Raw genomic sequence first — 230686 nt, forward strand, 5'->3', positions numbered from 1 at the left:
GCTGAGATCGAAGCGCGCCTTGAGCGCCATCAGGCAGGTATTCTCACACCCCAGCGTAAAGTCCGTAAAGCTTTCGTTAATCTCCAGTTCCAGTCCCTGAAGTAAAGCCAGTTTACGCACAAGAATCTCGTTATCAAGCAGGAGACTTGCGGTCGGCGCATCGATATTCAATGCCATTCTGACGCCATGCCGGCAAAAGAAATCATGGTGCTTTTCAAGGCTGTTAATCTGCTTCTGTAATAAAATAATTCGCTGGTCGTTATCTAACTGCGGCAGCAACATCTCCTGAGGGATTATCACATTTGCCGTGCTGTGGGAAAAATGTGTCATCAGCTTAACGGCAATAAGCTTGCCGCCAAAACTGTAGATGGGGTAAAAAGTAGAGTAACTCTTATAATCCGCTGCCAGATGGATTTTCATTATATTTAGCCATGATGAATTGGCGACCTTCACTTTCATCTTCGGCAAACGACCATCTTCAGGATCGGCATCTGATGAAAAGTCCAGGCGTACCAGACGATACCCTCAGTTACCCAGAACGCTTAAAGCGGCAGGTGAAGGGCCCGGTAGATCACAAAATATCGCGATCCGGGTAGTGAGCGGCACCAGCGCCTCTGCAATCTGAAGAATGACGGGTATAAAGTATGTCCGTTAGAATAGCTTAACCTGACACATAATTTTTATAAAAGATACTTCACCCGATAAAGAAAAACAGGAGACGCCCGTATCAGCACATCATGGCTTTATTGCTGCGTCTGAAATATGACGTAGTTCACGGTTGAACATCCGTTACTCAGCGGCTCAAAGATATAATGCTTTAAAAGCCCCGGGCATTAATCCTCTTTTGTTAAATCAAATGATGAAATATTATACTTTTCCTGGCGTACTATTAGCAGCCTGGTTACCCATCAACCTGAATCCGTCTCGCCTGCCAGAATACCTTTTTCCAGTAAACATTATTTAATGAAGAGCGGATAACACCCCGACTGGTAGAAGCATGAATAAAACGATCGTTAGTATCATAGATACCTACATGCAGACCGTTTTCGCCACTGCCGGTTTTAAAGAAAACCAAATCGCCCGGAAGCAGCACATCTTTATCTATTCTGGTGCCGATTTTGGTCTGGGCCGCGGTGGTTCTTGGCAACTGAATACCAAAACGATCCCGGAATGTCAGCAAGACGAAACCCGAACAGTCAACGCCGCGATGCGATGTCCCGCCATAGCGATAGGGCGTCCCATGCCATGCGTTAAGCTGGTCGTCGAGTTGCGCAATTACCATGACGGAATCGGCAAGGCGTCCATCCGGGGGCGGCGCGTGGCTGCTACAGCCCGCAAGCAGAACAATAATAAACAGGAGCCAGTAGCGCATTGAACAATCCTTTAAAAGAGCCTTCTACTCTACCTGCTCATCACGGCAGCTGACAATGTCAGATGTAGGGTCATGAATGGGTGGAAAGCATCTCATAGCCGTCAACGGCTAAACGCCGGAACGGCACCTGATACACCGCACTCAGGGTCACTGGCTGAAGGACATCCTTCACGCTTCCCTGACTGACCATCTCTCCCCTTTTCATCAGCCAGACGTACTGGGCGTGATGGAGGGTATGATTGATATCGTGACCGCTGACAATCGCGGTCAGCCCTTCTGCAATCAGGGAGGCAAGATGGGCATCAAAGGCGGCCTGCTGGGCGAGATCCAGCCCGCTCAGCGGTTCGTCAAGCAGCAGAAGTTTGCCTTCTGGCTGGGCAATCTGGCAGAACATAGCGGCCAGCCGGACGCGCTGCCACTCCCCACCGGAGAGCTGAGTGAGCGGCCGGTCCAGCTTGTCCTCCAGCTGAAAAGTCTGGCTGAGCGCCAGCAGCCTCTGCTCATCATCCGGCGCGTGCGGGAGCCGGTGCAGGTCCAGGTAGTGCCAGACCGGCATTCTCCCTGCCGGAAGCTGCTGCTGATGCAGGTAAGCCCGCCGCCGCGCCAGGCTGTTCACCGGCCACGCCTCAAGCCTTTTACCGGCAAACAGAATGTCGCCGCTGGCAGGCAGTAATCCCGACAGCGCGGCCAGCAGCGAGCTTTTCCCTGCCCCGTTGGGCCCGAGCAGGTGAATCAGCTCTCCCTGACGAACCTCAGCGCTAAAGGGGGAAAAGCGCTGGCTGACCGCGACCTCGCGACACTCAAGCAGCATTTATTTTGCCAGCGCCATTTTGATACTTTCCATGACAATGGGATCTTCTGGCGTCATATCTGGAGAAAAACGCTGGATCACAGTCCCGTCACGGCCAATCAGGAATTTTTCAAAATTCCACAGGATATCGCCCTGCACCTGAGGCGCACGCCCTTTACTGACCATTCGCGCCAGAAAACCACTCTCTTCCGGCGCAACGGCCTCCGGTTTGGCGGCGATCAGCTGCTGGTAGAGCGGATGGCGCTCCGGGCCGTTAACCTCAATCTTGCTGAACATCGGAAAGGTAACGCCGTAGGTAGTGCTGCAAAAAGTTTTGATCTCTTCGTCGCTGCCCGGCTCCTGGCCAAGAAAAGCATTGCAGGGGAAGCCGAGAACGGAGAAGCCCTGCGGATGCCAGGCTTTATGAATATTCTCCAGCTGCTCATATTGTGGGGTCAGGCCACATTTTGATGCCACGTTTACCACCAGCAATACTTCGCCCTGCCACCGGGCCAGCGTCGTACGTTCACCATCCAGCGTAACCAGTTCTGTATCAAAAATAGTCATGGGCTTATCCTGTTGTCATGGAAAGAAACCCCCGATATCAGGGGCGATTTTTCAATAATAGCCAGATAAATACCGGCGCGCCCAGCGTGGCCGTCACCACGCCAATGGGCAACTCTGCCGAGGAGATCGCCAGTCGGGCAATAATGTCAGCGGCGAGCAGTACGGCTCCGCCAGAAAGGGCGCAGGCGGGCAGCAGAGTGCGGTGGTCGTGCAGGCCGTTGAGCCTGAGAATATGTGGCACCACCAGCCCGACAAAGCCGATCGCGCCCGCAAGCGCCACGCTTACGCCCGTCAGCCAGCCAATGGCAACCACCAGCAGATTGCGCCACAGCAGCAGCGACAGCCCCAGCTGGCGGGCGGAAACGTCGCCCAGCGCAATCAGATTAAGTACCTGCCAGCGGGAGCAGAGCCAGAACAGCAGAGGCACCAGCGCCAGCATCAGCCAGCCGTAGCGCCAGTCCACGCCGCTGAAGCCGCCCATCATCCAGTACATCAGCTGCCGCAGGTCAAGGTTGCTGCTGAAGTAGACGGCCCAGGTCATCACCGCGCTGCAAATGATCCCCAGTGCCACCCCCGCCAGCAGAAGCCGGCTGTTCGAAAGCGCACGGCGTGAGAAGCGCAGCAGAATAAGTGTGACGACCAGTGCGCCCGCGACGGCAAACAGGCTGAGCTGCCAGATGGCGTCCGTGGCGGAAAACACGCCCAGCACCAGCCCGACGCCCGCGCCATTGGAAACGCCAAGCAGTCCGGGTTCCGCCAGCGGATTTTCAAACAGCGCCTGCATAACGGCTCCGGCGACGGCCAGCGAGGCTCCCACCAGCAGTACGGCCAGCGTACGCGGCAGGCGCAGCTGCCCGACAAAGAGTTCGCCCTGCGGGGTAAACCAGTCGGCAGGCGATAACCAACGCTCACCGGCGCACAGGCTGAGCATAAACATCAGGAGTGTGAACAGCAGCAGGCCACCCAGCCAGCGCTGCTGGTGACGCACCGCGCGTTCCTTCAGGGATGATAGTACAGTCATTTATCTCAGTATCAGTACGCAACCGCAACAACCTGTAATGCGGCAGCAGATCCCTCTCATTGCCAGCAGGGAAATATGAAAAAGGCCGCATACGCGGCCTTTTTTACTGGCAGAAATCAGTCTTCTTTTGGTGAGGCGTTCTCAACCCGGCTTTTCAACTTTTGCCCCGGGCGGAAAGTCACCACCCGGCGCGCCGTAATAGGAATGTCTTCACCAGTTTTGGGATTACGTCCCGGACGTTGGTTTTTGTCGCGAAGGTCGAAGTTGCCAAAACCTGACAGTTTGACCTGTTCACCATTTTCCAAAGCGCGGCGTACCTCTTCGAAAAACAGCTCAACCAGCTCTTTGGCATCCCGTTTGCTCAGGCCCAGCTTCTCAAACAGGTATTCAGACATTTCAGCTTTTGTAAGCGCCATAGGTTCAATCCCTCAAGGTTGCCTGGAATCGCTCTTTTAACGCTGCAACACATTTGGCGACGGTTGCAGCAATCTCCTCTTCTTCGAGTGTCCGGCTGGTATCTTGCAAAATCAGGCTGATAGCGAGGCTCTTAAAACCTTCATTTACGCCCTTACCACGGTACACATCAAACAAGTTTACGCCAACTATCTGATTTACGCCAACTTTCTTACACTCCGCGATGATATCTGCTGCCGGGACATTTTCAGCCACCACAACGGCGATATCGCGGCGGTTTGCCGGGAAGCGCGAAATCTCGCTCGCATCAGGCAGGACGCGGTCTGCCACCTTATCCCACTCCAGTTCGAACACCAGGGTACGGCCGTTAAGATCCAGTTTCCGTTCAAGTTCCGGGTGCACCACACCGATAAAACCAATCCGTTCACCGCGTAAATAAATGGCGGCGCTCTGACCTGGGTGCAGCGCAGGATTCGCTTCAACACGGAACTCAATATCGTCCAGTTTGCCGGTTAAATCCAGGACGGATTCTAAATCACCTTTCAAATCATAGAAGTCAACTGCCTGACGCGCCAGATCCCAGTGCTCTTCATAGCGGGTACCGCTAATCACGCCCGCCAGCATAACGTCCTGACGGATGCCCAGGTTTGCTTGTGTATCAGGCACAAAGCGCAGCCCGCTTTCGAACAGACGTACGCGGCTTTGCTGACGATTCTGATTGTAAACCACCGCTGAGAGCAGGCCGCTCCACAGCGAAAGGCGCATAGCGGACATCTCTACCGAAATCGGGCTTGGCAGCAGCAGATTCTCTTCACCCGGATGCAGCAGCGCCTGAACTTTCGGATCGACGAAGCTGTAGGTAATGGCTTCCTGGTAGCCTTTGTCTACCAGCATCGCTTTGACGCGCTTGAGCGACAGGCTCGCCTCATGATGGCGAGTCATCACCAGACCGGCCTGAACGGGCACATCTGGAATGTTGTTATAGCCGTAAATACGCGCGACTTCTTCCACCAGATCTTCTTCGATTGCGATGTCGAAGCGCCAGCTGGGCGCGACGGCTTTCCACTCACCTTCGGTAGCAGTGACTTCGCAGCCCAGACGGCTCAGAATATCGGTGACGTCCCCATCGGCGATTACATGGCCAATCAGGCGATCCAGCTTTTCACGACGCAGCGTAATAGTGGCGCGTTGCGGCAATGCAGCTTCGCTGGTGACGTCAATGACCGGGCCAGCTTCGCCGCCGCAGATATCAAGAAGCAGGCGCGTAGCGCGCTCTATTGCTTTAAACTGTAGCGCCGGATCGACACCGCGCTCATAACGGTGGGAAGCATCGGTGTGCAGCCCCAGGCGACGTGCGCGGCCGGTAATCGACAGCGGGCTGAAGAACGCACATTCAAAAAGGACGCTGGTCGTTTCTTCATTAACGCCCGAGTGCTCGCCGCCAAAAATCCCGCCCATGGCCAGCGCTTTATGGTGATCGGCAATTACTAAGGTATCAGCATTTAGCTTCGCTTCTGTGCCGTCAAGCAGCGTCAGGGTTTCGCCCTCTTCCGCCATCCGCACAACGATCCCGCCGTCAATGCGGTCGAGATCGAAGGCATGCATCGGCTGCCCCAGCTCAAGCAGCACAAAGTTGGTGATATCAACAACCGGATCGATGGAGCGGATGCCGCAGCGACGCAGCTTTTCACGCATCCACAGAGGCGTATTCGCCTTCACGTTAATATTCCTGACCACACGACTCAGATAGCGCGGGCAGGCGTCTGGCGCATCCACGCGGATCGGGAACGTCTCCTGGATGGAAGCCGCAACGGGCGTAATATCCGGTTCGGTCAGAGGAAGCTTATTCAGCACGGCCACATCACGCGCCACGCCCAGGATGCTCAGGCAGTCAGCACGGTTCGGGGTAACGCTGATTTCGATGGTGCTGTCGTCAAGCTTGAGGAATTCCCGGATATCGGTACCCACTGTCGCATCCTGCGGCAGTTCGATAATGCCGCTATGATCGTCAGAAATACCCAGTTCGGAGAAGGAGCAAAGCATCCCTTCAGAAGGCTCGCCGCGCAGCTTGGCCGCCTTAATTTTAAAGTCGCCCGGCAGTACTGCACCGATGGTGGCGACGGCCACTTTGAGGCCCTGACGGCAGTTTGGCGCACCGCAAACAATATCAAGCAGGCGCTCGCCGCCAACGTTGATTTTAGTGACGCGCAGTTTATCCGCGTTCGGGTGCTGGCCGCATTCCACCACTTCACCCACCACCACGCCATGGAAAGTGCCGGCGACGGCTTCCAAGCCGTCCACTTCCAGGCCGGCCATGGTAATCTGTTCTGAGAGTGCTGCGCTGTCGATGGCCGGGTTAACCCACTCACGCAACCAGAGTTCGCTGAATTTCATCGGAAGACCCGCCTTTATTTAAACTGTTTGAGGAAACGTAAATCATTTTCGAAGAAGGCACGCAGATCGGTCACGCCATAGCGCAGCATGGTCAGACGCTCCATTCCCATACCAAAGGCGAAGCCTGAATAGACCTCAGGGTCGATGCCTACATTGCGCAGCACGTTCGGATGCACCATGCCGCAGCCCAGCACTTCCAGCCATTTACCGTTTTTACCCATCACGTCCACTTCAGCAGAGGGTTCGGTAAACGGGAAGTAAGAGGGACGGAAACGCACCTGTAAATCTTCCTCAAAGAAGTTGCGCAGGAAATCGTGCAGCGTCCCTTTCAGATTGGTAAAGCTGATGTTCTTATCTACGATCAAGCCTTCCATCTGGTGGAACATTGGCGTGTGGGTCTGATCGTAGTCATTACGGTAGACGCGGCCAGGGGCGATGATGCGGATCGGCGGCTGCTGGTTTTTCATGGTGCGGATCTGCACGCCGGAAGTCTGGGTGCGCAGCAGACGCGTGGCGTCGAACCAGAAGGTGTCGTGGTCGGCGCGCGCCGGGTGATGGCCGGGGATATTCAGCGCATCGAAATTGTGATAGTCATCCTCAATTTCCGGTCCGGTTACCACGGCAAAGCCCAGCTCGCCAAAGAACGTCTCAATGCGGTCGATAGTGCGGGTAACCGGGTGCAGGCCGCCATTTTCGATACGGCGACCCGGCAGCGAAACGTCAATGGTCTCTTCTGCAAGGCGTGCGTTCAGTGCAGCGGACTCCAGCGTGTTCTTACGGGCATTCAGCGCATCCTGAACCTGCTGTTTCGCTTCATTAATTACCGCACCGGCTGCCGGACGCTCTTCCGCAGGCAGCTCGCGCAGCGTGGTCATCTGCAGCGTCAGATGCCCTTTTTTCCCGAGATATTCAACGCGTACCGTGTCTAACGCGGCAACATCGTGGGCATCCGCAATGGCCGCTTGCGCGTTTGCCACCAGTTCTGCTAGATGTGACATGCTTTCCTCTTCTTCCAGCCCCCGTGGCCGGTCTGTTTTTTATGGGGACGACGGGTCGTCCGATATCAGCGACGCCAGAAACAAAAAAGCCTCCACGAGGGAGGCTTTCGGCGCGAATTTTCGTTTCTTTTCTTTGCGCAGAAGCCCCCGATACTCAGGTGCTAAAGTAAAAAAAGAAACGAAAATTGGCGTTCATGCTTGTGTACCTTGTTACCCTGCCCGATCCTGCAACGTGCCCACTATTGAAAAGCGCAGCGGCAGAAATGTCAAACTTTTGCGAAGGTTACATAAAATAAAAGAGGGAGACAAGCTCCCTCTTCCATCTGACTTACGCCAGAGCTGATTTCGCTTTTTCTACCAGTGCAGTAAATGCCACTTTGTCGAATACAGCGATGTCAGCCAGAATCTTACGGTCGATCTCAATAGATGCCTTTTTCAGGCCATTGATGAAACGGCTGTAAGAGATACCGTTAGTGCGTGCCGCGGCGTTGATACGCGCGATCCACAGCTGACGGAACTGACGCTTACGCTGACGACGGTCACGGTAAGCATACTGACCAGCTTTGATAACAGCCTGGAAGGCAACGCGGTAAACACGTGAACGTGCACCGTAATAGCCTTTAGCTTGTTTTAAGATTTTTTTGTGACGTGCGCGAGCAACTACACCACGTTTTACACGAGCCATTTAGCTCTCCTGTTAATATTCTGTTTTACCTTCCCCCTTCCGTCGTGCCACACCTGGCGGCCATCCGGAAGCGGTTGGGTACTAAAAAGGGTTTACTTAAGCGTACGGCAGGCAGGCAATAACCAGACCCAGATCGCCTTTAGATACCAGGCCTTTAGGGCGCAGGTGGCGTTTACGCTTGGTAGACTTTTTGGTCAGAATATGACGCAGGTTAGCGTGCTTACGCTTGAAGCCGCCAGAGGCGGTCTTCTTGAAGCGCTTGGCGGCGCCACGTACAGTTTTAATCTTTGGCATTTAAAACATCCACTTCGCATTGTTAATAAAATGAACCAGACAGGCGAATAAAAACCGCGCGGCGCGAAGCCGCGGCGGCGTTTATTACTTTTAAGCCTACTGTTTCTTCTTCGGAGCGAGCACCATGATCATCTGACGACCTTCGATCTTCGAAGGGAAGGATTCGACAATCGCCAGATCCATGTCTTCACACAGATCTTTACGGACGCGGTTAAGCACTTCCATACCGATCTGCTGGTGCGCCATTTCACGACCGCGAAAACGCAGCGTGATTTTGGCTTTATCGCCCTCTTCGAGAAAGCGAATCAGGTTGCGTAGTTTTACCTGATAGTCGCCATCATCGGTTCCAGGACGGAATTTAATTTCCTTAACCTGGATAACTTTTTGCTTCTTCTTCTGTTCTTTAGAAGATTTGCTTTTTTCGTAAAGGAATTTGCCGTAATCCATGATACGACAAACGGGCGGCTCGGCGTTAGGGCTGATTTCAACTAAATCAACGCCCGCCTCTTCAGCTTTTTCTAAAGCCTCATTCAGACTGACAATACCAATCTGCTCGCCATCGACGCCAGTCAGACGTACCTCTGTGGCGCGGATTTCTCTGTTAATGCGATTAGGACGCGCCGGTTGAACTCGTTTTCCGCCTTTAATACTTTATTCCTCCAGTTGATGAAGATTGCGACTGCGTATCTCTTGCTGCAGCTTCGCGATCACGTCATTTACATCCATGCTTCCCAGGTCTTTACCACGGCGGGTGCGAACGGCAACTTTGCCTGCTTCCACCTCTTTATCACCACAGACCAACATATACGGGACACGACGTAAAGTGTGCTCGCGGATTTTAAAGCCAATCTTCTCGTTTCTCAAGTCCGCTTTTACCCGAATGCCCGCATTCTGAAGTTTTTGGGTCAATTCTGCAACATATTCGGACTGGCCATCGGTGATATTCATCACCACTACTTGTACAGGAGCGAGCCAGGTTGGGAAGAAACCGGCATACTCTTCGGTAAGAATACCGATAAAGCGCTCCACAGAACCCAGAATTGCACGGTGGATCATCACCGGCACCTGACGTTCATTGTTTTCGCCTACGTATGAGGCGCTGAGGCGACCCGGCAGCGAGAAGTCCAGCTGAACGGTGCCGCACTGCCAGGCGCGGTCAAGGCAGTCGTGCAGGGTAAACTCAATTTTCGGGCCGTAAAAGGCGCCTTCGCCCGGCTGGTATTCGAACGGAATATTGTTCTCTTCCAGCGCGGCGGCCAGGTCAGCCTCGGCACGGTCCCACTGCTCGTCGGAGCCAATACGCTTAACCGGACGGGTAGAGAGTTTTACCGCAATTTTTTCAAAACCGAAAGTGCCATACATATCGTAGACCATACGAATGCAGCTGTTCACCTCGGCGCGCACCTGCTCTTCCGTACAGAAGATGTGAGCATCATCCTGGGTGAAGCCGCGAACGCGCATCAGGCCGTGCAGCGCACCGGAAGGTTCATTACGGTGGCAGCTACCAAACTCGGCCATACGCAGCGGCAGGTCGCGGTATGATTTTAGACCCTGATTGAAAATCTGCACGTGTCCTGGGCAATTCATTGGTTTGATGCAGTATTCACGGTTCTCCGAAGAGGTGGTGAACATCGCTTCTTTGTAGTTTTCCCAGTGTCCGGTTTTTTCCCAGAGAACGCGGTCCATCATCAGCGGACCCTTCACTTCCTGATAGTCATATTCGGTCAGCTTGCTGCGCACAAAAACTTCCAGCTCGCGGAAGATCGTCCAGCCATCATTGTGCCAGAAGACCATACCCGGTGCTTCTTCCTGCATATGGTAGAGGTCAAGCTGCTTACCGATTTTACGGTGGTCGCGCTTGCCCGCTTCTTCCAGACGCTGCAGGTAAGCCGCCAGCTGCTTTTTGTCAGCCCAGGCAGTACCGTAGATGCGCTGAAGCATCTTATTGTTGCTGTCGCCGCGCCAGTAAGCACCGGAAATTTTCTGAAGTTTGAAATGGTGACAGAAGCGCATGTTCGGCACGTGAGGGCCACGGCACATGTCCACATATTCTTCGTGATGATAAAGGCCAGGCTGGTCATCATGGCTGATATTTTCATCAAGAATCGTCATCTTGTAGGTTTCGCCACGGGCGGCAAACGCGTCACGCGCTTCCTGCCAGCTCACCTTTTTCTTGATGACGTCATAATTCGTTTCGGCCAGCTGGTGCATACGCTTTTCCAGCAGCTCAATATCTTCCTGAGTCAGGGTGCGGTCAATGTCGACATCGTAGTAGAAGCCGTTGTCGATAACCGGGCCTATGGCCATTTTGGTGTCAGGCCACAGCTGCTTGATAGCATGACCGAGCAGGTGCGCGCACGAGTGGCGGATAATTTCCAGACCTGCTTCGTCTTTCGCGGTGATGATAGCGACATTCGCATCGTCGGTAATCGGATCGGCGGCATCCACCAGCTCACCATTTACGCGACCGGCGATACAGGCTTTCGCCAGGCCAGGACCGATATCCTGAGCAATGTCCATCACGCTGACGGCGTGGTCGAAAATACGCTGACTTCCATCAGGAAGAGTAATTACGGGCATTTAACATCCTTAATTGCAGTGGTAACCCATACGCAAGGCTACATACAAAAGTCATTTTTCACTTTATACAACAAGCTGTTAGCACTTGAAACCGACTCACATTTGCCAGTTTGGTACACAGCCTGGTATACCTGAACAAAAGTTTGCCTCTGGCAAAAAACTCTTGAGAAGCGAACATCTTACACGCCATGGAGACAAATTGCACGACGCGGCGACCTGTCACATTGAATCAGTAAACCGACTGACATCATCAACTTAAGAATGGGAACGTATGAAGGCTGCCTTAAGGGAAATCAGAACGCGTTGCGTTAATCGCGCAAGGAAGGTGCTGTCGGGCTGCGGGCTTAGTAGCAAAGTAGCCCGCCCAAAAATATTGCGATGGGCCGGCGGTAAACCAGCCCACAGCGGACTACATTGCGTAGGAGAGCATGACGGAGGTTTTAGTGTCCGTTTTATCCGGCGCTGAGGCAGGCGGATTCTGGTTCCAGGTGACGTTATAGGCCAGCTTCAGCGAGAAGTGATCGTTAATGGCTACCTGTAAACCCGTTTCGGAGTTGACGGTAGTGTCATCGCTGCCCAGAACGGAAACGCCCTGCACAAACCGTGTCGTATCCGTCAGCTGCCACTGATAGCTTACTGCACCGTAGGCCAGCACCTGAGTGTCATCGCCGCCGTCATGATAGTCATCATAACGTACGCCAGGACCCGCTTCCAGACGCAGCGAGTGGATGGGGCCATTCAGCAGCTGACGACCGTAACCGGCCACGAGAATGGAGCGACCATCGTAACCGTTAAAGCGATCGCTCAGCCAGCTTGCCTGGCCAAAGAGATAGTCATAATTATTGACGTTGAAGCGTGAACGCCCACCGATCTGATAGGTTTCGGCTGAACGCTCATCATTTGATGAGGTATTGGTCGCATTTCCCCAAAGGCTCCAGGCCATTCTTTCCTGATACCAGGTCATATTGGTATTCGCCGAAAGCGATGAGCTGGTGGTATTGCCGGTCTGAGCAAGATAACCCGCCGACGCGTTACCTTCGAAATCTTTCTTTGCCGTGGCCGGATCATCCATGACCGTAAACACGTTATTATCAGCCACTGCCTGCTGGCAGAGCGCGCCACCGGCGAGCAAAAGAACTACAGAGAGCTTGTTAAGCGCTTTCATTAAATGTGATCCATACGACAATGTGAAAAAAAGGAGTCTGAAGAATTCTGAAGGGCGATCAATGCAATTTACGCCTGAAATCGTAACATTTTATTAAATCGCGCTTTTTTCCGCGGGAGAAGTGAAAAAGCCACTTAAATGGGAGTATTCCCATTACCGGCGCGGATTATAGAAGGTATTCGATCGTTTTACAGCAGGCTGTAAATAAGATTTTTCTTCAAGATGTATCTGTCTGATTGCAAAGTGTTTCTCAATAAAACAGCCCGTCCTTAAAGCCGTTATTCCCTACCCCACTCATGTGTTACTCAATGAAACGCCTCCCTTAAGAAGACGTTTACACTTCATTCCTTTGCGCTGCGTTTCACTCTGAAGGAGCCTGTGCACCCAATATGCCTTTCCCCAACGGCACCTGCGTGAACTGGGTGACGATCTCTTTCCAGGTCTGATTCGGGTCCAGAGAGGTAAACTGCTGCGGATAAATAAACTTCGCCAGATACTCCAGCCCGACAATGTTGTAAGGATGGTTATAGAAGTGGTGATAAATACCGTAGAAATGGCCGTTCCTGACGGCGGAAACTTGCGCAAAGCCGGGACGCTGCTTCATGTTGTTAAACGCAGCGTTGACCTGAGCCTGGGTGACGTTATAGCCAAAAGGCACGGCGGCGTTAGCGTTGGTTGCCCACTGCGCGCCGGAAATAATATAAGTATCCGGCTTCATGGCGATAACTTTCTCCAGCGAGACATCGCCAGTGGCGCCGGGCAGCAGTTCTGAACCAATATTCTTCGCCCCCACCGCTTCCACCATTGCGCCCCAGCCTACGTGCGCATGGGTGAAACAGCAGGACTCCAGTCCGCCCAGCCCCGCCTTCGCCTCTACAAACACCAGCGGCTGCGGCCTGACGCTGCGGGTTTTATCAATAATCGCCTGATAGTGGCGCTGATAAAAATCGGTATAGGCTTTTGCTTCTGCTTCACGATTCAGCGCCACACCCAGCGTGGTAATACTGGCGGGGGTATCGGTAACTGGATTTTCAAAAGTATCAATAAACAGCACCGGCACGCCCAGCTGCTTCATTTTGTCCAGCACGCCGGTCTGTACGAGTGAAGGTCTGGAGCGAAGTTGCGCGATCATCAGATCGGGATGTTGCGCCACCACGCTTTCAAGATTGACCTCGCCCTTATCGCTAAAGCCCATATCGGTGATTTTACCGGACTCAGGCCACTTTTTGTTCATCAGTGACCAGGTAGCGCCGTCGCTTTTTTTCAGCAAATTATTCCAGGCAACCAGACGATGAAACGGATTATCGCGATCCAGCAAAGCCAGAGCGAGAATGTCGCGTCCGTCCTGGAGCACGATGCGCCGGGGCTCTTTTTTAAGGGTAATTTGCTGGCCATCAATGTCGGTCAGCGTGACGGGATAAGTGGTTGCCAAAGCGGAGGAGGAGATCGCCAGCAGAGTGGTCAGAGAAGCATATTTCAGAGCAGGTAGCACGTCAGGCTCCAGAGCATAAAAAAGGTTGCAAAATAGTAATGATAATTAATCTCATTATCAACCTGTCATTTCCCTCTCCGCCGTCCTCGCTGCCAATAGACTAAGCTTATAATCCGCAGTTGATTGAAAAGTTAGTTCAGGTGGCGCTTCTTAGTGAAAGGACCTGTTTGTTCTCAGCTCTCATTAGGGTCAGCATTTTATATAAACCGCCGTTCTTTAATGATTTCAGATTTAACGAGGTGAAATATGGGTACATCAGACGTTGTGCAGTACGTAGTGACTTTCCGCTATCAGGAAGACGGCCTGACCGATATTCTTGAACTTAACAGTGCCCTGGTTAACGGGGGTTTTTCCACCGCGCTTAGCGATAAGGAGGGCCATCCTCGTGAGCTGGGCACCAACAGTTTCGGCATCGTCAGCGCGCTGGATGAAGAGAGCGTCCGTCAACAGGCTGAAGGCCTGGCAGAGATGGCGCTGGGCCAGAAGCCTGAGGTGGAGATACAGACCTGGGAAGCGTTCCAGCAGGAGACTAAAAGCTAATATTTTGTAAAAGATCGCCTCTGCCGTGCGCAACCGCTGGTTTTGGTTATTATTTAAGCGTTACTATCAGCATCTCTGCAATGTACAGCGAAAGAGGAAAACCCGATGTGGTCAGCCATTAGTCGTCTGTTAAGCGAGTACTCAGGCAGCGCAGAAATCAGCGAGCGTACGGAACTTCCGGGCGGCGACGTCCATCCCGCCTGGCGTATCCGCTACGGGGAACGGGAGGTTTTTGTGAAGTGTAACAGCCGTGAAATGCTGGATCTCTTCACCTGGGAGGCTGACCAGCTGCAGATGCTGGCCCGGACAAAGACAGTAAGGGTGCCCGAAGTTTACGGCGTTGGCAGCGATCGGGATGTCAGCTTCCTTCTGCTTGAATATATCCCCCTGCGTCCGCTTGATGAGCAGAGCGCCTGGCAGCTGGGCGAACAGCTTGCACAGCTGCATCAGTGGAGTGAACAGACGCAGTTTGGGCTTGATTACGATAACAATATCACCACCTCTCCCCAACCCAACAGCTGGCTGCGACGCTGGTCAGTCTTTTTTGCCGAGCAGCGTATTGGCTGGCAGCTTCAGCTGGCCGCGGAAAAAGGCATTCAGTATGGCAATATCGAGCTGATCGTTCAGTGCGCCCAGCGCGTTCTGAGCACCCACCAGCCCCAGCCTTCTCTGCTACATGGCGATCTCTGGCCCGCCAACTGCGGCGGCAGTGACACTGGCCCATGGATTTTCGATCCGGCCTGCTACTGGGGCGATCGGGAATGCGACCTGGCGATGCTTGCCTGGTATCCCACGCTGCCCCGGCAAATCCTTGAAGGCTATCAGTCGGTCTGGCCTCTTCCCCAGGACTTCCGGCAGCGTCAGTCCGTTTATCAGCTCTACTATCTGCTCAACCGGGCGAACGTATTTGGCGGTCACTGGCTCGGCGAGGCGCAGCAGGCGGTTGGCGCGCTGCTTGATGAAGATGAGCTGGGAAAACAGCACGCCCGCCCGGCCTGAGGCGGGAGAGCATCGCCGCTTATCAGTAGATAAAGCCGAGCAGTTTAAGGATGAAGTAGCCGCCCGCAGCGATAAGTACTGGCAGTACATAGAGGGGAAAAATCTGCAAAAAAATCGTGTGGCGCGGCACGACAAGCTTCTCTTCCAGCTGCTGACGGCTGCGGCCTTCAGCGCCTCGGGCATTCTCCAGAATAAGCTGATCCTCGATCCCTTCTTTCAGATGCCTCGACTGTCGCCACATTCTGGCTCCCGAAGCCTGAAGCGCCAGTCCGACGAAAATCAGTATGTAGATCAGCCAGAAGCTGAGATTACTGGAATGATTGAAGTCCGGCACCGGAGAGCGACTCCAGAAGCCATTAAGAAAGGAAGTATTGAAGCGGATCATATCGATCATAACGTGTGAAAAATCCTGCATTACAGCGTTGATCCCTTCCCGCTGCTCCCGGCTTTTTTCCAGAAAAAGCATCAGTGAAATAAGCGTGGAAATCAGTGCCGGAATAAAAATAATCCAGCCAGCGATGCGCTTCACTATCGCAACTCTGCCAGCCTGTTGATATGTCATGCTTTCTCCTGTCCTTTTGATGTAAGGCTCTAAGTTTACCCTCAGCCGGTAAAATGTGCCTGAAAAAAGTGATGCTGTTATGCATCGGCTACAGCAGGCTTCCTTCTGTCTCAGCAGGAAGCGAGCCTTGCAGGCAGAGAGGGAGTCCGCGGATGTTGCCTGCCAGCACTTCATGCTAAGGTGTTCACAAACTGTTTAACGGAGCCGTAAAATGTCCTATTCCCGTCCTGTGCTTGCTGCGATTTTTGATATGGATGGCCTGCTGATTGACTCAGAGCCGCTGTGGGATCGCGCTGAGATGGACATTTTTTCCACTCTGGAAGTGGATCTTTCCCGTCGTGGCGAACTGCCAGACACGCTGGGACTGCGCATCGATCAGGTCGTACGGATGTGGTATGAAACGCTGCCCTGGAACGGCCCCAGTCAGCAGGAAGTGACGCAGCGCATCATTACCCGGGCGCTGAATCTGGTGCAGGAAACCCGCCCGCTGCTGCCCGGCGTGGAGTCAGCGCTGAAACTCTGCAAGGCGGAAGGCTTAAAAATCGGGCTGGCCTCTGCTTCTCCGCTGCATATGCTGGAGCACGTGCTGGAGATGTTTAACCTTCGTGACTATTTTGACGCCGTCGTCTCTGCCGAATCACTGCCCTACAGCAAGCCGCATCCGCAGGTCTATCTTGACGCGGCGGCACAGCTCGGCGTCGATCCGCTTAACTGCGTTGCGCTGGAGGATTCGGTTAACGGTATGATTGCCACCAAAGCCGCCCGCATGCGCTCTGTGGTTATTCCCGCACCCGATTTTGCAGATGATGCACGCTGGGCGCTGGCCGACGTCCAGCTCTCCTCTCTGGAGGCGCTGAGCACGGCCCATCTGCACGGAAAATAGGTAACGGGCCTGCCGGCCGCAGAAAGGGCTGCCGGCAGGGACCGGAATCAATCAGCAGCGCAGTGCCGCAATGGTTTGCTGACTGTTAAAAACGAAACTGGCAGGGTTAAAACGAACTTTTTATCAGTTTGTTAAAATATTTATCTTTGGTTACAGCGTCACATATTTATTCTACTGTATATATCCCCTATACTGGATGGATTGACAGCAATGCAGCCAGGTATTTCCCATGACGGCCGAAGGCCATCTTCTTTTCGCCATCGCCAGCGCTATTTTTGCCAAACGGGCGGAACTGACCCCCGAACTGGCTAACGGCGACTGGTGGCACGTTGTTCCGGCGACGCTGCTGACCTGCCTGCTGCCCGATATCGATCATCCCAAATCGTTTCTCGGTCAGCGGTTCCGCTGGCTCTCGCAGCCCATCGCCCGCGCTTTTGGACACCGCGGATTTACCCACAGTCTGCTGGCGGTGCTGGGTGGTATTGCGCTGTTCCAGCTCAAGGTCCCTCAGGGCGCGTTTATCCCCGCCGATGCCTTACAGGGCATGGTACTGGGCTACCTTAGCCATATCGTGGCCGATATGCTCACGCCTGCGGGCGTTCCGCTGCTCTGGCCCTGCCGCTGGCGGTTCCGCTTTCCCATACTCAGAAGCCAGAATGGGAATCAGCTTGAGCGTACCCTGTGCCTGATACTGATCGGTTGCGCCCTGTGGTTTCAGCCTGAAATGACGCCTTTTGGCGCCTCAGGCTGGCCTGCGGATATGGTGATCTGGGTCCAAAACGGGCTTGATCGCCTCATTCCTGCGCAATCCGCTCACTAAGCCAGCGGAAAACAGCATTTAGTTATAACCCATTCCATTTGAGTATATAGCCGCGCAGAAATGAACTGCTACCATGCTGGCACTGCGCGCATTTGCTGCGCGATAAAACTAGATGAAGCGATACGGCGAAGGCAAAATCGCTGTTCTGACTGGAGACATGGGGATGAATCTTCCACTACTTGCTAACCTCGCCGCCTTTGTGGCGCTGTTAGTTATTCTCGCGAAAAGCGGCAGCGCAGGCTGGAGCCTGTCCAAAAAAGTTCTGGTAGGCCTGGTTATTGGCGTACTGTTTGGCCTGGTGCTGCATACTATTTATGGTTCTGACAGCCCGGTTCTGAAAGAGTCGATAAGCTGGTTTAATATTGTCGGTAATGGCTACGTACAGCTGCTGCAGATGATTGTCATGCCGCTGGTCTTTGTCTCGATCCTGAGTGCCGTGGGCCGTCTGCATAACGCGTCCGCACTGGGCAAAATCAGCGTGATGACGATTGGCGTGCTGCTGTTCACCACCGCGATCTCCGCGCTGGTCGGCGTCTTTGTGACCTGGCTGTTCGACCTTAATGCCAACGGTCTGGTACAGGGCGCGCAGGAAACGGCGCGGCTGGCCGCGTTGCAGACCAATTATGCCGGTAAGGTTGCCGACCTCTCCACGCCGCAGCTGCTGCTCTCATTTATTCCTAAAAACCCGTTTGCGGAACTGGCAGGTGCCAGCCCGACCTCAATTATCAGCGTGGTGATTTTCGCCGCCTTCCTGGGCGTGGCGGCGCTGCATCTGCTGCGTGATGACAAGCCGAAAGGTGAGCGCGTGCTGGCGGCTATCGATGTCCTGCAGTCGTGGGTGATGAAGCTGGTTCGTCTGATCATGAAGCTGACGCCGTTCGGCGTGATGGCGCTGATGACCAAAGTTGTCGCCAGCTCCAACGTGGCCGACATCGTCAAGCTGGGCGGTTTTGTGGTCGCCTCCTACCTCGGTCTGGCGATGATGTTTGCCGTACATGCCCTGCTGCTGTCGGTGAATGGCGTCAATCCGAAGCGCTTTTTCCGCAAAGTCTGGCCGGTGATCACCTTCGCCTTTACCAGCCGTTCAAGCGCCGCCACCATTCCGCTTAACGTGGAAGCACAGACGCGCCGACTGGGCGTGCCGGAGTCTATCGCCAGCTTCTCCGCCTCGTTTGGCGCCACTATCGGCCAGAACGGCTGTGCAGGACTCTATCCGGCGATGCTGGCGGTGATGGTTGCTCCGACCGTCGGCATCAACCCCTTCGATCCGCTCTGGATCGCTACGCTGGTGGGCATTGTCACCCTCAGTTCCGCCGGCGTGGCTGGCGTGGGCGGCGGGGCGACCTTCGCGGCGCTGATTGTGCTGCCCACCATGGGCCTGCCCGTCACGCTGGTGGCGCTGCTGATCTCCATTGAGCCGCTGATCGACATGGGCCGTACGGCGCTGAACGTGAACGGATCAATGACGGCCGGTACGCTGACCAGCCAGTGGCTGAAGCAGACCGATAAAGCGTTGCTGAACGCTGATGCTGAACACGACGTTGAGCTTGCTCACCGCTAACCGCACTTCCGGGGCCGGCATCTGCCGGCCTCTTTTTTGCCCCTCCCGTCATGAATCCTCTTAATTTTAACCTCAACCTGCACTTACCCCTGCACTTTTCAGGCGTACTGGCCTGACTGTTCTATAGTTATTGCAATCGTAGAACGACTATCAGGAGCAAGTGAAGATGTCGAAAGAAACTGACAATAAGGAACTGAGCCATAACGCCCCCTCCACCGGACCGGAATCGGCCAAGCCCGGACTCGATTCGCTCGCGCCGGCAGATGGCTCACACAAACCTTCCTCTGAACCCACGCCGCCCGGAAAAGAGCCTACCGCACCCGGTAGCCTGAAATCTCCGCAAACGCACAACGCCAAACTTGATGCGCTCGACACCTTCCGCAAGGGCGGTGAGAATTTCCCACTGACGACCAATCAGGGGACACGCATTGCCGATGACCAGAACTCACTGAAAGCCGGCACCCGCGGCCCGACGCTGCTGGAAGATTTTATCCTGCGTGAGAAAATCACCCACTTTGACCACGAGCGTATTCCGGAACGCATTGTGCACGCCCGCGGATCGGCAGCCCATGGCTATTTCCAGCCCTATCGCGATATGAGCCACCTCACTAAAGCGGATTTTCTGCGCAGCCCTGAGCAGCAGACGCCGGTTTTTGTGCGCTTCTCCACCGTCCAGGGCGGCGCAGGCTCGGCGGACACGGTTCGTGACATTCGTGGCTTCGCCACCAAGTTTTATACCGATGAAGGCGTGTTTGACCTTGTCGGAAATAATACGCCGGTCTTCTTTATTCAGGATGCCCACAAGTTCCCGGACTTCGTGCATGCCGTTAAGCCTGAGCCACACAACGAAATCCCTCAGGGCCAGAGCGCCCACGACACCTTCTGGGATTACGTCTCGCTCCAGCCGGAAACGCTGCATAACGTGATATGGGCCATGTCCGATCGCGGCATTCCGCGCAGCTATCGCACCATGGAAGGTTTCGGCATCCACACCTTCCGCTTTATCAATGCTGAAGGTAAAGCCACCTTCGTCCGCTTCCACTGGAAGCCGGTTGCAGGCAAAGCTTCCCTGCTCTGGGATGAGTCGCAAAAGCTGACGGGACGCGATCCCGATTTTCACCGTCGTGACCTGTGGGAAGCGATCGAAGCGGGGGATTTCCCGGAATATGAACTGGGTGTACAGCTGATCCCGGAAGAGGACGAATTCAAATTTGATTTCGATCTGCTGGATGCCACCAAACTCATTCCTGAGGAGCTGGTGCCGGTTGAGCTGATTGGTAAGATGGTGCTGAACCGTAATCCGGATAACTTCTTTGCCGAAACCGAGCAGGTAGCCTTCCATCCGGGCCATATCGTGCCGGGAATGGATTTTACCAACGATCCGCTGTTACAGGGCCGCCTGTTCTCCTATACCGATACGCAGATCAGCCGCCTTGGCGGGCCTAATTTCCATGAAATCCCGATTAACCGCCCGGTTTGCCCTTACCATAACTTCCAGCGTCAGGGCATGCACCGGATGGATATCGACACCAATCCGGCTAACTATGAGCCGAATTCCATCAATGATAATTGGCCTCGTGAAACGCCTCCTTCCCCGCATCGCGGCGGATTTGAGAGCTATCAGGAGCGTATTGAAGGGCATAAGGTGCGCGAGCGCAGCCCTTCATTCGGCGAATATTATTCCCAGCCGCGCCTGTTCTGGAACAGCCAGACGCCGGTTGAGCAGCAGCACATCATTGACGCCTTCTCTTTTGAGCTGAGCAAAGTGGCCCGCGCCTATATTCGCGAGCGCGTGGTGGATCATCTGGTGCATATCGACGTATCGCTCGCCAACGGCGTGGCGGAAAATCTGGGCATCGCCCTGTCGGACGAGAAAATGCATACCGCGCCGCCGAAGGATGTAAACGGCCTGAAAAAGGATGCCAGCCTGAGCCTGTACGCGATCCCAAGCGGTTCCATCAAGGGACGCCAGGTCGCCCTGCTGCTCAGTGACGGGGTTGTGGCGGCGGATGTCCTCGCTATCCTGCAAGAGCTTAAGGCGCAGGGCGTGCACGCCAAGCTGCTGGCGAAGCATATGGGTCAGGTCCGCGCGGATGACGGTTCGGATCTGCCCATTGACGCCACCTTCAGCGGGCTGCCTTCGCTGACTTTCGATGCGGTCATCGTACCGGACGGCAATATAGATGCCCTGCTGCTGAACGGCGACGCCTGCTACTTCCTGCTGGAAGCCTACAAGCACCTTAAGGTGATTGGTCTGAGTGGCGATGCGCGACGCTTTAAGCCGCAGTTTGGCCTGGGCGACAGCGATCGTGAAGAAGGCATCGTGGAAGACAGCAAGGCGGAAGGCGTGCTGATGAGCGAATTCCTTTCCGCCATGGGCGCGCACCGGATCTGGTCACGCAGCCAGAAGGCGCTAAGCGTCCCGGCATAACCCTTCTTGCGGGTTGAGCCATTAAGGTGTGGCAGAGCAGGTTTAGCTGCCACACCTTTCACCATAAAAGGCCATCACCCCCTCCTCACCGCAAATCGCATCAAACTTCCCGCCCGATTCTGTCACCTGTCTCACTCTCTTACTATTGCAATAACAGGTATCGACCTTCCTTCTCAATAGGTAAAACGGTACGTGATAAATGCTGCGACTTTATAAATCCCACAGCGCAGGAGCCGTTAACATGGCAGTGAGGCATAGTGAAGACTTGAAGGAAGATTACTCTGGGACGTTAATAAAGGAATTACTCTTACGGGGAAACAGAATGGTGATTATCAGGCGTGGGGATTATCCGGATGGGCGACACAAAAGAGAATGAAAAGGAAAAACAGTAAAAAACCCGCCGGCGCATGCGCTGACGGGTTCTGATAATAACGTCGTTACTGCTGGCAGATTACTGAGCGGCCTGCGGATCGGTATCGTAGTCTTTACAGCTCTGGAAGCCGTAGTTCATCACGCGACCCGTATCGCTGTAGCTGACGAAATAGGTCTGAGCCTTGCCGTCGCGCTCACCCAGAACGTAGGTCTGGCAGGTGCCGCGGGCATGAACCATGGTTACTTCGGTGGAGGCCGGGCCGGCGATTTCACGCACCTGCTCACGGGTCATGCCTTTTTTCACATCCTGCACGACGGGTTTGGTCACGTAGCTTTCAGCACGATCGTATGCAGTACAGCCAGACAATACGGCCAGCGCCACCGCAGCACCAAGAAATCCTGTTACTTTATTCATGTTTTTATTCCTCATTGATTGTCCATGTGGCGTTAAGCCTGGAACATAAGTGGCAATTATTCAACTTTGTAACGAAAAAATTCCTTTACCAACATCCACTTTAAGACTTTTTACGCATTTACGGACAGGTCAGCGGCCATGCGTGCTCAGGCCGGCATCTGCGCTGCCGCACGAAAAACGCTTTTCATTTTCCGTCGCCGCTTTATACTGCGCGCATTGAGAATGAACGTTCACTCTCAGTTTTTTACCCCGCGAAGAGTACGCGGCATGTCGCGTAATAAGGTGAGGATTATGACGTCTAACGAAGCCCGGGATGCCAGGCACCAACAGCGTCAGGATGAGATTATCCGCGCGGCCAGGCGCTGCTTTCGCCGGGAAGGTTTTCACGGTGCCAGCATGGCGCGGCTGGCTGAAGAGGCTCGCCTGAGCGTGGGCCAGATCTATCGCTACTTTATCAACAAAGAAGCGATTATCGAGGAGATCGTCAGGCGCATTATTGATGCCCGCCTGGTTCACATGGAAGAGGCCGCGTCCACCGCCAACCTGCCACGACTGCTGGCCTCGCGCACGCTGCATCCTGAAGAGGATGACGCCCTGATGCTGGAGGTGGCCGCAGAAGCCACCCGCAATCCGGTGGTGGCCCGTATGCTGGTCGATGCCGACGAGCGTATGTTTACCCGGGCCTGCCTCAACGTTAAAAAAGCGCATCCTGCGCTCAGTGATGAACGCGTCAGGACCGGCGTGGAGCTGCTTGCCGCGCTGATTGAAGGCACCTCATTTCGCCGGCTGGCGCCGCAGAAAGCGTCGCCAGATCAGCTTTGCACCCTTTACCAACAACTTATCGAACAACTTTTTAAGACAGAGGATTCATGACACCTGCACAACCTGTCCGCTTTGGTTATGCCATTACGCTCGGTCTGCTTGCCGCGCTTGGCCCGCTATGCATCGACCTGTACCTGCCCGCCCTGCCGGGACTCGCTCAGGATCTCAATACGCCCACCGCTACCGCGCAGCTCAGTCTGACGGCGGGGCTGCTGGGACTGGGACTCGGCCAGCTTATCTTCGGCCCGATGAGCGATAAGTTTGGCCGTATTAATCCCCTGCTGCTTTCGCTGTTCCTGCTGCTGATCGCCTCCGTCGGTTGCGCAATGGCGCAGGACATTAACCAGCTGCTGCTGGCACGCCTGTTCCAGGGCCTGTCAGGCGCGGGCGGTGCTGTATTATCGCGGGCGATTGCGCGTGATATGTACAGCGGGCACGATCTGACCCGTTTCTTCGCCCTTCTGATGCTGGTCAACGGTCTGGCCCCCATCGCCGCGCCGGTGATGGGCGGCGCGCTGATGGCAGTGCTCGACTGGCGCGGTCTGTTTATGGTGATTGCGGTCATTGCCGTACTGCTGTTTGTGCTGTCCCGGCTTAAGCTTCATGAAACGCTGCCGCCGGAACGGCGCAGCAAAGGCTCCGTGTTGTCCGCATGGGCGGCGCTGGGCCAGATCGTGATACATCGCCCCTTTATGGGTTTCTGCCTCACCCAGGGCTTTATGATGTCCGGGATGTTTGCCTACATTGGCGCCTCACCCTTTGTTTTGCAGGAGATTTACAGCCTGTCGCCCCAGGCGTTCAGCTTCTGCTTTGCGGCCAACGGCATCGGGCTTATCCTGGCCTCGCAGATTAGCGCCAGACTCAGTCCGCTCTGGGGTGAATATCGGGTACTTAAAGGCGCGCTGACGCTGGCATTCGTCTCCTCCGGCAGCCTGCTGATTGCGGGACTGACCGGCGCGGCGCTACCGGTTGTGCTGGTCACCCTCTTCTTCAGCGTGGCCAGCAATGGGGCGGTTGGGGTTGCCGCCGCTTCGCTTGCGATGCAGAGCCAGGGCCACCGGGCGGGCAGCGCCTCGGCGGTGATGGGCGTGACGATGTTTACGCTTGGCGGCATCGCCGTGCCGATTACCGGCATTGGCGGCACCTCGGTACTGACGATGACCCTGACTATCTTTGGCTGCTATATGCTGGCGATCGCGATGTTTGCCCTGCTGGCAAAAAAACCGGAACAGGCTGAATAAGCGTTAAAGGCGCGCGAACAGCTTGATTGAAACTTGTTGTTTGCCGCCAGGCGCGTTAGTTTTAATGCAGAGGTTTTCGCCCCTGCCGCCTGCAACAGGCGCTGAATCTGAGGAGAGGTAAATGGCACTGCAACAGGAAATTATCGACGCGCTGGGCGTTAAGCCCACGATTGACGTCAGCCAGGAAATCCGTACCAGCGTTGATTTTTTAAAGGCCTATCTTAAAAAGCATTCCTTTATCCGCTCGCTGGTACTGGGTATCAGCGGCGGGCAGGATTCGACCCTGGCCGGTAAGCTCAGCCAGATGGCTATCAGCGAACTGCGCGAAGAGACAGGTAATGCCGATTATCAGTTTATTGCTGTCCGCCTGCCCCACGGCGTACAGGCTGATGAACAGGATTGTCAGGATGCGCTGGATTTCATCAAGGCTGACCGCGTGCTGACCGTGAATATCAAAGAAGCGGTGCTGGCCAGCGAGAAAGCGCTGCGGGAAGCCGGAGTGGAACTTTCTGATTTCGTTCGCGGTAACGAAAAGGCCCGTGAGCGCATGAAGGCGCAGTACAGCATCGCCGGTATGACCTCGGGCCTGGTGGTGGGTACCGATCACGCCGCTGAGGCGGTAACCGGCTTCTTCACCAAATATGGCGACGGCGGAACCGACATTAACCCGCTCTTCCGCCTGAACAAAGGCCAGGGGAAGCAGCTGCTGAAAGCGCTGGGTTGTCCTGAACATCTCTACCTTAAGCATCCTACAGCAGATCTCGAAGATGATCGGCCAGGCCTTCAGGACGAAGTGGCGCTTGGCGTAACCTACGAGATGATTGACCAGTACTTGGAAGGGAAAACGGTTGATGAATCTGCGGCAAAGGTGATCGAAGGCTGGTATCTGAAGACGGAACACAAACGCCGTCCGCCGGTAACCGTTTTTGATGATTTCTGGAAAAGATAATCGCTTTTTATGAATCCGGGGCGGCGCTGGCCGCCCTTTTTTGGCGCTCAGATTTACGGCGGCGCTTTTTTATCCAGCACGCCCCTGTTACACTGTATAAGTAAACAGTAACCGGAGTGCAAAGTGGTCAGACGCGTCGTCTCTCATCGCCTGGAATTTGAACCGGCGGCAATCTATCAGTATCCCGAACATCTTCGCCCCTCGCTGGAAGGGCTTCCCGCTCTGCCTGGCGTCTATATTTTTCACGGTGAGAGCGAAACCATGCCGCTCTATATCGGAAAAAGCGTGAATCTGCGCAGCCGGGTAATGTCGCATTTCCGTACGGCCGATGAAGCAAAAATGCTGCGTCAGGCCAGGCACGTGACCTGGATCTCCACCGCGGGCGATCTGGGCGCGCTGCTGCTGGAAGCGCAGATGATCAAAGTGCAGCAGCCGCTGTTCAATAAGCGACTGCGTAAAAACCGCCAGCTCTGTTCCCTGCATATCAGCCAGCATAAGCCCAGCGTGGTATTTGCCAAAGAGGTGGATTTTTCCCATACGCCGAATCTGTTTGGCCTCTACGCCAGCCGCCGGGCGGCGCTGGAAAAGCTGCAGACCATCGCGGATGAGGAGCGTCTTTGCCTGGGGCTGCTGGGGCTGGAGAGCCTGAGTAAAAACCGCGCCTGCTTCCGGGCAAGCCTGGGACGCTGCGCCGGAGCCTGCTGCGGCAGAGAACCGCTTGAGGATCACCACCAGCGCCTGATGGATGCCCTTGAGCGCGTCAGGGTAATGTGCTGGCCGTGGGAAGGCGCGGTTGGGGTGGTGGAAGAAGGGGTAAGCCAGACGCAGATCCATGTGATCAATAACTGGTTCTATCTCGGGTCCGTCAGCGATCTGGCGGAAGCGCGCCATCTGACCTCCACGCCAAAGGGTTTTGACAGCGACGGTTATAAAATCCTCTGCAAACCTGTGCTTAGCGGAAAATATCCCATCGTCCCACTTTACTGAACCGCAAAAAACCGCCGGCGCTGCCCGGGACTCCCTGAGCAGCGCCGGCGGTTTCAGCCGGTGCCTTAAGCCTTACTCGCCGGCGTGCATCATTTCACCTTTGTGATGCGGTTTTTCAGTCAGGCGCTTTTCAAAGTTCTCGTTAAACTGTTTTTTCTGCTCCGCCGTAAGCACGTTATAGAGCTTATTCTGCGTTTCCATCATTTTCAGGGCCCGCGTTTTGCCTTCTGTACTCATCCGGGTGGCCTGAGCTTCAGCTTTGGATGCGTCGAAGCTGTCAGAGGCGATGACGTCGTGCATAGCGCGGCGCTCTTCCAGTGAGGGGCGCTTCATATCTTTATGGGCGTTATCCATAATGGTGCGCATCTGCTGTTTCTGCGCGTCGGTCAGGTTCAGTCCCTTGAACATACCGTGCATCCCACCGTGACGCGGTGGCTTATGCATGGCAGATTTCTCTGCGCCGGCTGGTGGAGGGGTAATGTTATCCGCCGCCGCATGAACAATGTTCGCCGCACCCATAGCCAGAGTCATAGCCACAACAAGAGAAGTTAATTTACGCATAATCATGTCCTTACTGTTTATTTCAGTAGCGACGTTTTGTCGCGATGTCGAAAACAAGTTTATTGTGTTCAACGTCAATTACTCAGAGGGTGAGTAAAGCCCTGAAAGCATAAAAGACAAAATGCGGTCAATCATGGAGAGAATGCGAAGAATAGCGTGAGGAAATGCTAGTAAATATGAATTTGAAGGGATTAATGCAGGAATTATGGAGGAGTGTAATGCAGGGAGCAGGCTTGGGGAAGGAAATTGTCAGTCCGGAGAATACGGGAACTGCCGTATTTCTACGGCAGGTGTGAACAGCGACCTCAGAGGGTCAGCTCAGCGCCTCATTATGCTGATTATCCTCTACCAGCATCAGTCCGGCGCGCTGGCCTGTCGCCACGGCTGGATTGGGAAACAGCACATATTCTCTGGCCTGCTGGACGAAATAGCGTTTACTGCCATCTTCAGCCAGCAGCGTTCCCTGAGGGAAAGCGGTAAAGTTCAGGGTCTCTGCACTCATATGCAGTTGAAACGCCTCCGAACCGCGCGTTATTTGCTGCGACACGCGATAACGCTGCGGCGCGCCGGCAGGTTCAGGCAGCGGCCTGCCGGAGAGCATTGCGGCCAGCGCGTCGCGCGCCGCTGAAAACTGGCTGAGATCGTTGGTGCCAAACGGCTGCGCCTTGCCCAGCTCCAGCGTGCAGCTTGCCGCCTGGAAATGCTGCGAGCTGTAATGGGTGAAGGTGCCGCCCGGCGCGCGGTGGAAAACCAGCGCCTCCAGTCCGGCGGCGGTAAGCCACTGTAAGAATTCCTCTGGCCAGGGCGTGTCGCGCTGCGGCAGTACGCCAAAACGGCTATGGTAAGAGCCGCGGATCGCCGTATGCAGATCAAGATGCCAGCGAACTTCCTCACTATCCCCCGCCTGCCAGAAGGTTTCCAGCGCCTGCTCCAGCCGCCAGGCGCGGCGGGCCTCAGAGCAGTCTTCGTGCTGCTGCCAGCGGCCGCCAAACAGCCGGTTCACGTCGATGTTGCGATAGCGCTTATTCTCACGCAGCGCGGCAGGATTGCCAAAAATCACTAACAGACGCGGTACCAGCGGCTGCGTTCCCGCAAGCAGCTCGCTGACCAGCGCGTTTAGGATCTCCACGGGCGCAGTTTCATTGCCGTGGATCCCTGCTGAGACTACCACCGCCTGCGCGCTGCACGCGTGCGGGGTCATCTCGAGGATCCCCTCATCCAGCCACTGCCAGTTCAGATGCGCGGTGCTGCCGGAGAGGGAGGTGGGCTTTCCGCCGCTGAGGGTGAGCTTAAGTAAATCCTGCATGCTTTCTCCTTGATGCGGATGCGTTACCCTGTATGGCGTCAAGCCAGCGTCAGGGGCCGTCAGGCGCTTTTTATCCGTCGCTATTGCTGAAACGGATAAACATTCCCTAAGTTTAGCAGCTTAGTCAGCTCATCCAGCGCTTCCCGTCCCTCAGTCAGCAGTTGCGGGTCCGCCAGGTCGTGCTGAGAGAGGCGGTCGCGATAGTGTTTTTCCACCCAGTCATTCAACGTCACGAACAGGCTGTCATTCATTATTACCGCAGGATTGACCGCCGCCAGTTCAGCCTCGTTCAGCACCACACGCAGCCGCAGGCAGGCTGGCCCACCTCCGTTACACATGCTTTCACGCAGATCGAATACCTTCAGTTCGTCTATTGGCCCACCGCTTTCGACCAGATTGCAGAGGTAGCGCCACACGCCAGCATGTTTACGCGCTTCCTCCGGCAGAACCAGCAGCATTTTGCCACCGGGCTTGCTGAGCAGCTGGCTGTTAAAGAGGTAGGTCGACACTGCGTCCGCCACGCTTACCTGGTTATCGGGCACCTCAACGAGGGTAAAGCCCGGCACTTTCGAAGAAAGCGTTTTCACTAACTCAGCCCGATCGAGAAAGGCAAGCTCATGACAGAACAGGACCTGCTGATTACTGACGGCAATCACGTCGTTATGAAACACACCCTGATCGATCACCGCCGGGTTTTGCTGGGCAAAGATAACGCGATCGGCATCAAGCTGGTTAAGCCTTACCACGGCCTCACTGGCCTCCAGCGACTGACGAGCCGGATAGCGCGCCGGGATCAACCCGCTCTGGCGATCTTCGCGCCCGTAAATAAACAGTTGTACGCCCGGCTCACCGTGCTGGCGGCAGAAACGGTTATGGTTAGCCGCGCCTTCATCACCAAATAGCGCAACCTGAGGCAGCGCCTCATGGACGGTAAAATGGTGCGGGTTGTGGAAAATTGCCCGCAGCAGCGCTGTCGTTGTGGGCGCTTCCGACGCGCGATGAAATTTATTGTTCAGATTGGCGACCGTAAGATGAACACGTCCATCAGCGCTGTCGGCGGACGGCGAAACGGTGGCGGCATTCGCCACCCACATGGCTGACGCCGAGCTGGCGGCTGAAAGCAGCTGCGGCGCCTGTCGGGCCGCTTTTTCCACTACCTGAGCATCCGTACCGCTGAAACCAATCTGCCGCAGCGCGGCCACGTTGGGCCGTTCATGGGGTGGAATAACGCCCTGCACGTAACCGAGATCGGCCAGCGCTTTCATCTTCATCAGCCCCTGCTGAGCGGCCAGCTTCGGATTAGAGAGCTGATGCTGATGACGGGTTGAGGCTTCGTTACCGTACGACAGACCGGCGTAGTGGTGCGTCAGGCCAGGCAGCCCGTCAAAGTTAACCTCACGCGCGCTCACTGCTCGCCTCCTGCTGGAGTGAAGTCCAGCCCTGGAGAAAGCGTGGCCGGCAGGGAAAGGCTGGAGGAAGCCAGGGAGGCCATCGGCCATGCGCAGTAGTCTGCGGCGTAGAACGCGCTGGCGCGGTGATTTCCCGAGGCGCCAATACCGCCGAACGGCGCGGTGCTCGCCGCGCCGGTAAGCGGTTTATTCCAGTTGACGATGCCCGCCCTGGCCTCGATCAGCAGACGATCAAACAGCTCCGACTGCATGGAGATCAGCCCGCAGGAGAGGCCGTAGCGGGTCGCATTGGCAAGACGCAACGCCTCGTCAAAATCGTCATAGCGTATCACCGTCAGCAGCGGACCAAATACTTCTTCATCCGGCACATTGCGCAGGTGGGTGACGTCAATAATACCGGGCGTCAGCAGCGCGCTGTTTCGCTCAGGCCAGCGCATCGGCAGCAGCACTTTACCGCCGGCGTCCACCCTCGCCTGCCATTCGCCGTAGATATGTTCGGCCGCCTGAAGAGAGATCACGCTACCCATAAACGGCTGCGGTTCATCGTCCCAGCGCCCGGTGCGGATCTTACCTGCCACCTCCACCAGCCTTGCCAGGAAAGCGTCACCTGCGGCTCCGCGCTTAACCAGCAACCGGCGGGCACAGGTACAGCGCTGGCCGGCGGTGATAAAGGCCGACTGCACCGCAATGTTGACCGCCGCATCGACATCCTCAAAATCTTCGACGATCAATGCGTTATTGCCGCCCATTTCCAGCGCCAGCATCTTCTCCGGCTGGCCGGCAAACTGCCGGTGCAGCTGATAGCCGGTGTTGGCGCTGCCGGTAAAGAGCAGGCCGTCAATCTCTGCATGCTGCGCCAGCAACTGTCCGCTTGCGCGACCGCCCTGCACCATATTAAGCACGCCCTGCGGCAGCCCGGCGCTTAGCCAGAGCCGGACGGTCTTCTCAGCGGTCATGGGCGTCAGTTCACTCGGCTTAAACACCACCGTATTGCCTGCCAGCAGGGCTGGTACGATATGGCCGTTCGGCAGATGACCCGGAAAGTTATAGGGGCCAAACACCGCCATCACCCCGTGCGGACGGTGGCGCAGGGAAGTTTCACCTTCGCTGGTTTCACCCGTGCGCTTATGATAAGCCGTCACCGAGATCGCCACTTTATTGATCATCGCCTGCACTTCCGTCTGCGCTTCCCAGCGCGGCTTGCCGGTTTCACGGGCAATAGTGGCGGTCAGATCCGCTTTGTTTTCCTCCAGCAGTCCGGCGAATTTCTCCGCAATCTGCTGGCGCTCGCTGAACGGACGGCGGGCCCAGCCGGGGAAAGCCGCGCGGGCCGCTCCACACGCGGAGGCAACCTGACCGCTGCTGGCCGCGTTCCCCTGCCACAGCAGCTCCCCGCTAACCGGATCGCTTTTTGTGACACTGTCACCTGCGCCCGTGACCCATTGCCCGTTAATAGAGTGCGTCATGCTTTTTTCTCCTCACAATTCAGCGTTACCACACGCAGGGAATCACCTGGCGCGCAGCCTAAACTTTCAGCATCCGCCTGGCTGATAATCAGCGTGTCGGCCTGCGGATCGCCGTGCACAACGGCGGCGCGGAACGTCTCATAGCGCTCGTTGGCCACCAGGCAGAGCGGCAGCGTACTGTCCTGTTCGCCCGTCTCAAACTGTACCAGACGACTCTGGCGCACGGCGCGCACCTGGTCGATATCACACTCAAGGGTCGGGCCGCCGTCAAAAATGTCGATGTAATTCATATAGCGGAAACCTTCCGCCTCCAGCACGGCGCGCGCTGGCGATGTCTGCTCGTGCGTGGTGCCTATCACCGCCTTTGCTTCCTCCGACAGATAGTCGATATAGAGAGGATGCTTCGGCATCAGCTCGGCAATAAACGCCTTCTGTCCAGTACCGCACAGATGATCCGCCTCGCTAAAGGACATTGAGAAGAAACGGCTGCCCACGCTTTCCCAGAACGGCGAATGCCCCTGCTCATCGCTGACGCCGCGCATTTCCGCAACCAGTTTCTGAGTGAAGCGGTCGCGAAATGCCGCGATAAACAGAAAGCGGGATTTGGAGAGCAGATAGCCGTTCTTACCGTTGCGGTAGTCCGGATCGAGAAACAGCGTACAGAGTTCGCTGCTGCCGGTATGATCGTTACTGAGCGACAGCGTCGGCAGAATGTTATAAACGTTCAGCTCACGCGAGGCGTGAACCTGAGTACCAACGCGAAAATTATACCAGGGGTCCTGTAGCCCAACGGCCACCTCAATGGCGCAGATGCCAACGGCTTTGCCACTGTCGCTCTCCTCAAGCACAAACACATAGCCCTGCTCCGCCCGTGGCAGCTTGCCCTGCCAGGTCTGAATGGAGCGATCGATGCGCGCTGCCAGCGTTTCGCTGTCGACGGGCAGCGAGGTTAGCCCGCCGCCGGTTTTTTCAGCGAGGGCCATCAGCTGCGCAAGATCGTCACGCTCAACGGGACGGATAACCATCATGCGCCCGCTCCTTCAGTCACTGCCCGGCAGGCAAGCTCAAAGCGCGCCAGACCCTCCCGGATTTCGGCTTCGCTGATAATCAGCGATGGCGCAAAGCGGATCACGCTGGCTCCCGCAATCAGCACCATCAGTCCCTCTTTCGCCGCTGCCTGACTGAAGGCTTTGGACTGGCCGCTGTAATCCTGATTCAGCACGCAGCCGATCAGCAGGCCCAGCCCGCGGATTTCGCTGAAAAGATGCAGCCGCTGATTAATCGCGTTCAGTTCTTCAACGAACCAGCGATGGCGTTCTGCCACGCCCTCCAGCACTTCGGGGCGGTTAATCAGTTCCATTACTTTACCGCCCACGGCGCCTGCCAGCGGGTTCCCGCCGTAGGTGGTGCCATGAGTGCCCACGCTGAGCGCGCTGGCATATTTTTCGGTGGTGAGCATGGCGCCGACCGGGAAGCCGCCGCCCAGCGCTTTGGCGGTTGACAGTACATCAGGCGTCACGCCGTAGTGCATATAGGCATAAAGCGAACCGGTGCGGCCCACGCCGCTCTGCACCTCATCAAAAATCAGCAGGGCCTGATGCTTATCGCAAAGCTCACGCAGGCCGCGCAGGAACTCTGGCTCAGCGGGCACCACGCCCCCTTCGCCCTGAATGGGTTCCACGATCACGGCGCAGGTGCTGTCGTTGATCAGCGCGGCCGCCGAGGCGAGATCGTTATAAACGGCATGGTGAATATCGGCCGGGAGCGGCGCAAAATCGGCAGAATAGGCAGGCTGCCCGCCGGCGGAGACGGTGAAAAGCGTGCGGCCATGAAAAGCATTTTTAAACGCCACGATGCCGCTTTTCCCTGTCCCGCTGCGATCGTGCGCCACTTTGCGGGCCAGCTTCAGCGCTGCCTCATTGGCTTCCGCGCCGGAGTTGCAGAAAAAAACGCGGTCGGCGAAGGTGGCGTCGATCAGCTGCTTCGCCAGCTTCAGGATAGGCTGGTTGGTGTAGCCATTTCCGGTATGCCAGAGCAGGGCAGCCTGCTCTGCCAGCGCCTGTTGCAGTTCCGGATGGGCATGTCCCAGCGCGTTGACGGCAATGCCGCCGGCAAAGTCGATGTAGCTCTTACCCTGTTCATCCCAGAGCGTGGACCCTTCCGCCCTGACGGGAATAAAGCTGGCGGGCGCGTAGGTCGGAACGATCCAACGGTCAAAATCTTCGCGGGTGACTTCTGATTGCATGACGGCCTCTCTGGACTGCGCGCTGGCAGGTGAAATTTACGTTTTAATTATGTTAATGAAATGATTCATCTCGCCCTCACTGTAAGTTGCAGAGTTCATGCCAGCCAGCGATAAAACTGCATAAATGCTAAACAGCCACACAATATCAATAACTTAACACACAACGTTATTCATAATTAATGCATAAATAGTGAATAATAATGACGAAGCGCCACTCTTCCCGCATAAAAAAGAGAAGAATTATGCAAAGATAAAATAAAATATCGCTTTTGTGATCGCAGCCGGGATTAGGTGTTAAAAAGAGGCAAATCCTGCACCCTTTTTGCGCAGCTTCCCCAAAAGTGGTCAGCCTGAAAGGCGCGGATTTTGCGAATTTTGCGGGTCTAAGGGGGCTGGCGGGGCTGGCGAAGGATACGACGGCGCCCCCTTTTCAGGAGACGCCTTTTTCCTGCTCAGGTCAGACGATACCAGGCATCCGGGACGGGCGTGGCAGGCAAACCGGGCTGGTTAGTCATCTCCAGCAGGTTGATTTCAATATTGGTGCACATGGCGTCCATCGGCAGGTGATTATTCGCATAGCCAAACGGCATCTCCAGCTCTTCTGCCAGCGTATCCAGCGAGAGGAAGCTGTAGGCGATAAACACCGAGACCAGCGGCGTCATGTAGTGCAGATCCGGCACCAGGGCAAAAGGCAGTAGCGTACAGAAGAGATAGACGGTGCGGTGCAGCAGCAGTCCGTAGGCGAACGGAAGCGGCATACTGGCCAGGCGCTCGCAGCCTCCAAGCACCAGTGAAAGCTGATGGATACTGCTATCCAGCTGGGCATACACGACGTCCGACACCGCCCCGCTACGCCGCTGTTCGCTGAGCCAGCGGGAGATTTTCATCTCAATCGCGTTGGTTGGCGCACGAAGACGCAGAATTTCCTCCGCCTCGTCCCCCAGATAGCGTTGCAGATCCGCCCTCGGGTCGGTATGGCGCAGCTGGTGCTTCAGGCTGTGGCAGAACGCCATAAGTAGCGCGGTAATGCGAGGCCCGCTGGCGGGAGAGATGGCATCAACCTGCCGCAGAATAGTGCGGCAGGCAATCAGCAGCCCGCCCCACAGCTGCCGCGCCTCGGTAAAGCGCGCATAGCAGACGCTGTTGCGAAAGCCGAGGAAGATGGCGATGGAAACCCCGAGCAGGCTGAAGGGTGCCAGCGTCAGCCTGATGCCCAGCGTTTCATACCACTCCAGAGAAAAAATGGCGACGACGGACATCAGCAAATTCAGGCTGAGGCGGAACAGAATGCCGGACAGCACAGAGCCGTGCCAGGCAAACAGGCGGATAAACCAGTGGCGATGCGGTCGGACGATCATGATAGGCAGGCAAGTCAATTTTTTGCCGATTCTGGCAAATTCCGCCGCCGCTTCCCAGCACTATTTTGTGAGTTTAATCACATTTATTTTCTGACCCCATCTTGACAGCCTGCGGCCTTATCTGCTGGTAAGCGGCGCCATCAGATTGTACTGAGGGCTGCTACCCGGCGACAGGCTCACCGGCGGGGCCAGCTTCAGCGTGATCCAGTTCGAGGTGACCCGCTGATCCCTGTCGTCCTCCAGCGTGACCGAAAGGCGGTATTCGTTACTGGCTTCCGGCGAACTGTCCCAGGCGGGGATAATGATGCTCCATCCCCGGGGGCTGGTATTGTCGGGCGGCGGCGTCAGGCTTAGCGCCTGCGTATCGCCCTGCCAGCTAATCGCCTTAATGGGATTGGCGTTATAGATTTGCAACTTCAGCGGCAGCGTCTCTCCCGGCTGCACCTGCCACGGCGGCGTGGCAAGAAATACCGAGAGCGTCTTGCGCTGGCGAAATTCCATTACCGGCGTGTTGCTGCGGGCCACCGCGTCGTAGCGGCTACCGCTCAGCGAGTGTGCCGCCGCGACGTTCTGCGCCGAGAGCTGCTTACTCAGCGCCACGCCGATCCGGTAGTTCATTTTCAGACCAACCTGATCCTGCGTCTCGCCGGTATCCGCCGTTTTGTGCGACGCGGTCAGGGTAAAGAGAGGGACGGGCGTATAGCTCACGCCCAGCTTGACGGCAGAAGGATTGGTCGCCGTTGTGCCGCTGTGAAAGAGATCCACCTCTTTACCCAGGTACTGTTCATAGCTGAGCGAAATACCGAGCTGACGGTAAAACGGCAGATAACCCTGAGTGGTAATGTCATAACCGCGCGCCATGCGCATCTGTGAGGTGTGCGTCCGGTCACGCCAGCCTGAGAGCGGCTGATAGTAGTTGGCGGAAAACCGCAGGTAATCTCCCCACGCTTCTGCCCCCAGCGAACCGCGCTGCTGGTCTGACTCAAGCAGGCTGTCGATAAACCCGTTATAGCCCAGCCGCCAGTCCCCCACCAGCCAGCGCTGCCCGAGTCCGGCATTGCCCACCAGACCATTGTCAGTCTGTTCAAGCCCTAACTGACTGAAGGTCAGATACTGGTAGTTATCCTGCCAGGGCGTGATCAGCTGTGCGGTGGTGCCGTTGAAACTCCCTTCAGCATCGACCATCAGGGAAAGATCGGCACGGCCATAAGGCGAGAGTAGCTGTAACGCTTCATCTTCAGCCCGGCGCGTCGCCTCGTCGCGAAACTGCGTAAACGCCCACTGGCTGGCCTGTTCGCCCAGCGAAATATCGTCGTCGCTGTTCATGCTGGCTTCGCCGATGCTTTTCATCGCCTCTGCGATGCGTTTTTCCAGCGCTTGCGCCGCCGCATCGCTGTCGCTGCCTAACTCAGGCAGCTGACTCTGTAACTTACTGAAGCGGGCTGGATCGTCGAAAGGGGCATCCGCAACGGTCGTTTGCGTGGTCAGCGCGAAGGCGGATCGCGGACCGGGCAGCACCATAATCAGGGCCACCAGCAGCGCGGAAGTTGCGGGAGAGAGGGCGTTTAGTCTGCTCATAACCTCATAACGTGCCGTCAGGCAATCTGTTTTTTAACTGAAAACGTAAGGTGTCTCACAAAATTAGCGAAAGGTTACCTTAGCATAATTCCGGCTATGAGAAACAACCCGTAACGGCGAGAAGAGACTGATGAGTTGCTTAATCCGGCTGCATGATGGCGGCCTGGCGAAGAGATAAGTTATCGGCCAGGCTGTTTGCAGGCCATTTTACAAAAGGGTTATCCGATGAAGAAAACGCTGCTCTCTGTTTCTCTGCTGTTGAGCCTTGCCGCTGCGGCAGAAGCGGCTACGCCGCCGTTTACGCTCAGCTCCCCCGATTTTAACGATAATGCTCTGCTCGACAAAAAGTTTGCCGGTAATGCCGCAGGGAAAGCGGCCTGTACCGGGGAAAATATTTCTCCAGCGCTAAGCTGGGAGAACCCCCCGGCCAAAACGCAAAGTTATGTACTGATCATGGATGATCTGGTGGGTGCGAAAGGTTTGGGCGTGAACCATATGGTCGCATATAACATTCCTGCCAGCCGCACCCAGTTTGCCCAGAGCGATTTGAGCGACGGTACAGGCTATACCGGCGGCACGAACACGCCCGGCACCCTGCGCTATTATGGTCCCTGCCCGCCCGCAGGCAGCGGCGCTCACCACTACAACTTCACGCTGATCGCGACCGATCTCCCGACGAACGTCCTGGAGCGCGGCCTGACCAGAGAGGCGCTGCTGAGCCGTCTGAAAGGCCATGCACTGGGCGCCGCCGGGCTGGTTGGCCGCTTCGGCAATGAGTGATCGCCTCAGGACATAATCAAACCGCCATCCACATTAATGGTCTGTCCGGTGATGTAGCGTGCATCATCGGACGCCAGGAAAGCGACGAGTCCGGCCACGTCCTGCGGCTGCCCTGCCCGTTTGAGCGGGATACCCTCAACCCACTCCGCCATCAGCTCCCCCTTACCATACTGCTTGCGTTCGCTGCTGAGGATCTCACCCCATTTGCTGTCGTTATAGTCCCACATTTCGCTTTCGATAATGCCCGGACAGAAGGCGTTGACGGTGATATTCCAGGGCGCCAGCTCATGCGCCAGGCTCTGGGTAATGCCGATCACCCCCATTTTGCTGGCGGCATAGTGCGGCGTGTAGATAAATCCCTGACGTCCCTGGCCTGAAGAGGTATTGATCAGGCTGCCCGAACGCTGCTTCACCATCTGCTTCGCGGCTTCACGACAGCAGAGCCAGACGCCGGTGGTGTTGACGGCCAGCACCTTTTCAAAGTCCGCCTTTGGCATTTTGTCGAATGCCGCAATGGTGATCACGCCCGCATTCTGGATCGAAACATCGATAGTGCCAAAGCGTGCCGCTGCCTGCGCATAGAGATCAGCAACCTCGGTCTCATTCGTCACATCAACCTGAAGCGGCAGAATCTCGCCGCCAGCTTCCGCGCTCAGCCGCTCTGCCGTGGCAAAGACGCGTTCATCGTTCGATACCATCACCAGATTGGCACCGTCACGGGCGAAGCGCTCTGCGATACCCGCGCCAATGCCACGACAGGCACCGGTGATTACCACGGTTTTTCCCTGAAAATTACGGTTCATACTTTTCTCCTTAACGGGACGGATTGGCAGGCTGCCAGAGCGTGCGGCCGACCGCCTCGCGCCAGCCCTGCCAGGATTGCTGGCACTGCTGATGCCGGTCTTCATCCGGCTGCCAGATCTCATGTTCCGGCAGCAGCAGCCGGAGTTGATCGTCACTGAGCTGTTCTGCGGCGCGGCGGGCCAGCAGTCCTGCGCCCAGCGCGGAAAGTTCAGGTGTCGTGCTGCGGGCGACGGGACAGCCCAGCAGATCGGCCTGAAACTGCATCAGCCAGGGATTCTGCGTCGGGCCGCCGTCGACCATCAGCGTCTGAAGATGAAAGTCGGGATGCTGGCGCATCGCGCTGATAACGTCGGCTATCTGATAGGCGACCGCCTCCAGCGCAGCGCGGATCAGGTGGGCAGGCGTGACGCCCCGGCTCAGTCCGCAGATCACGCCGCGGGCCCGATCGTCCCACCAGGGCGCCCCGGTCCCGGTCAGCGCCGGCACAAAATAGACGCCCAGCGTGGAGTCAATACTGGCGGGCAACTCATGCAGCGCGCGCGAAAGTACCTCTCCTTTGCCGTCCGTCAGGCCGGTTGCCTGCGCCATCCAGGCGACGCCGTCGCCGGTATGGGGGATATTGCCCTCCAGCCCGTAAAGGATCCGGCTGCCATCATGCCAGGCGACGGTGGTCGCCAGCTGAGTGATGCTGGTGTCGGGCGTCACCAGCGGGGCCATCACCGAGGAGCCCGTGCCATAGGTCGCCTTAATGCCGCCGGGCGCGCCCAGGCCGTGGCCGTAAAGCGCCGCGTGAGAATCGCCGATCATCGCCATCACCGGCAGCCCATCGGGGATCCCTTCCAGGCCCGAGGTAGTGCCAAACAGGCCGCAGGAGGGAGAGATATCCGGCAGCGCCGCGCGGGGCAGCCCAAACAGCGCCAGCATTCCCGCATCCCAGTCCCCGGTTCGCAGGTTCAGCAGTTGGGTACGCGCCGCGTTGGAGGTGTCGCAGCGGAACTGCCGGCCGCCGGTAAACTGCCACAGCAGCCAGGCATCAATAGTGCCCAGGCAGATGTCGCCGTTCGCCGCCCTTTCCACGCCATTTTCGACGCTCTCCAGCAGCCAGCGCATTTTCGAGGCGGAAAACAGCGGCGCAACGGGCAGCCCGGTCACCTCACGGATCAAGGGTTCCTGTTCTTCGCGGCGGAGCCGGTCGCAAAAATCCGCCGTCCGCGAGCATTGCCAGGTGAGCGCCGGCGCGAGCGGTTTGCCCCCGGCCCGCGTCCATCCCATCACCGTTTCGCGCTGGTTGCTGATAGCCAGCGCCGCCACGCGGTTTTCGCCCACCGCCTGTATCACTTCCCGCATCACGGTAAGCGACATCTCCAGCAGCAGCATGCCATCCTGCTCCACCCAGCCCGGCTGCGGCGTGCTGACCGTCAGCGGACGCGACGCTTTGGCCACCACCCGGCCACGGGCGTCAATCGCCACCGCCTTAACATTACTGGTGCCTTCATCCAGCGCCACGATCACTTCTCTAGCCATGGGTGACCTCAGAGAGCGGCGCGGCCGCCTGCTTTTTTTCATGACGACGCATCAACACCACCTTGCTCTGTAAGCGCTGCTGGAACTGGTCAATCACCACGGCGGTCACGATCACCAGCCCTTTGATCACCATCTGCCAGAAATCACTGACGCCCATCATCACCATGCCGTCAGCAAGAAACACAATCACGAAGGCGCCAATGATCGAACCGGAAACGCGCCCGCGTCCCCCTGCCAGCGCCGTTCCGCCCAGCACCGTCGCCCCAATGGCGTCCATTTCGAACATATTCCCGGTCATCGGGTGCGCGGTTTGCAGCTGTGACGCGACCACCAGCCCGACCAGCGCCGCGCACAGGCCGGAGAAGGCATAGACGAAGACTTTTACCTTTACGATGGGCACGCCGGCCAGACGCGCCGCAGATTCGTTGCCGCCGCTGGCGTAGATATAGCGTCCCAGCGGCGTTTTCCGGGTGATGTAAAGCCCCAGCAGCAGAAAGGCGACCATCAGCCAGATCGGAATATAGATGCCCAGCAGCGTGCCGGAACCGAGAATGGCGAAGCCGGTATTGCCCAGCGGCGGCTCACCGACCAGGTTGGCATAGGTGCCGCCGTTGTTAAACAGCAGCGCCGCGCCGCGCGCCACATACATCATTCCCAGCGTGCAGATAAAGGGAGCCACACCCAGCCGCGTAATCACCGTGCCGTTAATCAAGCCCACCAGAATGCCGAAGATCGCGACGACCAGGATCACTTCAGGTACGTTCAGAAAGAGAATGTTGCCGCCCCAGATCGGAATGCCGCTGGTCAGCAGCGCTCCGGCGACCATGCCGCATATCCCCGCAACAGCACCGACGGAAAGATCGATGCCGCCGGTCAGGATCACCAGCGTCATGCCGATCGCCAGCAGCCCGGTAATCGCCACATGCTGGGTCATAATCAGCAGGTTGGAGGGCGTAAGGAAATTCGGCACCATTACGCTGAAGAAGCCGATCACGATAAGCAGCGCGATAAATGTGCGCGCCTTAAGCAGATACATATAGAGCAGGTATTTCTGGTTCATGGTGTGTTCCTCAACGTCCCTTGCGGGAGGGAGCCAATGCCTGATTAATCGTGTGGTGTGGAGGCGACGATAAGCTTTTCCCGGGTGGCTTCTGTCCGGCTGAGATCGGCGGTGATTTTGCCATCCGCCATCACCAGAACGCGGTCAGCCAGCGCCATAACCTCATCCAGTTCAGAGGAGGAGAACATCACGGCCAGCCCCTCACGCGCCATGGAACCGATCAGATGATAGACATCCGTCTTGGCGCCCACGTCGATGCCGCGGGTCGGCTCGTCCAGCAGGACCACTTCTGGCCGGGTCATCAGCGCCTTCCCCAGCACCACTTTCTGCTGGTTGCCGCCGCTTAACGAGGTGATGGGCAGCTCCGCGTCGCTGACTTTGATCGCCAGCCGCTGGATCATCTGCTCAACGCTCTGCTCTTCCTGCTGCGGCCGCAGCGGGTTCAGCGCCCGGCGGAACCCTTTCAGACTGAGATCGCTGAGGGTCATGTTGGTCCTGATCGACATCAGCTCGATCACCCCTTCGCCTTTCCGATCCTCCGGCACCAGCGCCAGCCCTTTTTTCAGCCGGTACTGGAAGCTACGGCCCGCCAGCGCCTCGCCGTTAAGGTTCACGCTGCCGCTCTGGCAATCCATCAGCCCGATCATGCCCTTAAAGAGTTCGGTACGCCCGGCGCCAAGCAAGCCATAAATGCCAATCACCTCGCCCTTACGCAGGCTGAACGAGATCTCATTCAGCTTATAGCCACCGTTCTGCGCCAGCGCGGTCAGGCCCTGTACCTCGAGCACCGTCTCGTGCTGTTCAGCCGCCTGATAGTCAAAATGCTTTTTCTTATCGCCCACCATCTGCTCAATGATCCAGGGCACGCTGGCGTCCCGTACTTCGCGCTCGCAGATAAAGCGCCCGTCCCGGAAAATCGTGATGTGATCGCCTATCTCCATCAGCTCTTCGAGGCGGTGAGAGATATAGATAATGGTGACACCGCGCCGCTTCAGCGCAGCGATAACGTTAAACAGAACTTTGACCTCAGACTGGCTGAGGGCGGACGTTGGCTCATCCATAATCAGCACGCGGGTGTCTTTTGAGAGCGCACGCGCAATCTCGACCAGCTGCTGGTGTCCGATGCCCAGTTCATTCAGCGCGGCGTAGGGATCGACGTCCAGCTCCAGCCGCTCCAGCAGCGCTCTGGCAAGCTGATACTGGTACTTCTCGTTAATTCTGCCGCGCTGAAAGAACTCGTTGCCGATAAAAATGTTGTCCATCACGTTCATGTTGGGAAAGAGGTTCAGCTCCTGGAAAATGATGCTGATGCCATGCTTCTCCGCCTGCTGGGTTGAGCCCAGCGTAACCGGCTCGCCATCCAGCAGGATCTGGCCCGACGAAGGCACCTCCACACCGGCCAGCAGTTTCATCATGGTGGACTTGCCCGCGCCATTCTCCCCAATCAGCACGTTGACCTGGTTGCGGTAAACGCGGTAGTTCACCTGATCAAGCGCGGTCACGCCCGGATAGATGCGCGATACGTTGCGCGTTTCGATAATGACTTCCGGCTGCTCGCTGGCCGGGTTCAGACGATCGACTTCATTGTGCGCCATCATCTCCTCCTCCCTGACGGACCACGCGCACTGGCGTGATATCTGGCGCACGCTGCGGCAGATCCCAGCTGCTGAAGACGCCGCTCACTTCCACGCGCTCGCCCACTTTCGGCTGCAGTTTTTTGACCTCGTCTGCGGCCAGCGTATTGATGGCTTTGCCGTAGTCGCCAAACAGCACCTGATCGTTGAAATCCTGGTAACTCACGCCCCGGTAGACATCACGCAGGGCAGTACCGCGAACGATGGGGCCGATCTGCACCCGTACCGTCTGGCCGTCGGCCTCTGTCAGCGTCATTTTTCCACTTCGCGAGGTGGTATTGACCGCCGAGACGGTGCCGCTCACCTTCACGCTGAAGACGCAGGGATTTTCAGCCTGGCTGCGGTAGCCCAGCTGCTGACAGGCGCTGTCGAAATCCTTCGCGGCCGCCAGCGCTTTCATCAGCTCACCGAGCGGCCTGGCCTCGTTCACCACCTGTGGGACGATTTTGCTGGCGTAAACGGCGCTGACATCGGCCATATGGGGGTTGGGTGGGTTTTTCAGCTCGGCCAGCTCCTGCTGCGACACGATGCGGCAGCCGCCGAGCAGTAACGCGGTCGTTGCCAGCCAGATTCGCCTGGTCATAACGCTTCTCCTTCGCGCCCCTTCAGGGGCGCGCCAGTGTCGTGATGGTGATACCTCAGGATTTGAAATTGAAGTCCTGAACCTTACCGGCGTTCTGCTGGTCGATCAGAATGCCGCGAAACATCACGCGCTGTTTTTCCGGGCTGGTGCCTTTCTGAATATAATTATCGAGATCGGTGACGCCCTGTGCGGCAATCGCCTGGGCCTGAAGCATAACGGTCGCCTTCAGCGAGCCCGCCTTAACCGCATCGCGCTCCTCGTTACTGCCGTCGATGCCGACCACAATCACGTCATCGCGTCCGGCAGCCTTCAGCGCGGCGATGGCGCCCAGCGCCACTGGCCCGTTGCCGCAGATCACCCCTTTGACGTCCGGATGCGCTTGCAGGATGCTGTCCATGATGCGCTTGCCGTCAATCAGCGTGCCTTTGGCGTCCTGCTTCGCGACGCTCTGCATATCGGGATACTGGTCAATGACCTGATGGAAAGATTTGGAGCGGGTGACGCAGTTATTGTCCGCCAGGTTGCAGGTAAGCTCGGCGTATTTCCCCTCTTCGCCCATTTTTTCGACGAAGACGTTTGCTACGTCGGAGCCAGCCTGGAAGTTGTTATGGGTGATCTGTGCCAGCGCCACGTCATCAACCGGGATTTCACGATTAATCAGCACCACCGGGATCCCGGCATCCTTCGCTTTTTGTATCGCCGCCACGCTGGCGGTGGAGTCGGCGTTGTCGAGAATAATTCCCTGAACCTTTTTGCCGATGGCGGCATCGATCAGCTCACTTTGCTTTTTCACGTCCTCACCGTGGGAAAGTACGGAAGTTTTGTAACCCAGCGCCTGTGCCCGCGTATTGGCTCCCTTGGCTTCGGAGGCGTAGTAGGGATTATCCAGCGAGTTTACCAGGATCATGATGGTGCCTTTCTCTGCGGCCAGCGCCGCCGGAGAAATCACGCAGGCTGTGGCAAGGGCTAACAACGTTAAACGGATTTTCATACGATGTTCTCTCTCTATTGTTATCAGTATTTTTGTAGGGTACGACACGAGCTGGAACACTATTTGTCTGAGATAAAGCCTTACCAGATGGTGAAACCGCCATCGATCATCAGGTCTGCGCCGGTGATCATGTCGCTACCGTTCCCGGCGAAAAAGAGCACGGCGGCGGCGATTTCATCGGTGTAGGCGAAGCGCCCCAGCGGAATGAGCTGCTTCATCGCCTCGCCCTTTTCGCCTCGCCAGGCCTTTTCGCCCATCGGCGTCAGCACTACCGTTGGCGACAGGGTATTCACGTTGATTTTGTGCGGCGCGAACTCCTTCGCCATCACTTTAGTCATGCCCAGCAGGCCCGCTTTGGCGGAGGTATAGGCGACGTGGTTATCGATGGCGATGGAGGCGGCCTGGGAGGCGATATTGATGATTTTCCCGCCCCGGCCCGCTTTCACCATCCGTTTCGCCACCGCCTGCGAGCAGAGGAAGGGGCCGGTCAGGTTAACCGCTACCTGCTTTTGCCACTCGCTGAAGTCGGTTTCCAGCACCGGTTGCAGCATCACGTAGCCCGCACAGTTCACCAGAATATCGATCTGACCATAGTGGGCTTCCACTGCGGATACGGCCTTTTCTACCGAGTCAGGATCGGTAACGTCGCATTCGAAAAACTGCACGCGATCGCGGTCAAACTGTCCGGCCACCTCCCCGACTTTATCCTGTTCAAAGGCGGGATAGAGCAGCGCCAGGCTCGCGCCTTTCGCCAGCAGCATCTCGTTGCTGGCCATCGCAATGCCGCCCAGGCCACCGGTCACAATCGCCACTTTGCCACTCAGATCCATGTTGATATCCACGCCATAGCGCAGATTGACGTCATATTCTTTACTCATCACTCTCTCCTCAGGCGGCGGCGACAGCCTGGTGCAGCGTGGTCTTCAGCCCTTCGGCATCAATCCGGAACTGCCGGCGCAGCGCGCTCCGGCTGCTGCTGTGGGTAAATTCATAAGCGGGGATCCCAAGCGGGGTGAAGCGCTGACGTAGTCCGTGCCGCAGCATTATTTCACCGATAATGCTGCTCAGGCCGCCGCTCAGCACATGCTCTTCCATGGTGATCACCTGCTGGTGGCGGGTAATCAGCTCCACGACCGCCGCTTCATCAAGCGGCCACAGAGAAGGCAGCGAAACAAGGGTGATACCTTCATCCTTCGCCGCCAGCGCCTCATGCGCCAGCGTTCCCAGGCAGAAAACCAGCGCCCCTTCGCCCTGTTGTAAAACCTCAGGTTTACCCGGCACAAAACGGTAGCTTTCATCATGCAGCACCGGCACCTTATCGCTGTCCATGCGGATATAGACCGGGCCATTATGCTGAATGGCATAGCGGGCGATGGCGCTGGCCTGCACCGCATCCGCCGGCGCGAAAATTTGCAGGTTGCCAAAGGTGCGGGCAATGGCGATATCGTTGGTACAGTGGTGGGTGGCCCCCAGCGGGCCGTAGGCGAAACCGGCATTCAGACCGAGCATTTTGACGTTGGTTTCGGTGTAGCAGATGTCATTTTTAACCTGCTCATTCGAGCGGGCGAACAGGAAAGGCGCGGCGTTGGCGGTGAAAACGGTGCGCCCGCTGAGGGCCACCCCCGCAGCCATGCCGACCATGTTCTGCTCGGCGATCCCTACATTGATCACCCGGTCAGGAAACGCTTTCTCAAAGGGGGCGATCTTTGACGTTGAAGTCGAGTCAGCGACCATTACGCTGAGGTTCGCCCCATTATTCTGTTCGTCCACCAGCGTGGCGATCACGGCATCACGTAAATCTTGCATCATTCTTCCTCCAGCTCTGCCAGCCCAAGGGCCAGTTGCTCATCGTCCGGCACCGCATGGTGCCAGGCGGGTACGTTCGCCATAAAGGAGATCCCGTGGCCCTTTTCGGTATTAGCGAGGATCACGCGGGGTTTGCCCGCCGATGGCCGGTTAATGGCGTCAATAAGCGCCTGCGGATCGTGACCGTCGCACTCCAGCACCTCGAAACCAAAGGCCAGCCATTTATCCGCCAGCGGCTCCAGCGGCATGATCTCTTCCGTTTTCCCCGCGAGCTGTAAGCGGTTGCGATCGACAATGGCGATCAGGTTATCCAGCTTGAATTTGCTGGCGGACATCGCCGCTTCCCAGTTCGATCCTTCCGCCAGTTCACCATCGCCCAGCAGCACAAAAGCGCGACGGTGACCTCTGCCGGAAAGCTGATTGCCCAGCGCCAGCCCGACGCCGATGGGCAAGCCATGGCCCAGGCCACCCGAGTTGATTTCCACCAGATCCGGCAGCTTCTGACGCACCGGATGCCCGGCGAGCAGCGTGTCGTCGCCCATAAACTGATCCAGTACCTCAGGGTCGATCAGCCCCATGGCAGCGGCGCTACAGTACAAGCCTCCCGCGCCATGCCCTTTGGAAAGAATGAAACGATCCTGATCCGGCCTTTCAGCCTCTCTGTTCATGATCGCCATATAAAGCGTGCAGATGATGTCCACCTCTGAAAGGTCAGCGCCGGTATGCCCCTTGCCGGCCCGGTGATTCATTTGCAGGACATAGCGTCGGGCCTGCCGCGCTGTCCGTTTGATTGCCTGAATATCCATCCTCACCTCGTCGTGTGTGGTGCCGCAGGCCGGAGAGCCAGGTGGCTTTCTGCGACCTTTCATTTTCGAATAAAAATATACGCTATCGTTTAATACCGTATTGTGGCGCAGATCAAATTTCGAACAAAAGCAGATCAAAACCATAACCTATTGATTTAAAATAAATCATGCAATATACACGGGTAAGTAATGGATCAATATGGCAAAAAAAGGGGAGAAATAGCTGCTTTCTCCTCCGCTTTATTTTCATTTGAAAGTCACATTCTCTGGCGGATGCACTCGCATTCGCGGGGAACGGCGCGTAATATTTGCCCTGACGGCAGGACTGACGCGGGCTGGTGCCCGTAAATCAGGATTAGGGAGAGTTTCGGTTGAAAAGCAAGAATGAGCAGTTAGCGGATATGCAGCAGCGACGCGAAAAAATTCTGGAGATGATCCGCGAAGACGGTACGGTCACCGTCAAAATGCTGACCAGCGCCTTTGGCCTGACGGAAGCGACCATTCGCACCGACCTGCGCATCCTGCAAAAAGAGGGTTATGTGCAGCGGTTTCACGGCGGGGCAACGCTGGTGACCGGGAAACAGAATACCGGCGCGCTGATGCTGGAAAGGCAGACGCACCTCGACGAAAAAGAGGCGATAGGCCGGCTGGCTGCCCAGCATATTGAAAATGGGGATACGGTGATTTTCGATTCCGGTACCACCACCACCGCCATCGCCCAGCAGATAAGTCATATCCGCAAGCTGTCGGTAGTGACCACGGCGGTGAATATTGCGCTGATGCTGGGGGGCGAGCCGGGGATCAATATTCTGCTGACCGGCGGCACTTTTAAGTTTCCCACGCTCTCCACCTCCGGCGAAAAAGCCGCCAGCTTTTTTGAGAACGTGCTGGCGGAGAAGCTGTTTCTCGCCACGGCCTGTATCTCACCCCGGCTGGGGCTGAGTTTTCCGAGCGAAACTGATATCAAAGTGAAAAGCGCGATGATCAAATCGGCCAGCACGGTCTACGTAGTGGCTGATTCCAGCAAAATCGACAAAGTGTCAATGTTCGCTCTGCCCTGTGACTGGAGCAACATTCACTACCTGATCACCGACAGCGGCATTTCCGCCGGGGCGATCTCGGCGTTCGAAGCCCTGGGCGTGGAGGTGCTGGTTGCGCGGTAAAGGCTGACCACATCACCCAGGATCTCGTTTAGCATCACCAGGCCGTAATATCAAAAGCACGGCTTCTTTCATTTTCAGAGCCGGAAAGCGCGGCATGCTCGTGAAAAATGGCGGTCGGGTGGCTCCGGTTAAACGCCGCCTGCAAGCCAGGAGACGAGGAAGGATGAAGAGAAGAACCCGGCCTCTTGCTGGCCGGGGATTAATGTTACTCAACCTGACGGGCTTTATCTGTTTTCCATTCCTCATATGTTGCTTCAAGGAACCACAGACAGGATGCGCCCTTATCCGTACTCAGCAACGCCAGACGTGTCCGCTGATAAAAATCCTCCAGAATCGCGGACGGCTTTTCAGCCGGCACCCCACAGACAATATCCGTCCCAATCATATGCGGCCATTTACGGGCATCAAGTACGCTGAGCGCGTTCAGCGCCCCGGGGGTATTCGTCGTCAGTGCCGCCGACAACGCATCTTCCAGGCTGATAGCCTGCTTAACGTCGGCGACGGCTGCAAGATCGGGGGCTTTGTTGAGCCATATCTGCTCACCAGCGGCAATGCCTCTTAAGGCTTCTGGCCAGTGTATTGTGGCCGCCATTGATACAGTAACCATGCACGGGAGCAACAACAGTAAAACCTGGCTCCTCATCGCACCACCTCAAGCGTTCCACCTTCCCGCAGAATGCGTCGCCTCGTGGACAGCGACAGAATGATACAGCCTTCTGACGCGAATCCGGCGGGCTTACCGACGCGCTCACCATGTATACGGAAGGCAGAACGGCCAAAGGACTCCCCTGAGGTTTGCTCCAGAATAATGGTATAAGGCCCTTTGGATGCAGAATGCCCCGCAATTTGATACCTCCCCCGGGGAAGTGGCCCCATTCCTTTGACATGCTGGCGATCCGGGTTGTTCTTATTGGTCAGACTGCCGGAATAGCCAGTCTCGACCCATTCGCTCTTCAGGCAGCTTAGGGCTTCAGTCTGTTTCATCCGGCATCAGGCTGCTTTCATAGTCCTGACCACCATGCCAGATACTTGCAATTTGGACCTGCCCATCCTCCACCCCGAACGCGATGATTGTTCGTTTCCGATAGTTCGTTACTCTCAACCCCGTCATCAGATCATCTCTGACGTTACCCCTGTGCGGGAACAGGCTCAGGCTTTCACAGTAGCTGATGATGCCTTATGTATATGAGGTTGCCGTTTTTTCACCTGCCACCTCAGTGAGATAACGCCATAGTTCCATAACCTGCATTTCAGCTTCCGGTGAGAAGATGACCTGATAATGCTCCATGCTTATCTACTTTTCATTATGCAGTTCCGCCAGCTTTGCCCGCAGTTCAGTGCTGCTGATCCCACTCTCCGGGTTGGCTTTCAGTCTTTTCAGCGCCGGTACGGCTTCTTCCCGTAGCCAGTTTTCCACTGCCCGATCGCGGGCTGCCAGTGCGCGGATGCCTTCACGGATCACCTCACTTTCTGAGGCATATTCTCCGCTCGCCACCCGGGCTTTTATCTGGGCGGCCATTTCATTGGGTAAAGTGATACTCATCTGTTGTGTGGTTCGCATTGTCTTATCTCCCCGCCAGGTAGGATTTAATCATACTCACTCTTTTTATCGCTGTCAGGCTTTCCCCTGTCGTTTTTTTCAGCGCCAACAGTATCCGGAGCACAGCTTATCCGGCGTTATCTTTATCCCTTCCTGCGGCGAGGCCAGCCGTTCCCGGACGGTTTTTAACAGCCTGTCGTTCTCTTCATTTTCAACCGCGGCTTTCAGCACTGCCATACGGCGGTTCATCTCTTCATTACTGATGGCGTTCCTGTCGCCTCTGTCGTAGCGGTCGAACGCTTCCCGGATTTCCTCTTCCAGTTTTTCAGCACTCTTTCTGTCGTTATCCCTCTTCTCCGCCGGATGCGTCCTCTGATGCATCTTTTGCAGATGTCCCGTCGCCAGCGAGGCAAGCCACTGCACAAGAAGCTGCGCGTTTTGTCACTCATGAACGTCAGCTGTGCGGCGAACGGGTTTACCACCTTCAGCGGCCTGGTGCAGCGCGGTGATGTACGCCTTTTCATTCGAGGCCAGCATCCTTTCCAGCGTCTGAGCGTAGCGCCGCGTGTATCGCTTCGTCTGCTCTCTGGACTCCTTTAACGTTGCGAGCGGATTAAGGCTGCATTGTGACAAGCCCCGCTATAGATTGACACTTCTGTTTAACATACTGCTTTATCAGATCCTCCTTAAGCGTCTGGAAAATCTGTCAACGCGATTCAAGATGGAACGCTTCTGCCGCAGCGTTCGAAGCCCTGGGCGTGGAGGTGCTGGTTGCGCGGTAAAGGCTGACCACATCACCCAGGATCAGCAGCGAAGGTGACTGCGGTGACTGCTGTCTGACCGTCTCCGGCAGCGCAGCAAGCGTGGTGATAATTACCCGCTGATCGGCTCTTGTTCCCTTTTCAACAATGGCGACCGGAGTGTCAGACCGGCGTCCGTTAGCGATCAGCCGTTCGCTCAGCGCCCCGCACCAGGTCAGCCCCATATAAAACACCAGCGTCTGCCTGGCGTCCCGCAGGCTTTGCCACTCCAGGTCGGGGCGCCCATCCTTGCCATGACCGGTGATAAAGCGTACCGACTGCGCCATATCCCGGTGCGTCAGCGGGATGCCGGTGGCCGCCGCGCAGCCTGTCGCCGCCGTGATACCCGGCACGATATGGCAGGCAATCCCGGCGTCCTGGATACAGCTCATCTCCTCACCGCCCCGGCCAAAAATAAAGGGATCGCCGCCTTTCAGCCTGATCACCTGCTGTCCGGCAGCGGCCAGTTCGACCAACAGCTGGTTGATCTGCGCCTGCTTCAGGCCGTGAAAGCCGGGCGTTTTTCCCACATCAATGCTCAGGGCCGTGGCGGGGATCCGCGCCAGAATTTCATCGCTGACCAGCCGGTCAAATACCACCACTTCGGCGTTTTCGATCAGCCGCAGCGCTTTCACCGTCAGGAGATCCACATCGCCCGGCCCGGCACCGACCAGCCATACCGCACCCGCCTTACTGCTTTGCGCGCTGGTTAACAGTTTTTCCAGCGACGGAAGGATTGTCGTCATCATTTACCTCACTCAGGCAGCCGTTCGCGCAAGGGCGATCAGCCGGGATAATTCGGGAAGGCAGGAGCCGCAGTTGGTGCCGCACTTTAGCCGCGCGCCCAGCGCCTCCGTGCTGTCACAACCTGTCGCGATCGCCTCGTTTATCTGGTTCTCCCCCACGCCAAAACAGCTGCATACCGTGCGGCCCGCAGCGCACCCTGCTGACGCTCTTCCGCTGAGCAGGGCAAAGCGCTGCTGCGCCGTGGCGGGCGGTTCGCTGAACGCGGCCAGCACGGCTTCCCGCGCCACTGCCGGGCGCGGGCCGCTGAAAAAGGCCAGATCGAGCTGCCCGCTGCGCCACCCGAGCAGGTGATAGAAATCCTCTCCGGCTCCGGCAGTTTGCAGCATCAGCCCGCTGGTCATCCCCTGTTGCGCCAGCCAGCTCGCCGGATCGGCCTTCCCGGCAACTAAATAGCGCGTCACCTCTCCTTCAGGGATCCGCACCCACCATAGCGGGCCGCCTTCGCCTGTCACTGCGCCTTTCCGCATATAGAGCGTACCCTGCCAGTCGGTCTGCCAGCGGCCAATCCGTACCGCGGTCTGTTTGCTTTCCGGCTGGCCGGAGAGCGGACAAACCTCCGGCGCCACCAGCGCATCCACTTTTCCGTGGCTGGCATACTGACTGTTCCAGTGCATGGGAATGAACAGGCTGCCCGGCGTCTGGGCCTCGCTGAGGATCGCGCGGCAGATCATCCAGCCGCTGGCGGACTGCACGCGCATCAGCTCGCCGTCAGCAATGCCGCTGCGCGTGGCATCCAGAGGATGCAGTTCGCCAAAAGGCTCACTGTAGTGCTGCATCAGACGCGGCACGCTGCCGGTCCGGGTCATGGTGTGCCACTGATCGCGAATTCTGCCGGTGTTCAGCGTAAGCGGATAGGCGCGTGAGGGCTGGGAAGAAGGCAGGCGCGGCGTCAGGGGGATCAGCCTGGCTTTGCCATCCGGATGATAAAACTGCCGGTCGCTGAACAGCCGGGCGCAACCGGCGGGATAGCGGGTATTGACCGGCCACTGGAGAGGGCTCATCCGATCCCAGGCGTCATCGCTCAGCGACGCCAGTCCGCTGATATCAAACGCCCGGCTTCCTTCATTCTCAAAGCCGGAAAGCGCGGCGTGCTCGCGAAAAATAGCGGCGGGATGGTTCCAGTTAAACGCCGCCTGGAAGCCAAGACGCTGCGCGACCTGGGCGAGGATCCACCAGTCAGGGCGCGCCTCGCCCGCCGGTGGCACAAAGCCCCGCTGGCGGGAGATGCGCCGCTCGGAGTTAGTCACCGTGCCATTCTTCTCTCCCCAGCCCTGGGCAGGCAGAAGAATATGCGCCAGCGCAGCAGTGTCGGTCTGCGCCGTGACGTCAGAAACGATGGTCAGCGGACAGCGGCGCAGCGCTTCGGCCACCGCCAGACCGTCGGGCAGCGACACCGCCGGATTGGTGCCCATAATCCAGATCGCCCTGATCTCACCTCGCGCCACCGCCTGAAACAGCTCAACCGCTTTCAGGCCGGGCCGATCCGCCACCTGCGGGCTCTGCCAGAAGCGCCGAAGCCGGTCAACATTCTGCGGGGTAAAGTCCATATGCGCCGCCAGCTGATTTGCCAGCCCGCCCACTTCGCGTCCGCCCATCGCATTAGGCTGACCGGTCAGTGAAAAAGGCCCGCTGCCTGCCCGTCCGATCTTGCCGCTCGCCAGATGGACATTGATAATGGCATTGCATTTATCGCTGCCGCTGGCGGACTGATTAATCCCCATGCAGTAGAGCGTCAGCGCCTCCGGCGAATTCAGGAAAAGCGTGTAGAACTTCTCCACATCTTCCGGCGGCAGCCGGCAAAACTCCGCAACCCTCGCTAACGGCCACTCTGCCGCCGCCAGCAGCGTCTCCTCCACGCCGTCAAGGTGAGGCAGCATGGTGCTATCCACGCCCTGATGCAGGGCCAGCCAGTGGAGCAGCCCGCTGAACAGCGCCGCGTCGCTGCCCGGCCTGAGCGGCAGATGCAGGTCCGCGCCGTCACAGGTCGCCGTCCTGCGCGGATCGATGACCACAACCTTCATCTCTGGTTTCGCCTGTTTTGCCTGCACCAGCCGCTGCCAGGCAACCGGATGTGCCCAGGCGGTATTGGAACCGGCCAGCACGACCAGATCGGCCTGCGCAAAGTCCTCATAGCAGCAGGGCACCGCGTCCGCTCCCAGCGCCCGCTTATAGCCCACCACCGCCGACGCCATGCAGAGCCGGGAGTTGGTATCAATATTCGCCACGCCGAGGAAGCCTTTCATCAGCTTATTGGCTACGTAATAATCTTCGGTCAGCAGCTGCCCCGAGGCGTAGAACGCCACCGCCTGCGGCCCGTGTTCACGGATAACAGCGCTGAGCCGCTGCGCCACCGTATCCAGCGCCTGCGGCCAGCTGGCCCGGACGCCGTCTACCTGAGGAGAGAGCAGCCGGCCTGCATGACCCAGCGTCTCGCCCAGCGCGGCCCCCTTTACGCAGAGGCGACCAAAATTGGCTGGATGCGTGGCGTCGCCCGCAATCCGGCAGCCGCCCTGCCCGTCAGTGGCGATCTCCACGCCGCAGCCCACGCCGCAGTAAGGGCAGGTGCTTTTCATGAGGCTACCGCCTGCGCCAGCGCCATCTCCTCGCTGGCGACCCAGACGCGCCCCGCCTCCACCTTCACCGCCCAGCAGCGTACCGCCGCTCCGCTGTTATCAAGGGCCTGGCCGTCACAGAGGCGAAAGCGCTGCTTGTAGAGTGGCGAAATCACGACAGGTTCGCCGCCGCTGTCGCCCAGTATGCCGCGTGAAAGTACGCTGGCCTGGGTTCCCGGCTCCATATCGTCCAGCGCATAGACCTGCTCATTCAGGCGGAACAGCGCGATACGCTGAGCGCCGAGCCGGGCGCCAATCCCGGCCTGAGGGGGGATCGCATCAAGGTCGCAGATCGCGGTCCAGGAGACGAGCGGATGAGCAGGTGCGGCGGGAAGCGGCGCGGTGGCGGGCCGGATCTGACCGCGCACCTGCTCCCAGCGTACCGTTTCATCCGGCTGCTCGCTGTTCAGCGTCGGCCTGAAGAGCGCCAGCCGCTCCGGGCTCTCCAGCGTGGTCTGCCATTCACACTGATAGCTCCCGACCACGCGCGCCATCTCCTGCTCCAGTTCTTCCGCTATGCCCAGCGAATCTTCCATCACAACCTGGCGAAGATAGCTTAAGCCCCCCTCCAGGTTATCCATCCAGACGCTGGTACGTTGCAGGCGGTCGGCGGTGCGCACGTAAAACATCAGCAGACGATCGACGTAGCGGATCAGCGTGGCGTCATCCAGATCGCTGGCAAAAAGATCGGCATGTCTTGGCTTCATGCCGCCGTTGCCGCAAACGTAGAGGTTCCAGCCGTTTTCCGTGGCGATTACGCCGATATCTTTACTCTGCGCCTCGGCGCATTCACGGGTACAGCCCGACACCGCCATCTTGATCTTGTGCGGCGCGCGCAGTCCCTTGTAGCGATTCTCCAGCGCGATGGCGAAGCCGGTGGAGTCCTTCAAACCGTAGCGGCACCAGTCAGATCCGACGCACGATTTTACGGTACGCAGGGATTTCCCGTAGGCGTGGCCGGTTTCAAATCCTGCCGCCAGCAGCTCCTGCCAGATGGCCGGTAGCTGATCGAGCCTCGCGCCGAAGAGATCGATGCGCTGACCGCCGGTGATTTTGCTGTAAAGGTTGTAGCGTTCCGCCACTTTGCCAATGGCAATCAGCCCCTGCGGGGTAATCTCACCACCGGCAATCCTGGGCACCACCGAGTAGGTGCCATCTTTCTGGATATTGGCAAAGTAGCGATCGTTAGTGTCCTGAAGCGGCAGATGCTGCGGCTTGAGCAGATATTCATTCCAGGTGGAGGCGAGCAGCGATCCGGCCAGCGGCTTGCAGATCTCACAGCCCAGCCCCTGCCCATGCCGGGCGATGAGCGCATCAAAGGTTTTGATTTCGCCTACCCGGATAAGATGGTGCAGCTCCTGGCGGGAATAGGCGAAATGTTCGCAGATGTCTTTTTTGACCTCCACGCCCATGCAGCTCTGCTGATATTCCATTACCTGTTTAACCAGCGCCGTACAGCCGCCGCAGCCGGTCGCCGCTTTGGTACAGCTTTTCAGCGCGGCCATATCGCCACAGCCCGCGGAAACGGCGGCACAGACGTCGCCCTTGCTGACGTTGTGGCAGGAGCAGATTTGCGCACTGTCCGGCAGCGCCGCCACGCCCAGCGCCTTCGCCGGCGCGCCCTGCGGCTGCGGCAGGATCAGCCCTTCCGGTGAGGCAGGCAGCGCCATCTCATTCAGCATCATTTGCAGCAGCGTGCTGTAATCACCGCTGTCGCCTATCAGTACGCCGCCCAGCAGGCGTTTGCCGTCGGCGGAGACCACGATTTTTTTGTAGATCTCCTGTGGCTCATTGTTCCAGTAATAGCTCTGACTGCCTGCGGTGCGCCCGTGCGCGTCGCCGAAGGAGGCCACTTCCACGCCGAGCAGCTTGAGTTTGGTGCTCATATCCGCGCCGGTAAAGGCGGCTTGTTCGCCTGCCAGCGTTGAGGCCAGTACTCTCGCCATCTGATAGCCCGGCGCCACCAGGCCGAAGATCTGTCCATTCCACAGGGCACATTCGCCAATGGCATAAATGTCCGGATCGGAGGTGGTACAGCCGCTGTCTATCGCTATGCCGCCGCGCGGCCCCAGGCTGAGGCTGGCGTCGGCGGCAAGGCGATCCTGGGGACGGATCCCGGCGGAAAACAGCACCAGATCGGTCTCCAGCATGCTACCGTCGGCAAAGCTTAACTGCAGCGAGCCGTCCGGCTGGCGGGCAATTTGCTGGGTCGATCTGTCGGTCAGCACCTGGACACCCAGCGCCTCAATTTTGCGCCGCAGCATCGCCGCGCCGCCCTCATCCAGCTGAACGGCCATCAGGCGTGGCGCAAATTCCACCACGGCGGTTTCCAGTCCCAGCCGGGTCAGCGCGTTAGCCGCCTCAAGTCCCAGCAGCCCGCCGCCAATCACCACGCCGCGGCGCGCCTGTTTCGCTTTCGCGGCAAGCGCATCCAGATCGTCCAGCGTGCGGTAGACGAAACAGCTGGCGTCATCGCTGCCCGGCACCGGCGGCACAAAGGCGTAGGAGCCGGTCGCCAGCACCAGCTTATCCCAGCTCATCTCATGGCCGTTGGCCTCGCGCACGCAGCGCCGTTCACGATCGATGGCTACCACCGGGCAATGGCTCCGCAGCTCAATGCCGCTGTCGGCAAAGAAATGCTCGCTCACCAGGGAAAGTTCCTTCGCCCCTTTGCCGGCAAAGTAATCGGAGAGATGCACGCGATCGTAGGCCACATGGCGCTCTTCGCCGTAGACCACGATGTGATACTGAAGATGCAGCGAGCGCGCGACCAGCTGCTCAAGGAAGTGGTGGCCGGTCATGCCATGTCCGATAACAACTAACGTAGGTTTGCTCATTTTTGTCTGTCCTGCAGCCGCTGGCTGCGCTGAATAATCAGGATCGAGAAGCACGCGCGGATCGCAGCGCATGCCGCTTTGCCGCTGCCGGTTTAAAGTGACGCTGTCACTTGTATCGCCATACAGCAGGATGCCCACCAGCTGGCGGTCGCGGAAAAAAAGGCGGCGATAGTGGCAATCGATTGGGTCAAAGGCCTGCGCCGAGGTGATGCCGGGCGCGTCAGAAATCAGCCCGGCGCTGAACACGTCGGTGCCGGTGACCTTGAGTCGGGTCCCGGCCTCTTCAGCGACAAAATCCGCCACGGGCTGGCCGGCAAGGCGATGCGCAAGCACGCGGGCCTGGGTCAGACAGGGTGCCACCAGGCCAAAGGTTTCCCCTGCCATTTCGCAACACTCCCCGAGCGCGCTGACGTCCGGGACCGCCGTGCGGCACTGAAGATCAACCCGCACGCCCCGTCCACAGGGAATACCCGCCGCAGAGGCAAGTGAGATTTCCGGTGACACGCCAGTAGCCACAATGACCTGCCCGGCGGGGATAACGCTTCCCTCGCTCAGCGTGACGCTGTCCGCCTCGATACGGGTGATTTCGCAGCCAAGACGGCAAGTTATCCCTCGCTGGCGCAGCGTTTGCGCCAGTAACGCCCCCGCATGCGCATCAAGCTGACGATCCATCAGCCAGTCGTTACGGTGGATAAGCGTGACGTCACGCCCGCGCAGCCGTAGCGCCGCTGCCGCTTCGATGCCGAGCAATCCACCGCCGAGTACAACGACCGGCCCGCGCCCGGACAGCATGCGGTTGACATCGGCAAGGGTACGGAAGCCCATGACGTGTGGAAGATCGTTGCCGGGAATGGCGGGCATAATCGGCTGAGATCCGGTCGCGAGTACCAGCCGATCCCAGTGCAGCCTTCTCTGCGAAGTGGTGACCGTTTTCGCCGCCGTATCCAGCGATAACGCCTCTTCGCCCTTCAGAAACCGGATGTTGCGCTGCTGATACCACGCCGGATCGTGCAGGACCGTTTCCGCAAAGGCTTTTTCACCGCTCAGCACCGGCGAGAGCTGGATGCGGTTGTAATTGCCCAGCGGCTCGCGACCAATCACGGTTATGCGGTAACGCCCAGGCGCAAGCTGCCACAGCGTTTCCACCATGCGCATGCCGGCCATGCCGTTGCCAATCACCACCAGATGTTCCGCCATCGCCTTCTCCTTACGCCACCGACTGCTTTTCGTAGAGAAAATGCAGCACCTGCTGGCGCAGCTGGTGATAACGCGGCTCGCTGGCCAGCGCCACTCTTGAACGTGGGCGCGGCAGATCGACCTCCATTATTTCGCCCACCGTTGCCGCCGGACCGTTAGTCATCATCATCACCCGATCGGAGAGCAGCACGGCTTCGTCCACGTCATGGGTGATTAGCACGATAGTGGTGTTGAGCTTTTCCTGAATGCTCATCACCGCATCCTGCAAATGTGCCCGGGTTAAGGCATCCAGCGCGCCGAAAGGCTCATCCATCAGCAGCACCCGCGGCTTCATCGCCAGCGCCCGGGCAATGCCGACCCGCTGCTTCATGCCGCCGGAAAGTTCGCCGGGCCGCTTATCCAGCGCATGATGCATCTGCACCAGCTCAAGGTTGTGCAAAATCCACTCATGCTGCTCCGCCTTACTCATGCTGTTTCTGAACACCTGGCCGACCGCCAGCGCCACGTTGTCATAGGTGGTGAGCCAGGGCAGCAGCGAGTGATTCTGGAACACCACCGCCCGCTCGGGGCCCGGCCCGGCAATCTCCCGATTATCGCACAGCAGCACCCCTTCGCTCGGGCTGGTCAGTCCGGCAATCAGATTGAGCAAGGTGGATTTGCCGCAGCCCGAATGGCCGGTCAGGCTCAGGGTTTCCCCCTGGCGGATGCTGAAGCTGACGTTATCCAGCGCGAGGAACTCGCCCTGGGCGCTGTTAAACCGCTGATTGACGTTTTGTACCTGAATAATGTTCTGCATCAGTTGCCCCCCTTCTGTCCGTCCTGCCAGGAAAAACGGCGCGCCAGCAGCATCAGTGCCTGCTCCAGCAGCAGCCCGACCACGCCGATAATGCCGATGGCGATCAGAATGTTTTCCACATTGAGATTGTTCCACTCGTTCCAGATCCAGAAGCCGATCCCCTGGCCCCCGGTCAGCATCTCGGCGGCGACGATAACCAGCCAGGCGATGCCGATGGAGAGCCGGACACCGGTCAGTACCGCAGGCAGCACCGCCGGAAACAGGATCTTGCGCATGATGGTGAACTCAGAAAGCCTCAAAACTTTCGCCACGTTGAGATAATCCTGCGGGATACGCTGTACGCCTTCAGCGGTGTTAATAACCATTGGCCAGATCGAGCAGATAAAAATGGTCCAGCTCGAAGCGGGTTCAGCACGCTGGAAAAGCAGCAGGCCGATCGGCAGCCAGGCTAGCGGGCTGACCGGGCGCAGCAGCGAAATGATCGGGCTGAACATCCGCCCCAGAAACAGGTAGCGACCGAGCAGAAAACCGGCCGGGATCCCCACCAGCGCCGCCAGGCCAAACCCCACCGCCACGCGCTGCAGTGACGCCAGCACGTTCCAGCCGACGCCCTGATCGTTGGGGCCGGCGTTATAGAACGGATCGGCAAAGAGCGTGACCGCCGCCTGCCAGGTTGAAACCGGGCCGGGGAAGCCCGTGCTGTTCAGCGCCGCTATCTGCCAGACGACCAGCAGCAGAGCTATGCCGCACACGCAGGGGATCATGCGCTGCATCAGCGGTCGTAAAACGCGACGGCGGGCGACTGGTCGCGGTTCAGGGCGGGTTTTCAAAGTAATGATCTCAGCTTCTGGCGGGGTGGTTTCTGCCACCAGCGGAACGATACGGGCCTCGTTTTTCATTTCTGACCTCCTTTGTTAATGGCAAAGCTGGCGGCGTACTGCGCGGGCTTACTGCCGTCCCACACCTTGCCGTCAATCAGCGTGCTGCTGCGCATTTCGCTCTGCGGCAGCGACACGTTACCCACAGCGGCGGCGGCCGCTTTATAGATATCGATACGGTTGATCTGTCTGGCGACGGCCAGATAGTCCGGATCCTCCTGCAATAATCCCCACCGTTTCTGCTGGGTAAGGAACCACATGCCGTCCGAAAGCCAGGGGAAATTGACCTCGCCATCGTTAAAAAAGCGCATGCCGTGCGGGTCCTGCCAGCTTTTACCGAGGCCGTTTTCGTAGTAGCCGAGCATACGGCCCTCAATAATGTCGGGTTTGGTATTCAGCCAGGCGCGCCCGGCGATGACGCTGGCGGTTTTCTTACGGTTCTCGTCGGAGGCGTCAATCCAGCGGGCCGCTTCAAGCACGGCGGCGGTCAGCGCCCGGGCCGTATTGGGATTCTCGTTAACCCAGGCGGCACGCGTGCCGAGGATCTTTTCCGGGTGATCGGGCCAGATGCCCTGTGAGGTTTCCGCCGTGAATCCGACCTGCTCGGCGATAGCGCGCTGATTCCAGGGCTCGCCGACGCAATAGCCGCTCATATTGCCGATCATCATATTCATCACCATCTGCGGCGGCGGTACGACAACGGTGCGAACATCGGCAAAGGGATCGATACCGGTGCTGGCCAGCCAGTAATAAAGCCACATGGCATGGGTGCTGGTGGGGAAGGTATGGGCAAAGGTGTAGGTGCCTGCCGGGCTGGCGCTCACCTTTTTCTGCAGGCCGGCGGCATCGGTGACGCCCGCCTCTTTCAGCTGGTTAGAGAGCGTTATGGCCTGACCGTTCTGATTCAGGGTCATCAGATTCGCCATATCATGCTGCGGTCCCGCCACGCCAAGCTGCAGGCCATAGAGCATGCCGTAAAGCATGTGGGCGGCATCCAGCTCTCCGGAAGTCAGTTTATCGCGCACCGCTGCCCAGCTGGCTTCTTTGCTCGGCACAAGGGAAATGCCATATTTTTTATCAAAGCCTTTCACGGCCGCCATCACCACCGGCGCGCAGTCGGTTAGCGGGATAAAGCCGACGCGGACGCTCTTTTTCTCCGGCGCGTCCGATCCTGCCGCCCAGACGCTGTTCATCAGGCCGGGAACCAGATAGCTGCCGCCCAGTAAGGCGCTGCCGGTAAGAAATCGTCGTCTGGAGAGCGGAAAACTCGTTTTGCTCATCTTCTGGCTTCCTGAAAGAAATAAAAAAAGGCGCCCGACCACCACGCGAAGCGCATGGGGTTGGACGCCTTTATCCAAAACACTCGTCTCACCGCCGTTGGCGAAACAAATGCAGCTATGTAATTTAAGTTATTGCAAAGGCTGTGCCAGAAAAGCGGCAGGAAAATCTGTACTGCCTTTCAGAGGGAAACAGCTGGCTAACGCCGTAAAGTAGCAGGATATTTATTTACGGTTTTGGCACTTCTGCTCTCTACCACCGGAAAGCGGAGTCCGGCTTGAGGCCACCGTTTCTGCCCCGGCATGAGGCATAAACGCCCGCACTTTGTGCAACTACTCATTTAGGGGTAGCCGGAAAAACATCCGCCACCGCAAGCAGCGCCTCAGCGATATCCACGATGCGCCGGTTCTGATCCATCGCCATTTTGCGTAACGCCTGCCACGCCTGCTCTTCACCGTAATGATGATGGCGAATCAGCAGGGCTTTGGCCCGATCGATCTGCTTACGGTCGCTGAGCGTGGCCCGCATCGCGGTCAGCTCATCGTCCAGCGCTTCCAGCTGACGGGACTGCGCTTCAACCAGGCCCAGTACCGATCTGCCCAGCCCCGGCGTGAGGCCGCCGGTGTCCAGAGACTGGCCCTCCTGCTTAAGCCAGTCCTGACCCGCCACGTAGACGCTGAAAGCAGGCCCGGTATCGATCTGCGCCACCAGCGCATCAATATCCCCCTCCTGCGCCTCCTGCTGATGCTGAGCCTGACGAATACTTTCCCGGCAGCACTGCATCAGATGCTGCGCCAGTTCATCCTCCACCTGCTTGAGGCCGTCAATGCGGCGCGTCATCCGCTGATACCAGCGCAGCGCCATTTCCGCTCCGTCACCCTCAGGCGCGCTGCGCGTGCAGGCGATACGACGGAGCCGCTCAATGTCACTTTCGCCCTCCGCCAGACCACGCCAGCGCTGGAGGCTTTTCGCATCGGCAAAGTGGCAGAAGTGGGTAAAACAGCGCTCCTGTGCCTCAATCAGCCCCAGCATCCTTTCGCGCTGACCGGCAGAGAAGCTGCCCGCCGCATAGCCAGCCGAGCCCGTTGCCCTCTCCTGCCCGGCCAGCTCTTTCCCCTGCATAAAACTGAACATCGCGATCAGCGCGCGGGAAACCTGCGGGTCGGATGCGGTGTCGATCATCTCAAAAGCGAGGTTAAGCAGCTGGCGGATGATATGGCTGAATTGCCGCATCGCCTCGTCATGGCTGAGCCTGAAGTGGCGCACATTCTGCCGCAGTGACGCAAGACCACCGAGCGCATGCAGCGCGGCCGCTATCCGGCTGTAGACTCTGACGTGGCCCGGTGGCGCTGTCAGCTCCCCGTTCAGCGGCGGCAGGCTGGACAGCATACTGGCCAGCGTCGTGGCGACCTGACGCTCCCGGACCGGCAGCTCATCGCCAAACATTGTTCCCTGCGAGCAGAGCCAGATATTGCTGACGCCACGTTCCCGCTGGAGCTCATGGACAAGCTGGCTGATTTCGCCGGTGAGCTGACCGGTCTGTAGCAACGTTTGCAGGCTGGCAATCTCGGACTGACGGGACGCCATCAGATAGGCGCGTGCCGACGGAACTGGGGTAGGCATAAACGCTTCTCCTGAAGAGGGATAAAGCTAAATTTAAGCAATAATCATGCCGGACAGGGTTAAGTAGCTGGGATATAGCGCCGGGAGAGGGAAAAAGCGCAAAAAAAAATATTCTTTATCTCTGTTAATCGTTAACCTGGCTTATGGTTATAATTTCCTGTAAAACCCCTTTATATTGCCGCAGGCGATCGAATGCGTGACGGTGCAATCTGGACAGTTCATTGTTATTTATCCAATTTACGCCCTGTCACTTTTATCTGTTCCCGTAACGGGCTGACGGCAGCTAATATCATGTCATCTGCTGCACTGCAATGGTTCCCAATCTCAAATACGTAAGGTAGACTGTTAACGATTTTATCTTTCTGTAAACCCGCGTAATTTTTACCCTGCCACCGCCCGCCCGCGGCCAGTTTCAGGAAAAATTAGGTGGTGTTACGCTTGTGGACTATAAGACTCACTGATGAAATGCACGAGGACCTCTGTGAAAATAAGCATCGCGTTAACCCTGCTGGCCGCCCTGACCCTGGCCGGATGTAAAGCGCCTCCTCCTCCTGTGACCGATGATACGGTTGTCACCAGTGAAGTCGATGGCGTGACGCTGACCCACCGCTATGCGGTGCAGCCGCCTCACTCTTTTACGCCGGTCAATGAGACCTACCGGGCGCTCTACGGCGCTACGGTGATGACCCGTCCCGATTTTGGCGGCAAAATTGTTCGCTATCTGGAAAACGGCAAGCCCTTCAACGTGCTGGGTCTGGTCGAGGGACACTGGCTGGCGATCGCCGATGAAGAGCAGCTTCAGTTAATTGGCTACGTGCCTTTCAAAGCGGGCGTCAAAAACGATCTTTATGACGCCACCGTGCGCAGCGATCGGCCCAGGCCCCGCAAAAGCACCAACAAGGTTTGCGTCGATGTTGGCGGGAAAAGCAAAGCCTGTCGCAATAACGATACCGCAACCTGGATTCTGGAATAATCGCCTTATACCCTCAGACAGAGGCTTGCAGAGTGGCCGGTGTTTCTCTCACGACGCACAGTTCGTGGTACAGAGGTTCATTAACCCGCAGCAATCCGGACAAGAGGGGTGTGCCAGGGATGGCAATGTCCTCCCGTTCGACGGGACGGGCAGCCACACTGCCTGAGCGGTGCCATCAGCAGAGACCGTAAAACCCAGATGACTCAGGAATACGCCGCTGACTTGCAGACTCCGGTCAGCCAAGACAATCCGTTACTCACTGCCGCCGCGCCGTTGCTGAATGCTATTGTGCAGATTCGCCTGGCGGCAACACATGACGATCCCGCCGGTCTGCGCCAGCAACTGGTCGATGAGATCCGTCAGTTCGAAATGCGCTGCAAACAGGCGGGCCTTCCCTTCGATATGATTATCGGCGCCCGCTACTGTCTCTGTAGCGTGCTGGACGAAGCCGCCGCCCAGACGCCCTGGGGATCGCGCGGCATCTGGTCCGGCAACGGTCTGCTGGTCACCTTCCATAACGAAATCTGGGGCGGCGAAAAGGTTTTCCAGCTCTTATCGCGAATCTCCCACACCCCTGTTCAGCATCTCTGGCTGCTTGAAGTCATTCATTACTGCCTGCTGCTGGGCTATGAAGGCCGCTATCGCGGGGCTGAGCAGGGCCGCCTTCAGCGCGACGCCGTCCGTAGCCGTCTGGCTCAGCTGATTAGCGATACGCGGGGCGTCCAGGCGCTGCCGGCCAGCCCGGAACCGCTGATCCCCGCCGGACAAAGTACGCTCTGGCGACCGCCGGTGCCGCTGTGGGTCTGCGTCACCGTCACGGCCTTTATCGCCTGCCTGATCTATTCAGGCCTTAACTGGCGGCTGGGTAACGCCGCGGAGCCGGTGCTGCGGGCGATCTGGGAAACGCCTCTGCCCAAAGGTGGGATAGACAGCCGCAGCAGCGCCAGCCAGGCGCTGCTGGATTTACGTACGCGGCTGGATGATATGATCTCCGCACGGCAGCTTGACGTTGCTGACGGCACCAATGGCAGTAAAGTCATCGTCCCCTCGGACACGCTTTTTGCCAAAACAGGCACCGACCTGACGCCGCAGGGGCGGGCGATTATCTCCCGTATCGCGGCCGCGATGGATACGATTAAAGGCACTATTATGGTCAGCGTCTATACGGATGATCAACACGTTCGCTCCAGCCATTTCCCTTCAAATTATGAGTTTTCCCTCTCCCAGGCTCGTGCTATTACGGCTCTGCTTAACCAGCAGATGACGCAGCCGGAACATGAGGTGCATGGTGAAGGACGGGGCGACAGCAATCCCCTGCTGCCGAATGACAGTGACGAGAACCGGGCCCAGAACCGGCGGGTGGAAATTACGTTATTACCGGCGCCGGAAGTTCAGCCCGGCAGCAACAGCGAGGCGGGTACCCCCTGATGTCCACTCTACTCTCTTTTTTCTTAAGCCGGCTGTTCCTGGGCTTCCTCGGCATTACTGCCCTGGCCGCCCTGATCTGGAACGGCGGCCCGCATCTCTCCCTCAGCGGCATCCACTGGCTGGAAAGCGCGCTTAACCGCCAGGTTGCCATCGGGGTTTGCTATTTTTTATGGATTCTCTTTCAGCTGATCCCGCAGCTTTACCGCGCCTGGTTTAACAGTAAGCTGCTCACAAACCTTCAGCATCCTGACGTTGATCGTGAAGAGCAGGCGGTGACCGAAGAGATGCTCGCTTCCCGCTTCAGTGAAGCGATCGCCATGCTGAAAAAGGCGCACTTCCCAGGCCGTGAACGCCGGCAAAAACGGGGCTGGCTGAAGCGGTTTCAGGCGCAGTACCTTTATGAGCTGCCCTGGTACATGATCATTGGTGCGCCCGGCGCAGGCAAAACGACGGCGCTGGTCAATTCAGGTCTGGAATTTCCGCTCAGCGATACCCTGGGAAAAACCGCCCTGCGCGGCGTTGGCGGCACCCGTCACTGCGACTGGTGGTTTACCCAGGAGGCGGTGCTACTCGATACCGCCGGCCGCTATACCCTTCAGGAAAGCCAGCGAGCCCGTGATGCCAGCGAATGGCACTCTTTTATTTCGTTGCTGAAGCGCTTCCGGGCGCGCCAGCCGATTAACGGCGTGATCATGACGCTCAGCGTGGCCGATCTGCTGAGCGATTCGGCGGAAGCGCGTTTCGCCCAGGCGACCTCGCTGCGCCAGCGCCTGTCGGAGCTCCATCAGCAAACCGGCATCCACTTTCCGGTTTACGTCATGATGACCAAGACCGATCTGCTGAAAGGCTTTATGAGCTATTACGCCTCGCTGGATAAAAGCCAGCGCGATCGGGTATGGGGTTTTACCTTCCCCTGGGAAGCGGACAGGCAGGGTGAGACGGCGGTCAATGCCCTGTTCGAAGAGAAGTTTCATACGCTTTCAACCAGGCTGATGGAAGACCTTGCCGGCAGGATGGCGAAAGAGAGCGATCTGAGCCAGCGCGCCGAGTGTTTTCTGTTTCCTCAGGAGTTTGCCTCACTGCGGCCGCTGCTGGCCGAGTATCTCGATATCGTCTTCTCGCCGGAGAAGGAAGAGATGCCGTGGGCACCGCGCGGTATTTTCTTCACCAGCGGCACCCAGGAGGGACTGCCTTTCGATCGCATCATGGGCGAACTGACCCGTAAGCTCCAGCTGCCACAGCCACTCAGCCACTCCATTGCCAGCTGGGATACCGTGAACCGTAACTCGCCGATCCCGGCTAACCGGGAGCAGAGCTATTTTATCCGCGCGTTGCTCAGCGACATGATCTTCCGGGAAAGTCACCTCGCCGGCAGCGACCGCTCCTGGGAGCACCGCAATCGTCTGCTGCACTGGGTCGGTTATGGCTTGCTCAGCCTGACGCTGCTGGTCGCCACACTATTGTGGAGTACCAGCTATTATAAAAATCAGCACTACCTGAGCCAGGTTGCGGAACGCCTGCCTGCGATTGAGCAACAGGCGCAGCGGCTTTCAGCCAACAGCAGCGGGACGATTCTCGACCTGCTGCCTTTCCTGAACAGCCTGGTGGCGCTGCCGCAAAGCGATGCGTTTTCGCCCGCCGCTCCGCCGCTCAGCATGCGGGGCGGTTTGTACCGTGGCGATCAGATCGGCGACGCGGCAATGGGTATTTATCAGAACGCCCTGAAGACGTTGCTGCTGCCCCGCGTGGCAAAAAATATTACCGCCACCTTGCGCAACGATAAGGGAGAAGACAGCGAGTTCAGCCGCAATGCGCTGCGCGCTTACCAGATGCTCTATCAGCCGCGCTCCTATGACGGTGAGTTTCTGCGCGCCTGGGTGATGCAGAATTTACAGCATACTCTGCCTGCCGGCGTGACCACACGGCAGCTCCAGCAGCTCGACTGGCATCTCAGCCAGCTGCTGGACCGTCAGGTTCAGATCTCCCCGTTCGCCCGGGATAATGCGCTGATGATGAGAAAACTGGCGATTCATCTCGATAATGCGGGTCAGCAGAGTGAATTTTCATCTGCCTTTATTCCCGCGACAGGCCGGACTACCGCGCTTGTTCACTGACAGAGAAGGTCATGACTATGGCAGAAAGGTATGACCTCGGATGGTATGGCAAGCTGCCCAATACCGGTGATTTTTTACAGCAAAGGCTGCCCGAATCTATTGTCTCCAGCTGGTCGGGCTGGTTTCAGCAGGGGCTGAATCATCTGCATCACCATAATGAAGGCGGCAGCGAGACCTTCCGCCGGGCGCCGGTCTGGAATTTTGCGCTGCCTGCCACGCTTGGCGTACAGCGGGTGCAGATTGGGTGCATGTTACCCTCCCGCGATCGCGTGGGGAGGGCGTGGCCCCTGATTGCGCTGCAAAGCGTGCCGGTAAGCCACTGGCATCCGGCGCAGCTGATGGTTTCCGGCGACTGGTTTTTGAAGCTGGGAGAGGCGCTGCACCGGGCGGTGAGTACGCCGTCAACGCCCGATGAGCTGGCGCAATCGCTGCGCTCGCTGATGCCGCTGTCGCTACCCGATAACGGGCAGTCAGCTATTATGGATGTCATAGGCTATCAGGATCTGCCCTGCTCCCTTGCCTGGCGGGAGGTGGCCGATCGTTTCGATCCGATGCAGTACACCAGCTACTGGTGGACCAATCAGAGCGACGGCTATCCGCTGGCCAGCCACAAGCACAGCGGAAATCTGACGGCACAGCTGTTTTCACTTTTATTCGATCCGGCCGCCGTCGCGGCACCGGGGCGACATGGACTCTATCCGCCAATGTTTGAATAGAGTTAGCTGGCCTGTGGGCCATGGCTTCAGGAAAAGCGCATGCGATTTACCCTTGTTGATAGCAGGACCGAGGCACCCGTTACCCTCTGTGATTTTACGCCACCCGGCGGCACCATCGGGCGGAGCCTGGATAACGATCTGGTCCTACCGGATACCGAACGCGCCATTTCACGGCTGCAGGCGGTGGTGCATGTTGCGCCCGACGGTGAATGCCGCCTGACCAATCAGGGCAGCGTTATCGCGGTTCTGCATAACCATAACCCGCTGGCCCGGGGCAGCCAGGCTACGCTGCAACATGGCGACGTGCTGGGCATTGGCGATTATCAGATTGTGGTCAGCGATCCTTCCCGTGTGGAGGAGACGTCTGCCGATGATATTGACCCGCTTATGCTGTTCGGTGATAGCGCTTCGACCGTTGAAGACCCGCTGGGGATTCTGCATGAGGTGGAGCCGCTTTTCGTGCATCCCGAAGAGTGCCCTCCTGTCCCACACGCGGCGGCGCGGCCGGTACGGCCAACTGATGCACGGCTGGCTATCGATCCGGTCAGTCAGGAGGTGGCGTTGCCCGGCGAGCGCCATGCTTCGCAGAGTCACGAGCAGCGGTTGCTGACGGCGCTGCTGGAGGGAATGGGGCTGGAGAGCCATCCGGACAGACCCTCGCTGACCGAAGAACAGATGCGCACGACGGGCCGGATGCTGAGCCTGTTTTCACAGGGGACGGTCGCCCTGCTCTCCTCGCGCTCGATTCTTAAGCGCGGTGTGAAGGCGGAGATGACGATGATCCTTAACGAGGCGAATAACCCGTTTAAGATCCTCCCGTCAGGAAAAACCGTTCTGATGCAGATTTATCAGAGCCAGATGCCCGGCTTTATGCCACCTGAGCAGGCCGTTCGCGATGCGCTGGTCGATCTTCAGGCACACCAGCTTGGCATGATTGCCGGTATCCGGGCGATTATCGCCGCGATGCTGCAATCCTTTAATCCGCAGCGGATGGAGGAGCACGCCCGACGCGACGGCAAGGTGCCGAAATATGCGCTGACCGCCTCGAAAAAGGCCGCACTGTGGGACTATTTTTTACGGCATTACCAGAATACCTCAGGTGAGATCGAAGATGATTTCCATACCCTGTTCGGTGATGCTTTCCTTCAGGCCTACGACATGGAAGTCAATCAGTACAAAGACTCGCAAACCCGACAGGAAGAACAATGAACATAAACTTTGCTTCGACGTCGCAGATTGGCGCACGTGAGAGTAATCAGGATGAAACCGGGGCGGTGCTGGGCAAGCACAGCGCCTGTTTTATGGTCTGTGACGGCGTGGCGGGTACGGAGGGCGGCGAAACGGCGGCTCAGCTGGCGCGGGATACGCTGCTTGCCGAGTTCAGGGAGGAACATCCGATCACCCCTGATGAAACTGGGCGCTGGATCCATCTGGCCGAAGAGGCCATTCTCGGCGCGCAGAAGATCAATCCGAATTTAAAACGCATGAGCACCACCCTCGCCGCTCTGTTTATTGACCGTGATGAGCAGCGCGCATGGTGGACTCACGCGGGCGACAGTCGCGTTTATCACTTTCGCCGCGGATTTATTCATGCCGTCACCCGCGATCACAGCCTGGCACAGCAAATGCGTGACGCAGGTTACGAAAATACCGGAATTAACAGTAATTTACTCTATAATGCCCTCGGCGCGGAAGGCACCCAGCCGGTGAGCAACAGCGAGGCGCTGCCGCTTGAAGACGGCGATGCTTTCCTTGTCTGCACCGACGGCTTCTGGTGCAGCCTGACGCCGCAGGAGATGGAACAGGCGCTGCGCATGGTTAACTCGCCACAGGAGTGGCTGGCGCTGATGCAAAAGGCCATCAATCGCAGTGAGAAAAAAGATAATCTGAGCGCCGTGGCTGTCTGGGTGGGGTCACCACAGGACACCACGCTGTTTCAGTCCATGACGGATTCCGCCCGCTTTTTACCGCCGCGTGATTAACACCAAGGAACGCTATGAAATTTTGGTTGCCCGCCACCGTCATACTCTTGTTTGCTTCCGCCGTCCGCGCGGAGGATTACCGCGTGGTTTATTCCCCAAGCCTGGCGCTGGAAGTCTTTATTGATAACGTTGCCAGCAAGGCGCCCCGCGACTGGTGTCAGGAAGCGATTCATCTGCGCATCCTCTCTGGCGAGAGTAAAGAGTCCAGCGTGCTGAACACCTTCCTGCCCCGGGTAGGTAACCTGCTTCAGAACCAGTGCGGTAAGCTGACAGAGCTGCCGTGGCAGATGACTAACCCAGAAGGAATGGTGCTGGCGACGGGTACCGCAGCTAAAGAACAAGGCTGGCGGCCAATTGTCCTGGCCGACGCCACCGCCGCCGCCACGGCAAGCAACGCTGCCCCGCTCGATATCTCACAGCCGGCCAACAGCCAGCCGCTGCAGCATTTCGATCTGCCGGAAGGCTGTCACTTCCGCACCTGGTGGGACGAAAACGGCCAGTCGCTGTTTATTCCGGAAGGCAAAACCCTGACCTGCTCCACGGAAGGATGGCTGGAGGGGAAAAGCGAGCTGACGCTGGCCAGCGAAGGCAAAAATCAATTTATTCCCGTACAGTTTTATCAGGGCTTTCCCCTGCGCAACGTGCATCCTGAACCCAACAGCTTTGACATCGTTGCGGCCAATAATCAGCGTCTGGTTGCCGCGATGGAGACCGCACCGGAAAGCTGGCTGGTACTGCCCTTTAACCCGACGCTCCACGTCTGGTCCTTTGAGGGCACGCTGCTGGTGAAAATGGACAGAAGCCAGGCAACCGATCCGGCCGCGCTTAAAAAGCGCATCGATACGCTTCGCCAAACCTGGCGCGCCGTTGTGAGTCCGGAGATCAAAATAAACGTGCTGCTGGTAGATGAACTGCATGCAGACCTGGCCGATCCGGCTATTGGCGCCTGGCGCACCGTAAACTAGCCCGGGCCTGCCAGGGCATTAGCACTGAGAGAGTGGTAACTATGTCGGCGAACGATAATGTAAAAAACGTCCCTAATGCCCTTCCGGCAGGGCACCGTTTTAACGAATTTGAAATTAAGGAAGTTATTGGCGGCGGCGGCTTCGGCATCGTCTATCGCGCCTGGGATCATCTTCTTGAGCGCACCATCGCCATCAAAGAGTATCTGCCGATCTCGCTGGCCTCCCGCGAAGAAGATCTGACGATTGTCCTGCGGGGAGAACGCTATCAGAAGCTGTTTTCCGCCGGCCTGAACAGTTTTATCCAGGAAGCCCGCCTGCTGGCCCGCTTCAATCATCCCGGCCTGCTGCACGTGCTGCGCTTCTGGGAAGAGAACGGCACCGCCTACATGGGCACCCTCTATTACAGCGGGATGACCCTCAAAGAGTGGCAGCAGGGACGCCCGGAGTCGATCGATGATGCCTGGATCCGTCAGCTGCTGCCGCCGCTGTTCGGCGCGATCAACACCATCCATCTGGCGGGTTATCTGCATCGTGATATCTCACTCGACAATATCCAGATCCAGGATAACCATCTGCCGGTGCTGCTGGACTTTGGCTCTGCCCGTAAGGAGATCGGGAATCTGTCGGATGAAACCGAAATTATGCTGAAGCCGGGCTATGCGCCTATTGAACAGTACAGCGAAGAGAGCGATACCGACCAGGGGCCCTGGACGGATATCTATGCGCTCGGGGCGGTGCTGCATACGCTGGTCACCGGCAGCCCGCCGCCGGTGAGCGTGGTGCGCTGCATTGAGGATCGCTATCAGCCGCTTACCCAGCTCCGGCCGGCGGGCTTTTCCCTTTCGCTGTTAAACGCCATTGACCAGGCGCTGACCATGAAGCCGCAGGATCGTCCCCAGACGATTGATGAACTGGCAGCGCTGATTGATCTGCCCGTCGCAAGCGTTGAGCAACTGGTTAGCAGCACCACTCATACAGAAATCGTTGAGGAAACGATCGAGCCTCCGGTTACGGCCATGCCTGAACCGGAACCGGTCATCATGGCCGTGAATCCTGCCGCAGGCTCGGCGGAACCCGTCACCCCACGTGATGCCCGTAAACTCTCAAAACCGCTGGTTATCATGAGCGGCGTGACCGTACTGGTGCTGGTGGTGCTGATTGCCTGGCTTAACCGTAGCGGCACCGGGGAACATCCCGAACACCCGGCCATCGCGGCGGAAAGCGCGGCGGATGCCGGCACGGTGAGCGAAGCCCGGACGGCAAATGACGCCGTGCCGATGCTGGCGACGGTCTATGTGAAGCTGGGAAGCGGAGACAGCCTGCTGCTTAACGGGACGCCCACTGAAGTGAAGCCGAACAAGAGCGGTTATGCCTCGCTGAATCTGGCGGCGGGCAGCTATAAAATCGAGCTACAGACCGGTACCGCCGTCTACAGCCATCAGCTGGAGGTTAACCGGGCGGGCACCTGGCTTATCAACCCAGGCCAGTAGCGGTGGGGGTCACCCCACCAGCCCGTTATGGCACTCCTGAAGGTCACGCACGCGCTGAACCAGATCGGTCAGGCAGTCATCATAGAGGCCGCGCTTTTCAAGCTCCTGCTCAAGCAGAAACAGGTATTGCGCGTTGCTTCCCAGCGGACCACTGGCCTGCGCAATCAGCGGCGCGATGGTGCGTGGACAGGAGTCGGCCTCATAAAGCGGATGCCGGGGATCCATGACAAACGCCAGCACGTTGACCACTCTGCCGTCGTTAAGCGCCAGCTCGCACCAGGTGGGAAGATAGCAGCCCGTCACCATTTCACGCTTCCACAGCAGCGCCAGCTCCTCATGCAGCGTCTCCTCCGGCAGACGGAACGCCAGACCGGTGGTGCGACCGCCCTCTTTCAGCGCCAGCATCCGGCCTGGCTGGCTGGCGGTCCCGCGTCCGGCGGTAAGGCGCAGGCAGAATGCGCGATGCCATCCGCTCAGCGTCCCCTCCGCCACCTCCTCTGATTCGAAGATGGGGTTCCACATCAGGGAGCCATAGCCAAATACCCATACCGGACTGTCATCAGGACGACAGGCCAGCGTCGCAGCCAGTGAGGCGGCCCGCTGTTCACAGCTCCAGAACAGCGACTCCTCAATATCACCAAAAGCCGTTTTACAATCTGCTTTTAACAGGAAATCTCGTGTCAGCATCGCCCCTCCTGCTGTTATATTTCATTACCGTCAGAGCCTGACCAACAACGTTAGCGTTGCCTGTTTGTTAAACTCACCGTTTCGCTGTTAACCATGACCCTAAGCCATTCAGCAGATGCAATCAAGGTAACTGGCGGCACAAATAGCTAAATTTCACTTAAAGAGATCATCGGCTACGGCAGGAAAAACTTCAGATGGGGGTAAATAAATTTCTTAGCGGCAGGCTTCAGAGAGGCAGGGGCGTAACAGGGCGATCGCGATCGCCCTGCTGAAATCAACTTTTAGGGTGCCATTTATCATCGTCGCCCTTCTGATATTTTGACTTCACGGCAGACCAGGCCACCTTATGGGCGACCTCCTCGCGTGATTCATCACCGTGACGATCTTTCTTCTCTTTATACTGATCCCAGGCACTGTTAAATGCTTCCTGGTAGATATCCTGTGCGTGAGCCGGCAGCACGTTTTTAACGTTGTCCGGAAGCGATGAGCGTGAGTCATAAGGCATAGTACGTCTCCTGTTTGGTGAAACAATAAGCCTGGTGCAAAGGTGCTACTTTTTCCAGACGCCCGTTTACGCCCGCAAGTAGCAATAAACCTTCCACAAGGCTATTTCACATAAACAACAACAACAATATGACAAATTAAAGCTCATTAAAAAATAAATAATTAAATTAATTATCCATATAAATCAAGAAATTGAGTTATACAGCTTTATTAAAAAGGCCATTAAAAACAAAAACAATCAAAACCCGTAAAATTACGTAAACTGACAGGCAAGATGAGTCCTAATCAGCTACACTTGACGGCTTGTCATATACTTGAATCTGACAGCGAAAGGGTAAATGCATCGCCTGGGATCTCAACGCGACCTCAGGCTAAACCGGTCTGCATAAGGAAAACGACGCCTATGAGTGCGCATGAAAGCGGCAAAACTCGCCATACCGAATATTCTCTCATCTTCCCCCTCGCCGCTCTGGCAATCCTCTGGTTCTGGGGAGCGTCGGACGCCTTACCGGTAATTATCGGCATCAACCTGCTGGCGCTGGTGGCGATCCTCAGCAGCGCCTTTAGCGTGGTACGCCATGCGGATGTGCTGGCTCACCGGCTGGGAGAACCCTACGGCTCGCTGATCCTCAGCCTCTCGGTGGTGATACTTGAGGTCAGCCTGATTTCCGCGCTGATGGCGACAGGAGATGCAGCTCCGGCGCTGATGCGCGATACGCTCTACTCCATTATTATGATCGTAACCTGTGGGCTGGTCGGCGCTTCGCTGCTGTTAGGGGGACGCAAATTCGCCACGCAGTACGTTAACCTTGCCGGTGTAAAACAGTATCTGATCGCTATCTTTCCGCTCGGCATTCTGGTGCTGGTGTTTCCAAACGCCCTGCCGGGCGGTAATTTCACGGTGACGCAGGCTTTACTCATCTCCGCCATCTCCGCCGCAATGTATGGCGTGTTTCTGCTTATTCAGACCAAAACGCACCAGAGCCTGTTTGTTTATGAACATGAAGATGAGGGTGACGATCCTCACCACGGCAAACCCTCGGTGCATTCCAGCTTATGGCATACGCTCTGGCTGATCGTTCATCTGATTGCCGTTATCGCGGTCACCAAAATGAACGCTTACACCCTGGAGTCGCTGCTGACGGAAGTGAACGCGCCCGCGCAGTTCACCGGCTTTTTGATCGCCCTGCTGATCCTCTCGCCGGAGGGCCTGGGCGCCATCAAGGCGGTGCTGGCAAATCAGGTGCAGCGCGCCATGAATCTCTTTTTCGGCTCCGTGCTGGCGACCATATCGCTGACCGTGCCGACGGTTTCAATCATCGCCACGCTGACCGGCCAGCAGCTTATCTTTGGCCTGGAGCCACCGCAGATGGTGATGCTGATGGCCGCCCTGCTGCTGTGCCAGATTTCGTTCTCGACCGGCCGCACCAATGTGCTTAACGGCACCGCCCATCTGGCGCTGTTTATCGGCTATCTGATGACGATCATGCTGTAGGACACGGCGAGGTAAGCTTCAGTAAAAGGCCAGCCTGCAGAGGCTGGTTTTTTTATGCCTGCCCGGTCTCTGACAATCAGCGTGTGGGCAAGAAAAGTGGGGAATATCGTGACGGAAAGGCGGGAAAACGAAGCCGGACATCAGGGTGACGCCCGGCTCTGCGGCTTACTGCTCTGCTCTGTAAACCAGCTTATGGCCTGCGCCGGTCAGCGTCAGCGTCTGCTGATCCAGCGTTAGCTTCGCGCCCTGGGTCAGCGCCTTGCCGAGCATATTTTCCCATTCGTTCAGCCGGGGATCGCTGCACAGCATGCGCGTGGAAGCCATCTGCGGCAGGCTCAGTACGCCCTGCTCCAGTTTTCCCTGACCAAAGAAGCGATTGCACATCACGCCGCTAACGTGCATATTTTCGCCAAACCGGATACCCGGCTTCACGCCTTCCGGTAACCCGATCGCTTTACCATCTACGCTGGTCAGCACAAAATAATGGTCGGCAAGCTTCGCCGCCTCGTCATTATTCTGCGCGCTGTTCGCGCTACAGCCCACGATCGCCATCGCCGCCATCAGCAGCGCAGCTTCTTTTTTCATCAGTAAACTCCGTTTCGTTGCGGTTATCGGGCGGCCTGAAAAAGCCGCTAAGCATCTCAGCTTTCATCAGCGCAAAAAAAACGGCGGGTCCTTCCGGATGCCCGCCGCAGTTGGGATCAGCTGCTGGTGTCGAGCGCCGGGAAATTTTTCACCAGATCGTCAATCGCTTTAATCTGTGCCAGGAACGGCTCCAGCTTATCCAGCGGCAGAGCTGACGGACCGTCACACATGGCGTTCGCCGGATCCGGGTGCGCTTCGATAAAGAGGCCCGCCAGGCCAACCGCCATTCCCGCACGGGCCAGCTCGGTCACCTGACCGCGACGACCGCTCGAGGCTGCGCCGAAGGGATCGCGGCACTGCAGCGCATGGGTGACGTCAAAAATCACCGGGCTGCCGTGAGAAACCTGCTTCATAACGTTAAAGCCGAGCATATCAACAACCAGGTTGTCATAACCGAAGTTGGCACCGCGATCGCAAAGAATGATTTTCTCATTACCGCCTTCGGCAAATTTCTCCACGATGTTGCCCATCTGGCCCGGGCTGACGAACTGCGGCTTCTTGACGTTAATGACCGCACCGGTTTTCGCCATGGCTTCGACCAGATCGGTCTGACGGGCCAGGAAGGCCGGCAGCTGGATCACGTCAACCACATCGGCTACCGGCTGCGCCTGGCTGGCTTCATGGACATCGGTGATGATTTTCACACCGAAGGTCTGCTTCAGCTCCTGAAAAATTTTCATCCCCTCTTCCAGGCCCGGTCCACGGTAGGAGCGAATGGAAGAGCGGTTGGCTTTATCAAAAGAGGCTTTGAACACGTAGGGGATGCCCAGCTTCTGGGTCACGGTCACGTAATGTTCACAGATGCGCATCGCGAGATCGCGTGACTCAAGAACGTTCATGCCACCAAAGAGCACAAACGGCAGGTCGTTTGCGACCTTGATATCTCCAATGCTAACCACTTTTTGTTTCATGCCTTCGCCTTATATATGCAGAGTTTACAGATTAGTGCAGCGTGATCTGTTTTTGTTCAATCGAATGAATTTGCAACTTTATCATTTCACTGACGGGATCTTCCGGACAGTGCTCAACAAAGTAAGTGAGATCCGTTAAGGCCACATGCTCACAGTCCAGCTGGGCGAAGATCAGTCCGCGATCGCGGATCTCATAGGGATCTTCCGGGTCCATCTGCACCAGTACCTGACTGACCTGAAGCGCCATCTCCATCTGTTTTTCTTCCATCAACGCCGACTTCAGCGTATCCAGCATTTTAGTCAGGACCTGATGCGGCTCCGCTTCCTCAAGATCGTCATCGTACAGTTCAGCTACCGGCCCGATATTACCTTTAAGCCAGACTTCCAGGGTATGTTCGCTCAGCGTTTCGCCATTGAACGGATTAATGAACCACATCTCCTCATCAATCCAGTCAGCGCGCAGGATCAGCTGCGTGGGGAAGATAACCGGCATCATCGGCAGCGAAAGCTCACCAGCAATATGCAGGAAAATCACGCCCAGCGACGCCGCCGTTCCCTGACGCGTTTTCAGTACGTTATCCAGCCAGAGCGTATCGGAGAGGCGATAAATGCCGCTCGCGCCGCCAAACCCCCACGTATGCCAGAAGAGCTCGATCAGCTTTTCCAGCTGGCAATCCTGCTCAAGCTGGGCCGGAATGGCGTTACGCGCCTCATCGACCAGCTGAGCCAGCTGTTTTTTTACGTCTTCAGCAGGAAAGTCGGGGCGGATCGCCTGAGTGGCTGCGATTACCGCCTCACACAGCGGAAGCGCTGTGGTATCTAAAGTTGCTTTTGACGTCATACAATCCCCAACAGTGGCATCTTCGTCGTGGCCAGTTTATAAATCAGCACCAGGGCGACCACCGCCACAATAAATGCAATCCAGCGCACTTTCTGTCCCCGGGGCCGGCGGCTCAGGGCGACAGAACCCAGTGCGATATAGATAATAACGCCAAACAGCTTCTCAGTCAGCCAGCTGCCTTGCGGCGTGAAGGGATAGAAACGCGTTATCATGACCAACAGGATACCGGAAAGTAACAGCAGCGTATCGTTGATATGCGGCACAATGCGAACCCAGCGGCGCGTCAGACAGGCTGACCGGCGCTGTAGCCAGTAAAACCGCAGTATAAACAGCGTGATGGTAATCACCACGGTCAGAAAATGAAGATTTTTTATTACGCCATACCATGCGGCCATTCTTCTCTCCTTTAAACGGGACGCCGGGCAAAAGTCACGCGATCGTTACCGCCATAATCCTGCCGCGTCTGAACCTGCTCAAAATGATGATCGAGCAGGATTGCGCGCACCTGCTCCGCCTGCTGCCAGCCATGTTCAAACATCAGCCAGCCACCCGGCAGCAGATAATGTCCGGCCTGAGCGGCAATTGTTTTGATATCCGCCAGCCCATTATCCCCCGCCACCAGCGCGCTGGCGGGCTCAAAGCGCACATCGCCCTGAAGAAGGTGCTCGTCCGCTTCGTCGATATAGGGAGGATTACTGACAATCATCGAGTAACGCATCTCCCCGACGTCGCTGAACCAGTCACTGCGGCAGAAATGCACATTGCCGAGCGCCAGCCGCTGTGCGTTGCTTTGCGCCAGCGTCACCGCGCCCGCCACGCAGTCAACGCCGGTCACCCGGGCATCAGGACGCTCGCTGGCAATCGCCAGCGCAATAGCGCCGGTGCCGGTGCCTAAATCGAGGACCGCCGGACCGTTCGCCGGCAGGTGGGCAAGCGCCAGCTCAACCAGGAGTTCGGTGTCGGGGCGGGGGATCAGGGTGTCGCCGGAGACCCGAAGCGGTAATGACCAGAATTCGCGCTCGCCCGTCAGATAAGCAACGGGCTCACCGCTGGCGCGGCGGGCAATTAACACGCTGAGACGTTCAAGCTGCGCTGGCGTCAGCAGGGTCTCATCAAACGCTATCAGCCAGCTGCGGGATTTGCCGGTCACGTGTTCCAGCAGGATCTCCGCATCGCGCTTCGGGCTTTCGCTTTCAGCGAGCTGCGCGATAGCGGCACCTCGCCACTGGCGAATCTCCATTACTCCTGGCCTGACAGTGCGGCCAGCTGGTCCGCCTGATATTCCTGCACAATAGGCTCAATCAGGAAGTCCAGCTTGCCTTCCATCGTCTCATCAAGACGATAGAGGGTCAGGTTAATCCGGTGGTCGGTCACGCGGCCCTGCGGAAAGTTGTAGGTGCGGTTACGGTCTGAACGGTCGCCGCTGCCCAGCAGATTGCGGCGGGTTGAGGCCTCATCCTGCTGACGCCGGGCAACTTCCGCCGCCCGGATGCGCGCGCCCAGTACCGCCAGCGCTTTCGCTTTGTTTTTATGCTGCGAGCGCTCGTCCTGACACTCCACCACAATGCCGGTCGGCAGGTGGGTGATACGGATGGCGGAATCGGTGGTGTTGACGTGCTGACCGCCCGCACCGGAGGAGCGGAAGGTGTCGATTTTCAGGTCGGAAGGATTAATCTCCGGCAGCTCAGCTTCAGGCAGCTCCGGCATGACGGCCACGGTACAGGCAGAAGTGTGAATACGCCCCTGGGATTCAGTTTCCGGCACGCGCTGTACGCGATGACCGCCCGATTCAAACTTCAGTCGCCCAAAGGCACCCTCGCCGATCACTTTAGCGATGATCTCTTTGTAGCCGCCGTGTTCGCCTTCGTTGACGCTCATCACTTCAATCTTCCAGCGCCGGGCTTCCGCGTAGCGGCTGTACATGCGGAAAAGATCGCCGGCAAAAATGGCGGCTTCATCCCCGCCGGTGCCGGCACGCACTTCCAGATAACAGTTGCGTTCGTCATCAGGATCTTTCGGCAGCAGCAACACCTGGAGTTCCTGCTCCAGCTGTTCGCTGGCTGCCTGGGCTTCTTTCAGCTCTTCCTGCGCCATCTCGCGCATTTCGGCGTCGCCAAGCATCTCTTCGGCGGTGGCGATATCATCCTGAGTCTGCTGCCATTTGCGGAAGCACTGGCTGACGTCGGTCAGCTGAGCATATTCCCGCGACAGCGCGCGGAAACGCTCCTGATCGGCGATCACGCCTGCGTCGCCCAGCATCGCCTCCACTTCTTCGTGGCGCTCCTGCAAGGCTTCCAGTTTGGCAACAATAGAAGGCTTCATGGGTGTTGTTTTACCTGTATTGAAAAGAGGGCGAAAACGCTACAGCCCGAGGCTGTCGCGTAAAATCTGCAGGCGTTCGTCATCCCCGTCGCGGGCAGCCTGCTGAAGAGATTTGGTCGGGGCGTGGATCAGACGGTTGGTCAGTTTGCGGGCCAGATCGCGCATCACATCTTCAGCATTCGCGCCCTGCTGGAGCGAGGCCAGCGCGCGGGCTTCAAGCTCGGCACGAACCTGTTCCGCCTGGGAACGGTAGTCGCGAATGGTCTCAACGGCGCCTTGCGCGCGCAGCCAGGACATAAACTCGCTGCTTTCCTGCATCACGATGGTTTCAGCCTGTACCGCAGCGGCTTTGCGCTGGGCCAGGTTGTTTTCGATAATCGCCTGGAGATCGTCAACGCTGTAGAGATAGGCGTTGGCCAGCTTGCCAACTTCCGGCTCCACGTCACGCGGTACGGCGATATCTACCAGCAGCATCGGCTGATTGCGACGCTGCTTCAGCGCCCGCTCCACCATGCCTTTACCAATAATCGGCAGCGGGCTGGCGGTGGAGCTGATGATGATATCGGCTTCGGCCAGGCGGGCATCGATCTCGGCCAGGCCGATAACCTCTGCGCCAACTTCATCGGCCAGCACCTGCGCACGCTCACGCGTCCGGTTGGCGATAATCAGTTTCTTCACGTTGTGCTGGCGCAGATGGCGGGCAGCCAGTTCAATGGTCTCCCCTGCGCCCACCAGCAGTACATTGACCGTGGAGAGGGATTCGAAAATCTGACGCGCCAGCGTACAGGCCGCAAAGGCGACGGAGACGGCGCTGGCGCCGATCTCGGTCTCGGTACGGACCCGCTTCGCCACCGAGAAGGACTTCTGGAACATCCGCTCCAGCTCGCTGGCGTGGGTATGACCCCGATGAGAATCAGCAAAGGCTTTTTTAACCTGACCCAGGATCTGCGGTTCGCCCAGCACCAGCGAGTCGAGGCCGCTGGCGACGCGCATCAGATGACTGACCGCCGCGTTATCTTCATGCCAGTAGAGGCTGTTACGCACTTCGTCCGCGCTCAGACCATGGTAGTCGCAAAGCCAGTTAACCAACTGCTCCTGCAAGTTTTCCTGCTGTTCCACGCTGAGGTATAACTCGGTCCGGTTACAGGTAGACAGCACAACGCCCCCCTGCACCAGCGGCTGAGCCAGCAGGCTGTTAAGGGCCTGATCCAGCGTCTCCGGCGAGAACGTGACGCGTTCGCGCAGAGCAACAGGAGCCGTTTTATGATTAATTCCGAGAGCCAGCAACGTCATGGTGATTTGGTCTGGGTTATCCCACAGTTGATAGGGGTTTGTGATGCGCATTCTACAAGATGAGCGAGATCAAGAAAAGCCATCCTTTTCCCTTCACTGTAACAAGATAGCGCGTTTGCGCGGCAAATAAGACAATTTGAGCATTGACGCCGCCTTAGCGGGCCGATAGCGTGGACGGTTACTGTGGGCAAGAACGCCCGAACGGAGTCTGAGGAGCTGACGTCTCTATGTTTATGAAGAATCGCCGCCTGATGCGGCTTTTACCGCTTGCCAGCGTGCTGCTGGCAGCCTGTAGCGTCAATAAACCCCAGGGGCCCGGACCCAGCGTGACCTCGCCGCAATGGCAGCAGCAGCAGCAGGCTGTCGAAAAAATAACCCAGTATCAGACCCGTGGCGCTTTTGCCTATCTTTCCGATAGCCAGAAAGTGTATGCGCGTTTTAACTGGCAGCAAACGGCGCCCGATCGCTACCGGCTACTGCTCACCAACCCGCTTGGCAGCACGGAATTGCAGCTCGATGCTCAGGGCAGCGTGATACAACTGGTCGACAATAAGGGCAAACGCTACGTCAGCAACAATGCCGAGAAGATGATCTCTCAGCTTACCGGTATGGATATCCCCCTTAATAATCTGCGTAAGTGGATGATGGGCTTGCCTGGCGACGCAACAGACTATTCGCTTGACGATCGCTATCGCCTTCGCGAGCTGCACTACAGCCGCAATGGCCAGCAGTGGACCGTGACCTGGCAGGATTATGACGAGAAGCAGCAGCCCGCCCTGCCCGCCAGACTTGAACTGCGTGAAGGGAATCAGCGCATCAAGCTGAAAATGGACAGCTGGACGGTAAAATGATCGCAGGAAGCAATACGCAGCGGGAAGCTGGCAGCGTCACCTGGCCTGCGCCCGCTAAACTGAACCTGTTTCTTTACGTGACCGGGCGCCGTCCCGACGGCTACCACAGCCTGCAAACGCTGTTTCAGTTTCTGGATTACGGCGACGAACTCCGCTTCCTGCCGGACGAGAGCGGCGAGATCAGGCTACTGACGCCGGTAGAAGGCGTACCGGACCCGGAAAATCTGGTCGTTCGTGCGGCCACGCTACTCAAAGAAGAAGCGATTCTCAGCGGAGGTGCAGCGCCCAGCGCCGGCGTCTCGATCGCCGTTGAGAAGCGCCTGCCGATGGGCGGCGGCCTGGGCGGCGGCTCATCCGATGCCGCCACCGTGCTGGTTGCCCTTAATCATTTGTGGCGAACCGGCTTCAGTTTTGAGAAGCTGGCAGCGCTCGGTCTGAAACTCGGCGCCGACGTACCGGTTTTTGTGCGGGGCTTTGCCGCAGTGGCGCAGGGCGTGGGAGAAGAACTCACCCCCGCCAGCCCGCAAGAGAAATGGTATCTGGTTATTCATCCGGGTATCAGCGTTGCCACGCCGGTGGTTTTCAGCGATCCGCTGCTGAAACGAGACACGCCGGTAAGGCAAATCAGTGAGTTATTACAGACGCAATTCAGCAATGATTGTGAGCCAGTAGTAAGAAAACGTTTTCGCGAGGTTGAACAGCTTGTTTCCTGGCTGCTAGAATACGCGCCGTCGCGCCTGACCGGAACCGGCGCTTGTGTGTTTGCCGAATTCGACACCGAGTGCGCGGCCCGCCAGGTGTTTGAGCTGGCTCCGAAAGAGTGGCAGAGCTTTGTTGCGCGAGGCGTTAACGTTTCGCCGCTGCACCGCCGCCTTTCCGAGCAACCGGAGTCTGCGTGACGGCATCCCCCTGTTCCTGATGCCGCACGAAGCTCTATTACACCCGTATGAAACCGTCGTTGCAGTATCACGCCCAGTGCCGCAACGACGTTGTTCATTCTCTGGACGCAAAGCCTGAGGTTCTTCTCGTGCCTGATATGAAGCTTTTTGCTGGTAACGCCACACCGGAACTAGCACAACGTATTGCCAACCGCCTTTACACTAGCCTGGGCGACGCCGCCGTCGGTCGTTTCAGTGATGGTGAAGTGAGCGTACAAATCAATGAAAATGTACGCGGTGGTGATATTTTCATCATCCAGTCCACCTGTGCCCCGACCAACGATAACCTGATGGAACTGGTTGTAATGGTCGATGCCCTGCGTCGCGCCTCAGCTGGTCGTATTACTGCCGTTATTCCCTACTTTGGCTATGCCCGTCAGGATCGCCGCGTACGTTCTGCACGCGTTCCTATCACGGCTAAAGTTGTTGCTGACTTCCTCTCCAGCGTAGGCGTTGACCGCGTCCTGACCGTGGATCTGCATGCTGAACAGATCCAGGGCTTCTTTGACGTGCCGGTTGATAACGTTTTCGGCAGCCCCATTCTGCTGGAAGATATGCTGCAAATCGGTCTGGAGAATCCTATCGTGGTTTCCCCGGACATCGGCGGCGTGGTGCGTGCCCGTGCTATTGCCAAGCTGCTGAATGACACGGACATGGCCATCATCGATAAACGCCGTCCGCGCGCCAACGTTTCCCAGGTGATGCATATCATCGGTGACGTTGCCGGCCGTGACTGCGTGCTGGTTGATGACATGATCGACACCGGTGGTACGCTGTGCAAAGCGGCGGAGGCACTGAAAGAACGTGGTGCTAAACGCGTCTTTGCCTACGCCACCCACCCGATTTTCTCCGGCAATGCCGTGGAAAACCTGCGTCATTCCGTGATTGATGAAGTGGTGGTTTGCGACACCATTCCACTACCGGAAGAGATTAAGGCACTGCCAAATGTGCGTACGCTGACGCTCTCCGGCATGCTCGCTGAAGCGATTCGTCGCATCAGCAACGAAGAGTCTATTTCTGCGATGTTTGAACATTAATAGCCTGCGGGACGGGCTTGCCCGTCCCACTTCTTCTGCTTTAAAACCCTGCCCTTTGCTTTTTTAGCCCGCCGCGATCGACTTTTTCAATTCCCTGCCCATCTCACCGCTGCTGAGCCAGTTACTCTACGTCCGTAACAGTTCGCCAGACGGTTTGCCCTTCTGCAGAGATGCGTTTATGGAAAGCGTTACGAGGTAAAAGCGGTGCGGGATAGAGCATGATGCTCAGATAGCGTGGCGATAGAGATAGCGCCTCACTCAGGAGGCGCAGAAAACAGATCTTAATGGTGGCTATGGTGAGAGGTTTTGCGGCAACGCTCATCGCCATAGTGCCTCAGCCAGTAATATTTATCGCAGACTTTCTCACGACCGCTGATACGGGCGCCGACCAGCCAGAGGAGCGCACCGACGAAGATGCTGAAAATAGCGCCCTGTACCATATATTGCGGGAGATGAAGCTGAGGCAGCTGATTCAGTACGGCATAGCCGACGCCGCCCACCATCACTATCAGACCCAGAATCATCAGGGCGTTCCCGGTAAGATTGGCATGTTTACGTCTCATCTTTAACCTCCAGCGTGATGTATAAGCACAGTCCTGTGCTAAGTGAGATAAGTTTATGCAATGGCTCCCGCGGCCGGTGAGTCACCGATCACATTTATCGCTTATTTTCATACAAAACTTTACGGCTAACAGGCTGATTTCCTATAGAAAATGTATTATCACGCGCTGTAATTATTGCGATCTGCCCCGCACTTTTCGGCCCGGTTTTGAGTTCTGGCCCCGGTCAACGTACACTACGCCCCTTCCCTATCGTATTTCTCAGGAAAACAGACACGTGAGCAGCATTAAACTGATTGTCGGCCTGGCCAATCCTGGCGCCGAGTACGCCGCAACGCGCCATAACGCCGGCGCCTGGTACGTCGATTTGCTGGCCGGACGCCACAACCAGTCTCTGAAAGAAGAAAGTAAATTTTACGGTTATACCGCCCGTCTTAATATCGGCGGAGAAGATGTCCGGCTGCTGGTGCCGACCACTTTTATGAACCTGAGCGGGAAAGCGGTGGCGGCGATGGCGACCTTTTACCGCATCGCACCGGAAGAGATTCTGGTCGCGCACGATGAGCTGGATTTGCCGCCCGGCGTGGCGAAGTTCAAACAGGGCGGCGGACATGGCGGCCACAACGGGCTGAAAGATATCATCAGCAAACTCGGCAATAGCGTTGATTTTCACCGTTTACGCATTGGCATTGGGCATCCCGGCGACCGGAATAAAGTGGTAGGTTTTGTGCTGGGCAAACCTCAGGCGGCGGAACAGACGCTGATTGACGGCGCTGTTGATGAAGCGGCCCGCTGCACCGAAGTGTGGCTGAAGGAAGATCGCCTTAAGGCGATGAACCGTCTGCACAGTTATAAAGCGTAACAGCCCGGCTTAATCGCGGTGGCGGCTGCGGCCGCTGCCAAACCAAATTGCTGTGATTAAGTACGCCGCAGGCTATTTTAAAGCCGGATTCAGGGAATCATGATGGCTTACACCAACTATCAGGCGGTAATATAGCCGACAGGTTCGCTAAAACGGCTTACCGGCAATGATTAAGATTCAGCTTTCCGGGTAACTATTTACAGGTACATGCGCTGGCAAATTACGCCAGACAGCGATTCGCTTAAAATCAGGGCAGAAACCCGCTGTGATAATCTTCACAACACATACTTTATAAGGTGGATAATAAGCACAGCCTGTTGTCAGTGCAGAATCTGAGGCTGCACAAGCGACTCATGGAGGGAGGTAGTATGATCGATTTAAAAAGCATGATTGAAAATGAAAGCGTTGAAGATATCTTACATTTTCTCGGCCCCAGACTCCCCTGGCACCGCATTGATCACTGGTTCGTACAATATAAATATGACGTTATCGCGAGCGGCGAACTTATGCGTACCACCACAATATTAGTGGAGGAAGGCAAGCTTGAGGAAGATGATACTGGCCATATCAGTGAAGGACCCCGCTGGGCTCCGCCGCCGTTTGTGATGGATAAGAAGTATGGCATTAAATAGCGTAAACAGATTGGGTGCCGGCTGTTAACAGACACCCCCATTCTGCTCAGTAGAGCGTTTCCAGCGCCATCGCCGGGGCAAAATAGCCCTGTACCGCCCAGATTTTACTGGCAGCCAGTTTTTCTAACTGAAGTCCGCCGGCTCCCCCTTCGACAATCACCCGGTTGGTATACTGGCGGATATGCGAAATCAGAATGGTAAAAAACGGCTTATCGATATTATCCAGATAGAACTGGCGATCGAGTTTAACCGCTTCAAACATACTCGACTGCAGCGCATTCAGATTTGCATCGCCTGCGCCTAAATCATCCAGCCAGAGGATATTAAGCTGACCTGTCAGCTCCCGTAAAATAGGATTATCAGGGCCGTCGTGCAGGTTCGGAAAATCCTCTGACAGCTTCAGCCGGACAAACGGCAAATGGCTTAAGATCTGCTGAAGAAAGCTGGACTGGACCACCGCTTTCGCCAGCTGAAAATTAATACTGACGCTGCATAGTAATCCGCGCTGACTGAAATAGTCCGCATACTGCTCCAGCGTCAGCAACTGGTTAAGCAGTACGGTTTCAGGATCTTCTCCCGGCGGCGCGGAGGGATCGTTACTCTCCCCCGACCTGAGATCGAGCGCCACGATCTCTCCGCTAAGCGTATGTATGGGGACGCAAAAATAATCATTTTTCATGCCATTAAGCCAATGTGCGGGCGTCCTGCCAGTGCTAAAAATCGTCGTACAGATAAACTTTAGACGTTCACTCTGTAAAACTGGTAATCAATACGACGATTTTTATCGTTATCGGCAGCTCCGCCGACAGCTTTAAGCATCAGCTATTATCTGCCGCCACTTTATAATCCGGATCGTCCAGTTCATGGCTACAGAAAGGACTCGCCTGCCTGAGAAGGCTGATGCAGTCGGGACTGAGATGGCGTAACCGTACATTCCTTCCCGCCTCAACGTAACGACTGGTCAGTTTATCAATGGCTTCAACGCCGCTGGAATCCATCACCCGCGTGCGGGCAAAATCGATCACCACGGTTTCGGGATCCTGATCGGGATGGAACAGCTCATTGAAGCTCGCAGAAGAACCAAAGAACAGCGGCCCTTCCAGCTTATAGGTTTTCTGGCCCTCTTCTTCTTTCTGTTCGAGGATGGTGATGCGCGCATGCTGCCACGCGAAAACCAGCGCCGAGACGATAACGCCGAAGATAACCGCCATCGCCAGATCGGTATAAATCGTCACGATAGTAACCGTAATCATAATCACCGCATCGGGTTTTGGCATACGCTTTAGCCGGCGCAGCGAACTCCACTCAAAGGTGTTGATACAGACCACAAACATAATCCCCGCCAGCGCGGCGACCGGCAGCAAAGCAATGTAATCCGAGAGGCTGATAACAAAAAGGATCAGCAGAATGGCACCGACCAGGTTAGAGATGCGTCCACGGCCACCGGAGGTGAAGTTAATAATCGACTGACCAATCATCGCGCAGCCCGCGAAGCTGCCAAAGAAGCCGCAGATCGTATTACCGATGCCCTGCGCCACACACTCTTTATTGCCGCTCCCCTTCTTGCTGCCCATTTCATCGAGGACGGCCAGCGTCAGCAGCGACTCAATCAGGCCAACCAGCGCGATAATCACTGAATAAGGCAGAACGATTTTCAGGGTTTCCCAGCTCAGCGGCGCTTCCGGCAGGTGAAAAAACGGCAGCGTGCCGGAGATATCCGCCAGATCGCCTACGCGTCGGGTATCCAGCCCGAAGCCGATGGCGATGGCACTGATGGCAATCAGCGCAGCCAGCGATCCCGGGATGACGCGGGTAAATTTAGGAAACAGCCAGACAATCAGCATCGCCAGCGCCACCAGCGCATACATTACCGGCCCCTGATTTTTAATCATCGGGATCTGCGCCAGCGCGATCACTATTGCCAGGCCGTTAACGAAACCATAAATCGCAGGCTGAGGCACCAGTCGGATGAATTTCCCCAGTCGAAATATGCCGATCGCGAGCTGAATAAGCCCGGCGAAAATGGTGGCCAGCAGTACGTATTCATAGCCATGCGTCTGAATAAGGCTGACCAGCACCACCACTATCGATCCGGCGGCCCCGGAGATCATCCCCGGCTTGCCGCCGAAGAGCGCGGTTACCAGCCCGAGAATAAAGGCAGTGTGCAGACCAATGGTCGGAGAGAGTCCGGCCAGCAGTGAAAACGCGGTGGCTTCAGGGATCAGCGCCACGGAGACAACGGCGCCGGCCAGGACGTCATTTTTCACGTCGGCAGCCCTGAAGTTGCTGAAATTAAACATGCTTATTTCCAGATATTTTTATGTACAGATGATTTCTGCTCCCGCGTAACGGGCACAGTAAGACTCATCCGGGGATGAGAAACGCAGCGACAGCCGCGAAGAAAGGGGAACACTCAGGGTGGCGTAAGCAGGAAGCCAGGCATCTGCAATCGTCTCCGTTGGCGGTTAAGTCGGCCCAGTATCGGGAAATGTGAGTGAGATCTCAACCTCTATCTGAGCTGACCGGCCACAAATCCCCGCCATACCGGCGATAATTACGTGTATAATGTGCGGAAACTTTTTAGTGACACAACCTACTCAGACATCAGGCTATGCAATATTAGTCTGATTATCAAGCAATTAAGGTGATTCAAACATGGGATTCAAATGCGGTATTGTGGGCCTGCCAAACGTCGGGAAATCCACCCTGTTCAATGCGTTAACCAAAGCGGGCATCGAAGCAGCTAACTTCCCGTTCTGTACCATTGAGCCGAATACCGGCGTGGTGCCAATGCCTGATTCCCGTCTGGATAAACTGGCGGAAATCGTTAAGCCTCAGCGTATCCTGCCAACCACCATGGAGTTCGTTGATATCGCCGGACTGGTGAAAGGCGCCTCCAAAGGTGAAGGCCTGGGCAACCAGTTCCTCACCAACATCCGTGAAACCGAGGCTATCGGCCACGTGGTGCGCTGCTTTGAAAATGACAACATCATTCACGTCAATAACCGGGTCGATCCGGCTGACGATATTGAGGTTATCAACACCGAACTGGCCCTCTCCGATCTGGATACCTGCGAGCGTGCCTTACAGCGCGTGCAGAAGAAAGCCAAAGGCGGCGATAAGGATGCTAAAGCAGAACAGGCCGCGCTGGAGAAATGCCTGCCGCACCTGTCGAACGCCGGGATGCTCCGCTCGCTGGATCTGAGCGATGAAGACAAAGCGGCGATCCGCTACCTGAGCTTCCTGACCATGAAGCCGACCATGTATATCGCCAACGTTAACGAAGACGGTTTCGAGAACAATCCTTATCTTGACAAGGTGCGTGAGATCGCCGCTGGCGAAGGTTCTGTGGTTGTGGCCGTTTGTGCCGCCGTTGAGTCGGATATCGCCGAGCTGGAAGATGCGGACCGTGAAGAATTCATGGCCGAGCTGGGCATTGAAGAGCCGGGCCTGAACCGCGTGATCCGTGCCGGCTATTCGCTGCTGAACCTGCAAACCTACTTTACCGCTGGCGTGAAGGAAGTTCGTGCCTGGACTATTCCAGTGGGCGCTACGGCACCGCAGGCAGCAGGTAAAATCCATACCGATTTCGAGAAAGGCTTTATCCGCGCACAGACCATCGCCTATGAAGACTTCATCACCTATAAAGGTGAACAGGGCGCGAAAGAAGCCGGGAAAATGCGTTCAGAAGGTAAAGATTACATCGTGAAAGATGGCGACGTGATGAACTTCCTGTTCAACGTCTAAGCTTTATCGTCTCATGAGGTTTTACTGAATCTCACCCTGACTGGCAATTTTATTGAATCCACGCCGCTGCGTGGATTTTTCATTTCATAGAGTCTCAGCTCATCTCGTAACAACGCTGTCAAAAATGAGTACATGGATGAGTACAACACTCTTCCATCTTCATTTTAAGTGAGTACAACAACGGTATAATAAATAAACAAGGCCCCGTTATGCTCACTGATACGCAATGCCGCACTGCCAGGCCGAAAGAAAAACTCTATCGACTTAATGATTTCAACGGTCTCTACCTCGAAGTGAAACCCAATGGCAAAAAGGCTGGCGCTATCGGTTTAAACTCAACGGTAAATCCAGCATGTTTGCGCTGGGTGAGTACCCGACGGTCAAACTTGCCGAAGCTCGCGAGAAATGCGAGCAAGCGCGAAAGCAGGTCGCGGATGGCGTTAGCCCAACACAGGCTCGTCAGTTAGATAAGATTCGCAAGGTCAACGACGCATCCAACACCTTTGAGCTAATCGCCAAAGAGTGGTTGCAGATGAAAGACTGGGCCGAAATCACCAAAACGCGACGACTTGATATGCTTGAGCGTGTAGTTTTCCCCAATATTGGCAAACTCCCTATCAGGGAAATCACACCACATCACATTCTCAACATTCTTCAGCAAACCGCTAAACGCGGCGCACCGACCGTTGCGGCTGAAGCACGCCGTACTATTTCATCGATTTTCGAGCTGGCGGTTGCGACTCTCAGAGCAGATAGCAATCCTGTTTGGCCAGTACGTAAGGCGATTTCGGCAAATAAAACACAGCACAAACAGGCATTGAATCCACAGCAAATTGGGAAGTTATTAAGCTGCTTTGATAACAGTCGCGGCTCATACCAGGTTAATTATTGCATGTGGCTAATGTGGTGGACGCTGGCGCGTCCTGCCGAAGTCACCGAAGCAACATGGGCCGAATTTGATCTTGATAACGCACTATGGACCATTCCCGCTACGCGCATGAAAGCTCGTAGGGAACATGTTATTCCCCTTCCCTCCCAAGCAGTCAAAATGCTCAAAACGCTGCAAGGATTAACCGGGCATCGTCAGCATCTATTTCCAGGCAGAGATAATCCGCTAGGGCCAATGACATCTCATTCTCTGCGCCAATTACTGAAAAGCCTCGGATGGAGTGGAACGTATAGTCCACATGCTACCAGAACTACAGGCAGTACACGTTTGAACGAAATGGGTTATCGGCCTGATGCTATCGAGGCTCAACTTGCGCACGCAGACACCAACAATGTTCGCCGCACATATAACCATGCGACCTATCTTGATGAACGTAGGGTGATGATGCAGGAATGGGCTGATAAACTGGACGAATGGGTAGACATAGACAAAAATTTTGATATTGATAAACAATGAAGGTTACACAATATCGTCCATTTGCAATTTACTGTAAAAATAGAGGCACTGACGTTGATCAAAAGTGCCTCGACAAAAACTGCTTATTTTATATTAAAGTTCAGGGGCATATTCTCTTATGTAACCAATGAATTTTATGGACATTTCATTAATTTCCTTGAAACCCTGTGTATTATTAAACTGTGCCGAATACCTTTCAATAATAATGAGTCGGTCCTTAATTATAAGCAGCATTCCTTTTGGCACTTGAAAGTCAGCCTCTGCATATTTAAGCCCTGTTTCAAGATTGTCTCGCCCCGCAATATAACTTTGCAACCGTTGTTTAAAAACACTAACAGTATTATTTATTTCCTGCCTAAGAATTTCAAACAATTCATTTCTATCTCCACCAGATGCAAATTCAACATTTAATTTGAACAATGTGTAATCATACCTGTAGGGATTACGCTCTCTATCTATATTTATGTGGGCAAGATAGCCAGAAGCATACATGGCTTCGGTAAGCTCATCGTCAAGTCCAGGTACATCTTTATTTTGATATAATGCCCAACTAATATCATTTAGAGTAGTGATAACTACTTCACCATAGGGAGAACCTACCATTTTAATACCATGGTTTTTGAAAATATCCATTGCCCTGTTAATAAAATTAACAGTATTACCAGTGTGGTCTGTGTGAGGAGTTAATTCCAGCGCATGCCGGACTTCTGCTTCTGAAGCAGGATTGACTGCCCCCTTGACTTCGTGCAATAAGTCGTCATTATTTTCAATATCTGCTGGCGAACAAAAGTTAATATCATCGACAATATTTATGCCAGCTTCTTTATAGCACTGTGCTACTAAGCGAGAGCAAAACTGTTTTCTGCTATTTTCAGAAAATTGCTTTAAAAACTGTGGTCCTTTTACCGATAGCGCTTCGGATACGGAGTACTGGCTTCCGACAAGATAACGAGCATGTCCGCATATCTTTTCTATTACTTCAGGTTCAGGTGTTTCTTTAAGCCTCAATACCAAAAAATCATTTATTTCGCGCACTGTTGAACGATTAGGAATTCGGCTAAACACCCCCCCTGCTCGCGTTGCCTCAATGATAGTGCCACCAACGCATATCATTGCGTGAGAATATCGACTACCGGTCTGTTCACAAATCTTTTCTGAATACCATTCGTACCCCCTCTCAAGAATGATATCGCCCGGCTGCAGATAATCTACATTTAGAATAAAATGCGGCCCTGTATAGTTATCTGAATTATTTACTTTATCCATCATGATGATTCATTCCTTTAATTTAATAAAAACTTTAAACATTCCCTATCAAGAGGTAGTATTGTAAGTATACCCGTTTTAGTTCCACGCAATTTTTGAGATTTCCTGTTTTTCAGCCATCAGCCGGTACGCTTCCGGCGTCAGATTATTCAGAGATTCATGAGGCCGCTCGTTGTTATACTCGGCCAGCCTGCGCTCTGTAATTTCCCGCGCTTCATTCAGTGTCCTGAACAGGTAAAAATCCAGGATTTCTGTCCGGTACGTCCGGTTGAACCGTTCGATAAAGGCATTCTGTGTCGGCTTACTCGGCTTGATAAAGTCCAGCATCACCTCGTGCTCTTCTGCCCATTGTGCCAGGGCCAGCGACACCAATTCCGGCCCGTTATCCATCCGTATTTTCACAGGATATCCACGGTTTGCCACTATCCTGTCCAGCACCCGTACCATTCTCTGAGCCGGGATATTCAGGTCGATTTCTATCGCCAGTGCTTCACGGTTAAAATCATCCACCACATTAAAGGTACGGAAGCGTCGGCCACAGACCAGCGCGTCGTGCATAAAATCGATGGACCAGCTCTGGTTAAGCGCTTCCGGCGTTGCCAGCGGTGCCGGATTGCGCACCGGAAGACGTTGTTTGCCCTTGCGACGAAAATTCAGTTTCAGCACGCAGTAAAGCCGGTGAACACGTTTGTGATTCCAGACGTTGCCCTGCCTGCGCAACACCTGAAACAGCTTCTTAAAGCCATATCGCGGATAGCGCTCAGCCAGTTCAGTTAAAGCCCGGATCACAGGTTCATCACGCCGGGTATCGGGCTGATAAAAATATACCGTCCTGCTCAGCGATAAGGTCCTACACGCCTGGCGGATGCTCATGGCAAATTGTGCCGTCAGATAGCTGACGAGCTCCCGCTTTATTGCTGGTTTTAAAGCTTTTTTTCGATAACGTCTTTCAGCGCCCGACATTCAAGACTGAGATCGGCAAACATCTGTTTTAGCCGCCGGTTCTCGTCTTCCAGATCTTTGATCTTTTTAATATCAGCCGCCTCCATCCCGCCATATTTCGCTTTCCAGTTGTAATAGCTGGCTTCGGATATAGCGGCCTCACGGCAGACATCTTTGACGGTTCGCCCGGCTTCGACAGACTTGAGAACGGCGATGATCTGGTGTTCAGTAAATCGGATCTTGCGCATAGCGATCTCCTCAGGGGACATAGTCATTATGTCGGAAGATCTCTAAAAGTGAATGGTCCGTATTGCAGGGATACTTCCACAGGCACGGAATAAATGTGAGAGCACCCGTAAGTTGCCATTGGGAAAGTCGTTTGAAACTGTGACATCGCACTCATTACGCAACATCCCCGACTGGAGCAGGATTTACAGCCCCCATGCCACCAGCAATATGTGCAGGACGCGATCAAACGAGATGATCATGAGTCTGCTGCAATTGAGACTCAACTGACCCATGCTGATACGAATAATATACGCGGCACTTATCATCCTGCGATTTATCTTGATGAGTAAAAATAGTGATGCGAAAAAAGGCTAATAAAATTGCGTTATGGGGAAATACAATTTCAGGTTAGAAAAATAGTACAACCCGATAGCCAGCGTACCGCCATCACTCAACGTCAGATATAGAAGACCTTGTGCTACATTATTTGAGATTAATGCTGGACGCACATGCTTTCCAGGCAATGCCTTAATAAAATATCAGTAAGCCCCTCTTTTCCTTGAGAATTACTCAGTAAAATGCACCTGACACTCTATAATTTTTGCTTTTAAAATGAGTAAAATGCAATAATAGAGGCATTCTTTCGCATTTATTCCCTCGGCTGAGCGTACTTATGAAGATTAGCGCCCTGACAGAACGGCTTTCGCTAAAAATTGTTAGTTTAATTAACACCGGTGATATTGCACCAGGTGCACACTTAAGCGTTCCCAAGCTCGCAGAAACCTTTGATGTATCACGTTCTCCAGTGCGTGAAGCGCTGGTTTATCTTGAGCAGAAAGGTATCCTGCAACAAAGGCTCAACCGGGGATTCTTTGTCAAAGAAGACTACGCGCCACAGCAGACCGGTGAGCCGGCAGAAATCGAGAATAATGATTTACCCGAATATTATCAGTTAGCTGAAGACTGGCTACAGGACAATATTGAATCTGAGGTCACTGAGCTTTTTTTGATGAAGCGCTATGATATGACTAAAAGTCAGCTATCGACCGTACTGGCACGCGGGATCAGCGAAGGCTGGGTAGAACGTAAACAGGGATATGGCTGGCGCTTCCTGCCTGTGGCCAAAACTAAAGCTGCACTTGAGCATATTTTCAGCTTTCGTATGGTGATTGAACCTATGGCTATCCTTGAGCCGACCTTCAATGCACCGCAGGATAAAATTGACGAAATCCGTCGTGAACTGGAAATGTTGCTTGAAAGTGGTATTGAACGTCTGTCACCCAAACAGCTGCAGTTAGCCGGTTACCGGTTTCACGAGACAGTGATCGGCTTCTCTAATAATCCTTTCTTTGAAATATCGCTACGTAACGTTAACCGCATGCGTAAGCTTATGGATTACCGCATCATGGATGATCGGAGTCGTTACTATTCAGAAGTAAAAGATCACATGCGTATTCTGGCTATGATAGAGGCAGGCCAGCGGATTGAAGCCTCTTATTCCATGAAGCAGCATCTTTCGGTGGCACTGGAGAATAAGAAAATGCGCCGTATCAGCGCAGAAGCTTAATCGATAAAAAAAGGCTCATCCTGTGAGCCTTTTTCTTCACGGTGCCGTGGAGTAAAGCGGATATAACCCCAGTAGCAAAGCTGAACCGAGAAAGATCATGCACAACAAAAATGCCCATTTGAAGGTATATTTTTGATGATCGCTGAACTCCACGCCTGCCAGTCCTACCAGTAAATAAGTCGATGCGACTAGTGGGCTAAGCAGGTGTACGGGTTGCCCTACCAACGAGGCACGACCAATTTCAATCGGGTCGATACCGTAAACTTTGGCCGCTTCCGCGAGCACGGGCAATACACCATAATAAAACGCATCATTAGACATAAAGAAAGTTCCAGGAAGGCTAATCAGCGCTGTAATGGGTGCCATATAGGGTCCCCATGAGTCAGGAAGCACATCCAGCAGCGTGCCGGACATTGCCGTTACCATGCCTGTCCCGGACAAGATCCCTGCAAAAATGCCTGCAGCCAGGAAAATTGAGGTTTGATTCAGCGCTGCCGGGGCATGTGCAGCAATGCGCTGACGCTGCGCGTCGATATGGGGATAGTTGATTAACAGTGCCAGAGCAAAGGCCACCATAAACAGCACCGACAATGGCAATACTTCAATCACCAGCGACGTCATAAGTACCACAGTCAATCCGGCATTCAGCCAGAAAAGCTTAGGTCGACGTAGCTCTTCATTCACTTCATTAATGGCGGGCAAGTAGCTTTCCGCATCTTCCTCCAACGTCGAATCATGGCGATTATTTTGGATGCTAAGTTTCCCGAGCCGGCTGCGTTCGCGGATCCCGATATACCAGGAAAGAACCATCACACCAACGAATCCGCACATCATGGAAGGTATAAGCGGCACAAATACATCAGCAGATTCTACTTTGAGTGATGCAGCAACACGCGCCACCGGTCCACCCCACGGCAATAAGTTAGTGATACTTGCAGAGAGGAATACAACGCAGGTTAGTGCCAGAGGATCAAGACGGATTCGCTTGAACAAGGGTAGCATCGCCGTTACGCAAATCATGTAGGTGGTGGAACCATCGCCATCCAGCGAGACCAACGCTGCCAGAACGGCACTACACATGACAGCTTTAACCGGATCACCATTAATAATGCGCAGGAAAAAACGAATAATAGGATCAAATAATCCGGTGTCGAACATAGTACTGAAATAAAGGATGGCGAAGATTACCATTACAGCCGTGGGAGCGACTTTCTTTAATCCATCAATCATCATATCGCCCATTTCGTTACCGAATCCGCCTATTAAGGCAAAAATAATGGGAATAAGTATCAGAGCGACCAGAGCGGAAAGTTTCTTGGCCATAATCAGGATCATAAAGACCACAATCATGCCATAACCCAGAAGAGAGAGCATAAATCCTCCTGCACCTGTCTTTGACAGATGCTATTTAAATAGTTGTTTTTAACTGTCTGGTAAGGGAGTATTTAACTCATATGCATGCCGCCGTTGACTGAGAAGTTCGCACCGGTCGCGTAACCTGATTCATCGGAAGCTAGCCATGCGCATATCGAAGCGACTTCTTGTGGCGATCCCAGGCGTCGTACTGGAATTTCCTGCACAATTTTGTCAATGACCTGTACGGGGGTGACGGTTTTTAGTTTACTGGTAGCGAGGTAGCCGGGTGACACGGTATTTACGGTAACGCCACGCGCCGACACTTCGCGTGCAAGTGCCCGGGTGAAGCCGCGTACCGCGTATTTTGCCGTTGAGTAATTTACTTGTCCTACAGTACCAATTTGCGCATTCAATGAGGAAATATTAATGATACGTCCCCATCCCCGCGACATCATGCCATCAATAACCTGCCGGGTGACGTTAAATAACGAGTTCATGTTGGTGTCAATAACTGCCCGCCACTCCTGAGGATGCATTTCCCGGAATAATGCATTTCGTGCTGTTCCGGCATTATTAATAAGCACGTCTATTTCGCCAATTTCACGTCGAATCTTATCAAAAGCCTCAACCGCTGAATGCCAGTCGGCCACGTTTCCCTCAGAAGCAATAAAATCAAAGCCGAGCTTTTTATTATCATCCAGCCAGGATTGTTTACGTTTAGAGTCAGGCCCACAGCCAGCGATAACTTTAAAACCATCTTTTGCCAGACGACGGCAGATTGCTGTCCCAAGACTTCCCATCCCTGAAGTGACATACGCGATACGTTGGGTCATTTTTTTCTCCCGAAGGCTTTTATTAACAGTTTTTACTTGTTGTTAACAGTAAGCGGCCTTCAACCCATTTCTGCAATCTGACCGCGCCGGAAATGTGAGCAAGATCGGCTAATTTCTGCTTTTAAGTGATTTCAAATGCAATAATGCAGATTGAGATATTAATCAGGATTCCATCAAAAACATGAAACATGACGGCAAATTACTGATAAAAACAGGTAGTGAATTGAAATGGGTTGCCTTATGTGACGAGGTTCACATAGCGGAATTTGCACTTATAGTAATATAAATGCAAATAAATGAGGGATTTATGACATTTGCGTATATTGGTTGCCGCACCTCTGCATGGCGTGGTGCGCGGGGAAGAGGTATAGAGGTGTATCGTATGATGGCATCCGGCGAATGGAAACATCTACAGTCGGTTGAATCCGTTCAGGAAAATCCTTCCTGGCTCACCCTTGATCCACGGCGTAACCGTTTATACGCTCTCCATGGTGATGGTGATAAAGTGGCCGTATTCGATCGCGATCCCGCCACCGGCTTGCTTACTCTACTCAATGAACAAACCACCGGTCCGCGTCGGATGCATCCCGATCTGGAGCCTGTGCGACGTAATAATCCTGTCGGCGCGGCGTTAACGCCTGACCATGATGCGTTGCTGATTGCCAATCATGAAGGCGGTAATATTGCAGCGCTCGCTATCGAAGCTCAGGGGTTACGTCCTCCTTTTCACCTTGCTCAGATACCCGGACGCCCCCAGAGTGCCAGTATGCCCCCTTCGCTTTCCCGTCCACATGAGATTGTTTTTGCCCCTGAGGGCGACTTCTTTGCAGTGCCTGTACAAGGTCGTGCCGCAGGCAACGGCATTGATATGATCCGGCTTTACCGGTGGTATGAGGAACAGTGTCACCTTATAGATGAAGTAGAGCTGTCCGAGGGCAGCTGGCCCCGCCACGTGGATTTCCATCCGGGTGGCCAGTGGCTGTATAGCATCAGCGAACTGAGCAGCACCCTGTCAGTGCTTGATGTCGACCTGGGGCGGGGTACGCTGGCCTTAAAACAAACTCTCAGCACATTACCGAAAGGTTACAGTGAGCGCAGCGACGCCAGTGAAATCGAAGTGCATCCGGGCGGTAAGTTTTTATATGCTGCCAACCGCGGCCATGACAGTATTGGTGTGTTCGCTATAGATCAATTAACAGGCACATTGACCCCCGTTGGCTGGGTACCCTGCGGCGGTAAAACACCACGCTTCACCACCCTTTCGCCGGATGGTCACCAGTTTTTCAGCGCTAATGAAGAGTCTGATAATATCCAGGTGTTCAATGTAGATGGCGAAACCGGAATGTTGTCTAAAACTGACATTACCATTGAAACCGCCAGCCCTACCTGCATCTGCTTCGCTAGCGCAGGCCAGCGTCTCTGACTGAATTACCTTCTTCCTGAACGCAATGCCTGTGGGCAGGCGTAAGAGTTTCAATCAGGGTTTTTACTGACGGCGAGGCAAGTTTAAAATCCTTCACGCCAATCAGTAATTCCCTTTTTGCCCATGGCTCGGCCAGCGGGATGATGCGAACGCCACGGTGTAGAGAAGCTGGCACAATCTCATTGACCGGTAATATGGCTATGCCGAGCTGCTGACTCACCAGTTCCGCCATTGATACAAAGCTGCTGATGCGCAGACTGATATTTAACGTTTTGCCCAGCTTACGCGCCTCGCGATCGATAATATGGCTCACCGCGCTGTCACGATGTGGACCAATTATTTTTTCATCAACGATATCTTCCATTTTCAGCGAGCTGCGTTTTTCCAGAGGATGGCCAGGGCCGAGTAAAACGGACAGCTGATCATGCTGCCAGGGCCACACTTCAACTCCGGAAACGGGTGTCCAGCTGGAGAAAAATCCAACGTCGGCGTTCCCCTCAAGCAGCCCCTGTACCACGCCAACGCCGGTATGTTCCTCAATATCGATATCAGTCTGTGGATAGTTAGTCAGAAACTGACTGACAGCACGCGGCAGGTACTGCATCAGAGCGGCTGATATAGTGAAAATACGAATATGTCCGCGAACTCCTGCCGCATAATCACTTAACTCCTCTTCCATTTGCTCAAGATTACGGAAAATCTGTCTTGCATGGTAAAGCAGTGAATGCCCGGCGGGCGTCAGTTCAATACCTCGCGGCAGACGGAGCATTAACTGTGTGCCAACCTGCTGCTCAAGTTCGGCAATACGTTTGCTGACTGCCGACACGGCTGTATGCTTGCGTCGCGCAGCATGTGTGAGGTTCTGCTCCTCGGCGACAGCGACAAAAATCGACAGTGAAACCAGATCGTATCGCATGCTTTATCCCTTGAGTGCCTGCTGAATAACATAAGGTAGAATGCCACCATGGCGCAGGTAGCGCAGTTCCTGCTGCGAGTCTATCACCGCCCTCAACTCAAGTTCACCCAGAAGCATGCCATCACGGCTGATGCGCAGCGTTACCGGAGTATTACCGGGTGCCAGAGAAGTAAGGCCATCAAAATCAAGCGTTTCACGCCCATCCAGCGCAGGAAGACGAGCGGCATCCCCCTTCAGAAAATGCAACGGTAAAATCCCCATCCCTATAAGATTGCTACGATGAATACGCTCGAAGCTATTCGCCACTACCGCCTTTACGCCCATTAATGCCTGTGCTTTAGCTGCCCAGTCGCGGCTTGAACCTGCACCATAACGCTCTCCGGCAAACACAACCAGGGGCGTACCACGTGCCAGCCAGCTTTGCGCAGCCTCACAGGCTGGCAGGATCTGTTGACGATCGGCATCCCAGGCAAAGCCACCGCCGCCGCGCATTGCTTCCGGCAGTAACCGATTGACCAGCGCTTTGTTGGTAAAAGCGCCACGCACCATCACTTCATGGTTACTTCGTCGCGTAGAATAGAGGTTCAAATCCTGCGGATTTTCATGGCGCTCGATAAGCCACTTTCCAGCCGGACTTAAGGCAGGTATCGCTCCTGCCGGTGAAATATGATCGGTGGTGATATCATCGCCAAACCACAAAAACGGGCGTGCACCGTTTAACGTTAAGGGTGCGGCAGGATCGCGTGGCAGACGCTCAAGGTAGCCAGGCCGGCGCAAATAGGTTGAGCTTGCCTCCCAGGGATAGTGGACACTCCCTGGCGCGGCAATCTTTTGCCAGTGAGGCGTGCCCTGCCAGATAATGTCACGACGTTTTACATAATGGTCACGTTTCATGACACGCTTCACCCAGAGATCTACCTCTTCCCGCGCAGGCATCAGGTCACGCATCAGAATGGGCTGCTGTTGGTCATCAAAACCCAGCGCCTGATGAAGCAGATCATGAGAAATATGGCCTGCCAGCGCCCAGGCAATCACAAGCGCGGGCGAGGTGAGATAACCATGGCCCAGGCTGGGATTAACGCGACGTGGGAAGTTGCGGTTGCCGGAAAGCACGCACACTGCCTGCAATCCCTCATTAACCAGTTCTTCCATCGCAGGTTTTAGCGCCCCCGAACTGCCGATGCAGGTCATGCACCCATAACCGGTAACGTCGAAACCGACTTTTTCAAGTTCAGCCAGCAGGCCTGACTCACTGAGGTAATCCGTTACGGCACGGGAACCGGGAGAGAAGGAGGTTTTAACCCAGGGTTTAGGTCGTAATCCGTGCCGCGCCGCATTACGGGCAAATAAAGCCGCCTGAATAACGAGCCAGGGATTTGCCGTGGTCGTGCAGCTGGTAATAGCCGCGATGGCTACCGCACCCTGGTGAATCGCTTCGGGATAAACGTCATGGAACCAGGTCTCTGCCTGCACCTTTTCAGGCAGGCTCTTCCTGAAGCTCTCTGCAGCAAAGCTCAGGGGAATTTGTTGATGTGGATTATAAGGACCGGCCATGCATGGCTCGATGGTACCGAGATCAAGCTCTATCAGCTGAGTAAATTTCGGTTGAGGTGAATTCGCGCTGCGCCACAAATGCTGCTGCTTCATGTAGGTCTTGATGATTTCCTGCTTTTCCGTCGTGCGCCCGGTCATATGCAGATAATCAGCACTGCGTTCATCAAAAGGAAAAAATACCACTGTCGCCCCATATTCGGGCGCCATATTGGCAATGGTGGCTCGCGATTCGACGGGCATGGTATGCAGTGAAGGTCCGGTAAACTCCACAAACTTTCCTACTACGCCTTTCTCACGAAGCAGGCGCGTGATGTGTAGAGCAAGATCGCTGTCGCTGACATCCTGCGCTAACCTGCCTGAAACTGAAATTCCAATCACCTCAGGATAAAGTAGCGTGACAGGCTCTCCAAGCAGCGCAGCCTGGCCTTCCAGTCCCCCTACTCCCCATCCGAGGATGCCTAACGCGTTAATCATAGACGTATGGCTGTCGGTTGCGATCATGCAGTCTGAGTGCAGCAGAGCCACACTCTCACGCTCGTCAACGGTGACCACTTCTGCAACCGCTTCAAGATTCATCAGATGAATAATACCGGTTCCGGGTGGAATGACGCGAAAGTTATCCAGGCTCTGTTCAGCCCAGCGAATGAAGCGATAGCGCTCCGCATTACGCCGAAAATCAAACTGTAGATTTTCTTCCAGCGCGTCTGGCGTAGCGTAGCTTTCAACGATCACGGAGTGATCGATGGTTAACACAGCCGGAATATGCGGATTGATAGTGCGTGGATCGCCTCCCAGCTCAGCGGTTAAATCACGCATCGCTGCGAAGTCCGCCAGGGCGGGCAGACAGGTCGTATCGTGGAACATTAACCGATCGGGATAAAATTCAACCTCCCCTGGCATGGCTTCCGCATTGAGCATGCCAAGAAATTTCGGCAACGTCTGTGGTGAACGCAGCGCGACATTCTCCAGCAGAATGCGTAAACAAAAAGGCAGCGTTTGCAGCTGCTCCAGGGGGATTAGTTGGGTCAGGTCGAGAAAATGATAGGGGTGCTCATCAATGACCAGGGTGGTGCGTTTCAGAACTGAGGACGATGTCATAAAAACCTTCCGTTACCACGGTAGCCATATGTGCTTTTACAGATAAGGGTGCCATGTCGGGAAAGGGATGAAAATTGAACCTTTAATAAGGTAGCGTTCTCGAAAAGAGAACGCTAAGGGGAGATATTATTCAGACAGTTGCTGGTCAATAATGGTCTGAATAGTGCCATCTTCCTGCCAGCTCGTCAGTAATGATCTGATTTTTTCATACAAATCAGCACGCTGACGCGGGACGCAAATCGCCTGATTGATGGCGCCGAAATTGTCCGGCAGGACCCGGTAGCCTGCATTCAGACTGGCGGTACGCTCCAGAGGCTGACGGATGCCGGCAGCCATGTCGCCTTCTCCTCTGAGAAAGGCATCAATGGCTTCCTGCGACGAACTGAGCCGGTTCAGGCTGGCGTGCTGTAACTGACGCGTAAGATGCAGATCGTACGCTGCGCCCTTACCCACGTTTATTACCACCTCAGCTTTATCCATCTGAGCAACGCTTTGCCATTCGCTCTCTGCTTTTACCAGCACGGTACCCTGAATGGTAATATAAGGTTGCGTGAACCGCAGCACCTCTTCACGTAAGGGATCGACAGCGAGAAAGGCAATATCCCATTGGTCCACATCATTTACCACTTTCCCAGCGGCAGGATAGGTAACAAACCGCGCGGTAGATCCCAGCGCAGCAGCCAGCTTACCGGCAATTTCAACAGTAATACCACCTGGCCTCCCGTCCGGAAGGCTTTTTGCCAGCACAGCATTCCCGAGATTTATAGCAAAGCGTAATTCATTTTCAGCGATAGTTGGCATGCAGTTCCTCCGTAACGGGGTCATTATTATCCTGTTGATGGGGCGCAAAGTTCAGCCTTTGTATTTTGCCCGCCACAAACAGATAACAGCAGAGGTTCAGGAAAGCGCAGACGCCCACAAAGATAAGTGCACCGTTAAAGGAACCGGTATCCTTAATGATATAGGCAATAATAATCGGGGTGAAAATTCCGGAGATATTACCGATCATATTAAATAATCCCCCGCTCAGTCCGATAGCTTCTTTCGGGGAGAAGTCTGAGACGACGCACCAGCCCATGGCACCAAAACCTTTGCCGAAGAAGGCCAGCGACATAATTGCCACCACAATCCAGGCCGAATCGACATAGTTGCAGATGACCATGCTAACCGCCAGTAGCATGCCGATAACGATAGGTGTTTTACGTGCTGCCGAGAGGCTAAATCCACGCTGCAGCATATAATCGGATAATACACCGCCCAGTAACGCACCCGCACAGCCACACAGTGCAGGAAGCGATGCGACAAAACCCGCTTTCAGGATCGTCATGCCACGATCGTGGACCAGATATACCGGGAACCACGTCAGGAAAAAGTAAGAAAGTACGGTAAAGAAAAACTGTCCCATGTAAACACCCAGCGCGAGTCGGCTGGTAAGCAGCTTTTTCGTATAGCCTTTGTTGCTGGTATCGCCTTTTTTGGTCGCTTTCAGGTTGGTCAGGCCGCCCCCGGACTGGATATATTCCAGCTCGGCATTATTCACCAGCGGATGCACTTTAGGCGTATCAGCCAGAACGCGGCTCATGATCAGGGAGATAAGTATGCCAATGCCGCCCATTAGCCAGAACACCGATTCCCAGCCGAAATGATAAGAAAACCAGCCCATCAGAGGAAGGAAAACAACCAGAGCAAAATATTGCGCAGCGGTGGTAAAGCCCGACGCCTTGCCGCGTTCACGCGCTGGAAACCATGCCGCCAGAAAACGTGAGTTAGCTGGCAGGGTAGGCGCTTCGATAAGGCCCATCATAAAGATAAAGCCGAAAATCATTACGCGTGTCACCCATACGTTTTCAAATGAGGTACTGAACCCCACCAGGAAAACAAAAAATGACCATGAAAAAACACCGATGACCAACACTTTTTTAGAACCAAAACGGTCGAGTAACCAGCCGCCAGGATACTGTCCGAGCACATATGCCCAGGTAAAGGTTGAGAGCAAATAACCCAACGCGACAATATCAAGTCCAGCTGCTTTTACCATATCCGTGCCCGCAATCGAGAACGTCGCACGGTCGCCATGATTCAGGGCGATACTAAGAAAAACCATCAGCAGAATCATATAACGATAATGCGTAGGTCGATTTTTTCGTACAGTTGAATTAAGAGTAATCATTCTATTCGGCCTTATCTGGCAATCGATTGATTAAATCGGTAAAGTTCAGCCGGGTTTGCCACAAATAACTTGTGCCGAACCTGTTCATTTCCTGCCCAGTGGTAAATTTTTGAAAGAATTAATGCATCATCTGGCATTTTTTTATTTGCGCTTATTAAATTTGGGTGCGGCCAGTCGCTGCCCCATAACACGCGTTCAGTGGCTTCTTGCAGAAAACTTTTTATTAAGGCTGACATATCGGACACATCCTCATGCGCCGACTGATGATAAAGAGCGGAAAGTTTGACCCAACATTGCCCTCTTTCAATCAGTTCCCAGGCCAGACGCCAGGCCGGGTGCAGCATAGGTTGTGGTTGAGGCAGACGGAAAAAGTGGTCGATAACCAGATTGCCGGGCACCTGAAGCAGAACCGGACGCAGGGCGCAAAGACGTTCTGCAGTGGCATGGATCTGAATATGCCACCCTCTCTCAGCCACACGATGTGCCAGAGGTAAGAGCATTTCAGGTGTGGTGGCACTGCCTGCACCAAAGTTAAAACGTATGCCGGTCACGCCCGCCTGGCCTAAAGCATCCAGTTCTGCATCCTTAACGTCATACGTGATCACAGCTTCTCCCCGGGCAGCATCGCCAAAGCGCCGTAGCGCTTCCAGCATACAGCGGTTATCCGTATCATAAGAGGAAGGCTGAACCACTACATGACGCTTAAAACCGAGATGTTCTTTAAACTGCAAATAATTATCGACGGTGGCATCAGGTAAATTACGCCGATCGTCAGGCGAATAAGGAAATCTTCTGTCAAATATATGATGATGACAGTCACAGCTATTTTCCGGCAAAACGATATCAGGCAATGATGAAATATGGCTGTATTTCAACCTTGCCAGTAAATATTGACTGTTCACGGCCTTGCCTTAATTAATCCGAAGCGGATCAGAATGAATTCATTAAGCGTTTCAATTTCACAACGGCAGCCTGAGGGCTACTTAAAACCGGACAAGTGACTGCTGCCTTGATCTCTTCATAAGCTACCTCCATAGAGAAGTGCGCTAACACAATCGCGTCAGCATGTTGATGCTGGCGGGCAGCTTCAACAACAAGCTGATTATGTAAGGCAACATTGCCCGCGCTTAATGCGTCACGCGCGCCTTCAACCACCGCAGTGGTCAGCTTTGCGCCTGACCCTTCGGCCATGGCGAGTTCATGAAACTCCGCTTCCATACTGGGAACAGCAGGTGCGAAAGTCGCTAACATGACAATATCTTTGCCCTTCTCCAGCGCCGCTTCAAACATAGCCTCATTGGGTTTCAGAACAGGCAGAGGATGGATTTCAGCACTGGCATCAATGGCTTCTCCGAGTGCAGAGCAGGTAAACAAAATAGCCGCGGCATCAATACTGACCGCATAATCCACCAGTGAATTTATACGCTGATAAAAATTGGGCGTAAGTGTGGTGACTTTGCCGCGATCGCTGCTTAATGAGTCATCCAGCAGATTACTGATATTCGCTTCGGGCCACTGGCGTTCGAAAGTGTCATTAATAGGGCCAACTGCCAGTGGCGTAGCGTGAATTAATACAATGCGTTGACTCATTATCCTCTCCATGAAAACAGGCTGCCCTCTCTGGCGGCAGCCTCATGTCGTCAATTAAGCGCGGATTACCGCAGCGACTTTTTCGGAAAATGCTTTCGTACCGCAGCTGCCGCCCAAATCGGGTGTGCGGGTTTCAGGGTTTTCCAGCACTTCATCTACCGCACGGTTGATCTCTTCTGCCGCCTTCAGGAATTTAGGCTGATTATGCTTCTCGGCATACCATGCCAGCATCATCGCAACTGAGAGGATCATTGAAACCGGATTGGCCTTGTCCTGATTCTGGATATCCGGTGCTGAACCGTGTTGCGCCTGAGCACAGCAATGCGTATCGCTGGCCATAATCGAACCAGCCAGACCCAGACTGCCTGACAGTTCACTGGCCAGATCGCTGATAATGTCACCGTAGAAGTTAGTCGCAACCAGCACGTCGAAGCGTTCCGGATTACGCACCAGGTGCGCGGTAGAGGCATCAACCAGCAGATCGTCCAACTGGACTTCCGGAAACTCTTTCGCCACGTCGCGGACGGCTTCCAGGAAGAGACCGTCGGTCATATGGAAGCTGTTAGCTTTATGAATCGCGGTAACTTTCTTGTTACGCTGCATGGCCAGTTCAAACGCTTTGCGTGCAATACGCTCTGAACAGTGGCGGGTGATTTTACGGGTAGAGAGCGCCATGTCCGGGCTGGGCATCACTTCGCCCCAGCCGCGCGACATGTTGCGATCCGGGTAAAACCCTTCAGTGGCTTCACGCATGATCACCAGATCCATTGTCTTACCTTCCTTCATGTTTGAAGTCAGGAATGGACGGGTGCGCGCAGGACGGACGTTAGCATAAAGATCAAGACCGATACGGAAACCGGCAGAAACGTTACGTCCACCTTTCTCTGGCGCAGGGTAATCGGCATGTGACTGTGTGCCGAGGATGATGCCGTCGTACGTTTTCGCTTTATCTAAAGATTCCTGACGCAGCGTGGTGCCATGAAGCTCAAGGCTCTTAAAGCCAACGTCTTCGTAGTCAAATTCAAAACCCAGGTTGAAAGTTTTATCTAATGAATTCAGTACGGTTACCGCAGCTGAGGTGATTTCAGGGCCAATACCGTCACAAGGCAGAATCAAAATACGCATATACACTCCAATTGATGGGTCAGTTTCGATTGCATTTTTATACCAATAAATGCACTGATTGCAAGGTGACACAGATCACATTTATCATACAAAAAATTCACATTACAGTGATTGTGTTATTTATCAGCAAGTTAGCGTCATGCTTTGTTTTAAGCCACCTATTCGCCCCTTTCCTCTCTGCTCTGAGCACCGAAGATGATTACTATGCCAGCCCTGATTTGTTAGCAGTATGTGATCTACAACACAAATTAACACCTGCTGCATTTGCATTTATCACCATACAAAAGCAGTATGTGGAAAACTGATAAGTAGGTAAGGATTAATCATGACAAAGTTAGGCGTTATCGCTGATGACTTTACCGGCGCAACTGATATAGCCAGTTTTATGGTCAATGCGGGCTGGAGAGTGGTGCTGTTTAACGGTGTGCCTGCGCAGACATTTGAGGCGGTAAATATTGATGCCATTGTTATTGCGCTGAAGAGCCGCTCCATTCCTGTGAAAGATGCCGTCAGCCAGTCGCTGGCTGCCGCCAACTGGCTGAAAGCACAAGGTTGTGAGCGCCAGTTTTTCAAATATTGTTCGACGTTTGATTCTACCGCGCAGGGCAATATTGGACCGGTAACGGATGCGCTTATGGAAAACCTTGAAACGCGCATGACGCTGGTCTGCCCGGCAGTGCCGGATAACGGCCGGACCATTGTTCATGGCCATCTTTTTGTAAAAGGAGAGTTGCTGAACGAAAGCGGCATGCAGCACCATCCGGTCACGCCCATGACCCAGTCTTCCCTGAAAAAACTGATGGAAGCGCAGTCCGTTGGTTTATGCGGCAATATTTCTCTCGACGCCATAAAAAATCACCCTCAGCAGATAGCTGCCCGGATGGCGGAAAGTAATGCGAAATATATGATTTTTGATGTGCTGGATAATAGTGACCTGCTAACCGTAGCCCGTGAAACATCGGCATTTCCGCTGGTAACAGGCGCAGCGGGACTGGGATATGCTATCGCCACACTTGATGTGCAGCAGCAGCCTCTTCCCCGTAGCCCGATAAAAATAGAAGCCAAAGGTTTTAGCGTAATCCTTTCCGGCAGCTGCTCCTCTATGACTAATCAGCAGGTTGATTTTTACCAGCAACGCGCTTCCGCGCTGGCGTTAAATGTAGAAAAAATCATTCATGATGAGGGTTATATTCAGTCGGTAATCAGCTGGGTATGCGCTCATGCAAGTGAAGCGTTAGCCCCGCTGGTGTACGCCACACAGCCACCACAACTAATCGAAATAATTCATAAAAACTACGGCCCGGAATTTGTGAGTGAAAAAATTGAATGTTTCTTCTCTGCGCTTGCCCAGCAATTAAACGAAGCGGGTTTCAATAAATTTATTGTAGCCGGCGGTGAAACCTCAGGCGCGGTTGTTCAGGGGCTGAATATTAATGGCATGGTTATTGGCGATACCGTCGCTCCAGGGGTGCCGTGGACACAAGCTCTGGGTGAGAAAAAATGGGTGATCCTTAAATCGGGTAACTTTGGTACTAGTGACTTTTTCCTGAAAGCACAGGAGCATTTTGATGAATGAGACACAACTACGCCAGGATTTAGTTCGGTACGCTCGCTCAATGTACGAACGCGGTTACAGCAGCGGTGGCGCCGGTAATATCAGCCTGAAACTGCCGGATGGTAATGTACTGGCCACCCCTACTAACTCCAGTTTTGGCGATTTGGATCCGGCCACCCTGAGCAAAGTGACCATGGATGGCGAACTTCTGGATGGGCATAAGGCATCGAAAGAGATCCTGATGCACCTTGCCATCTACCGTCAGCGTCCGAAGTGTGGCGGCATTGTACATCTGCATTCCCCCTGGCTGACGGCCCTCTCATGCATGCCTGGTCTCAATTATGAAAATGCCCTGCCGCCAATAACGCCCTACTACGTTATGCGTGTCGGTAAGTTGCCGGTGATACGCTATATTCGCCCTGGCTCGCCACTCATTGCTGAGGAAGTGGAAAAACTGGCAGCCGAACACAATTCTCTTCTTCTGGCCAATCATGGCCCCATTATTTCAGGTAAAGACATCCGTGAAGCGGTATTTAATGCCGAAGAGCTTGAGGAGACGGCAAAGCTTTATTTCATGCTCAAACCTTATGGCATGACAAGCTTAACCGATGAAAATGTCGAAGAGTTAAATTCTCTGTTCAATATGAAGTGATTACATTAATCCTGTGCATTTGGTTGCACAGGGATAAGCCTGCCTGAAAAGTAAATGCGCATTCACTTTACGATTTCTGAAGCTGATAAAGGCCCAATCATGATTGTCACTGTTAACCCATCCACGGGGCGCAAAATTGCTGAATATGAACTGCATTCAGCTTCCGAAGTTGATGAACGCATTGAGGCTGCTCATCAGGCCCAAAAAATCTGGGGCAGAAAGCCGGTATCTGAACGCGTCACCCTTCTGACAAGCGTTGCTGAAGTACTGCGCCGCAATAAAGCGCGTTATGCCGCTACTATTACCGGGGAGATGGGAAAACCGCTGGCTGAAGCGGAAGCCGAAGTTGAAAAGTGCGCCGTCACCTGTGAGTTTTATGCTAGTAATGCTGAAAAATACCTTGCGGATGAACACGTTGAAAGTAATGCTTCCGACAGTCGTGTCGTGTTCGATCCGCTCGGCGTGGTACTGGCAATCATGCCATGGAATTATCCCTTCTGGCAGTTTGTTCGTTTTGCGGCCCCTGCCCTGGCTGCAGGCAATGGCGCCCTGCTCAAACATGCTAATAACGTAGCCTCATGCGCAATACAGCTGGAGGCGCTGTTCCGTGAGGCCGGGACGCCGGAAGGCCTTATCAGTACGCTGATGATAAATTCTACTGATGTTGCTGGGGTGCTTGCCGACGAGCGCGTCGCCGCAGTTACCCTGACCGGTTCCACACACGTAGGCAAAATCGTGGCGGCTCAGGCGGGCAGCCTGATGAAAAAACAGGTTTTGGAGCTGGGCGGTTCCGATCCCTTTATTGTGCTGGCAGATGCTGACATCGAGCTGGCGGCGAAAATGGCCGTTAAGGCGCGCTTTGCTAACACTGGCCAGAGCTGCATTTCTTCCAAACGCTTTATTGTCGATGCTTCCGTCGCAGACCGCTTCGTGAAGCTGTTCTGTGAAGGCGTGAGAACGTTGAAAACCGGAAATCCTCTCGACCGCGAGAATGATATCGGTCCAATGGCGCGTGAAAATTTGCGGGATGCCCTGCATGCTCAGGTTGAGCGCAGCCTGAGCGAAGGAGCACAGTTAGTGCCTGGCGGTCAGCCCATCGTGAGCGAAGGCTATTATTATCTGCCAACCGTACTCGATCACGTTACGCCACAAATGACGGCGGCGATTGAAGAAACCTTCGGGCCGGTCGCAGCGATCATTCGCGTACAGTCTGAGGAGGAGGCAATTGCTGTTGCCAATAATACTGAGTTCGGTTTGGGTGCTGCGGTGTGGACATCCAACACGGACAACGGCTATCGCCTTGCGCGCAGAATCGAAGCGGGTGCGGTATTCGTCAATGGTCTGGTCGCATCCGATGCACGTCTGCCGTTTGGCGGCATCAAACAATCCGGTTACGGACGTGAACTAGGCGGATTTGGCATCCGTGAATTCACTAACATTAAAACGCTCTGGATTGGCCCGGCAGATTAAAAGGTGAAAGGCATGATTAAGACTGCATCAAATTCTTATTTACTCAAGCCAGAAGATATTAAAAAGCATGACCGTGGCGGCGGTGCCAGCACCACGCCATTAGTCACGGCTGGCATGGGTGCCAGCGCCTTTATTACCGGTTATACGCAGTTTGAAGGCGGCGCAAAAATACCTTTTCACTTTCATAACTGTGAGGAAAGCGTGCTGCTGGTACAAGGCAATGCCATCTTCGACATCGACGGTCAGGAATTTGTGATCAAACCCCTGGATGTCACTTACATTCCTGCTGGCGTTCCGCACCGTTTCAGGAATGCTTCTGATACCGAACCCATGAAAATTATGTGGGTCTACGGCTCTCCTGATGCAAACCGCACGCTGGTTGAAACCGGAGAGACGCGGCCAATTGCGGCAGAGCATAAGAACTGATTCATTCAGTAAGGTAATAAACTATGAAATTTTTCGCCTTGCCACCTGAGGGTATTGGTCCTGAATCATTAAGGCTGCGGTTACGTTACTGAAATAAGTCGTTCAAAGCGTGGTCTGGATAATGAGTACGATTATCAGGAAGTCCGGTTTCACCAGTCTGGAGACCGCACAGCCGATCCCGGTGGTCCAAAGGGCACCAGGGCTATACTGACGCGATGACTGAACAGCGTCATGCTCATGAATCCTGGACAGAAACGTCAGAAGTTGTGAAGTCTTTATTCTCATACAAATAAAAGAGAGAACATCATGCCGGAAATAGTGGTTTATGCGGTAGAAGGCCGCTCTACAGCACAGAAAAAAAACCTGATGGTAAAAATCACCGATGCCGTGGTGGAAAGTTTTGGCGTAGAACGGGATCGCGTGGTGGTTTCTGTCGTTGAAACTAACGCCTGCGATAAAGCGCGCGGCGGCATACTTTATAGTGAACGGAAAAAATAGCCGAGTACAGCCCCTAAAAGGAACTGGATTTACGCCACAACAGAAACCTGCACGCACTTTGCTAACAGCTGTGGCATCGGAGCGATCACTACGGTATCACTTCCGGGAAAGTGATAAAAAAGTGCCCCTGTAACACCTCCCCAGAAGTTAGGTTACCGCACACCTGCTCTGGTCGTCCGATGTTGCTATAGCGGCACAATTACGTAGAGGTATTACGCGAAGCCTTTTTAGCGCTAATTTATCTGATGATTATTTATCCTGACCATAAAGGAAATGCACAAAAGTGGATGATAATTTCAGTTAACACTCGCATAATTTCACAAAAGTTCCTTTACTGTCGCTGAATATACAGAAATTATTTCCGTATTGCTCGCTCTGTAATTTTTCACAGCTTACCCTGTTTAACACGCTATTTAATAAATTATTTTTAACGATTAACGTAAAACCGTAGATAAAGTAAGCCGGCTGCAATTCCTCAGTAACAATAAGATCGTAAGGCTTAATATCGTTTATGATTTTATAGATTGAACGTGAAAAGGATGCGCAGCTTTTACAGGTATGCAGCATCATGCTGCTACCTTCAGGATGATAATAATATTCAACACCCTCTTTCGCCCCGGTCACGATCGCGCTTATTAATTTTGCTAATAATTCATCTGCAACCGGAAAAGCATTGCCCGGGCTGGGATCTTTAATATCACTGACATCTGCCAGGGTAAAATATAAAAATTCATTCAGCAACCTGTTATTTTTCACCAGCAGAGAACACCTTTTATTCAGGACAGGGCTGAAAGCCATGCCTGTAAGTGGAACATATTGATATTTTACTAAAAAAAGCATTTTCTCATTAAAAACGTTAATTACATCTTTTTTTACCTGCCTTTCAGGATGATCTTCTGAATTTCGGAACCCTTCATGTCTGGTATTGGTATCGCCTACAGAATCAGTATCCTTTCCATGTTTAGCATGTGTTGGCGGAATTAACTTCTTTTCCATGCTGGGGCTATTACCACAGCCGGAAGGTTCAGGATCTTTAAGGCCTGGTCTTTCATTCGCTCTGTTATCGAGCTGAATATATAATAAAAAATGTTTATTTACAGATTTAATGAGCTTTTTAACGCTACTGCTCATGTAAAAACAACCCATTGCCTGTGGCATAGTAAGGATCTCTGAGCGTCTTTATACCGTTGCATTGTTTCTTTAATTTACGCCAGGTAAAAATTCCCTTTTGATTATCGGTGCGCTCATAAGACTCAATATTGTTAATAGAGTTAATTACAATAGCAACATATATATTTATTGATTGTTTTAAACGCTCGCGGAAACATATTGCATCAAATAACATAGTGATGAGTTATGTTTTCAATTGATTAACAACAAATGCGATTAACGCACTACAGATAGATTTTCAGCAACAAACCTGCCGGACGAAAATCTAAATTTAATCCTTCAGTCTCAGCACCCCTCTTTTTATATAATGGCATTTCATCAACTTTCAAAACATTTCAAAAACCATTCGCAAACAAAAGATACTGGTATTTTTTATGGTGCAGCCTTTCTCCCTTGAGGTATAATTTCAGAGTTATATTTACCGACCCACTTATTAATTTCACTGCTTTGGCCATTTTAAATAGTGGTTATCATAGTGTTATGAGCAAACCGGTGAAAGTTATCACAGGTTGACAAACGCAATGACATTTTAACCGGCGAAGTTTATTAAACGGTTAATACAATATAGTTTCTTACAAATTCTTCTACAAGAGTATGACAGGTGAGGAGTAATACATGTTTTTCTGTAAAAGGGTGCTCGCTGCTGCAGGTGCCGCGCTAATGATAAGTACACTAACTGGCTGTGCATCCAAAACCGCTGATGAATCAGAATATTCAGGCTTCCTTAATAATTATTCTCATTTTCAGCCCATCAGAACTGAAAGCGGCCATGAGACACTCCGCTGGATCTCACCCGACTATCAGTCATATAAATATACGAGCGTCTATTTTTCTCCCGTTGTTTTTTACCCTCGCCCCAGACCTGATGGTCGGGTTAGTGCATCAACGCTTGAACTTGTCCGTCTCTACACTGAAAGACAACTAAAAAATGCAGAAAGCACACGACACAGACTGAGTGACAGACCGCAGCCCGGTGGGTTAATCATTAAAACGGCCATCACGGCCGTTACGGCTGAAAATCAGGATGTGCAGTTTTATGAAGTGGTCCCGGTGGCAGCGGTACTGGCAGGAACGATGGCTGTCACCGGACACCGGAGCCAGAACGCTGAACTGTTTTTAGAAGCAGAAGCGATTGATGTTTCAACCAATCAGCCGGTGGTCAGGGTTATCCGCAAAGGTTATGGTAAAACCGTTTCAAACAGCAGTGCGCCTATTACTGTTGAAGACGTTAAAAGTGCTATTGATGATATGGTGAAGGATATAATGACATTTCCTGTTCAGTAAGTTTACGCTCCTGCAGGGAGCAAACATACTATCAAATCTCGTCTATTAATTTTGAAGCATTGCCCTGAAAGAAAGCTGTAGCAATGCTTCAAATAAAAGATAATAGCCATAGTGACAAAAAAAAGAGCATGGCCAGAAAAGAGAAATTTACGGCGCCCTTTTCATTACGATGTTATGAAGTTAAAACCGCGATGGTTATCAGCCACGGCCTGTTAAGGGAATCATTACGCAAGGGAAATTTATAACCAGGGTAGATAATGCTTATGAAGCCTGAATCAACATAAATAAAAGGCGTTGGGTGGATAAAATTTATTATTTTATTCATTAAAACCCGCAAACTTCGCGTGTTTCATAGAATAGGGTGAGGATTTTATTTACAGACTGTTTTTATCAGCCCGTGATCGTTGTACAGCGCACGCCCCCGCCCCTGCTCTTTGCCAAGAGACATAGTGTAGTCAGCTTTTTCAATCAAAGACTGCAGTGTTTCTCCAGCCGTCGCCGGGCAGGACCCAGAGGTAACGGTGATATTGACGGTACCCTGAAGGTTAATAAACAGGTGGGACTGTAGCCCTTCCGTTATCCTGAGCAACGCAGAGAAAAATTGCTCATTATTTTCAAACTCATGAATAAAAATAAACGCTTCGCCACCGAAGCGGTAAACTTTTTCTTTATTGCTGGCCAAAAATAAAAGATAGCTTCCCATCTCTCTGAGTACCGCATCTCCTGAGACATGCCCATACCTTCCATTAAATCTTTTAAAACAGTCTATATCAAATAAGGTCACGTACAGGCGCTTACCGTTAAGACGGGCATGTTCTTTGAGCACCTGGAACTGAGTAAACATAACTTTACTGAGAGGCAGACCGGTAAGCGAATCATGGTTATTTCGTAACGTTATCAGTTTTCTCCTGTAGTCATCAACAGCATCAAGAAAATCGCGCTGAGCTGTATAGTAATCTTCCAGCCCTGTACGGTTTGCTTTCCTGCTTTGTATGGAGCCTAAAAGCAACCGCATAGCTTCATGCATACTGGCGTGTGTAGCGTCAATTTTATCAAGACCTGTTATCTGATTGTCATTAAGATCCAGACTGATATTTAGCCAGCGACTGAAATGACAGTGTAGATGAGATTCACTATCGGTCATTTTGCTGTCCGGAAGATCTCTGAAAAGGGCAGTAGCAATCAAACGATTAGCCCATTCAAAATGCGTGCTGACAGCAGCATTAAGTTCTTTTATATCAGATTCAATTTCAAAACCGCTAATTTTCCTAAACATGACAATCACGCTGAATTGATTAACAGAATGAATGCACTTTACGCTTCAGCAAAAAAGGAACGTTGACCGAAATCATAAAATAAGGCTTCCAAATTGGAGCCATGTTTCATAATGTTATTTTTATAATCATAATACATAGAATATTACCTGATGTTACTCGTTCTGAAATTTATGGTTTAACTGACTGCTGAATGTCAGACGCGCCGTTTGTAGCTGATTCCGTAATATGTCGGACTGTGATTCGGCGGCTCGCACTCCCGGAAAATATTATCGTCTTGTTTGTAAACCAGGACCTCCAGAGTACGTGACAGAACGATCCGCCTAAACTGGATATCACAAATCCCGTCGCCGATGAAGAAAGCCATATTTTAGCTTCTGTCGCGCTGGTTAGATGGTAAAACGCCGGACCTTACCCAGTCCGGCGTGCTTAACTCATCCAGTGAGCCGGCGCAGTCATAGCCTGAGGGCTGCATCCACGGGCATATTTAACCTATGCTCACTTTTCAGCAGCAGCAGCGGCTTCCCTGATCCAGCCATCAAAGGTCTTCTGATGCGCATGTATCCAGCCATCTACATGACGTTCAATATCCGCAGTGGAGGATTCGCCAGCGTGCATACGCTGGTTCTGTGCATTTACGTCTGCCAGCGGCAGGCTGGCGATTTCAAACAATTTTGCCGCTGCGGGATTCTTTTCCGCCCAGGCTTTATTGGCGACAATATGCTCATTATTGGGTTTGAAGCCGTAATTTTTTCCGTTGGCTAACGACGTATCTTCGTTTTTCTGCGTTCCCGGCGTCACAGAAAAGGGAACGGTAAGCCAGACTACATCTTTACCCGGTTTTAATTCATCGCTTACCCAGTATGGGGTCCAGGTAAAGTACAGAACAGGTTTCCCCGCTTTATAACGCGTCAGGGTATCGGCAATGATCGCAGAATAATTACCCTGATTCTGCTGCACAGTATTGCTCAGACCGTAAGCTTTAATTTGTGCGTTGATAACCTGGCCACAAACCCATCCCGGATTACAGCCCGCAAGATCGGCTTTTCCATCGCCATTGGCATCAAAAACCTTTGCTATTTCTGGGTCTTTCAGCTGTGAAATATCCGTGATGTGATATTTTTCCGCCGTTTTTTTATCAATAAGGTAACCCTGAGCGGCCCCGCTGATATAGGTTCCTTTGCGGAAAAACTTATCGTCTCCGCCGGCAGCGGTATACATATCCTTCTGCAACGGCTCCCAGTTTACGGCCATATAAGTGGCATCACCCGCCGCAATTGCCGTATAAGCGACGTTGTATTCTACCTCTTCTGTAGGTTTGACCTGGTAACCCAGCTTCTCCAGGGCCTTGTTAATCAATTCGGTCTGAAATGATTCCTCCGGGAGTGTACTCTGTACGGGTAAAATTGTAATACCCTTGCCCGGCAGGTCGGCGGCTAAAACAGCAGATGAACTGATTAACGAAGTGAGAAGTAAAGTGAGGAAATTTTTCTTATTCATAATTAATAACCTTAATATTTTCCTGGAGGATCATGCAGGCGAACGAAATCCTTCTCTGCAAGGAGAAGAAACAGGCTTATTTTTTTATTGAATTAGTGGTCGAAATGGTGATGGGAATAACGCAGGTGCATATTATAAGAGTTAAGTTGGCTTGCGAAATTATTGATGATCATAATTTTTTAGCAACGGACCTGATAATGATTTTTCTGGGGCCCGTAATATTCGCTCCTGGTTAACTTTAGGTCTTCATACCGTACCACATCAGAATTATCCTGCAACCCTTGATGCAATTTCCGCTATCACCCTGCTAAATTCGCAGTTGCTCTATTTGCTATCTGAAACAGTACCGCAGTCTGTAATCACCCTGGTTAAACAGTATACTCTGCCTGTCCTGAACAGGCCCGGCACTATGTAGAAATAGCGGTAGATGCTTCTCTTCGCGTCCATTTAATCAATGGCCTTTTCGTCATTGCGCGGCTGACTGTCGATAGCGGGACAGAGAGCCGATATGACATCTCCCCGACGAGCGTTGCTGATAAAACTGCACACTGGGGTGCAAACAGTAATGGCATTAACTAGCGCAGGAAAAACAGAATGATGTCTATGTAGTGCACCTGGTTTCCAGGGTTTGCCCTGGCTGCTCTGTCTGTCGAAGTGCCAGTTTCAGCTACCGCTGCGCAATGTAAGGCTTTAGAGGCGGTGGCAGTCCGCTGTCTACCCTAAGCGGACCTTCAAACCACTACTTCTTCTTATTCAGCATCGCCTTCAGGTCGGCAAAGGGGTTATAAGTCGCTGCATCAACATCGTTTTGCGCGTCCTCGCCCGCCACTACTGTGGAGCCGTACTGATCAGCTTCAGTGTACTTTGAGTGTTCGTGATCGTGGCAATAGAGGCACAGCAACTCCCAGTTACTGCCATCTTCCGGGTTGTTGGTATGATCGTGATCGATATGGTGAACCGTTAATTCGCGCAGGTTTGAATAAACAAATTCCCGCGAGCAGCGTCCACATACCCAGGGGTAAATTTTTAGCGCTTTCTCACGGTAGCCGCTTTCCAGCCGGGTGTAGTTTTTTGGGATCAGAGCCATTGCTGATGTTACCTGTTACAAAAGGGATAGTATTACGTAGTGCTCCTAATATATCTCATAATGGCACAGTAATACCCGGTCATAAGCTGACGCAGGCACAATATCATGCCGTTTCGGCTATAAAACCTTCTCCTCACGCGTAAAAACCAGGCCACTTTGCAGGCCAGCCCCGTTCACATTGACTCTTCTGACCGCTTCTGCTTTGCTTAGTCAAAATCCGGTAATTTTCGCATAACCGATCGGGTAAGTTTGATACGATCTTAGTCAGCCGGTGCGGCCGCAACCGGCACTGGCATTAACCACAGGAACGATTTATGAACAATGAAGTACCGCTCAAGTATTTTGACATCGTGGATGAATATACGACTGAATCCGCACAGCCTGTGAGCGAGTCAGAACGTGAACCTCTGGCGCGTTATTTCCAGCTGTTGATCACCAGCTTAACGAATAACGAAGAAATCAGCGAAGAGGCGCAACAGGAGATGGCCCGTGAAGCCGGCATCAACGAGCAACGCATTGATGAGATCGCTACCTTCTTAAACCAGTGGGGCAATGAGTAGCGCCGGAACAAACTCTGTTGAGAAGGATATAAAGTTTTGTTTATTCGATTCTCCTTCTCACACGTTGCTCAAATCCTTTTATCTTCACTCATCTTTTCCGGTGATCCTCTGCCGCGCTTAGCGTACAGCCTTTAAAGTCGCTCTTTGACTCAGTTCCAACTCTTAAGCAGTCTCCCGCTAAGGCCGGGCACAGCGCTTCGTTCCGCATTGCTTCCCTCTTCCGCTGACGGCCCTCCTCGCATAGCCGAAATTTATCGTCCAGACTTAAACCAAAGGCGTGGTCTGCGCAGGCATTGTGCTTTACACTGCGCGCTGCAAAAACTGAGTAGATAAACGATTAGGTAGGCGGTAATGGCGATGAACGGAACGATCACAACCTGGTTTCAGGATAAAGGGTTTGGATTTATCAAAGATGAAAACGGCGATAACCGTTATTTTCACGTGATTAAGGTCGCTAACCCTGAGCTAATCAAGAAAAATGCAGCGGTGACGTTCGAACCCACCACGAACAACAAGGGCTTGTCAGCCTACGCGGTGAAAGTGGCGGCGGAAAGTAAATACATCTATATCGCGGGCGAGCGTCTTAAGCTCACGGCAATCAAGTCATACCTGGTTTACAGCGAAGAAGTGCCTGCCGATACGCGCATAGATAAAGAGAATGCGGTGCTCTCTGTCGGGGTACTGATGGGGAACATCAGGCCGAAATCACCCGCTAAGCCTGATGAGATGCGCTCACTGAAAAAACTGGCGATCACCACCTTTCAGGGCTCGACGCTGATCTTCTCGGAAGAAGAGATAGATATCGATGCGACGGTAAAACTGCTTAAGGTCTGAATTAACGCGGACTTGCCTCTTTGCTGAGATCCTGCGCCAGTCACAGGCAGGGTTTCAGCCACGCTGACTGACATCAGTACGCCATGATAGCCAGCGCTTTCTTAACCCCTTTCATCTGACCGCCCTTTCGCTATGTTGCGCGTCACTGCGCTCCCGAAGCGTTATGTTAATGCCTTTGCCCGATGCCCCGATCAGAAACAAACAGAGGAGTTCACATCCGCAGTAAAGAGCCTCTGCAAACGAAAACCACACGGCGATCCGCCCCTCCACCCTGTTACAGACTCAACAATTACAGGTATAATCCCACAAATTTTGCAACGGGTTCAGAGACGAAGATGACAAAACTTACCTTACAAGAGCAGATGCTAAAAGCGGGATTAGTGTCCAGCAAAAAAATGGATAAGGTCCAGCGAACGGCTAAAAAATCACGGGTTCAGGCTCGTGAGGCGAGGGCCGCAGTCGAAGAGAATAAAAAAGCCCAGCTTGAGCGCGATAAGCAGCTTAACGAGCAGCAAAAACAGGCTGCTTTATCGAAGGAGTATAAAGCTCAGGTGAAGCAGCTTATTGAAATGAACAGGATTGCCATTCCAAAAGGCGATATTGCATTTAACTTCACAGACAATAACTTAATCAAAAAAATCGTTGTGGATAAGAGCACTCAGGCTCAGCTGATTAGCGGCCGCCTCGCCATTGCCCGTCTGGTTGCTGATAACGGCGGCGAGAATACGTACGCGGTTATCCCCGCGAGCGTAGCTGATAAGATCGCGCAGCGCGACGCCAACAGTATTGTCTTAAACAGTGTGCTTAGTCAGGAAGAGCAGGATGAAGAAGATCCCTACGCCGATTTCAAAGTGCCTGATGATTTGATGTGGTAATTACTTTATAGCGAGAGCGGATTTTGCGATCAAAGTCAGTAAATTACGCTTAGCCTGAGCATGCTGGTTTCTCTCCGGAAGCATTGTCAGTGAGGGTCTTGTTTTCAGAACGGGCAGGCACTACGGGCCTTGATCCTCTCTTCGCTAACGGGATGCACAAAATGCAGCTCGCTGGCGTGGAGCATCAGTCGTGGCGTCCCTTCAGTGCCCGGCAGCAGGCGACCGCCATACAGATCGCAGCCCCAGATAGGGTGACCTAGCTGCTGGCAGTGAATGCGGAGCTGATGGGTTCGCCCTGTTTCGGGGGTAAGCTCTACCCGCGTTAGGGGTATTCTCGTTCCGTCTTCCAGAGTATGTAAGAGGCGCTCAACCACCCGGTAGCGGGAGCGGGCGGGCTTTCCGCTGATTGCGCAAATTGACATTAGCGGGAACAGCGCCGGGTCGTTAGCAATTGCAGCGTCTATCACGCCTTCGTTATCGTCAAGATGCCCGCAGAGCAGCGCACTGTAGAGCTTGGTTACCGTACGCTGGCTGAACTGCTGACAGAGAGCGGCATTAATCGCTTTATTACGGGCAATCACCATCACTCCGGAAGTCCCGAAGTCAAGGCGGTGAACCAGAGTACAGCCGGGGAATATCTGCACCAGCCGGTGATGCACCGAATCCCGGTTTAGCGGATTTTTCCCCGAGAGGCTGAGCAGCCCGGCGGGTTTATCGATCAGCACCAGGTGATCGTCCTGATAGCGGATCTCAATGCTGTCGTGGCACGGCGGGGCAATAAAAGTATCGATAATCTGCGACATCAGGCGGTCCGGAGAAAGAAAGGAAGCGGATAGTAACGAATTTTCAGCGGGCAGGCGAATCTGGCTCAGAGCAGTTATCTGCCCTGACCAGTTTCTCGCAGCGAGGTAAGATGAGCAGATAAGAGCAAGGCGCTTTATTGCTGTGCCCCCTTAAGATCCCCCTGCCTTTAACGATTGATTTGCTTTACAGATAGAATCTCACTTATCGCCCCCCCGACTAACCCCCCATCAGCCGCAGAAAATTGCCTTAACGAAAATTTCACATCCCGTATCAAAAGCGCAGTAAAAACAGTCAATCGGCGGCATATACATGATTCCCCGGGCTTTTCCTGTGGCTAAAATAACGCTTAAAGCAATCAAGACCAAAACGTGTAACAAGCCGATATGTTTTGTCTGGCAGCAAATTTTTTACCTGTACGCCTCAGCTATTCCAGGGTTCACAACCAACCGCTGCTGCGTATAAACCGCATGTAATCTACTAAAGATATGACCCGACGCGACGATAAACAGATTAAACAAATTACTCGTTCTACCCACAGCGATCGTATCAGCCTGAATGATGCCGGGCTGATACGATCATAATTGCCTTCACAGGGAGCATGTATGCCAGCCAGGCAGATATTAGGAATCGATCTTGGAACTACAAACAGCGCGGTGGCCCTCTGGCACGATGACAAATCGCAGCTGATCCCCAATAAATCTGGTGCTCTGCTAACCCCCTCAGTGGTCGGGCTGAATGATGAAGGCAATATCATTGTTGGCCAGGCGGCGCACGAACGGCTCAGCGCTTATCCCCACCTCACCCAGGCCAGCTTCAAGCGTTATATGGGCACCGAGGCAACCCTGAAGCTGGGGAAAGACTCTTTTCGCGCGGAAGAGCTTTCCGCCATGGTACTGCGCCAGCTGAAAGAGGATGCGGAGCACTGGCTTGGCGAAGCGGTCAGTGATGCGGTGATTACCGTACCCGCTTACTTCAATGACGTTCAGCGTCGTGCGGTGAAAACGGCCGGAAAACTGGCGGGTCTGAATGTGCTGCGCCTGTTAAATGAACCGACCGCCGCCTCGCTGGCTTTTGGCCTGCTGGAAAATCGTGAGCAAAAATACCTGACGTTCGATTTAGGCGGCGGCACGTTCGACGTCTCCGTTATTGATATGTTTGAAGGGGTTGTCGAAGTGCGCGCCAGCAGCGGCGATGTCCAGTTGGGTGGAGATGACTTTAGCGAAGCGATTTGTCAGTGGATGCTTTCGCAGCAGGCCGAACTGAAGGCGGCGCTGCCTGCAATCAGACCGGTATTACTGGAACAGGCCGACAAGCTGAAGCGAGCCCTGAGCAGTATGTCAGAAGCCAGTGCTGAGCTGCTATGGCAGGGAGAGCGCTTTCGCTGGACGATGAATGAAGCACAGCTTGCTCATTGTTGCCAGCCGCTGATCACCCGTTTGCAGCAGCCGCTGATGCAGGCGTTAAGCGATGCCCGTCTTTCACTCCAGGAACTCGATCACGTGCTGTTGGTCGGCGGTGCGACGCGAATGCCGCTGATCCGGCAGGCGGTGGCCCGTCTGTTTGGCCGCTTCCCCCGCTATGACCTTCATCCCGATGAAGCGGTCGCGCTCGGTGCCGGCGTGCAGGCTGGCATGATTATGGAAGGCTCGGCGGTCGAAGATATTATCCTGACCGATGTGATGCCCTTTTCTCTGGGCATGGAAACCGTAAAAGAGAGTTATGGCAAACTCGAAGACGGCTATTTTCTGCCCCTGATTGAGCGCAATACCTGGCTGCCGGTGAGTAAAAGTAAAACAGTCAGCACCGTCGCCGATAATCAGATGTCAGTCCTGCTTAAGATTTATCAGGGAGAGGGGCGCCGGGTGAAGGATAACGTCTATCTTGGTGAAATGAGCATTGATGTGCCTCCCCGCCCTGCCGGTGAAGTTTCACTGGATGTCCGTTTTACCTATACGCTCGATGGATTGCTCGAGGTGACCTGCCAGCATACCGACAGCCCGGTTACCGCCCGCCTGGTGATTGAAAAGGTGCCAGGCCAGATGAGTGCGCAGCAAATTGAGCAGAGCCTGCAAAAGCTGAACGATCTGAAACGTCATCCCCGCGATCGCCCGGAAAACCGCGACTTGCTGCTTCGCGGCTCGCGCCTGTATGAGTTCTTTCTTGGCGAAGAGCGTGCCTGGATCGATAACGTAATGAGCGCTTTCGAACAGGCTCTTGCCAGCCAGGATGAACGCCGTATTGCTGATGTGCGCCAGAAAGTTCAGGACGCGCTGGCGCAGTTTGATGAGAAGGCGCCACAATGAACAGCTGGCAAATTCTGGGCATTGACCCCACGTCTGATGAGGCGCTGATCCGTCGCGCTTACGCACGGCAGCTGAAGCAGCATCGCCCGGACAGCGATCCTGAAGGGTATCAGCAACTTCGCGAAGCTTTTGAACTGGTGAAGGAAATGGCCAGGTATCAGCACGTCGGGGAGGAGGATGAAGCGGAAGCCGTGAACACCTCAGAAGTTGTGGAGACCCCGGAAGCCGTGGAGATCGCGCTTAAGAATGGGGGATATTTATCCGGTATTAAGGTAACTGAAAGTCATTTTGACCCTGCTGAATTTGAACTCTCATCAAGCCCGCTTTATACGTCTGAAGAGGTAGAGGAACATGTCTCCGGGCTGCTTGAAAACGCAATGCAAGGCCTCAACGCGCTGGCTTCATTCTACCAGGAGGTGACCCATAAGGGCACGCTACAGCAACAGCAGCAGTTTCATCAGGATGTGGCAGCGAAGCTGGCAGAACAGCCTGACCTGACGGAATGGTTACTGGAACAGGTCAGCGATCGGCTGGGCTGGGGGCTTGACCAGTACAGCAGCAGCTATCTGGTGCCCCAGCATTTGCAATATGCGCTTTATCAGCAGATCCGGGCGACCGAACGTGAACAGGCCTGGAAAAAAGTGGCACTGGAAAAAACGCATGGCAATCTGTTAAACCGTACGGCGCTGAAGCTGCTGTGCAGTGAGCGGAATGTCTGCCCGTTCTGGGTTCGTCTGATACCGGGACTGATCGCCGAAATGACGCAGCAGAGGAATAAGCTTTATGCCACTTTTCCTGAACTGGTGGAACGCCTGAACCCTGCCGTACTCGAATTTATCAGTAAGCCCCAGTATGCGCTGAGCTGGCAGGGAATGTTTCTCCTGCTATTTTGGGGAACAGTTCTGCATTACGTGTGGCCAGCCCCCCCGCAGGGCCCTGAGCTGGGATGGATTGCGGGCAGCCTTATCATTTTTTATATTTACATCAATGATTTGATACTGATGAGCCTGAAAGGACGGCAGTGGCTGATGGGGCTGTTTTTAGGGGTGGAATGCCTGTTTTCACTGCTGATGCTGTGCGGTCTGTTTATCGGAGTACTGTTTATTCTGATAAGCAGTATGCCCTCAAAGGGCGAAGGCTTTTCCGGGCTGGTCCCGCTGTTTCTGGCGCTGATTGAATGGCTGGTACTCTGGGCGATCTGGCCGAAAAACGTTCCCGGCCTCCGGCGTCCGGGCATCGCTGTGGCAAGGTTGCTCACCAGCCCCTGGCGCCTGCTTGCGACGCTGGATTTCACCACGATGGCATTTCCCCTTGCGGCTGCTTATGGCGCCTTCTGTTATTTGATCTTAAACGAACTGATGAAACTGGCCGCCCATTTCCTGTGATGTTGAATATCAGTAAAAGACGGGCGCTTAGCGTTTCGTCTTTTATTATCACGGGAATCGCGCCGGGAAAAGATAAGCTGAGCAATAATTAAAACCGGTTTGTCCGGTTTTAGTTATCGGATAATCCGTTTCGCCTTCGCTTCATCAAGCCATTCCCTGAATTCCGTTAAAAGCAAATCGTACAATTTATCATCGGTAATCTGATTAAAATTATCAACAGGGAAGAAGTGCGTGTTATCGATCAATCTGTCGGTGAGCGTATCTAATTTCTCAAGGATCCCGTAATTACTGCCGCCCAGCCCAACAAACTTGAAGAAAACAGACAGCATGGCCGACTCGCGGATCTTCTCTTTGATCAATCTTGTTGAGATAAAAAAAACCCTGTCCGGAGACAGGGTTTGCGGGAGCAGATATCAGGCTGAAACGATCAGACTGAAACGCCGTGCTGCGAAGCCAGTGCAGAAAGGCCGCCGGCAAAGCCCTGACCGATAGCTTTGAACTTCCACTCTTCGTTGTGACGATAGAGTTCGCCAAAGATCATCGCGGTTTCGGTGCTGGCATCTTCGGAGAGATCGAAGCGGGCGATTTCGCTGTTGTTGTCTTCATTCACAACGCGCATATAGCTGTTGCTGACCATGCCGAAGTTCTGCTTACGGGCTTCCGCGTCATAGATGGTTACCGCGAACACCAGCTTTTTGACCTCGGCAGGGACGCCAGACAGGGTGATTTTCACCTGCTCGTCATCACCATCACCTTCACCGGTACGGTTATCGCCCTGGTGAACGACAGAGCCATCCGCGCTTGATGGGTTGTTGAAGAAGATAAAGGATTTGTCGTTCAGCACTTTACCGTCATCACCCACCATGAAAACAGAGGCATCCAGGTCGAACGCTGCGCCATCAGTTACGCGCGCATCCCAGCCCAGACCGACAACGATTTTGGTCATTCCTGGCGCTTCTTTGGTCAGTGAAACGTTACCGCCTTTAACAAGAGATACAGCCATGATTTCTGTCCTTACTTTAAGAGTGGTAAGCCCGTCCGCCGTGGCCGCGGGCTAAGAAAACTGTTTTTAACAACGATCAGGAAGCATTAACGCCATACTGGGCGCATACGGACGCCAGCCCGCCCGCATAACCCTGCCCCACCGCACGGAATTTCCACTCGCCATTGTGACGATAGAGCTCCCCGAACAGCATTGCGGTTTCGGTGCTGGCATCTTCAGAGAGGTCATAACGCGCCACTTCAGATTTGCTGTCATTATTGACCAGGCGGATAAACGCATTCGCCACCTGGCCAAAACTCTGACGGCGCGTCTGCGCATCATGAATAGTGACAACAAAGACAATTTTATCGACGTCACTGGCGATAGCGTCGAGTTTCACAATCAGCGATTCGTCATCGCCGTCACCTTCACCCGTCCGGTTATCGCCCGTATGCGCCACGGAACCGTCGGCGCTTTTCAGGTTGTTGTAGAAAATGAAGTCCGCATCACTGCGTACTTTGCCATCCGCTTTTAACAGGAACGCCGAGGCATCGAGGTCGAAATCCTGTCCGTCTGTTGAACGGTCATCCCAACCGAGACCAATTAACACATTTTTCATGGTCGGATCGGCTTTAGCCAGTGAAACATTACCGCCCTTCGAGAGTGTTACTGCCATATCAGATATCCTCAATTCACTTGTATTTAATTCGGGTGTTGCGGGTCGTTCTGCCGGTTACGATTTCGCTTCTTTACCCGGGAAGATCAGGCTGGCAACAATACCCACCGCCAGCACGCCGATAACCACAAACAGGCTTGTCATCGCATCAATCGAAATGCCGTGATGGAAGAAGTGGTCGGTCGCATTCAATCCCAGCTTCGCCGCAATAAAGAACAGCAGGACAATTACCGCTTTTTCCAGATGCACCAGATACTGCTTCAGCGCTTCGAGCACAAAATAGAGTGTACGCAGGCCCAGAATAGCAAACATCATTGCACTGTAAACAATCAGCGGTTCACGGCTGACGGCAATGACCGCTGGCACGGAGTCAAAAGCAAACATCACGTCCGACAGCTCAACGACCGCCAGACAGAGAAGCATTGGCGTGGCGTAGCGTGCTGCTTTCGTCACGCGACCAATCTTAACGTCTGCGTTTTCAGGCTTAGCCAGCTCGTCGTCCACCTCTTTCTGGCTGAGTACGAACGCGTTGCCGCGCAGTTTCGGCCAGATTGGGAAGAAGCGTTTTACCATACGGTACGCAATATGCTGTGAGTAGTCCTCGATCTCATCGTCATCGTCACCGCTTTTCAGCATCATTACAGCCGTCCAGGCCACAATTAAGGCAAAGACCACCTCAACCCATGGACCCAGCGCCAGCAGGCTTGTGCCGATCGCCACAAAGATGCCGCGGAAAACGATAGCGCCGATGATCCCCCAGTAAAGCACGCGGTGGCGGAAGCGATCGGGAATAGCGAACCAGGAAAAGATCGCCATCATCACGAACAGGTTATCGACGGAAAGCACTTTCTCAAGCGCATAGCCGGTGATAAAGAGGCTTGCCACCTCAGCGCCGTGGTGAACGTACAGGAAGCCTGCGAATGCCATCGCCATGGCGATCCAGAAAACGGACCACAAAGAGGCGCTTTTCAGAGAGATAGGTTGATCTCCCCGGTGCATGAACAGGTCAATAATAATCGCGCCGACGGAGAGCAGTATAAAAACGGCTACTGTCTCAATCGGGAAGCCGATGTGTGTGGACTCCATGAATTTACCCTTCGATATTGTTAATGTTTATTATTATGTTTCAGTTAAAGATCGAAATCTTGCGCCTGCAAACCCAGCGCAGCGATAATCTCGCGCACGGATTTTTTTTCATTATCATCGAAATCACCATCGCTTTTGGCGATAGCAATACCAACGCGTACAGCAAGCTGCGCCTGTTCTGGCTTGTTTTTCAGCGCCAGAATATATTTCATGGTTTCGCCTTTGCCGATTTCAAAATCGAAATCGTAACTCTTCACCATTTTCTCAAAAACAGCGATCACTTCTTCATTGTCGAATACGCTGAGTTCGGGAGAGTTGCGCAGAAAACCGATCATTTTCTGTTTCTCTTCGGCGCTCACGCCATTGCTGGCAATCGCGATACGGGCGCACACGGCAATAGTCCCTTCAAGGAAAGTGCGGTTTTTAAAGCGCCCCACCTGCTTGCTTAACTCTTCACGACCCGATTTGACTGCGCCCATCACTTTATTAAAAAAACTCATTTTTCACTCCTGCCTATTTTGAACCCGCTTTCCAGCGGAAACCCCAGCCAAACGCTTTGTCCATATCGGAGTGACCCGAGAAAAAGCGGTTCACCCGTTCCACGTTTATTGCCCCACCCTCATTCACCAGGCGGGCAATAGCGCACATGTTGCGCTTGTTGTCCCCTTCGTTCATGAAGCTTTCTATCGGCGGCTGCCCCGGAACGTGAACGGTCACCATGCCGTCGGTTTTTTCCCAGCTGGCCGCGCCCTCGTAGATATAGGCGTAGATCAGCACTTCTTTAATCTCTTTCCACTGCTTGCCATTGATATGCAGCCATTCGCCCGTAGAAAGTGAGCCGGTACGATCATCACCCTGTAACTGAACGTAGGGCTCTCTGGTGAGATCGCCGAACATATTTCCCAGCGCCTGCACGACGGTAGAGTGTCCATCCTGAAGCCTGACGAAGGCGCCAAGGTCCAGATCGATGCCTTTATTCCCGCCAAAGGCGCTTTTTAAGAAGCTGGCCTTTTGCGTGCTCTGATTCCAGTTCAGGTTGACCCGGATCTCGCCAAAATCAGCGCGTTTTTCCAGGCTGATCGTAGGTTTCTCCTTGGTCAGGGAAACTTTACTCAGGTTCACTTTGGGGGCGGGCGGAGCAGCCGGTGCGGGAGCGGGATTATCCGCAATCTCCACGCCGAAGTGTTCCGCAAGAGGCTGTAAGCCGCCATTAAATCCCTGGGAGATAAAGCGGAATTTCCACTCACCGTTCCGGCGGTAAAGCTCCCCAAGGATTAATGCCGCCTCTTGCCGTCCGGCGGTTTCCACTTCGCCCAGCAGCTGCACCGCGCCGTTAACTTCAATCTGAATAGTGAGTTTATTCAGACTGGAAATAAGCTGGCTGCCTTCACAGGTGGCGCTGAAGGCAATTTTCTGGACGTCACCGCTTAACGCGGGCAGATTCACCGCGAACAGGGCATCGTTACCGGTTGCCGAATAACGCACCGTTTTGTCATCGTTTTCCGGCTGACCATAAAAAATCATATCCGCATCGCCGCGGACCTTGCCGCCGTCATAAAGGCGGAATGAAGAGACGTCGACCGGCGCGCTGGAGACAACGCGAACCGTCACTGGCTGATTCTGGATCGGGGCGTTCCCCCCTGGCGACAGTTTCATCAGACCACCACCGCAGCCACGATTTGGCCAATCATATCTTCTACAGTACGTCCCGTGCAGGCGAGCCCGTGGGCGGTGAAGTTCCACTCGCCACCGCTACGGCGCAGTGAGGCGATCAGAACGCCCGTGTGTGAGCCCTGCTCGGTCAGCTGAAACCGGCCCAGCTCTTTCGAGGTCTGATCCAGTACCCGGCAGAAGGCGTTGTCCACTTCATTGAAGGTTTGCCCACGGAAACTGTTTACAGTCAGCGCCAGAAATTCAACATTTGGCGACAGGCGGCTGAGGTCGGCCTTGATCACTTCATCATCGCCGTCGCCCTCACCGGTCAGGTTGTCACCGGTATGCACGATGGCACCATCTTTCGACTTAAGCTGGCGGAAAGAGACGGTATCAATCACCCCGCCCTGCGCATCAAGCAGTACGCAACTCGCGTCGAGATCGATGCTGTCCTTGCCACCACCGAACAACCCCCCCAGAAAGCCTCCTTTTTTCTTGATCGGGTCCCAGCCCAAACCGAACTGAATCTGAGAGAGGGCGCTACTTTGTTTAGCCAGAGAAATTGTCTGATTCTTGCGCAAAGAGACCATCGTAAATCCTTAATGTTGAGTTGCACAGTCGCTGTGTAAGGTGAGCATCAAGCCCGAAACATCCAAATCATAACATGTGAACCTTAATCTTCAAGTATTCAATCATCTTATGATTTGTAAATTATAATAACCTAATGATAAATATATATTTTTTATTAGTTACCTGAATCATTAGCTTTAAATTAACTTGCTTAACTTTACATAAATTCCAATAGCGATGAGTTTATCATAATATGATTGACATAGCGCGTGGCGCGCACTTACACTGGTTTGCTATTTAAAAATCGACATCACCAAGCGGGGATCAAATGGGTTCAGCAATCTGGTTTATGGAAGGCCTGTCGTGTCAGCGGGACATTCTGACCGCGGTGCAACAAGCCCGCGCGGCGGCAGATGCGGATTTCCGCATTATTGCGTCCCATCGCCAGCCACGTTTAGAAATCCTGGGTGAGGCTGACTACGCCTACCTTGAACCCGCCGCTGATGAAGCGCGTCTGGCGTTTATTCGCCATGTCGTGGACGCACAGTCTGTCCGCGCTATCCATACCGGCAAAAATTACGTCTGGTTTGAAGAAAACCGCAAAGTCATTGAAAGCCTGGGCGTCAGGCTGACGACCGGTGCGCTTGACCACGCCACCTTCGAGCTTGCTGATGATAAATATGCGTTTAGCCAGCATATGAAGCGGCACGGATTGCCCGTTGTTGCAGCAAAAGTCTTCAGCACTGCGGACGAGCTGGCCTGCCTGCTGCACGATCATTATGCTCAGGATGCAACAGCAGACGTGCTGCCCTGCATTAAACCCGTTCAGGGCATCTATGGTATGGGATTCTGGATGCTGGATAAAAATGCGCCCATGATGGCCTGCTTCCAGCAAACTGACCGGCGTCGGGTGCATCCCGATACCTATCTCCATGCGCTGAAAGAGGCGGAAAGTGCCGGAACGGCCAGCCCGCCGATGCTGTTTATGCCCTGGCTGCCAGGCCCTGAGCGATCGGTGGATATGGTCGTTGAGAGGGGAAAGGTCCTGGCGGCGGTCTCACGTTGCAAAACCAGCGAAGGGCAGGTACTGGAGCAGAGCGGCGAAGCGTATGAACTCGCGATCGCCTGTGCGGAAGTGATGAAGGCGGACGGACTGATTAACGTCCAGACCCGCCATTTTACAGATGGTAAGCCCTATCTGCTGGAGACAAATCTGCGGCCTTCAGGCGGCGTGGGATATACGCTGCACAGCGGCGTTAACCTGCCGGGGCTTTTCGCCCTGCGGCAGCTTGGGCTGGCGGACGAGTCAGCCATGGCTGCGGCTTCCCATAGGTTCCGGGAACTTACCGTTAAGCCGACACACGCCGTTCAGCCCGTGCCCTCAGCGCTTCCGACCTTGCTTACTTATGCTGCACCTTCTTTATCTCAGGTTAATTAAACTATGCCACAATCCCAACAGCTCTATCAGCGTGAATTATCCGGCGGCACGCTGAGCGTTACCACCGCCTCCGATCTCCCTCTGGAGACGCTCTTTGACATCGCAGAGCGCAAAAATCCAAAGCGGGCGTTTCTCTTTGTCAGCAAAGTGCTGGGTCGTCATATTCCGGTGAGCCCGTCAACGATGCAGGAGACTTACGTGCAGTTGGCGGAGCAGATCCCCGAGGTCCTGCCGGGACCGGTGCTTTTTATCGGCATGGCTGAAACCGCTGTGGGAATGGCTGCGGGCATTTTCCGTGCAGCACGCCAGCACATTGCGGAACCGGTTTTTATCACCAGCACGCGCCATCCGGTTGATGGCGAACTGCTCTGTGAGTTTAAAGAAAATCACAGTCATGCCACCGATCACCTGATTTATCAACCGCAGGATCCTCAGTTACGCCAGCGGGCGCTCACTGCACGGACCCTGGTGTTAATCGACGACGAAGCCACGACGGGGAATACCTTCATCAACCTGCTGCAGGCGCTACGCAGTGCCGGACTGACGCAGATTGAACGCGTAGTGACCGTGACCCTGACAGACTGGAGCGGCGACGCGCTTCAGCAAAACTCTCCGCTGCCGGTTGACATTGTCTCACTGGTCAACGGACGCTGGGCATGGGCGCCGCGCCCAGACGCGCCCGTCCCGGAAATGCCTTCGGTAAATGTCACCGCGCGAGGCAGCTGGCCGGTGTCACAGCGGCAGGACTGGGGACGCCTGGGAATGGATGAAACGTCATGCAATCTCACCACGCCTCCTGTTGACTTCGCCGGGGAGCGGATTCTGGTGCTGGGATCGGGGGAGTTTGTCTGGCAGCCCTTCTTACTGGCAGAGCGACTGGAGCAAGAAGGTGCAGAAGTGAAGTTCAGTTCCCTGACCCGCTCGCCCATCGCACCGGGGCATGCGATTCAGTCCACCCTCGCCTTCAGCGATAACTACGGCCTGGGTATTCCTAATTTTGTCTATAACGTTGCCCATCAGCAGTTTGATCGCATAATTATCTGTGTGGAAACCGCGCCAGAATCGGTTTGCCATACTCTGCTTGAGGCATTACAGCAGTCTGTGGCCCCCCGGGTCGAGGTTATCAGCTATGAATAAGCCGACGGTACTGTGCGACCTGGATGACACGCTTTTTCAGACTCGCCGGAAAATGACGGACGAACTGGGTGAAATCCCGGTTCAGGTAGGCGCTTTCGACCGGAGCAACGAGCCCCGCAGCTTTATGAATCAGGAACAGGCGGCAATGGTGGCGTGGTTATTGCAGACTACGGATTTCATTCCGGTTACCGCCCGCGGCACCGAAGAAACGTCCCGCGTCGCGATTCCCTTCACCTCGTGGAAAGTGATGACCCACGGCGCCGCGATCGCGCGCCCGGACGGCACGTTAGATCCGGACTGGCAGGACATCATGCTCACGCAGCTGGCGAATGTAAAAGCGCGCCTGCTTTTCCTGTGTCAGCACTTCAGCGAGCAGCTTGAACGGGAAGGCCTTAACGCGTGGTGCCGGATGAATACCGAGTATGAGGGTGAGCCGATCTATTTTGTGATGAAGCATCGCGACAGCACGCAGATTGAGGAGCTTTATGCGTTCAACGAACGCATGATGCAAACCCACTCTACGGATGGCTTCTATATCCATCGCAACGGCAATAATGTCGCCTGGTTACCGGCGTGCGTGCAGAAAGGGCACGCCGTGTTATGGCTGCTCGACAAATTACGCGCAGAACGAGGCGTTTTTCCTGTACTTGGCCTGGGCGACAGCCTGAGCGATTACCACTTTATGCAGCATTGCACCTGGTTCGGGATGCCTTCACGCAGCCAGTTCGCCAGCGCCATCCATGAAAACCTGTTTCAGGAGAAACCGATGCGAGACGCAGAACCTTTCCATGGCGCATACCGGGCGACAGATGTGCAGTTTTTACTGAAGCCTGTAGCGCTCGAAATGACGCCTGTGGAAGAGAAAGAACGGCTGATCCAGTCAGGCGCACGCCATTATTCGGAGATGCTCAGTCAGGAGCCGGCCCCTACTGCCGAGCACCTCGACATATTCTACAGATCGCTTGATGACGGCGCGCCGCGTATGGCACGCGAGGTAGTGATGCTGGCGAAGGGGCTGGCTGCTGAATTTGGCGACAAGCCTGTGGTGCTGGTCAGCCTTGTCCGGGCAGGCGTACCTCTGGGCGTGATGCTTCAGCGTGCGCTCAGCGATATGGGAATAACATCCTGTCACTACGGCATCAGTATTATCCGCGATCGTGGGATCGACGCAGCCGCACTGGCCTGGATTGAACAACGTCATGGGCCGGAGAGTATTGTATTTGTTGATGGCTGGACGGGGAAAGGCACCATTACCGGCGAGCTGGTTGCCAGCCTCCGCCACCGACAGGGCTATGGCGACACGCCGCGGCTGGTTGTGCTTGCCGATCCAGCAGGGTGCGCATGGCTGGCTGCCTCAGATGATGACTGGCTTATTCCTTTTGGCATTATGGGCGCGCCCGTCTCCGGTCTGGTTTCCCGCTCGATCTGGGCTGAAAACGGGTTCCATGGCTGCGTCCTGTGCGATCACCTGAAGGAGTTTGAGTGCAGCCAGCAGCTGGCTGACACCGTGGACGACTGTCGCCGTCATCTTAATAGTGATGAGATCCCTGCGGCGATCCCCCTGGCTTCTCAGCAAAATGACCAGCGAGACGCCAGCCTGAAGGTCGTTCAGGCGCTCTGCGAAAAATATCAGGTCAGCAGCATTAACCGCATTAAACCCGGCATCGCGGAGGCGACGCGGGCCGTACTGCGTCGTGTTCCTGAGCATATTCTGGTAAGAGATAAAAACGACGCCAACGTTTCGCTATTAATCCATCTGGCGGCGCAGAAAGGCATCCCGGTGCAGGAGGTCGGTACCGCGATCGGTCAGTACAGCGCAGTGACAATCATCAGGAAGGTGGTGTGATATGAAGCAACCAATTTCACCTTTTATGCTGGGTGGAACGCTCTATATGCCGGCCCTGCGCGATGATATCGCAGAGGTGATTCTGCACGGCAAAATCGCTGGCTTACGCTCGCTGGTGATCTGCCTGGAGGATGCGGTCACCGATCGCGATGTGCCGCTGGCGCTTCAGAAACTGAGAACGCTGCTCCACGTAATGGCCGAAGAGAAACGCAACGGCAATGGCGGGGAGTGGCCGCTCGTTTTTATCCGCCCGCGCAACGTGCAGATGGCGCGCGAACTTATCGCCGCCGATGACCTTTCGGCCATCGATGGATTTGTGCTGGCCAAGTTTACCCAGGCGAGCCTTGACGAGTGGTGGCAGGTGCTGAGCCCTACCAGCCTGCTACTTATGCCGACGCTGGAAACCAGTGAGGTTTATGACGTCAGAATGATGACCGAACTGGCCGAAACGCTGGTGGCGCATCCCTGCCGCGATCGCATCCTCGCATTAAGGATCGGCGGGAACGATTTGATGAGCGTGATCGGTATGCGCCGCCCGCGCAGTATGACGCTCTACGATGGTCCTCTGGGGTACGTGATTAAAATGCTGGTCTCCGTCTTCAGCCCGAGAGGTTTTTATCTTACCGCGCCCGTTTGTGAACTGATTGATAACCCGGCCATCCTGAAAAGGGAGCTGGAGCTGGATGTGGCACACGGGCTGGTGGGTAAAACGGCGATCCATCCCGGGCAGCTGGATGATATTTATCATGCGCTTAGGGTGGAACCTGATGATTATGAAGATGCCATACACATTCTCTCATCCGTTAAGGCTGTATTTAAGTTGCAGGGTGCAATGTGTGAGCCCGCAACGCACAGCATGTGGGCCGCAGCGATCCTTGAACGCGCGAAATATATGGGTGTAAGAACGACAACCGACATGGATAACGTTCTCATTGTTGCACGGCAATAGCGGCTTCTGTTCTTCTGGTGGTGTGGGTATATGTTACTGAATAGTAAGCAAACACGGCAGTTCACGCTGGCCGTGATGTTAAGCCCGGGCAAGCCGGTGGGCAAAGAGAAAATGATTACCGGGTTACAGTGTTCGGACCCCACTCTTACGCGCGATCTGAAGGAGTTGCGGGAAACGTACTCAGTCGAAATTCGCTATACCAAAGCGAATCACAGCTTCACCATGACGGACAAAGGATCGCTGACCCCGAAGGTAATCCGCAGAATGCGCGATGCCCTGACGGCGCAGCAGAATATCGGCGATCAGGCGGCGGCGCATGGCAGCATGGTTTTTCTGGATAAGGAAAAGAAAAAAGCGGTTTCTCTTTCTCTCAGAATGTCGGTGATCCGAAAAATCGACCGCATGGCTTACCGGTTAGATCTTAACCGCAGCGAGGCCGTTGAGAAACTCGTCGACGCCTGCATCGCCGATTTTATGAATAAACAGCACGATCGGGCAGGTGATTAAGCCTGCCGGCCACCCTGCCATTCCCGCCCGGGAAAGGCAATGGTGCCAGCGCTCACTGCGCATAACCTCAGCTGGCTAAGCCCCCCTCTCCGTAAACCTCAGGCGCAGCGCCGCTGTCAGCCTGGCCGTCACTGCCGTTCAGAGTTCAGCAAAGACCTAGCGCTTGCGCATATCCGGAATAATCAAATCGCCGCGCAGCACAGAAGCACCCAGCATATGCTGGGTTTTTTCAGTCAGCCAGCTGACGATCTGTGACGCCATGACATCCATAGAGTATTCAATCGCCGGAATGGTGGGAACACCGGGCAGATCGAGCGAGCCTGCCAGGCTGAAGACCATGATGTCGCCAGGTACGGTCTTATTGAATGCCTGCAGCTGAGAAATGGCGTTTTGCGCCTCCTGCTCGTTTGCCACCAGCAGCGCGTTAAAATTCACCGTGCTGGCATTGTTCAGCAAAACCTGCAGCGCCACGGATGTTGAGAGTGAATCCATAAAGACGAGATTACGATTAAAAGGCAGGAAGTTATTTTCCAGCGCGAGCTTATAGCCCAACAGCACCCGGTCGGCAGCCCCGGCGGTGTCCGGATGAATCAGGGCGATTTGCCTTTTCCCGTTGTTAATCAGGAAATTACAGGCAGTCTCAGCAGCAAAAGCGTGATCGTACTGGATACTGTTGGGCGATTCCGTTTCCGTGCAGTTGATCAGGATAACGTTGTCATCCTCAATATTCAGCGGAAACCGGGCGCCAATGATCAATACGTCATCACAGAGTCCACAGTTCAGCTCATCGAGCGCATTCATAATCTCCGCTTTCGTGTGGGCGAAGCGTAGTAACAGATGCTTTTGATGCTGGCTCAGCTGCTTTTCCAGCGCATAGAGATAGGCGGTGGTCTGGTTAACGTTCTCCTGCGCGCAGATAACGCCGATACAGTTGGTTGACTGACTGTAAAGAGATTGCGCGATAACGTTAGGCCGGTATTTCAGCTCCTCAGCGGCTTTTAATACGGCAAGACGGCTGGCTTCCTTCACGCCGCGTGAACCACTCAACACCCGCGACACCGTGGCCTTGGAAACGCCAGCCAGACGCGATACATCGTTGATTGTCGCCATCTTTTTCTCCGTAACCCCTGAGTAAAGTCTGAAAATTAACACCGCATTCAGCGCGCATATTCCTGCACGAAGTATAGCCATTTCCCTCAGTCATGGAAACTTATTTTCCATGTGGACGCTCATACTGTCCATAACCGCCAGAATTATGTGACCTCTCTCTAAGAAAAACAGCCATTCAGAGGTAGATATTGATAGCTATCACACTTCTTTACACTCTTTATGGAAACCGGTTTCCATATGATATCCAATCGCCGTTACACAAAGTCGTTACGTTCTGAGGATGGCAGTCGATGTTTAAAATTATGTTGTGTTGTTCGGCGGGAATGTCTACCAGCATGCTGGTACGGAAAATGAAAGAAGTGGCTGAGGAGCGCGGTCAGCCGGTGGAAATTGAGGCTTATGGGATTGCCGAATTTGACGAGCAGTTTCCCCGCTATCAGGTCGTCCTGCTCGGACCCCAGGTGAAGTACATGCTGAAAACCCTGTCAGAAAAAGCGGCACCACAGGGCATTCCCGTGCAGCCCATCGATATGATGGACTACGGCATGCAACGCGGTGACAAGGTTCTGGACTACGCTCTGTCGCTGATCAACGCGACTAACTAAAAAGGTGCGCTTATGAGTACGTTATATCAGTCTATGATTGCGGTCATCGAGCAATCGATTACGCCGCTGGCCGGACGTCTCGGGCAACAGAAATATGTTATCGCCATCAGGGATGGGTTTACCGCCGCCCTGCCCTTTATGATCATCGGCTCCTTTATGCTGGTGTTCATCTTTCCCCCTTTTGCTGAAACCACGACCAACGGCTTTGCCCGCGCCTGGCTGGATTTTTCCACCACCTATCGCGAACAGCTGATGCTGCCTTTCAATCTGAGCATGGGCGTGATGACCTTTTTTATCTCTGTCGGCGTTGGTGCCAGCCTGGGCCGCCAGTTTTCACTCGATCCTGTGATGTCCGGCCTGCTGGCGTTTATGGCGTTTCTGCTGGTTGCGGCGCCCTATGCCGACAACACGATCTCCACGCAATATCTTTCCGGTCAGGGGATCTTCACGGCCCTGATTACCGCCATCTACTCAACGCGCGTCTATGCGTGGCTGAAGCAAAACAATATTACTATCCGCCTGCCTAAAGAAGTTCCGACAGGCGTTGCCCGTTCCTTTGAAATCCTGATCCCTGTAATGGTGATTATGGCCACGCTGCATCCGCTTAACTTATTTATTGAAGCGCAGACCGGCATGATCATTCCCCAGGCGATTATGCACCTGCTGGAGCCGCTGGTGTCGGCATCCGACTCCCTGCCTGCCATTCTGCTCTCGGTACTGCTGTGTCAGATATTCTGGTTTGCCGGTATCCATGGGGCATTGATCGTGACCGGCATCATGAATCCGTTCTGGATGGCCAATCTGTCGGCTAATCAGGCGGCACTGGCGGCTGGAAACGTCCTTCCTCACATTTATCTGCAGGGTTTCTGGGATCACTATCTGCTTATCGGTGGCGTGGGTTCAACGCTGCCGCTGGCCTTCCTGCTACTGCGTAGCCGCCTCACCCATCTGCGCACCATTGGTAAGTTAGGCATCGTGCCCAGTTTCTTTAACATCAATGAACCTATCCTGTTTGGCGCGCCAATAATCATGAACCCGATGCTGTTTATCCCGTTCGTCTGCGTACCAATGGTCAACGCCGTGCTCGCCTACACCGCAACCAAACTGGGTTGGCTGGCACAGGTTGTTTCCCTCACGCCATGGACCACGCCAGCACCTTTAGGCGCGTCGTGGGCGGCCAACTGGGCGATAAGCCCGCTGGTGATGTGTCTGGTTTGTATGGCGATGTCGGCGCTGATGTACCTGCCGTTCCTGCGCGCCTATGAACGTTCAGTGCTGAAAACCGAAGAGGAAAAAGCGCAAAGCAGCATGCCGCAGGCTGAAACCGTCGGCAGTAACTGATGACTCCGGAGATAAGAACGATGAAATACAGCTTTCCTGAAAATTTCTGGTGGGGCAGCGCCAGCTCCGCATTACAGACCGAGGGTGAAAGCCTGGGCGGCGGAAAGAGCGCCACCACCTGGGATATCTGGTACGCCCAACAGCCCTGGCGCTTTCATCAGCAGATCGGGCCGGCGCAGACCTCCGGGTTTTATCAGCACTGGCGTGAGGATATCGCGCTGCTGAAAAAGCTGAACCACAACAGTTTTCGCACCTCGCTCAGCTGGTCGCGTCTGATTCCGGACGGCAGCGGTGAAGTTAATCCTGAAGCGGTGACCTTTTACAACAACGTCATTGATGAACTGCTGGCGCAGGGCGTGACGCCATTTATCACTCTGTTTCACTTTGATATGCCGATGGCAATGCAGGAAAAAGGCGGCTGGGAAAACCGGGAAGTTGTTACCGCGTTCCGCCGCTATGCCGAGGTCTGTTTTGCGCTTTTTGGCGATCGGGTATCGCACTGGTTCACGTTCAATGAGCCCATTGTGCCGGTTGAAGGCGGCTATCTCTATGATTTTCATTACCCGAACGTCGTTGACTTCAAGCGGGCGGCGACGGTGGCTTATCACACGGTGCTGGCGCACGCTTCCGCCGTGCAGGCCTTCCGCACCGGGGATTATCAGGGTGAAATCGGCATCGTTCTTAACCTGACGCCATCCTACCCGCGCTCGCAGCAGCCGGCAGATCTTGCCGCCGCCCATCATGCCGATCTGCTGTTTAACCGCAGCTTCCTCGATCCGGTTTTACGTGGCGAATACCCGCAGGATCTGGTTGCCCTGCTGGAAAGCCACGAGCAGCTTCCCGAATGCCTTCCCGGCGATGCGGCACTGATCGCCGAAGGGAAAATCGACCTGCTGGGCGTTAACTATTACCAGCCGCGCCGGGTGAAATGTCGCGACAGTGCCGTGAATCCTGAATCGCCCTTTATGCCCGAATGGTTTTTTCAAAACTACGAGATGCCGGGCCGCAAAATGAATCCTTATCGCGGCTGGGAAATCTACGAGCCGGGTATTTATGACATTCTCACCAACTTACGGGAAAATTACGGCAACCCCCGCTGCTTTATTTCTGAAAATGGTATGGGCGTGGAAAATGAACAGCGGTTTGTTCAGGTCGGGAAAATAGAGGATGACTACCGCATCGAATTTGTTTCTGAACACCTGAAGTGGCTGCATAAAGGCCTCAGTGAGGGATGTAACTGCCTGGGTTATCACATGTGGACATTTATTGATAACTGGTCATGGTGCAACGGTTATAAAAATCGCTATGGCTTCGTTCAGCTTGATTTAGTCAGCCAGCAGCGCATCGTTAAAAAAAGCGGTGAATGGTTTGCCGCAGCATCGGTGAATAACGGATTTGATGAGGTAAAAAATCATGATTGATTTAGAAGAAGCCGTGATGGAGATCATCGTGAACGCCGGACAGTCGAGAAGCCTCTGCTTCGAAGCGTTACAGGCAGCCCGTGACGGCAGTATCGACCGCGCCAAAAGCCTGCTGGTCGAAGCCGACGGGTTTGCCCGCCAGGCGCACAAGATGCAGACAAAACTGATAGAACAGGACGCCGGCGAAGGGAGGCAGCCTATGACGTTAATTATGGTACATGCTCAGGATCATTTAATGACGTCCATGCTGGCGAGAGAATTATCTGAAGAGATAATTCATCTTTACCAGAGATAACTGCAATGAAGTAAACGACCGGAAGGAATATTAAATAAGATTTGATAGCAAATAAAAACCACCTCTGTGAATTAAAATAACTTGTCCGGACGCAGGGCTTATTACGCCTGCGCCGGGTGGGAAAGTTATTGTCTGAAAATAATTAACTATATTGAGACAACGATGAATACAAATAAAAAAATTTCAACCTCCATGCTGGTTATGGCTTCGCTTTGCTCGGGAACCGTAGCGGCACAAGAATTTACTCAGGAACAGATCGATGCCATTGTCGCCAGAGCGGTGGATAAGGCGCTCGCCGAGCGGCAAGCCAAACTGGATACGGCGTTAAACCAGAAAGCGGACATTATCAATGAGCCGGAAAGCGCGGCGCAGTCGCCCGATATGGCGATCCCCTTCGGCGTGAAGTTTACCGGCTACGCCCGCTACGGCGCCCAGTTTCAGGGCGGCGATCAGAAGTTTGTTGGCGTGGATGGCTCCTATAATGGCGCCTCCGCTATCGGTCGTTTAGGCAACGAAGGCAACGGCGGCGAATTCCAGCTCTCCAAAGCGTTTAAAAGCGACAACGGCGCCGTCTGGGACGTGAACGTGATGATCGATCACTGGGGTGACGAAGTGAACCTCAAGAAAGCCTATGCGGGCGTGACCAATGTACTGGCCTCAAATCCAGGCGCCTATATCTGGGCGGGCCGCGACTTTCACCAGCGTCCACAACAGGGTATCAATGACTACTTCTGGATGAACCATGACGGTCAGGGTGCTGGTATTAAAGATTTTGATATCGGAGGCGTGAAGTTTGACCTCGCCACCGTTGCCGCGGTGGAATCCTGTAGCCCGGAGGTGATGGATGATGAGGCCAACCCGTCACGCATCACCTGTACCGGCGGATCGGGAACCGGCGATAAAGGTAACTACGCGCTGACCTCAAAAATCCACGGCATGAAAGTGGGCCCGCTGGATTTTGAAATTTACGCTAACTATGGTTTCGACTCCAAAGCGATAGAGAGCGATGAGCGCACCAAAGCCTGGCAGGGAGCCGTGGTGTTAAGCCATACGGGCGATAACAGCGTCAATAAAGTGATCGCGCGCTACTCTGATAACTCAGATAACAGCGTCTATAACAAAACCGACGAGCTGAAAACCATTTATGCCAGCTTCGAGGGCGCTTATAAATTCACGCAGCAGACGCAGGTCGAATATCTGCTGGCCTTCCATGATTATGACAACAGCGCTGACAGCACGGATAACCGCAAGAACTACGGTGCGATCGTTCGACCGATGTACTGGTGGAATGATGTGCACTCAACCTGGCTCGAAGCGGGTTATCAGCGGGTTGATTATGACACGGGCGGCGACAACCACGGCTGGAAGCTGACGTTATCGCAGAACATGACCATTGCGATGGGGCCGGAGTTCCGTCCAATGCTGCGCTTTTACGTTACCGGCGGCGATGTGGATAACAGCCGCACCGCGCGGGTTAACGGCACCGACACGGATACGCAGCTCGACTCCTTCAACGTGGGCGGGATGTTTGAAGCCTGGTTCTAAACGCCTGTCTGCGGGGCAACAACGTTATTGTGTTGCTCCGCCCGGCACGCTCCATCAACAACGGAGCCTGTCCCAGACACTAAAACGCCTCTGGCACAGGAATACCAGAGGCGTTACAGGATCTCATCGGCGCAAACCGCTGATGAAAATGCTCCACATTATGACTTTCTCCCGGCGAAAACCGCCCGCAGGTTCAGGCTTACTCTTTACTCTCTTCCCCTAAAAACCAGTACCACAGCGGAATGGAAAGCAGACCGGTAAACACCATTGAATAGACGGCGATCATAAACAGTTGAGTCACCAGCATTTTGGCTGACCAGTCACTGACGGGTATATGGTACTCATCTATCGCCCCGCCAATCATCGCCTTAGACATAACGCTAAGGGCAATCAGCAGCACAACGGTAACGGCGGTTATGAACTGCCTGGTTTGTTTTCGCTTCATTGCAAATTTCTCTTTTTCATCCGCAGATGTGAACCGCTCGTTCCGGCCTTGTTTATGGCGATGACTCCGCACGCTATCCAGAGCAATGAATACCAGCAGGCTGATCCCCATTACCGGTAGCGCACAGCCCAGGGCCAGGGCCAGCAGAGCAGTGAAGATTTTGATCGCCGGGGTAAGCTGCTGCCAGGCGCTTAGCAGCGTCCGGACAGAGCTGGTTTCAGCCGCAGCAGGACGACGAAGCCACCACATGCGATACCCTAACACAATCATTATGCACAACCCCAGACCGAATGCCGCCAGGATCAGCTGGTTGGGGAGGCCAAAAAGTACGCCCATATGGGCGTCGACACCCCAGCGCGTCAGTTTGGCAATCAGTGGAAAATCAGCAAAGTGGACCTGGTCGACCAGGCTGAAATTGTCCGGGTTAACGGAGACGGCGTCTACATTCGTAGGCCAACTGCGGTCTATCTCGGTTACCGTCCAGGCTTTGTCAGCCGCTTTGGGCTGACGCAGCTCAATTTTTGCAGCATCAATACCGGCAGATCTGGCCACATCCAGCACGCGATCCCAGTCAGCGCTGGGACGATTGCTTATTACAGGCGTGCCTGGGGAGATCATTGCGCCATGATGTCCGGCATGAGGATCTGCGGGAACGAGCGTATCCGTTGCTTTCAGCCCGGTAGCCACCTGCGGCGTCAGCCAGCCAAAATCGCTGCGCATTTTATTGATATTGTTGCCCGCCCACTGCGACCAGGTCAGCCCCGTGACGGAAAAAAACAGCAGCCCGGCCGACAGCACCAGCCCCAGCGTCATATGCCAGTAACGGGTAGCGATCAGTTTCCCGCCGGTTTTTTTGGGCTGACGACGCGGACGTGTACCTGCCCAGAGCACGATGCCGCCCAGCGCCGCCACCCAGAGCCAGGAAGCCGCCAGTTCACTGTAATTGCGTCCGATGTCCCCCAGGAGCAATCCCCGGTGAAGCTGATCGAGCCACATTCTGAACGGGAGCACGCCAGAAGTTCCGTATACCGTCATATCCCCTTTTACCTGCAAAGAATAGGGATCGATAAAAACAGAGCGCGACTCGGATGGGCCCAGCTCAGGGTCGGTAAACTGCACGCGGGTGGTATCCAGCATGCCGGGAGCAGGACGAACGGCATAAATTGTCGCGGACTCTCCGGCATAAAGCCGCGCCGCGCTAATTTGGTCGGACAGGGGTTTCGCTGTGCCATCAGGCTGGACGGTCAGGGCATCAGCATAAAGAATGTCTTCGATTTGGGGTGTCAGAACATAGAGCGTCCCGGTCAATGCCGCCACGAAAATAAAAGGGGCGACAAACAGACCGATATAGAAATGCAGACGGCGAAAAAAGTGCATCACCGCACCGCGGGAGGCGTTATTACTCACAGAGACAGATGACATAGCCATTCCAGTTATATTTGCTTGCAGGCACCCGCACTGGCCCGGCTTCCCGGTTTTTCGGTGAAGTGGGTCTGCACAATAATGCCAGCAGCTTTATACATCGTCAGAGAATTATGGCGGCGTATAAAAGCCTGCGCTGAGCGCATAATAAATTATTCCGGCTTCGCCTCGGGATACCCGAATAAGCCGTCAGGTTTTATTGGTTAATGGCAAATTACCGGCGGCGCGCGGGGTTGAGAAATACCTGGAAAGAAGGTCAGCGGAATGACTGAGGTGAAAAGCGGCGAAGAGACACGGGAAATCAGCAGTAACAGGGAGATTACCGGGATTAAAATCCATGCCAGCACCGGGAAGTGCGCCAAAAGCTGACAGTACCCACAGGCAAAATCATCCATCATTCCCATACTGCCGCTCAGGCTGAGCGCAGGCATAGCGCGCCCGGTCTGGCCCTTCTCATCACCAGGGGAAAGAGAGGAGATCGGATGATGCTCCGGCATCCCGGCCATGTGCATGCCGTCCATGTCCATGCTGTGCATAGCATGGCTGGCAGGTGCGGTGACTGTGGCGTCAGTGTCAGACTGCATGCGCCCGTGCTCCAGAGTTTTCGACACCTCCGGGGCGATAAACAGCATCAGGATGGCCATCAGGGCAACCAGGGCTGGTATCCGGCGTTGAGACAGACGAGACAACATCAGCAAGTCAGGCAATCCTGTCGGGAGGAGAATAGTTGGCGGCAAGTTTAACTATTTTCAGGGAAAATGTTAAAAGGTTATTTAGTAAATTTCGTTATTTATGCATTCCCCCGTCCCTTTGGTTATATAGCTGCAAACAAAGCGTAAAATTTGCCCCTGCACCAGCCGCGTACTCAAAGTGCGCTTTTCAGATAGCGCTCGCCAGGGCGAATCTCTTATTGATGCTCACAGGATGATCCTTTATTCACCCATTGGCATCAGCGCTATTGCCACCGATCGCCATTTCTCGCTCCCCTTTTCTCCATAACCCAGTGTTAAAGGCAGAAAGCTTGCAGGGGTTGGCATCTTTGCTGCATAAGCGTCCGGCGGACATTTATATTCAATGGCGGCAGTGGTCGAATTACTCAACGCATTGAAGCCGCCGTACGGATTGAGGATGCGGGACCGCTTATTTCTGGGCCAAACTCAGCCGGCTGGCGATGGTCCGCAGTTCATCCGCAATTTGCCGGAGATCCTGCTGCTGCCGTTCCACCGCGCCGCTGGATTGACGCACGACCAGCCGCGCGGGCAGGATAGATGATGAGCGGCTGTTATCATGCTCGTCCGCCTTCAGCAGGCGTTCAACGGCCTCTTTGCCCTGTAAATCAAGATCCAGCGAGACGGTACTCAGCGCCGGATGGAAAAAGGCGCTTTCATAGGTATCGTCATAGCCAATCACCGATTTCTGCCCCGGTATGGCAACGCCGTTCTGATGGAAGGCGCTCAGCACACCCAGCGCCATCTGATCGTTGCCGACCAGCACCGCCGTAAAGTCGGGCTTTTCACGCAGCATCTGTAACGCCCCTGCATAACCGCTCTGCGCATCCCAGTTGCCGTGAATAATGCTGACCGGCTCCAGACGATAGCGCTCCAGCGTTTCCAGCCAGCTTTTCAGTCGCAGATTGGCGGAGACCGAGTGCTGCGGACCGGCCAGTAAAGCAAACTGCCGGTGTCCCTGTTCGTAAAGGTATTTGACACTGGCGCGGGTTCCGTCTGCGGGATTAAAGGAGACGTTGAATACCGAGCTGTAAGGATCAACGTCAAGGAACAGGCAAATAATATCGCGGTTATCTTCAGCGATACGCTCAGCGTCAGCCGTCTCCATCGGCGCGTTGATAATGACCTTATCCACCCGCTGCGATTTTAACTCATTGATCGCGTCCTGCAGGCTTTGTCCGACGTTCTCATCCAGCATCGCAATCAGGACCTGATAGCCCGCCTCGCTGGCATAGCGCTTCACCGCGGCGGCGACCTGTGATGGCGCGTGTAGCGCCAGTGATGTGGTGACCAGGCCCAGCGTCGTAATGTGCTTGCCGACCAGCTGCTGCGCCATCCGGTTAGGCACATAGCGCAGCGTCTCAATAGCCTCTTCAACTTTGCGGCGCGTCGTTTCTGAAACGTTTGCGGATTTATTTAGGACGCGTGAAACCGTCTGGTATGAGACCCCGGCAGAACGTGCAACGTCCTCTAAGGTAGCACTTTTCACTTTCATCTCTTGGTTCTCTGACTGATGACGAAGGGAATTATATCAGCCCCCCTTCTGCGGGCCTAGTTTACCCGCTCAACTTGTGACGTCAGGCCAATAAGTATGACGTATAACATACATACCCGGTGATCGGGCTCACTCTTCATTACTTTTTCGCGACAAATTGTTGCACTAACTCACACAATTTTCACCAGGAGATTGCCTGCAATTCCCTTCCAGGCGTTAACTAGCGGCATTATGTGAACGTATTACAAATAACAAGAGGGAAACATGAACACAAGACGTTGTACTATCGCCGTGGCGCTCGCCGCCGCGCTGACTTCTCCTGGCCTCTATGCTGCTATCGATAACCTCGACTTTCACGGTTATCTGCGTGGTGGCGTAGGCGTATCACAGGATGGCGGCATTGAAGAGTGGCAAAAAAACAAACTCGGCCGTCTGGGAAATGAAGGCGATACCTACGGCGAAATTGAGCTGGGCAGCGAGGTTTATCAAAAGGACGACGTCAGCTTTTATGTCGATACTATGGTCAGCATGTTCTCTGATGGTTCCAATGATAACGAAACGACCTTTGGTGACGATGCGCAGTTTGGTCTGAGGCAGCTTAACCTCCAGATCAAAGGCCTGATCCCCGGCGACAAAAACGCCGTAATCTGGGGCGGGAAACGTTACTACCAGCGCCACGACCTGCACATTATTGATACCAAATACTGGAATATATCTGGCTCCGGCGCCGGTATTGAAAACTATACCCTTGGCCCGGGCGCTATCTCTGTCGCCTGGCTGCGGGGCGACGCCAATGATGTCGACTATCGCCTTGACGGCGACAATGACGTTAACATTAACTATATCGATCTCCGCTACGCCGGCTGGAAGCCCTGGAATGGCGCATGGACAGAGTTCGGCGTTGATTACGCCATGCCGAATACCACCAAAAAGCAGAAAGAGTATGGCGGATTGTATGACGCCGATAATGGCGTGATGCTCACCGGTGAAATCAGCCAGGATATCTGGGGCGGCTACCAGAAGCTGGTGGTGCAGTATGCCGATAAAGGCCTGGCGCAGAATATGATCTCGCAGGGGGGCGGCTGGTACGATATGTGGAACGATACCAGCGACGCGAAAGGCTATCGCGTGATCAATACCGGTCTGCTGCCGGTGACGGACAAGTTCTCCATTAACCAGGTCTTTACCTGGGGTTCGGCGGATAAGGTGACCGCGTTTACCGATGAAAGCACGCTGCTGTCGCTGGTTGGACGTGCGCAGTATCAGTTTACCGACTATGTCCGGGGTATCGGCGAGGCGGGCGGATTCTGGCAGAAGGATAAAAACCGCGACGGCAGCGACTACAAGCAGGCAGGACAGAAATATACGCTCGCGCTGGGGCTGGCGGCGGGGCCGGAATTTATGTCACGGCCGGAACTGCGCGTGTTTGCCTCCTACCTGAATGACTCCGAACAGGGCAACAGTTTTCAGGACGGCACCGCCGATAATACCTGGAACTTCGGCGTGCAGGTCGAAGCCTGGTGGTAAGGCGGGCGCACTCATTCATCCTGTGAAGGCTGCATGTACTGAGGCAGGATAACCGGGAGCGGTTATCCTGCCTGATAGCTGATAGCTGATAGCTGATAGCTGATAGCTGATAGCGTTACAGTGAAGAAAATTGAGGCAGAATCTACAGAGGGTTTTAACTTGGTGACGCGAACGCTGGCATTCCGCAGCCCTTTCCGCCCCCGCCCGGACTGGCGTCCAGAAGGAGGCGTTACTACATTTCTACCCGACGTTATGCTCCCTGAAAAAAGCGGGCTTCCAGCAGCTGCCGCAGACGATCGGACTGCGTACCAAAAATAGCATGTACCTCATGGCCCAGAATCACCACGCCAATTGCGCCCGCCTGCTGTAGTCCTGCCGCATCAACGGCGGCCAGCGATTTCACACTCACCCGCAGGCGCGTCATACAGGCATCCACCTGCTCGATATTATCCCGCCCGCCGAAGCAGTGCAGCAGCTGGTCCAGCAATGCCGTATCTACCGGCGCGCTGGCAGGGGGAAGGGGCTGGCGGCTGAAGTAGTTTTTGAACGATTTAAGACTGACCATTATTCTCTCCGTAGGCGGCATTGCTGCCGCCGTTCAGTGAAATGCATCCTTACAGGGGAGCGCGTAAAACCCGACAGCCCCACGGCGCCAGCGTCAGCGATCCGCTTACCGGCTCGTCATCAATCAGATCGCGCATCTCTCCGGGCAGAGAGAGACTTTGCGCAGACGCGCTGAAGTTCTGAATGAAAATAAAAGACTGTTCGCCATCGGTACGACGATGTGCAGTCACGCCAGGAGGGAAATCCACCGCCAGCGCCCTTGGCAGTCCCAGCCTTACGATCAGTGAACCGTAAAAATCGCGATGGAAGGCGTGATCGTTACGCGAGGCGATATACCAGGCCCTGCCGTTCCCCACTTCATTCACCGTCACCGCAGGCTTACCGGCATAAAAATCTGACTGATAGCTGGCAAGTGAAACCGCACCTTCCAGATGGATATGTTCGCACAGTTCGCGTACCTGATACGGACCGCTCAGGCCGAGCGAATTCCCGCTGACGCCGCGGATGGCGTTAAATTCATCCTCCGCCAGGCTGTCAATCTCTTCCGCCCAGATACCGAGAAGCGGGCGCAGCGGCCCGGGGAATCCCCCGAGATGGCAGAGATCGCTTTCATTCACGATCCCTGTCCAGTAACTGGCAACAAAGTTTCCACCCCGCTCAACAAACTGTTGAGCACGTCCGGCAAATCCGTCCCGCACCATATAGAGCATCGGCGCAATGACCAGCGAATAGCCGCTGAGGTCGGCATCGGCGTTAATCACATCGACCGCCACGCCCTGCTCCCAGAAGGTACGATAGTGTCCAGCCACCGTACTTTCATAATGGAGGCCGAGGTTACGGGGACCCTGGGCATTATCCATCGCCCAGCGGCTCTCCCAGTCGAAGATAATCGCCACTTTTGCTTCCACGCGGCTTCCCTGCACCGGGTTCATCGCCGCCAGCATGCGCCCCAGCTCGCTGACCTCGCGTCCGACACGCGTATCCAGATGCCCGACGTGATCGACGATTGCGCCGTGAAATTTCTCGACGGAACCCCGGCTTTTCCGCCACTGGAAGTACTGCACGGAATCCGCACCGTGTGCCACCGCCTGCAAGGATGACAGAATATGCATGCCCGGCTTTTTCAGCTTACTGGTAGGCTGCCAGTTAGTGGCGCTCGGCGTCGACTCCATCAGTACAAACGGCTGGCCCTGCTTCAGCGTGCGCATCAGATCGTGATACATGGCGGTGTAGCAGGCCAGCGTGGTTTCATCCTTCTCGCTGTGCCACATCGGATAGCTATCCCAGGAGATAAAATCAAGCGGCTGCGACAGTTTCCAGTAGTCGTAGTCGTAAAAATACTCCATAAAATTGGTGGTGGCGGGCAGACCCGGATTGGCCGCCTTCAGCGGCTTAATCTCCTGGGCACAAAAATCCGTCACTTGGTCGGTCATAAAGCGTCGCCAGTCGAGGTTGAGACCATGGATGGAGAGCTCGCCCTGGGGCGCAGGAGAGACAACCTGCGACCAGTCGCTGTAGGTGTGGCTCCAGAAATCACTCCACCAGGCATGATTCAGGTTATCGAGCGTCTCGTAGCGCCGTTGCAGCCAGTCACGGAAGGCGCTCTGACAGCGTTCACAGTGGCATTCGCCCCCATATTCATTTGAGATGTGCCAGCCAATCACCGCCGGATGGTGCGCATAGCGCGCCGCCAGCTGCGTATTCATCGCCTGCACTTTCTGCCGGTAAACCGGAGAAGTCATACAGTGATTATGCCGCCCGCCGTGCAGCGCCGGCACGCGGTCGCGCCCCACGCGCAGGACTTCCGGATATTTTTGCGACATCCATGCCGGCCGCGCGCCGCTCGGTGTGGCAAGAAAAACGGCAATATTGTTCTGGTGCAGCTTCGCCAGGATCTGGTCCAGCCAGCCGAAATCGTAGTTTCCCTCACTGGGCTCCAGTTTTGCCCAGCTGAAAATCCCGACCGACATGACGTTGCAGTGCGCCTGCTTCATCATTGCCATATCTTCTTCAACGATCTCCGGCGTTTTTTCCCACTGTTCCGGGTTGTAATCCGCGCCATGCAGTAACGCGTTCACTCTGGCACTCAGCGGTGGAAATTTACTCATATCTGATCCTCAGAACTGTCATAAACATCAGCCCTAACGCTAATGTGTTAATGGAATACCTGAATTGACGGCAACACTTTCCCTTTGCAGTCAAAAAGTGCCTGGTTCTCGCGGGCGTTACCCTGTTTCCACTCGTCGTGGATATACTTCATGCCGGCAGGCGTTGCCCAGGTATTACCCGGCACCGCAATCCAGGTGGGCTCCCAGTAGACCAGCCCTTTACCGCGCCCTTCCGGCACCGAGCGGATCGCCTGCATCAGCTCTCGCAGATAGGCCGTCTGTCCGGCGACGGTGGCGGGATAGCCACCATCCTTCTCTTCTTTTGCCTGGAAGCTGTTCTCCGCGCTGTCGCAGTTTTCCAGGGTGTAGCCATAGGCCGCTTCCACCACCATCACGTCCTTCTGATAGCGCTGGCTGATATCATCCATATTGGCTTTCAGGGCCGCGATCGGTCCATTCCAGTAGGTGTACATCGACAGGCCTATCACATCGAACGGCACCTGCCGCTTGGTGATTTCATCGAACCACCAGCGGAACATTTCATTTTTGGTGCCCTCCGCCAGATGCAGCATGGTCTTTACCTCAGCGGGGTCGCTGAGGTTTTCCCGCAGTCCACCGATAGCCGCCTTCAGCAGCGCCGCCAGCCGATCGAACTCGCCGCCGTTTTGCCCCCAGCTTTTGCCATCCGGCCAGAGCATGCCGCCATTCAGCTCGTTACCAATCTGAACAATTTCCGGCAGTACGCCCTCCCGCTTGAAACGCGCGATAACGTCACGGGTATAGTCATGAACCTGCTTTTCCAGCTGGGGAAAGCTGAGGTTCTCCCAGGCTTTCGGCTTAAACTGCTTGCCGGGATCGGTCCAGAAATCGCTGTATTGGAAATCCAGCAGCAGCTGCATGCCCTGCGCTTTCGCCCGTTTTGCCAGCGCCAGCGTGGTGTCCAGATCGTTAGTGCCGCCGCCGTAGGCGTTGCCGCTGCCGTCTCTGGGATCGACCCACAGCCGCAGGCGGATAGTGTTGATGCCGTTCGCCTTCAGGATGGCAATTGGGTCCTGCAACTGATTGTTCACGTTATAAAATTTCCCGCCCTGCTTCTCCAGCTCCGCCAGGGTTGAGATATCAGCGCCCTTCACAAAACCGGCATGCTGCGGGTCCGCCGCAGTATTTGCCGCGAGCAGAGGCGTTGCCCAGGTCAGCGCCAGGGCAATAAACAGAGGTGTGATTCGCATGTTTTATCCTTTAGTACTGCCCGAGGTCAGGCCTGAAACAAAGTATTTCTGCAAGGCCAGGTAAAGTATGGCGACCGGTACGGCAATCAGTACCGCGCCCGCTGCATAGGTGGTGTAGCTGGCTCCCATTTTCTGCGCCACGAGGTTATAAAGCCCAATCGGCAGCGTGAACTGCTCGGGGGTACGCAGTATGGTGCTGGAGAGAATAAAATCGCCGAGCGGGCCGGTAAAAGAGAACAGCGCTACCACCGCCAGAATGGGCTTCGAGAGCGGCATAATAATCTCGATAAAGATGCGGAAATTACCCGCGCCGTCCATCCGCGCCGACTCATCCAGATCGCGCGGAATGGCGTCAAGATAACCCTTCATCAGATAGGTATTCATCGGGATCATGCCGCCGACATAAATCAGCACCAGCGCCAGATGGCTGTTGATCAGCCCCAGTAGCTGCGACAGCACAAAAATGGCAATCAGCGCGGAAAACTGCGGGATCATCTGTAAGAGCAGAAAAAGCATCAGGCCGTTTTGCCGTCCCTTGAAGCGAAAACGCGAAAAGGTGTAGGCCGTACAGCTTACGCTGATTAAGGTTAACAGCATGGTCAGAAAGCTGATTTTCATCGAGTTCCAGTACCAGGTGAGGTATGGCACCGTGCCGTTAAACAGATTCTGGTAATGCTGGAATGAGAGATTCTCAGGGATAATTGCGCTGCTGAGCAGGCTGTTACCGGCATTCAGCGACGCTCCGACCGTCCACACCAGTGGATAGATAATGATCGTCGACACCGCTAACACCACCAGCCAGGTGAGGGTCAGACGTAGCCACTTTTCCCGTTTAATGCTGACAGACTTTGCCATGTTCGCTTCCTTATGCCATCTCATCTTGCTTAAACGATTTCGTCGCGCGGAACTGCCAGAGCGCCAGCCCGACCACGAAGATCGACAGCAGGATGGTGATGGTGGCGGCTATAGCATATTGCGATGAAGACATGGTTAATTTATAGATCCAGGAGACCAGAATATCGGTGCCGCCTGCATTGGAACCCGCTACCGCCGGTCCGCCATTGTTAAACAGATAAATAATGTTGAAGTTATTAAAGTTAAAGGTGTATTGCGTGATGATGATGGGTGCGATGGCGTAGAGCACCAGCGGCAAGGTAATAGTTTTCAGCCTCGTCCATGCGCTGGCGCCGTCCATGATCGCCGCCTCATAGAGATCGTCAGGGATCGCCTGCAACACGCCGGTGGTCATGGCAAACACAAAGGGAAAGCCCAGCCAGGTTTGCATCAGTATCAGCGCGGTTTTGCTCCAGAACGGATCGGTCATCCAGGCGATCGGTTCAATGCCAAAGAAGCTGAGAATAGCGTTATTAATCACGCCGAAGCTGTCGTTAAACATCCCGGCAAAAACCAGAATGGTGACAAACCCCGGCACCGCCCACGGCAGAATAAAGATAGTGCGGATCAGGGGCTTAAAACGCAGGTCCTTCTGATTGACCAGGATCGCCAGCATGACGCCAACCGTACACTGCAAGGTGGTGGCCAGCAGCGTCCAGACTACCGTCCACTGCAGCACGTCAAAAAAGGTGGAGCGCCAGATCGACAGGGTGAAAATATTGATAAAATTCTTGAAGCCGACCCAGTCCACCAGCTTCGCCGGCGGCGTGTGGTAGAGGTTATAGTTGGTAAAAGCGATGGCGAAGCCAAACAAGATAGGAAACACCACCACAAAAACCAGCAGAACAAAGCCAGGCGTGATCATCAGATAGGGAAACCCTTCCCGCAGCAGCAGCTGATACTGTTTACGTATGCTGTTTAACTGCTGACCTTCGTCGCGCCTGCGGCCGTTCACCCACGCATCGCGCAGCGAAAGCCCCCATAACGTCACTCCAAATGCGACGATCAGTACGCTGAGAATGCCCTCTGCCAGCAGGAAGATAGAGTTATCACGCGGCACTTCCTCACCCAGCGTCACCAGCCCCCACAGTCCTTCGTGCAGAAAGTTTTGAAACACGCCGATAAAGCTGCTCAGCAACAGGAAAAAACAGGCCCCCTTGGCCCACTGGCGATGGTAGAACTGGCCGAAGCCAGGGATTAGCCCAAACAGCAGCCCGGTAACGGCATGTCGGCGCTGACGCTTGTCCAGCGCCAGCTTTTCACTGGGAGATAAAATCACACCACGATCCTCATCATTGCGGGATATCCCGCGAAGTGGCTTACTGGTTACTGGCCTGCATTGCCTCGATTTGCATCGAGATCTGGCTGACGGCGTTATCCAGCGCGGCCTTCGGTTCCGCCTTGCCGGTGGCGCTAAGTTCCAGCGCCGCATTGGCCGGTCCCCAGACTTCCTGCATCTCAGGGACGCCCGGCATCGCCGATGCGCGCGTGGCCTGCAACGCTACGGCGCTGGCTTTTTCATCATCTTTAATAATGGGATCGTTCATCAGCGCAACCACCGGCGGGATCTCCTGAGTCTTCAGATAGCGCTCTTTCACGTACTGGGGCTGATTGATGAAGTTAATAAATTGCTGCGCCAGCGCTTTATCCTTACTCCAGGTCGACACTACATACCCCTTCACGCCCAGGAAGGAACTCATCGGCTTGCCGTTGGGCAGATCTGGCAGGGGCGCGACGCCATAGTTAATACCGGCGGCCTGATAAGGCTGAAACGCCCAGGGGCCGTTAATCACTGCCGCCGCTTTTTTCTCGGTGAACAGGGAGTCGATCGCATTCAGGCCGTTATCCCCAAGTATGCCCCGGGGAAGCAAATCTTCGGTGAAGAAGCTTTTCAGGTAAGTAACGGCCTCTACGCTTCCGGGCGTGTTGAGGCCCACATCGTTCACATTCAGCGCGTCCTGGTCATTTTTCGCAAAGATGTAGCCGCCCATCGGTGCGATAACGCCCCAGCTGTAGTAAAGCTGATCGAATTTCGCCAGCAGACCATACTGCTTCGCCGCCCGCTGTTTCGCAGAGAATGCGCGGTAGTCATCAAGGGTTTTCAGCGGTGCGGGCAGCAAATCTTTGTTGTAAATCAGCACGAGCGTTTCCACGGCTTTAGGCACACCGTAGACCACCTTTTCCTGAGTAAAAGCGGTCATGGCTGAAGGCGTATAGGCGGCCTGCTGCTCAGGGCTCAGGGAGATCGGGCTCAGCAGTCCCTGAATAATAGAACTGCCAAGCTGATCGTTAGGAATAACCAGCACATCAGGCCCGATACCGGCGGGACCGTCCAGGCGCAGTTTCTCAATCTGCTGGGCGAAAGGCATCTCCTGCACTTTCACCTCGACGTTGTACTGCTTCTGGAAATCGGCAACGGCGGTTTTGATCCCGTCCGATTTTTTAATATCTTCCCAGACGGTAAGTTGCTGTGCGGCCTGCGCTATCTGACTCAGCGCTAACGCTGACAGAAGCAGCGTGACGGTCGTTCTGATTTTCATTGCTGACCCCATGTGAAGGTATAACATTTTTAATTTTACTGACGCGGTACTCCGACGTGCCGCGCCATAACAGCAGCAGGAAAAACCGTCAGTCCGACGTCTGCCACCGCGTGCTGAGAGCATAAGCTACGCGTAAGCGGGCAACCCCTCCACCCCAGAATTTCCGATATGTGATCCGTATTACAAAAATGAAAACAGTCCGTAGGGCCTGTTTCCGGGCAGCGTTATAGTCACCTCATCAGAATCAGCAACCACAGGCGCCTCAAAGCTTGTTATACGTAATACAAGCAACGCGGCAACGCTCCTTTTTGGATAAGGATTAGCATGTCCAGCATCAGACTGAGAAACGTCGCCAAATACTTTGGCAAAACGGAAACGCTGAAAAATGTTCAGCTGGATATTGAGGATGGTGAGTTCGCCGTATTTGTCGGTCCTTCCGGCTGCGGAAAATCGACGCTGTTACGGCTTATCGCCGGCCTTGAAGAGGTCAGCGGCGGCGAAATTCTGATTGGGGATGAGGTGATGAACGATGTCGCCCCTGCCCACCGCGGCGTGGCGATGGTATTCCAGTCTTATGCCCTCTATCCGCATATGACCGTGGCGGAAAACATGGGCTATGGCCTGAAGGTGAATGGTGTACCGAAAGCGGAGATCCGTCATCAGGTAGAGATGGTATCAAAAACGCTGCAGCTGTCGCACCTGCTGGATCGTAAACCCAGACAGCTCTCTGGCGGTCAACGCCAGCGCGTGGCGATTGGCCGCGCCATCGTGCGTAATCCCCGCGTATTTATGTTTGATGAACCGCTTTCCAACCTTGATGCTGAACTGCGCGTTGATATGCGGCTGCATATCGCCAGGCTGCATCAGGAGCTGAAAACAACCATGGTGTATGTGACGCACGATCAGGTCGAAGCGATGACGCTGGCGGATAAAATCGTGGTAATGAATTACGGCAAGGTCGAACAGGTTGGTTCGCCAATGGAACTCTATTACAACCCGGTTAACCGCTTTGTCGCTGGTTTTATCGGTTCGCCGAAAATGAATTTCCTGCCAGCACGGGTGGAAAGCTGCAACCCTGCGGCGTTGGTGGTCAGCGTCAACGAAGGTGAATATAGCTTTACCCTTCCCGCGCCATTGATGATGCTCACCCCTGACGCTCCGGTAACGCTGGGGATACGTCCTGAACATCTGCAGGTAAACACTGATGCGCCGCTTCAGCTGGATTTCCACTGCGAAGTCGTCGAACGGCTGGGCAATAACACCTTTCTTTTTGGCCAGTGCTATGGTCACGACGGCTTTAAAATGCTGCTGCCCGGCGACGTTCACTTCCGCCCTTATCAGACGCTGAGACCCGCTTTTTATCCTCACCAGTGTATGGTTTTTGATGAAGCAGGATTGCGGGTCAGCAGCGGAATCACCCTGCCGGAGAATAAAGCAGGTTAATACTCAACGCGCTGGCCGTACGGCAGACAAAGCCCACGCTCTGGTGTGGGCTTTTATTATGCTATATGCATCGCGTTAAGCATCGCCCAACTGAACAGCGACGCCCTTCTGCTGCTGAGCGATGTTTAGCGCCTCAGGATGAGGCGGAGATGAAGCCACAGTTATTAGTATGTTGTAATTAAATAGCATTTTCACCGACGCTCACGCCAGCGTTTTCGCGCTTTCAGGTCAGGCTTTCACTCTTTTTTTAAAAATATCGCATTGATAAATATGGTAATGGCAGGGCCAACAGGCAGATAATGCCTGCCACCAGGCTATCGTATGCAAAAGGACAACGATCGCTTAAAAGATGACGTCAGATATAAAGAACCGTTTTTTACAGTGGAACTCAATATAAGGAAATAGCCAGAATGCCACTCAAGACTCTCCTCCCTGCTATGTTTGCAGCCCTGCTCCTCTCCGCCTGTGCCGGACCACAGAACAGCGTGGACAGAAATGCCCGCCATACGGCCTTTCGGTTAGCCCAGACGCATTTCGATCCCAATACTCGCCCACTGGTTGCAGATAACGCCCGGCTGATGGGCCAGTTTCTCAGTCAGTTTTATGAGATGGGGAAAAAAGACCGGGCAGCCGGGTTAACGCAGCGCCAGGCGCAACAGCGGGTTGCCAGCTTTAACCGGGATCGCCAGGGTGCTGTTTCTGACGATACCCCCTTCGCGCCCGGCCAACAGAAAAGCCAGATTATCAATCATCAATATGAGGCCGACCGGCCAGAGAAACGGAGCGAGATTTTGCTGGAGGGCGCCGCCGCAACTTACTGGGATGGCTATAACGGCAGGCCATAAAGCACGACATCGCCGGGCATTGGGTCAGCAATAACTCTGTGCCCTCTCAATTAACATGCTTTTTTAAATGCAAGAGGGCTGCGCTTTTCTCTCCTGCAACCCCGGTTAACTCATCAAAATCCACTCCTGCGCCTGTATCATCGCGCTAATTTCTGCCGCTGCGCTTTCCCAGTAAAAACTCCAGCCGCTTCACATTTCACGTTCTGCCCACGCGCTATCTCAGAATATTCGTCTAAAGTTTGTTTGAGGGTCAATAGCTTACAGATCGGGTCTGGTCTGGACATGGAGAATAACCAATGCAACGAGTTGAAAAACGTCACTGGAAAGCCTTGCTGGTATTGCCACTGCTGGTTTCTGCCGCGCTGGTGCAAACAAGTTATGCGAAGCAAACCGACAGCCAGCAGCATATGTTAAGCGAAGCGCCGCAGCCGCCCGATGTCCTGCTGGGCCCGCTTTTCCATGCCGTGCAGTCGGCAAAACTGTTCCCGGATCAGAAAACGTTTGCGGACGCGGTTCCCAAAAGCAACCCCACTTCAATTCTTGCCGACTGGCAGATGCAAAGGAAGCAAAGTAACTTCGATCTGCGCCGCTTTGTTAACGCTAATTTCACGCTGCCAGCCGAGAGGGAAACCTATATTCCGCCTGCCGGTCAGAGCCTGCGTGAGCACATTAATGGTCTCTGGCCAGTACTGACGCGCACCACGAATAAGGCGGGACGCTGGGATTCCCTGCTGTCGCTGCCGAAACCCTACGTGGTGCCGGGAGGACGGTTCAGGGAAGTCTATTACTGGGACACCTATTTCACGATGCTCGGCCTTGCCGAGAGTGGTCACTGGAAGCTCGTGGAGGATATGGTCGATAACTTCGCTTATATCCTGGACAAATATGGACATATCCCTAACGGAAACCGGAGTTACTACCTTAGCCGCTCCCAGCCCCCTTTCTTCAGCCTGATGGTCGATCTGCTGGCGAAGCACAAAGGTGAGGAAACTTACGCTAAATACCTGCCCCAGCTGCAGAAAGAATACGATTACTGGATGGCTGATGCGCAAAGCGTTAAGCCTGGCGAAGCCAGTAAACGTATTGTGAAGCTGAAGGATGGCACGCTGCTGAACCGCTACTGGGATGCCCGCGACGTGCCCAGAACCGAATCCTATATGGATGATATAGCAACGGCGAAAAACACCAGCGATGATAAAAAAGCACAGCTCTACCGTGACTTACGCGCCGGGGCTGCGTCGGGATGGGACTTCAGCTCACGCTGGTTTACCAGGCAGGGCGATCTCTCCTCTGTCCGCACCACCAGCATCGCGGCCGTTGATCTTAATGCTTTGATTTTCCACCTGGAAAAAACGCTGGCGCATGCCAATGACGTTGCGGGTAATAAAGAGGCGAGTCAGCACTTCGTGAAGGTCGCAAAAACCCATCAGGATGCGATCAACCGTTATCTCTGGAATGAGAAAGATGGCTGGTACGCCGATTACGACTGGAAAACGGCCAAAGTCCATCCACAGCTGACCGCCGCTGCGCTGTTCCCACTCTATTTGCAGGCGGCCACTGACGATAAAGCGGATAAAACCGCGGCAGCCGTCCGGGCTAATCTGCTGAAAGAGGGCGGCCTGGCTACCACTACTGAGAACACCGGCCAGCAATGGGATGCGCCAAACGGCTGGGCGCCGCTTCAGTGGGCGGCCGTTGAGGGACTGAATAATTACGGTGAACAGGCGCTCGCAAAAGATATCGGTATTCGCTTCTTGCAAAACGTGCAGGCTACTTATGATAAGGAGCGCAAGCTGGTTGAGAAATATGTGGTGGAGGGTAAAGATTTAGGCGGCGGTGGTGGCGGTGAGTACCCGCTTCAGGATGGCTTTGGCTGGACCAATGGCGTCACGCTTAAGCTGATGGATCTCTACTGCCCGAAAAATGTGGTCTGTAATAACGTCAGCGACATCACAAAAACTCAATAACTTCCCCTGCCCGGCGAGCCTTTCGCCGGGTTTTCTCCCCTGCTCTCTCCCGTTCCGGCATAGCGTTACGCTTAAAATGTTACAGACTGCTTGCTAATTTTTTCCTGAAAGATAACAATTCTCATTGAGATTATCATTAGCCTTATGCTGCCGTCCCTGCGCGCTTTTACCTTTTTACCTCTGCGCAACGGATCATAATTAGATTAATTTGTAAGGGAATCGACAATGAGAATGCCTTTCACCCTGAAGCGTTCTGTTCTGTTTTGCTCCATCGCACTCTCTGCCCCCCTGGCTGTTTATGCAGCCGAGACCCTGGTGGTGACCGCTCAACCTGCGGAAACCGCCACCAGCCCGACTAAAGGCTATACCGCCAAAACCAGTAAAGGCGCGACCAAGACGGACCAGCCACTAATCACGACCGGACAGTCCGTTTCCGTAGTTACCCGGCAACAAATTGAAGATCAGGGTGCCATGAACGTCAACCAGGCGCTGAATTATACGCCAGGTGTATTCACAAATTTTGCTGGTGCGGCCAGCCGTTACGATACTATCTCCCTGCGGGGCTTTCACGGTGGAGACGTGGATAATACTTTCCTTGATGGTTTACGTCTGATGAGTGACGGCGGCAGCTACAACTCCCTTCAGGTAGACCCATGGTTTCTGGAACGTATAGATATCATCAAAGGACCTTCTTCCGCGCTTTATGGCCAGACCGTACCCGGTGGACTGGTAATGATGACGTCAAAGCGTCCGCAATTTGCTGAACAGGGACATTTCCGTGCTATCGCTGGTAATAATGCCACGACGGGCGCTGCGTTCGATTACACCAACGCCTTAACCGATCAGTGGGCTTTTCGTTTAACCGGTATTACACGTAATAGCGATACTCAATACGATCATACCAGGGAGGAGCGCTACGCAATTTCCCCTTCTTTGCTTTGGCAGCCAGATGAGGATACTTCATTATTGTTACGCGCCTATCTGCAAAAAGATCCTTCCGGGGGTTATCACGGCTCTGTGCCCGGAGAAGGAAGCATTACGGAACATAATGGGCGTAAGCTAAGCAACGGGTTTTATGATGGCGAAAGCGCGCTTGATCAATACAAACGTCGCGAACAGATTTACAGCTACGCCTTCTCACACCGCTTTAATGAAACATGGGCTTTTCGCTCCAATGCCAGTTACAGTCACTCTAACAGTGAACTCGATCAGGTCTACCAGATTGGTTGGCGTGGTAACTCCGATTTACTGGATCGCTATTACTCCGGCGAGCGTTCCTCGCTCGACGCTTATGCCATTGATAACCAGCTGGAAGCAGATTTCGATACGGGGGAACTTTCGCATATTCTGGTGGTCGGCACGGATTATCAGCAGTATCGTAACAGCCTCTGGAACGCCAGCGCCTTTGTCGACCCGATCAATGCTGTGACCGGCGAAGGCAACCTGATCCTTTGGCAGTCTGCATATAATCCTCAGCCCGCTCCGGGTGAAGTCCGCCTGCGCGGTCTGAGTAGCGCTAGCGATCAAACACGCCGCTACCGACAAACTGGGGTTTATTTGCAGGATGAGATGCAGTGGAACAACTGGCATCTTACCGTTGGAGGACGCTATGACCGTCTCGTCGCCAAAAGCGTTAATGATTCAACTGAAAGCAGCATGCGGCGTTCGGACGATCATATCAGTGGGCGGGCTTCACTGCTCTACGCCTTTGATAACGGAGTCTCTCCTTACATAAGCTACAGCCAGGCTATTACGCCTTCCAGTCTGCCCGACCCGAACGGCGAGCTATTAAAACCCACCACTGCGCAGCAGTATGAAGCTGGGGTAAAATATCAGCCAGTGGGCACCGATGATTTCTACTCTGTAGCGATTTACGATCTGGCACAGAAAGACGTTGGCAACCGCATCGTGAATACCAACTTTTATGAGCCTGCCGGTAAAGTCCGTTCTCGCGGGCTGGAACTGGAAGCGCATAATCAAATTACCTCCCGGTTAAGCACTATCGCTGGTTACTCGCTTACACGCGTACGCTTTGAAGATACGACTGATGGCAATGAAGGTCATACGCCTTACGTTACTCCTAATCAGACTGCGTCATTATGGGGACATTATCAGTTTGATTATGGTATCAGTGCAGGTGCAGGCGTCCGCTATATCGGTAAGCAATGGGCCGATAATGAAAACACCACGCGTTTGCCCTCCGTTACGCTTTTCGACGCATCGGTGCGCGCTGACCTTGGCGTCTGGAACACTCAGTTAAAAGACGCATGGGTCCAGGTGAATGCCAATAATCTTGGGGATCGGGATTATGTGGCGGCCTGTTACGGTACAGGAAACTGCTACTGGGGAGCAGAGCGCACCATCGTCGCCACCGTGGGCTACGATTTCTGATCCGCAGCCATAAAAAAAGGGAGGCGCCAGGCGTCTCCCTTAGTTTCTGAATTAATCGTGGTCAGCTTTTAACTTTACGGTAAATCCACAGCACGACGATTGCACCAATGACCGCCACCACAAAGCTGCCAAAGTTGAATCCGTCTACCTTACCGAAACCGAACAGCGTACTGATCCAACCACCGACTACGGCACCGATAATCCCCAGCACCACTGTGATGATAAAACCACCGCCATCTTTCCCTGGCATGATCCATTTAGCAATAATCCCTGCGATGAGGCCAAAGATAATCCAAGACAAAATACCCATTTATTACTCCATCCCTTGTTGTAGATTAAACTTCGCAAGTATAGTCTAAAAAAAACGTTCTGTGATAACCACCCATTTTTTTTAGTTACCCTTTTATTTTCTTTAAAACTAAAGGGTTGGCTGACGGTGCCGATAAAATGACGTATCAGCTTAAAAAGTGTGATTTGAGATGCCACTGGAGTCAATGTGAAAGAGGAAGATAAAGAGCAGTACATTAAGCGCGGTCCGCTGGCCGTGCTAAACGTACTGAAAGATCTGATGAAAAATCAGACGCCTGTCATGGTATCACATGCCAGAGGCCAGTTTATAACCAAGCTTCTGGACGCCGATCGGGAAAGCCTGCTGATTGACTGGGGCAGCAACGAAAGCGACAACCAGCTGGCATTGGCCGCGAAGGATTTGCATCTCACCGCTGAAACCCGGGGCGCGAAAGTGGAGTTTACCCTGCCCGCCCTGAGCAGCGGCAGCCACGACGGACTCCCCGCTTTTGGTGCCGATCTGCCTGACGAGCTGTGCATGATCCAGCGCCGTGAATTTTTCCGGGTAAATGCGCCGCTTGACCCGGTTTTCTACTGCTATGTGAAGTGGCCGGACGGCAGCGGAGAGAGCCGCATGCGCCTGCAGGATTTATCGCTGGGCGGTATCGGCGTGCTCGCTGAGAGCGAAGTGCCGGAAAGCATCCAGGGTGGCGAACTGTTCAGGAAACTGCGGGTCGAGATGGGTGAGTTTGGCCGTTTTGAAGTGGACGCGCAGTTAATTAATATCGGCGAACGCAGCATCGTGGGCTACAAAAACGAAACTGTCGTCACGCCCCGCCTCAGCTTCCGTTACGTGACGCTGAATACCGGTCAGGAGCGCGAGCTTCAGCAGGTCATCTTTTCGCTTGAACGGCTGGCACGCGAAAAGGCCAGTCGCTTTATGTAACCCTCTGCTGCCCGCTCCCGCGGGCAGATCAGCGTCATGCCTTTCCCTCTTTCTCAAGCCTTGCCCCCTCACGCTAACTGGCAAAACCGGTCATTCTGCACCAGGCTTAGCCCTGTTGTTTTTTATCTTGCCTGAATACCGGCTCACCAGAAAGGATCATTAACCTTATGGAAAACTGGCTAACTTCCCTGAATTTATCCCTGCTTTTCAACCGGGCGTTCTGGATTAATACCGCCATATTAGTGGGCGGTACGCTGATTATCTTCACGATACTGCGTACGATAATCCGCTTCCTGACCAAACGGACGTCAACGTCGCCAAACCAGCGCGGCCAGTTCCTGTATCGTATTGCTGTGGAAATCCTGCGCAGTACCAGCAACATGCTGCTGCTGATCTTTTCGTTTTTACTTGCCCTGAAATTTGTTGCGCTCTCACCCACATGGGAAGCGGTGGCGGGCCACGGCTGGTTTGTTGTCCTTCTCCTGCAAATTGCGTTATGGCTGGACTGCGGTATACGCCTGTGGCTGTCGGGCATGAAGCGTGACCCCACCCACGTGCGTAATCCGGTCACGACTGTCATTATTGGCATTATGCTGCGCGTGATCGTCTGGGCAATGCTGCTGCTGGCAATCCTCTCCAATATGGGGGTTAACATTACCGCGCTGGTCGCCAGTCTTGGCGTGGGCGGTATTGCGATCGCCCTGGCGATTCAGACGGTGCTGAGCGACGTCTTCGCCTCGCTCGCGATCGGCTTCGATAAGCCATTTGAACACGGCGATTTTATTGTGTTTGGCGATATCGCCGGTTCTATTGAGCATATCGGGCTGAAGACGACGCGTCTGCGCAGCCTGAGCGGTGAACAGATTGTCTGTTCTAACACTATCCTTCTGCAACAAACCATTCATAACTACAAGCGCATGAATGAGCGACGTATCCTGTTCCGGTTCGGCATCAGCTACGAAACCTCAGCCGAAAAAATGCGCAAGGTGAGCCAGCTGCTGCGTGAAGTGATTGAGCATGTGGATAATACCCGCTTCGACCGTGGTCACTTCTTCTCCTTTGATGAAAGCCAGCTGACCTTTGAAGTGGTCTATTACGTTACGGTAGCCGATTACAATCAGTATATGGACGTACAGGAAGAGATAAACCTGCAGCTGATGGAACGCCTTGAGGCGCTGGAAATCAGCTTCGCCTTCCCGACCCGACGAATTGAATTTTCCGGCGGAAAATTACCTCAGGTCAAGGTGGCAAACCTGGCTTCAAATGAAACGGAAGACGAGGAAGAAGAGGAGACAGGTAACCGCTCCTCACGCTATGCCGAGAGTAAACTCTGAAAAATCCCCGCCCTTTGCGATAAGGGGCGGGGATAACCATCAGATAGTCCGTAAGGCGGTGGTGACCTTCCAGAGATAGCGAGGTGCCTGAGCGGCAGGATGCTTATCCTGAATATGCTGGTAAAACTCTTCCGGAGACATCGCGTTAATCATCGCTATCGCCCGGTTCCGGTCAGAGGAAAAAGTCCTCAGCAGCGCACCGGCGCCGTTAGCGTAGGAAACGATAGTTGCGTAGCGAAGCGTTTCAGGATTGCGGATACCCGCGAGCGAACGCTCCTGAAGGATTTTGATATAGGCAGTGCCGATATCGATATTGGTTGCCGGATCGCGCAGTTGTGCACTGCTTGGCTGTCCACGACGCCCCTGAACGCGATAAACCTCACGGCCCGCCGTAGAGGCTTTAATCTGCATCAGGCCAATAGCATTTGATTTGCTCACTACCGTTGGATTACCGCCCGACTCTACGGCAATGATGGCATCCACCAGTTTACGATCGACGCCATAGTTATTGGCCGCGCTTTCTGAAAGCGCTGACCAGGCCTGTGACACCTTCTTCGGCGGCGCTTTGGTCAACGGCGTCTGCGGCTGACCGCCAACGGTCGCTTTATGAGACTGACTGGCACATCCTGCCAGCAGCAGAACCCCCAAAATGACAGCTGCTTTAACCCTTCTCACGTTATGTTCTTCCTCTGAGCTCTAGCCTCGCGTTCTATCTTACCGTCCGTCGGGCTGGAGAAAATTACCGTAATTCTTAAACTTATCGAATCTCTGATGACTTCATTCACGCTTTTCGTCATCATCAGGCATGCTGGGTGAGCAAGTTTTCCCGCTTCGTATAAGAAACCAACAATTTGCCTTAAAAGGCGGTTTCGATCCAGTCAGAACAGAAAGTTCACTGAAATATGGCCCACCGCCGGCCTTTGTGAGGAGATGAGTGAAGATGATATCCGTTACGCCGCGCACCTTTCACCTGATTGCGCCCTCTGGCTATTGCGTCAATCAGGAAGCGGCACAGCTGGCGGTATCACGTCTTGTTACTCAGGGACATAACGTTGAAAACAGGGCCGCCCTTGCCCGCCGGGATCGGCGTTTTGCCGGCAGCGACGCAGAGCGCCTGGCGGAGCTGAACGGACTGGCGGAGTTACCCTCCCTGCCGGATATCGTGCTGGCTGTACGGGGCGGCTACGGCGCAAGCCGTCTTCTTGCCGATCTCAACTGTGACGCCCTGAGCGCCCGCCTGGGTGACCAGCCCGTCGCGCTATGCGGCCACAGTGACTTCACTGCCGTTCAGCTTGCCTTGCTGACCCGTGGGCTGAGAAGCTTCAGCGGCCCGATGCTTGCAGGCAATTTTGGCGCTAAGACTTTATCTGATTTCACGCTGGATCATTTCTGGCGCGCCCTGACTTCGCCTAAATTTAAGCTTGAATGGCAGACGCCGGAGCAGCAGGTCGATCTCTGCGGCACGGTATGGGGTGGCAATTTAGCGATGATTACATCACTGGCCGGGACGCCCTGGCTGCCGGTGATTGAAGAGGGCATTCTGGTGATTGAGGATGTCAACGAGCATCCTTATAAAGTGGAAAGAATGCTGCTTCAGCTGGCTCAGAGCGGCATCCTGGCCCGGCAGAAAGCCATCGTGACCGGCAGTTTTACTCACGCCCGCCTGACCGACTATGACAATGGCTACGACTTTGACAGCGTATGGACGCTGATACGTCAGCTAACGCGCCTTCCCGTGGTGACCGGACTGGAATTCGGCCACGGCTGGAATACCGTGACGCTGCCACTCGGTGCCCACGGCCATTTACAGGTAGAAGGTACGCGGGGTTCGCTGACGTTATCAGGACATCCCACGCTGCGTTAACATCCGGGAGCGCCCATGAAACAGTTGTATGAGGATCTTTGGGTTTCCACACCGGAGTTTCCAGAGAACGAGCAGAATCCTGCGCTGATGATGCATGGTTATTTGCTTCAGCACAGCCGCGGCAATTTGCTGATTTCCCGGACGGAGCAGCCTGAAGATCACCAGACGATCGCCGATTCAGGCGGCATTATCCGCCATTATCTGACGCACTGGCACGAAGCGGGGCCGGGAACGCGCCTTCTTCAGCAGCGGTTTAACTCCGCACTTTACTGCCATAACCGCGCGCTGGGGCCGATCAGTCCTTATGTCGAGCCCGACGACACTTTTACTCAGGCAGAGCTGCACTGCGGCAGTTTTCATATTGTGCCAACGCCCGGGCATACGCCGGACAGTACAACCTATCTCTACGCCTCGCCCTTTGGCAAAACCTATCTGTTTGTGGGCGATACGCTCTCTCTTTATGGCGAAAACTGGGTCACAGTGCTGGTGCCCGACAGTAATGAGGCCGATCTGCGCAAAACGCTGGAGTTTTATCGTGCGCTGAGGCCGGACGTGGTGCTGATGACCACCACTTCGGGTCATAAAGCGTGGCAGGAGGTGGATACGCGCCAGTGGCTGTCGCTGCTTGATGAGGCGGAGAACGCGCCGCGGGATCTTCGCCAGCGGCACGCTTAGTCAGAGCGTTTTGGTCAGATAGATGCGCTGATGGGTGCGCGGATACTCATCCAGTATAAAGCGTACGCTGTAGCCCAGCTTTTCGTAAAAAGGCCTCGCCTGAAAGCTCGCCGTATCGACCTGCGCATAAAGGCAGCCCCGACGGCGGGCTTCCGCCTCTGCGGCCTGAATCAGCTGGCTGCCGCCACCCTGACCGCGCAGTGCGTCACATACCCAGAGCATATCAATGCGCAGCCAGTTGCCGCAGGTGGATCCGGTCAGCCCAGCCTGCTTACGGCCATCCGCGCCGGTAATAAAAACCGCAATATCTTTTATGTCATCCAGGCTGATATGCCGGGCGTTATAAGCCATCAGCCCTGCCCGCACCTCCGCGAGTTCTTCCGGTGCAGGCTCGTGCGTTACTGTTATATCCACGCTTCACTCCCCAATCAGGATTCAAGTTTTCCCGAGGCGTCCGTTCTCTGTAGCTGGACGGCCTGATTTTCACGTTCAGGACTTCTGCTGCACGGCACCAGCGTACCAACGCCGTCGAAGGAGAAGTAGGTATCGTCGTTCGATTTATTGACGATCATCTGGTCGCCGTTGCGGAACAGAACGATCGAAACTTTAGTTCCACTCTCAAGATGCGAGCGCTTATGCCCGGAGGCGACCTGGAAGTGATTGCCGGGCCACTTAATCGTGGTCAACCCATAGCGGGCTTTCGTAACGGTCATTGTCGGACGCCCGTCACAGGTGATTTGAAACTGGATATTTTGCGATCCGGTATCGCTCCAGGCGGCGAAAGAGGCAGAGGCAAGCAGGCAGCCAGCGGCAATCGTGCGGATCATAGGCGGGAGTCTCCGGTTCTTATTGATTTGATTCACGTTGGGCAAAATTCTGGCACAGAACCGCTGGCAAGTCAGTAAAACCCCAAAATAAGCCCACCCGGCGCCGGCGCTTTAATCAGTTATCAAGCGAATCCATCTCTGCAATATCAGACTGCTTCACCGCCTGCTTATTCCCTGACTCATCGGTGTAAAAGATCATACCAGTCGCTTTGTCGAGTTCGGGTTTACCTTCAACAACTTTCGTGGTGCCATCTTTCATATGCACAATGTGGTTGTCCGCGCAGCCGGTAATCACGATGCCAGCCGTCAGCACCGAGAGAAACATCAGCGTTTTTTTCATCTTATATCTCCTTGAGGGAATTTCTTCGTAACGAGTGTAGCCTAAGGGATTGTCCGGGTTTGATGAATGTTGCGCACACGCTGCGCGGGATATGAAGACTCAGCGCCAGGGGCTGAAAAGAGAGGCCTGAAGAAGCAGATTTTGATTGAAGCCTTGCAAAAATAACTGTATTTTTATCCAGCATTAATAACCTGGATAAACGAATGTTTGTTGAACTGATTTACGATAAGCGAAACGTCGCCGGACTCCCTGACGCGCAACAGATGATTTTAAGCGAGCTGGAAAAACGTATTCAGCGCGTTTTCCCCGATGCGGAAGTTCGGGTCAAACCTATGCAGGCTAACGGGGTGAAAACCGACGCCAGTAAAAGCGACAAATCGGTCATGATGAGGATCATCGAAGAAATGTTTGATGAAGCCGATCAGTGGCTGGTTTCTGAAGATTATTAATCTCCCCTTCCCCCTCCGCTGCGGCAATATGCCCCGTATATCGCCGTCATGCTCCCCCTCTGACGCTAAAGTTTTTTCCCAGCGCGCCGAAAATAGCATCAGTCACCGATTTCAGGGGAAGGGGAATGACTATTATCTATCTGCCGTCACTGACGGAATTGCTGTTCCAGGCAGAACGGCAAAAAGGCCGCTTATTAACACGTCAGGAAGTGGAAGCAATTCGTGATGGTGCGATCCGGGTTTCGATACCGGAGCCTATTGCCCGGTATCTGGAACCTGCCTGCGGCGGGGCTGATATCGATCCGCTACTCTGCTGGGAATCCTGGTCCCGCTTAAGATCGGCAGAGCTGGGCCATACTGGCGGGTAAGTAGCTGCTAACCTTTTGTACGCTGCGCTATCTCAGCACAAAGTATCTCGTAAACCTTAGCGGCATGGGCTGAGCTGTCGCGCAGCATTTGAATAGCATCCTCTAACGTTTGCGGCTCAATCTGACCTACGATACGCCAGCCCAGGGCAATGTTTTTTGCCTCTTCCAGCCGCTCTGGATATTGCTCTATGGACGCTACTTCTGACACAAGACTCTCCTGATTTAGGTTTTGGCCCTATTTTACGTATTTTCAGGCCGCTTTCTCAACCCCTCTTTTCTCCCTCAGTCTCAATTGACCCTTTTATTGCAATTACCTCCATAAAAAACGAATTTTATTTCGTTTCTGACAGCAAAACTGTAGATTTAAACAGTGTAACCATGCGGTAATGGCGATATTTTCAACTTATTTAGATAGTTTCATCAATGAGTTAGCATATCAAAATGCTTTTTTAGGGTGTTAATTTCCACTAAAGGTGAAAGCTCCGGAAAAAATTTACATTATATTAACACCCCATCCCCAACTATCCCGCGCCAATTTGCGCTACAGCCATCAGAAGCCCATAACGACGGTGATAACTCCTGAGCCCGGTTAAAACGCATTTTTTTTCGCTCTTCACTAGATTTAAAAAAAGAATTTTCTGAAAGGACAAAGACCCTACGAATAATCTTAAGCCTGTAGATCCATTTTATATCAGGTGATTTGTGAGTGAAGGATAATGAAATGAGCGTGAACTGAGGCCCTGCCACTACATTAAATAGCACAACAGGGCCTGCACGCAGCGATAGTAGGATTGGACATTACTTTTGCGGCCTCAGAACCCGGAACAGAAGTGCAACATTGCCCTTTGACCTGTAAACCGCAGCACAGAAGATCAGATTAAACATTACCGATGTCCAGGTAGCGTGATCGTAGTGATCGAAAAAAAATCTGAAGGGCACTGCAGCGTAGGCGAGAATAATAATATAGGCCAGCCAGGACGCCCAACTCTGATGCAGTTCCCCCTTTGTACGGTAGAACATTAAACGCAACACAATTGCCGAGCATGTCGCGACATTGGTTAAGACCAAAGGATCATTTGTGACCATGGAAACCTCCCTTCAGGCGTGCCAGCCAGAGCGCGGGGTCCTGCTGACTGAAAAAAGTTAGGGTTTTGATTGCCAGCGCAGAAAGCAGTATCGCGCCAAGGCCGTCCAGCGGCCTGTCACTGTACCCTAAGAGCTGGGAAAGCTTTGCTCCAGCTAACCCGGCACCAAATACGCCGACAATCATCGAAACGAGAAAATAGGCTATTTTGACTACTACCCTGAGATGACATGCGGTAGCCACATAGAAAACAGAACCGGCGAAAGCACCAAAAATGACGCTGTAGCTGACTCCTCCCAGATGATCGAGTACCCCTGCCTCCGAGAACGTTACCGCGTTCGCACTCACTGCTATAAGTTGTTCAAACATATTGCCTCCTCCAGTACGGTATGTTCTCAAAATTGAGAAATAAAAAAGCCCTGGCCGAAGCCAGGGCTTAAACAACCCGGTCTGACTATGCTGTTGCAGTCGATAGTAATAGGTTAGTGTGGGAAATGCGTACGCGTGAGTATTTTCTAAATTATTTCTGGTGCTGATTTCGGGATTATTTCATTGCCACAGTCATATTCAGCACGCCTTAAATATCTCGTTTTTACAGAAACCACGGATGGTCAGTCGCCCTGGCATCACAGAATGGAATCGGGATTACGCAACCGGAAACGTACTGTCTGCTGAATATTGCTGTAAGCATGCCCCTTTTCAAAACGCCAGGTGGAGACCGCTTTAACGATCGCATCATCAAAGAGGTAGCGGGGTTTGCTATCAAGAATACGGATTTCGCTGACTTTGCCATCAGCGCCAATATCATACTCAAACTTTATGTATCCGCTGAGTCCGTTATTCCAGGCGTAAAGGGGATAGATCGGCGGCGCTTTCATCAGCGCCTTAGGTTCTGTACCGCCTTCCACCTTCTGTGGTGGTGCGGTGCAGGCTGTCAGAACTAACGTTGCGGTAAGAAAGATCAACTTAACCACGGCAACTCCCTGTAATGAGTTTTATTCTCAATAAACAGGATTATTTCTTATTTCCCCCTGAGAAACAATACTTAATAGCCGATTAAGTGCGCTATGTGATTGATAAACGGGGCGCATTACTACGCGGCTGAGTAAAAAACCGAGAAAACCGGCCGGTAAAAGCTAAAGTTTTTATCTACGGGACCGATGTAAGTAGGTACTTATCCTAAACGTAATAAAAACTATGCACCTCTTCAAACCCGTTGAACTTGCCCTGCTCTCCATTACGCTGGCTTACTGTATTACCATGTCCTCCTGGTTCTGGTGAAAATGCGCGGGTTAAAAAAAAACCGCCCGATAGCAGGCGGCTTGATTATTTGAGGATCACACGTCTTCTTCGTCAGCAATATCCTCATCTTCCGTATCATGAAGCCCATCGCCCGACCCATCTTCTGGCATGTCAGGGAGTTGCTCATCATCAGGAAGCGGATCGACAACATCAGGTCGTTCAGACATAGGTACCTCCGGTTACCCGTTATGGGTAAATGAAGTGTAGCCTCCCGCTCATCTGGATGAAGACAGATTGTTGCTGTTTGCAGCCTGATTCACAGAAATTTTAGCGCCAGTACTGATTTGATGCCGACGCCATGCTGTTCGCCAGACAGCTTACTCATTGATTCGTTGAGAAGGATTCTGTGGATATTCCCTCTCTGAGCGAAAGCGCAAAATAGTGGTGGCTCTCGTTACCAACTCCGGCGAGGCACATGTACTTCCCTTCTTTGTAGCATCATGACCGTCGTTTTTAATAATGGCTAACGTCCCGACACGTTTTTCATATGATGGCTAAAACAGGCGTTTTTATAGTCACTCCAGTCTTTAAAACAGCCCTGCTGCTCCAGAAAATTATTGCCATAACCTGTGCATCATTGATGCAGCTTACGCTGTCACTTCTGCAAGTAACGCTGTAAATTTATAATAAAATGTGAATAATAGAGCCAGCCATTTAAAATGTGATTTATCTCTGAGGGAACCATGCAAAACATTAAGGAATTGTTATCTTTCTGGCATTATGAGATCGTGGGCGAAGATAAAAAGTTCTCGTTCTTTCGTCTCTATAGCCGGATGCGAAATAAACCAGGATTAAAATTTGTTTTTTGGTGGAGGCTGGCGAGTTATCTTTACTTTCATGGCTATAAGCGGATCGCCTATAATATCCACTCACGGCTAAAGAAAAATTTCTCCTGTGACATTATGCTTGGGGCCAGCATTGGTCCTGGATTGACGATTGCTCATCACGTAGGGATTGTCGTGACAAAAAGAGTGGTCATCGGCAAGAATCTTAAACTTACGCAAAATTGCGTCATTGGCAGCGTCGGTAAAAATGATGCCGGAAAAATCGTTATCGGTGATAATTTCTTTATGGGCTCCAACAGCTGTGTCATCGCAGATAGCTTGCACATTGGCAGTAATGTTTCTCTTGGCGCTATGTCTTTTGTTAATAAGGACCTTCCTGACAACTGCACGGTTTATACCAAAAAGGAAAATATCATTATCGAAAGATTGACGCCTGAGGACTAACTGCCCCTTACCACACCGGTTTATCCGGTATGACACCACGTCAAATGGCAGTATCGTAATCAACCTACGACGTCAGAGTTTGGATAGCAGAGATTGGTGACGGGGGGCCTTAGCAAAAGCCTGCTGTGCAGCAAAAAAACCGAACTATGTAAAATTAATGTTACGTATGCGATATATTTATCGAATATATTAAACAACTAAAACCCAGATACGACTCTCAATTCTGACTTGTTAACCCCTGAAAAGTTGAACCAAGATATATAAAAACAACAATCTGCATTGTGCATCCAGGAGTATCTATTTCATTAAGTCTTCTTTTTGCGAAATCTATTTTTCCTTAATGAACTCAGCGTATTTTTTGCTGCTCTCCTGATCTTAGCGCCTTCATCGAACTAATGATAACGAATGATTCTTCAAGCCCTTCTTTTAAATCATCATAACTTTCCCGATGAGCATCATTAGCAGACTTCGTTAAGTAACAGGCCATATAAATCCCAATTTAACACCAGAAATAAACGAAGAAAATGGTTAATTTTATGATTTCACCCACAAATTTATAGGCAAAAAAACCCGCCACGGCGAGGTTTTAAAATAGGCAGTGGTACATGCATAGAAATCCCACTTTGAAGAGATAATACGCCAGTTCCGGACAAAATCAACATTTGGTTGATGCAAGTTAAGACCCGTTTAACTTTGTTTTCACAGTACTGGTCAACCGTTGCGCGCTCTTGGTATTTATTCGCATAAAAGGACTTTCTAACCGGCAAAACAATAAGGAAATTACATGGCTATTCCAGCTTACCTGTGGCTTAAGGATGATGGCGGCGCTCATATTAAAGGCTCTGTAGACGTAGAGTACAGGGAAGGCAGCATCGAGGTCACAGGTTTCTCTCATAATCTAAGGCTCCCAACAGACCCATTGACTGGCAAACCAACAGGTACTCGAAAGCATGGCCCAGCAATAATTCAGAAGGAGTTTGATTCCTCGTCTCCCTATCTTTATAAGGCAGTGGCAACGGGCCAGACGCTAACTTCAGCGGAATTCAAATGGTATAACATCAACAATGCAGGCCAGGAGGAGGAATATTTTAATATTCTGCTCGAGGGCGTCAAAATCGTTGCCGTTTCACCAATGATGCACGACACCAAAGATCCAGAAAAAGAAAAGCATAATCACTTGGAATGCGTTGAACTGGCGTACGAAAAGATCACCTGGAAATATTGCGACGGTAATATCGTATTTTCCGATAGTTGGAATGAAAGGGCCCAGGCATGAGATACCCGACTTTAGCGGCTTCTCCGCATCCACCCTATGATATCGCCTCTTTCGCTCCCCCTGGTGTGTCTTTAACGAACAATATGATGATTGCTCGTTTTCATAAAGGACCGTCAGCTCTTACTTACGCATGGTTCTATAATCAGGTACGGAAATATGGCCCCTGGGATTATAAATTTCATCGTGGCTCGCAGTTTGAAAATTTTGGGAATTTCCACTACAGAGCTATTGGTCATGCCGCAGGAATTAAAGAAGCAGTATTACTCAGGGCTGCAGGGTGGGCGCAGGCTCAAGCGGGAACCCGCAAAGAGGATTTCGATGTTTGGTATGGTCACAGTCCGTTCGGTGACGACCCCAACGATCAGTATTGGATAAAGGCTGGGATTGAATATGCAAAACGCGCTGGTTTTTAAAAAGCGGTATGTGCTCCTGGCAATCCTTCTCCTAACCGTCTGTTTCGTGGCGTACCGGCTCACTAATTTTTCGCCAGTTGGACAGTTGGTTATCAACAAAGTAAAAGTCACTAATCTTGTCAACCTTTATATCACTGAAGTGAATGGGGGCGCTACCACAGCTTTCTCATATCGCTTTTATCTATTTGACGCCAGCAAGAGTGATGAAGCGTTTAGTGAAAGCCTGAACGGCGAATCTCACCCTTTTTTAATCACATCCGATCGCAATGCACTAAAAAAAGTTGAGGACAATACAATATATATATCTGTGAGAGGCGAAGTGTATTCATTTTACAGCTCGCCCGGAGTTGAGAAAAATGGATTTATTTATTCAGTCCCCATTCATCTAACAGCTAAACCATTTTGATAATGGGCCATTCATGGCCCATCTCTTTCAGCGTCTTACCTTCCTGAACTGTGCATCAGCGTGATTCTCTTCTATCTCGCATTTAGTCACCAGTTTCTCGAAAAATGGTTTCCAGTTGCGGTTCCAGGTTCGCTCGTGCACCAGCAATTTCACAGCCCTGAATGCTCGTGTCGCCGGCATGCACCTGAATCCCTGACCGGAGCAGCGATCACAATTTTTATCCACCGCTACTCCCTGTAGTTTCAAGGCTGCTAAATCACGTATCCGGCCAGTTCCGTTACAGCGGCAGCGGGCAGTTATCCGCCCCTTCCCCTTACAGTGTGAACACGGCTCTTTTACTTAGCCGCTGCTGACGCGCTTAGAGATATCGATCGGCATTACCGATCAATCTTACGATATTGATCTGAATAAACTTTTATACACAATGTAAAATTAAGAGCATTATCTATCTGCGTTATTACTTTTAGCCTCACCAGGGTTTTATAGCCTCTCAACAGAGAGGCTTTTTTTATACATTTTGAATAGGTCGGTGGCACATAAATATAAAGCTCCGCATCAGAAGCGCAGTGTAATCTGATTATTTAACGTACAGTTTTGGGGAAGGGTTTTGGGGAAAGACTATTAACAATAAAAAGCCAACATAAACTCACCATTTATGTTGGCTGTATGTTACGAAATTACCGTTACATATTCTCGATCAGCGCGTCGCCAAACTCTGAACATTTCAGCAATTTAGCGCCATCCATCAGACGTTCGAAGTCATAGGTCACGGTCTTGGCAGCGATAGCGCCTTCCATACCTTTAACAATCAGGTCTGCGGCTTCGAACCACTCCATGTGGCGCAGCATCATTTCTGCGGAGAGAATAACGGAACCTGGGTTCACTTTATCCTGACCTGCATATTTAGGTGCCGTGCCGTGGGTTGCTTCGAACAGTGCACACTCGTCACCGATGTTAGCGCCTGGTGCGATACCGATACCGCCAACCTGCGCCGCCAGGGCGTCGGAGATGTAGTCACCGTTCAGGTTCATACAGGCGATCACGTCATATTCGGCTGGACGCAGCAGGATCTGCTGTAAGAATGCATCGGCAATCACATCTTTGATCACGATCTCTTTGCCGGTGTTCGGGTTCTTGATCTTCATCCACGGGCCGCCATCAATCAGCTCACCGCCAAATTCTTCTTTCGCCAGCTGGTATCCCCAGTCTTTGAAAGCGCCTTCGGTGAACTTCATGATGTTGCCTTTGTGAACCAGCGTCACGGAATCACGATCGTTGGTGATCGCATAGTCGATCGCCGCGCGAACCAGACGCTTAGTGCCCGCTTCTGAACACGGCTTCACGCCAATACCGCACTGCTCAGGGAAGCGAATTTTCTTCACGCCCATCTCATCACGCAGGAACTTGATCACTTTATCCGCTTCAGCCGAACCGGCTTTCCATTCGATACCGGCATAGATATCTTCGGAGTTTTCACGGAAGATCACCATATCGGTATCTTCAGGGCGTTTCACCGGGCTTGGCGTGCCGGTGTAATAACGGACGGGACGCAGGCAGATATAGAGATCCAGCTGCTGGCGCAGGGCCACGTTCAGGGAACGAATACCGCCGCCGACCGGGGTAGTCAGTGGACCTTTAATGGCCACGCGGTACTCTTTGATCAGGTCGAGGGTCTCTTCCGGCAGCCAGACATCCTGACCATACAGGGCGACCGACTTCTCACCGGTGTAGATTTCCATCCAGGAAATTTTACGCTCACCGTTATAGGCTTTTTGCACAGCGGCATCGACAACTTTGATCATCACTGGAGAAACATCAACGCCAATGCCGTCACCTTCAATAAACGGGATGATTGGGTTATGAGGAACGTTCAGTTTCCCCTGATCCAGAGTGATTTTCTGACCTTCCGCCGGAACAACTACTTTGCTTTCCATTAACCTCTCCTTCGAACGCTTTTTTTGTTAATGATTTGTAAGATGCGGGTCAATACTACTTGAATATTCCCCCCGCGCCAATCATCACGGGTTTGCGGTATAATGCGCCCATTATGACTGAGTGCAAAGACCATGCGTAAATCTTCCGTTAAGAATCACCAAGTTAACCGATTCAGCAAGCCGCCAGCCGCGAAAGGTCCCGACCGGGGCCCGCGCCGTGTGATCGCTTTTAACAAACCTTTTGATGTGCTGCCGCAGTTCACCGATGAGGCGGGACGCCGCACCCTGAAAGATTATATTCCGGTCGGCGGCGTTTATGCGGCGGGTCGCCTGGACCGCGACAGCGAAGGCCTGATGGTGCTGACCAACGACGGCGCCCTCCAGGCAACGCTGACGCAGCCAGGTAAACGTACCGCCAAAATTTACTTTGTGCAGGTCGAAGGGGAGCCGGATGCAGCCGCAATTCAGGCGCTGCGGGATGGGGTTAATCTGAAAGATGGCCCTACCCTGCCCGCAAGCGTGGAACACGTGGCGGAACCTGAGTGGCTCTGGCCCCGAAATCCGCCCATCCGTGAACGGAAAGCGATCCCCACCAGCTGGCTGAAAATCACCCTGACTGAAGGGCGAAACCGTCAGGTACGGCGCATGACGGCCCATATCGGTTTCCCGACCCTGCGCCTGATCCGTTTCGCCATGGGCGCTCTTGAACTGGAAAAGCTACCGCCGGGCGAATGGCGGGATGTTACCCGCCATTTTCCTGTTTAAAAATTTATCTATCGCAAGGAGTCAGGCATGTTTAAACCGCACGTTACCGTAGCCACCGTCGTCCAGGCCGAGGGGCATTTTCTGGTCGTCGAAGAGATGGTGCGCGGGCGCGCAACCTGGAACCAGCCTGCCGGACATCTTGAAGCGAATGAAACGCTGCTACAGGCCGCCGCCCGCGAACTTTATGAGGAGACGGGCCTTGAGGCTGTTCCTGAATCATTTCTCCGCCTGCATCAGTGGATTGCGCCCGATAACACCCCCTTCCTGCGCTTTTTATTTGCGCTGGATTTACCGAAAATGCTGCCGACCTACCCTCAGGATCGCGATATTGACCGCTGCTGGTGGCTTCTTCCGGAGCAGCTCCTGACCGCAAAAAAGCTGCGTTCTCCGCTGGTTGCGGAAAGCGTTTTAATCTATCAGCAGGCGCAGCGCTATCCGCTGTCGGTGCTGAGCGCGTTCCAGTGGCCGTTTAGCGAGGATGCGCCCGCCGCTGACGCATGGTAAACTACGCCGCAATTTTACAGGGCCGCCTTTAACGGCCACTAAAGTCGGGTATTCCTCATGTCTCTGAACCAGAAAAAAGTAATCGTCGGTATGTCCGGCGGCGTTGATTCTTCCGTTTCCGCCTGGCTGCTGCAACAGCAGGGATATCAGGTGGAAGGCCTGTTTATGAAAAACTGGGAGGAGGATGACGGTGAGGAGTACTGTACCGCCGCGGAAGATCTGGCTGACGCGCAGGCGGTATGCGACAAGCTGGGCATTCATCTGCACAAGGTGAATTTTGCTGCCGAGTACTGGGATAACGTTTTTGAGCATTTCCTGGAAGAATACAAGGCTGGCCGCACCCCAAATCCCGATATTCTCTGCAATAAAGAGATCAAATTTAAAGCCTTTCTGGAGTTCGCCGCTGAAGATCTCGGCGCCGATTTTATCGCCACGGGTCACTATGTCCGCCGGCAGGATGCGGAGGGCAAAAGCCGCCTGCTCCGTGGTCTGGACGGCAATAAAGACCAGAGCTATTTCCTCTATACCCTGGGCCACGAGCAGATCGCGCAAAGCCTCTTCCCGGTGGGCGAGCTTTCCAAGCCTGAAGTCCGCCGTCTGGCGGAGGAGCTGGAACTGGTGACGGCGAAAAAGAAAGATTCTACCGGGATCTGCTTTATCGGCGAGCGTAAATTTCGCGACTTCCTGGGGCGCTACCTGCCTGCCCAGCCGGGCGCTATCGTGAATACGGAAGGGGAAACTGTCGGTGAACACCAGGGGCTGATGTATCATACCCTCGGCCAGCGTAAAGGGTTGGGTATTGGCGGCCTCAAGCAGGCAGGCGATGAGCCCTGGTACGTCGTGGATAAAGACGTGGCGAATAACCTGCTGGTCGTGGCGCAGGGCCATGAGCATCCCCGTCTGATGTCGGTTGGCCTGACGGCGCAGCAGCTGCACTGGGTCGACCGTCAGGCGCTGACCGGGCCGCTGCGCTGTGCGGTCAAAACCCGCTACCGGCAGGCGGATATCCCCTGCACCGTCACGCCGCTGGGCGACGATCGCATTGAGGTTCGCTTCGATGAGCCGGTCGCCGCCGTCACCCCCGGCCAGTCTGCCGTGTTTTACCTTGATGAGATCTGCCTGGGCGGGGGCATTATCGAAGCACGCATGCCGCTGCTTTGAACCTTGCCGACCGGACGCTTCTGGTCGGGATTTGTACAGCCTGCGCTGGCGTAAACTGGAGTTACCGTGGCGAAAAATTATTACGATATCACGCTGGCCCTGGCAGGCATCTGTCAGTCAGCCCATCTGGTACAGCAGCTGGCTCATCAGGGCCACTGCCCTGCGGATGCGCTGAAAACCTCACTGCAAAGCGTGATGGACCTTAATCCCGCCTCCACGCTGGCCGTGTTTGGCAATGATGAAAATAACCTGCGCTTCGGGCTGGAAACGCTGCTGGCGGTGCTGAACAGCAGCAGCCGTCAGGGTCCAGGGGCGGAGCTGACCCGCTACACCCTCAGCATGATGGTGCTTGAACGCAAGCTGAGCGCCAGCAAAACCGCCATGAATGAGCTTTCCGGGCGCATTGGTCAGCTTGACCGGCAGCTGGCGCACTATGATTTAGATTCCGATACGTTGCTGAGCGCGATGGCAGCGATCTACGTGGATGTCATCAGCCCTCTGGGGCCGCGCATTCAGGTCACCGGTTCTCCCGCTGTCCTGCAAAATGCGCAGATCCAGAGCAAGGTGCGCGCCGCGCTGCTGGCCGGTATTCGTGCTGCAGTGCTCTGGCAGCAGGTTGGCGGCGGGCGCTTCCAGCTCATGTTTTCCCGTAATCGTCTTGCCGGTGAGGCAAAGAAAATGCTTTCCCGAATGACCGACACTTCACTCTAATTTGATAACCTTCCCAGGAGTTGCACTGATGGAATTATCCTCTCTGACTGCCGTCTCACCCGTTGATGGTCGTTATGGCGACAAAGTCAGCCCGCTGCGCGGCATTTTCAGCGAATATGGTCTGCTGAAGTTTCGCGTTGAGGTTGAAGTTCGCTGGTTACAGAAACTGGCCGCCTGCGCAGAGATCAGGGAAGTTCCTGCATTTGATGCCGACGCAAACGCTTACCTTGATGCAATCGTCGTCAATTTTAGTGAAGAAGACGCGGCCCGCATTAAAACGATTGAGCGCACCACCAACCATGATGTCAAAGCGGTTGAATATTTCCTGAAGGAGAAAGTGGAGCCGGTTGCCGCGCTGCATGCAGTGTCTGAATTTATTCATTTCGCCTGTACTTCAGAAGATATCAACAACCTCTCCCATGCGCTGATGCTGGAAACGGCGCGCCGCGACGTCATCCTGCCCTACTGGACAAAAATCATTGCCGCGGTAAAAGATCTCGCCGTGCAATACCGGGATATCCCGCTGCTCTCCCGCACTCATGGCCAGCCCGCCACGCCCTCCACGCTGGGGAAAGAGATGGCCAACGTGGCCTACCGTTTTGAGCGGCAGCTTCGTCAGCTTGAACGCATTGAGATCCTGGGCAAAATCAACGGCGCAGTAGGCAACTATAACGCCCACATCGCCGCTTATCCGGAAGTGGACTGGCACGCGCTGAGCGAAAGCTTCGTCACCTCACTGGGCATTACCTGGAACCCCTATACCACCCAGATCGAACCGCATGACTATATCGCAGAGCTGTTTGACTGCATGGCGCGCTTTAACACCATCCTGATCGACTTTGACCGCGATATCTGGGGCTACATTGCCCTGAACCACTTCAAGCAGAAGACGATTGCCGGTGAAATCGGCTCCTCAACCATGCCGCATAAAGTCAATCCTATCGACTTTGAGAATTCAGAAGGCAACCTGGGCCTCGCTAACGCGATGATGCAGCATCTGGCCAGCAAACTGCCCGTTTCCCGCTGGCAGCGTGACCTGACCGATTCAACGGTGCTGCGTAACCTCGGCGTCGGCATCGGCTATGCGCTGATTGCCTATCAGGCCACGCTGAAAGGCGTTGCCAAACTCGAAGTGAACCGCGACCGTCTGCTGGATGAGCTGGACCATAACTGGGAAGTGCTGGCCGAACCGGTACAGACAGTCATGCGCCGCTACGGCATTGAAAAGCCTTATGAGAAGCTCAAAGAGCTGACCCGCGGCAAGCGCGTGGATGCCGCCGGCATGAAGGCGTTTATCGACGGGCTGGCGCTGCCGGAAGAAGAGAAAACGCGTCTGAAGCAGATGACGCCGGCTAATTATCTGGGCCGTGCCGTGCAGATGGTTGACGATCTGAAGTAACCCCTTCCTGCGGGTCGGTGAAATCCGACCCGCGTTAATCTGCCGTTTACCCCTTTTCACCTATACTCAGTCCGTTGTATTCTCCGGCTTTACGCCACTCTCTATTCAGTCAGGAAGGATAACGCTATGCGCGTACTGGTTGTGGAAGATAATCCGCTGCTTCGTCATCACCTTGCCGTACAGCTGCGCGACATGGGCCATCAGGTGGATGCTGCGGAAGACGCCAAAGAGGCAGACTATTTTCTCAGCGAACATACGCCTGATATCGCGCTGGTCGATCTGGGCCTTCCTGATGAGGATGGCATGGCGCTGATCCGCCGCTGGCGTGGTGAGGAAGTGAAGCAACCCATTCTGGTACTGACCGCGCGTGAGGGCTGGCAGGCGAAAGTGGAAGCGCTTGAGGCCGGGGCGGATGACTATGTGACCAAGCCGTTTCATATTGAAGAGGTGGCGGCGCGTCTGCAGGCGCTTATGCGTCGCAACAGCGGACTGGCCTCGCAGGTTATCTCGCTGGCGCCGTTCCAGATCGATCTTTCCCGCCGGGAGCTGACGATCAACGACCACGAAATCAAGCTGACCGCTTTTGAGTACACCATAATCGAAACGCTGATCCGCAATGCGGGCAAAGTCGTCAGCAAAGATTCTCTGATGCTGCAACTCTATCCTGACGCAGAACTCCGCGAGAGTCATACTATCGACGTCCTGATGGGAAGACTGCGCAAGAAAATGCAGGCGGAACATCCGGTTGAGGTAATCACGACCGTACGCGGTCAGGGCTACAGGTTCGATCTCTGACATATGACAGGTTCAACCGCCAAAAAGCCGTTCTCGCTGCGCGCGCGTTTTCTGCTGGCGACGGCGGCCGTGGTGCTGATCCTGTCACTTTCCTACGGCATGGTGGCGGTGTTTGGCTATGTCGTCAGCTTCGATAAAAACACCTACCGGGTAATGCGGGGCGAAAGCAACCTCTACTTTATGCTCGCCCAGTGGCGTGAAGGGAAGCTCACCATCGCCCAGCCCGAACGCGTCTCGCTCAATTTCCCTACGCTTATTTTTATTTATGACGATCAGGGTAAGCTGCTTTGGCAGCTGCGTGACGTGCCGGAAATCCGCGAAAAAATCAAACCCGAATGGCTGAAGCGGGCGGATTTCTATGAAATTGATACGGATAACAGCACCAGCCGTCAGGCGCTGGGAAATAACCAGGAAGCGCAGAACCAGCTGACCGCCTACGACTATGACAATAACGACTCCTTTACCCACTCGGTCGCCGTTAACCGCTACAGTGCAACGCCGAACCTGCCTGCGCTGACGATTGTGGTTGTCGACTCGATGCCGCAGGAGTTACAGCATTCAGACGTCGTCTGGTCCTGGTTCAGCTATGTGCTGCTGGTGAATTTGCTGCTGGTGATCCCATTGTTATGGCTGGCGGCCCACTGGAGCCTGCGGCCCATTGGCAACCTGGCAGGCCAGGTGCGCGAACTGGAAACCGGCAGCCGCGACACCCTCGATCCACAGCCGCCCCAGGAGCTGAAAAGCCTGGTGCGTAACCTGAATTTACTGCTCGATAATGAACAGAAGCGCTATACCCGCTACCGCACCACCCTCAGCGATCTGACGCACAGCCTGAAAACGCCGCTGGCGGTGCTGCAAACCACGCTGCGCTCGCTGCGCGGAAATCTGACCATTGAACAGGCTGAGCCCATTATGCTGGAGCAGATCAGCCGTATCTCACAGCAGATTGGGTACTACCTTCACCGGGCCAGTATGCAGGCGGACCACAACGTACTGAAGCGCGATCTGCATTCGGTTCCCGGCCTGCTGGACAGTCTCTGCTCTGCGCTTAATAAGGTATATCAGCGTAAGGGCGTGGAGCTGACGCTGGATATCACCCCGGAGCTGACCTTTATCGGCGATCAAAACGACTTTATGGAAGTGATGGGCAACGTGCTGGATAACGCCTGTAAATATTGTCTGGAGTTTGTCGAAGTGAGCACCCGGCAGGTGGAAGATGAGCTACACCTGATTGTGGAAGATGACGGTCCGGGCATCCCGGCCAGTAAGCGCGATATGATTTTTATCCGTGGACAGCGCGCTGACACGCTGCGTCCGGGCCAGGGACTCGGTCTGGCGGTGGCCCGGGATATTCTCGAGCAGTACGAGGGGGATATTATCGCCTCCACCAGTGAACTGGGCGGCGCGCGCATGGAGGTCATTTTCAGGCGTCAGGGTGGCATACAGGACGCCGGGGAAGACTAAGCGTCACGCTTACCTCAACCTGGCTGCCCGTACCCCGCCTGTTTCTTCCTTAACCGGTAGCCGGTCAGCCCACCTGTTTTCTGTCCTCTGCAAACATGGCTCCGCCACATCCTGTTATAAAGCTCAGTTTACCCGCATCAGCCGGGTGCAATTTCCCCGCCTTCTCCGGCATAACACGCTTTGCCTGTTTTCCAGCCAGATCTCTCCTGTCAGCCTGCTAATATTACTCCTGCATATCAAGAAGAGCGGTGCGCACGACGGACGGTATGCTGAGCACCGCCCCTGTTTATAAAGTTTCCGCAGCCAGAGGGTGCGGTTTTGCCGACCAAAGGCAACCTGACCGGAGATGGACTGAATGCTGAACGTTGTAGCCATATTTTTATCTATTACCGCCCTGCTGGCGTATCTCAACCGGCGCTACGTCGGCCTTCCGCCCGCCATCGGCGTCATGGCGATTGCGCTGGCCCTCTCTCTGCTGACTATGCTGGCTGACGCGCTGGGGTTTCATACGCTGAGCCTGCTTGAGCAGTCGCTGGTAGAATCCGTGGATTTTTCCGAACTGCTGATGCAGGGGATGCTGTCACTGCTGCTGTTTGCTGGTGCTATCCACGTTAACCTGCAACAGCTACGCACCTACCGCTGGCAGGTTGCCAGCCTGGCCGTCGTAGGGACCGCGCTCTCCACCGCTATTATCGGCGTCGCCTTATGGGGTATCGCCTCTTTTACCGGCATCCAGCTCCCCTTCCTTTACTGCCTGATTTTTGGTGCCTTAATCTCGCCCACCGATCCAATCGCCGTGATTGGCATTCTCAGCTCCGTGGGGGCGCCGAAAAATGTGGAACTCGTGATGTCGGGAGAGTCCCTTTTTAATGATGGGGTCAGCGTGGTGCTTTTCTCCCTGCTTCTGGCGATGCTGGTCGGTGCCGAAGCGCCAACGGTATCGGGCGCGGCAATGCTTCTCCTGAGAGAAGCAGGCGGCGGCGCCCTGCTGGGGGGCGTAATGGGTTACATCATCTACCTGATGCTGAAAAGCATCGACAGCTATCAGGAAGAGGTGCTGCTCACGCTGGCAGCCGTGTTAGGTGGCTACGCGCTGGCGATCGCGCTGGAGGTTTCCGGGCCGCTGGCGATGGTGGTGATGGGGCTGATTATCGGTAATCAGGGGCGCTCCAACGCCATGTCGCAGGAAACAGAGCGGCACGTTGATATGTTCTGGGAGCTTATTGATGAAATCCTTAACGCCGTCCTGTTTGTCCTTATCGGACTTGAAGTGATCCTACTCCACTTTACCCATACGCTCCTCGGCGTGGCGTGCATAGTCATTCTCCTCACGCTCTTTGCCCGGCTGCTCACCGTGGGTATGCCCATCGCCCTGTTTAACAAGCTTTTCCGCTTACCCAAGGGCGCCTGGGCCGTATTAACCTGGGGCGGCCTGCGCGGCGGTATCTCCGTGGCGCTGGCGCTCTCTCTTCCCGCAGGCGAGACCCGGGATACCATCGTTTCCCTGACCTATCTGGTGGTGGTCTTCTCTATTCTCGTGCAGGGCACCACCGTCGGCAAGCTGGCGAAACGCGTTATCCGGCCTGAGAAATAACGCCCACCGCTAATGTCTGGCCCTGGTGAAGTTGAACTGCACTACCCTTAGAGTGAAAGCGGCGCTGCACCGGGTTTCCCGTCGCGTAAGATTTTTTATCCACATACAGGAGAGGATATGGAAGGAATGTTTTTCAGCGATAGCACTTTGCTTTTGCGCACGCTGGTGATTGGCATACTGGCCTATATCAATCTTATTATTCTGCTGCGTCTTTCCGGCCTGCGAACGCTGTCAAAAATGAACGCGTTTGACCTGGTCATTACGGTAGCGCTCGGATCCACCTTCGCCACCATTCTGCTGAACCGCAGCGTTTCTCTGGCCCAGGGGACGCTCGCTTTCGCGCTGCTGATTGTTTTGCAGTATGCGGTGACCTGGTCAAGCGTCAGGGCGAGCTGGTTCAGCAAACTGATCACCGGTGAACCCAGGCTTTTGTTCTTCCAGGGCCAGTTCCTTGCAAAGGCGATGCGATCCGCGCGGGTCACCGAAGATGAAATCCACGCCGCCGTTCGCGCCAGCGGCCATCCTGCCCTCGAAGAGATTGATGCGGTGGTGCTTGAGTCAGACGGAAGCTTCAGCGTCGTCAAGTCAGGGTCAGATAAAGGGTATTCCGCCTTTGCGGATGTTCGTTCGCAAAAACCGCTTGATTAACGCTTATCGCCCGCGGCGCAAATGCATTATACCCCCTTCGCCTGGCGCTGTTATAATCGTTAAAATTCTGCCCTTCAGGAACCCGCATCATGGACTATCAGCTCGATCTCAACTGGCCCGATTTTATCCAGCGCTACTGGCAAAAACGGCCTGTCGTGCTCAAACGCGGCTTTAAAAACTTTGTCGATCCTCTCTCACCGGACGAACTTGCCGGGCTGGCGATGGAGAACGAAGTCGACAGCCGCCTGGTCAGCCATCAGGATGAGAAATGGCAGGTGAGTCATGGCCCTTTTGAGAGCTACGATCATCTGGGCGAGAACAACTGGTCGCTGCTGGTGCAGGCAGTCGATCACTGGCACGAGCCTTCCGCCGCGCTGATGCGCCCTTTCCGCGCGCTGCCTGACTGGCGCACCGACGATCTGATGATCTCCTTCTCGGTGCCGGGCGGCGGCGTTGGTCCGCACCTCGATCAGTATGATGTCTTCATCATTCAGGGAACGGGCCGCCGTCGCTGGCGCGTGGGGGAAAAAGTGGCAATGAAGCAGCACTGCCCTCACCCTGACCTGCTTCAGGTAGAACCTTTTGAGGCGATCATCGATGAAGAGCTGGAGCCGGGAGATATTCTCTATATTCCGCCAGGTTTTCCGCATGAAGGGTATTCGCTGGAAAACTCCCTGAACTATTCGGTCGGTTACCGGGCGCCCAGCGGCAGGGAGCTGATTAGCGGTTTTGCTGACTATGTGCTCTCCCGCGAGTTGGGCAGCCATCGCTACAGCGATCCTGAAATCCCCGCGAGGGAAAATCCCGCCGAGGTCCTGCCGCAGGAGATTGACGGGATCCGCGCCATGATGCTGGAACTTCTCGGGCAGCCGGAGCAGTTTAACCAGTGGTTTGGCGAGTTTATCTCACAGTCGCGTCACGAGCTGGATGTCGCCCCGCCTGAACCGCCCTATCAGCCCGATGAGATTTATGATGCGCTCCAGCAGGGTGACTCGCTGACCCGCCTTGGCGGGCTGCGCGTTATCTCCATCGGCCATGCCGTTTTTGTTAACGGCGAACAGCTTGAATCACCGCACCGCGAGGCGCTGAAAACGCTGGCTAACCACCACAGCCTGAATGCGGACGCGCTGGGCCCCGCGCTGGACGATCCTTCATTTCTCGCACAGCTTGCCGCGCTGGTTAACAGCGGCTACTGGTATTTTGGCGAAGAAGCGTAAGCAGACGCCTTTCCCGCAGCCCTGCTGCGGGAAAGGCTTATCTCCGTCGGCCAGCCCGAAAGTGACCCTGTCACATACCCGCCACAGCGCTATCCGTTAAGCCGGCTCCCTCACCTCAGGCTCTGGTCTTTTCCGCTGTTAATCCGGCGATACGCATAATCACCGTCACCGCCTTTTCCATATTATCCAGCGAGGCAAATTCGTGTTTGCCATGGTAGTTGTAACCGCCGGTGAAGAGGTTCGGACACGGCAGCCCCATAAAAGAGAGCGCCGCGCCATCCGTGCCGCCGCGGATAGGTTTCACCACGGGCTCGATATCGCAGTCGCGCATCGCCTGAAGTGCCGTTTCGATAATATGCGGATGAGCCTCGATTTTTTCCCGCATATTGTAATAGCTGTCTTCAATCTGAACCTCGATGCCGCAGCCAGCCTGAAGGTGCGCCGACAGTGCAGCGGCGGTACGTCTTATCGTCGCCTTACGTGCCTCAAAGCCTTCACGCCCGAAGTCGCGGATGATGTAGTGCAGCTCCGCCTTATCCACCCCACCCTTAATGCCGTGAAGATGATAAAAGCCTTCGTGGCCTGAGGTCAGCTCCGGCACTTCCTCTGCCGGCATGGCTGCATGAAAGCGCATCGCCAGATCCAGGGCATTGACCATCGCGCCCTTCGCCGTGCCGGGATGCACATTATTGCCGGCGATCTTTATCGTGGCGGAAGCGGCGTTAAAGTTCTCATACTCAAATTCGCCCATCCCGCCGCCGTCCACGGTATAGGCCCAGTCGGCCGCAAACGCCGCCACGTCAAACGCGCGGGTGCCTTTACCGATCTCCTCATCAGGCGTAAAGGCGACGCGGATATCCCCGTGGGGCAGCCTGGCATCAATCAGGCGGGCCAGCGCGGTCATGATTTCCGCCACGCCCGCTTTATCATCGGCGCCCAGCAGCGTCTTTCCATCGGTGGTGATAAGCGTATGCCCGGTGAGCGTATGAAGCACGGGGAACATAACCGGCGAAAGGATTTCATCGCCCGTACCCAGGGCAATATCCCCGCCGCGGTAGTTTTCCACAATCTGGGGGTTGACGTTTTTTGCCGTGAAATCTGGCGACGTGTCCATATGGGCGATAAAGCCTACCGTCGGCACGGGCCAGGAAACGGTGGAGGGAAGCGTCGCCATCACAATCCCATTCTCGCTCAGGGTCACGTCACTCAGGCCTGACGCTTTAAGTTCTTCCATGAGGCAATGTGCCAGTTTCCACTGACCTTCCGTGCTGGGAACCTGACGCACGTGACTTTTCGACTGGGTGTCGTACGAAACATAATGCAAAAAACGATCGAGTAATTTGTCCATTTGCCTTCCCTTTGATTGCCGGCCTTTATTATCGGGAACCTTTTCCCGCCGAATATTGCGTCAGGTCACTTCAGCAGCCTGTTGCCTGCCACCTTTCTGCCCGTCCAGCCTGATTTTAGCGGGTTTTGCCACGCTTACCGGTAAACAGACCGGCCAGAATGACGTGGCCTTGTCCTTATCAGGATAGCGGCAGCCGGGGCTGCGGATAATGAATCAGGCTCTGAAAGCAGGCGGTGGAAGGCGTGTCGTTACGGTAAGTATGTGGCCCGTCGGCCTGAAACCGCAGCCCCTCTCCCACGCACAGCCTGTACTCCGCGTCGTTAACGATCAGTACCAGTTTCCCCTGCATAACAACCACGTGTTCAATCACGCCAGCCTCATGGGGCGAAGAGTTGCTTACCGCACCGGCTGCCAGCTCCACACAGAGCATGTCGAACCCAAGCTGGTGGTCGAACGGAAACAGAGGCGCGACGCGCATTGCGGCATTCTGTTGCTGCCACTGCGATGAGGCACCACTGCGCACAACCTTCGTGGCTTCCTGCGGCAGGATATCCGCAATAAACAGGGAGAAAGGAACGTGAAATCCGGTGGCGATCTTCCATAAAGTTGCCACCGTCGGGCTGGATTCCCCGCGCTCAATCTGCCCCAGCATGGCTTTACTGACGCCGGTCTGCGCAGCGGCCAGGGTCAGGCTCCAGCCGCGCGACAGGCGCAGCGTTTTCAGTGTTTGTCCCGGATTGGGAAAATAGTGGCTCATAGCTCCTCCGCTTTTGGCGCAGTATAGCGCCTTGTGCGTTATAACGCACAGTGCTACATTGTGCGCTATAACGCACAACCCGGAAACGATCATGCGCCCACCCTTCTCATTTCGCCATCTTTCACTGCCTGCTGTTATTGCGGGATTTGTTGCAGTGCTGGTGGGCTATACCAGCTCAGCGGCCATCATCTTTCAGGCCGCCAGCGCGGCGGGCGCTTCGGAAGCGACAACCGGCGGCTGGTTAACCATGCTGGGCCTGGCGATGGGCGTCACCTCGCTCGGGCTTTCGCTCTGGTATCGCACGCCCATTCTGACGGCCTGGTCAACGCCCGGTGCCGCCCTGCTGGTCACCAGCCTGCCCGGCACGCCTGTTGCCGATGCCGTGGGGATTTTTGTATTTGCCTCTGGTCTGATCCTGCTTTGCGGCGTGACGGGACTCTTTGCGCGGATGATGAACCATATTCCCCAGGCCATTTCTGCCGCAATGCTGGCGGGTATTCTGCTGCGGTTTGGCCTGGATGCCTTTGCCTCGCTGGAACTTAACTTTTCCCTCACGTTCAGCATGTGCCTGGCGTATCTGCTGGCGAGGCGCTTTCTGCCACGTTATGCCATTCTGCTGACGCTGCTGGTGGGTCTGGCTGTCGCAGCCCTACAGGGCGATATTCACTTCTCCGGCCAGCCGCTGACCTTTGCCGTTCCGGCCTTTATTGCGCCGCACTTCACGCCCTCATCGCTGATTGGCATCGGCATTCCTTTTTTTGTAGTGACGATGGCCTCGCAGAACGCGCCGGGTATCGCCACCCTGAAGGCCGCCGGTTACCGGACGCCGGTCTCTTCGCTGATGGGCTGGACAGGGCTGACTTCGCTGCTGCTGTCGCCTTTCGGCGGGTTTTCGGTCTGCATCGCGGCCATTACCGCCGCTATCTGTATGGGGCCGGACGTTCATCCCGATCCGCAACGACGCTACTGGGGCGCCGCCTGCGCGGGCTTCTTCTATCTGCTGGCGGGGCTGTTCGGCGGGGCGATCGGGCAGCTTTTCAGCGCGCTGCCGCCTGCGCTAATCCATACTATCGCCGGTCTGGCGCTGCTTGGCACCATTGCGGGCAGCCTGCAACGCGCGCTGGAGAGTGATAAACAGCGCGAAGCGGCGCTGATCGCTTTCCTGATTACCGCATCGGGGGTCAGCCTGATGGGGATTGGCGCCGCGTTCTGGGGGCTGACAGGCGGAGTGATGGCACAACTTATTTTTTCAGTGGCAAAGCGTGAACAGCGGCCAGAGTAGTCGCCGCCAGCTCTGCACCAGACGTGCTGGGGGCCGTGCGTAATAAAAGATCGCGCGGGCGGCCTCCATGCCGCCTGAAACGTTATTTCCCGATTTGTTCCAGCAGTGAAGCGACGAAGGCAGGCACAACCTCACTGGCTGGCCCGTAAACCTTCTCTTCAAACTCGCTGCCGACCTGGCTTGGTTCCAGATTCAGCTCCACGGTATGCGCACCCTGCAATCTGGCCTCATGCACAAATCCCGCCGCCGGATAAACGTGGCCCGAGGTGCCGATGGCCAGGAAGTAGTCCGCCCCGCTCAGCGCTTCGTAGATTTCATCCATCTGCAGCGGCATTTCGCCGAACCAGACCACATGCGGGCGAAGCACGGAGGGAAACTGGCAGCAGTGACAGCGATCGCCCGGCTTCACATCTTCCGTCCAGTGCAGGATCTGACCGCTGGTGGCGCAACGCACTTTCAGCAGCTCACCGTGCATGTGGATCACGTTACTGTTGCCCGCGCGTTCATGGAGGTTGTCGATGTTCTGCGTGACCAGCAGGAAGTGATCGCCCAGCGTCGCCTCCAGTTCCGCCAGCGCCAGATGGGCGGCGTTCGGCTGGATATCGGGCTGCTGTAGCTGGCGACGACGGGCGTTGTAGAACGCCTGCACCTTCTCCGGATCGCGCGCAAAACCTTCCGGGGTCGCCACATCCTCCACCTTGTGCTCCTCCCACAGGCCATCTGCGGCTCTGAAGGTGCGAATGCCTGACTCAGCGGAGATCCCCGCGCCGGTCAGTACAACCACGCGAGGCAGCGGATGCCTGGCCATTTCAATCGTGCGATCCCGCTCAAAAATACGCTGGCGAAAGCGCTGGTGCACCTGGCGGCGCGTTTTTTTGTAGCGGGCCAGCCTCAGTCGGCGACGGGGTGTTCGAATCATAATTTAATCCTTAACGTGCAGGAATGCGGCACCGCGCATTCCGCCTGCGTCTCCGTGACGCGCCTTTTCAAATCGGGGCAATCTTGCAACCGGCAGCAGATGTGGCTTCACGCGTTCGGCCAGCCCCTCATAAAGCGCATCGAAATTTGACAGTCCACCGCCCAGCACCACCAGGTGTGGATCCACCAGCGTCAGGAGGTTCCCGAGGCAGACGGCCAGCAGCTCCTGATAACGCCGGGTGTGGGCGATGGCCTGAGCGTCACCCTGATGATAGCGGGTGATGATTTCCGGCGCACTGAGAGCATGATGATAATGGTGCTGCCAGAGGCGGGAGAATCCAGGCCCTGAAAGCCAGCTCTCAATACAACCCCGCTTACCGCAGCCGCAGAGCGGCTGCGTCACGTCGCGCCCCAGTACCTCAAGCGCGTCTACCGGCAGGCGCATATGACCAAACTCGCCGGTGATATAATTGCGTCCTGTTACCGGGCTGCCGTTGACGATCAGCCCGCCTCCCACGCCGGTGCCCAGGATAAGCCCCATGACCACCGGATAGCCGAGGAACGCTTCATCCAGGGCTTCGGAGAGCGTGAAGCAGTTCGCGTCGTTGTCAATGCGCACTTCACGCCCGAGGCGCTGGCTGAGATCGGCCTGCAGCGTTCTGCCGCGCGCAGCGGGAATATTGGCGGTAAACAGCGTCCCGTCATCGGGAACCGGTAAACCCGGCACTCCTACGCCCACGCTGCCCCGCTCGCCACAGCGCGCATCCGCCTCATGGGTCAGCGCGCAGAGGGCCTCCAGCAGTTCATCATACGCCTGCGGCGTTGGTACCCGCTGACTCCATACCTGCTCAAGCCGGGCATTGTAAACGCCCAGGGCAATTTTGCTGCCGCCGACGTCAAAACCGTAATAGCTTGTCATCGCTTACTGCCCGCTCAGCACGCGCGCCGGATCGATGCGGCTGGCGCGCCGGGCCGGATACCAGCTGGCAATCAGGCTGAGTAGCAGCGAGGTGACCAGCACGATCCCTACGTCCATCCAGTGCAGTTCCGAGGGCAGAAAGTCGATGAAATAGATGTCCCCGGACAGGAAATGATAACCGGTCACTGTTTCAATCCCGCGAATAATTGGCGTAAGGTTAAGGGCGGCCAGTACGCCGACAATGACGCCGCTGACGCTGCCTACCAGCCCGGCCATCAGGCCGTACCAGACAAAAATTGCCCGAATCAGGCCGTCACCCGCGCCAAGCGTTCGTAATACTGCAATGTCGCCACTTTTATCTTTCACCGCCATGACCAGCGTGGAGACGATATTAAAGCAGGCGACGCCGATAACCAGCACCATCGCCAGATACATAATGGCGCGGATCATCTGGATATCACGGTACATATAACCATAGGTGCCGATCCAGCTGCGGATATAAACATAAGAATGCGTCACTTCCCCGGCGTCGCGCACCAGCTTCTGCGCCGCAAACGGGTCGGTCATTTTCATCGCGATGCCGGTCACGCTATCGCCCATTCCCAGGTACTGCTGCGCATCCGCCAGCGGCACCAGCGCCAGGCTGTGATCGAGCATGCCGCTCAGGGCCAGAATACCACTGACCTTGAGCCGCACGCGCTTCGGCTGTAGCAGTTTATGCTGCGGATCGCTGTTGGGAATAAGGATGGTTAGCCAGTCGCCCTGCTTAACCTTGAGGCTGTTCGCCACGCCCTGCCCGAGGATAATCTGCTGGCTGCCCGCGCTGAAGCGCTGCCAGGCGTTATCCTGAACGTAGGACGGCAGCGCGCTGAGCTGGGTTTCCCGCTGCGGATCGACGCCTTTGACCTGAACAGCCTGAAGCCGGGCGCCGCTCTCTATCAGTCCGGTAAAGTTGATATAGGGCGCAGCAGCGGCGATGCCTTTCACGGCCGCCACCTTCGGCAAAAGCGACTGCCAGCCGGTAAATGGCTGGTTGACCGGCTCGATCTCGCCATGAGGGACGACGGCCAGAATGCGGTTATTCAGCTCACGCTCAAAGCCGTTCATGGCGCTCAGGCCCACAATCAGTACCGCCACGCCCAGTGCGATGCCCAGCGTAGAGATAACGGAGATCAGCGAAACCATGCCGCTACGGCGGCGTCCCCGGCTGAAGCGCAAGCCGAGCAGAAGAGAGAGCGACCCCATTACAGCGTTCCTGCCAGCGTGACGTCGCCGGTAAGTTGTCCATCACGCATCTCCATCTGGCGGTTAAGCCGTTTTGCCAGATGCAGGTCGTGGGTCACCACCAGAAAAGCGGTCCCCTGACGGACGTTAAGCTCACCCAGCAGATCGAAGATGGCATCCGCGTTGCGGGCATCCAGGTTGCCGGTCGGCTCATCGGCCAGCACCAGCCGCGGGTTGTTAACCAGCGCACGGGCTATCGCCACGCGCTGCCGTTCGCCGCCCGACAGTTCCGACGGACGGTGCGCCGCCCGTTTCTCCAGGCCGACGGCAGCCAGCAGTTCACGCGCTTTCGCCTCCGCTTCGCCTTTGGCCGTTTTGCCAATCAGCAGCGGCATCGCCACGTTTTCCATCGCGCTGAAGTCAGGCAGCAGATGGTGAAACTGGTAGATAAATCCGAGCTCGCGGTTACGCAGCCCAGCCTTCGCGGAGGAGGACATGCCGTTCAGTGAACTGCCGTTAAATATCACATCGCCCGAGGTGGGGGTATCCAGCCCGCCCAGCAGATGCATCAGCGTACTTTTGCCGGAGCCGGAGCTGCCAACGATCGCCATCATTTCGCCGGGCGCCACGCTGAAAGAGACGTTGCGCAGGACATCAGTTTCGACGCTGCCTTCCTGATAGCGTTTGCACAGGTTGTCGCACTGCAACAAAATCGGGTTACTCATAACGTAAAGCCTCAGCGGGTTGAACGGCGGCGGCGCGCCAGGAAGGGTAAAGCGTGGAAACCAGCGCCACAAGCATGGCGGTAATCACAATTGTCACCACCTGCGGCACGGAGATCACCACTGGCAGCGCGGCGCCGTCCAGGAAAGCACCGATTAACGGCATCAGGGTGTTAAGCTGGCTGGCGAGCAGCACGCCGAGCAGTGCGCCCAGCACGGCGCCAACAATGCCCGCCGTCGCGCCCTGCACCATAAAGATCATCATGATCTGCCTGCGGGTCAGCCCCTGGGTTTGTAGAATAGCGACCTCACCCTGTTTTTCCATGATCAGAAGTCCCAGCGAGGTCACGATATTGAAGGCGGCCACGGCGACGATCAGGCTGAGCAGCAGCCCCATCATATTCTTCTCCATTCTGACCGCCTGGAAGAGTTCACCCTTCCGCTCCCGCCAGTCTTTCCATATCAGCCCTTGCGGCAGCGTTTGCTGGCTGAGCGCGTCAACCGCCAGCGGCTTATCCAGCCAGAGTCGCCAGCCGGTGATATTGCCCGCCGGATAACGCATCAGCCGTGAGGCATCCTGCTGATTGGTCAGGATCTGGTAGCCATCAACCTCACTATTGGCGGCAAAGGTGCCGACGACGGTAAACAGACGCTGGCTGGGCAGACGGCCCATCGGGGTGAACTGGCTGGCGGAAGGCACCATCAGGCGGATCTGCTCACCGCGCTGAACGCCAAGCTGCCCTGCGAGCTGCTCGCCAATAATGACGTTATAGCGGCCGGGCTGAAGATCGCTCTGTTTGACGTTAACCAGGAAAGGCGTCAGCGGATCGGGCTCATCCGGGTTCACGCCCAGCATAACGCCGACGCCGACGCTACGGGCGCTTTGCAGCACCACATCACCGGTAGTAAGCGGCGCGATGCGGCTGACGCCCGATAACTTCAGCGAAGCTGCCGGCACCTGTTGAGGATTAATGGACCCTTTTTCGCTGGTAATCAGCGCCTGAGGCATCAGGCTGAGGGTGTTCTGCTCAAGCTCGTGCTCAAAACCGTTCATGACTGACAGCACGGTAACCAGTGCCATCACGCCCAGCGTAATGCCGATAGCGGAGAGCCAGGATACAAACCGCCCGAAGCGGTCGGAAGCTCGTCCACGCATATAGCGCAGACCGATAAATAACGCGACAGGTTGATACATGTATTCCGTCTTCTGGCGATAGCGTTGGCAAAAAGTGATCGAAGATAATAAAGGTTAGGCCGGCGTTATGGAACCTCTAAGCCGCTGACTCATCAGCTTAGTTTGATTCTTTCCCTGTAAATCCGCATTTCAGCGCAGCAACTGACAAAAATTGCGCGTTAATTGCGCGTTTGCTCAGCGCAATCCGGCGTAAACTCTTTGTAAACCCTCTGAGTAAACGGTCCTACTTTAAGGGGGGTAACGTCACAGTGTAAGTGCAGGAGTGGTAAAGATGTCTAAATTTCCTAAAGGCAGTATTGTCAGGCACAAAACGGGTGAGATTAAGGGAATGATCGTCAATGTCTTCGATCAGGGCGCGGCGCCGGCGGGCTATTACGTGAAATGGGATGATGGTAACCATAGCTATCACGGCGAAAATGAGCTGATTTGGGCAAACATTGACCGACCCAGGATGCACTACACCCAACAGTCGTCGAAATAGAGGTATACTCCGGTTAGCTGAACCGGGCTCGCATCTGCGTCCCGCTCTCCCATTTGCGAAGAGACCATCTGACTGATTATGCCTGAAAATACCCGATATACTCTGCCAGCCAAGGCTGGCGATCAGCGGCAGCTGGGTCAACTGACCGGCGCTGCCTGCGCGGTGGAATGCGCAGAGATTATTGAGCGTCATCATGGACCGGTCATGCTGATCGCGCCGGATATGCAAAACGCGCTTCGTCTGTATGATGAAATAAAGCAGTTTACCCACGAACCGGTTTTCAGCCTGGCCGACTGGGAAACGCTGCCTTTCGACAGCTTCTCTCCTCATCAGGACATCATCTCTTCGCGCCTTTCCACGCTCTACGGCCTGCCAATGATGGCCCGTGGCGTGCTGATCCTGCCGGTAAATACGCTGATGCAGCGGGTCTGCCCGCATGAATTCCTGCACGGCCATGCGCTGGTCATGCAGAAGGGGCAACGCCTCTCCCGCGACAAGCTGCGCGATCAGCTTGAGCAGGCTGGCTACCGCCACGTCGATCAGGTTATGGAGCATGGCGAGTACGCCACGCGCGGCGCCTTGCTGGATCTCTATCCGATGGGCAGCGACAGGCCCTATCGCATCGACTTCTTTGATGACGAAATCGACAGCCTGCGGCTGTTTGACGCTGACAGCCAGCGTACGCTGGAAGAAGTGGCGGCCATCAACCTTCTGCCCGCCCATGAGTTTCCCACGGACAAAGCGGCCATTGAGCTGTTCCGTTCGCAGTGGCGCGAGCATTTTGACGTCCGGCGTGAGGCCGAGCACGTTTATCAGCAGGTCAGCAAAGGCACCCTGCCCGCCGGGATCGAGTACTGGCAGCCGCTCTTTTTTGAGCAGTCGCTGCCGCCGCTGTTCAGCTATCTGCCCGACAATACGCTGCTGGTGAATACGGGCAATCTGGAAAGCAGCGCCGATCGTTTCTGGCTGGATGTGACCTCAAGGTATGAAAACCGCCGGGTTGATCCTATGCGGCCACTGCTGCCGCCGGAGTCTCTCTGGCTGCGCACCGACGAACTCTTCAGCGAACTGAAAAAGTGGCCGCGCATCCAGCTTGCCGGCGAGGCGCTGCCTGAAAAAGCCGCCAATACCAACCTGGGCTATCAGGGATTGCCCGACCTGGCCGTACAGGCGCAGGCAAAAGCGCCGCTGGACGCCCTGCGCCGCTTTATCGAAGGCTTTGACGGGCCGGTCATCTTCTCCGTGGAGAGCGAAGGACGCCGCGAAGCCTTACAGGAGCTGCTGGCGCGCATTAAAGTAGTGCCGAAGGCGATAAGCGAGCTTAACGAAGCGGCTGAACCCGGCTATTACCTGATCATTGGCGCCAGTGAGCATGGCTTTATCGACGGTCTCCGCCAGCGCGCGCTGATTTGTGAAAGCGATTTGCTGGGTGAGCGCGTCAGCCGTCGCCGCCAGGACAGCCGCCGAACCATCAACCCTGACGTGCTGATCCGCAACCTGGCTGAACTGCATCCCGGGCAGCCGGTGGTGCACCTTGAACACGGTGTTGGCCGCTATATGGGGCTGACCACGCTGGAAACAGGCGGCATTACCGCCGAATATCTGATACTGACCTATGCGGGCGACGCCAAACTTTATGTGCCGGTCTCTTCGCTGCATCTGATTAGCCGCTATGCGGGCGGCGCGGACGAAAATGCTCCGCTGCACAAGCTTGGCAGCGATGCCTGGTCCCGGGCCCGGCAAAAAGCGGCGGAAAAAGTGCGCGATGTGGCGGCCGAACTGCTGGATATCTACGCGCTGCGCGCCGCCAAGGCGGGCTTTGCCTTTAAGCATGACCGCGAACAGTATCAGCTCTTCTGTGAAAGCTTTCCGTTTGAAACCACGCCCGATCAGGCGCAGGCGATTAATGCTGTTCTCAGCGATATGTGCCAGCCGCTGGCGATGGATCGTCTGGTCTGCGGCGACGTAGGCTTTGGTAAGACCGAAGTGGCGATGCGCGCCGCCTTCCTCGCGGTAGAAAACCATAAGCAGGTTGCGGTGCTGGTCCCCACCACCCTGCTCGCTCAGCAGCACTATGACAACTTCCGCGACCGCTTCGCCAACTGGCCCGTACGCATCGAAATGCTTTCCCGCTTCCGCACCGCCAAAGAGCAGGCGCAGATTCTGACCGAAGCGCAGGAAGGTAAAATTGATATTCTGATCGGCACCCATAAGCTGCTGGCAAACGATCTGAAGTGGCGCGATCTTGGGCTGCTGATTGTTGATGAAGAACACCGGTTCGGCGTGCGTCACAAGGAGCGAATCAAAGCGATGCGCGCCGACGTTGATATTCTGACCCTGACCGCGACACCGATCCCGCGCACGCTGAATATGGCGATGAGCGGCATGCGCGATCTGTCGATTATCGCCACGCCGCCCGCACGTCGCCTGGCGGTTAAAACCTTTGTGCGCCAGTTTGACGATCTGGTGGTGCGTGAAGCGATCCTGCGCGAGGTGCTGCGCGGCGGTCAGGTTTACTATCTCTATAACGATGTGGAGAATATTGAGAAAGCGGCTAACCGTCTGTCGGAACTGGTGCCTGAGGCGCGCGTGGCGATTGGTCACGGCCAGATGCGCGAGCGCGATCTGGAACGGGTGATGAATGATTTCCACCATCAGCGTTTCAACGTGCTGGTCTGTACCACGATTATCGAAACCGGGATTGATATCCCAACGGCCAATACCATTATCATCGAACGGGCTGACCACTTCGGCCTTGCCCAGCTTCATCAGCTGCGTGGCCGCGTTGGTCGTTCGCACCATCAGGCCTACGCCTGGCTACTGACGCCGCATCCGAAAGCGATGACCACCGATGCGAAGAAGCGTCTTGAAGCGATCGCTTCGCTGGAGGACCTGGGCGCGGGCTTTGCGCTGGCGACGCACGATCTGGAGATTCGCGGGGCCGGCGAACTGCTTGGCGAAGATCAGAGCGGGCAGATGGAAACCATCGGCTTCTCACTCTATATGGAACTGCTGGAAAACGCCGTGGACGCGCTGAAGGAGGGCCGGGAACCTTCGCTGGAAGATCTCACCAGCAACCAGACCGATATCGAGCTGCGCATCCCTGCGCTGCTGCCGGATGATTACATTCCCGACGTTAACACGCGCCTCTCATTCTATAAGCGCATCGCCAGCGCGCAGGAGGAAGGTGAGCTGGAAGATCTGAAAGTGGAGCTGATCGACAGGTTTGGCAAGCTGCCCGATGCGGCGCGTAATCTGCTGGATGTGGCGGCGCTACGTCTCGTGGCGAAGCAGATCGGTATCCGGCGCGTGGAAGCGAGCGATAAAGGCGGGTTTATTGAATTCGCCGAGAAGAACAAAGCCGACCCGGGCTGGCTGATTGGCCTGATGCAGAAAGAGCCGCAGCACTGGCGGCTTGATGGCCCGGCTAAGCTGAAATTTATCCGCGATCTTGGTGAGCGTAAGGTCCGTATGAAGTGGGTCCGCGAGTTTATGGATCAGATCCTGGCGAATGCGGCCTGAGAACGCCCGCGAAAGAGCTTGTTGCCGACCTAAAAAAACCTGCCGGAAGGCAGGTTTTTCATTAATGTAATAGACCAAGTATCGGCAGCCGTATCGTACATATTGGTATGGCGTATCGCTGTTCCGGTGGTAATTACGCCCGATCGTTCAGGATCAGCTGTCCATCGCTGTTCAGCGGAATACGGGCGCCAGGCTCATTGTCCATACGGATTTTACCCTGACGGTCACCAATCTGATAAGTGACATCGTAGCCCATGGTTTTTTCCTGCTTATCGTAAACCGTTTTGCAGCGCTGCTCGGTGGTGGTGTAGGTATCACGGTCCTGTAAAGCACCCTGCGCCTGATTGCCGCCATAGCCTCCGGCCAGCGCACCCGCGACGGTGGCTACATCTTTCCCGCGTCCGCCACCAAACTGGTGACCCAGCACGCCCCCGGCCACCGCCCCCAGTACAGATCCGGTAATACGGTGTTCATCCTGCACGGCGCGGCGATGTGTCAGCGTAACGTTACGGCATTCCTGACGCGGGTTCCTGCTTGTTTCTTTTATTGGCGTGGCAGAGAGTACCTGAGCAAACTGCGGCCCCCGGTCAAAAACGTTCATGCCAGCAACAGCCGCGACGCCAAGCGCTGCCGCTACGCCAATCCCAATACCCGCCAACATTGATTTATTCACAGGACACCCTCCTGAAAGTGTTACCGCGCAATACTGCATTGTCTGCCGCAGCAGAGATGTGTGTCCGGCGTGCGCGACGCGCCGTGACTGATGCGTTAAATTTTGCGCATCAGGACCAAATGTGACAATAAGATAACAGGAGGAAATAGAGGCATTAGCTCTGAGCGGGACGCTTTTAAGAGGTTTCCGAGCCGCGACAGCAAGGGGCTGAAAAAGAGAAAGGCTTACGATAATGGGATCATCAATAAGCCTTTTAACTCAAATTAGTGCGGTACTGTTAGTGTTGAATCGATTTAGTGCAGCTTCAGCCGTGGGCGGATAACCCGGTTGATACTGCCCACCAGCATCATCAGCCCGGTCTTGAAATAACCGTGCAGGGCGACCTGATGCATCCGGTAAAGCGAGATATAGACGAAACGTGCAATACGTCCCTCCACCATCATCGATCCCCGCATCAGGTTACCCATCAGGCTGCCGACCGTACTGAATCGTGAAAGCGACACCAGCGAACCGTGATCCTTATACACGTAAGGCTTTTGCGGCTGCCCTTTCATCTCTGCCAAAATGTTGCTCAATACCCGGGAAGCCATCTGATGAGCAGACTGTGCACGCGGTGGTACAAATCCGCCGGAAGGTAACGCACAGGAGGCGCAATCACCAATCGCGTAGATATCGGCATCAAGCGTGGTCTGTAAGGTTGGTTCCACCACCAGCTGATTGATGCGGTTCGTCTCCAGCCCGCCAATCTCCTTCATAAAGTCAGGCGCCTTGATGCCGGCTGCCCAGACCATCAGGTCCGCTTCGATAAATTCGCCCGATTTAGTATTCAGCCCTTTCGCTTCAGCGCTGGTCACCATGGTTTGCGTCAGCACGCGCACGCCCAGCTTGGTCAGTTCCTGGTGCGCGGCGGCGGAGATACGCGGCGGCAGCGCAGGCAGGATCCGTTCACCCGCCTCGACCAGCGTCACGTTCAGCGTCTGATTGTCCAGCCCTTTATAGCCGTAGCTGTGCAGCTGTTTGACGGCGTTATGCAGCTCAGCAGAGAGCTCAACGCCGGTCGCCCCGCCGCCCACGATGGCGATATTCACTTTGCCCTGCCCGCCCTCGTTTGAGGAGAACTTCAGGAACAGGTTAAGCATTTCATTATGGAAGCGGCGCGCCTGGTGCGGGTTATCGAGGAAAATACAGTTATCCTTCACGCCTGGCGTACCAAAATCATTCGAGGTGCTGCCAAGCGCCATCACCAGCGTGTCATAGGCCAGCTCGCGTTCGGGAACCAGCAGCTCGCCCTGGGCATCCCGGATTTCCGAGAGGTGAAGACGCTTATTTTCACGGTCAAGATCGGTCAGCGTGCCTAGCTGGAAATGGAAGTGATGGTTACGGGCATGCGCCAGGTAGCTCAGCCCGTCGATACCTTCATCCAGCGATCCGGTCGCCACTTCATGCAGCAACGGTTTCCAGAGATGGCTGTGATTGCGGTCCACCAGGGTAATTTCTGCCTTATGCTTACGGCCAAGCTTATGGCCCAGCTGGGTGGCAAGTTCCAGACCTCCGGCGCCTCCGCCGACAATAACAATCTTCTTCATTGGTGTAGTCAAACGACCCCCCTCAAATTGTGAACCAATAGTTAATTAAAAGTTAAAATAATATCCTTAATTAACATAGGGTTGGCGATATTAATTCGCTATCTGAAGGCAGAATAGCACGGGGGAAAACGCCAGTCCTGATAAACTTGATCCATATCAAATTTTCGGAAATGCGCTTAATTGACGCGGCAACGTCCGGCAGGATGCTTCGCCGGAGCCCTGCCGCTGGGGGGTTAACCGAGGTTTTTGAAGGCCTTAATGCGCTGAAGATGCGGGGCGATATTGCTGAATTTATGGGTCTGCACTTCATCCCAGATAATTTCATAATAACTCTGCAATGCCTCCGCCGAGCGCTGAACGTTCAGCGCCTCATCCTGACGGGAAAGAATGGCCAGGCAGCGATCGCGGTTTTTTTCCCGGAAATTGCTGACGCATTTGGTCGCAATATCCACATATTCCTCTGGCCGGTTAATTTTGCCGGTCATGTTCTCTTCCGGCCACAGGTTAGGGTTAAGAATGACCTGCCGGATATCGCTTAAAAATCCGATCCGCTCGGCCCAGAAGCCGCCCAGCCCCACGCCACAAATAAGAGGACGCTCATCGTTACCGCCCTGCAAAAGCTTATCCGTTTCGTTCAGCAGGAAACGCATATCGTGCTTAGGGTGCTGCGTGCTGTAGCTCAGGAGCCGCACGTCAGGATCGATAAACTGCAGCTGAAGCACTTTTTCATGGTTGCCCGGGCTGGTTGAATCATAGCCGTGCAGATAAATGATCATCGCTCGTCGTCCTCTCTGCTTAAGCCATTCAGCTACTCTTGTGCGCCAGCCAGCGCGAATGCAGCGCGCTCAGCGCCTGATTCGCCTCTTTCCAGCGTGAAGAACCGAGCAGCTGCTGGCGGGTAAATGTTCCCTGATGGTAAAGCGTTGTGACGCGTTCAGCCTTGATCGGTGACAGATTATCAAGAATGCTGACCGCGCCGGCGCGGTTATTACACACCAGAATCATATCGCAGCCCGCGTCCAGTGAAGCCTGCCCCCGCTCCGCATAGCTGCCCATTATCGCTGCGCCTTCCATCGACAGATCGTCTGAGAAAATCACACCGTCAAAGCCCAGCTCACCGCGCAGAATCGTTTTCAGCCAGTGCGGCGAACCGCTGGCCGGCCGGGAATCCACCTCAGTATAGATAACATGGGCAGGCATGATGGCATCCAGTTTCTGCCCGGCAATCAGCGCTTTGAATATCTGCATGTCGTGACGGCGAATTTCCGCCTCGCTCCGGTTATCCCGCGGCGTCTCTTTATGCGAATCGGCGCTGACTGCACCGTGGCCGGGAAAATGTTTGCCGGTGGTTTTCATGCCCGCGCTGTGCATTCCGTCGATAAAATGGCGCGCCATCCTCAGCGCGATTTCCGGATCCTCATGGAAGCTGCGTTCGCCTATGGCCGCGCTGACGTGGCCAATATCCAGCACCGGCGCAAAGCTGATATCAATATCCATCGCGATCATTTCAGAGGCCATCAGCCAGCCCGCCTGCTGCGCCAGCTTTGCCGCATCAGCGTCGTTATTCAGCGCGGCAAAGGCCTGCATAGCGGGAAGCTGGGTAAAGCCTTCACGGAAGCGCTGTACGCGCCCGCCTTCCTGATCCACCGCCACCACAAGACGATGACGCGAGGCCTCCCGGATCTGCCTTACCAGCTCCCGCAGCTGGGCGGGATCGTGATAATTCCGGGTAAAGAGGATAAGCCCCCCCACCAGCGGGTGTTGTAAAATTTCACGCTCTTCCGCATCCAGCTCGTAGCCGAGCACGTCTAACATTACCGGTCCCACACTTCACCTCTTAATCGGATAACACGCGCTGCCAGGCTTCTGCCGCCAGCGCGTAAAAAATCGTTTCGCCGCTCTGCTGCCAGCGCAGTTCGTACCAGCTGGCCATCAGCAAGCGTAACCAGGGCTGCCACAGACGAACCTGCTGACGCAGCCTGCTGATATCCAGCCGTTGCGAGCAGGCATAGCGTTCAGTCAGGCTTTCCTGCTGCGCCGCATCCAGTCCATTGCCTGCGATCGTGGCCGCCAGTTCAAGCGCCACATCGCCATCGCTGGCGTATTCCCAGTCGATCAGATGCAGATTGCCGTTATGAACAATGATATTTCCCGCATGGATATCCATATGCAGCAGCGCCAGCCGCAGCGGCTTTGGCTCACCCCGCGCCTGGCAGGCTTTCAGCGCCCGCAGCCAGCCAATGTGCCGGCGTGACGGGCAGCTTCGCAGCCAGTACGCTTCAAGCAGCCTGAGCATCTCCAGCCGGTAACCGCTTAGCGGCTGCCGGTGTAGCCTGATGACCAGGTCCGTGAGCGACGGCAGTCGCGCTGAAAAATGGCTGCCGCAGAGCGTCTCTCCGGGCAGCCATGACAGCAGCAGCCATTCAGCGCTGATGCCCAGTACAGCGGGGGCCAGACCGCTGCCCGCCAGTTTGCGTAAGATATGGTATTCACGACGGCGACTGACGCCGGGGATGGAAGACGCGACCAGCTGCCTGCGCGCCAGCAGCGTCCTCTCCGCCAGTTCAACTTTTCCAGTCTGGCCGGTCAGTCCTGACAGCGGAAAAAAAGAACCGGCGGATTGCGCCGCCGGAAACTGTTGTGCGATTAGCCTGTTGAGCGCGGGATCAATACTGTGCAGCACCGTTGCCTGACCAGATAATTTCACCCGTCTGCACCAGCATCAGCTGCATCTGTATCTCTGGCGACTTCACGTCACCCTGGGCATTGCTGTAAAGCACGTACTGGGCGCTAAGGTAGCGCGCCAGCCCGATGGCTTTACTGCGTGAACCCAGGCTGTCTTCGGGGGAAAGTCCGAGCGTCTGCTTCGCCTGAGCCAGTTGCTCAGGCGCGATCAGCGTAAACTGCGTGTTGTTCTCCAGCGCGCTCTGCAATGCCGCCGTCGCTTTCGCCGTTTGCAGTCTGCCGTTGGTGCTGTTTTTTACGCTGTCCACCAGCAGAATGTTGCCCGCGGTAATGCCGTCCGCTTTCAGCATCTGCGTCACCAGCGGCGTGACCGTAGCATCCCAGTTGATGGTCTGCATTTTCGGCGGCTGCGGCACCATCTCCCCCGGTGCTGGCTGCGCCGGTGGCGGGACGGGTTCCGCAGGCTGGACCGGCTCGACAGGGGCCGGGGGCTGCGTACGCTGCTCAGTAATACAGCCGCTGAGTATAAGCGCCAGGCCGAGCACGCCAGAGAGTTTGGTAATATTCCTTTTCACGCGTTACCTCTTACAGATACAGGTAGAGTCTGACTTTACTGGCCGTCAGGTTACCGGTTTGCGATGATATTTCAACTTCCTCGTGCGGTGCAACAACCGCCGTTCCCGGTCGCTCAAAGGGGAGGATCTCCAGTCCCTTAGCGTCGTACCAGTAGAAGCGGTAATGCAGCGTTACGGGTTTCTCCTGCTGGTTATAGAGCACGGAAGAAGCCCGCTGCTGCCCGTCGCGTTCGGACATCACCGGCTCGTCGGTGGTAATCCCGGCGGAAAGTACCGCGGACTCCATAATCAGCGACTGTGAGGTGTTGATGGTGGTGGGCTTACTGCTGCATCCGCTTAAAAGCGCCAGCAACGTCATGCCCGTTGCGACAGTCCGCATCATTGAGTGTTTACCCGTCATAAAAGTCGGCTTACTGCGCCAGCATCGGCCCCAGAGGGCGCCCGCCAACAAGGTGCAGGTGGATATGGTATACCTCCTGGCCGCCGTGCCGGTTACAGTTCATGATCAGACGATATCCATCCTCAGCAATGCCCTCCTCTTTAGCGATTTTTGCCGCTACGGTAATCATCCGGCCCAGCGCTGCCTCATGGCCCGCCACCGCATCGTTGGCGGTAGGAATAATAATATTTGGCACGACCAGAATATGGGTGGGGGCTTTAGGCGAGATGTCCCGGAAGGCCGTCACGAGGTCATCCTGATAAACGATATCGGCCGGAATTTCACGGCGGATAATTTTACTGAATAAGGTTTCTTCAGCCATAGTGCATATCCTTAAGCGGGGGAGTTAAGTCATGGCAGTATGAGCGAGAAATTTGTTTTCTTTCAACCTTCCCGTCACTTTTCTTTCTGTGACCGGCCGTATTGAGCGCGTTTCCCTGGCCCAGACGTAAAAAAAGGCCCGCAGAGCGGGCCTTTCAGGCAGCTGACAAACTTAACGTACTTCTGCCGGCGGCGATTACGTATTGCGGATGTAATCGTCCATTTCGGTTTTCAGATTGTCAGACTTGGTGCCGAAGATAGCCTGGACACCAGAACCTGCAACCACCACGCCTGCTGCGCCCAGACGCTTCAGGCCGGACTGATCGACCTTTGACACGTCCGCAACGCTAACGCGCAGACGAGTAATACAGGCATCAAGGTTGGTGATGTTCTCTTTACCGCCAAACGCCGCTACCAGGTTGCCCGCCATTTCATTGGCTGTACCGGTGCTCTGCTCGCTGGTCGTCTCTTCTCGGCCCGGCGTTTTCAGATTGAATTTGGCAATCATCACGCGGAACACGGTGTAGTAGATCAGACCATAGATAACCCCAACGATAGGGAACAGCCAGATGTTGCTGCTGTTGCCGCTCAGCACCACAAAATCGATCAGGCCATGAGAGAAGCTGGTACCGTCACGCATTCCGAGCAGAATACAGATAGGGAAAGCCAGACCGGCCAGGATGGCGTGGATGGCATACAGCACTGGTGCCACAAACATGAACGAGAATTCGATCGGTTCGGTAATACCGGTCAGGAATGACGTCAGCGCAGCGGAGATCATAATACCGCCCACTTTGGCGCGGTTTTCCGGTTTAGCGGAGTGCCAGATGGCAATCGCTGCCGCAGGCAGACCATACATTTTGAACAGGAAGCCGCCGGACAGTTTACCCGCCGTTGGGTCGCCCGCCATATAACGGGGAATGTCGCCGTGGAAGACCTGGCCCGCCGCGTTGGTGAACTCACCAATCTGCATCTGGAATGGAACGTTCCAGATATGGTGCAGACCGAAGGGCACCAGGGAGCGCTCAACCAGACCGTATATCCCAAAGGCCACTACCGGATTCTGGTATGCCGCCCACTGTGAGAATGTCTGGATAGCCGTACCGACTGGTGGCCAGATAAAGGAGAGCACCACGCCAAGGAAAATAGCCGCCAGGCCAGAGATAATTGGCACAAAGCGCTTACCGGCAAAGAAGCCCAGATATTCAGGCAGCTTGATGCGGTAGAAGCGGTTGAACATATACGCGGCGATAGAGCCCGCGATAATACCGCCTAATACGCCGGTATCCGCCAGGTGCTTGGCCTCAATTTCAGCTGCGGGCATATGCAGCACCAGCGGCGCGACCACCGCCATGGTTTTGACCATAATCCCGTAAGCAACCACCGCAGCCAGCGCAGAAACGCCATCGTTATTGGTGAAGCCCAGCGCCACGCCGATCGCAAAGATCAGGGGCATGTTGGCAAAGACGGAACCGCCCGCTTCGGCCATGACGTGAGAGACGACCGCCGGCAACCAGCTGAAGTTTGCCGAACCGACGCCCAGCAAAATACCGGCAATCGGCAGAACCGAGACCGGCAGCATCAGCGATTTACCGACCTTTTGCAGGTTTGCAAATGCGTTTTTGAACATATTGTGAAACTCCTGAGTATGGGTGCTTTTTTACGCGCAGTGCGCGTGACGGCAGGGGGAGGATCTGCCGTCGGGAGGACGTCTTGGCGCGTCCGGTATTTATTTAGAACTCTAAAATAAATCGGTAAAAATTTATTTGATGGCTATCACGTTTCACTCAACAACCGTCAAGCAGACAGAAAATTTTTCGGAAAATTACCCGTTTTTGTGGCTAAAAAAAGCGCATCGCCTCTGCCAGGCGCTGCACTTTACGATTTTCGGGAATTAATTACGAGCTATAAAATTATAGCGGAGCCTGGCCAAGGCGGGAAAGCGGCACATGAAACAGCCTGGAAAAGTTCTGCGTGGTCGCTTCAGCCATCTCTTCCACGCTTACGCCTTTCAGTACCGCCATATATTCCGCCACGTCGCGGGTATACGCTGGCTGGTTTTCTTTACCCCGGTGCGGCACTGGCGCCAGATAAGGCGAATCCGTTTCGACCAGCATTCTGTCCAGCGGGACGTAACGTGCCGCTTCGCGGATCATTTCCGCATTACGGAAGGTCACGATTCCGGAAAAGGAGATGTAAAAGCCCATATCCAGCAGCTTCTCTGCCGTCTCACGATCTTCCGTAAAGCAGTGGAGTACACCACCACAGCCTTCCACTTGCTCCTCTTTCAGGATCGCCAGCGTATCTTCCCGCGCGTCACGCGTATGGACAATCACCGGCTTGTTCAGATCGCGGCCAATGCGGATATGTTCACGGAATGAGGCCTGCTGCTGCGCTTTGGTCTCTTTCTGATAATAGTAGTCCAGCCCGGTCTCGCCCATCGCCACAACGCGCGGGTCTGCGGCAAGCTGACGGAGTTCGGCAAAGTCATAAGGCTCATCCTGATTAAGTGGATGGACGCCGCAGCTGTAGGCAACCTCCGGACGATCGCCAATCAGCTGGGTCATGGCCTTATAGCCCGGCAGCGTGGTGGCGACGGCCAGCATAAACTTCACGTCGCGCGCGGCGGCTTTGGCCAGCACGTCGGTAATATCCTGATGAAGCTTCTCGTAATCCAGGCCATCAAGATGGCAGTGTGAATCCACTAAAAACATAGTAACTCTCTGATTCGGTTAGCCGGCCTGGCTGGAATGCAGCATCTGCTCCCAGCCCAGCAGCCGGTCGGTCAGCAGCAGTTCACGATTAACCGCTACCACATTCAGCAGGCGATCGCGGCAGATCATCCAGTCGCGTACGCTTTGATCGAGGGCGCTGCCCGGCAGCTGCATCGCCAGCGAGGCGATCAGCGCCTGCCGATCGACGTTGGCGATAAACGCCCCGCCGCCCTGCTGCCACTTCAGCGCATCCACCAGCAGCGTGCAGAGCCAGCCGACGCGACGGGCCGCCTCCTCATGATTCAGCACGGGCAGCAGGCTGAGCATATCGCCCTGTACTGCGCCAGGCAGCGCCTGGCATAACGCCTGACGCGCGCTCCAGATTTTTTCGTCCAGTAGCGACAGCGCCGCGGCCGGTGCGCCGCCGCTCAGGCGCAGGGCGGTCATACTGTCACTTTCCGGGATCGATCGCTGCTTTTGCAGCCAGGCCAGACTCTGGCGCTCGTCGGGCGGTGCCAGGTGAAAGTTAAGGCAGCGGCTGCGCAGGGTCGCCAGCAGCTTCGCCGGCGCCTGGCTGCTCAGCAAAAACCAGGTATTGGCCGGCGGCTCCTCCAGCGTTTTCAGCAGCGCATTGGCTGCCGCTTCGGTCAGCTGCGCTGCATCAGGCAGCCATACGACCTTGGCGCCTCCCTGCTGGGCGTGATGGTAGAGTTTTTCCGTAACGCTACGCACGGCATCAATACCCAGCGAGCTTTTGCCTTTTTCCGGCTCCAGCTTATACCAGTCAGGATGGGTATGCGCCTGCATCAGCTGGCAGGCATGACAAGTTCCGCAGCTTTTTAACCCGTCGCGGCGCTGGCACATCAGCCAGCGGCTGATCCCCCAGACCAGCGAAGCATCGCCCATGCCCGGCAGTGCCTGGATCAGAAGCGCATGGTGACCGCGCCCGGCCTGGTGCTGGCCAATAAGCTGACGATAAGGCTGGTTCAGCCACGGATACCAGATCATCGCTGTTCCCGCAGCCAGTCAGCAAGCGTCTGACGAATAGCCTGAGAGACCTGCTCCAGAGGCAGGGTGGCGTCAATGGTTTTGATCCGATCATCGCTGGCGGCAAGAGCGAGATAGCGCTGGCGGGTCCGGATAAAAAAGTTCAGCGACTCCTGCTCAATGCGGTCCAGCTCGCCGCGCGCGCGCGCGCGCTGCAGCCCTACTTCCGGCGTCACGTCGAGGTAGAGCGTCAGATCGGGGGCAAACTCGCCCAGCACGCTGCTTTTCAGCTGCGCCATCAGCGCCGTATCCATGCCGCGCCCGCCTCCCTGATAGGCCTGAGAAGAGAGATCGTGACGATCGCCCACCACCCAGGCACCGCGTGCCAGCGCTGGCCTGATGACGTTTTCCACAAGCTGTACTCTCGCTGCGTAAAGCATCAGCAGTTCAGCCTTGTCGGTGACACGCTCGCCCTCCACGCCCTGCTTAATCAGATCGCGCAGCTTTTCCGCCAGCGGCGTGCCTCCGGGTTCACGGGTAAAAACAATCTCCTCAACGCCCTGTTGCCGGAGTTCCGCTACAACACGATCCCTGGCGGTCGTTTTCCCGGCGCCTTCCAGCCCTTCGATCACTATAAATTTACCGTTCATTCTGTTCCTTAACGCTCCGGCGCCAGGCCTGCACCGCCCGGTTATGACTTGCCAGATTAGTCGTAAAAGTGTGCCCGCCCTTACCGTCTGCGACAAAATAGAGGTAATTCGTTTTCAGCGGGTGCGCAGCAGCTTCAAGCGACGCTTTGCCCGGCATGGCGATAGGCCCCGGCGGCATCCCAGCGATGACATACGTATTCCAGGGAGTGGGCGTCTCCAGATCCTTTCTTGTCAGGTTGCCTTTATAGCTGTCGCCCATGCCATAGATCACCGTCGGGTCAGTCTGCAAACGCATCCCGAGGCGAAGACGGTTTATGAAAACCGACGCCACTTTACTGCGTTCGCTGCTGACGGCCGTTTCTTTCTCGATAATGGAAGCCATGGTGACCAGATCGTTTTTGTCCTTGTAAGGGAGGTCTTCCTTTCTCTCTTGCCAGATTGTTTCAACCAGGCCGGTCATCTTCTCATGCGCGCGTTTAAGCAGCTCCACGTCCGTCGTGTTTGCGGTATAGAGGTATGTATCAGGATAAAACCATCCTTCCACATCCTGCTCGTTGATTTTCAGCGCCGTCGCCACAGTGGCAAACTCATCATCCGGGATAGTATGTTTGATATAAGGCGCCGAACGTAGCGAGGCGAGCCACTCCTTCATCCGCGTTCCCTCAACAAAACGGATGGGAAACTGCGCTTCCGTACCCTCTGAGAGCAGAGCGAGAAGCTGACGCACGCTCATTCCCGTCGTTAAGCGGTAAGTACCGGCTTTGAAGTTCGCCAGGTCAGGTTCCAGCCTTAACAGCCAGCCAAACCAGGGGCTTTCTGGCACGATATGCTGCTTATTCAGGCCGGCCTCAAGCGCCAGCCGTCCGGACCCTGCCGGCAGCGTGAAAATGGTTTCCTTATCGATGGTCAGCGTTGAGGCGGCAAACTGACGGATTTGCCAGTAGCTGAAGGCGACAGCCGCGACAAGAATAAGGATGGCCCCGGTAAAAAATTTTCGCTTTGCGGTCATGAAATATCCATGTTAATTGTCCTGGAGGCTTATAAGCTCATACAGCTGGCGCGAGCTCCAGCGCCACTCTTCAATCTGGTATACCGGCAGTGTCGGCATCAGCGCGTTAGTGATCACCACTTCATCCGCGCCAGCAAGCGTTTCAGGCGGAACCCGGACCTCTTTAACAGCTATGCCCTGCCCGTGAAGCAGACGTATGACGCGCTGACGCTGGATGCCGTTGACGCCGGAATCGCTGAGATCGGGCGTGAAGACGTCCCTACCCTTACGCCAGAATAAATTAGCCGCACAGCATTCCACCAGCATACCTTCAGTGTCAAGCACCAGGGCTTCATCCGCGCCGGTCTGCTCAAGCTGTGTGCGGATCAGGACCTGTTCAAGCCGGTTAAGGTGCTTGATACCCGCCAGCAGGGAATTGCGGCTCAGGCGCACCGGGCTTAGTGCCAGTCTGGCGCCGGTCTGACGGAGCTGATGGTAACGGGCGGGATAGGGAGAGACGGAAAGCATCCGGGTCGGGTTGCCACATCCCACCGCGCTGTAGCCCCGCCCTCCGGCTCCCCGGGAGAGGATCACCTTCAGCACGCCCTCTTCCTGCCCACGGCTGACATGGATCATCTCCTGGCGCAGCGCATGCCAGTCAACGCGCTCAATCAGCAGCCGCTGGCACGCCTGGCTGAGCCGTTCAATGTGCTGCTCCAGCGCCACCACCTCGCCGTCGATAAGACGCGCCGTTGTGAAACAGCCATCGCCGAACTGAACAGCCCGGTCGTTTGCGTTAATACGGGTTTCTGGTTCGCCATTAATCCAAATCATAAGATCCCCTGGATATGCCTCGCTTAGTGGCTTCCTCTGTCTGGAGGGAATTGTACAGGGGTGAATACCAGCCGCAACCCTGCTTATCCTCTCAGCGAGATAACCTCATTTCCTGGAGCACATTACTCATCACCTTAACCGGAGCTGGTCAAGAGTCCGGCATAAGCGCATCGCCGCCCGCTGGGGCATATTTTACGATTTGAGTGGCATAAAAGAAGCGCAGGAAGTGTTGGAAGGGGGGCATTAAAAAGGCCCGCGGTGCGGGCCTTTTTCAATCTTTCAGTCGGGATCAGATTTTACGGAAAATCAACGAGCCGTTGGTTCCACCGAAGCCGAAGGAGTTACACAAAGCGTACTCCAGCCCCTTGACCTGACGCGCGGTATGCGGCACAAAGTCCAGATCGCAGCCTTCATCCGGATTATCCAGATTGATGGTTGGCGGAATAATCTGGTCACGCAGCGCAAGGATAGAGTAAATCGATTCTACCGCGCCTGCGGCACCCAGCAGGTGGCCGGTCATTGACTTGGTGGAACTGACCATCACACGACTGGCCGCTTCACCAAAGACAGACTTCACCGCCTGCGCTTCCGCTTTATCGCCCGCTGGCGTGGAGGTGCCATGCGCGTTGATATAGCCGATCTGTTCCGGCGACAGCTGAGCATCTTTCAGCGCATTTGCCATCGCCAGCGCCGCGCCTGCACCGTTTTCCGGTGGCGAGGTCATATGGTACGCGTCGCTGCTCATGCCAAAGCCTACCAGCTCGGCATAAATTTTCGCGCCGCGTTTTTTCGCGTGTTCGTATTCTTCCAGCATCACGATCCCCGCGCCGTCGCCCAGCACGAAGCCATCACGATCTTTATCCCAGGGCCGGCTTGCCGCCTGCGGATCGTCGTTGCGGGTGGAAAGCGCACGCGCAGCACCAAAGCCGCCCATACCCAGAGGCGTACTGCCCTTTTCCGCGCCGCCTGCCAGCATAACGTCAGCGTCGTTATAGGCAATGATCCGCGCGGCCTGGCCGATATTGTGCACACCGGTCGTACAGGCCGTGGAGATGGCGATGCTCGGTCCTTTCATGCCGTACATAATAGTCAGGTGGCCCGCTATCATGTTAACAATGGTGGAAGGAACGAAGAAGGGGCTTATTTTACGCGGTCCACCGTTGACCAGCGAAGCGTGGTTTTCTTCAATCAGACCCAGTCCGCCGATGCCGGAACCGATAGCCGCACCGATACGATCGGCATTTTCTTCGGTAATGACCAGGCCGGAATCCTGCATGGCCTGAATGCCAGCGACAACTCCATATTGAATAAAAGCGTCCATCTTGCGCTGATCTTTGCGCGAGATAAACTCTTCACAGTTAAAGTCCTTTACTAAGCCAGCAAAACGCGTTGCGTAGGCACTAGTATCAAAATAGTCGATCGGGCTGATGCCACTCTGACCGGCAACAAGAGCATTCCAGGTAGACTCTACGGTATTGCCGACAGGAGACAACATGCCAAGACCGGTCACAACTACACGACGCTTAGACACGTTCGTCCTCCAGGGAGGGAAAAAATGACACTATAGTGGAGTGGGACGTACAGATAAAACTCAGGCGGTCGAATGACCGCCTGGAGATGCTCACTTAAGCCTGGTGACCATTGATGTAATCAATAGCAGCCTGAACGGTCGTGATTTTCTCAGCTTCTTCGTCCGGAATCTCGGTATCGAACTCTTCTTCCAGAGCCATTACCAGCTCAACGGTATCAAGAGAATCAGCGCCCAGATCTTCTACAAAAGAGGCAGTGTTAACAACTTCTTCCTGCTTAACGCCAAGCTGCTCGCCAATGATTTTCTTAACGCGTTCTTCGATAGTGCTCATACTATTAAATTTCCTATCAAAACTCGCTTTCGCGATGGTTTTCGTAGTGTATAAAATGGTGAAAAAGATGCAACTAAATCCCGGCTGGTCAAACCACGATTTTACGCTATTTTGCGGGCATTACCGCAAATAACGCAAATAGTTTCGTGATTATCAGACCATATACATCCCGCCGTTGACGTGCAGCGTCTCACCAGTGATGTAGGCTGCCTCGTCAGAGGCTAAAAATGCAACGGCATTGGCGATTTCCTGCGCGTCGCCAAGACGACCCGCTGGCACTTCCGCCAGAATGCCCGCACGCTGATCTTCACTCAACGCACGCGTCATGTCGGTTTCAATGAAACCAGGAGCCACGACGTTAACGGTAATACCACGTGACGCGATTTCACGCGCCAGTGACTTGCTAAAGCCGATCAAACCCGCTTTTGCTGCTGCGTAGTTTGCCTGGCCCGCATTACCCATGGTTCCAACAACGGAACCGATGGTAATAATTCGGCCTACGCGTTTCTTCATCATAGCGCGCATTACCGCTTTTGACAGGCGGAATACGGCAGTCAGATTGGTGTCCAGGATCTCCTGCCACTCATCTTCCTTCATACGCATCAGAAGATTATCACGCGTAATGCCAGCATTATTGACTAAAATGTCCACTTCGCCAAACTCAGCGCGAATATTTTCCAGCACGCTCTCAATGGAGGCGCTGTCGGTCACGTTCAGCTGCATGCCTTTGCCGTTGTCGCCAAGCCAGGCGCTTATGGCTTCCGCACCGCTCTGACTGGTCGCCGTACCAATAACTTTAGCACCACGTGCAACCAGCGTTTCCGCGATAGCGCGGCCAATGCCGCGACTTGCACCGGTAACCAGCGCGATTTTTCCTTCGAAGCTCATCTTTATCCTCGTCTGACTGTTAAAGCGCCGCCGACAGGCTGGCCGGATCGTTTACCGGCGCTGCCGTCAGGGTATCAACAATTCGTTTGGTCAGGCCGGTAAGCACTTTGCCCGGCCCTATCTCCAGCAGCGAGGTCACCCCCTGCGCCGCCATGAATTCAACGCAGCCCGTCCAGCGAACCGGGTTGTAGAGCTGGCGAACCAGCGCACTGCGGATCGCTTCCGGCGAGGTTTCACACCGGACATCAACGTTGTTGACTACCGGGAAAGCCGGAGCGTTAAAGGTCAGAGCTTCCAGCGCAGCAGCCAGTTTATCCGCCGCCGGTTTCATTAACGCGCAGTGGGAAGGCACGCTGACCGGCAAAGGCAGGGCACGCTTGGCGCCGGCCGCTTTACAGGCCGCACCTGCACGCTCAACCGCTTCTTTATTGCCGGCGATAACCACCTGTCCCGGAGAATTGTAGTTCACCGGTGACACAACCTGACCCTGAGCGGATTCTTCACACGCTTTTGCGATAGCCGCGTCGTCCAGACCGATAATGGCCTGCATGGCGCCTGTACCTTCCGGTACCGCTTCCTGCATCAGCTTGCCGCGCAGCTCCACGAGCCGGATAGCATCCGCAAAGCCGAGCACGCCCGCACAAACCAGCGCACTATACTCGCCAAGGCTGTGTCCTGCCAGCATTGCGGGCGCTGAACCGCCTTTTTCCTGCCAAACGCGGAAAATAGCAACAGAGGCGGCCAGCAGCGCGGGCTGAGTTTGCCAGGTTTTGTTCAGTTCTTCCGCAGGGCCGTTCTGGACCAGCGCCCAGAGATCGTAGCCCAGCGCATCGGAAGCCTCACGATACGTCTGTTCAATCGTCGGATTTTCAGCCGCCAGCTCTGCCAGCATGCCCACCGTCTGCGATCCCTGACCCGGAAAAACCATTGCAAATTGCGTCATTGTGATGTCCTTTTAATCAAAAACGAACCAGCGCCGAGCCCCAGGTGAAACCGCCACCGAAGGCTTCCAGCAGAACCAGCTGGCCCGGCTGGATACGGCCATCGCGCACGGCTTCATCCAGCGCTGCAGGGACAGAAGCGGCAGAGGTATTACCATGACGGTCAAGCGTCACAACTACTTTATCCATGCCCATGCCCAGCTTACGGGCGGTTGCGCTGATGATGCGCAGGTTAGCCTGGTGCGGCACCAGCCAGTCGATAGCCTCACGCTCAAGGTTGTTCGCTTTCAGCGTTTCGTCAACGATGTGCGCCAGCTCGGTTACCGCCACCTTAAAGACTTCGTTGCCAGCCATAGTAAGATATGACGGCTGATCCTGGCGTGCACGATCCTGATAAGAAAGGCTGAGCAGCTGACCATAGCGGCCATCCGCGTGAAGATGGGTGGAAATAATGCCCTGCTCTTCACTGGCGCCCAGTACCGCAGCACCTGCGCCGTCGCCAAACAGAATGATCGTGCCGCGATCTTCAGGATCGAGCGCGCGCGCCAGCACGTCAGCACCAATAACCAGCGCGTTTTTTACCACGCCGTTTTTGATGTACTGATCGGCGACGCTGAGGGCATAAGTAAAGCCGGCACAGGCGGCCGCGAGGTCAAAGGATGCAGAGTCATTTATGCCCAGCATTTGCTGGATCATACAGGCTGAACTGGGGAAAGCATGGCTGGATGAGGTGGTCGCCACGATAATCAGCCCGATGTCGTCCTTGTCGATACCGGCCATTTCCAGCGCACGTTGCGCAGCCTGAAAGCCCATCGTTGCCACGGTCTCATCCGGCCCGGCAATACGACGCTCACGAATACCGGTTCGGGTGACAATCCACTCGTCCGACGTATCCACCATTTTTTCCAGATCGGCGTTAGTCCGCACCTGTTCGGGCAAATAGCTGCCCGTACCGATAATTTTCGTATACATGTACGTCAGTCACTCTTAGGTAATACAGCCTGAAGGCGCGCGGCAATTCGCTCGGGAATCTGCCGTCGCACCGCCTGCTCTGCCTGTTCAATTGCCGCTGCAAATGCGCGCTGATTAGCAGCACCGTGGCTTTTAACCACCGTGCTGCGTAATCCTAACAGACAGGCACCATTATACTGGTCGGGATTAAGATGGCCGAAGCGCTTACTGAGGCGTTTTTTAACAAAACGCGCCACCAGCGGCATCCACCACGCCCTTTTTTTACCTTCGCCCTGTGATGTCAACAGCGAAAGAAACATTCTTACCACACCCTCCATGGTTTTTAACGTCACATTGCCCACAAATCCGTCGCAGACCAGCACATCCGTTTTCCCGGTAAGAAGATCGTTGCCTTCGAGATATCCAATATAGTTAATTTCCGGCGTCTGGCGCAGAATTCCTGCGGCTTCCCGGATGCTGGTCAGCCCCTTGGTCTCTTCCTGGCCGATATTCAGCAGCGCCACACGCGGCGAAGCGACAGCCAGGATTTCCTCTGCCATGACGGCGCCCATCACGGCGAACTGCACCAGCATGGTGCTGTCGGAATCCACGTTGGCGCCCAGATCCATCAGCACCGTTTTGCCCGCCTGCTGATTCGGCAGCACCGACATCAGCGCCGGACGCTCAATGCCTTCAAGCGGCTTGAGCAGTAATTTAGAAAGCCCCATCAGCGCACCGGTATTGCCGGCGCTGACGCAGGCCTGCGCCCTGCCCGCTTTCACCAGCTCCAGCGCCACGCGCATGGAGGATCCGCGGCTGTGGCGGATCGCCTGTGAAGGGACGGCATCACTCGCAATAACCGACTCGGCAGGAATAACGTCCAGACGTGCCAAAGTCGCTGAATCAGCTTTTGCGAAGAATGACATGATGATGTCGGGATCGCCGACCAGAAGGATATGCAGATGCGTATACGAGGTCAGTGCCTGCATTGCCGCAGGCACTGTCACGCAGGGACCGAAGTCCCCGCCCATGGCGTCTATTGCCAGGGTCACACGTGTCAAAGTATCGCCGCGCTGTTCCGCAAGAATTACTTAGCGATGACCTTGCGACCGCGGTAGTAACCATCCGCAGTGATGTGGTGACGCAGATGCGTTTCGCCAGAAACTTTATCTACGGAAAGAGTGGTAGTGGTCAGAGCATCGTGCGAACGACGCATGCCACGCTTGGAACGGGTTGGTTTATTCTGTTGTACGGCCATGGACCTTACTCCTATTACTTACGCTTTAAACTGGCTAATACGGCAAATGGGTTTGGTTTTTCCGCCTCTGGAGGCAATTTGCCAAAGACCATGTCCGCCTCGGACACTTCACAGTGTTCAGAATCATGCACCGGAACGACAGGCAGGGCGAGGATAACTTCATCTTCAACCACCGCCAGCAGATCGATTTCGCCAAACTCGTTGACCTCGACCGGCTCGTACGCTTCCGGTAGTGCTTCAGCCTGCTCGTCGGTGACGACCGGGCTAAAACAATACGTCACGTGAACCTGATGCGGGAAAGACTGGCCGCAGCGTTGGCAACATAGCGTAACGGAAACCGCCGCAGTACCGTTAAGTACCGCTAAACGCTGGTTGTCTATCGCAAACGACATCGTACATTCAACATCACTGTCCACGCTCACTACCGATTCGGCAATCCGCTCCACCTGTTCAGGGGTGTAAACGCCCTGATAATCAAGACGTTTTTGAGCGGTACGGACCGGATCGAGAGTCAGGGGTAATTTTACCTTTTGCATAGGGCGCGCATATTAACTTTGTAACGAGATAGAGTCAAAGAAAAAGGCCGTCTAAACGCACCTTTCCCCCATAATACGCATCCACTGCGGCGCATAGTTTAAAATGCGGCGGACGAATTCGCTATCTATTCTGGAAAAAAATATGACCCGACTTGTTTTAGCCTCAACTTCCCCCTTTCGCAAAGCGCTGCTGGAAAAGCTGGGCCTCCCTTTTATCACTGCCGCGCCGGAGGTGGACGAAACGCCGCTTGATAACGAAACCGCCACGGAGCTGGTAATGCGGCTGGCTGCTGCCAAGGCCAGGGCGCTGGCTGACCGTTTTCCCGACCACCTTATTATAGGATCCGATCAGGTCTGCGTGATGGGTGGCGCAATTGCCGGTAAGCCGCATACGGAAGAGAATGCCCGTGCGCAGCTCCGGCTGGCCAGCGGCCAGAGCGTGACCTTCTATACCGGCCTGGCGCTCTGTAACAGCCGTACACAGCAGCTGAACTGCCTTTGCGAGCCATTCAGCGTCGATTTTCGTTCGCTCAGCGAAGAAGAAATCACTCACTACATCCGTAAAGAGCAGCCGCTCAACTGCGCGGGCAGTTTCAAAAGCGAAGGATTAGGCATCACGCTGTTCGAGCGCCTCTCAGGGCGCGACCCAAATACGCTGGTCGGGCTGCCGCTGATCGCACTCTGCGAGATGCTGCGTGAAGCGGGACTGGATCCGCTGGGAGGTTAAGTCGCTCCAGGCCATCATGGACGGCTTAACGGCGTTCGGCAGAGATGTACCTCACTGTCGCCGATTGCCCGTGCTCCGTTTTGTCCGCATAGCAAACGTAACGGGCACGGCTCTGGGCATTACCTGGCTGGAGAGTTTTTACGCAACACTTCAAGACAGTGCTTCAGCTCTGCATCAAGTGGCGCTTCTACCCGCATCACCTCGCCAGTGTTGGGATGGGTAAACCTGAGCGCAGCCGCATGCAGAAACAGCCTTTTCAGCCCGGTGCCTGCCAGCTGAGCGTCGAAGTCCCTTTCGCCATAGCGATCGTCAAAGGCAATAGGATGCCCGGCGTGCAGCGTATGCACACGTATCTGATGGGTGCGGCCCGTGATCGGGCTGGCTTTCACCAGCGTTGCATTGGCGTAACGCTCTTCTATTTTAAAACGCGTTTCGGAAGGCTTTCCTTCACTGTTGACGCGCACGATACGCTCCCCGCTTTGCAGAATATTTTTCAGCAAGGGGGCCTGTACGGCCTTTATATGGGCAGGCCAGGCACCACGCACCAGCGCCAGGTAATCCTTTTGCATCCCTTTTTCGCGCAGCTGCTCATGCAGCGAACGCAGCGCGGAGCGCTTTTTAGCGACCAGCAAGATGCCCGAGGTATCCCGATCCAGACGGTGCACAAGCTCCAGAAAGCGGGCTTCCGGTCGCAGCGCACGCAATCCTTCAATCACGCCAAAACTGAGTCCACTCCCGCCATGTACGGCCGTGCCGGAAGGTTTATTCATCACAAGGATATAGTCATCCTCAAACAGAATCGCCTTTGAGAGCGCGGCAACCTTGTCCAGTTTAGGGGAAACGGCAACCTCGTCGCGTTCTGCCACGCGAACGGGGGGAATTCGTATTTCATCCCCGGCGACAAGCTTATATTCCGGCTTGATGCGTCCTTTATTCACCCGCACTTCGCCCTTACGCAAAATGCGATAAATCATGCTTTTCGGCACGCCTTTAAGCTGCGTGCGTAAAAAGTTATCGATGCGTTGTCCTGCTTCATCGGCAGAAATCGTCACAATCTGTACTGCTGGAGTATTGGTTTTCATGGTTCGCGATTCTAAATAGGGCGTGAGGATAGCGCCACCTCTTTTTCTGTGCTTAACTGTCTGTAAGCCTTTTCCACGGCGCTTTTGCGGCCAGTTTTTAGGCAATTTGCATTGATGATATGCAATTCCTCCTAAAAGCTGGAATAAACATCGCAACGTGGGAAAAGTCACCTTGCTATCACAAGGTTAGCGATGGAATAATGTTATCGTTTTCCTGGTTCAAACCTTGTGAAACAAGAAAATAGCGTAAATAAGGAATTTTGCCGGATAGCCCATACACGCAGCAATGGCGTAAGACGTTTTAGGTAATCAGGCATTTAGCGGGCTGCGGGTTGCGGCCTGGACGACAAGACGGGATTGGTTCATTCAGGTTTACTCTGGCGGTTCCCCTCTTTAATTTAAAAGCGCTGTTTTTCCTAATGTGAAACAGGCTGCCGAGATTTTGCGCCCCTGAGCAGGCGACAACCGGGAGGTTGACGGCTTTGCGATGAGACACGGGGCCATCGGTGAGATCGCGTCCAGCGTTACTATTGCCCGTAGCTTTGTCACTAATGTAAGAATAATGAGTAAGTTACGATGAAAAGAATGTTGATAAACGCAACTCAACAGGAGGAGTTGCGTGTCGCTCTCGTGGATGGACAGCGTCTGTATGACCTGGATATTGAAAGCCCGGGGCATGAGCAGAAGAAGGCCAACATCTATAAAGGCAAAATTACCCGTATTGAACCCAGTCTTGAAGCGGCCTTCGTTGATTACGGCGCTGAAAGGCACGGTTTCCTCCCCCTGAAAGAAATCTCCCGCGAATACTTTCCCAGCAATTACTCCTCACATGGCCGTCCGAATATTAAAGACGTGCTGCGTGAAGGTCAGGAAGTTATCGTTCAGATTGATAAAGAAGAGCGTGGAAATAAAGGCGCGGCCTTAACCACCTTTATCAGCCTGGCGGGCAGCTATCTGGTCCTGATGCCAAACAACCCGCGGGCCGGCGGTATTTCACGCCGCATTGAAGGTGACGATCGTACCGAGCTGAAAGAAGCCCTTTCGTCGCTGGAACTGCCCGATGGCATGGGTCTGATTGTCCGTACCGCCGGCGTAGGTAAATCCGCCGAAGCGCTGCAGTGGGATTTAAGCTTCCGCATGAAGCACTGGGAAGCCATCAAGAAAGCGGCAGAAAACCGCCCTGCCCCCTTCCTGATTCATCAGGAAAGTAACGTCATTGTGCGCGCGTTCCGCGACTATCTTCGCCAGGATATCGGTGAGATTCTGATCGATAACCCTAAGGTGCTGGAGCTGGCTCGTCAGCATATCGCTGCGCTGGGCCGTCCGGACTTTAGCAGCAAAATTAAGCTCTACACCGGCGAAATCCCGCTCTTCAGCCACTATCAGATTGAGTCCCAGATTGAATCCGCCTTCCAGCGTGAAGTTCGCCTCCCTTCCGGCGGATCGATCGTTATCGACTCCACCGAAGCGCTGACCGCGATTGATATCAACTCTGCCCGCGCCACTCGCGGCGGCGATATCGAAGAGACGGCATTCAATACCAACCTGGAAGCCGCCGATGAGATTGCCCGCCAGCTGCGCCTGCGCGATCTCGGCGGCCTGATCGTTATCGACTTTATCGATATGACGCCGGTTCGCCATCAGCGCGCCGTTGAAAACCGCCTGCGCGAAGCTGTCCGTCAGGATCGTGCCCGTATCCAGATTAGCCATATTTCACGGTTCGGCCTGCTGGAGATGTCCCGCCAGCGCCTGAGCCCGTCGCTGGGCGAGTCCAGCCATCACGTCTGCCCACGCTGTAGCGGCACCGGCACCATCCGTGATAACGAATCGCTGTCGCTCTCTATTCTGCGCCTGATTGAAGAAGAAGCGCTGAAGGAGAACACCAAAGAAGTTCACGCCATTGTGCCGGTCCAGATTGCTTCTTACCTGCTCAATGAAAAACGTGAAGCGGTGAGCGCCATTGAGAAGCGCCAGGGCGGCGTGCGGGCGATTATCGTGCCAAACGATCAGATGGAAACCCCGCACTACTCCGTACTGCGCGTGCGCACCGGCGAAGAGACCCAGACGCTCAGCTATCATCTGCCGAAGCTGCATGAGGCCGAAATGGCTCTGCCTTCTGAAGAGGAGCATGCTGAACGCAAACGCCCTGAACAGCCGGCGCTGGCCGCCTTCGTTATGCCTGACGCTCCACCGGCGCATCAGGAACCCGCCGCTGCACCAGCGCCAGCTCAAGCCCCTGAGGCGCCGGCAAAAGCGCCTGCCGCCGAAGCAACGTCCGGCCTGTTGGGTCGTTTCGTTCGCGGTCTGAAGAAGATGTTTGCGGGTGAAGAGAAAGCGCCGGTTGCAGAACCTCAGCCTGTGGTTGAAGAAGCCGTGGCCGAAGCCCCTGCTGCCGCACCGCGTGGCGAGCGCCGCAACAACCGTCGTCAGAACAACAACCGCCGCGGTGAGCGCTACGGCGATCGCAGCGAACGCAACGGGGATCGTAACGATCGCAATAAGGAGCGTGGCGAGCGTAATAACGACCGCAACGAACGTACCGAGCGTAACGACCGTAATGAACGTACCGATCGCAATGAACGTAATGACCGTAGCGAGCGCAACGATCGTAATGAACGCAGCGAGCGCCCTGAACGTAACGACCGTAACAACAACCGTAATGAACGTATGGTACGCGACGCCAACCCAGCGGAAGGCCGTGAAGATAACCGTCGCAACAAGCGCAACAACGTCGCCCCGGTTGAGGTTCTGGACGAGCAGCTGCCAGTGAGTGAAGAGGCGCGCAGTGAGCAGCAGCCTCGTCGTGAACGCAACGACCGTACTCGCCGCCGTCAGGAACGTCCTGTCGTGCAGGAAGAGAAGCAGCCAGAAGCGATCGCCGCTGAGGAGACTGCGGTAGCCGGTGAAGAGACCGTTCAGGTCATGCCACGCCGTAAACCTCGCCAGCTGGACCAGAAGGTGCGTATTGAAACGGCAGAGCAGACGGCCGCCCGCGCGTTTGAGCCAGAAGAGCCTTCTCACGCTGAACCTGCCGAAACTTTACCGGCCGCTGTGGAAAATGTCGCCGGTCAGGAGGAAAGCGAAGAGCGTGAAAGCAACAGTATGCCGCGTCGCTCACGTCGTTCGCCTCGTCACCTGCGCGTAAGCGGCCAGCGCCGTCGTCGCTATCGCGATGAGCGTTATCCGAACCAGTCGCCGATGCCGCTGACCTTTGCCGCTGCCTCACCGGAAATGGCTTCAGGTAAAGTGTGGATCACCTATCCTGTCGCCCAGGCTGCTGATGAGCATGCTGAACCTGAACAGTCCGTGGTGCCGGATTATGGTCATGAAGACACGGCTGATGCCGTAGCCGTTGCCGCCGCAGCTAACGCAATGCCGACTGATGCGCAGCAGAGCGAAGCTCAGCCAGTGCATATGGCAGAGCCACAGCCGGAAAGCCAGCCGGCAGTAACGCCGGTTGATGCGAAAGAAACGGAGGCAATCGACGTTCCGGTGAATGAAGAACCTGCTGTTATATCCGCCGCGGATGAAGCCGTTGCCGACGCCACAGCAGAACAGGCACTGCCTGCTGATGAGGCCAGTACTGACAACGCTTTCGTTGAGGATGTGAAAGAGCTCGTTGAAGAAGCGAAACTGGCTGAAGAGCCTGCTTCTGCAAAAGAGCCCCAGCAGCCCGCCGCCGTTAATGCTTCGGATGTTAGCGAAGCGATCGAAAAGCAGGTTGAGGAAGTGCTGGAAGCACCGGTAGTGACGGATGAGCCTGTGGTGACAAGCGAACCTCATGCACCGGTTCCGGCCCGTGATGAGCCAGTGAACGCTTCAGCACCTGCTGAAACGGCTCAGGCATCTGCACCTGCGGCAACGCCAGCTGAGCCTGTTCAGGCATCTGCGCCTGCGGCAACGCCAGCTGAACCCGTTCAGGCATCTGCACCTGCGGCAACGCCAGCTGAACCCGTTCAGGCAACTGCACCTGCGGCAACACCAGCTGAACCCGTTCAGGCATCTGCGCCTGCGGCAACACCAGCTGAACCTGTTCAGGCACCGGCACCTGCGGCGATGCCAGCTGAACCCGTTCAGGCATCTGCACCTGCGGCAACGCCAGCTGAACCAGCTCAGGCATCTGCACCTGCGGTAACGCCAGCTGAACCAGCTCAGGCACCAGCGCCAGCTGTAACCCCTGCTACATCAGCGGCGGCTTCAGCACCGGCAGCGGTTCCTGCTACGCCAGCGACGGCAGCTGCGGCTGCACCGGCGCCGGTAGCGGCCCCCGTAGCGCCTGTGGCGGCAGACGTCACCAGCACGACGGCTCAGCCCGCTTATAAGCATCATGCCACGGCACCGATGACCAAAGCGCCTGCGCCAGATTATCAGCCAGAACCGGCGCGCGGCAGTGACTGGGTACGTCCTGACTTCAATTTTGAAGGCAAAGGTTCCGCAGGCGGTCACGCGGCAACCCATCAGGCGACAGCTCCGGCTACGCGTCCGTAGTCGTCCGAAAGCTGAATGCAAGCCCCGGTCATCTGACCGGGGCTTTTTTTATCCCTCAATCCAAAGTTCTCCTGCCATCACCAGCGGTATTTCCGCATTCATTTACTGAAACCTGAACCGTCCGGGCGCTCTCCCTGGCCTTACATCCGTATTCGCCTTCGTGCAGCTAAGGATGCAAAGAGCGAACGCCTGAGGCTGCACGGAGTGTCGTCATGACCAATTCCAAAGGTCAGATTTCTTCTTTTTTCCCGTCCGGTGAGGATGGCAAAAACAGCGCCGATGGTGGCGATAATTATCCGCTGTTCTCTGGCCTGAACTGAAATGAAGTGGCTTCTGGCTTTGGCGGGTTTTATGAGCGCCAGAACAGACTTTTGCGCAGGGTATTCTCGCCGCTGTTTTCTGCCACTACCGTCTCATGCAGCAATTGCTGTGGGCTAATGGCTTATGATAAGTCAGCGTTTGTTTAACCGCTGGCCGCTGTTCTGGACAAAGCTTTTGGACAGACGAAGTTTTGCAATGCCGCAGGCGTGAAGTTCACTGAGCCTGACCCTGGCGTATTTTCTGGCGGTGTAAAGCGATAGGGAGTCCGGGAGGAAAGGATAAAGCAGAACGAACCGGATAAAAAAATCCCGCGATCGGAAGGTTAGCGCCGATCGCGGGAGAAACTGAACGCACCCGGTTTAAGCGCGCCCAAAATAAAACAACATTACATATTCAGTTTGAACAGAGACATGTCTGACATATCGCTAAAGACTTTGTAGGAGGCCTGAAGCGCCGTCTGCTGCATGGTGTAAGACGAGATGGTGCTGGTCACATCGGCGTCTACCAGCGCGCTCATCTGGAGCTTCTGGTTGAGCTCGGTGCTATCCCCTTTAGCGTCCAGCTTGCCCAGTTCATCCAGCTGGATACCCAGCTCTGAGCGCACTTTGAGAACGTTATTCAGCGAGTTACGCAGACCACGGTTGGTTTTATCAATCACCGCCGCTTCGGCATCTTTGGTCGCGTCATCGGCATTATCCAGCGGCTTGCTCAGCGAGGTGATAGCGGTATTGAGCATGGCGAAGAGATTAACTTCGCTCGCATCGCCATTTGGCTCCGCCACGGCATTGCTGGTGATCGCCATAAAGACCTCTTTGCCGGTATGGCTGGTCACCATGGTGCGGTTAGCATCCACTTTCTGGCTGATCGCGGTGTCTCCGCCGTTATAAGTTACATCCCCGTTGGCATCCTTAACAAAAGGCGCCGTGTCGGATTTGTAACCAGCAAACATATAGCGGCCGTTGCCGTCGGTGGCGTTTGCCAGGTTCAGCAGCTGATCGCGCAGCCCTGTCAGCTGGGTGGCGTAAGAGGCGCGGTCATCGTCGGATAACGTACCGTTAGCCGCGGCAACAATTGCGGTCTGCGCATCCTGAATCACGCTGACGACCTGCGTCAGGTTTGTCTCTTCCTGAGAAACCGCCGTGGTAGCAAAGCTACGGGCCGTTTTGAACTGATCGGTTTCCGCCTGCGCCTGTGACAGCACCACGGCCTGGGCCGCGGCAACAGGGTCATCAGAAGGATTCACAACGCGTTTGCCTGAAGAGAGCTGTTCGCCCACTTTCAGCCAGCCTTCCTGCGAGTTGCTGATGCCGCGCATTTGCTGGTCATAAATCATGGTAGTGCTGAGACGCATGATGTTTTCCTTATTCCGCTATCAGTTCACTGCACCGATCAGCGCATCGAAAATAGTGCTGGCGGTCTGAAGCACCTTGGCGTTGGCAGTGTAATACTGCTGATAGCGCGTCAGATTGCCATATTCTTCATCCAGGTTAACGCCGGAAACGGACTGCTGCTGGTTCGTCAGCTGCGTGACAACCTTATCCTGGGTTGCGCCGGTTGTTTCCAGGTTACTGGTCTTGTTACCCACGTTGGCGACCATGCTGGCATAAGCCTGGGTCAGCGAACTGTTGCCGGTGATCACTTTCTTAGTTTGCAGATTCACCAGCGACTGAGCATTGTTGTTGTTGCTTACACCATCATCGGCACCTGCAGCGGCAACTTTAGCCTGATCGGTGATATTGACGCCCATTCCGACAATAACGTCAGAAACCGGCTTCACCAGGAAGCTGTCTTTACCCGCCGGCGTACCATCAACGGTCACTTTCAGGCCATCAAAACTCAGCACGGGCTTGCCATTTTCCGTGGTCACCGCCGCGGCAATGCTGCTGTTATCGGAAAGGCGCGTCACGTTCCAGCTGCCGCTGCCCTGGTCAAAGGTGACGTTATAGTTGGAAGCCTGCACTTTACTGGTATCGGTCCAGGCCACGCTCAGCGAACCCGTACCGGTATTTTTGGCATTCGAAACGGCAGACGTTGTTCCCAGATTAAAGAAAGCTTCGCCGGCATCGCCGTCAAGGTCAAAACCGGCCTCATGCTGGGCGTTGAAGCTGTCACCCAGCGCCAGCGCCAGCTGGCCGATCTGATTGCGGGTATTGTCCAGATCGGTGCGGAAAGCGAGCAGCCCACCAAGCGAACCGTTGGTGACCAGTTTTTCCGGGATTTCCGTCGTTTTGCCGCTGGTCGGGTCGACCGTGGCAATAGTGGTACGGCCCGGATCGCTGCTTGACGGTACGGCTGCCAGCTTGCTGTAGCTGCTGCCCTGCACTAGCGAGATACCGCTGCTCATGCTGATGTTATAGCTGCCGCCATCCTGTTGACTGACGGTAACGCCCACCAGCTTATTCAGTTCGTTGACCAACTGATCGCGCTGATCCATCAGATCGTTAGGTTCGCTGCCCGCACCGGCGCCTTTTAGCTTAATGATCTGCTCATTGACGTTAGCGATCTGCTTAGCGTATCCGTTGATCTGGTCAACGGTCGAGGTTACCGAGGTGTTGAGGCTGCGATCCAGGTTGCGCAGATAGGTATCAGTCACCTGAAACTGGTTTACCAGACCATCGGCCTTGCCCAGCACCGTCTGGCGGGCTGAGGGATCGGATGCGTTGCTGACCAGCGTCTGGATAGAGCTGAAAAAGTCCTGAATGTTTGTCGACAGCGTGTTCGTGGTGCTGGAGAACATATCGTCGATGTTTGAAATCTGCTGGTACTGGGTATTCAGCGCGCTGGACTGCGTGCTGGCGCTGCGCAGCTGATTGGTAATAAAGGAATCATATTCGCGGTTGACGCTGGCAACCGACACGCCGTTACCATAATAATTATTGCCGCTTAGCGTGCTGTTAGCCTGGGCCAGAATCGTGGTCTGACGGGAATAGCCCGCTACGTTGTAGTTGCTGATGTTATTACTGGTGGTGCTCAACGCGGCCTGGGCAGCGCCCAGCCCACTCATTGCGGTATTAATTAAATTGGACATGTCGGTTCCTTGTTTACCCTGACACAGCACGGGCCGGCATAAATAGTTGCCGGATCGGATTTACGCGGGTCCGGCCTGAATGAGTTATCGGTTCAAACGTGACAAACTTGAGCGAAATATCAGAAGAAATCACCCAGATCCTGGGTATAGGCCTTCACCGCTTTTTCACCCATATTTTTGAACTGCTCAATCATCCCCACCAGTTTTTGCGCATATTTCGGATCGGTAGCGTACCCTGCTGCCTGTAACGCTCTTGCGCCCTGCTCCGGCGTGTCAGCAGTGGTTACCGCCGCATAGCGTGGGTTTTTGGTGATGAGGCTGACGTAATCGTTCAGAGCGTCAAAATAGGAGTCATAAACGCGGAATTTGGCCTTCACCTTTTTCGCCTCACCGTTTTCATATTCGGTGGTGGTGATTTCCGTGGTTTTGCCCTGCCAGCTTCCGGTGGCCTTGATGCCAAACAGGTTATGGCTTGGACGACCATCTTCGGTCATGATCTGCCGCTGCCCCCAGCCCGACTCAAGCGCCGCCTGAGCAAGGATCAGATGATGAGGAATGCCGCTTTCAGCGCTGACCATTTTGGCTGGCTGAGAAAGCTGGGCGACAAAGTCGCTGCTGCTACCGCTCAGCGGTTGCTCTGCCGAAGGCAGCCGCGGAACGGCCTTGCGAACAATCTGCTCCATCTCCCTCTCCATCGCCATCGCTACCGGCGGCAGCGTGTTGATGAAGTTTTTATCCAGCATCATCGGCGCGGTGCCCGCTTTTTCATCCGGCGGCACGGCCTGCGCCATCTGTTTAACCATCATATCGGCCAGGCCCAGCCCTTTAGAGGCGATCTGCTGCCCAATCTGCTGATCGTACATAGAGGTATAAAGCCGCGTCTGTTCGGTGCTCAGCAAGCCATCCTGCGGCAGCGCCTGACGCATGCTTTTCAACATCATCTGTACGAACATTCCTTCCACCTGCTTTGCCACTTCCTTCGCATGCGCTTTCGGATCGTTGCCAGCCTGACGCTTCAGGTCGTTAAGCGAGCGGCTGTCATAGGCCGCGCCCATCAGAGATTGGGTATTCATCAGATAATTTCCAGTTTGGCGTGCAGACAGCCTGCGCTATCCATTGATTGCAGGATAGACATCAGATCGATCGGCGTGGCGCCCAGCGCGTTCAGCGCACGGACTACGCTGTTCAGGTTGGCGCTGGCTGTCACGCTTTGCAGCGCGCCTCCGCTCTGACGCAGGTCGATTTGCGTTTCAGGCGTCACCACCGTCTGGCCGCCACCCAGTGGCGTATCGGGCTGACTCACGTTCTGCTGCTGGTTAACCGTGACCGACAGGTTGCCCTGGGCGATGGCGCAGCTGCTCAGCATAACTTCACGATTCATCACCACTGAACCGGTACGGGAGTTGATGATAACTTTCGCATCCTGCACCGGCATGGCGACGTTGATATTCTGAATATCGGCCAGCAGACGAACCTGAGAAGTCCCGTTTGCCGAAACGCGAACCTGCACCGTTCTGCCGTCAAGCGCCTGCGCCGAACCATAGCCGTTACGGCTGTTGATGGCATCGCTGATACGCTGCGCCATACTGAAATCTTCCTGGTTAAGGAACAGGTTGATGGTGTCCGAGGTGCCGAAGTTATTCGGCAGCTCACGTTCAATGGTCGCTCCGCCGGTGATACGTCCGCCGTTCACCTGGTTGACCTGCACGCTGCTGCCGCCTGCGGCTGCGGATGCGCCGCCTACCAGAATATTTCCCTGCGCCATCGCATAGACCTGATTGTCCACGCCTTTCAGCGGGGTCATCAGCAGCGTACCGCCGCGCAGGCTTTTGGCGTTCCCCATTGAGGAGACCACCACATCAATTACCTGCCCCTGACGGCCAAAGGCGGGCAGCTTGCCGGTAACCATTACCGCCGCGACGTTTTTCAGCTGCATGTTGGTGCCAGCGGGCACGGTGATGCCCAGCTGGGAGAGCATGTTGTTCAGGCTCTGGGTGGTAAAGGGCGTCTGGGTGGTCTGGTCGCCAGAGCCATCCAGTCCGACAACCAGGCCATAGCCGATCAGGGAGTTTTCCCGTACGCCGCCTACGCTGGTCAGATCGCGGATGCGGTCAGCCTGCGCCAGGGCGCTGACGCCAGCCAGCAAAAGCAGAGCGAATTGAAGGATAATCTTACGCATGTACGCCTCTTAAAACGGTGACAGGTTCAGGAAGAACCGTTGCAGCCAGCCCATCGTCTGCGCCTCATTGATGTAGCCGTTGCCGACGTACTCAATGCGGGCATCCGCCACCTGTGTCGATATCACACTGTTACTGCCGCTGATGGTGCGCGGGTTAACCACCCCAGAGAAGCGGATAAATTCCGTACCCTGGTTAATTTCAATCTGTTTCTCACCAATAACCTTCAGGTTGCCGTTCGGCAGCACCTGATTAACGGTCACGGTGATCGTTCCGGTGAAGGTGTTATTGGCGGTTGCGCCGCCCTTACCGGCAAAATCAGTGGAGCCGGAAGCGTCAAAATTGACTTTATCTCCGCCCAGCAATCCGTTCAGTGAACTTGGCAAGGAGGTCAGCCCCAGCGTGCTGCTGCCGTCACGTCCCGCCGATGCTGAGGAACTTTTGCTCGCGCTGACGTTTTCCTGAAGAACAATAGTCAGCGTATCGCCAATATTACGTGGGCGACGATCTTCGAACAGCGGCTGGTAGCCGTAGTTCATCGGCATCATGCCCTGAAAAATAGAGCCGTTAACAACCGGCGGCGAAGCAGGCAGCGGCTGGGCCGTTGTCACACCCTCGACCAGCGGCTTACGTGGAACTAGAGCACAACCGTTAAGCGTCAGGAGCAGCAAAGCTACTAACAAACGTCCAGGCACTGAGATTTGCTTCGCCATGGAATCACTACCTTTAATAATCAAGAGAGTTCTTTTATTAAGGACCGGGCAAGCCCGGCCGCTACGGCATTAAAAACCGCGTATTACAACTGCGTCAGTTTGGCCAGCATCTGATCGGAGGTGCTAATCGCCTTGCTGTTGATCTCATAAGCGCGCTGGGTCTGGATCATACTGACCAGCTCTTCAGCAACGTTTACGTTAGACGTTTCGACATAGCCCTGATAAAGCAGGCCCGCGCCGTTGTTGCCGGGTGCGCTGTCGGTCGGCGCGCCTGACGCCTGGGTTTCCTGATAAAGGTTTTCACCTTTACTTTCCAGACCCGCATCGTTGATGAAAGTGCTCAGCGTCAGCTGACCTACCTGCACCGGCTGCGCCTGGCCCTGCTGCGTTACGCTGACCACACCGTCACGACCGATGGTCATGCTCAGTGAGTTCGCCGGAATGGTGATAGCAGGCTGGACCGGAAAACCGCCGTTGGTCACCAGCTGACCGTTCTGGTCAGTCTGGAATGAACCGTCACGGGTATAGGCCAGGCTGCCATCGGGCATCTGTACCTGGAAGAAGCCCTGTCCGCTGATCGCCACATCTTTCGATGAGTCAGTTTTGTTCAGGTTACCCTGCGTGTGCAGACGCTCGGTGGCGACCGGGCGCGTACCTGTACCGAGTTGCATCCCGGAAGGCAGAGTAGTCTGCTCGGAGGACTGCGCGCCCGGCTGACGCAGCGTCTGATACATCAAATCTTCAAAGACGGCACGCTGGCGTTTAAAGCCGTTGGTGCTGACGTTTGCCAGGTTGTTGGAGATGACGTCCATATTTGTTTGCTGAGCGTCAAGGCCAGTTTTGGCAATCCATAAGGAACGAATCATTCAGTTTTCCTCTGCGCTTAGCTCATCGACAGCAGCTGGTTAGCGCGTTGTTCATTCTCATCGACGCTTGAGATCACTTTCATCTGCATCTCAAAGCGGCGTGCGTTAGCGATCATATCGACCATGGTATCAACCGGCTTGACGTTGCTGCCTTCCAGCACGCCAGGCATGACCTGAATGGTCGGATCGTTTTGCAGAACGGCGCCGCGCTGTGCCTGCGCGCTGGCGTTCGGACGGAACAAACCATCATCGCCGCGGATCACTTCCGATCCGGTGGCTTTCACCAGCTTCAGGCGTCCCAGCTGGACAGTCGCATTCGGCGGATCGCCCGGATTCA

Annotated in this window: 216 protein-coding genes, 7 pseudogenes and 1 other annotated feature (2 of these 224 only partly in view); of the genes and pseudogenes, 82 read left to right on the plus strand and 141 right to left on the minus strand. The window is 54.8% G+C overall.

Annotated elements, in window-relative coordinates:
- The 15 genes and pseudogenes from AAH446_RS02835 to AAH446_RS02905 all read right to left on the minus strand — a co-directional run.
- Positions 1–420: the 5' portion of an EAL domain-containing protein gene (locus AAH446_RS02835; RefSeq protein WP_342905207.1), read on the minus strand. It extends 321 nt beyond the left edge of the window; the window shows 420 of its 741 coding nt (coding positions 1–420); its start codon is at positions 418–420; its stop codon lies beyond the left edge, outside the window.
- Positions 421–901: 481 nt separating this feature from the next.
- Entirely contained in the window at positions 902–1372 is a 471-nt protein-coding gene (locus tag AAH446_RS02840; RefSeq protein ID WP_342905208.1) for an NlpC/P60 family protein, read from the minus strand.
- Between the two features lie 70 nt (positions 1373–1442).
- Positions 1443–2183, minus strand: a complete 741-nt coding sequence (gene btuD / locus AAH446_RS02845; protein WP_342905209.1) for a vitamin B12 ABC transporter ATP-binding protein BtuD — start codon at positions 2181–2183, stop codon at positions 1443–1445.
- Positions 2184–2729, minus strand: coding sequence for a glutathione peroxidase (locus AAH446_RS02850; RefSeq protein ID WP_342905210.1), 546 nt, complete (start codon positions 2727–2729; stop codon positions 2184–2186).
- 37 nt (positions 2730–2766) lie between these two features.
- Positions 2767–3750 (minus strand): vitamin B12 ABC transporter permease BtuC, encoded by a 984-nt coding sequence (btuC, locus tag AAH446_RS02855; protein ID WP_342905211.1) that lies wholly within the window; start codon positions 3748–3750, stop codon positions 2767–2769.
- A 116-nt stretch (positions 3751–3866) separates the two neighbouring features.
- A complete protein-coding gene (gene ihfA, locus AAH446_RS02860) occupies positions 3867–4166 on the minus strand; it encodes an integration host factor subunit alpha (protein ID WP_017802142.1) in 300 nt (99 codons plus the stop codon).
- A gap of 4 nt (positions 4167–4170) precedes the next feature.
- On the minus strand, positions 4171–6558 hold the full coding sequence (gene pheT / locus AAH446_RS02865) for a phenylalanine--tRNA ligase subunit beta (protein WP_342905212.1): 2388 nt from the start codon (positions 6556–6558) through the stop codon (positions 4171–4173).
- Between the two features lie 14 nt (positions 6559–6572).
- Positions 6573–7556, minus strand: a complete 984-nt coding sequence (pheS, locus tag AAH446_RS02870; protein WP_342905213.1) for a phenylalanine--tRNA ligase subunit alpha — start codon at positions 7554–7556, stop codon at positions 6573–6575.
- Positions 7557–7635: 79 nt separating this feature from the next.
- Positions 7636–7761: a sequence feature (Phe leader region), on the minus strand.
- Positions 7711–7752 (minus strand): annotated as a pseudogene (locus AAH446_RS02875) (hypothetical protein). (Overlaps the previous feature by 42 nt.)
- Positions 7762–7884: 123 nt before the next feature.
- Entirely contained in the window at positions 7885–8241 is a 357-nt protein-coding gene (gene rplT, locus AAH446_RS02880) for a 50S ribosomal protein L20 (protein WP_016169860.1), read from the minus strand.
- Between the two features lie 96 nt (positions 8242–8337).
- Entirely contained in the window at positions 8338–8535 is a 198-nt protein-coding gene (rpmI, locus tag AAH446_RS02885) for a 50S ribosomal protein L35 (protein WP_010275699.1), read from the minus strand.
- Between the two features lie 96 nt (positions 8536–8631).
- On the minus strand, positions 8632–9183 hold the full coding sequence (infC, locus tag AAH446_RS02890; protein WP_071995442.1) for a translation initiation factor IF-3: 552 nt from the start codon (positions 9181–9183) through the stop codon (positions 8632–8634).
- 3 nt (positions 9184–9186) lie between these two features.
- Positions 9187–11115, minus strand: a complete 1929-nt coding sequence (thrS, locus tag AAH446_RS02895; RefSeq protein ID WP_342905214.1) for a threonine--tRNA ligase — start codon at positions 11113–11115, stop codon at positions 9187–9189.
- A 409-nt stretch (positions 11116–11524) separates the two neighbouring features.
- Positions 11525–12280, minus strand: a complete 756-nt coding sequence (locus AAH446_RS02900) for a DUF481 domain-containing protein (protein ID WP_342905215.1) — start codon at positions 12278–12280, stop codon at positions 11525–11527.
- Positions 12281–12641: 361 nt separating this feature from the next.
- Positions 12642–13772, minus strand: a complete 1131-nt coding sequence (locus AAH446_RS02905; protein ID WP_342905216.1) for an ABC transporter substrate-binding protein — start codon at positions 13770–13772, stop codon at positions 12642–12644.
- Between the two features lie 246 nt (positions 13773–14018).
- On the opposite strand from AAH446_RS02905, the gene ghoS reads away from it, so the two are divergent.
- Together ghoS and AAH446_RS02915 are read left to right on the plus strand one after the other, a co-directional pair.
- The gene (ghoS, locus tag AAH446_RS02910; protein ID WP_342905217.1) at positions 14019–14312 is read left to right on the plus strand and encodes a type V toxin-antitoxin system endoribonuclease antitoxin GhoS; all 294 of its coding nucleotides are present in this window, start codon (positions 14019–14021) and stop codon (positions 14310–14312) included.
- A gap of 105 nt (positions 14313–14417) precedes the next feature.
- Positions 14418–15311: a fructosamine kinase family protein gene (locus AAH446_RS02915; protein WP_342905218.1), complete on the plus strand. Its 894-nt coding sequence runs from the start codon at positions 14418–14420 to the stop codon at positions 15309–15311.
- 22 nt (positions 15312–15333) lie between these two features.
- On the opposite strand, the gene AAH446_RS02920 is transcribed toward AAH446_RS02915, so the two are convergent.
- Entirely contained in the window at positions 15334–15873 is a 540-nt protein-coding gene (locus tag AAH446_RS02920) for a YniB family protein (protein WP_342905219.1), read from the minus strand.
- Positions 15874–16084: 211 nt separating this feature from the next.
- Here AAH446_RS02920 and hxpB point away from each other — a divergent pair, with 211 nt between their 5' ends.
- The 4 genes from hxpB to katE all read left to right on the plus strand — a co-directional run bounded on the left by hxpB (position 16085) and on the right by katE (position 21568).
- On the plus strand, positions 16085–16756 hold the full coding sequence (gene hxpB, locus AAH446_RS02925; RefSeq protein WP_342905220.1) for a hexitol phosphatase HxpB: 672 nt from the start codon (positions 16085–16087) through the stop codon (positions 16754–16756).
- A 229-nt stretch (positions 16757–16985) separates the two neighbouring features.
- A complete protein-coding gene (locus AAH446_RS02930; protein ID WP_342905221.1) occupies positions 16986–17576 on the plus strand; it encodes a metal-dependent hydrolase in 591 nt (196 codons plus the stop codon).
- Positions 17577–17739: 163 nt separating this feature from the next.
- Positions 17740–19137: an L-cystine transporter gene (locus AAH446_RS02935; protein ID WP_342905222.1), complete on the plus strand. Its 1398-nt coding sequence runs from the start codon at positions 17740–17742 to the stop codon at positions 19135–19137.
- Between the two features lie 166 nt (positions 19138–19303).
- Positions 19304–21568, plus strand: a complete 2265-nt coding sequence (gene katE / locus AAH446_RS02940; RefSeq protein ID WP_342905223.1) for a catalase HPII — start codon at positions 19304–19306, stop codon at positions 21566–21568.
- A gap of 451 nt (positions 21569–22019) precedes the next feature.
- Here katE and osmE read toward each other — a convergent pair whose 3' ends face one another.
- Positions 22020–22355 carry an osmotically-inducible lipoprotein OsmE gene (osmE, locus tag AAH446_RS02945; RefSeq protein ID WP_342905224.1) on the minus strand — a complete coding sequence of 112 codons (336 nt, stop codon included), beginning with the start codon at positions 22353–22355 and terminating at the stop codon, positions 22020–22022.
- Between the two features lie 291 nt (positions 22356–22646).
- Here osmE and AAH446_RS02950 point away from each other — a divergent pair, with 291 nt between their 5' ends.
- The 4 genes from AAH446_RS02950 to cho all read left to right on the plus strand — a co-directional run bounded on the left by AAH446_RS02950 (position 22647) and on the right by cho (position 26354).
- On the plus strand, positions 22647–23228 hold the full coding sequence (locus tag AAH446_RS02950) for a TetR/AcrR family transcriptional regulator (RefSeq protein WP_342905225.1): 582 nt from the start codon (positions 22647–22649) through the stop codon (positions 23226–23228).
- Positions 23225–24418, plus strand: a complete 1194-nt coding sequence (locus AAH446_RS02955; RefSeq protein WP_342905226.1) for a multidrug effflux MFS transporter — start codon at positions 23225–23227, stop codon at positions 24416–24418. Before AAH446_RS02950 ends, AAH446_RS02955 begins: the two co-directional genes overlap by 4 nt.
- Before the next feature lie 121 nt (positions 24419–24539).
- On the plus strand, positions 24540–25367 hold the full coding sequence (nadE, locus tag AAH446_RS02960; protein WP_342905227.1) for an ammonia-dependent NAD(+) synthetase: 828 nt from the start codon (positions 24540–24542) through the stop codon (positions 25365–25367).
- A gap of 123 nt (positions 25368–25490) precedes the next feature.
- On the plus strand, positions 25491–26354 hold the full coding sequence (gene cho / locus AAH446_RS02965; protein ID WP_342905228.1) for an excinuclease Cho: 864 nt from the start codon (positions 25491–25493) through the stop codon (positions 26352–26354).
- Between the two features lie 72 nt (positions 26355–26426).
- On the opposite strand, the gene spy is transcribed toward cho, so the two are convergent.
- The 8 genes from spy to AAH446_RS03005 all read right to left on the minus strand — a co-directional run bounded on the left by spy (position 26427) and on the right by AAH446_RS03005 (position 36277).
- Positions 26427–26915 carry an ATP-independent periplasmic protein-refolding chaperone Spy gene (spy, locus tag AAH446_RS02970; protein ID WP_342905229.1) on the minus strand — a complete coding sequence of 163 codons (489 nt, stop codon included), beginning with the start codon at positions 26913–26915 and terminating at the stop codon, positions 26427–26429.
- A gap of 313 nt (positions 26916–27228) precedes the next feature.
- The gene (gene astE / locus AAH446_RS02975; protein WP_342905230.1) at positions 27229–28221 is read right to left on the minus strand and encodes a succinylglutamate desuccinylase; all 993 of its coding nucleotides are present in this window, start codon (positions 28219–28221) and stop codon (positions 27229–27231) included.
- An 80-nt stretch (positions 28222–28301) separates the two neighbouring features.
- Positions 28302–29630, minus strand: a complete 1329-nt coding sequence (gene astB, locus AAH446_RS02980; protein ID WP_342905231.1) for an N-succinylarginine dihydrolase — start codon at positions 29628–29630, stop codon at positions 28302–28304.
- Positions 29627–31096: a succinylglutamate-semialdehyde dehydrogenase gene (gene astD / locus AAH446_RS02985; RefSeq protein ID WP_342905232.1), complete on the minus strand. Its 1470-nt coding sequence runs from the start codon at positions 31094–31096 to the stop codon at positions 29627–29629. Before astD ends, astB begins: the two co-directional genes overlap by 4 nt.
- Positions 31093–32124, minus strand: coding sequence for an arginine N-succinyltransferase (gene astA / locus AAH446_RS02990; RefSeq protein ID WP_342905233.1), 1032 nt, complete (start codon positions 32122–32124; stop codon positions 31093–31095). The genes astD and astA overlap by 4 nt, the downstream gene beginning before the upstream one ends.
- On the minus strand, positions 32121–33341 hold the full coding sequence (locus tag AAH446_RS02995) for an aspartate aminotransferase family protein (RefSeq protein ID WP_342905234.1): 1221 nt from the start codon (positions 33339–33341) through the stop codon (positions 32121–32123). The genes astA and AAH446_RS02995 overlap by 4 nt, the downstream gene beginning before the upstream one ends.
- A gap of 452 nt (positions 33342–33793) precedes the next feature.
- Positions 33794–34699: a bestrophin family protein gene (locus AAH446_RS03000; protein ID WP_342905235.1), complete on the minus strand. Its 906-nt coding sequence runs from the start codon at positions 34697–34699 to the stop codon at positions 33794–33796.
- A gap of 117 nt (positions 34700–34816) precedes the next feature.
- A complete protein-coding gene (locus tag AAH446_RS03005) occupies positions 34817–36277 on the minus strand; it encodes a YchO/YchP family invasin (protein ID WP_463322763.1) in 1461 nt (486 codons plus the stop codon).
- A gap of 225 nt (positions 36278–36502) precedes the next feature.
- Here AAH446_RS03005 and AAH446_RS03010 point away from each other — a divergent pair, with 225 nt between their 5' ends.
- Positions 36503–37057 (plus strand): YbhB/YbcL family Raf kinase inhibitor-like protein, encoded by a 555-nt coding sequence (locus AAH446_RS03010; RefSeq protein WP_342905236.1) that lies wholly within the window; start codon positions 36503–36505, stop codon positions 37055–37057.
- Positions 37058–37062: 5 nt separating this feature from the next.
- Here the strand turns inward: AAH446_RS03010 and AAH446_RS03015 are convergent, their stop codons facing one another.
- The 9 genes from AAH446_RS03015 to AAH446_RS03055 all read right to left on the minus strand — a co-directional run bounded on the left by AAH446_RS03015 (position 37063) and on the right by AAH446_RS03055 (position 46265).
- Positions 37063–37860, minus strand: a complete 798-nt coding sequence (locus tag AAH446_RS03015) for an SDR family oxidoreductase (RefSeq protein WP_342905237.1) — start codon at positions 37858–37860, stop codon at positions 37063–37065.
- Between the two features lie 10 nt (positions 37861–37870).
- Positions 37871–39385: an FGGY family carbohydrate kinase gene (locus tag AAH446_RS03020; protein WP_342905238.1), complete on the minus strand. Its 1515-nt coding sequence runs from the start codon at positions 39383–39385 to the stop codon at positions 37871–37873.
- Positions 39378–40445: an ABC transporter permease gene (locus AAH446_RS03025; protein ID WP_342905239.1), complete on the minus strand. Its 1068-nt coding sequence runs from the start codon at positions 40443–40445 to the stop codon at positions 39378–39380. Before AAH446_RS03025 ends, AAH446_RS03020 begins: the two co-directional genes overlap by 8 nt.
- A 44-nt stretch (positions 40446–40489) precedes the next feature.
- Positions 40490–42040 (minus strand): sugar ABC transporter ATP-binding protein, encoded by a 1551-nt coding sequence (locus AAH446_RS03030; protein ID WP_342905798.1) that lies wholly within the window; start codon positions 42038–42040, stop codon positions 40490–40492.
- Entirely contained in the window at positions 42027–42662 is a 636-nt protein-coding gene (locus tag AAH446_RS03035) for a DUF2291 family protein (RefSeq protein ID WP_342905240.1), read from the minus strand. Before AAH446_RS03035 ends, AAH446_RS03030 begins: the two co-directional genes overlap by 14 nt.
- A gap of 55 nt (positions 42663–42717) precedes the next feature.
- Entirely contained in the window at positions 42718–43653 is a 936-nt protein-coding gene (locus AAH446_RS03040; protein WP_342905241.1) for a D-ribose ABC transporter substrate-binding protein, read from the minus strand.
- An 80-nt stretch (positions 43654–43733) separates the two neighbouring features.
- Complete coding sequence (locus AAH446_RS03045; RefSeq protein WP_342905242.1) at positions 43734–44531, minus strand: GolD/DthD family dehydrogenase; 798 nt, start codon at positions 44529–44531, stop codon at positions 43734–43736.
- A gap of 10 nt (positions 44532–44541) precedes the next feature.
- Entirely contained in the window at positions 44542–45462 is a 921-nt protein-coding gene (locus AAH446_RS03050; protein WP_342905243.1) for a transketolase family protein, read from the minus strand.
- Positions 45459–46265, minus strand: a complete 807-nt coding sequence (locus AAH446_RS03055; protein ID WP_342905244.1) for a transketolase — start codon at positions 46263–46265, stop codon at positions 45459–45461. The genes AAH446_RS03050 and AAH446_RS03055 overlap by 4 nt, the downstream gene beginning before the upstream one ends.
- A gap of 371 nt (positions 46266–46636) precedes the next feature.
- Here AAH446_RS03055 and AAH446_RS03060 point away from each other — a divergent pair, with 371 nt between their 5' ends.
- Positions 46637–47428 (plus strand): DeoR/GlpR family DNA-binding transcription regulator, encoded by a 792-nt coding sequence (locus AAH446_RS03060; RefSeq protein ID WP_342905245.1) that lies wholly within the window; start codon positions 46637–46639, stop codon positions 47426–47428.
- A 205-nt stretch (positions 47429–47633) separates the two neighbouring features.
- On the opposite strand, the gene AAH446_RS03065 is transcribed toward AAH446_RS03060, so the two are convergent.
- From AAH446_RS03065 to AAH446_RS03125, 13 genes and pseudogenes are all read right to left on the minus strand, one after another.
- Complete coding sequence (locus tag AAH446_RS03065) at positions 47634–48071, minus strand: hypothetical protein (RefSeq protein ID WP_342905246.1); 438 nt, start codon at positions 48069–48071, stop codon at positions 47634–47636.
- Positions 48068–48412: a tlde1 domain-containing protein gene (locus AAH446_RS03070; protein ID WP_342905247.1), complete on the minus strand. Its 345-nt coding sequence runs from the start codon at positions 48410–48412 to the stop codon at positions 48068–48070. Before AAH446_RS03070 ends, AAH446_RS03065 begins: the two co-directional genes overlap by 4 nt.
- Positions 48399–48716 (minus strand): annotated as a pseudogene (locus AAH446_RS03075) (type II toxin-antitoxin system RelE/ParE family toxin). Before AAH446_RS03075 ends, AAH446_RS03070 begins: the two are co-directional and overlap by 14 nt.
- Before the next feature lie 6 nt (positions 48717–48722).
- A complete protein-coding gene (locus AAH446_RS03080) occupies positions 48723–48989 on the minus strand; it encodes a type II toxin-antitoxin system ParD family antitoxin (protein ID WP_342905248.1) in 267 nt (88 codons plus the stop codon).
- Positions 48990–49067: 78 nt separating this feature from the next.
- Positions 49068–49391 (minus strand): hypothetical protein, encoded by a 324-nt coding sequence (locus tag AAH446_RS03085; protein WP_342905249.1) that lies wholly within the window; start codon positions 49389–49391, stop codon positions 49068–49070.
- Between the two features lie 5 nt (positions 49392–49396).
- Positions 49397–49571, minus strand: a pseudogene (locus AAH446_RS03090) (DNA primase); the annotation flags it as partial.
- Positions 49572–49674: 103 nt separating this feature from the next.
- A complete protein-coding gene (gene cobA, locus AAH446_RS03095; protein WP_342905799.1) occupies positions 49675–50514 on the minus strand; it encodes a uroporphyrinogen-III C-methyltransferase in 840 nt (279 codons plus the stop codon).
- A gap of 12 nt (positions 50515–50526) precedes the next feature.
- Positions 50527–53148 (minus strand): nitrate reductase, encoded by a 2622-nt coding sequence (locus tag AAH446_RS03100; RefSeq protein WP_342905250.1) that lies wholly within the window; start codon positions 53146–53148, stop codon positions 50527–50529.
- On the minus strand, positions 53145–57221 hold the full coding sequence (gene nirB / locus AAH446_RS03105) for a nitrite reductase large subunit NirB (protein ID WP_342905251.1): 4077 nt from the start codon (positions 57219–57221) through the stop codon (positions 53145–53147). Before nirB ends, AAH446_RS03100 begins: the two co-directional genes overlap by 4 nt.
- 10 nt (positions 57222–57231) lie before the next feature.
- Positions 57232–58017 carry an ABC transporter ATP-binding protein gene (locus AAH446_RS03110; protein ID WP_342905252.1) on the minus strand — a complete coding sequence of 262 codons (786 nt, stop codon included), beginning with the start codon at positions 58015–58017 and terminating at the stop codon, positions 57232–57234.
- Positions 58017–58916 (minus strand): nitrate ABC transporter permease, encoded by a 900-nt coding sequence (gene ntrB / locus AAH446_RS03115; RefSeq protein WP_342905253.1) that lies wholly within the window; start codon positions 58914–58916, stop codon positions 58017–58019. Before ntrB ends, AAH446_RS03110 begins: the two co-directional genes overlap by 1 nt.
- Positions 58913–60175 (minus strand): CmpA/NrtA family ABC transporter substrate-binding protein, encoded by a 1263-nt coding sequence (locus AAH446_RS03120; RefSeq protein WP_342905254.1) that lies wholly within the window; start codon positions 60173–60175, stop codon positions 58913–58915. Before AAH446_RS03120 ends, ntrB begins: the two co-directional genes overlap by 4 nt.
- Before the next feature lie 334 nt (positions 60176–60509).
- Positions 60510–61796 carry a nitrate- and nitrite sensing domain-containing protein gene (locus tag AAH446_RS03125; RefSeq protein ID WP_342905255.1) on the minus strand — a complete coding sequence of 429 codons (1287 nt, stop codon included), beginning with the start codon at positions 61794–61796 and terminating at the stop codon, positions 60510–60512.
- Between the two features lie 460 nt (positions 61797–62256).
- Here AAH446_RS03125 and AAH446_RS03130 point away from each other — a divergent pair, with 460 nt between their 5' ends.
- From AAH446_RS03130 to AAH446_RS03165, 8 genes are all read left to right on the plus strand, one after another.
- Positions 62257–62769, plus strand: coding sequence for an SH3 domain-containing protein (locus AAH446_RS03130; protein ID WP_463322764.1), 513 nt, complete (start codon positions 62257–62259; stop codon positions 62767–62769).
- A 174-nt stretch (positions 62770–62943) separates the two neighbouring features.
- Positions 62944–64197 (plus strand): type IVB secretion system protein IcmH/DotU, encoded by a 1254-nt coding sequence (gene icmH, locus AAH446_RS03135; RefSeq protein WP_342905800.1) that lies wholly within the window; start codon positions 62944–62946, stop codon positions 64195–64197.
- Positions 64194–66311, plus strand: coding sequence for a type VI secretion system membrane subunit TssM (tssM, locus tag AAH446_RS03140; protein ID WP_463322778.1), 2118 nt, complete (start codon positions 64194–64196; stop codon positions 66309–66311). Before icmH ends, tssM begins: the two co-directional genes overlap by 4 nt.
- 17 nt (positions 66312–66328) lie before the next feature.
- Positions 66329–67027, plus strand: a complete 699-nt coding sequence (tagF, locus tag AAH446_RS03145) for a type VI secretion system-associated protein TagF (protein WP_342905258.1) — start codon at positions 66329–66331, stop codon at positions 67025–67027.
- Between the two features lie 39 nt (positions 67028–67066).
- A complete protein-coding gene (gene tagH / locus AAH446_RS03150) occupies positions 67067–68236 on the plus strand; it encodes a type VI secretion system-associated FHA domain protein TagH (RefSeq protein WP_342905259.1) in 1170 nt (389 codons plus the stop codon).
- Complete coding sequence (locus AAH446_RS03155) at positions 68233–69009, plus strand: PP2C family protein-serine/threonine phosphatase (RefSeq protein WP_342905260.1); 777 nt, start codon at positions 68233–68235, stop codon at positions 69007–69009. The genes tagH and AAH446_RS03155 overlap by 4 nt, the downstream gene beginning before the upstream one ends.
- Positions 69010–69023: 14 nt before the next feature.
- Complete coding sequence (locus AAH446_RS03160; protein WP_342905261.1) at positions 69024–69974, plus strand: hypothetical protein; 951 nt, start codon at positions 69024–69026, stop codon at positions 69972–69974.
- Positions 69975–70015: 41 nt separating this feature from the next.
- Positions 70016–71464 (plus strand): serine/threonine protein kinase, encoded by a 1449-nt coding sequence (locus tag AAH446_RS03165; protein WP_342905262.1) that lies wholly within the window; start codon positions 70016–70018, stop codon positions 71462–71464.
- A 9-nt stretch (positions 71465–71473) separates the two neighbouring features.
- Here AAH446_RS03165 and AAH446_RS03170 read toward each other — a convergent pair whose 3' ends face one another.
- Both AAH446_RS03170 and chaB read right to left on the minus strand, forming a co-directional pair.
- On the minus strand, positions 71474–72151 hold the full coding sequence (locus AAH446_RS03170) for a gamma-glutamylcyclotransferase (protein ID WP_342905263.1): 678 nt from the start codon (positions 72149–72151) through the stop codon (positions 71474–71476).
- Between the two features lie 274 nt (positions 72152–72425).
- Positions 72426–72656 (minus strand): putative cation transport regulator ChaB, encoded by a 231-nt coding sequence (gene chaB / locus AAH446_RS03175; RefSeq protein WP_342905264.1) that lies wholly within the window; start codon positions 72654–72656, stop codon positions 72426–72428.
- Between the two features lie 402 nt (positions 72657–73058).
- On the opposite strand from chaB, the gene chaA reads away from it, so the two are divergent.
- Positions 73059–74150 (plus strand): sodium-potassium/proton antiporter ChaA, encoded by a 1092-nt coding sequence (chaA, locus tag AAH446_RS03180; RefSeq protein ID WP_342905265.1) that lies wholly within the window; start codon positions 73059–73061, stop codon positions 74148–74150.
- A 165-nt stretch (positions 74151–74315) separates the two neighbouring features.
- Here the strand turns inward: chaA and AAH446_RS03185 are convergent, their stop codons facing one another.
- The 7 genes from AAH446_RS03185 to hemA all read right to left on the minus strand — a co-directional run bounded on the left by AAH446_RS03185 (position 74316) and on the right by hemA (position 80162).
- Complete coding sequence (locus AAH446_RS03185) at positions 74316–74735, minus strand: META domain-containing protein (RefSeq protein ID WP_342905266.1); 420 nt, start codon at positions 74733–74735, stop codon at positions 74316–74318.
- Between the two features lie 116 nt (positions 74736–74851).
- Positions 74852–75706, minus strand: a complete 855-nt coding sequence (gene kdsA, locus AAH446_RS03190; protein ID WP_342905267.1) for a 3-deoxy-8-phosphooctulonate synthase — start codon at positions 75704–75706, stop codon at positions 74852–74854.
- Between the two features lie 31 nt (positions 75707–75737).
- Positions 75738–76547, minus strand: a complete 810-nt coding sequence (gene sirB1 / locus AAH446_RS03195; RefSeq protein WP_342905268.1) for an invasion regulator SirB1 — start codon at positions 76545–76547, stop codon at positions 75738–75740.
- On the minus strand, positions 76544–76942 hold the full coding sequence (locus AAH446_RS03200) for a SirB2 family protein (protein ID WP_342905269.1): 399 nt from the start codon (positions 76940–76942) through the stop codon (positions 76544–76546). The genes sirB1 and AAH446_RS03200 overlap by 4 nt, the downstream gene beginning before the upstream one ends.
- Before the next feature lie 11 nt (positions 76943–76953).
- On the minus strand, positions 76954–77787 hold the full coding sequence (gene prmC / locus AAH446_RS03205; protein WP_342905270.1) for a peptide chain release factor N(5)-glutamine methyltransferase: 834 nt from the start codon (positions 77785–77787) through the stop codon (positions 76954–76956).
- Positions 77787–78869 (minus strand): peptide chain release factor 1, encoded by a 1083-nt coding sequence (gene prfA / locus AAH446_RS03210; RefSeq protein WP_342905271.1) that lies wholly within the window; start codon positions 78867–78869, stop codon positions 77787–77789. The genes prmC and prfA overlap by 1 nt, the downstream gene beginning before the upstream one ends.
- A gap of 39 nt (positions 78870–78908) precedes the next feature.
- The gene (hemA, locus tag AAH446_RS03215; protein WP_342905801.1) at positions 78909–80162 is read right to left on the minus strand and encodes a glutamyl-tRNA reductase; all 1254 of its coding nucleotides are present in this window, start codon (positions 80160–80162) and stop codon (positions 78909–78911) included.
- Positions 80163–80389: 227 nt separating this feature from the next.
- On the opposite strand from hemA, the gene lolB reads away from it, so the two are divergent.
- The 3 genes from lolB (at position 80390) to prs (ending at position 82988) form a co-directional block, all read left to right on the plus strand.
- Positions 80390–81013: a lipoprotein insertase outer membrane protein LolB gene (gene lolB / locus AAH446_RS03220; protein ID WP_342905272.1), complete on the plus strand. Its 624-nt coding sequence runs from the start codon at positions 80390–80392 to the stop codon at positions 81011–81013.
- Positions 81010–81912 (plus strand): 4-(cytidine 5'-diphospho)-2-C-methyl-D-erythritol kinase, encoded by a 903-nt coding sequence (ispE, locus tag AAH446_RS03225; RefSeq protein ID WP_342905273.1) that lies wholly within the window; start codon positions 81010–81012, stop codon positions 81910–81912. The genes lolB and ispE overlap by 4 nt, the downstream gene beginning before the upstream one ends.
- Positions 81913–82040: 128 nt before the next feature.
- Positions 82041–82988 carry a ribose-phosphate diphosphokinase gene (gene prs, locus AAH446_RS03230; RefSeq protein WP_124232585.1) on the plus strand — a complete coding sequence of 316 codons (948 nt, stop codon included), beginning with the start codon at positions 82041–82043 and terminating at the stop codon, positions 82986–82988.
- Positions 82989–83269: 281 nt separating this feature from the next.
- Here prs and ychH read toward each other — a convergent pair whose 3' ends face one another.
- Complete coding sequence (ychH, locus tag AAH446_RS03235) at positions 83270–83551, minus strand: stress-induced protein YchH (protein ID WP_342905274.1); 282 nt, start codon at positions 83549–83551, stop codon at positions 83270–83272.
- Between the two features lie 274 nt (positions 83552–83825).
- Here ychH and pth point away from each other — a divergent pair, with 274 nt between their 5' ends.
- Entirely contained in the window at positions 83826–84410 is a 585-nt protein-coding gene (gene pth, locus AAH446_RS03240; protein ID WP_342905275.1) for an aminoacyl-tRNA hydrolase, read from the plus strand.
- A gap of 368 nt (positions 84411–84778) precedes the next feature.
- Entirely contained in the window at positions 84779–85042 is a 264-nt protein-coding gene (locus tag AAH446_RS03245) for an immunity protein (protein WP_342905276.1), read from the plus strand.
- Positions 85043–85088: 46 nt separating this feature from the next.
- On the opposite strand, the gene AAH446_RS03250 is transcribed toward AAH446_RS03245, so the two are convergent.
- Together AAH446_RS03250 and AAH446_RS03255 are read right to left on the minus strand one after the other, a co-directional pair.
- A complete protein-coding gene (locus AAH446_RS03250; RefSeq protein WP_342905277.1) occupies positions 85089–85721 on the minus strand; it encodes an EAL domain-containing protein in 633 nt (210 codons plus the stop codon).
- Positions 85722–85860: 139 nt separating this feature from the next.
- A complete protein-coding gene (locus AAH446_RS03255) occupies positions 85861–87342 on the minus strand; it encodes a SulP family inorganic anion transporter (RefSeq protein ID WP_342905278.1) in 1482 nt (493 codons plus the stop codon).
- A 355-nt stretch (positions 87343–87697) separates the two neighbouring features.
- Between AAH446_RS03255 and ychF the strand changes: the two genes are divergently transcribed.
- Together ychF and AAH446_RS03265 are read left to right on the plus strand one after the other, a co-directional pair.
- Positions 87698–88789, plus strand: coding sequence for a redox-regulated ATPase YchF (gene ychF, locus AAH446_RS03260; protein ID WP_342905279.1), 1092 nt, complete (start codon positions 87698–87700; stop codon positions 88787–88789).
- A gap of 209 nt (positions 88790–88998) precedes the next feature.
- A pseudogene (locus AAH446_RS03265) lies at positions 88999–90194 on the plus strand (tyrosine-type recombinase/integrase).
- 93 nt (positions 90195–90287) lie between these two features.
- On the opposite strand, the gene AAH446_RS03270 reads toward AAH446_RS03265, so the two are convergent.
- A complete protein-coding gene (locus AAH446_RS03270; RefSeq protein ID WP_342905280.1) occupies positions 90288–91463 on the minus strand; it encodes a YiiX/YebB-like N1pC/P60 family cysteine hydrolase in 1176 nt (391 codons plus the stop codon).
- Between the two features lie 75 nt (positions 91464–91538).
- Positions 91539–92650, minus strand: a protein-coding gene (locus AAH446_RS03275) for an IS3 family transposase (protein ID WP_342905281.1) whose coding sequence is annotated in 2 segments (ribosomal slippage) — positions 91539–92389 and positions 92389–92650 — 1113 coding nt in all. Because the reading frame shifts where the segments join, the coding sequence is not laid out codon by codon here.
- A 653-nt stretch (positions 92651–93303) separates the two neighbouring features.
- Here AAH446_RS03275 and AAH446_RS03280 point away from each other — a divergent pair.
- Positions 93304–94197, plus strand: a complete 894-nt coding sequence (locus AAH446_RS03280; protein WP_342905282.1) for a GntR family transcriptional regulator — start codon at positions 93304–93306, stop codon at positions 94195–94197.
- Between the two features lie 36 nt (positions 94198–94233).
- On the opposite strand, the gene AAH446_RS03285 is transcribed toward AAH446_RS03280, so the two are convergent.
- The gene (locus tag AAH446_RS03285; RefSeq protein WP_342905283.1) at positions 94234–95571 is read right to left on the minus strand and encodes a CitMHS family transporter; all 1338 of its coding nucleotides are present in this window, start codon (positions 95569–95571) and stop codon (positions 94234–94236) included.
- A 71-nt stretch (positions 95572–95642) separates the two neighbouring features.
- The gene (gene phbB / locus AAH446_RS03290) at positions 95643–96386 is read right to left on the minus strand and encodes an acetoacetyl-CoA reductase (protein WP_342905284.1); all 744 of its coding nucleotides are present in this window, start codon (positions 96384–96386) and stop codon (positions 95643–95645) included.
- Between the two features lie 307 nt (positions 96387–96693).
- Between phbB and AAH446_RS03295 the strand changes: the two genes are divergently transcribed.
- Positions 96694–97809, plus strand: coding sequence for a lactonase family protein (locus AAH446_RS03295; protein ID WP_342905285.1), 1116 nt, complete (start codon positions 96694–96696; stop codon positions 97807–97809).
- On the opposite strand, the gene AAH446_RS03300 is transcribed toward AAH446_RS03295, so the two are convergent.
- The 7 genes from AAH446_RS03300 to AAH446_RS03330 all read right to left on the minus strand — a co-directional run bounded on the left by AAH446_RS03300 (position 97787) and on the right by AAH446_RS03330 (position 106262).
- Positions 97787–98725 (minus strand): LysR family transcriptional regulator, encoded by a 939-nt coding sequence (locus tag AAH446_RS03300; protein WP_342905286.1) that lies wholly within the window; start codon positions 98723–98725, stop codon positions 97787–97789. The two genes, AAH446_RS03295 and AAH446_RS03300, sit on opposite strands and share 23 nt — an antisense overlap.
- A 3-nt stretch (positions 98726–98728) precedes the next feature.
- Positions 98729–101377 (minus strand): aconitate hydratase, encoded by a 2649-nt coding sequence (gene acnA, locus AAH446_RS03305; protein WP_342905287.1) that lies wholly within the window; start codon positions 101375–101377, stop codon positions 98729–98731.
- Between the two features lie 126 nt (positions 101378–101503).
- Complete coding sequence (locus AAH446_RS03310) at positions 101504–102178, minus strand: transporter substrate-binding domain-containing protein (protein ID WP_342905288.1); 675 nt, start codon at positions 102176–102178, stop codon at positions 101504–101506.
- Positions 102162–103547, minus strand: coding sequence for an MFS transporter (locus tag AAH446_RS03315; protein ID WP_342905289.1), 1386 nt, complete (start codon positions 103545–103547; stop codon positions 102162–102164). The genes AAH446_RS03310 and AAH446_RS03315 overlap by 17 nt, the downstream gene beginning before the upstream one ends.
- Positions 103548–103558: 11 nt before the next feature.
- Positions 103559–104449 (minus strand): amidohydrolase family protein, encoded by an 891-nt coding sequence (locus tag AAH446_RS03320; protein ID WP_342905290.1) that lies wholly within the window; start codon positions 104447–104449, stop codon positions 103559–103561.
- 28 nt (positions 104450–104477) lie between these two features.
- Complete coding sequence (locus AAH446_RS03325; RefSeq protein WP_342905291.1) at positions 104478–105137, minus strand: arylsulfatase; 660 nt, start codon at positions 105135–105137, stop codon at positions 104478–104480.
- A gap of 54 nt (positions 105138–105191) precedes the next feature.
- Entirely contained in the window at positions 105192–106262 is a 1071-nt protein-coding gene (locus tag AAH446_RS03330) for an isocitrate/isopropylmalate dehydrogenase family protein (RefSeq protein WP_342905292.1), read from the minus strand.
- A 325-nt stretch (positions 106263–106587) separates the two neighbouring features.
- Here AAH446_RS03330 and otnK point away from each other — a divergent pair, with 325 nt between their 5' ends.
- The 5 genes from otnK (at position 106588) to AAH446_RS03355 (ending at position 110863) form a co-directional block, all read left to right on the plus strand.
- Positions 106588–107838 carry a 3-oxo-tetronate kinase gene (gene otnK / locus AAH446_RS03335; protein WP_342905293.1) on the plus strand — a complete coding sequence of 417 codons (1251 nt, stop codon included), beginning with the start codon at positions 106588–106590 and terminating at the stop codon, positions 107836–107838.
- Positions 107831–108469 (plus strand): 3-oxo-tetronate 4-phosphate decarboxylase, encoded by a 639-nt coding sequence (gene otnC / locus AAH446_RS03340; protein WP_342905294.1) that lies wholly within the window; start codon positions 107831–107833, stop codon positions 108467–108469. The genes otnK and otnC overlap by 8 nt, the downstream gene beginning before the upstream one ends.
- 99 nt (positions 108470–108568) lie before the next feature.
- Positions 108569–109939 carry an NAD-dependent succinate-semialdehyde dehydrogenase gene (locus AAH446_RS03345; protein ID WP_342905295.1) on the plus strand — a complete coding sequence of 457 codons (1371 nt, stop codon included), beginning with the start codon at positions 108569–108571 and terminating at the stop codon, positions 109937–109939.
- Positions 109940–109951: 12 nt separating this feature from the next.
- Positions 109952–110365 (plus strand): cupin domain-containing protein, encoded by a 414-nt coding sequence (locus tag AAH446_RS03350; RefSeq protein ID WP_342905802.1) that lies wholly within the window; start codon positions 109952–109954, stop codon positions 110363–110365.
- Between the two features lie 306 nt (positions 110366–110671).
- Positions 110672–110863: a tautomerase family protein gene (locus AAH446_RS03355; protein WP_342905296.1), complete on the plus strand. Its 192-nt coding sequence runs from the start codon at positions 110672–110674 to the stop codon at positions 110861–110863.
- Between the two features lie 300 nt (positions 110864–111163).
- Here AAH446_RS03355 and AAH446_RS03360 read toward each other — a convergent pair whose 3' ends face one another.
- The gene (locus AAH446_RS03360; protein ID WP_342905297.1) at positions 111164–112021 is read right to left on the minus strand and encodes a hypothetical protein; all 858 of its coding nucleotides are present in this window, start codon (positions 112019–112021) and stop codon (positions 111164–111166) included.
- Positions 112022–112648: 627 nt separating this feature from the next.
- Here AAH446_RS03360 and AAH446_RS03365 point away from each other — a divergent pair.
- A complete protein-coding gene (locus tag AAH446_RS03365) occupies positions 112649–113317 on the plus strand; it encodes a DUF3313 domain-containing protein (protein WP_342905298.1) in 669 nt (222 codons plus the stop codon).
- Between the two features lie 370 nt (positions 113318–113687).
- Here AAH446_RS03365 and AAH446_RS03370 read toward each other — a convergent pair whose 3' ends face one another.
- The 3 genes from AAH446_RS03370 to yajD form a co-directional block, all read right to left on the minus strand.
- Positions 113688–114593: a diguanylate cyclase gene (locus AAH446_RS03370; protein ID WP_342905299.1), complete on the minus strand. Its 906-nt coding sequence runs from the start codon at positions 114591–114593 to the stop codon at positions 113688–113690.
- Positions 114594–115089: 496 nt separating this feature from the next.
- On the minus strand, positions 115090–116091 hold the full coding sequence (proX, locus tag AAH446_RS03375; RefSeq protein WP_342905300.1) for a glycine betaine/L-proline ABC transporter substrate-binding protein ProX: 1002 nt from the start codon (positions 116089–116091) through the stop codon (positions 115090–115092).
- A gap of 739 nt (positions 116092–116830) precedes the next feature.
- Complete coding sequence (yajD, locus tag AAH446_RS03380) at positions 116831–117178, minus strand: HNH nuclease YajD (protein ID WP_342905301.1); 348 nt, start codon at positions 117176–117178, stop codon at positions 116831–116833.
- A gap of 314 nt (positions 117179–117492) precedes the next feature.
- Here yajD and AAH446_RS03385 point away from each other — a divergent pair, with 314 nt between their 5' ends.
- The 3 genes from AAH446_RS03385 (at position 117493) to AAH446_RS03395 (ending at position 119447) form a co-directional block, all read left to right on the plus strand.
- On the plus strand, positions 117493–117738 hold the full coding sequence (locus AAH446_RS03385; protein WP_342905302.1) for a YmjA family protein: 246 nt from the start codon (positions 117493–117495) through the stop codon (positions 117736–117738).
- A gap of 351 nt (positions 117739–118089) precedes the next feature.
- A complete protein-coding gene (locus AAH446_RS03390) occupies positions 118090–118572 on the plus strand; it encodes a cold-shock protein (RefSeq protein WP_342905303.1) in 483 nt (160 codons plus the stop codon).
- A gap of 335 nt (positions 118573–118907) precedes the next feature.
- Positions 118908–119447: a DUF2058 domain-containing protein gene (locus tag AAH446_RS03395; RefSeq protein ID WP_342905304.1), complete on the plus strand. Its 540-nt coding sequence runs from the start codon at positions 118908–118910 to the stop codon at positions 119445–119447.
- Between the two features lie 104 nt (positions 119448–119551).
- Here the strand turns inward: AAH446_RS03395 and AAH446_RS03400 are convergent, their stop codons facing one another.
- Positions 119552–120250 carry an RluA family pseudouridine synthase gene (locus AAH446_RS03400; RefSeq protein ID WP_342905305.1) on the minus strand — a complete coding sequence of 233 codons (699 nt, stop codon included), beginning with the start codon at positions 120248–120250 and terminating at the stop codon, positions 119552–119554.
- A 603-nt stretch (positions 120251–120853) separates the two neighbouring features.
- On the opposite strand from AAH446_RS03400, the gene AAH446_RS03405 reads away from it, so the two are divergent.
- Both AAH446_RS03405 and AAH446_RS03410 read left to right on the plus strand, forming a co-directional pair.
- A complete protein-coding gene (locus AAH446_RS03405) occupies positions 120854–122554 on the plus strand; it encodes an Hsp70 family protein (RefSeq protein ID WP_342905306.1) in 1701 nt (566 codons plus the stop codon).
- Complete coding sequence (locus AAH446_RS03410) at positions 122551–123939, plus strand: J domain-containing protein (protein ID WP_342905307.1); 1389 nt, start codon at positions 122551–122553, stop codon at positions 123937–123939. Before AAH446_RS03405 ends, AAH446_RS03410 begins: the two co-directional genes overlap by 4 nt.
- Before the next feature lie 113 nt (positions 123940–124052).
- Here AAH446_RS03410 and AAH446_RS03415 read toward each other — a convergent pair.
- The 7 genes and pseudogenes from AAH446_RS03415 to AAH446_RS03445 form a co-directional block, all read right to left on the minus strand.
- Positions 124053–124304, minus strand: a pseudogene (locus AAH446_RS03415) (VWA domain-containing protein); the annotation flags it as partial.
- Between the two features lie 62 nt (positions 124305–124366).
- Positions 124367–124942 carry a TerD family protein gene (locus AAH446_RS03420; RefSeq protein WP_342905309.1) on the minus strand — a complete coding sequence of 192 codons (576 nt, stop codon included), beginning with the start codon at positions 124940–124942 and terminating at the stop codon, positions 124367–124369.
- A gap of 76 nt (positions 124943–125018) precedes the next feature.
- The gene (locus AAH446_RS03425) at positions 125019–125597 is read right to left on the minus strand and encodes a TerD family protein (protein WP_342905310.1); all 579 of its coding nucleotides are present in this window, start codon (positions 125595–125597) and stop codon (positions 125019–125021) included.
- A 57-nt stretch (positions 125598–125654) separates the two neighbouring features.
- The gene (locus AAH446_RS03430) at positions 125655–126683 is read right to left on the minus strand and encodes a TerC/Alx family metal homeostasis membrane protein (RefSeq protein ID WP_342905311.1); all 1029 of its coding nucleotides are present in this window, start codon (positions 126681–126683) and stop codon (positions 125655–125657) included.
- Between the two features lie 44 nt (positions 126684–126727).
- Positions 126728–127183, minus strand: a complete 456-nt coding sequence (locus AAH446_RS03435; protein ID WP_342905312.1) for a tellurite resistance TerB family protein — start codon at positions 127181–127183, stop codon at positions 126728–126730.
- Between the two features lie 13 nt (positions 127184–127196).
- Positions 127197–128339 carry a TerD family protein gene (locus AAH446_RS03440; protein ID WP_342905313.1) on the minus strand — a complete coding sequence of 381 codons (1143 nt, stop codon included), beginning with the start codon at positions 128337–128339 and terminating at the stop codon, positions 127197–127199.
- Positions 128339–128926: a TerD family protein gene (locus AAH446_RS03445; protein WP_342905314.1), complete on the minus strand. Its 588-nt coding sequence runs from the start codon at positions 128924–128926 to the stop codon at positions 128339–128341. The genes AAH446_RS03440 and AAH446_RS03445 overlap by 1 nt, the downstream gene beginning before the upstream one ends.
- Positions 128927–129234: 308 nt before the next feature.
- On the opposite strand from AAH446_RS03445, the gene AAH446_RS03450 reads away from it, so the two are divergent.
- From AAH446_RS03450 to AAH446_RS03475, 6 genes and pseudogenes are all read left to right on the plus strand, one after another.
- Entirely contained in the window at positions 129235–130344 is a 1110-nt protein-coding gene (locus AAH446_RS03450) for an ATP-grasp domain-containing protein (RefSeq protein ID WP_342905315.1), read from the plus strand.
- A gap of 3 nt (positions 130345–130347) precedes the next feature.
- Complete coding sequence (locus AAH446_RS03455; protein ID WP_342905316.1) at positions 130348–131481, plus strand: phosphoribosyltransferase domain-containing protein; 1134 nt, start codon at positions 130348–130350, stop codon at positions 131479–131481.
- Positions 131474–132235, plus strand: a pseudogene (locus AAH446_RS03460) (hypothetical protein); the annotation flags it as partial. The gene AAH446_RS03455 and the pseudogene AAH446_RS03460, both read left to right, overlap by 8 nt.
- A gap of 12 nt (positions 132236–132247) precedes the next feature.
- On the plus strand, positions 132248–133327 hold the full coding sequence (locus AAH446_RS03465) for a cysteine protease StiP family protein (protein ID WP_342905803.1): 1080 nt from the start codon (positions 132248–132250) through the stop codon (positions 133325–133327).
- A 1-nt stretch (position 133328) separates the two neighbouring features.
- Positions 133329–134276, plus strand: coding sequence for an HpcH/HpaI aldolase/citrate lyase family protein (locus tag AAH446_RS03470; protein WP_342905317.1), 948 nt, complete (start codon positions 133329–133331; stop codon positions 134274–134276).
- Between the two features lie 30 nt (positions 134277–134306).
- Positions 134307–134783, plus strand: a complete 477-nt coding sequence (locus tag AAH446_RS03475) for a tellurium resistance protein TerW (RefSeq protein WP_342905318.1) — start codon at positions 134307–134309, stop codon at positions 134781–134783.
- Between the two features lie 156 nt (positions 134784–134939).
- On the opposite strand, the gene AAH446_RS03480 is transcribed toward AAH446_RS03475, so the two are convergent.
- Positions 134940–135893 (minus strand): LacI family DNA-binding transcriptional regulator, encoded by a 954-nt coding sequence (locus AAH446_RS03480; RefSeq protein ID WP_342905319.1) that lies wholly within the window; start codon positions 135891–135893, stop codon positions 134940–134942.
- 290 nt (positions 135894–136183) lie between these two features.
- Between AAH446_RS03480 and AAH446_RS03485 the strand changes: the two genes are divergently transcribed.
- The 5 genes from AAH446_RS03485 to AAH446_RS03505 all read left to right on the plus strand — a co-directional run bounded on the left by AAH446_RS03485 (position 136184) and on the right by AAH446_RS03505 (position 141100).
- Positions 136184–136498, plus strand: a complete 315-nt coding sequence (locus AAH446_RS03485) for a PTS sugar transporter subunit IIB (protein ID WP_342905320.1) — start codon at positions 136184–136186, stop codon at positions 136496–136498.
- Positions 136499–136510: 12 nt separating this feature from the next.
- A complete protein-coding gene (locus tag AAH446_RS03490) occupies positions 136511–137839 on the plus strand; it encodes a PTS sugar transporter subunit IIC (protein WP_342905321.1) in 1329 nt (442 codons plus the stop codon).
- Between the two features lie 20 nt (positions 137840–137859).
- On the plus strand, positions 137860–139260 hold the full coding sequence (locus AAH446_RS03495; protein WP_342905322.1) for a glycoside hydrolase family 1 protein: 1401 nt from the start codon (positions 137860–137862) through the stop codon (positions 139258–139260).
- Complete coding sequence (locus tag AAH446_RS03500; RefSeq protein ID WP_342905323.1) at positions 139253–139555, plus strand: PTS lactose/cellobiose transporter subunit IIA; 303 nt, start codon at positions 139253–139255, stop codon at positions 139553–139555. The genes AAH446_RS03495 and AAH446_RS03500 overlap by 8 nt, the downstream gene beginning before the upstream one ends.
- 162 nt (positions 139556–139717) lie before the next feature.
- The gene (locus tag AAH446_RS03505; protein WP_342905324.1) at positions 139718–141100 is read left to right on the plus strand and encodes a carbohydrate porin; all 1383 of its coding nucleotides are present in this window, start codon (positions 139718–139720) and stop codon (positions 141098–141100) included.
- A 199-nt stretch (positions 141101–141299) separates the two neighbouring features.
- Here the strand turns inward: AAH446_RS03505 and AAH446_RS03510 are convergent, their stop codons facing one another.
- The 3 genes from AAH446_RS03510 to AAH446_RS03520 form a co-directional block, all read right to left on the minus strand.
- Entirely contained in the window at positions 141300–142967 is a 1668-nt protein-coding gene (locus AAH446_RS03510; RefSeq protein WP_342905325.1) for a DUF2534 family protein, read from the minus strand.
- Between the two features lie 203 nt (positions 142968–143170).
- Positions 143171–143659 carry a DUF2946 domain-containing protein gene (locus AAH446_RS03515; protein WP_342905326.1) on the minus strand — a complete coding sequence of 163 codons (489 nt, stop codon included), beginning with the start codon at positions 143657–143659 and terminating at the stop codon, positions 143171–143173.
- Positions 143660–144107: 448 nt separating this feature from the next.
- Positions 144108–145190, minus strand: a complete 1083-nt coding sequence (locus tag AAH446_RS03520; protein ID WP_342905327.1) for a LacI family DNA-binding transcriptional regulator — start codon at positions 145188–145190, stop codon at positions 144108–144110.
- Positions 145191–145454: 264 nt separating this feature from the next.
- Between AAH446_RS03520 and AAH446_RS03525 the strand changes: the two genes are divergently transcribed.
- Complete coding sequence (locus AAH446_RS03525) at positions 145455–146717, plus strand: maltoporin (protein ID WP_342905328.1); 1263 nt, start codon at positions 145455–145457, stop codon at positions 146715–146717.
- Between the two features lie 250 nt (positions 146718–146967).
- Here AAH446_RS03525 and AAH446_RS03530 read toward each other — a convergent pair whose 3' ends face one another.
- From AAH446_RS03530 to AAH446_RS03555, 6 genes and pseudogenes are all read right to left on the minus strand, one after another.
- Complete coding sequence (locus AAH446_RS03530) at positions 146968–147282, minus strand: glucose PTS transporter subunit EIIB (RefSeq protein ID WP_342905329.1); 315 nt, start codon at positions 147280–147282, stop codon at positions 146968–146970.
- Between the two features lie 49 nt (positions 147283–147331).
- Positions 147332–149389 (minus strand): beta-galactosidase, encoded by a 2058-nt coding sequence (locus tag AAH446_RS03535; RefSeq protein WP_342905330.1) that lies wholly within the window; start codon positions 149387–149389, stop codon positions 147332–147334.
- Positions 149390–149436: 47 nt separating this feature from the next.
- Positions 149437–150531 (minus strand): annotated as a pseudogene (locus tag AAH446_RS03540) (glycoside hydrolase family 53 protein); the annotation flags it as partial.
- Between the two features lie 90 nt (positions 150532–150621).
- Positions 150622–151473 carry a sugar ABC transporter permease gene (locus tag AAH446_RS03545; protein ID WP_342905332.1) on the minus strand — a complete coding sequence of 284 codons (852 nt, stop codon included), beginning with the start codon at positions 151471–151473 and terminating at the stop codon, positions 150622–150624.
- 10 nt (positions 151474–151483) lie between these two features.
- The gene (locus AAH446_RS03550; RefSeq protein ID WP_342905333.1) at positions 151484–152791 is read right to left on the minus strand and encodes a sugar ABC transporter permease; all 1308 of its coding nucleotides are present in this window, start codon (positions 152789–152791) and stop codon (positions 151484–151486) included.
- 40 nt (positions 152792–152831) lie between these two features.
- Entirely contained in the window at positions 152832–154052 is a 1221-nt protein-coding gene (locus AAH446_RS03555; protein WP_342905334.1) for an extracellular solute-binding protein, read from the minus strand.
- 324 nt (positions 154053–154376) lie between these two features.
- Here AAH446_RS03555 and AAH446_RS03560 point away from each other — a divergent pair, with 324 nt between their 5' ends.
- From AAH446_RS03560 to AAH446_RS03575, 4 genes are all read left to right on the plus strand, one after another.
- Positions 154377–155495, plus strand: a complete 1119-nt coding sequence (locus AAH446_RS03560; protein ID WP_342905335.1) for an ABC transporter ATP-binding protein — start codon at positions 154377–154379, stop codon at positions 155493–155495.
- Positions 155496–155905: 410 nt separating this feature from the next.
- Positions 155906–156340, plus strand: a complete 435-nt coding sequence (locus AAH446_RS03565) for an Exc2 family lipoprotein (RefSeq protein WP_342905336.1) — start codon at positions 155906–155908, stop codon at positions 156338–156340.
- Between the two features lie 296 nt (positions 156341–156636).
- Positions 156637–158307, plus strand: a complete 1671-nt coding sequence (gene treA, locus AAH446_RS03570; RefSeq protein ID WP_342905337.1) for an alpha,alpha-trehalase TreA — start codon at positions 156637–156639, stop codon at positions 158305–158307.
- A 225-nt stretch (positions 158308–158532) separates the two neighbouring features.
- Positions 158533–160698 carry a TonB-dependent siderophore receptor gene (locus tag AAH446_RS03575; RefSeq protein WP_342905338.1) on the plus strand — a complete coding sequence of 722 codons (2166 nt, stop codon included), beginning with the start codon at positions 158533–158535 and terminating at the stop codon, positions 160696–160698.
- Between the two features lie 61 nt (positions 160699–160759).
- On the opposite strand, the gene AAH446_RS03580 is transcribed toward AAH446_RS03575, so the two are convergent.
- Positions 160760–161008, minus strand: coding sequence for a GlsB/YeaQ/YmgE family stress response membrane protein (locus tag AAH446_RS03580; RefSeq protein ID WP_024967806.1), 249 nt, complete (start codon positions 161006–161008; stop codon positions 160760–160762).
- Between the two features lie 186 nt (positions 161009–161194).
- Here AAH446_RS03580 and AAH446_RS03585 point away from each other — a divergent pair, with 186 nt between their 5' ends.
- Entirely contained in the window at positions 161195–161932 is a 738-nt protein-coding gene (locus AAH446_RS03585) for a flagellar brake protein (protein WP_342905339.1), read from the plus strand.
- A 167-nt stretch (positions 161933–162099) separates the two neighbouring features.
- On the plus strand, positions 162100–163266 hold the full coding sequence (locus AAH446_RS03590; protein ID WP_342905340.1) for a mechanosensitive ion channel family protein: 1167 nt from the start codon (positions 162100–162102) through the stop codon (positions 163264–163266).
- 39 nt (positions 163267–163305) lie between these two features.
- Here the strand turns inward: AAH446_RS03590 and emtA are convergent, their stop codons facing one another.
- Complete coding sequence (gene emtA, locus AAH446_RS03595) at positions 163306–163941, minus strand: membrane-bound lytic murein transglycosylase EmtA (RefSeq protein WP_342905341.1); 636 nt, start codon at positions 163939–163941, stop codon at positions 163306–163308.
- 268 nt (positions 163942–164209) lie between these two features.
- On the opposite strand from emtA, the gene ldcA reads away from it, so the two are divergent.
- Positions 164210–165130, plus strand: coding sequence for a muramoyltetrapeptide carboxypeptidase (gene ldcA / locus AAH446_RS03600; RefSeq protein ID WP_463322779.1), 921 nt, complete (start codon positions 164210–164212; stop codon positions 165128–165130).
- Between the two features lie 15 nt (positions 165131–165145).
- Complete coding sequence (locus AAH446_RS03605; protein ID WP_342905342.1) at positions 165146–165805, plus strand: MBL fold metallo-hydrolase; 660 nt, start codon at positions 165146–165148, stop codon at positions 165803–165805.
- Here AAH446_RS03605 and AAH446_RS03610 read toward each other — a convergent pair whose 3' ends face one another.
- The 3 genes from AAH446_RS03610 to AAH446_RS03620 all read right to left on the minus strand — a co-directional run bounded on the left by AAH446_RS03610 (position 165806) and on the right by AAH446_RS03620 (position 166972).
- Positions 165806–166219 (minus strand): GNAT family N-acetyltransferase, encoded by a 414-nt coding sequence (locus AAH446_RS03610; protein WP_342905343.1) that lies wholly within the window; start codon positions 166217–166219, stop codon positions 165806–165808.
- A gap of 14 nt (positions 166220–166233) precedes the next feature.
- Positions 166234–166632, minus strand: coding sequence for a hypothetical protein (locus tag AAH446_RS03615; RefSeq protein ID WP_342905344.1), 399 nt, complete (start codon positions 166630–166632; stop codon positions 166234–166236).
- Positions 166633–166747: 115 nt separating this feature from the next.
- Positions 166748–166972: a YgdI/YgdR family lipoprotein gene (locus AAH446_RS03620; RefSeq protein ID WP_342905345.1), complete on the minus strand. Its 225-nt coding sequence runs from the start codon at positions 166970–166972 to the stop codon at positions 166748–166750.
- Positions 166973–167175: 203 nt separating this feature from the next.
- Here AAH446_RS03620 and AAH446_RS03625 point away from each other — a divergent pair, with 203 nt between their 5' ends.
- Positions 167176–167421, plus strand: a complete 246-nt coding sequence (locus tag AAH446_RS03625) for a DinI-like family protein (protein ID WP_342905346.1) — start codon at positions 167176–167178, stop codon at positions 167419–167421.
- Positions 167422–167546: 125 nt separating this feature from the next.
- Positions 167547–167789 carry a hypothetical protein gene (locus AAH446_RS03630; RefSeq protein WP_342905347.1) on the plus strand — a complete coding sequence of 81 codons (243 nt, stop codon included), beginning with the start codon at positions 167547–167549 and terminating at the stop codon, positions 167787–167789.
- Positions 167790–167796: 7 nt separating this feature from the next.
- Here the strand turns inward: AAH446_RS03630 and AAH446_RS03635 are convergent, their stop codons facing one another.
- The 5 genes from AAH446_RS03635 to AAH446_RS03655 form a co-directional block, all read right to left on the minus strand.
- On the minus strand, positions 167797–167997 hold the full coding sequence (locus tag AAH446_RS03635; RefSeq protein WP_342905348.1) for a hypothetical protein: 201 nt from the start codon (positions 167995–167997) through the stop codon (positions 167797–167799).
- 590 nt (positions 167998–168587) lie between these two features.
- Positions 168588–168875 (minus strand): phage holin family protein, encoded by a 288-nt coding sequence (locus AAH446_RS03640; protein WP_342905349.1) that lies wholly within the window; start codon positions 168873–168875, stop codon positions 168588–168590.
- On the minus strand, positions 168862–169242 hold the full coding sequence (locus tag AAH446_RS03645; RefSeq protein WP_342905350.1) for a putative holin: 381 nt from the start codon (positions 169240–169242) through the stop codon (positions 168862–168864). Before AAH446_RS03645 ends, AAH446_RS03640 begins: the two co-directional genes overlap by 14 nt.
- Before the next feature lie 257 nt (positions 169243–169499).
- A complete protein-coding gene (locus tag AAH446_RS03650; RefSeq protein WP_342905351.1) occupies positions 169500–169847 on the minus strand; it encodes a TonB family protein in 348 nt (115 codons plus the stop codon).
- 363 nt (positions 169848–170210) lie between these two features.
- Positions 170211–170342, minus strand: coding sequence for a hypothetical protein (locus AAH446_RS03655; protein WP_342905352.1), 132 nt, complete (start codon positions 170340–170342; stop codon positions 170211–170213).
- Between the two features lie 516 nt (positions 170343–170858).
- On the opposite strand from AAH446_RS03655, the gene AAH446_RS03660 reads away from it, so the two are divergent.
- The 4 genes from AAH446_RS03660 to AAH446_RS03675 all read left to right on the plus strand — a co-directional run bounded on the left by AAH446_RS03660 (position 170859) and on the right by AAH446_RS03675 (position 173499).
- The gene (locus tag AAH446_RS03660; protein ID WP_342905353.1) at positions 170859–171404 is read left to right on the plus strand and encodes an LbetaH domain-containing protein; all 546 of its coding nucleotides are present in this window, start codon (positions 170859–170861) and stop codon (positions 171402–171404) included.
- Between the two features lie 784 nt (positions 171405–172188).
- Complete coding sequence (locus AAH446_RS03665; RefSeq protein ID WP_342905354.1) at positions 172189–172680, plus strand: Hcp family type VI secretion system effector; 492 nt, start codon at positions 172189–172191, stop codon at positions 172678–172680.
- Positions 172677–173093, plus strand: coding sequence for a polymorphic toxin type 44 domain-containing protein (locus AAH446_RS03670; protein WP_342905355.1), 417 nt, complete (start codon positions 172677–172679; stop codon positions 173091–173093). The genes AAH446_RS03665 and AAH446_RS03670 overlap by 4 nt, the downstream gene beginning before the upstream one ends.
- A complete protein-coding gene (locus AAH446_RS03675) occupies positions 173071–173499 on the plus strand; it encodes a hypothetical protein (protein ID WP_342905356.1) in 429 nt (142 codons plus the stop codon). The genes AAH446_RS03670 and AAH446_RS03675 overlap by 23 nt, the downstream gene beginning before the upstream one ends.
- Positions 173500–173526: 27 nt before the next feature.
- Here the strand turns inward: AAH446_RS03675 and AAH446_RS03680 are convergent, their stop codons facing one another.
- The gene (locus tag AAH446_RS03680) at positions 173527–173799 is read right to left on the minus strand and encodes an antitermination protein Q (RefSeq protein WP_342905805.1); all 273 of its coding nucleotides are present in this window, start codon (positions 173797–173799) and stop codon (positions 173527–173529) included.
- 383 nt (positions 173800–174182) lie between these two features.
- Complete coding sequence (gene icd / locus AAH446_RS03685) at positions 174183–175433, minus strand: NADP-dependent isocitrate dehydrogenase (protein WP_342905357.1); 1251 nt, start codon at positions 175431–175433, stop codon at positions 174183–174185.
- A gap of 132 nt (positions 175434–175565) precedes the next feature.
- On the opposite strand from icd, the gene rluE reads away from it, so the two are divergent.
- The 10 genes from rluE to AAH446_RS03735 all read left to right on the plus strand — a co-directional run bounded on the left by rluE (position 175566) and on the right by AAH446_RS03735 (position 185691).
- Positions 175566–176198 carry a 23S rRNA pseudouridine(2457) synthase RluE gene (gene rluE, locus AAH446_RS03690; protein ID WP_342905358.1) on the plus strand — a complete coding sequence of 211 codons (633 nt, stop codon included), beginning with the start codon at positions 175566–175568 and terminating at the stop codon, positions 176196–176198.
- Between the two features lie 27 nt (positions 176199–176225).
- The gene (locus AAH446_RS03695) at positions 176226–176702 is read left to right on the plus strand and encodes an NUDIX hydrolase (RefSeq protein ID WP_342905359.1); all 477 of its coding nucleotides are present in this window, start codon (positions 176226–176228) and stop codon (positions 176700–176702) included.
- A gap of 57 nt (positions 176703–176759) precedes the next feature.
- Positions 176760–177863 carry a tRNA 2-thiouridine(34) synthase MnmA gene (mnmA, locus tag AAH446_RS03700; protein ID WP_342905360.1) on the plus strand — a complete coding sequence of 368 codons (1104 nt, stop codon included), beginning with the start codon at positions 176760–176762 and terminating at the stop codon, positions 177861–177863.
- 66 nt (positions 177864–177929) lie between these two features.
- Positions 177930–178574 carry a high frequency lysogenization protein HflD gene (gene hflD / locus AAH446_RS03705; protein ID WP_342905361.1) on the plus strand — a complete coding sequence of 215 codons (645 nt, stop codon included), beginning with the start codon at positions 177930–177932 and terminating at the stop codon, positions 178572–178574.
- Positions 178575–178602: 28 nt separating this feature from the next.
- Entirely contained in the window at positions 178603–179973 is a 1371-nt protein-coding gene (gene purB / locus AAH446_RS03710) for an adenylosuccinate lyase (protein ID WP_342905362.1), read from the plus strand.
- Positions 179974–180099: 126 nt separating this feature from the next.
- Positions 180100–180768, plus strand: a complete 669-nt coding sequence (phoP, locus tag AAH446_RS03715) for a two-component system response regulator PhoP (protein WP_342905363.1) — start codon at positions 180100–180102, stop codon at positions 180766–180768.
- 3 nt (positions 180769–180771) lie between these two features.
- Positions 180772–182232 carry a two-component system sensor histidine kinase PhoQ gene (gene phoQ / locus AAH446_RS03720; protein ID WP_342905364.1) on the plus strand — a complete coding sequence of 487 codons (1461 nt, stop codon included), beginning with the start codon at positions 180772–180774 and terminating at the stop codon, positions 182230–182232.
- Positions 182233–182587: 355 nt separating this feature from the next.
- Positions 182588–183826 (plus strand): cation:proton antiporter, encoded by a 1239-nt coding sequence (locus AAH446_RS03725; RefSeq protein WP_342905365.1) that lies wholly within the window; start codon positions 182588–182590, stop codon positions 183824–183826.
- Positions 183827–183943: 117 nt separating this feature from the next.
- Positions 183944–184474, plus strand: coding sequence for a DUF421 domain-containing protein (locus tag AAH446_RS03730; protein ID WP_342905366.1), 531 nt, complete (start codon positions 183944–183946; stop codon positions 184472–184474).
- 89 nt (positions 184475–184563) lie between these two features.
- Positions 184564–185691 carry a ribosomal protein uL16 3-hydroxylase gene (locus AAH446_RS03735; RefSeq protein WP_342905367.1) on the plus strand — a complete coding sequence of 376 codons (1128 nt, stop codon included), beginning with the start codon at positions 184564–184566 and terminating at the stop codon, positions 185689–185691.
- A 115-nt stretch (positions 185692–185806) separates the two neighbouring features.
- Here the strand turns inward: AAH446_RS03735 and pepT are convergent, their stop codons facing one another.
- On the minus strand, positions 185807–187039 hold the full coding sequence (gene pepT / locus AAH446_RS03740; protein ID WP_342905368.1) for a peptidase T: 1233 nt from the start codon (positions 187037–187039) through the stop codon (positions 185807–185809).
- A 178-nt stretch (positions 187040–187217) separates the two neighbouring features.
- Positions 187218–187796, minus strand: coding sequence for a helix-turn-helix domain-containing protein (locus AAH446_RS03745; RefSeq protein WP_342905369.1), 579 nt, complete (start codon positions 187794–187796; stop codon positions 187218–187220).
- A gap of 91 nt (positions 187797–187887) precedes the next feature.
- Between AAH446_RS03745 and AAH446_RS03750 the strand changes: the two genes are divergently transcribed.
- Positions 187888–189078, plus strand: coding sequence for a benzoate/H(+) symporter BenE family transporter (locus AAH446_RS03750; protein WP_342905370.1), 1191 nt, complete (start codon positions 187888–187890; stop codon positions 189076–189078).
- 82 nt (positions 189079–189160) lie between these two features.
- On the opposite strand, the gene cobB is transcribed toward AAH446_RS03750, so the two are convergent.
- From cobB to lolC, 5 genes are read right to left on the minus strand one after another with little or no spacing between them, the layout of a single operon-like run.
- Positions 189161–189997, minus strand: coding sequence for a Sir2 family NAD+-dependent deacetylase (cobB, locus tag AAH446_RS03755; protein ID WP_342905371.1), 837 nt, complete (start codon positions 189995–189997; stop codon positions 189161–189163).
- Positions 189998–190000: 3 nt separating this feature from the next.
- Positions 190001–190915: an N-acetylglucosamine kinase gene (gene nagK / locus AAH446_RS03760; RefSeq protein ID WP_342905372.1), complete on the minus strand. Its 915-nt coding sequence runs from the start codon at positions 190913–190915 to the stop codon at positions 190001–190003.
- A gap of 3 nt (positions 190916–190918) precedes the next feature.
- A complete protein-coding gene (lolE, locus tag AAH446_RS03765) occupies positions 190919–192160 on the minus strand; it encodes a lipoprotein-releasing ABC transporter permease subunit LolE (RefSeq protein ID WP_342905373.1) in 1242 nt (413 codons plus the stop codon).
- Entirely contained in the window at positions 192160–192864 is a 705-nt protein-coding gene (lolD, locus tag AAH446_RS03770) for a lipoprotein-releasing ABC transporter ATP-binding protein LolD (protein ID WP_342905374.1), read from the minus strand. The genes lolE and lolD overlap by 1 nt, the downstream gene beginning before the upstream one ends.
- Entirely contained in the window at positions 192857–194056 is a 1200-nt protein-coding gene (gene lolC / locus AAH446_RS03775) for a lipoprotein-releasing ABC transporter permease subunit LolC (protein ID WP_342905375.1), read from the minus strand. Before lolC ends, lolD begins: the two co-directional genes overlap by 8 nt.
- A 271-nt stretch (positions 194057–194327) precedes the next feature.
- On the opposite strand from lolC, the gene AAH446_RS03780 reads away from it, so the two are divergent.
- Positions 194328–194537 carry a hypothetical protein gene (locus AAH446_RS03780; RefSeq protein WP_342905376.1) on the plus strand — a complete coding sequence of 70 codons (210 nt, stop codon included), beginning with the start codon at positions 194328–194330 and terminating at the stop codon, positions 194535–194537.
- Between the two features lie 78 nt (positions 194538–194615).
- Positions 194616–198059 carry a transcription-repair coupling factor gene (gene mfd, locus AAH446_RS03785; protein ID WP_342905377.1) on the plus strand — a complete coding sequence of 1148 codons (3444 nt, stop codon included), beginning with the start codon at positions 194616–194618 and terminating at the stop codon, positions 198057–198059.
- 133 nt (positions 198060–198192) lie between these two features.
- On the opposite strand, the gene AAH446_RS03790 is transcribed toward mfd, so the two are convergent.
- From AAH446_RS03790 to yceD, 22 genes are all read right to left on the minus strand, one after another.
- Positions 198193–198732 carry a glycine zipper 2TM domain-containing protein gene (locus tag AAH446_RS03790; RefSeq protein ID WP_342905378.1) on the minus strand — a complete coding sequence of 180 codons (540 nt, stop codon included), beginning with the start codon at positions 198730–198732 and terminating at the stop codon, positions 198193–198195.
- Positions 198733–199025: 293 nt separating this feature from the next.
- Positions 199026–200330, minus strand: a complete 1305-nt coding sequence (locus AAH446_RS03795) for an NAD(P)/FAD-dependent oxidoreductase (RefSeq protein WP_342905379.1) — start codon at positions 200328–200330, stop codon at positions 199026–199028.
- 221 nt (positions 200331–200551) lie between these two features.
- Positions 200552–201094 (minus strand): alpha/beta hydrolase YcfP, encoded by a 543-nt coding sequence (gene ycfP, locus AAH446_RS03800; RefSeq protein WP_342905380.1) that lies wholly within the window; start codon positions 201092–201094, stop codon positions 200552–200554.
- A gap of 28 nt (positions 201095–201122) precedes the next feature.
- The gene (gene nagZ / locus AAH446_RS03805) at positions 201123–202145 is read right to left on the minus strand and encodes a beta-N-acetylhexosaminidase (protein WP_342905381.1); all 1023 of its coding nucleotides are present in this window, start codon (positions 202143–202145) and stop codon (positions 201123–201125) included.
- 10 nt (positions 202146–202155) lie between these two features.
- Entirely contained in the window at positions 202156–203025 is an 870-nt protein-coding gene (gene thiK, locus AAH446_RS03810) for a thiamine kinase (RefSeq protein ID WP_342905382.1), read from the minus strand.
- On the minus strand, positions 202985–203566 hold the full coding sequence (gene lpoB, locus AAH446_RS03815) for a penicillin-binding protein activator LpoB (protein WP_463322780.1): 582 nt from the start codon (positions 203564–203566) through the stop codon (positions 202985–202987). The genes thiK and lpoB overlap by 41 nt, the downstream gene beginning before the upstream one ends.
- Positions 203567–203588: 22 nt before the next feature.
- Positions 203589–203957 carry a YcfL family putative periplasmic lipoprotein gene (locus tag AAH446_RS03820; RefSeq protein ID WP_342905806.1) on the minus strand — a complete coding sequence of 123 codons (369 nt, stop codon included), beginning with the start codon at positions 203955–203957 and terminating at the stop codon, positions 203589–203591.
- Between the two features lie 31 nt (positions 203958–203988).
- Positions 203989–204339: a purine nucleoside phosphoramidase gene (gene hinT / locus AAH446_RS03825; protein WP_342905384.1), complete on the minus strand. Its 351-nt coding sequence runs from the start codon at positions 204337–204339 to the stop codon at positions 203989–203991.
- A 195-nt stretch (positions 204340–204534) separates the two neighbouring features.
- Positions 204535–205968, minus strand: a complete 1434-nt coding sequence (gene ptsG, locus AAH446_RS03830; RefSeq protein ID WP_342905385.1) for a PTS glucose transporter subunit IIBC — start codon at positions 205966–205968, stop codon at positions 204535–204537.
- 283 nt (positions 205969–206251) lie between these two features.
- Positions 206252–207052, minus strand: a complete 801-nt coding sequence (locus AAH446_RS03835; RefSeq protein ID WP_342905386.1) for a metal-dependent hydrolase — start codon at positions 207050–207052, stop codon at positions 206252–206254.
- Positions 207053–207070: 18 nt separating this feature from the next.
- Positions 207071–208060, minus strand: a complete 990-nt coding sequence (gene holB / locus AAH446_RS03840; protein ID WP_342905387.1) for a DNA polymerase III subunit delta' — start codon at positions 208058–208060, stop codon at positions 207071–207073.
- On the minus strand, positions 208057–208689 hold the full coding sequence (gene tmk, locus AAH446_RS03845; protein WP_342905388.1) for a dTMP kinase: 633 nt from the start codon (positions 208687–208689) through the stop codon (positions 208057–208059). The genes holB and tmk overlap by 4 nt, the downstream gene beginning before the upstream one ends.
- Positions 208679–209698: an endolytic transglycosylase MltG gene (mltG, locus tag AAH446_RS03850; RefSeq protein ID WP_342905389.1), complete on the minus strand. Its 1020-nt coding sequence runs from the start codon at positions 209696–209698 to the stop codon at positions 208679–208681. The genes tmk and mltG overlap by 11 nt, the downstream gene beginning before the upstream one ends.
- A gap of 12 nt (positions 209699–209710) precedes the next feature.
- Positions 209711–210511 carry an aminodeoxychorismate lyase gene (gene pabC / locus AAH446_RS03855; protein WP_342905390.1) on the minus strand — a complete coding sequence of 267 codons (801 nt, stop codon included), beginning with the start codon at positions 210509–210511 and terminating at the stop codon, positions 209711–209713.
- 289 nt (positions 210512–210800) lie between these two features.
- The gene (gene fabF / locus AAH446_RS03860) at positions 210801–212042 is read right to left on the minus strand and encodes a beta-ketoacyl-ACP synthase II (protein ID WP_342905391.1); all 1242 of its coding nucleotides are present in this window, start codon (positions 212040–212042) and stop codon (positions 210801–210803) included.
- A 94-nt stretch (positions 212043–212136) separates the two neighbouring features.
- A complete protein-coding gene (acpP, locus tag AAH446_RS03865) occupies positions 212137–212373 on the minus strand; it encodes an acyl carrier protein (RefSeq protein ID WP_004157115.1) in 237 nt (78 codons plus the stop codon).
- A gap of 153 nt (positions 212374–212526) precedes the next feature.
- Positions 212527–213261 (minus strand): 3-oxoacyl-ACP reductase FabG, encoded by a 735-nt coding sequence (gene fabG / locus AAH446_RS03870; RefSeq protein ID WP_342905392.1) that lies wholly within the window; start codon positions 213259–213261, stop codon positions 212527–212529.
- A gap of 19 nt (positions 213262–213280) precedes the next feature.
- Entirely contained in the window at positions 213281–214204 is a 924-nt protein-coding gene (fabD, locus tag AAH446_RS03875; protein ID WP_342905393.1) for an ACP S-malonyltransferase, read from the minus strand.
- A gap of 16 nt (positions 214205–214220) precedes the next feature.
- Positions 214221–215174 (minus strand): beta-ketoacyl-ACP synthase III, encoded by a 954-nt coding sequence (locus AAH446_RS03880; RefSeq protein ID WP_342905394.1) that lies wholly within the window; start codon positions 215172–215174, stop codon positions 214221–214223.
- A gap of 5 nt (positions 215175–215179) precedes the next feature.
- The gene (gene plsX / locus AAH446_RS03885) at positions 215180–216214 is read right to left on the minus strand and encodes a phosphate acyltransferase PlsX (RefSeq protein WP_342905395.1); all 1035 of its coding nucleotides are present in this window, start codon (positions 216212–216214) and stop codon (positions 215180–215182) included.
- Between the two features lie 26 nt (positions 216215–216240).
- Positions 216241–216411 carry a 50S ribosomal protein L32 gene (gene rpmF / locus AAH446_RS03890; protein WP_013508656.1) on the minus strand — a complete coding sequence of 57 codons (171 nt, stop codon included), beginning with the start codon at positions 216409–216411 and terminating at the stop codon, positions 216241–216243.
- Positions 216412–216425: 14 nt separating this feature from the next.
- On the minus strand, positions 216426–216947 hold the full coding sequence (gene yceD, locus AAH446_RS03895; protein ID WP_342905396.1) for a 23S rRNA accumulation protein YceD: 522 nt from the start codon (positions 216945–216947) through the stop codon (positions 216426–216428).
- Positions 216948–217089: 142 nt separating this feature from the next.
- Between yceD and AAH446_RS03900 the strand changes: the two genes are divergently transcribed.
- Positions 217090–217674: a Maf family protein gene (locus AAH446_RS03900; RefSeq protein ID WP_342905397.1), complete on the plus strand. Its 585-nt coding sequence runs from the start codon at positions 217090–217092 to the stop codon at positions 217672–217674.
- Positions 217675–217793: 119 nt separating this feature from the next.
- On the opposite strand, the gene rluC is transcribed toward AAH446_RS03900, so the two are convergent.
- Positions 217794–218756, minus strand: a complete 963-nt coding sequence (gene rluC / locus AAH446_RS03905) for a 23S rRNA pseudouridine(955/2504/2580) synthase RluC (protein ID WP_342905398.1) — start codon at positions 218754–218756, stop codon at positions 217794–217796.
- A 576-nt stretch (positions 218757–219332) separates the two neighbouring features.
- On the opposite strand from rluC, the gene rne reads away from it, so the two are divergent.
- A complete protein-coding gene (rne, locus tag AAH446_RS03910; RefSeq protein WP_342905399.1) occupies positions 219333–223244 on the plus strand; it encodes a ribonuclease E in 3912 nt (1303 codons plus the stop codon).
- A gap of 706 nt (positions 223245–223950) precedes the next feature.
- Here rne and flgL read toward each other — a convergent pair.
- From flgL to AAH446_RS03945, 7 genes are all read right to left on the minus strand, one after another.
- A complete protein-coding gene (gene flgL, locus AAH446_RS03915; RefSeq protein ID WP_342905400.1) occupies positions 223951–224916 on the minus strand; it encodes a flagellar hook-associated protein FlgL in 966 nt (321 codons plus the stop codon).
- Between the two features lie 21 nt (positions 224917–224937).
- Complete coding sequence (gene flgK, locus AAH446_RS03920) at positions 224938–226593, minus strand: flagellar hook-associated protein FlgK (protein ID WP_342905401.1); 1656 nt, start codon at positions 226591–226593, stop codon at positions 224938–224940.
- Between the two features lie 119 nt (positions 226594–226712).
- Positions 226713–227669 (minus strand): flagellar assembly peptidoglycan hydrolase FlgJ, encoded by a 957-nt coding sequence (gene flgJ, locus AAH446_RS03925; RefSeq protein WP_463322781.1) that lies wholly within the window; start codon positions 227667–227669, stop codon positions 226713–226715.
- Positions 227666–228772 (minus strand): flagellar basal body P-ring protein FlgI, encoded by a 1107-nt coding sequence (locus AAH446_RS03930; protein WP_342905403.1) that lies wholly within the window; start codon positions 228770–228772, stop codon positions 227666–227668. Before AAH446_RS03930 ends, flgJ begins: the two co-directional genes overlap by 4 nt.
- Positions 228773–228781: 9 nt before the next feature.
- Positions 228782–229483 carry a flagellar basal body L-ring protein FlgH gene (locus AAH446_RS03935; RefSeq protein WP_342905404.1) on the minus strand — a complete coding sequence of 234 codons (702 nt, stop codon included), beginning with the start codon at positions 229481–229483 and terminating at the stop codon, positions 228782–228784.
- Positions 229484–229566: 83 nt separating this feature from the next.
- Positions 229567–230349, minus strand: coding sequence for a flagellar basal-body rod protein FlgG (gene flgG / locus AAH446_RS03940; RefSeq protein ID WP_342905405.1), 783 nt, complete (start codon positions 230347–230349; stop codon positions 229567–229569).
- Between the two features lie 17 nt (positions 230350–230366).
- Positions 230367–230686 carry the 3' end of a flagellar basal body rod protein FlgF gene (locus AAH446_RS03945; RefSeq protein ID WP_342905406.1) on the minus strand. 436 nt of this gene lie beyond the right edge of the window, so 320 of the gene's 756 nt are visible here — the last part of the coding sequence; the start codon falls outside the window, past its right edge — the gene reads right to left on this strand; it ends in the stop codon at positions 230367–230369.

The sequence above is a fragment of the Erwinia psychrophila genome, assembly GCF_039023475.1.
Classification (GTDB): domain Bacteria; phylum Pseudomonadota; class Gammaproteobacteria; order Enterobacterales; family Enterobacteriaceae; genus Erwinia.

Excerpts from the sequence above, each read along its gene's own strand:
- AAH446_RS02840 (WP_342905208.1), bottom strand. The coding sequence starts at position 1,372 with ATGCGCTACTGGCTCCTGTTTATTATTGTTCTGCTTGCGGGCTGTAGC.
- btuD (WP_342905209.1), bottom strand. The coding sequence starts at position 2,183 with ATGCTGCTTGAGTGTCGCGAGGTCGCGGTCAGCCAGCGCTTTTCCCCC.
- AAH446_RS02850 (WP_342905210.1), bottom strand. The coding sequence starts at position 2,729 with ATGACTATTTTTGATACAGAACTGGTTACGCTGGATGGTGAACGTACG.
- btuC (WP_342905211.1), bottom strand. The coding sequence starts at position 3,750 with ATGACTGTACTATCATCCCTGAAGGAACGCGCGGTGCGTCACCAGCAG.
- ihfA (WP_017802142.1), bottom strand. The coding sequence starts at position 4,166 with ATGGCGCTTACAAAAGCTGAAATGTCTGAATACCTGTTTGAGAAGCTG.
- pheT (WP_342905212.1), bottom strand. The coding sequence starts at position 6,558 with ATGAAATTCAGCGAACTCTGGTTGCGTGAGTGGGTTAACCCGGCCATC.
- pheS (WP_342905213.1), bottom strand. The coding sequence starts at position 7,556 with ATGTCACATCTAGCAGAACTGGTGGCAAACGCGCAAGCGGCCATTGCG.
- rplT (WP_016169860.1), bottom strand. The coding sequence starts at position 8,241 with ATGGCTCGTGTAAAACGTGGTGTAGTTGCTCGCGCACGTCACAAAAAA.
- rpmI (WP_010275699.1), bottom strand. The coding sequence starts at position 8,535 with ATGCCAAAGATTAAAACTGTACGTGGCGCCGCCAAGCGCTTCAAGAAG.
- thrS (WP_342905214.1), bottom strand. The coding sequence starts at position 11,115 with ATGCCCGTAATTACTCTTCCTGATGGAAGTCAGCGTATTTTCGACCAC.
- AAH446_RS02900 (WP_342905215.1), bottom strand. The coding sequence starts at position 12,280 with ATGAAAGCGCTTAACAAGCTCTCTGTAGTTCTTTTGCTCGCCGGTGGC.
- ghoS (WP_342905217.1), top strand. The coding sequence starts at position 14,019 with ATGGGTACATCAGACGTTGTGCAGTACGTAGTGACTTTCCGCTATCAG.
- AAH446_RS02915 (WP_342905218.1), top strand. The coding sequence starts at position 14,418 with ATGTGGTCAGCCATTAGTCGTCTGTTAAGCGAGTACTCAGGCAGCGCA.
- AAH446_RS02920 (WP_342905219.1), bottom strand. The coding sequence starts at position 15,873 with ATGACATATCAACAGGCTGGCAGAGTTGCGATAGTGAAGCGCATCGCT.
- hxpB (WP_342905220.1), top strand. The coding sequence starts at position 16,085 with ATGTCCTATTCCCGTCCTGTGCTTGCTGCGATTTTTGATATGGATGGC.
- AAH446_RS02930 (WP_342905221.1), top strand. The coding sequence starts at position 16,986 with ATGACGGCCGAAGGCCATCTTCTTTTCGCCATCGCCAGCGCTATTTTT.
- AAH446_RS02935 (WP_342905222.1), top strand. The coding sequence starts at position 17,740 with ATGAATCTTCCACTACTTGCTAACCTCGCCGCCTTTGTGGCGCTGTTA.
- katE (WP_342905223.1), top strand. The coding sequence starts at position 19,304 with ATGTCGAAAGAAACTGACAATAAGGAACTGAGCCATAACGCCCCCTCC.
- osmE (WP_342905224.1), bottom strand. The coding sequence starts at position 22,355 with ATGAATAAAGTAACAGGATTTCTTGGTGCTGCGGTGGCGCTGGCCGTA.
- AAH446_RS02950 (WP_342905225.1), top strand. The coding sequence starts at position 22,647 with ATGACGTCTAACGAAGCCCGGGATGCCAGGCACCAACAGCGTCAGGAT.
- AAH446_RS02955 (WP_342905226.1), top strand. The coding sequence starts at position 23,225 with ATGACACCTGCACAACCTGTCCGCTTTGGTTATGCCATTACGCTCGGT.
- nadE (WP_342905227.1), top strand. The coding sequence starts at position 24,540 with ATGGCACTGCAACAGGAAATTATCGACGCGCTGGGCGTTAAGCCCACG.
- spy (WP_342905229.1), bottom strand. The coding sequence starts at position 26,915 with ATGCGTAAATTAACTTCTCTTGTTGTGGCTATGACTCTGGCTATGGGT.
- astE (WP_342905230.1), bottom strand. The coding sequence starts at position 28,221 with ATGCAGGATTTACTTAAGCTCACCCTCAGCGGCGGAAAGCCCACCTCC.
- astD (WP_342905232.1), bottom strand. The coding sequence starts at position 31,096 with ATGACGCACTCTATTAACGGGCAATGGGTCACGGGCGCAGGTGACAGT.
- astA (WP_342905233.1), bottom strand. The coding sequence starts at position 32,124 with ATGATGGTTATCCGTCCCGTTGAGCGTGACGATCTTGCGCAGCTGATG.
- AAH446_RS02995 (WP_342905234.1), bottom strand. The coding sequence starts at position 33,341 with ATGCAATCAGAAGTCACCCGCGAAGATTTTGACCGTTGGATCGTTCCG.
- AAH446_RS03000 (WP_342905235.1), bottom strand. The coding sequence starts at position 34,699 with ATGATCGTCCGACCGCATCGCCACTGGTTTATCCGCCTGTTTGCCTGG.
- AAH446_RS03005 (WP_463322763.1), bottom strand. The coding sequence starts at position 36,277 with ATGAGCAGACTAAACGCCCTCTCTCCCGCAACTTCCGCGCTGCTGGTG.
- AAH446_RS03010 (WP_342905236.1), top strand. The coding sequence starts at position 36,503 with ATGAAGAAAACGCTGCTCTCTGTTTCTCTGCTGTTGAGCCTTGCCGCT.
- AAH446_RS03015 (WP_342905237.1), bottom strand. The coding sequence starts at position 37,860 with ATGAACCGTAATTTTCAGGGAAAAACCGTGGTAATCACCGGTGCCTGT.
- AAH446_RS03020 (WP_342905238.1), bottom strand. The coding sequence starts at position 39,385 with ATGGCTAGAGAAGTGATCGTGGCGCTGGATGAAGGCACCAGTAATGTT.
- AAH446_RS03025 (WP_342905239.1), bottom strand. The coding sequence starts at position 40,445 with ATGAACCAGAAATACCTGCTCTATATGTATCTGCTTAAGGCGCGCACA.
- AAH446_RS03030 (WP_342905798.1), bottom strand. The coding sequence starts at position 42,040 with ATGGCGCACAATGAAGTCGATCGTCTGAACCCGGCCAGCGAGCAGCCG.
- AAH446_RS03035 (WP_342905240.1), bottom strand. The coding sequence starts at position 42,662 with ATGACCAGGCGAATCTGGCTGGCAACGACCGCGTTACTGCTCGGCGGC.
- AAH446_RS03040 (WP_342905241.1), bottom strand. The coding sequence starts at position 43,653 with ATGAAAATCCGTTTAACGTTGTTAGCCCTTGCCACAGCCTGCGTGATT.
- AAH446_RS03045 (WP_342905242.1), bottom strand. The coding sequence starts at position 44,531 with ATGAGTAAAGAATATGACGTCAATCTGCGCTATGGCGTGGATATCAAC.
- AAH446_RS03050 (WP_342905243.1), bottom strand. The coding sequence starts at position 45,462 with ATGATGCAAGATTTACGTGATGCCGTGATCGCCACGCTGGTGGACGAA.
- AAH446_RS03055 (WP_342905244.1), bottom strand. The coding sequence starts at position 46,265 with ATGGATATTCAGGCAATCAAACGGACAGCGCGGCAGGCCCGACGCTAT.
- AAH446_RS03065 (WP_342905246.1), bottom strand. The coding sequence starts at position 48,071 with ATGAGGAGCCAGGTTTTACTGTTGTTGCTCCCGTGCATGGTTACTGTA.
- AAH446_RS03070 (WP_342905247.1), bottom strand. The coding sequence starts at position 48,412 with ATGAAACAGACTGAAGCCCTAAGCTGCCTGAAGAGCGAATGGGTCGAG.
- AAH446_RS03080 (WP_342905248.1), bottom strand. The coding sequence starts at position 48,989 with ATGCGAACCACACAACAGATGAGTATCACTTTACCCAATGAAATGGCC.
- cobA (WP_342905799.1), bottom strand. The coding sequence starts at position 50,514 with ATGACGACAATCCTTCCGTCGCTGGAAAAACTGTTAACCAGCGCGCAA.
- AAH446_RS03100 (WP_342905250.1), bottom strand. The coding sequence starts at position 53,148 with ATGAAAAGCACCTGCCCTTACTGCGGCGTGGGCTGCGGCGTGGAGATC.
- nirB (WP_342905251.1), bottom strand. The coding sequence starts at position 57,221 with ATGGCGGAACATCTGGTGGTGATTGGCAACGGCATGGCCGGCATGCGC.
- AAH446_RS03110 (WP_342905252.1), bottom strand. The coding sequence starts at position 58,017 with ATGCAGAACATTATTCAGGTACAAAACGTCAATCAGCGGTTTAACAGC.
- ntrB (WP_342905253.1), bottom strand. The coding sequence starts at position 58,916 with ATGAAAAACGAGGCCCGTATCGTTCCGCTGGTGGCAGAAACCACCCCG.
- AAH446_RS03120 (WP_342905254.1), bottom strand. The coding sequence starts at position 60,175 with ATGAGCAAAACGAGTTTTCCGCTCTCCAGACGACGATTTCTTACCGGC.
- AAH446_RS03125 (WP_342905255.1), bottom strand. The coding sequence starts at position 61,796 with ATGCCTACCCCAGTTCCGTCGGCACGCGCCTATCTGATGGCGTCCCGT.
- AAH446_RS03130 (WP_463322764.1), top strand. The coding sequence starts at position 62,257 with ATGAAATGCACGAGGACCTCTGTGAAAATAAGCATCGCGTTAACCCTG.
- tagF (WP_342905258.1), top strand. The coding sequence starts at position 66,329 with ATGGCAGAAAGGTATGACCTCGGATGGTATGGCAAGCTGCCCAATACC.
- tagH (WP_342905259.1), top strand. The coding sequence starts at position 67,067 with ATGCGATTTACCCTTGTTGATAGCAGGACCGAGGCACCCGTTACCCTC.
- AAH446_RS03155 (WP_342905260.1), top strand. The coding sequence starts at position 68,233 with ATGAACATAAACTTTGCTTCGACGTCGCAGATTGGCGCACGTGAGAGT.
- AAH446_RS03160 (WP_342905261.1), top strand. The coding sequence starts at position 69,024 with ATGAAATTTTGGTTGCCCGCCACCGTCATACTCTTGTTTGCTTCCGCC.
- AAH446_RS03165 (WP_342905262.1), top strand. The coding sequence starts at position 70,016 with ATGTCGGCGAACGATAATGTAAAAAACGTCCCTAATGCCCTTCCGGCA.
- AAH446_RS03170 (WP_342905263.1), bottom strand. The coding sequence starts at position 72,151 with ATGCTGACACGAGATTTCCTGTTAAAAGCAGATTGTAAAACGGCTTTT.
- chaB (WP_342905264.1), bottom strand. The coding sequence starts at position 72,656 with ATGCCTTATGACTCACGCTCATCGCTTCCGGACAACGTTAAAAACGTG.
- chaA (WP_342905265.1), top strand. The coding sequence starts at position 73,059 with ATGAGTGCGCATGAAAGCGGCAAAACTCGCCATACCGAATATTCTCTC.
- AAH446_RS03185 (WP_342905266.1), bottom strand. The coding sequence starts at position 74,735 with ATGAAAAAAGAAGCTGCGCTGCTGATGGCGGCGATGGCGATCGTGGGC.
- kdsA (WP_342905267.1), bottom strand. The coding sequence starts at position 75,706 with ATGAAACAAAAAGTGGTTAGCATTGGAGATATCAAGGTCGCAAACGAC.
- sirB1 (WP_342905268.1), bottom strand. The coding sequence starts at position 76,547 with ATGACGTCAAAAGCAACTTTAGATACCACAGCGCTTCCGCTGTGTGAG.
- AAH446_RS03200 (WP_342905269.1), bottom strand. The coding sequence starts at position 76,942 with ATGGCCGCATGGTATGGCGTAATAAAAAATCTTCATTTTCTGACCGTG.
- prmC (WP_342905270.1), bottom strand. The coding sequence starts at position 77,787 with ATGGAGATTCGCCAGTGGCGAGGTGCCGCTATCGCGCAGCTCGCTGAA.
- prfA (WP_342905271.1), bottom strand. The coding sequence starts at position 78,869 with ATGAAGCCTTCTATTGTTGCCAAACTGGAAGCCTTGCAGGAGCGCCAC.
- hemA (WP_342905801.1), bottom strand. The coding sequence starts at position 80,162 with ATGACGTTGCTGGCTCTCGGAATTAATCATAAAACGGCTCCTGTTGCT.
- lolB (WP_342905272.1), top strand. The coding sequence starts at position 80,390 with ATGTTTATGAAGAATCGCCGCCTGATGCGGCTTTTACCGCTTGCCAGC.
- ispE (WP_342905273.1), top strand. The coding sequence starts at position 81,010 with ATGATCGCAGGAAGCAATACGCAGCGGGAAGCTGGCAGCGTCACCTGG.
- ychH (WP_342905274.1), bottom strand. The coding sequence starts at position 83,551 with ATGAGACGTAAACATGCCAATCTTACCGGGAACGCCCTGATGATTCTG.
- AAH446_RS03245 (WP_342905276.1), top strand. The coding sequence starts at position 84,779 with ATGATCGATTTAAAAAGCATGATTGAAAATGAAAGCGTTGAAGATATC.
- AAH446_RS03250 (WP_342905277.1), bottom strand. The coding sequence starts at position 85,721 with ATGAAAAATGATTATTTTTGCGTCCCCATACATACGCTTAGCGGAGAG.
- AAH446_RS03255 (WP_342905278.1), bottom strand. The coding sequence starts at position 87,342 with ATGTTTAATTTCAGCAACTTCAGGGCTGCCGACGTGAAAAATGACGTC.
- ychF (WP_342905279.1), top strand. The coding sequence starts at position 87,698 with ATGGGATTCAAATGCGGTATTGTGGGCCTGCCAAACGTCGGGAAATCC.
- AAH446_RS03270 (WP_342905280.1), bottom strand. The coding sequence starts at position 91,463 with ATGATGGATAAAGTAAATAATTCAGATAACTATACAGGGCCGCATTTT.
- AAH446_RS03280 (WP_342905282.1), top strand. The coding sequence starts at position 93,304 with ATGAAGATTAGCGCCCTGACAGAACGGCTTTCGCTAAAAATTGTTAGT.
- AAH446_RS03285 (WP_342905283.1), bottom strand. The coding sequence starts at position 95,571 with ATGCTCTCTCTTCTGGGTTATGGCATGATTGTGGTCTTTATGATCCTG.
- phbB (WP_342905284.1), bottom strand. The coding sequence starts at position 96,386 with ATGACCCAACGTATCGCGTATGTCACTTCAGGGATGGGAAGTCTTGGG.
- AAH446_RS03295 (WP_342905285.1), top strand. The coding sequence starts at position 96,694 with ATGACATTTGCGTATATTGGTTGCCGCACCTCTGCATGGCGTGGTGCG.
- AAH446_RS03300 (WP_342905286.1), bottom strand. The coding sequence starts at position 98,725 with ATGCGATACGATCTGGTTTCACTGTCGATTTTTGTCGCTGTCGCCGAG.
- acnA (WP_342905287.1), bottom strand. The coding sequence starts at position 101,377 with ATGACATCGTCCTCAGTTCTGAAACGCACCACCCTGGTCATTGATGAG.
- AAH446_RS03310 (WP_342905288.1), bottom strand. The coding sequence starts at position 102,178 with ATGCCAACTATCGCTGAAAATGAATTACGCTTTGCTATAAATCTCGGG.
- AAH446_RS03315 (WP_342905289.1), bottom strand. The coding sequence starts at position 103,547 with ATGATTACTCTTAATTCAACTGTACGAAAAAATCGACCTACGCATTAT.
- AAH446_RS03325 (WP_342905291.1), bottom strand. The coding sequence starts at position 105,137 with ATGAGTCAACGCATTGTATTAATTCACGCTACGCCACTGGCAGTTGGC.
- AAH446_RS03330 (WP_342905292.1), bottom strand. The coding sequence starts at position 106,262 with ATGCGTATTTTGATTCTGCCTTGTGACGGTATTGGCCCTGAAATCACC.
- otnK (WP_342905293.1), top strand. The coding sequence starts at position 106,588 with ATGACAAAGTTAGGCGTTATCGCTGATGACTTTACCGGCGCAACTGAT.
- otnC (WP_342905294.1), top strand. The coding sequence starts at position 107,831 with ATGAATGAGACACAACTACGCCAGGATTTAGTTCGGTACGCTCGCTCA.
- AAH446_RS03345 (WP_342905295.1), top strand. The coding sequence starts at position 108,569 with ATGATTGTCACTGTTAACCCATCCACGGGGCGCAAAATTGCTGAATAT.
- AAH446_RS03350 (WP_342905802.1), top strand. The coding sequence starts at position 109,952 with ATGATTAAGACTGCATCAAATTCTTATTTACTCAAGCCAGAAGATATT.
- AAH446_RS03355 (WP_342905296.1), top strand. The coding sequence starts at position 110,672 with ATGCCGGAAATAGTGGTTTATGCGGTAGAAGGCCGCTCTACAGCACAG.
- AAH446_RS03360 (WP_342905297.1), bottom strand. The coding sequence starts at position 112,021 with ATGCCACAGGCAATGGGTTGTTTTTACATGAGCAGTAGCGTTAAAAAG.
- AAH446_RS03365 (WP_342905298.1), top strand. The coding sequence starts at position 112,649 with ATGTTTTTCTGTAAAAGGGTGCTCGCTGCTGCAGGTGCCGCGCTAATG.
- AAH446_RS03370 (WP_342905299.1), bottom strand. The coding sequence starts at position 114,593 with ATGTTTAGGAAAATTAGCGGTTTTGAAATTGAATCTGATATAAAAGAA.
- proX (WP_342905300.1), bottom strand. The coding sequence starts at position 116,091 with ATGAATAAGAAAAATTTCCTCACTTTACTTCTCACTTCGTTAATCAGT.
- yajD (WP_342905301.1), bottom strand. The coding sequence starts at position 117,178 with ATGGCTCTGATCCCAAAAAACTACACCCGGCTGGAAAGCGGCTACCGT.
- AAH446_RS03385 (WP_342905302.1), top strand. The coding sequence starts at position 117,493 with ATGAACAATGAAGTACCGCTCAAGTATTTTGACATCGTGGATGAATAT.
- AAH446_RS03390 (WP_342905303.1), top strand. The coding sequence starts at position 118,090 with ATGGCGATGAACGGAACGATCACAACCTGGTTTCAGGATAAAGGGTTT.
- AAH446_RS03395 (WP_342905304.1), top strand. The coding sequence starts at position 118,908 with ATGACAAAACTTACCTTACAAGAGCAGATGCTAAAAGCGGGATTAGTG.
- AAH446_RS03400 (WP_342905305.1), bottom strand. The coding sequence starts at position 120,250 with ATGTCGCAGATTATCGATACTTTTATTGCCCCGCCGTGCCACGACAGC.
- AAH446_RS03405 (WP_342905306.1), top strand. The coding sequence starts at position 120,854 with ATGCCAGCCAGGCAGATATTAGGAATCGATCTTGGAACTACAAACAGC.
- AAH446_RS03410 (WP_342905307.1), top strand. The coding sequence starts at position 122,551 with ATGAACAGCTGGCAAATTCTGGGCATTGACCCCACGTCTGATGAGGCG.
- AAH446_RS03420 (WP_342905309.1), bottom strand. The coding sequence starts at position 124,942 with ATGGCTGTATCTCTTGTTAAAGGCGGTAACGTTTCACTGACCAAAGAA.
- AAH446_RS03425 (WP_342905310.1), bottom strand. The coding sequence starts at position 125,597 with ATGGCAGTAACACTCTCGAAGGGCGGTAATGTTTCACTGGCTAAAGCC.
- AAH446_RS03430 (WP_342905311.1), bottom strand. The coding sequence starts at position 126,683 with ATGGAGTCCACACACATCGGCTTCCCGATTGAGACAGTAGCCGTTTTT.
- AAH446_RS03435 (WP_342905312.1), bottom strand. The coding sequence starts at position 127,183 with ATGAGTTTTTTTAATAAAGTGATGGGCGCAGTCAAATCGGGTCGTGAA.
- AAH446_RS03440 (WP_342905313.1), bottom strand. The coding sequence starts at position 128,339 with ATGAAACTGTCGCCAGGGGGGAACGCCCCGATCCAGAATCAGCCAGTG.
- AAH446_RS03445 (WP_342905314.1), bottom strand. The coding sequence starts at position 128,926 with ATGGTCTCTTTGCGCAAGAATCAGACAATTTCTCTGGCTAAACAAAGT.
- AAH446_RS03450 (WP_342905315.1), top strand. The coding sequence starts at position 129,235 with ATGGGTTCAGCAATCTGGTTTATGGAAGGCCTGTCGTGTCAGCGGGAC.
- AAH446_RS03455 (WP_342905316.1), top strand. The coding sequence starts at position 130,348 with ATGCCACAATCCCAACAGCTCTATCAGCGTGAATTATCCGGCGGCACG.
- AAH446_RS03465 (WP_342905803.1), top strand. The coding sequence starts at position 132,248 with ATGCGAGACGCAGAACCTTTCCATGGCGCATACCGGGCGACAGATGTG.
- AAH446_RS03470 (WP_342905317.1), top strand. The coding sequence starts at position 133,329 with ATGAAGCAACCAATTTCACCTTTTATGCTGGGTGGAACGCTCTATATG.
- AAH446_RS03475 (WP_342905318.1), top strand. The coding sequence starts at position 134,307 with ATGTTACTGAATAGTAAGCAAACACGGCAGTTCACGCTGGCCGTGATG.
- AAH446_RS03480 (WP_342905319.1), bottom strand. The coding sequence starts at position 135,893 with ATGGCGACAATCAACGATGTATCGCGTCTGGCTGGCGTTTCCAAGGCC.
- AAH446_RS03485 (WP_342905320.1), top strand. The coding sequence starts at position 136,184 with ATGTTTAAAATTATGTTGTGTTGTTCGGCGGGAATGTCTACCAGCATG.
- AAH446_RS03490 (WP_342905321.1), top strand. The coding sequence starts at position 136,511 with ATGAGTACGTTATATCAGTCTATGATTGCGGTCATCGAGCAATCGATT.
- AAH446_RS03495 (WP_342905322.1), top strand. The coding sequence starts at position 137,860 with ATGAAATACAGCTTTCCTGAAAATTTCTGGTGGGGCAGCGCCAGCTCC.
- AAH446_RS03500 (WP_342905323.1), top strand. The coding sequence starts at position 139,253 with ATGATTGATTTAGAAGAAGCCGTGATGGAGATCATCGTGAACGCCGGA.
- AAH446_RS03505 (WP_342905324.1), top strand. The coding sequence starts at position 139,718 with ATGAATACAAATAAAAAAATTTCAACCTCCATGCTGGTTATGGCTTCG.
- AAH446_RS03510 (WP_342905325.1), bottom strand. The coding sequence starts at position 142,967 with ATGTCATCTGTCTCTGTGAGTAATAACGCCTCCCGCGGTGCGGTGATG.
- AAH446_RS03515 (WP_342905326.1), bottom strand. The coding sequence starts at position 143,659 with ATGTTGTCTCGTCTGTCTCAACGCCGGATACCAGCCCTGGTTGCCCTG.
- AAH446_RS03520 (WP_342905327.1), bottom strand. The coding sequence starts at position 145,190 with ATGAAAGTGAAAAGTGCTACCTTAGAGGACGTTGCACGTTCTGCCGGG.
- AAH446_RS03525 (WP_342905328.1), top strand. The coding sequence starts at position 145,455 with ATGAACACAAGACGTTGTACTATCGCCGTGGCGCTCGCCGCCGCGCTG.
- AAH446_RS03530 (WP_342905329.1), bottom strand. The coding sequence starts at position 147,282 with ATGGTCAGTCTTAAATCGTTCAAAAACTACTTCAGCCGCCAGCCCCTT.
- AAH446_RS03535 (WP_342905330.1), bottom strand. The coding sequence starts at position 149,389 with ATGAGTAAATTTCCACCGCTGAGTGCCAGAGTGAACGCGTTACTGCAT.
- AAH446_RS03545 (WP_342905332.1), bottom strand. The coding sequence starts at position 151,473 with ATGGCAAAGTCTGTCAGCATTAAACGGGAAAAGTGGCTACGTCTGACC.
- AAH446_RS03555 (WP_342905334.1), bottom strand. The coding sequence starts at position 154,052 with ATGAAAATCAGAACGACCGTCACGCTGCTTCTGTCAGCGTTAGCGCTG.
- AAH446_RS03560 (WP_342905335.1), top strand. The coding sequence starts at position 154,377 with ATGTCCAGCATCAGACTGAGAAACGTCGCCAAATACTTTGGCAAAACG.
- AAH446_RS03565 (WP_342905336.1), top strand. The coding sequence starts at position 155,906 with ATGCCACTCAAGACTCTCCTCCCTGCTATGTTTGCAGCCCTGCTCCTC.
- treA (WP_342905337.1), top strand. The coding sequence starts at position 156,637 with ATGCAACGAGTTGAAAAACGTCACTGGAAAGCCTTGCTGGTATTGCCA.
- AAH446_RS03575 (WP_342905338.1), top strand. The coding sequence starts at position 158,533 with ATGAGAATGCCTTTCACCCTGAAGCGTTCTGTTCTGTTTTGCTCCATC.
- AAH446_RS03580 (WP_024967806.1), bottom strand. The coding sequence starts at position 161,008 with ATGGGTATTTTGTCTTGGATTATCTTTGGCCTCATCGCAGGGATTATT.
- AAH446_RS03590 (WP_342905340.1), top strand. The coding sequence starts at position 162,100 with ATGGAAAACTGGCTAACTTCCCTGAATTTATCCCTGCTTTTCAACCGG.
- AAH446_RS03605 (WP_342905342.1), top strand. The coding sequence starts at position 165,146 with ATGAAACAGTTGTATGAGGATCTTTGGGTTTCCACACCGGAGTTTCCA.
- AAH446_RS03615 (WP_342905344.1), bottom strand. The coding sequence starts at position 166,632 with ATGATCCGCACGATTGCCGCTGGCTGCCTGCTTGCCTCTGCCTCTTTC.
- AAH446_RS03620 (WP_342905345.1), bottom strand. The coding sequence starts at position 166,972 with ATGAAAAAAACGCTGATGTTTCTCTCGGTGCTGACGGCTGGCATCGTG.
- AAH446_RS03625 (WP_342905346.1), top strand. The coding sequence starts at position 167,176 with ATGTTTGTTGAACTGATTTACGATAAGCGAAACGTCGCCGGACTCCCT.
- AAH446_RS03630 (WP_342905347.1), top strand. The coding sequence starts at position 167,547 with ATGACTATTATCTATCTGCCGTCACTGACGGAATTGCTGTTCCAGGCA.
- AAH446_RS03640 (WP_342905349.1), bottom strand. The coding sequence starts at position 168,875 with ATGGTCACAAATGATCCTTTGGTCTTAACCAATGTCGCGACATGCTCG.
- AAH446_RS03645 (WP_342905350.1), bottom strand. The coding sequence starts at position 169,242 with ATGTTTGAACAACTTATAGCAGTGAGTGCGAACGCGGTAACGTTCTCG.
- AAH446_RS03655 (WP_342905352.1), bottom strand. The coding sequence starts at position 170,342 with ATGTCTGAACGACCTGATGTTGTCGATCCGCTTCCTGATGATGAGCAA.
- AAH446_RS03660 (WP_342905353.1), top strand. The coding sequence starts at position 170,859 with ATGCAAAACATTAAGGAATTGTTATCTTTCTGGCATTATGAGATCGTG.
- AAH446_RS03665 (WP_342905354.1), top strand. The coding sequence starts at position 172,189 with ATGGCTATTCCAGCTTACCTGTGGCTTAAGGATGATGGCGGCGCTCAT.
- AAH446_RS03670 (WP_342905355.1), top strand. The coding sequence starts at position 172,677 with ATGAGATACCCGACTTTAGCGGCTTCTCCGCATCCACCCTATGATATC.
- AAH446_RS03675 (WP_342905356.1), top strand. The coding sequence starts at position 173,071 with ATGCAAAACGCGCTGGTTTTTAAAAAGCGGTATGTGCTCCTGGCAATC.
- icd (WP_342905357.1), bottom strand. The coding sequence starts at position 175,433 with ATGGAAAGCAAAGTAGTTGTTCCGGCGGAAGGTCAGAAAATCACTCTG.
- rluE (WP_342905358.1), top strand. The coding sequence starts at position 175,566 with ATGCGTAAATCTTCCGTTAAGAATCACCAAGTTAACCGATTCAGCAAG.
- AAH446_RS03695 (WP_342905359.1), top strand. The coding sequence starts at position 176,226 with ATGTTTAAACCGCACGTTACCGTAGCCACCGTCGTCCAGGCCGAGGGG.
- mnmA (WP_342905360.1), top strand. The coding sequence starts at position 176,760 with ATGTCTCTGAACCAGAAAAAAGTAATCGTCGGTATGTCCGGCGGCGTT.
- purB (WP_342905362.1), top strand. The coding sequence starts at position 178,603 with ATGGAATTATCCTCTCTGACTGCCGTCTCACCCGTTGATGGTCGTTAT.
- phoP (WP_342905363.1), top strand. The coding sequence starts at position 180,100 with ATGCGCGTACTGGTTGTGGAAGATAATCCGCTGCTTCGTCATCACCTT.
- phoQ (WP_342905364.1), top strand. The coding sequence starts at position 180,772 with ATGACAGGTTCAACCGCCAAAAAGCCGTTCTCGCTGCGCGCGCGTTTT.
- AAH446_RS03725 (WP_342905365.1), top strand. The coding sequence starts at position 182,588 with ATGCTGAACGTTGTAGCCATATTTTTATCTATTACCGCCCTGCTGGCG.
- AAH446_RS03730 (WP_342905366.1), top strand. The coding sequence starts at position 183,944 with ATGGAAGGAATGTTTTTCAGCGATAGCACTTTGCTTTTGCGCACGCTG.
- AAH446_RS03735 (WP_342905367.1), top strand. The coding sequence starts at position 184,564 with ATGGACTATCAGCTCGATCTCAACTGGCCCGATTTTATCCAGCGCTAC.
- pepT (WP_342905368.1), bottom strand. The coding sequence starts at position 187,039 with ATGGACAAATTACTCGATCGTTTTTTGCATTATGTTTCGTACGACACC.
- AAH446_RS03745 (WP_342905369.1), bottom strand. The coding sequence starts at position 187,796 with ATGAGCCACTATTTTCCCAATCCGGGACAAACACTGAAAACGCTGCGC.
- AAH446_RS03750 (WP_342905370.1), top strand. The coding sequence starts at position 187,888 with ATGCGCCCACCCTTCTCATTTCGCCATCTTTCACTGCCTGCTGTTATT.
- cobB (WP_342905371.1), bottom strand. The coding sequence starts at position 189,997 with ATGATTCGAACACCCCGTCGCCGACTGAGGCTGGCCCGCTACAAAAAA.
- nagK (WP_342905372.1), bottom strand. The coding sequence starts at position 190,915 with ATGACAAGCTATTACGGTTTTGACGTCGGCGGCAGCAAAATTGCCCTG.
- lolE (WP_342905373.1), bottom strand. The coding sequence starts at position 192,160 with ATGGGGTCGCTCTCTCTTCTGCTCGGCTTGCGCTTCAGCCGGGGACGC.
- lolD (WP_342905374.1), bottom strand. The coding sequence starts at position 192,864 with ATGAGTAACCCGATTTTGTTGCAGTGCGACAACCTGTGCAAACGCTAT.
- lolC (WP_342905375.1), bottom strand. The coding sequence starts at position 194,056 with ATGTATCAACCTGTCGCGTTATTTATCGGTCTGCGCTATATGCGTGGA.
- AAH446_RS03780 (WP_342905376.1), top strand. The coding sequence starts at position 194,328 with ATGTCTAAATTTCCTAAAGGCAGTATTGTCAGGCACAAAACGGGTGAG.
- mfd (WP_342905377.1), top strand. The coding sequence starts at position 194,616 with ATGCCTGAAAATACCCGATATACTCTGCCAGCCAAGGCTGGCGATCAG.
- ycfP (WP_342905380.1), bottom strand. The coding sequence starts at position 201,094 with ATGATCATTTATCTGCACGGCTATGATTCAACCAGCCCGGGCAACCAT.
- AAH446_RS03820 (WP_342905806.1), bottom strand. The coding sequence starts at position 203,957 with ATGCGGACTGTCGCAACGGGCATGACGTTGCTGGCGCTTTTAAGCGGA.
- hinT (WP_342905384.1), bottom strand. The coding sequence starts at position 204,339 with ATGGCTGAAGAAACCTTATTCAGTAAAATTATCCGCCGTGAAATTCCG.
- ptsG (WP_342905385.1), bottom strand. The coding sequence starts at position 205,968 with ATGTTCAAAAACGCATTTGCAAACCTGCAAAAGGTCGGTAAATCGCTG.
- AAH446_RS03835 (WP_342905386.1), bottom strand. The coding sequence starts at position 207,052 with ATGTTTTTAGTGGATTCACACTGCCATCTTGATGGCCTGGATTACGAG.
- holB (WP_342905387.1), bottom strand. The coding sequence starts at position 208,060 with ATGATCTGGTATCCGTGGCTGAACCAGCCTTATCGTCAGCTTATTGGC.
- tmk (WP_342905388.1), bottom strand. The coding sequence starts at position 208,689 with ATGAACGGTAAATTTATAGTGATCGAAGGGCTGGAAGGCGCCGGGAAA.
- mltG (WP_342905389.1), bottom strand. The coding sequence starts at position 209,698 with ATGACCGCAAAGCGAAAATTTTTTACCGGGGCCATCCTTATTCTTGTC.
- pabC (WP_342905390.1), bottom strand. The coding sequence starts at position 210,511 with ATGATTTGGATTAATGGCGAACCAGAAACCCGTATTAACGCAAACGAC.
- acpP (WP_004157115.1), bottom strand. The coding sequence starts at position 212,373 with ATGAGCACTATCGAAGAACGCGTTAAGAAAATCATTGGCGAGCAGCTT.
- fabG (WP_342905392.1), bottom strand. The coding sequence starts at position 213,261 with ATGAGCTTCGAAGGAAAAATCGCGCTGGTTACCGGTGCAAGTCGCGGC.
- fabD (WP_342905393.1), bottom strand. The coding sequence starts at position 214,204 with ATGACGCAATTTGCAATGGTTTTTCCGGGTCAGGGATCGCAGACGGTG.
- AAH446_RS03880 (WP_342905394.1), bottom strand. The coding sequence starts at position 215,174 with ATGTATACGAAAATTATCGGTACGGGCAGCTATTTGCCCGAACAGGTG.
- rpmF (WP_013508656.1), bottom strand. The coding sequence starts at position 216,411 with ATGGCCGTACAACAGAATAAACCAACCCGTTCCAAGCGTGGCATGCGT.
- yceD (WP_342905396.1), bottom strand. The coding sequence starts at position 216,947 with ATGCAAAAGGTAAAATTACCCCTGACTCTCGATCCGGTCCGTACCGCT.
- AAH446_RS03900 (WP_342905397.1), top strand. The coding sequence starts at position 217,090 with ATGACCCGACTTGTTTTAGCCTCAACTTCCCCCTTTCGCAAAGCGCTG.
- rluC (WP_342905398.1), bottom strand. The coding sequence starts at position 218,756 with ATGAAAACCAATACTCCAGCAGTACAGATTGTGACGATTTCTGCCGAT.
- rne (WP_342905399.1), top strand. The coding sequence starts at position 219,333 with ATGAAAAGAATGTTGATAAACGCAACTCAACAGGAGGAGTTGCGTGTC.
- flgL (WP_342905400.1), bottom strand. The coding sequence starts at position 224,916 with ATGCGTCTCAGCACTACCATGATTTATGACCAGCAAATGCGCGGCATC.
- flgK (WP_342905401.1), bottom strand. The coding sequence starts at position 226,593 with ATGTCCAATTTAATTAATACCGCAATGAGTGGGCTGGGCGCTGCCCAG.
- AAH446_RS03930 (WP_342905403.1), bottom strand. The coding sequence starts at position 228,772 with ATGCGTAAGATTATCCTTCAATTCGCTCTGCTTTTGCTGGCTGGCGTC.
- AAH446_RS03935 (WP_342905404.1), bottom strand. The coding sequence starts at position 229,483 with ATGGCGAAGCAAATCTCAGTGCCTGGACGTTTGTTAGTAGCTTTGCTG.
- flgG (WP_342905405.1), bottom strand. The coding sequence starts at position 230,349 with ATGATTCGTTCCTTATGGATTGCCAAAACTGGCCTTGACGCTCAGCAA.